Source organism: Ruegeria sp. YTSC192, assembly GCF_059609705.1.
In genome coordinates this window covers 1-178,444 of the sequence record NZ_JBXWMG010000008.1, presented here as the reverse complement: position 1 = coordinate 178,444, position 178,444 = coordinate 1, and the positions used below count along the sequence as shown (strand labels likewise).

197 protein-coding genes and 4 pseudogenes are annotated in these 178,444 nt (G+C 54.9%); 106 read left to right on the top strand and 95 right to left on the bottom strand.

The genetic code is table 11. From position 1 onward, the window contains the following. The first annotated feature begins 800 nt into the window (after positions 1 to 800). From AC2FD8_RS13420 to AC2FD8_RS13405, 4 genes are all read left to right on the top strand, one after another. Complete coding sequence (locus tag AC2FD8_RS13420; RefSeq protein ID WP_496856738.1) at positions 801 to 2,000, top strand: N-acetyltransferase DgcN family protein; 1,200 nt, start codon at positions 801 to 803, stop codon at positions 1,998 to 2,000. Next, complete coding sequence (locus tag AC2FD8_RS13415) at positions 1,997 to 3,115, top strand: alanine/ornithine racemase family PLP-dependent enzyme (protein ID WP_496856740.1); 1,119 nt, start codon at positions 1,997 to 1,999, stop codon at positions 3,113 to 3,115. Before AC2FD8_RS13420 ends, AC2FD8_RS13415 begins: the two co-directional genes overlap by 4 nt. A 165-nt stretch (positions 3,116 to 3,280) precedes the next feature. Further along, entirely contained in the window at positions 3,281 to 3,418 is a 138-nt protein-coding gene (locus AC2FD8_RS13410; protein WP_496856742.1) for a hypothetical protein, read from the top strand. A 338-nt stretch (positions 3,419 to 3,756) separates the two neighbouring features. After that, positions 3,757 to 3,945, top strand: a complete 189-nt coding sequence (locus tag AC2FD8_RS13405) for a hypothetical protein (RefSeq protein ID WP_496856744.1) — start codon at positions 3,757 to 3,759, stop codon at positions 3,943 to 3,945. 58 nt (positions 3,946 to 4,003) lie between these two features. Here the strand turns inward: AC2FD8_RS13405 and AC2FD8_RS13400 are convergent, their stop codons facing one another. Next, positions 4,004 to 4,738 (bottom strand): Crp/Fnr family transcriptional regulator, encoded by a 735-nt coding sequence (locus AC2FD8_RS13400; RefSeq protein WP_496856746.1) that lies wholly within the window; start codon positions 4,736 to 4,738, stop codon positions 4,004 to 4,006. A gap of 154 nt (positions 4,739 to 4,892) precedes the next feature. Here AC2FD8_RS13400 and AC2FD8_RS13395 point away from each other — a divergent pair, with 154 nt between their 5' ends. The 3 genes from AC2FD8_RS13395 (at position 4,893) to AC2FD8_RS13385 (ending at position 8,404) form a co-directional block, all read left to right on the top strand. Next, a complete protein-coding gene (locus AC2FD8_RS13395) occupies positions 4,893 to 5,135 on the top strand; it encodes a hypothetical protein (RefSeq protein WP_010442275.1) in 243 nt (80 codons plus the stop codon). A 282-nt stretch (positions 5,136 to 5,417) separates the two neighbouring features. Next, positions 5,418 to 6,383, top strand: coding sequence for a fatty acid desaturase (locus AC2FD8_RS13390; RefSeq protein ID WP_496856747.1), 966 nt, complete (start codon positions 5,418 to 5,420; stop codon positions 6,381 to 6,383). A 221-nt stretch (positions 6,384 to 6,604) separates the two neighbouring features. After that, positions 6,605 to 8,404, top strand: coding sequence for an SLC13 family permease (locus tag AC2FD8_RS13385; protein WP_496856749.1), 1,800 nt, complete (start codon positions 6,605 to 6,607; stop codon positions 8,402 to 8,404). Here AC2FD8_RS13385 and nhaA read toward each other — a convergent pair. The 4 genes and pseudogenes from nhaA to AC2FD8_RS13365 form a co-directional block, all read right to left on the bottom strand. Continuing rightward, a complete protein-coding gene (gene nhaA, locus AC2FD8_RS13380; RefSeq protein WP_496856751.1) occupies positions 8,401 to 9,756 on the bottom strand; it encodes a Na+/H+ antiporter NhaA in 1,356 nt (451 codons plus the stop codon). The two genes, AC2FD8_RS13385 and nhaA, sit on opposite strands and share 4 nt — an antisense overlap. 485 nt (positions 9,757 to 10,241) lie before the next feature. After that, entirely contained in the window at positions 10,242 to 10,463 is a 222-nt protein-coding gene (locus tag AC2FD8_RS13375) for a class I SAM-dependent methyltransferase (RefSeq protein WP_113788278.1), read from the bottom strand. Between the two features lie 60 nt (positions 10,464 to 10,523). After that, a complete protein-coding gene (locus tag AC2FD8_RS13370; protein WP_496856754.1) occupies positions 10,524 to 11,075 on the bottom strand; it encodes a recombinase family protein in 552 nt (183 codons plus the stop codon). 130 nt (positions 11,076 to 11,205) lie between these two features. Then, positions 11,206 to 11,649: pseudogene (locus tag AC2FD8_RS13365) on the bottom strand (Tn3 family transposase); the annotation flags it as partial. A gap of 470 nt (positions 11,650 to 12,119) precedes the next feature. Between AC2FD8_RS13365 and AC2FD8_RS13360 the strand changes: the two are divergent. Both AC2FD8_RS13360 and groL read left to right on the top strand, forming a co-directional pair. Then, a complete protein-coding gene (locus tag AC2FD8_RS13360) occupies positions 12,120 to 12,407 on the top strand; it encodes a co-chaperone GroES (RefSeq protein ID WP_416549353.1) in 288 nt (95 codons plus the stop codon). 44 nt (positions 12,408 to 12,451) lie between these two features. Next, positions 12,452 to 14,086: a chaperonin GroEL gene (gene groL, locus AC2FD8_RS13355; protein ID WP_496856756.1), complete on the top strand. Its 1,635-nt coding sequence runs from the start codon at positions 12,452 to 12,454 to the stop codon at positions 14,084 to 14,086. A 73-nt stretch (positions 14,087 to 14,159) separates the two neighbouring features. Here the strand turns inward: groL and AC2FD8_RS13350 are convergent, their stop codons facing one another. The 8 genes from AC2FD8_RS13350 to AC2FD8_RS13315 all read right to left on the bottom strand — a co-directional run bounded on the left by AC2FD8_RS13350 (position 14,160) and on the right by AC2FD8_RS13315 (position 20,393). After that, on the bottom strand, positions 14,160 to 14,435 hold the full coding sequence (locus tag AC2FD8_RS13350; RefSeq protein ID WP_496856758.1) for a hypothetical protein: 276 nt from the start codon (positions 14,433 to 14,435) through the stop codon (positions 14,160 to 14,162). A 119-nt stretch (positions 14,436 to 14,554) separates the two neighbouring features. Then, entirely contained in the window at positions 14,555 to 14,692 is a 138-nt protein-coding gene (locus AC2FD8_RS13345) for a hypothetical protein (protein WP_496856760.1), read from the bottom strand. Between the two features lie 100 nt (positions 14,693 to 14,792). Beyond that, positions 14,793 to 15,620: a phosphocholine cytidylyltransferase family protein gene (locus AC2FD8_RS13340; protein ID WP_496856762.1), complete on the bottom strand. Its 828-nt coding sequence runs from the start codon at positions 15,618 to 15,620 to the stop codon at positions 14,793 to 14,795. A gap of 36 nt (positions 15,621 to 15,656) precedes the next feature. Beyond that, positions 15,657 to 16,424 carry a CDP-alcohol phosphatidyltransferase family protein gene (locus AC2FD8_RS13335; protein WP_496856764.1) on the bottom strand — a complete coding sequence of 256 codons (768 nt, stop codon included), beginning with the start codon at positions 16,422 to 16,424 and terminating at the stop codon, positions 15,657 to 15,659. Further along, positions 16,421 to 17,602: a pyridoxal-phosphate-dependent aminotransferase family protein gene (locus tag AC2FD8_RS13330; RefSeq protein WP_496856766.1), complete on the bottom strand. Its 1,182-nt coding sequence runs from the start codon at positions 17,600 to 17,602 to the stop codon at positions 16,421 to 16,423. Before AC2FD8_RS13330 ends, AC2FD8_RS13335 begins: the two co-directional genes overlap by 4 nt. A gap of 563 nt (positions 17,603 to 18,165) precedes the next feature. After that, positions 18,166 to 19,083, bottom strand: coding sequence for a DMT family transporter (locus AC2FD8_RS13325; protein ID WP_496856815.1), 918 nt, complete (start codon positions 19,081 to 19,083; stop codon positions 18,166 to 18,168). A gap of 763 nt (positions 19,084 to 19,846) precedes the next feature. Next, positions 19,847 to 20,065 carry a GDCCVxC domain-containing (seleno)protein gene (locus tag AC2FD8_RS13320; RefSeq protein ID WP_496856768.1) on the bottom strand — a complete coding sequence of 73 codons (219 nt, stop codon included), beginning with the start codon at positions 20,063 to 20,065 and terminating at the stop codon, positions 19,847 to 19,849. A gap of 4 nt (positions 20,066 to 20,069) precedes the next feature. Next, entirely contained in the window at positions 20,070 to 20,393 is a 324-nt protein-coding gene (locus tag AC2FD8_RS13315) for a hypothetical protein (protein ID WP_496856770.1), read from the bottom strand. Between the two features lie 102 nt (positions 20,394 to 20,495). Between AC2FD8_RS13315 and AC2FD8_RS13310 the strand changes: the two genes are divergently transcribed. The 3 genes from AC2FD8_RS13310 to AC2FD8_RS13300 all read left to right on the top strand — a co-directional run bounded on the left by AC2FD8_RS13310 (position 20,496) and on the right by AC2FD8_RS13300 (position 23,045). Beyond that, positions 20,496 to 20,894 carry a MerR family transcriptional regulator gene (locus tag AC2FD8_RS13310; RefSeq protein ID WP_496856772.1) on the top strand — a complete coding sequence of 133 codons (399 nt, stop codon included), beginning with the start codon at positions 20,496 to 20,498 and terminating at the stop codon, positions 20,892 to 20,894. A 103-nt stretch (positions 20,895 to 20,997) separates the two neighbouring features. Beyond that, the gene (locus AC2FD8_RS13305) at positions 20,998 to 22,401 is read left to right on the top strand and encodes a sensor histidine kinase (protein ID WP_496856774.1); all 1,404 of its coding nucleotides are present in this window, start codon (positions 20,998 to 21,000) and stop codon (positions 22,399 to 22,401) included. Further along, positions 22,398 to 23,045: a response regulator gene (locus AC2FD8_RS13300; RefSeq protein ID WP_496856776.1), complete on the top strand. Its 648-nt coding sequence runs from the start codon at positions 22,398 to 22,400 to the stop codon at positions 23,043 to 23,045. The genes AC2FD8_RS13305 and AC2FD8_RS13300 overlap by 4 nt, the downstream gene beginning before the upstream one ends. Positions 23,046 to 23,120: 75 nt before the next feature. Here the strand turns inward: AC2FD8_RS13300 and AC2FD8_RS13295 are convergent, their stop codons facing one another. The 4 genes from AC2FD8_RS13295 to AC2FD8_RS13280 all read right to left on the bottom strand — a co-directional run bounded on the left by AC2FD8_RS13295 (position 23,121) and on the right by AC2FD8_RS13280 (position 26,567). Continuing rightward, positions 23,121 to 23,972: a hypothetical protein gene (locus tag AC2FD8_RS13295; RefSeq protein WP_496856778.1), complete on the bottom strand. Its 852-nt coding sequence runs from the start codon at positions 23,970 to 23,972 to the stop codon at positions 23,121 to 23,123. Between the two features lie 158 nt (positions 23,973 to 24,130). Continuing rightward, positions 24,131 to 25,012: a cation diffusion facilitator family transporter gene (locus AC2FD8_RS13290; protein ID WP_496856780.1), complete on the bottom strand. Its 882-nt coding sequence runs from the start codon at positions 25,010 to 25,012 to the stop codon at positions 24,131 to 24,133. Between the two features lie 165 nt (positions 25,013 to 25,177). After that, complete coding sequence (locus AC2FD8_RS13285; RefSeq protein WP_496856782.1) at positions 25,178 to 26,005, bottom strand: cytochrome c; 828 nt, start codon at positions 26,003 to 26,005, stop codon at positions 25,178 to 25,180. A gap of 94 nt (positions 26,006 to 26,099) precedes the next feature. Then, the gene (locus tag AC2FD8_RS13280; RefSeq protein WP_496856784.1) at positions 26,100 to 26,567 is read right to left on the bottom strand and encodes a c-type cytochrome; all 468 of its coding nucleotides are present in this window, start codon (positions 26,565 to 26,567) and stop codon (positions 26,100 to 26,102) included. A gap of 86 nt (positions 26,568 to 26,653) precedes the next feature. Between AC2FD8_RS13280 and AC2FD8_RS13275 the strand changes: the two genes are divergently transcribed. Then, complete coding sequence (locus AC2FD8_RS13275; RefSeq protein WP_496856786.1) at positions 26,654 to 27,499, top strand: LysR family transcriptional regulator; 846 nt, start codon at positions 26,654 to 26,656, stop codon at positions 27,497 to 27,499. A gap of 521 nt (positions 27,500 to 28,020) precedes the next feature. On the opposite strand, the gene AC2FD8_RS13270 is transcribed toward AC2FD8_RS13275, so the two are convergent. After that, positions 28,021 to 28,848, bottom strand: a complete 828-nt coding sequence (locus AC2FD8_RS13270) for a helix-turn-helix domain-containing protein (RefSeq protein WP_496856788.1) — start codon at positions 28,846 to 28,848, stop codon at positions 28,021 to 28,023. A gap of 705 nt (positions 28,849 to 29,553) precedes the next feature. Then, positions 29,554 to 29,904 (bottom strand): ArsR/SmtB family transcription factor, encoded by a 351-nt coding sequence (locus AC2FD8_RS13265; RefSeq protein ID WP_007803330.1) that lies wholly within the window; start codon positions 29,902 to 29,904, stop codon positions 29,554 to 29,556. Between the two features lie 63 nt (positions 29,905 to 29,967). Here AC2FD8_RS13265 and AC2FD8_RS13260 point away from each other — a divergent pair, with 63 nt between their 5' ends. Further along, positions 29,968 to 30,819, top strand: a complete 852-nt coding sequence (locus AC2FD8_RS13260; RefSeq protein ID WP_007803328.1) for a cation diffusion facilitator family transporter — start codon at positions 29,968 to 29,970, stop codon at positions 30,817 to 30,819. Between the two features lie 206 nt (positions 30,820 to 31,025). Then, positions 31,026 to 31,658 carry a tyrosine-type recombinase/integrase gene (locus AC2FD8_RS13255; RefSeq protein WP_496856817.1) on the top strand — a complete coding sequence of 211 codons (633 nt, stop codon included), beginning with the start codon at positions 31,026 to 31,028 and terminating at the stop codon, positions 31,656 to 31,658. Positions 31,659 to 31,829: 171 nt separating this feature from the next. On the opposite strand, the gene AC2FD8_RS13250 is transcribed toward AC2FD8_RS13255, so the two are convergent. The 4 genes from AC2FD8_RS13250 to AC2FD8_RS13235 are packed head-to-tail and all read right to left on the bottom strand — an operon-like array spanning position 31,830 to position 33,964. Further along, on the bottom strand, positions 31,830 to 32,534 hold the full coding sequence (locus AC2FD8_RS13250; protein ID WP_496856791.1) for a VIT1/CCC1 transporter family protein: 705 nt from the start codon (positions 32,532 to 32,534) through the stop codon (positions 31,830 to 31,832). After that, a complete protein-coding gene (locus AC2FD8_RS13245) occupies positions 32,531 to 33,133 on the bottom strand; it encodes a helix-turn-helix transcriptional regulator (RefSeq protein ID WP_496856792.1) in 603 nt (200 codons plus the stop codon). The genes AC2FD8_RS13250 and AC2FD8_RS13245 overlap by 4 nt, the downstream gene beginning before the upstream one ends. Next, positions 33,130 to 33,705, bottom strand: a complete 576-nt coding sequence (locus AC2FD8_RS13240; RefSeq protein ID WP_496856794.1) for a cytochrome b/b6 domain-containing protein — start codon at positions 33,703 to 33,705, stop codon at positions 33,130 to 33,132. Before AC2FD8_RS13240 ends, AC2FD8_RS13245 begins: the two co-directional genes overlap by 4 nt. 4 nt (positions 33,706 to 33,709) lie before the next feature. Continuing rightward, positions 33,710 to 33,964 carry a PepSY domain-containing protein gene (locus AC2FD8_RS13235; RefSeq protein WP_496856796.1) on the bottom strand — a complete coding sequence of 85 codons (255 nt, stop codon included), beginning with the start codon at positions 33,962 to 33,964 and terminating at the stop codon, positions 33,710 to 33,712. A 629-nt stretch (positions 33,965 to 34,593) separates the two neighbouring features. On the opposite strand from AC2FD8_RS13235, the gene AC2FD8_RS13230 reads away from it, so the two are divergent. Genes AC2FD8_RS13230 through AC2FD8_RS13220 form a run of 3 tightly spaced genes read left to right on the top strand, consistent with a single transcriptional unit; the run spans position 34,594 to position 35,265 of the window. Continuing rightward, positions 34,594 to 34,788, top strand: coding sequence for a YqaE/Pmp3 family membrane protein (locus tag AC2FD8_RS13230; RefSeq protein ID WP_209251525.1), 195 nt, complete (start codon positions 34,594 to 34,596; stop codon positions 34,786 to 34,788). Between the two features lie 2 nt (positions 34,789 to 34,790). Continuing rightward, positions 34,791 to 35,066, top strand: coding sequence for a hypothetical protein (locus AC2FD8_RS13225; protein WP_496856798.1), 276 nt, complete (start codon positions 34,791 to 34,793; stop codon positions 35,064 to 35,066). A 4-nt stretch (positions 35,067 to 35,070) separates the two neighbouring features. Continuing rightward, positions 35,071 to 35,265: a hypothetical protein gene (locus tag AC2FD8_RS13220; RefSeq protein ID WP_496856800.1), complete on the top strand. Its 195-nt coding sequence runs from the start codon at positions 35,071 to 35,073 to the stop codon at positions 35,263 to 35,265. A gap of 386 nt (positions 35,266 to 35,651) precedes the next feature. On the opposite strand, the gene AC2FD8_RS13215 is transcribed toward AC2FD8_RS13220, so the two are convergent. The 9 genes from AC2FD8_RS13215 to AC2FD8_RS13175 all read right to left on the bottom strand — a co-directional run bounded on the left by AC2FD8_RS13215 (position 35,652) and on the right by AC2FD8_RS13175 (position 44,188). Beyond that, on the bottom strand, positions 35,652 to 36,689 hold the full coding sequence (locus tag AC2FD8_RS13215; protein ID WP_496856802.1) for a hypothetical protein: 1,038 nt from the start codon (positions 36,687 to 36,689) through the stop codon (positions 35,652 to 35,654). An 88-nt stretch (positions 36,690 to 36,777) separates the two neighbouring features. Continuing rightward, entirely contained in the window at positions 36,778 to 38,592 is a 1,815-nt protein-coding gene (locus tag AC2FD8_RS13210) for a relaxase/mobilization nuclease domain-containing protein (protein ID WP_496856804.1), read from the bottom strand. 35 nt (positions 38,593 to 38,627) lie between these two features. Further along, a complete protein-coding gene (locus AC2FD8_RS13205; protein WP_496856806.1) occupies positions 38,628 to 39,047 on the bottom strand; it encodes a hypothetical protein in 420 nt (139 codons plus the stop codon). A 465-nt stretch (positions 39,048 to 39,512) separates the two neighbouring features. Beyond that, positions 39,513 to 39,713, bottom strand: a complete 201-nt coding sequence (locus tag AC2FD8_RS13200) for a hypothetical protein (protein ID WP_496856808.1) — start codon at positions 39,711 to 39,713, stop codon at positions 39,513 to 39,515. Between the two features lie 685 nt (positions 39,714 to 40,398). Further along, positions 40,399 to 40,941 carry a hypothetical protein gene (locus tag AC2FD8_RS13195; protein ID WP_496874309.1) on the bottom strand — a complete coding sequence of 181 codons (543 nt, stop codon included), beginning with the start codon at positions 40,939 to 40,941 and terminating at the stop codon, positions 40,399 to 40,401. A gap of 22 nt (positions 40,942 to 40,963) precedes the next feature. After that, positions 40,964 to 41,254 carry an addiction module antidote protein gene (locus tag AC2FD8_RS13190; protein ID WP_496856553.1) on the bottom strand — a complete coding sequence of 97 codons (291 nt, stop codon included), beginning with the start codon at positions 41,252 to 41,254 and terminating at the stop codon, positions 40,964 to 40,966. A gap of 4 nt (positions 41,255 to 41,258) precedes the next feature. Then, positions 41,259 to 41,552 (bottom strand): type II toxin-antitoxin system RelE/ParE family toxin, encoded by a 294-nt coding sequence (locus AC2FD8_RS13185; protein ID WP_496856554.1) that lies wholly within the window; start codon positions 41,550 to 41,552, stop codon positions 41,259 to 41,261. A 115-nt stretch (positions 41,553 to 41,667) separates the two neighbouring features. Further along, entirely contained in the window at positions 41,668 to 43,533 is a 1,866-nt protein-coding gene (locus tag AC2FD8_RS13180; RefSeq protein ID WP_496856555.1) for a ParB/RepB/Spo0J family partition protein, read from the bottom strand. 250 nt (positions 43,534 to 43,783) lie between these two features. Then, positions 43,784 to 44,188 carry a DUF3768 domain-containing protein gene (locus tag AC2FD8_RS13175; RefSeq protein ID WP_496856557.1) on the bottom strand — a complete coding sequence of 135 codons (405 nt, stop codon included), beginning with the start codon at positions 44,186 to 44,188 and terminating at the stop codon, positions 43,784 to 43,786. 325 nt (positions 44,189 to 44,513) lie between these two features. Here AC2FD8_RS13175 and AC2FD8_RS13170 point away from each other — a divergent pair, with 325 nt between their 5' ends. Further along, positions 44,514 to 44,654 carry a hypothetical protein gene (locus AC2FD8_RS13170; protein ID WP_496856559.1) on the top strand — a complete coding sequence of 47 codons (141 nt, stop codon included), beginning with the start codon at positions 44,514 to 44,516 and terminating at the stop codon, positions 44,652 to 44,654. Positions 44,655 to 44,713: 59 nt separating this feature from the next. On the opposite strand, the gene AC2FD8_RS13165 is transcribed toward AC2FD8_RS13170, so the two are convergent. Then, positions 44,714 to 44,965 carry a WGR domain-containing protein gene (locus AC2FD8_RS13165; RefSeq protein ID WP_496856561.1) on the bottom strand — a complete coding sequence of 84 codons (252 nt, stop codon included), beginning with the start codon at positions 44,963 to 44,965 and terminating at the stop codon, positions 44,714 to 44,716. Between the two features lie 86 nt (positions 44,966 to 45,051). On the opposite strand from AC2FD8_RS13165, the gene AC2FD8_RS13160 reads away from it, so the two are divergent. Beyond that, positions 45,052 to 45,378 carry a DUF6429 family protein gene (locus tag AC2FD8_RS13160; protein WP_496856563.1) on the top strand — a complete coding sequence of 109 codons (327 nt, stop codon included), beginning with the start codon at positions 45,052 to 45,054 and terminating at the stop codon, positions 45,376 to 45,378. 147 nt (positions 45,379 to 45,525) lie between these two features. Further along, on the top strand, positions 45,526 to 46,437 hold the full coding sequence (locus AC2FD8_RS13155) for a homocysteine S-methyltransferase family protein (protein ID WP_496856565.1): 912 nt from the start codon (positions 45,526 to 45,528) through the stop codon (positions 46,435 to 46,437). A 402-nt stretch (positions 46,438 to 46,839) separates the two neighbouring features. Here the strand turns inward: AC2FD8_RS13155 and AC2FD8_RS13150 are convergent, their stop codons facing one another. After that, a complete protein-coding gene (locus AC2FD8_RS13150) occupies positions 46,840 to 47,061 on the bottom strand; it encodes a tautomerase family protein (protein WP_496856567.1) in 222 nt (73 codons plus the stop codon). Between the two features lie 155 nt (positions 47,062 to 47,216). Between AC2FD8_RS13150 and AC2FD8_RS13145 the strand changes: the two genes are divergently transcribed. Further along, entirely contained in the window at positions 47,217 to 48,743 is a 1,527-nt protein-coding gene (locus AC2FD8_RS13145) for a winged helix-turn-helix domain-containing protein (RefSeq protein ID WP_496856568.1), read from the top strand. Positions 48,744 to 48,784: 41 nt separating this feature from the next. On the opposite strand, the gene AC2FD8_RS13140 is transcribed toward AC2FD8_RS13145, so the two are convergent. Continuing rightward, positions 48,785 to 49,174, bottom strand: coding sequence for a hypothetical protein (locus AC2FD8_RS13140; RefSeq protein WP_496856569.1), 390 nt, complete (start codon positions 49,172 to 49,174; stop codon positions 48,785 to 48,787). A gap of 254 nt (positions 49,175 to 49,428) precedes the next feature. On the opposite strand from AC2FD8_RS13140, the gene AC2FD8_RS13135 reads away from it, so the two are divergent. Then, positions 49,429 to 50,355, top strand: a complete 927-nt coding sequence (locus AC2FD8_RS13135) for a DMT family transporter (protein ID WP_496856571.1) — start codon at positions 49,429 to 49,431, stop codon at positions 50,353 to 50,355. Between the two features lie 221 nt (positions 50,356 to 50,576). On the opposite strand, the gene AC2FD8_RS13130 is transcribed toward AC2FD8_RS13135, so the two are convergent. From AC2FD8_RS13130 to nhaC, 3 genes are all read right to left on the bottom strand, one after another. Then, the gene (locus AC2FD8_RS13130) at positions 50,577 to 51,071 is read right to left on the bottom strand and encodes a GNAT family N-acetyltransferase (protein ID WP_496856573.1); all 495 of its coding nucleotides are present in this window, start codon (positions 51,069 to 51,071) and stop codon (positions 50,577 to 50,579) included. A gap of 294 nt (positions 51,072 to 51,365) precedes the next feature. Further along, positions 51,366 to 52,382 (bottom strand): GlxA family transcriptional regulator, encoded by a 1,017-nt coding sequence (locus AC2FD8_RS13125; protein ID WP_496856575.1) that lies wholly within the window; start codon positions 52,380 to 52,382, stop codon positions 51,366 to 51,368. Positions 52,383 to 52,453: 71 nt separating this feature from the next. After that, positions 52,454 to 53,926, bottom strand: a complete 1,473-nt coding sequence (gene nhaC / locus AC2FD8_RS13120) for a Na+/H+ antiporter NhaC (RefSeq protein ID WP_496856577.1) — start codon at positions 53,924 to 53,926, stop codon at positions 52,454 to 52,456. 496 nt (positions 53,927 to 54,422) lie between these two features. On the opposite strand from nhaC, the gene AC2FD8_RS13115 reads away from it, so the two are divergent. Further along, a complete protein-coding gene (locus tag AC2FD8_RS13115) occupies positions 54,423 to 55,214 on the top strand; it encodes an inositol monophosphatase family protein (protein WP_496856579.1) in 792 nt (263 codons plus the stop codon). A 6-nt stretch (positions 55,215 to 55,220) separates the two neighbouring features. Here AC2FD8_RS13115 and AC2FD8_RS13110 read toward each other — a convergent pair whose 3' ends face one another. The 4 genes from AC2FD8_RS13110 to AC2FD8_RS13095 form a co-directional block, all read right to left on the bottom strand. Continuing rightward, a complete protein-coding gene (locus tag AC2FD8_RS13110; RefSeq protein ID WP_496856581.1) occupies positions 55,221 to 55,787 on the bottom strand; it encodes a histidine phosphatase family protein in 567 nt (188 codons plus the stop codon). Position 55,788: 1 nt separating this feature from the next. Then, a complete protein-coding gene (locus AC2FD8_RS13105; protein WP_496856583.1) occupies positions 55,789 to 56,862 on the bottom strand; it encodes an ABC transporter ATP-binding protein in 1,074 nt (357 codons plus the stop codon). Beyond that, positions 56,859 to 58,712: an ABC transporter permease gene (locus tag AC2FD8_RS13100; RefSeq protein ID WP_496874308.1), complete on the bottom strand. Its 1,854-nt coding sequence runs from the start codon at positions 58,710 to 58,712 to the stop codon at positions 56,859 to 56,861. The genes AC2FD8_RS13105 and AC2FD8_RS13100 overlap by 4 nt, the downstream gene beginning before the upstream one ends. A gap of 363 nt (positions 58,713 to 59,075) precedes the next feature. Then, positions 59,076 to 60,101 carry an ABC transporter substrate-binding protein gene (locus tag AC2FD8_RS13095; RefSeq protein ID WP_282153252.1) on the bottom strand — a complete coding sequence of 342 codons (1,026 nt, stop codon included), beginning with the start codon at positions 60,099 to 60,101 and terminating at the stop codon, positions 59,076 to 59,078. 486 nt (positions 60,102 to 60,587) lie between these two features. Here AC2FD8_RS13095 and AC2FD8_RS13090 point away from each other — a divergent pair, with 486 nt between their 5' ends. Together AC2FD8_RS13090 and AC2FD8_RS13085 are read left to right on the top strand one after the other, a co-directional pair. Then, positions 60,588 to 61,184 (top strand): DUF6088 family protein, encoded by a 597-nt coding sequence (locus tag AC2FD8_RS13090; RefSeq protein ID WP_496856588.1) that lies wholly within the window; start codon positions 60,588 to 60,590, stop codon positions 61,182 to 61,184. Between the two features lie 2 nt (positions 61,185 to 61,186). Continuing rightward, positions 61,187 to 62,194 (top strand): nucleotidyl transferase AbiEii/AbiGii toxin family protein, encoded by a 1,008-nt coding sequence (locus tag AC2FD8_RS13085; protein ID WP_496856590.1) that lies wholly within the window; start codon positions 61,187 to 61,189, stop codon positions 62,192 to 62,194. A 49-nt stretch (positions 62,195 to 62,243) separates the two neighbouring features. On the opposite strand, the gene AC2FD8_RS13080 is transcribed toward AC2FD8_RS13085, so the two are convergent. Beyond that, on the bottom strand, positions 62,244 to 62,942 hold the full coding sequence (locus AC2FD8_RS13080; RefSeq protein WP_496856592.1) for a DnaA N-terminal domain-containing protein: 699 nt from the start codon (positions 62,940 to 62,942) through the stop codon (positions 62,244 to 62,246). Positions 62,943 to 63,315: 373 nt separating this feature from the next. On the opposite strand from AC2FD8_RS13080, the gene AC2FD8_RS13075 reads away from it, so the two are divergent. Next, a complete protein-coding gene (locus tag AC2FD8_RS13075) occupies positions 63,316 to 64,626 on the top strand; it encodes an AAA family ATPase (protein ID WP_170716564.1) in 1,311 nt (436 codons plus the stop codon). Beyond that, a complete protein-coding gene (locus tag AC2FD8_RS13070; RefSeq protein WP_496856595.1) occupies positions 64,623 to 65,675 on the top strand; it encodes a ParB/RepB/Spo0J family partition protein in 1,053 nt (350 codons plus the stop codon). Before AC2FD8_RS13075 ends, AC2FD8_RS13070 begins: the two co-directional genes overlap by 4 nt. An 83-nt stretch (positions 65,676 to 65,758) precedes the next feature. Here the strand turns inward: AC2FD8_RS13070 and AC2FD8_RS13065 are convergent, their stop codons facing one another. Beyond that, entirely contained in the window at positions 65,759 to 66,814 is a 1,056-nt protein-coding gene (locus AC2FD8_RS13065; protein ID WP_496856597.1) for a tyrosine-type recombinase/integrase, read from the bottom strand. A gap of 376 nt (positions 66,815 to 67,190) precedes the next feature. Between AC2FD8_RS13065 and AC2FD8_RS13060 the strand changes: the two genes are divergently transcribed. Continuing rightward, on the top strand, positions 67,191 to 67,805 hold the full coding sequence (locus AC2FD8_RS13060; protein ID WP_496856599.1) for a FecR domain-containing protein: 615 nt from the start codon (positions 67,191 to 67,193) through the stop codon (positions 67,803 to 67,805). Then, the gene (locus tag AC2FD8_RS13055; RefSeq protein WP_496856601.1) at positions 67,799 to 69,655 is read left to right on the top strand and encodes a CHASE2 domain-containing protein; all 1,857 of its coding nucleotides are present in this window, start codon (positions 67,799 to 67,801) and stop codon (positions 69,653 to 69,655) included. Before AC2FD8_RS13060 ends, AC2FD8_RS13055 begins: the two co-directional genes overlap by 7 nt. A gap of 308 nt (positions 69,656 to 69,963) precedes the next feature. Here the strand turns inward: AC2FD8_RS13055 and AC2FD8_RS13050 are convergent, their stop codons facing one another. The 3 genes from AC2FD8_RS13050 to AC2FD8_RS13040 are packed head-to-tail and all read right to left on the bottom strand — an operon-like array spanning position 69,964 to position 72,260. Next, positions 69,964 to 70,341 carry a nuclear transport factor 2 family protein gene (locus AC2FD8_RS13050; protein WP_152459964.1) on the bottom strand — a complete coding sequence of 126 codons (378 nt, stop codon included), beginning with the start codon at positions 70,339 to 70,341 and terminating at the stop codon, positions 69,964 to 69,966. A gap of 39 nt (positions 70,342 to 70,380) precedes the next feature. After that, complete coding sequence (locus tag AC2FD8_RS13045) at positions 70,381 to 71,268, bottom strand: DMT family transporter (RefSeq protein ID WP_496856603.1); 888 nt, start codon at positions 71,266 to 71,268, stop codon at positions 70,381 to 70,383. A gap of 41 nt (positions 71,269 to 71,309) precedes the next feature. Continuing rightward, positions 71,310 to 72,260, bottom strand: coding sequence for a glutathione S-transferase family protein (locus AC2FD8_RS13040; RefSeq protein WP_496856605.1), 951 nt, complete (start codon positions 72,258 to 72,260; stop codon positions 71,310 to 71,312). Positions 72,261 to 72,375: 115 nt separating this feature from the next. Here AC2FD8_RS13040 and AC2FD8_RS13035 point away from each other — a divergent pair, with 115 nt between their 5' ends. Continuing rightward, the gene (locus tag AC2FD8_RS13035) at positions 72,376 to 73,296 is read left to right on the top strand and encodes a LysR family transcriptional regulator (RefSeq protein WP_152459967.1); all 921 of its coding nucleotides are present in this window, start codon (positions 72,376 to 72,378) and stop codon (positions 73,294 to 73,296) included. On the opposite strand, the gene AC2FD8_RS13030 is transcribed toward AC2FD8_RS13035, so the two are convergent. Next, a complete protein-coding gene (locus tag AC2FD8_RS13030; protein ID WP_496856608.1) occupies positions 73,293 to 73,886 on the bottom strand; it encodes a TetR/AcrR family transcriptional regulator in 594 nt (197 codons plus the stop codon). The two genes, AC2FD8_RS13035 and AC2FD8_RS13030, sit on opposite strands and share 4 nt — an antisense overlap. Positions 73,887 to 74,053: 167 nt before the next feature. Here AC2FD8_RS13030 and AC2FD8_RS13025 point away from each other — a divergent pair, with 167 nt between their 5' ends. From AC2FD8_RS13025 to AC2FD8_RS13015, 3 genes and pseudogenes are all read left to right on the top strand, one after another. Then, the gene (locus AC2FD8_RS13025) at positions 74,054 to 74,716 is read left to right on the top strand and encodes a hypothetical protein (RefSeq protein WP_496856610.1); all 663 of its coding nucleotides are present in this window, start codon (positions 74,054 to 74,056) and stop codon (positions 74,714 to 74,716) included. Further along, a complete protein-coding gene (locus AC2FD8_RS13020) occupies positions 74,713 to 75,570 on the top strand; it encodes an SDR family oxidoreductase (protein ID WP_496856612.1) in 858 nt (285 codons plus the stop codon). Before AC2FD8_RS13025 ends, AC2FD8_RS13020 begins: the two co-directional genes overlap by 4 nt. 202 nt (positions 75,571 to 75,772) lie before the next feature. After that, positions 75,773 to 75,841: pseudogene (locus AC2FD8_RS13015) on the top strand (IS6 family transposase); the annotation flags it as partial. Here AC2FD8_RS13015 and AC2FD8_RS13010 read toward each other — a convergent pair. Next, on the bottom strand, positions 75,833 to 76,480 hold the full coding sequence (locus AC2FD8_RS13010; protein ID WP_152459971.1) for a class I SAM-dependent methyltransferase: 648 nt from the start codon (positions 76,478 to 76,480) through the stop codon (positions 75,833 to 75,835). The pseudogene AC2FD8_RS13015 and the gene AC2FD8_RS13010 overlap by 9 nt on opposite strands. Before the next feature lie 97 nt (positions 76,481 to 76,577). On the opposite strand from AC2FD8_RS13010, the gene AC2FD8_RS13005 reads away from it, so the two are divergent. Both AC2FD8_RS13005 and AC2FD8_RS13000 read left to right on the top strand, forming a co-directional pair. After that, positions 76,578 to 77,483 carry a LysR family transcriptional regulator gene (locus AC2FD8_RS13005; RefSeq protein WP_496856614.1) on the top strand — a complete coding sequence of 302 codons (906 nt, stop codon included), beginning with the start codon at positions 76,578 to 76,580 and terminating at the stop codon, positions 77,481 to 77,483. Positions 77,484 to 77,492: 9 nt separating this feature from the next. Beyond that, positions 77,493 to 77,999 carry a P-loop nucleotide/nucleoside kinase family protein gene (locus tag AC2FD8_RS13000; RefSeq protein WP_152459973.1) on the top strand — a complete coding sequence of 169 codons (507 nt, stop codon included), beginning with the start codon at positions 77,493 to 77,495 and terminating at the stop codon, positions 77,997 to 77,999. A gap of 90 nt (positions 78,000 to 78,089) precedes the next feature. On the opposite strand, the gene AC2FD8_RS12995 is transcribed toward AC2FD8_RS13000, so the two are convergent. Further along, positions 78,090 to 78,512, bottom strand: coding sequence for a DUF4345 domain-containing protein (locus tag AC2FD8_RS12995; RefSeq protein WP_496856617.1), 423 nt, complete (start codon positions 78,510 to 78,512; stop codon positions 78,090 to 78,092). 731 nt (positions 78,513 to 79,243) lie between these two features. Further along, positions 79,244 to 79,369, bottom strand: a complete 126-nt coding sequence (locus tag AC2FD8_RS12990; RefSeq protein WP_496856619.1) for an NAD-dependent epimerase/dehydratase family protein — start codon at positions 79,367 to 79,369, stop codon at positions 79,244 to 79,246. Between the two features lie 137 nt (positions 79,370 to 79,506). On the opposite strand from AC2FD8_RS12990, the gene AC2FD8_RS12985 reads away from it, so the two are divergent. Further along, a complete protein-coding gene (locus AC2FD8_RS12985; protein WP_496856621.1) occupies positions 79,507 to 80,502 on the top strand; it encodes an AraC family transcriptional regulator in 996 nt (331 codons plus the stop codon). A gap of 212 nt (positions 80,503 to 80,714) precedes the next feature. Here AC2FD8_RS12985 and AC2FD8_RS12980 read toward each other — a convergent pair whose 3' ends face one another. The 3 genes from AC2FD8_RS12980 to AC2FD8_RS12970 all read right to left on the bottom strand — a co-directional run bounded on the left by AC2FD8_RS12980 (position 80,715) and on the right by AC2FD8_RS12970 (position 82,252). Further along, the gene (locus tag AC2FD8_RS12980) at positions 80,715 to 81,191 is read right to left on the bottom strand and encodes a GNAT family N-acetyltransferase (protein ID WP_496856623.1); all 477 of its coding nucleotides are present in this window, start codon (positions 81,189 to 81,191) and stop codon (positions 80,715 to 80,717) included. A 228-nt stretch (positions 81,192 to 81,419) separates the two neighbouring features. Then, a complete protein-coding gene (locus AC2FD8_RS12975) occupies positions 81,420 to 81,776 on the bottom strand; it encodes a VOC family protein (protein ID WP_496856625.1) in 357 nt (118 codons plus the stop codon). A 38-nt stretch (positions 81,777 to 81,814) separates the two neighbouring features. Continuing rightward, positions 81,815 to 82,252 carry a VOC family protein gene (locus AC2FD8_RS12970; protein WP_496856626.1) on the bottom strand — a complete coding sequence of 146 codons (438 nt, stop codon included), beginning with the start codon at positions 82,250 to 82,252 and terminating at the stop codon, positions 81,815 to 81,817. Positions 82,253 to 82,359: 107 nt separating this feature from the next. On the opposite strand from AC2FD8_RS12970, the gene AC2FD8_RS12965 reads away from it, so the two are divergent. Continuing rightward, positions 82,360 to 83,064, top strand: coding sequence for a helix-turn-helix transcriptional regulator (locus tag AC2FD8_RS12965; protein ID WP_496856627.1), 705 nt, complete (start codon positions 82,360 to 82,362; stop codon positions 83,062 to 83,064). Positions 83,065 to 83,333: 269 nt separating this feature from the next. Here the strand turns inward: AC2FD8_RS12965 and AC2FD8_RS12960 are convergent, their stop codons facing one another. Continuing rightward, positions 83,334 to 83,990 carry a LysR substrate-binding domain-containing protein gene (locus AC2FD8_RS12960; protein ID WP_496874310.1) on the bottom strand — a complete coding sequence of 219 codons (657 nt, stop codon included), beginning with the start codon at positions 83,988 to 83,990 and terminating at the stop codon, positions 83,334 to 83,336. Between the two features lie 422 nt (positions 83,991 to 84,412). Here AC2FD8_RS12960 and AC2FD8_RS12955 point away from each other — a divergent pair, with 422 nt between their 5' ends. The 6 genes and pseudogenes from AC2FD8_RS12955 to AC2FD8_RS12930 all read left to right on the top strand — a co-directional run. Further along, positions 84,413 to 86,041: a TnsB C-terminal domain-containing protein gene (locus tag AC2FD8_RS12955; protein WP_480826095.1), complete on the top strand. Its 1,629-nt coding sequence runs from the start codon at positions 84,413 to 84,415 to the stop codon at positions 86,039 to 86,041. Beyond that, positions 86,019 to 86,876 carry a TniB family NTP-binding protein gene (locus tag AC2FD8_RS12950; RefSeq protein WP_480826094.1) on the top strand — a complete coding sequence of 286 codons (858 nt, stop codon included), beginning with the start codon at positions 86,019 to 86,021 and terminating at the stop codon, positions 86,874 to 86,876. The genes AC2FD8_RS12955 and AC2FD8_RS12950 overlap by 23 nt, the downstream gene beginning before the upstream one ends. Then, positions 86,873 to 87,808, top strand: a complete 936-nt coding sequence (locus AC2FD8_RS12945) for a TniQ family protein (RefSeq protein WP_480826096.1) — start codon at positions 86,873 to 86,875, stop codon at positions 87,806 to 87,808. The genes AC2FD8_RS12950 and AC2FD8_RS12945 overlap by 4 nt, the downstream gene beginning before the upstream one ends. A gap of 104 nt (positions 87,809 to 87,912) precedes the next feature. Continuing rightward, positions 87,913 to 88,767 (top strand): AEC family transporter, encoded by an 855-nt coding sequence (locus tag AC2FD8_RS12940; RefSeq protein ID WP_496856630.1) that lies wholly within the window; start codon positions 87,913 to 87,915, stop codon positions 88,765 to 88,767. Positions 88,768 to 88,782: 15 nt separating this feature from the next. Then, positions 88,783 to 89,163, top strand: coding sequence for an HAD family hydrolase (locus AC2FD8_RS12935; RefSeq protein ID WP_496856632.1), 381 nt, complete (start codon positions 88,783 to 88,785; stop codon positions 89,161 to 89,163). Between the two features lie 60 nt (positions 89,164 to 89,223). Then, positions 89,224 to 89,790 (top strand): annotated as a pseudogene (locus AC2FD8_RS12930) (IS6 family transposase); the annotation flags it as partial. Positions 89,791 to 89,828: 38 nt separating this feature from the next. Here AC2FD8_RS12930 and AC2FD8_RS12925 read toward each other — a convergent pair. After that, positions 89,829 to 90,512: an IS6 family transposase gene (locus AC2FD8_RS12925; protein WP_496856634.1), complete on the bottom strand. Its 684-nt coding sequence runs from the start codon at positions 90,510 to 90,512 to the stop codon at positions 89,829 to 89,831. A 164-nt stretch (positions 90,513 to 90,676) separates the two neighbouring features. Here AC2FD8_RS12925 and AC2FD8_RS12920 point away from each other — a divergent pair, with 164 nt between their 5' ends. Then, on the top strand, positions 90,677 to 91,342 hold the full coding sequence (locus AC2FD8_RS12920) for a hypothetical protein (RefSeq protein WP_050605729.1): 666 nt from the start codon (positions 90,677 to 90,679) through the stop codon (positions 91,340 to 91,342). Positions 91,343 to 91,346: 4 nt separating this feature from the next. Here AC2FD8_RS12920 and AC2FD8_RS12915 read toward each other — a convergent pair whose 3' ends face one another. Beyond that, on the bottom strand, positions 91,347 to 92,366 hold the full coding sequence (locus tag AC2FD8_RS12915; protein ID WP_170775027.1) for a transporter: 1,020 nt from the start codon (positions 92,364 to 92,366) through the stop codon (positions 91,347 to 91,349). A gap of 326 nt (positions 92,367 to 92,692) precedes the next feature. Between AC2FD8_RS12915 and AC2FD8_RS12910 the strand changes: the two genes are divergently transcribed. The 5 genes from AC2FD8_RS12910 to AC2FD8_RS12890 all read left to right on the top strand — a co-directional run bounded on the left by AC2FD8_RS12910 (position 92,693) and on the right by AC2FD8_RS12890 (position 97,464). Then, positions 92,693 to 94,687, top strand: coding sequence for a heme lyase CcmF/NrfE family subunit (locus tag AC2FD8_RS12910; protein ID WP_170417870.1), 1,995 nt, complete (start codon positions 92,693 to 92,695; stop codon positions 94,685 to 94,687). Between the two features lie 4 nt (positions 94,688 to 94,691). Further along, positions 94,692 to 95,261 carry a DsbE family thiol:disulfide interchange protein gene (locus tag AC2FD8_RS12905; RefSeq protein ID WP_170417873.1) on the top strand — a complete coding sequence of 190 codons (570 nt, stop codon included), beginning with the start codon at positions 94,692 to 94,694 and terminating at the stop codon, positions 95,259 to 95,261. After that, a complete protein-coding gene (locus AC2FD8_RS12900; RefSeq protein ID WP_170417876.1) occupies positions 95,258 to 95,746 on the top strand; it encodes a cytochrome c-type biogenesis protein in 489 nt (162 codons plus the stop codon). Before AC2FD8_RS12905 ends, AC2FD8_RS12900 begins: the two co-directional genes overlap by 4 nt. Further along, positions 95,743 to 96,891, top strand: a complete 1,149-nt coding sequence (gene ccmI / locus AC2FD8_RS12895) for a c-type cytochrome biogenesis protein CcmI (RefSeq protein ID WP_170417878.1) — start codon at positions 95,743 to 95,745, stop codon at positions 96,889 to 96,891. Before AC2FD8_RS12900 ends, ccmI begins: the two co-directional genes overlap by 4 nt. A 114-nt stretch (positions 96,892 to 97,005) precedes the next feature. Continuing rightward, a complete protein-coding gene (locus tag AC2FD8_RS12890) occupies positions 97,006 to 97,464 on the top strand; it encodes an ATPase (protein ID WP_170417881.1) in 459 nt (152 codons plus the stop codon). Positions 97,465 to 97,473: 9 nt separating this feature from the next. Here the strand turns inward: AC2FD8_RS12890 and AC2FD8_RS12885 are convergent, their stop codons facing one another. From AC2FD8_RS12885 to AC2FD8_RS12875, 3 genes are all read right to left on the bottom strand, one after another. Next, positions 97,474 to 99,570: a protein-disulfide reductase DsbD family protein gene (locus tag AC2FD8_RS12885; RefSeq protein WP_170418009.1), complete on the bottom strand. Its 2,097-nt coding sequence runs from the start codon at positions 99,568 to 99,570 to the stop codon at positions 97,474 to 97,476. Positions 99,571 to 99,687: 117 nt separating this feature from the next. Beyond that, positions 99,688 to 99,861 (bottom strand): hypothetical protein, encoded by a 174-nt coding sequence (locus tag AC2FD8_RS12880; RefSeq protein WP_170417885.1) that lies wholly within the window; start codon positions 99,859 to 99,861, stop codon positions 99,688 to 99,690. 39 nt (positions 99,862 to 99,900) lie between these two features. Next, a complete protein-coding gene (locus AC2FD8_RS12875) occupies positions 99,901 to 100,212 on the bottom strand; it encodes a DUF2933 domain-containing protein (RefSeq protein ID WP_255612174.1) in 312 nt (103 codons plus the stop codon). A 374-nt stretch (positions 100,213 to 100,586) separates the two neighbouring features. Here AC2FD8_RS12875 and AC2FD8_RS12870 point away from each other — a divergent pair, with 374 nt between their 5' ends. From AC2FD8_RS12870 to AC2FD8_RS12830, 9 genes are all read left to right on the top strand, one after another. After that, on the top strand, positions 100,587 to 101,240 hold the full coding sequence (locus AC2FD8_RS12870; protein ID WP_050605720.1) for a L,D-transpeptidase: 654 nt from the start codon (positions 100,587 to 100,589) through the stop codon (positions 101,238 to 101,240). A gap of 634 nt (positions 101,241 to 101,874) precedes the next feature. After that, positions 101,875 to 102,465 carry a L,D-transpeptidase gene (locus tag AC2FD8_RS12865; RefSeq protein ID WP_170417888.1) on the top strand — a complete coding sequence of 197 codons (591 nt, stop codon included), beginning with the start codon at positions 101,875 to 101,877 and terminating at the stop codon, positions 102,463 to 102,465. A 67-nt stretch (positions 102,466 to 102,532) separates the two neighbouring features. Further along, positions 102,533 to 102,982: a c-type cytochrome gene (locus tag AC2FD8_RS12860; protein ID WP_170417891.1), complete on the top strand. Its 450-nt coding sequence runs from the start codon at positions 102,533 to 102,535 to the stop codon at positions 102,980 to 102,982. Between the two features lie 183 nt (positions 102,983 to 103,165). Next, entirely contained in the window at positions 103,166 to 103,318 is a 153-nt protein-coding gene (locus AC2FD8_RS12855; protein ID WP_170746572.1) for a hypothetical protein, read from the top strand. A 60-nt stretch (positions 103,319 to 103,378) separates the two neighbouring features. Further along, on the top strand, positions 103,379 to 103,948 hold the full coding sequence (locus AC2FD8_RS12850; protein ID WP_170417895.1) for a c-type cytochrome: 570 nt from the start codon (positions 103,379 to 103,381) through the stop codon (positions 103,946 to 103,948). Positions 103,949 to 103,957: 9 nt separating this feature from the next. After that, positions 103,958 to 104,857 (top strand): c-type cytochrome, encoded by a 900-nt coding sequence (locus AC2FD8_RS12845; RefSeq protein WP_170417899.1) that lies wholly within the window; start codon positions 103,958 to 103,960, stop codon positions 104,855 to 104,857. 39 nt (positions 104,858 to 104,896) lie between these two features. Beyond that, positions 104,897 to 106,267: a multicopper oxidase family protein gene (locus AC2FD8_RS12840; RefSeq protein WP_170417903.1), complete on the top strand. Its 1,371-nt coding sequence runs from the start codon at positions 104,897 to 104,899 to the stop codon at positions 106,265 to 106,267. Continuing rightward, complete coding sequence (locus AC2FD8_RS12835; protein ID WP_171724989.1) at positions 106,267 to 106,740, top strand: c-type cytochrome; 474 nt, start codon at positions 106,267 to 106,269, stop codon at positions 106,738 to 106,740. Before AC2FD8_RS12840 ends, AC2FD8_RS12835 begins: the two co-directional genes overlap by 1 nt. A gap of 1 nt (position 106,741) precedes the next feature. Beyond that, the gene (locus AC2FD8_RS12830; protein WP_414478956.1) at positions 106,742 to 107,470 is read left to right on the top strand and encodes a DsbA family protein; all 729 of its coding nucleotides are present in this window, start codon (positions 106,742 to 106,744) and stop codon (positions 107,468 to 107,470) included. 37 nt (positions 107,471 to 107,507) lie between these two features. Here AC2FD8_RS12830 and AC2FD8_RS12825 read toward each other — a convergent pair whose 3' ends face one another. After that, positions 107,508 to 107,705, bottom strand: coding sequence for a heavy-metal-associated domain-containing protein (locus tag AC2FD8_RS12825; RefSeq protein ID WP_170417905.1), 198 nt, complete (start codon positions 107,703 to 107,705; stop codon positions 107,508 to 107,510). A 173-nt stretch (positions 107,706 to 107,878) separates the two neighbouring features. Between AC2FD8_RS12825 and AC2FD8_RS12820 the strand changes: the two genes are divergently transcribed. The 8 genes from AC2FD8_RS12820 (at position 107,879) to AC2FD8_RS12785 (ending at position 120,935) form a co-directional block, all read left to right on the top strand. Continuing rightward, positions 107,879 to 110,389: a heavy metal translocating P-type ATPase gene (locus AC2FD8_RS12820; protein WP_496856642.1), complete on the top strand. Its 2,511-nt coding sequence runs from the start codon at positions 107,879 to 107,881 to the stop codon at positions 110,387 to 110,389. Between the two features lie 15 nt (positions 110,390 to 110,404). Continuing rightward, positions 110,405 to 110,791 carry a Cu(I)-responsive transcriptional regulator gene (cueR, locus tag AC2FD8_RS12815; protein WP_170474413.1) on the top strand — a complete coding sequence of 129 codons (387 nt, stop codon included), beginning with the start codon at positions 110,405 to 110,407 and terminating at the stop codon, positions 110,789 to 110,791. Between the two features lie 9 nt (positions 110,792 to 110,800). Beyond that, complete coding sequence (locus tag AC2FD8_RS12810) at positions 110,801 to 111,334, top strand: hypothetical protein (protein ID WP_170474410.1); 534 nt, start codon at positions 110,801 to 110,803, stop codon at positions 111,332 to 111,334. A gap of 75 nt (positions 111,335 to 111,409) precedes the next feature. Further along, positions 111,410 to 113,605 carry an efflux RND transporter periplasmic adaptor subunit gene (locus tag AC2FD8_RS12805; protein ID WP_170474407.1) on the top strand — a complete coding sequence of 732 codons (2,196 nt, stop codon included), beginning with the start codon at positions 111,410 to 111,412 and terminating at the stop codon, positions 113,603 to 113,605. Beyond that, positions 113,602 to 116,781 carry an efflux RND transporter permease subunit gene (locus tag AC2FD8_RS12800; protein WP_170474405.1) on the top strand — a complete coding sequence of 1,060 codons (3,180 nt, stop codon included), beginning with the start codon at positions 113,602 to 113,604 and terminating at the stop codon, positions 116,779 to 116,781. Before AC2FD8_RS12805 ends, AC2FD8_RS12800 begins: the two co-directional genes overlap by 4 nt. Before the next feature lie 29 nt (positions 116,782 to 116,810). Continuing rightward, on the top strand, positions 116,811 to 117,152 hold the full coding sequence (locus tag AC2FD8_RS12795; RefSeq protein WP_170474402.1) for a copper-binding protein: 342 nt from the start codon (positions 116,811 to 116,813) through the stop codon (positions 117,150 to 117,152). 356 nt (positions 117,153 to 117,508) lie between these two features. Then, entirely contained in the window at positions 117,509 to 119,794 is a 2,286-nt protein-coding gene (locus tag AC2FD8_RS12790) for a copper-translocating P-type ATPase (RefSeq protein WP_170474453.1), read from the top strand. Positions 119,795 to 120,458: 664 nt separating this feature from the next. Then, positions 120,459 to 120,935 carry a DUF411 domain-containing protein gene (locus tag AC2FD8_RS12785; RefSeq protein ID WP_170474399.1) on the top strand — a complete coding sequence of 159 codons (477 nt, stop codon included), beginning with the start codon at positions 120,459 to 120,461 and terminating at the stop codon, positions 120,933 to 120,935. A gap of 211 nt (positions 120,936 to 121,146) precedes the next feature. Here AC2FD8_RS12785 and AC2FD8_RS12780 read toward each other — a convergent pair whose 3' ends face one another. Together AC2FD8_RS12780 and AC2FD8_RS12775 are read right to left on the bottom strand one after the other, a co-directional pair. Beyond that, positions 121,147 to 121,365, bottom strand: coding sequence for a GDCCVxC domain-containing (seleno)protein (locus AC2FD8_RS12780; RefSeq protein WP_247748072.1), 219 nt, complete (start codon positions 121,363 to 121,365; stop codon positions 121,147 to 121,149). Positions 121,366 to 121,369: 4 nt separating this feature from the next. Then, positions 121,370 to 121,693, bottom strand: a complete 324-nt coding sequence (locus AC2FD8_RS12775) for a hypothetical protein (RefSeq protein ID WP_170474397.1) — start codon at positions 121,691 to 121,693, stop codon at positions 121,370 to 121,372. 145 nt (positions 121,694 to 121,838) lie between these two features. Between AC2FD8_RS12775 and AC2FD8_RS12770 the strand changes: the two genes are divergently transcribed. Together AC2FD8_RS12770 and AC2FD8_RS12765 are read left to right on the top strand one after the other, a co-directional pair. Continuing rightward, the gene (locus AC2FD8_RS12770; protein ID WP_170474394.1) at positions 121,839 to 122,249 is read left to right on the top strand and encodes a MerR family transcriptional regulator; all 411 of its coding nucleotides are present in this window, start codon (positions 121,839 to 121,841) and stop codon (positions 122,247 to 122,249) included. Between the two features lie 357 nt (positions 122,250 to 122,606). Then, the gene (locus AC2FD8_RS12765; protein WP_480522662.1) at positions 122,607 to 123,230 is read left to right on the top strand and encodes a transglutaminase-like cysteine peptidase; all 624 of its coding nucleotides are present in this window, start codon (positions 122,607 to 122,609) and stop codon (positions 123,228 to 123,230) included. Positions 123,231 to 123,247: 17 nt separating this feature from the next. Here the strand turns inward: AC2FD8_RS12765 and AC2FD8_RS12760 are convergent. Next, positions 123,248 to 123,355 (bottom strand): annotated as a pseudogene (locus AC2FD8_RS12760) (helix-turn-helix domain-containing protein); the annotation flags it as partial. A 227-nt stretch (positions 123,356 to 123,582) separates the two neighbouring features. Between AC2FD8_RS12760 and AC2FD8_RS12755 the strand changes: the two are divergent. Further along, positions 123,583 to 123,933 (top strand): hypothetical protein, encoded by a 351-nt coding sequence (locus tag AC2FD8_RS12755; protein WP_170474391.1) that lies wholly within the window; start codon positions 123,583 to 123,585, stop codon positions 123,931 to 123,933. On the opposite strand, the gene AC2FD8_RS12750 is transcribed toward AC2FD8_RS12755, so the two are convergent. Further along, positions 123,871 to 124,287, bottom strand: a complete 417-nt coding sequence (locus AC2FD8_RS12750) for a MerR family transcriptional regulator (protein WP_170474389.1) — start codon at positions 124,285 to 124,287, stop codon at positions 123,871 to 123,873. The two genes, AC2FD8_RS12755 and AC2FD8_RS12750, sit on opposite strands and share 63 nt — an antisense overlap. A 73-nt stretch (positions 124,288 to 124,360) precedes the next feature. On the opposite strand from AC2FD8_RS12750, the gene AC2FD8_RS12745 reads away from it, so the two are divergent. Then, a complete protein-coding gene (locus AC2FD8_RS12745) occupies positions 124,361 to 124,996 on the top strand; it encodes a cation efflux transmembrane domain-containing protein (RefSeq protein ID WP_170474386.1) in 636 nt (211 codons plus the stop codon). 484 nt (positions 124,997 to 125,480) lie between these two features. Here the strand turns inward: AC2FD8_RS12745 and AC2FD8_RS12740 are convergent, their stop codons facing one another. From AC2FD8_RS12740 to AC2FD8_RS12730, 3 genes are all read right to left on the bottom strand, one after another. Next, positions 125,481 to 126,434 (bottom strand): helix-turn-helix transcriptional regulator, encoded by a 954-nt coding sequence (locus tag AC2FD8_RS12740; RefSeq protein WP_170474383.1) that lies wholly within the window; start codon positions 126,432 to 126,434, stop codon positions 125,481 to 125,483. Positions 126,435 to 126,642: 208 nt separating this feature from the next. Beyond that, positions 126,643 to 127,911 (bottom strand): helix-turn-helix domain-containing protein, encoded by a 1,269-nt coding sequence (locus AC2FD8_RS12735; protein ID WP_170474380.1) that lies wholly within the window; start codon positions 127,909 to 127,911, stop codon positions 126,643 to 126,645. Between the two features lie 366 nt (positions 127,912 to 128,277). Beyond that, positions 128,278 to 128,655: a hypothetical protein gene (locus AC2FD8_RS12730; protein WP_496856650.1), complete on the bottom strand. Its 378-nt coding sequence runs from the start codon at positions 128,653 to 128,655 to the stop codon at positions 128,278 to 128,280. 500 nt (positions 128,656 to 129,155) lie between these two features. On the opposite strand from AC2FD8_RS12730, the gene AC2FD8_RS12725 reads away from it, so the two are divergent. The 21 genes from AC2FD8_RS12725 (at position 129,156) to AC2FD8_RS12625 (ending at position 145,576) form a co-directional block, all read left to right on the top strand. Beyond that, positions 129,156 to 129,512: a hypothetical protein gene (locus AC2FD8_RS12725; protein ID WP_170474374.1), complete on the top strand. Its 357-nt coding sequence runs from the start codon at positions 129,156 to 129,158 to the stop codon at positions 129,510 to 129,512. A gap of 48 nt (positions 129,513 to 129,560) precedes the next feature. After that, entirely contained in the window at positions 129,561 to 129,974 is a 414-nt protein-coding gene (locus AC2FD8_RS12720; protein ID WP_170474371.1) for a thermonuclease family protein, read from the top strand. Positions 129,975 to 130,450: 476 nt separating this feature from the next. Continuing rightward, positions 130,451 to 131,074, top strand: a complete 624-nt coding sequence (locus AC2FD8_RS12715) for a hypothetical protein (RefSeq protein WP_480883948.1) — start codon at positions 130,451 to 130,453, stop codon at positions 131,072 to 131,074. Then, positions 131,071 to 131,496: a TSCPD domain-containing protein gene (locus tag AC2FD8_RS12710; protein ID WP_152460687.1), complete on the top strand. Its 426-nt coding sequence runs from the start codon at positions 131,071 to 131,073 to the stop codon at positions 131,494 to 131,496. The genes AC2FD8_RS12715 and AC2FD8_RS12710 overlap by 4 nt, the downstream gene beginning before the upstream one ends. Further along, positions 131,493 to 132,137 (top strand): lytic transglycosylase domain-containing protein, encoded by a 645-nt coding sequence (locus AC2FD8_RS12705; protein WP_480522656.1) that lies wholly within the window; start codon positions 131,493 to 131,495, stop codon positions 132,135 to 132,137. The genes AC2FD8_RS12710 and AC2FD8_RS12705 overlap by 4 nt, the downstream gene beginning before the upstream one ends. A gap of 23 nt (positions 132,138 to 132,160) precedes the next feature. Then, positions 132,161 to 132,415: a hypothetical protein gene (locus AC2FD8_RS12700; RefSeq protein ID WP_496856653.1), complete on the top strand. Its 255-nt coding sequence runs from the start codon at positions 132,161 to 132,163 to the stop codon at positions 132,413 to 132,415. A 3-nt stretch (positions 132,416 to 132,418) separates the two neighbouring features. Next, the gene (locus AC2FD8_RS12695) at positions 132,419 to 132,697 is read left to right on the top strand and encodes a VirB3 family type IV secretion system protein (RefSeq protein WP_152460684.1); all 279 of its coding nucleotides are present in this window, start codon (positions 132,419 to 132,421) and stop codon (positions 132,695 to 132,697) included. Further along, entirely contained in the window at positions 132,672 to 135,056 is a 2,385-nt protein-coding gene (locus AC2FD8_RS12690) for a VirB4 family type IV secretion/conjugal transfer ATPase (RefSeq protein WP_496874307.1), read from the top strand. Before AC2FD8_RS12695 ends, AC2FD8_RS12690 begins: the two co-directional genes overlap by 26 nt. Next, on the top strand, positions 135,053 to 135,190 hold the full coding sequence (locus tag AC2FD8_RS12685) for a hypothetical protein (protein WP_170417970.1): 138 nt from the start codon (positions 135,053 to 135,055) through the stop codon (positions 135,188 to 135,190). The genes AC2FD8_RS12690 and AC2FD8_RS12685 overlap by 4 nt, the downstream gene beginning before the upstream one ends. Continuing rightward, positions 135,190 to 135,936 carry a type IV secretion system protein gene (locus tag AC2FD8_RS12680; protein WP_170684059.1) on the top strand — a complete coding sequence of 249 codons (747 nt, stop codon included), beginning with the start codon at positions 135,190 to 135,192 and terminating at the stop codon, positions 135,934 to 135,936. The genes AC2FD8_RS12685 and AC2FD8_RS12680 overlap by 1 nt, the downstream gene beginning before the upstream one ends. Next, positions 135,933 to 136,433: a hypothetical protein gene (locus tag AC2FD8_RS12675; RefSeq protein WP_170684057.1), complete on the top strand. Its 501-nt coding sequence runs from the start codon at positions 135,933 to 135,935 to the stop codon at positions 136,431 to 136,433. Before AC2FD8_RS12680 ends, AC2FD8_RS12675 begins: the two co-directional genes overlap by 4 nt. Further along, positions 136,430 to 137,485: a TrbL/VirB6 family protein gene (locus tag AC2FD8_RS12670; protein WP_496874306.1), complete on the top strand. Its 1,056-nt coding sequence runs from the start codon at positions 136,430 to 136,432 to the stop codon at positions 137,483 to 137,485. Before AC2FD8_RS12675 ends, AC2FD8_RS12670 begins: the two co-directional genes overlap by 4 nt. A gap of 17 nt (positions 137,486 to 137,502) precedes the next feature. Next, complete coding sequence (locus AC2FD8_RS12665) at positions 137,503 to 138,147, top strand: VirB8 family type IV secretion system protein (protein WP_496815107.1); 645 nt, start codon at positions 137,503 to 137,505, stop codon at positions 138,145 to 138,147. Then, positions 138,147 to 138,962 (top strand): TrbG/VirB9 family P-type conjugative transfer protein, encoded by an 816-nt coding sequence (locus AC2FD8_RS12660; RefSeq protein WP_496856660.1) that lies wholly within the window; start codon positions 138,147 to 138,149, stop codon positions 138,960 to 138,962. Before AC2FD8_RS12665 ends, AC2FD8_RS12660 begins: the two co-directional genes overlap by 1 nt. Continuing rightward, on the top strand, positions 138,962 to 139,642 hold the full coding sequence (locus AC2FD8_RS12655; RefSeq protein ID WP_496856662.1) for a hypothetical protein: 681 nt from the start codon (positions 138,962 to 138,964) through the stop codon (positions 139,640 to 139,642). Before AC2FD8_RS12660 ends, AC2FD8_RS12655 begins: the two co-directional genes overlap by 1 nt. An 11-nt stretch (positions 139,643 to 139,653) precedes the next feature. After that, positions 139,654 to 140,478: a TraB/TrbI/VirB10 family type IV secretion system protein gene (locus AC2FD8_RS12650; RefSeq protein ID WP_496856664.1), complete on the top strand. Its 825-nt coding sequence runs from the start codon at positions 139,654 to 139,656 to the stop codon at positions 140,476 to 140,478. A gap of 205 nt (positions 140,479 to 140,683) precedes the next feature. Further along, the gene (locus AC2FD8_RS12645; RefSeq protein WP_496856666.1) at positions 140,684 to 141,697 is read left to right on the top strand and encodes an ATPase, T2SS/T4P/T4SS family; all 1,014 of its coding nucleotides are present in this window, start codon (positions 140,684 to 140,686) and stop codon (positions 141,695 to 141,697) included. A 12-nt stretch (positions 141,698 to 141,709) separates the two neighbouring features. Further along, the gene (locus AC2FD8_RS12640; RefSeq protein ID WP_496856668.1) at positions 141,710 to 141,868 is read left to right on the top strand and encodes a hypothetical protein; all 159 of its coding nucleotides are present in this window, start codon (positions 141,710 to 141,712) and stop codon (positions 141,866 to 141,868) included. A 46-nt stretch (positions 141,869 to 141,914) separates the two neighbouring features. After that, positions 141,915 to 143,759, top strand: a complete 1,845-nt coding sequence (locus AC2FD8_RS12635) for a type IV secretory system conjugative DNA transfer family protein (protein WP_496856670.1) — start codon at positions 141,915 to 141,917, stop codon at positions 143,757 to 143,759. Positions 143,760 to 144,000: 241 nt separating this feature from the next. Beyond that, a complete protein-coding gene (locus AC2FD8_RS12630) occupies positions 144,001 to 144,573 on the top strand; it encodes a carboxymuconolactone decarboxylase family protein (protein ID WP_496856672.1) in 573 nt (190 codons plus the stop codon). Positions 144,574 to 144,796: 223 nt separating this feature from the next. After that, positions 144,797 to 145,576: a methyltransferase domain-containing protein gene (locus tag AC2FD8_RS12625; protein WP_496856674.1), complete on the top strand. Its 780-nt coding sequence runs from the start codon at positions 144,797 to 144,799 to the stop codon at positions 145,574 to 145,576. A 108-nt stretch (positions 145,577 to 145,684) separates the two neighbouring features. Here AC2FD8_RS12625 and AC2FD8_RS12620 read toward each other — a convergent pair whose 3' ends face one another. Beyond that, positions 145,685 to 146,536 (bottom strand): methyltransferase domain-containing protein, encoded by an 852-nt coding sequence (locus AC2FD8_RS12620; protein ID WP_496856676.1) that lies wholly within the window; start codon positions 146,534 to 146,536, stop codon positions 145,685 to 145,687. Positions 146,537 to 146,645: 109 nt separating this feature from the next. Next, a complete protein-coding gene (locus tag AC2FD8_RS12615) occupies positions 146,646 to 147,572 on the bottom strand; it encodes a DMT family transporter (protein ID WP_496856678.1) in 927 nt (308 codons plus the stop codon). A 640-nt stretch (positions 147,573 to 148,212) separates the two neighbouring features. On the opposite strand from AC2FD8_RS12615, the gene AC2FD8_RS12610 reads away from it, so the two are divergent. The 3 genes from AC2FD8_RS12610 to AC2FD8_RS12600 all read left to right on the top strand — a co-directional run bounded on the left by AC2FD8_RS12610 (position 148,213) and on the right by AC2FD8_RS12600 (position 150,824). After that, positions 148,213 to 148,845 (top strand): tyrosine-type recombinase/integrase, encoded by a 633-nt coding sequence (locus AC2FD8_RS12610; protein ID WP_496856680.1) that lies wholly within the window; start codon positions 148,213 to 148,215, stop codon positions 148,843 to 148,845. A gap of 995 nt (positions 148,846 to 149,840) precedes the next feature. After that, entirely contained in the window at positions 149,841 to 150,506 is a 666-nt protein-coding gene (locus tag AC2FD8_RS12605; protein ID WP_496856682.1) for a hypothetical protein, read from the top strand. 69 nt (positions 150,507 to 150,575) lie between these two features. Then, positions 150,576 to 150,824, top strand: a complete 249-nt coding sequence (locus tag AC2FD8_RS12600) for a ParB N-terminal domain-containing protein (protein WP_496856683.1) — start codon at positions 150,576 to 150,578, stop codon at positions 150,822 to 150,824. Between the two features lie 3 nt (positions 150,825 to 150,827). Here the strand turns inward: AC2FD8_RS12600 and AC2FD8_RS12595 are convergent, their stop codons facing one another. The 11 genes from AC2FD8_RS12595 to AC2FD8_RS12545 form a co-directional block, all read right to left on the bottom strand. Beyond that, complete coding sequence (locus tag AC2FD8_RS12595; protein ID WP_496856685.1) at positions 150,828 to 151,829, bottom strand: fatty acid desaturase; 1,002 nt, start codon at positions 151,827 to 151,829, stop codon at positions 150,828 to 150,830. 72 nt (positions 151,830 to 151,901) lie between these two features. Beyond that, on the bottom strand, positions 151,902 to 152,108 hold the full coding sequence (locus tag AC2FD8_RS12590; protein ID WP_496856687.1) for a cold-shock protein: 207 nt from the start codon (positions 152,106 to 152,108) through the stop codon (positions 151,902 to 151,904). A gap of 604 nt (positions 152,109 to 152,712) precedes the next feature. After that, complete coding sequence (locus tag AC2FD8_RS12585; RefSeq protein WP_496856689.1) at positions 152,713 to 153,255, bottom strand: hypothetical protein; 543 nt, start codon at positions 153,253 to 153,255, stop codon at positions 152,713 to 152,715. Between the two features lie 76 nt (positions 153,256 to 153,331). Next, positions 153,332 to 153,469 (bottom strand): hypothetical protein, encoded by a 138-nt coding sequence (locus AC2FD8_RS12580; protein WP_496856692.1) that lies wholly within the window; start codon positions 153,467 to 153,469, stop codon positions 153,332 to 153,334. A gap of 171 nt (positions 153,470 to 153,640) precedes the next feature. Further along, positions 153,641 to 153,937, bottom strand: coding sequence for a hypothetical protein (locus AC2FD8_RS12575; RefSeq protein WP_496856694.1), 297 nt, complete (start codon positions 153,935 to 153,937; stop codon positions 153,641 to 153,643). 50 nt (positions 153,938 to 153,987) lie between these two features. Continuing rightward, positions 153,988 to 154,737, bottom strand: coding sequence for an alanine racemase (locus AC2FD8_RS12570; RefSeq protein WP_496856696.1), 750 nt, complete (start codon positions 154,735 to 154,737; stop codon positions 153,988 to 153,990). Continuing rightward, on the bottom strand, positions 154,734 to 155,933 hold the full coding sequence (locus AC2FD8_RS12565) for an N-acetyltransferase DgcN family protein (protein WP_496856698.1): 1,200 nt from the start codon (positions 155,931 to 155,933) through the stop codon (positions 154,734 to 154,736). The genes AC2FD8_RS12570 and AC2FD8_RS12565 overlap by 4 nt, the downstream gene beginning before the upstream one ends. Positions 155,934 to 156,025: 92 nt before the next feature. Further along, positions 156,026 to 156,790, bottom strand: coding sequence for a hypothetical protein (locus AC2FD8_RS12560; RefSeq protein WP_496856700.1), 765 nt, complete (start codon positions 156,788 to 156,790; stop codon positions 156,026 to 156,028). A gap of 79 nt (positions 156,791 to 156,869) precedes the next feature. Continuing rightward, positions 156,870 to 157,130: a hypothetical protein gene (locus tag AC2FD8_RS12555; protein WP_496856702.1), complete on the bottom strand. Its 261-nt coding sequence runs from the start codon at positions 157,128 to 157,130 to the stop codon at positions 156,870 to 156,872. An 89-nt stretch (positions 157,131 to 157,219) separates the two neighbouring features. Beyond that, the gene (locus tag AC2FD8_RS12550) at positions 157,220 to 157,552 is read right to left on the bottom strand and encodes a hypothetical protein (protein ID WP_496856704.1); all 333 of its coding nucleotides are present in this window, start codon (positions 157,550 to 157,552) and stop codon (positions 157,220 to 157,222) included. A 464-nt stretch (positions 157,553 to 158,016) separates the two neighbouring features. Continuing rightward, complete coding sequence (locus tag AC2FD8_RS12545) at positions 158,017 to 158,760, bottom strand: Crp/Fnr family transcriptional regulator (protein WP_496856706.1); 744 nt, start codon at positions 158,758 to 158,760, stop codon at positions 158,017 to 158,019. A 141-nt stretch (positions 158,761 to 158,901) separates the two neighbouring features. Between AC2FD8_RS12545 and AC2FD8_RS12540 the strand changes: the two genes are divergently transcribed. From AC2FD8_RS12540 to AC2FD8_RS12520, 5 genes are all read left to right on the top strand, one after another. Then, on the top strand, positions 158,902 to 159,135 hold the full coding sequence (locus AC2FD8_RS12540) for a hypothetical protein (protein ID WP_496856708.1): 234 nt from the start codon (positions 158,902 to 158,904) through the stop codon (positions 159,133 to 159,135). 171 nt (positions 159,136 to 159,306) lie between these two features. Then, the gene (tnpA, locus tag AC2FD8_RS12535) at positions 159,307 to 159,702 is read left to right on the top strand and encodes an IS66-like element accessory protein TnpA (protein WP_496856709.1); all 396 of its coding nucleotides are present in this window, start codon (positions 159,307 to 159,309) and stop codon (positions 159,700 to 159,702) included. Next, positions 159,699 to 160,052, top strand: a complete 354-nt coding sequence (gene tnpB, locus AC2FD8_RS12530) for an IS66 family insertion sequence element accessory protein TnpB (protein ID WP_037306766.1) — start codon at positions 159,699 to 159,701, stop codon at positions 160,050 to 160,052. Before tnpA ends, tnpB begins: the two co-directional genes overlap by 4 nt. Before the next feature lie 54 nt (positions 160,053 to 160,106). Next, a complete protein-coding gene (gene tnpC, locus AC2FD8_RS12525) occupies positions 160,107 to 161,675 on the top strand; it encodes an IS66 family transposase (protein ID WP_496856712.1) in 1,569 nt (522 codons plus the stop codon). Then, a complete protein-coding gene (locus AC2FD8_RS12520; protein WP_496874305.1) occupies positions 161,651 to 161,854 on the top strand; it encodes a GMC oxidoreductase in 204 nt (67 codons plus the stop codon). Before tnpC ends, AC2FD8_RS12520 begins: the two co-directional genes overlap by 25 nt. Here AC2FD8_RS12520 and AC2FD8_RS12515 read toward each other — a convergent pair. The 3 genes from AC2FD8_RS12515 to AC2FD8_RS12505 all read right to left on the bottom strand — a co-directional run bounded on the left by AC2FD8_RS12515 (position 161,846) and on the right by AC2FD8_RS12505 (position 166,265). After that, on the bottom strand, positions 161,846 to 162,559 hold the full coding sequence (locus tag AC2FD8_RS12515) for a glutathione S-transferase N-terminal domain-containing protein (protein ID WP_496856714.1): 714 nt from the start codon (positions 162,557 to 162,559) through the stop codon (positions 161,846 to 161,848). The genes AC2FD8_RS12520 and AC2FD8_RS12515 overlap by 9 nt on opposite strands. A gap of 398 nt (positions 162,560 to 162,957) precedes the next feature. Then, positions 162,958 to 164,469: a DUF1214 domain-containing protein gene (locus AC2FD8_RS12510; RefSeq protein WP_496856716.1), complete on the bottom strand. Its 1,512-nt coding sequence runs from the start codon at positions 164,467 to 164,469 to the stop codon at positions 162,958 to 162,960. An 86-nt stretch (positions 164,470 to 164,555) separates the two neighbouring features. Then, on the bottom strand, positions 164,556 to 166,265 hold the full coding sequence (locus AC2FD8_RS12505) for an alkaline phosphatase family protein (RefSeq protein ID WP_496856718.1): 1,710 nt from the start codon (positions 166,263 to 166,265) through the stop codon (positions 164,556 to 164,558). A gap of 138 nt (positions 166,266 to 166,403) precedes the next feature. Here AC2FD8_RS12505 and AC2FD8_RS12500 point away from each other — a divergent pair, with 138 nt between their 5' ends. Further along, positions 166,404 to 167,402 carry an AraC family transcriptional regulator ligand-binding domain-containing protein gene (locus tag AC2FD8_RS12500; RefSeq protein WP_496856720.1) on the top strand — a complete coding sequence of 333 codons (999 nt, stop codon included), beginning with the start codon at positions 166,404 to 166,406 and terminating at the stop codon, positions 167,400 to 167,402. Positions 167,403 to 167,536: 134 nt separating this feature from the next. On the opposite strand, the gene AC2FD8_RS12495 is transcribed toward AC2FD8_RS12500, so the two are convergent. Then, the gene (locus AC2FD8_RS12495) at positions 167,537 to 168,436 is read right to left on the bottom strand and encodes a TauD/TfdA dioxygenase family protein (protein ID WP_496856722.1); all 900 of its coding nucleotides are present in this window, start codon (positions 168,434 to 168,436) and stop codon (positions 167,537 to 167,539) included. Between the two features lie 96 nt (positions 168,437 to 168,532). Here AC2FD8_RS12495 and AC2FD8_RS12490 point away from each other — a divergent pair, with 96 nt between their 5' ends. Next, positions 168,533 to 169,453, top strand: a complete 921-nt coding sequence (locus tag AC2FD8_RS12490; RefSeq protein WP_496856724.1) for a LysR family transcriptional regulator — start codon at positions 168,533 to 168,535, stop codon at positions 169,451 to 169,453. Between the two features lie 355 nt (positions 169,454 to 169,808). Here AC2FD8_RS12490 and hflC read toward each other — a convergent pair whose 3' ends face one another. From hflC to AC2FD8_RS12460, 6 genes are all read right to left on the bottom strand, one after another. Next, complete coding sequence (gene hflC, locus AC2FD8_RS12485; protein ID WP_113789391.1) at positions 169,809 to 170,828, bottom strand: protease modulator HflC; 1,020 nt, start codon at positions 170,826 to 170,828, stop codon at positions 169,809 to 169,811. Then, positions 170,825 to 171,892 carry an FtsH protease activity modulator HflK gene (gene hflK, locus AC2FD8_RS12480; protein WP_496856726.1) on the bottom strand — a complete coding sequence of 356 codons (1,068 nt, stop codon included), beginning with the start codon at positions 171,890 to 171,892 and terminating at the stop codon, positions 170,825 to 170,827. Before hflK ends, hflC begins: the two co-directional genes overlap by 4 nt. Positions 171,893 to 171,967: 75 nt before the next feature. Then, positions 171,968 to 172,459, bottom strand: coding sequence for a hypothetical protein (locus AC2FD8_RS12475; protein ID WP_113789389.1), 492 nt, complete (start codon positions 172,457 to 172,459; stop codon positions 171,968 to 171,970). 16 nt (positions 172,460 to 172,475) lie between these two features. After that, the gene (locus AC2FD8_RS12470) at positions 172,476 to 172,934 is read right to left on the bottom strand and encodes a hypothetical protein (protein WP_496754522.1); all 459 of its coding nucleotides are present in this window, start codon (positions 172,932 to 172,934) and stop codon (positions 172,476 to 172,478) included. Positions 172,935 to 172,941: 7 nt separating this feature from the next. Beyond that, positions 172,942 to 173,328, bottom strand: coding sequence for a hypothetical protein (locus tag AC2FD8_RS12465; RefSeq protein WP_496856728.1), 387 nt, complete (start codon positions 173,326 to 173,328; stop codon positions 172,942 to 172,944). Positions 173,329 to 173,379: 51 nt separating this feature from the next. Continuing rightward, the gene (locus AC2FD8_RS12460; RefSeq protein ID WP_496856730.1) at positions 173,380 to 173,634 is read right to left on the bottom strand and encodes a hypothetical protein; all 255 of its coding nucleotides are present in this window, start codon (positions 173,632 to 173,634) and stop codon (positions 173,380 to 173,382) included. Positions 173,635 to 174,375: 741 nt separating this feature from the next. Here AC2FD8_RS12460 and AC2FD8_RS12455 point away from each other — a divergent pair. Next, a complete protein-coding gene (locus AC2FD8_RS12455) occupies positions 174,376 to 174,513 on the top strand; it encodes a hypothetical protein (protein WP_158541246.1) in 138 nt (45 codons plus the stop codon). A 74-nt stretch (positions 174,514 to 174,587) separates the two neighbouring features. Here the strand turns inward: AC2FD8_RS12455 and AC2FD8_RS12450 are convergent, their stop codons facing one another. The 4 genes from AC2FD8_RS12450 to AC2FD8_RS12435 all read right to left on the bottom strand — a co-directional run bounded on the left by AC2FD8_RS12450 (position 174,588) and on the right by AC2FD8_RS12435 (position 177,008). Continuing rightward, the gene (locus AC2FD8_RS12450) at positions 174,588 to 175,028 is read right to left on the bottom strand and encodes an SLC13 family permease (protein ID WP_496856732.1); all 441 of its coding nucleotides are present in this window, start codon (positions 175,026 to 175,028) and stop codon (positions 174,588 to 174,590) included. Beyond that, entirely contained in the window at positions 175,025 to 175,711 is a 687-nt protein-coding gene (locus AC2FD8_RS12445; RefSeq protein WP_233494629.1) for a hypothetical protein, read from the bottom strand. Before AC2FD8_RS12445 ends, AC2FD8_RS12450 begins: the two co-directional genes overlap by 4 nt. A gap of 428 nt (positions 175,712 to 176,139) precedes the next feature. Further along, the gene (locus AC2FD8_RS12440; protein ID WP_233494630.1) at positions 176,140 to 176,586 is read right to left on the bottom strand and encodes a hypothetical protein; all 447 of its coding nucleotides are present in this window, start codon (positions 176,584 to 176,586) and stop codon (positions 176,140 to 176,142) included. Then, entirely contained in the window at positions 176,583 to 177,008 is a 426-nt protein-coding gene (locus AC2FD8_RS12435; protein WP_113788265.1) for a hypothetical protein, read from the bottom strand. Before AC2FD8_RS12435 ends, AC2FD8_RS12440 begins: the two co-directional genes overlap by 4 nt. A gap of 326 nt (positions 177,009 to 177,334) precedes the next feature. On the opposite strand from AC2FD8_RS12435, the gene AC2FD8_RS12430 reads away from it, so the two are divergent. Genes AC2FD8_RS12430 through AC2FD8_RS12420 form a run of 3 tightly spaced genes read left to right on the top strand, consistent with a single transcriptional unit; the run spans position 177,335 to position 178,237 of the window. Then, complete coding sequence (locus AC2FD8_RS12430) at positions 177,335 to 177,604, top strand: hypothetical protein (RefSeq protein WP_282170945.1); 270 nt, start codon at positions 177,335 to 177,337, stop codon at positions 177,602 to 177,604. Positions 177,605 to 177,647: 43 nt separating this feature from the next. Then, positions 177,648 to 178,034: a hypothetical protein gene (locus AC2FD8_RS12425; RefSeq protein WP_496856735.1), complete on the top strand. Its 387-nt coding sequence runs from the start codon at positions 177,648 to 177,650 to the stop codon at positions 178,032 to 178,034. Beyond that, positions 178,031 to 178,237 (top strand): hypothetical protein, encoded by a 207-nt coding sequence (locus AC2FD8_RS12420; protein ID WP_113788268.1) that lies wholly within the window; start codon positions 178,031 to 178,033, stop codon positions 178,235 to 178,237. Before AC2FD8_RS12425 ends, AC2FD8_RS12420 begins: the two co-directional genes overlap by 4 nt. Positions 178,238 to 178,444 lie beyond the last annotated feature (207 nt).

The following is a 178,444-nucleotide window of genomic DNA, read 5'->3' as shown; positions in this document are numbered from 1 at the left end:
GTGTTCGCACAATCTGCAGACGCCCTCATGCCTGAGAATGCACACTCCAGGAGTTACGGGGACGGATGGGAATGCGACCGATCCTACCGGGTCGAAGACGACCTTTGCGTCGCCATTATAGTCCCTCAGAATGCTTACGCAACAAACAGGACCTATGGCAGGGGCTGGGATTGTTTGCATGGATTTCTAGAAGAAAATGGCCTGGCTTGTGTCGAAGTACCCGTACCCGAAGGCGGATATCTCGCCTCTTCAGGAAAAAGTTGGCGGTGCCTGCGCGGCTACGTGAAAATTGACGAGACTTGCCTGGAAGTTGCAGTACCTGACAACGGATACCTGTCGGGCGAGTCTTATGGTGATGTCTGGGTTTGCAATCGGGGCTATCGGGCTGAAGGTGAGATATGTGCCCCAATCATGGTACCTGCCGATGCCTTTCTGAATGGATCGTCTTATGGGCAACCCTGGACATGCGAGCGCGGGTACTTCCAGCGAGTTGGCGCTTGTGAACCGGTTATTGTTCCCGAGAACGCTTACTTTGACGATGCCTCCCATGGACAAGGTTGGAAATGTGACCGCGGGTATGCGGAAACTGCCAGTGGATGCGTTTTCATAGACTTACCGGCCAACGCCCACTTGGACAGGGCCGGAAACCGCTGGGAGTGCCACCGAAATTTCCAGCGATCAAAGGGCGTTTGCGTTCTGAACAACTAACGCGAAGCCTGCTGATCCCAAATCAGGCGTCACTTCGTTGACCCTGGTGGCTTCATTGTCCCGGGTTTGGCTCGACATAGAAAGGAACGGACATGAAAACGGAAGATCATTTAGCGCAAATGAAGAGACCGGTCGCAAGAGCAGCACAGGCGCCGCCGATGGAACTCTCAATTTGTCCAGACAACCCTCCTAAGATAATCTCTTATGACGCTCCAACCGCCACCGTCTATTGTGAAGGGAATTTCGGCAAGACTGACGGCAAGACTGCAAACGGTCTAGTCCGGTTTTCGCAGGTCTTTCGTGTTCTGTCAGTAATTGACAGCACTCTAGAAGGGCGTGACAGCGGCGAGGTTCTCGATGGTATCGACAACGGCATTCCAGTGCATGGCGATCTTAGCGCGGCCATCGCTCACGAAGCGGTAGCCCCAGACACTCTGATCTATGGAATGGCACCGTCCAGTGGTACATTGTCCACGGCAGACAGAGGCGTTGTTCTGGACGCGATTTCGTCAGGCATGAATATCGTCAGTGGGCTACACGAATATCTCGGCGACGATCTCGAAATTGGCTCAGCCGCCCAGTTTGGATGTGTTACCATTCGGGACATTCGGAAGCCGCAGCCTAGCAAGAACATGCGTCTGTTTGACGGCTGCGTTGCAGATGTTGAAGCGATCCGTATCGCTGTGTTGGGCACTGATTGCGCAATCGGAAAGCGGACCACGGCAACTTTGCTGGCGAATGCCCTGAATGAACGGGGGATCAAGACGGTTTTGGTCGGAACCGGTCAGACCGGCGTGATGCAGGGAGCCAAGTATGGTATTGCCTTGGATGCAGTGCCGCCTCAGTTCTGCTGTGGCGAGCTTGAGCGTGTCATTGTTGCGGCATCCGAAAAGGAACAACCAGATGTCATCCTAATTGAAGGCCAAGGCGCGCTCAGCCATCCGGCTTTCTGCACATCAGCATTCATTCTTCGCGGTAGCCAGCCACACGCCGTCATTCTGCAACACGCCCCCAAACGGACCCACCGTTGCGATTTTCCCAACATGCCGATGCCCGATCCGCGCCTCGAGATAAAACTTATCGAAGCTTTCGCCAAAACGAAAGTGATTGGTGTCACGCTCAATCATGAAGGAATGACGAACACCGAGGTGGAAACAGCCATCAGGGGCTTTTCACGCAACTTCTGTCTCCCAGTGACTGACGCTCTGCTCCGACCAGCGGCGCACTTGGCAGAGTTGGTTCTTTCTGCCTATCCCCAATTGCGGCCATTGCCGCGTGTGGTTGCCGAATGACGACGCCGCGGATCGAAATCGACTTGTGCAAGATCCGCCAGAATACGCGCTTTCTGGTGGACCATCTTGCTTCGCACGGGATCAGTGTGACAGGCGTGACAAAGGCTGTTTGCGGTGACCCAGCCGTCGCCCATGCCATGCTAGAAAGCGGCGTTTCCCAGTTGGCCGATGCCCGGGTCGCGAACATAAAGCGCATGCGTTGCGCCGGCATCATCTGCCCAATATCCATGATCCGCTCTCCTATGCTGAGCGAAATCGATCAAATCATCGAGACCTGTGAAACCAGTTACAATACAGAGATAGACGTTATCGCGGAACTTTCCGCAGCCGCGCTATTCAAAGGCGAGGTGCATGGCGTTATCTTGATGATTGAGATGGGAGATATGCGCGATGGGATAATGCCAGAAGATCTTGAGCGTATCGCGACAATGGTGATGAAGATGCCTGGCGTAGCTCTCAAAGGTATTGGTGCCAACTTCGCCTGCCTGGGCAACATTGCTCCGAACGCTGATGCAATGGAGGTCGTAACGACGCTCGCATACGAAATCGAGGGCGCTTGCGGCCCATTTCTTGAGACCGTATCAGGAGGCAGTTCCGCCAATTTACCTTGGGCTATGGATCTACCGACAAAGGGACGTATCAACGAACTGCGCCTGGGCGAGGCGATCCTGTTGGGCACCGATCCCGTTTCCGGCGAGCAGATAGATGGGCTTCATACAGATGCGTTCACTCTTGTGGTCGAGGTGATCGAAACAAAGTTCAAGACAAGGCCCTTTCCCTTGCGTCTGATTGATCCGGCTCTTTTGGCATTGCGTCTTGTGCAGGATAGTTCCAGCAAGTCCCGTTCGGTTCTTGCTGTCGGGCTGCAGGACACGAATGTTGGCGGGCTGAGCTTTCCTACGGACATCACATTTGTCGGCGCGACGAGTGATCACACTGTCACTGAAACCTCCAAATGCGCTTTGCAGGTTGGGGCCGAAATCAGGTGTCAGTTGAACTACGGTGCGCTCATGAGGGCGATGAACGCGACCGATGTCGAAAAGGTCTTTGTCAGTGAAACAACTTGGAACGGAGCTGTGATAGAACCGGATCGTGTGCATCCAACGGTGATATAGGCCGATGAGCTCAAATTGAGGCAGCATCAAATCACGATAGAGGAACCGATCTCTTGGTAGCCCATAGTAAATCGGGTCTCCAACACCTATATGTGCACTAGCCACAAGTGAATTTTATGTTCCATCGCGAGTTCGAAATACTTGTTGGCAATCAAAGGAAAAAGCATGTCTTTCAAGGATCTGACGATCAGAGCGGCAGCGTTGCTGAATTCGAAGGCTGCTGAAGACCCAGAAGTCGAACCCAAACTCAAACCTGCCTTCATCGGCCCGGAACAGGTCAAGTCTGACCCCAAGAAATCATGAAAATCCGGTGGGTCTGAACGGTGTCGTCACGTTAACCGTCGTTCGGTTGCCGATGATATGATTTGGACGTAGGTGACATCGATGAATTCAACATCCAGCAGCTACAAGCGTCACCGATTTCCCCCTCAGATCATTACCCACGCGGTGTGGCTTTATCCCAAGCTAACCTGCGTCAGTGCTGCGGAGCGGAGAACATGGGTATATGGCTTTGTGTCTGCCGAATCTCCGGCGGCACTCATTTCCGAGCAAAATAGAAGCGCGTGAAGCGTGCGGTTCTTGAAACGAGCCGCATTGCCCAGCGTTTCCTATTCTCGGAATGTCCAGGAAAGGACATTCTAATGACGCCTGAACAAACCAATACCACCGAGAAGATGACCTCGGTCAAAGCAGCTTGTGACAAAGCGCCTGCCGGTCCCAGAAAGGATCGGGCGCTGGAACACTACCAGGCTGCCGAGAAAGCGCACGAGGCGAATAACTACGGCGAGACGAACAGGGAACTCGACGCGGCTGCAAAAGCGATTAGCTGACTTATCTCGTCTTAGAAGAAAATCAGGCCGCCCCAAGTTTAGCGAAGGGCGGCCTCCTTCATTTCAAAAGTGGGCCGGTCTGATCCAGATACGCCGTATCGAAACCTGAAATGGCCACCAATCCGTCATAGTCGTCGAACGTCACGCAGCCGTCCCGAAAGGTCAGCAGCCGTTTTTCGCGAAGCTGCCTCAAAACACGGTTCACATGGATGGAGCTTAAGCCGAGTGCATCAGCAAGATGGTACTGCGTCAAAGGGCAAGCGAATCCTTTCTTGCTCCCCATTCCGACCAGCCTCAGCCGTTCCGCCAGTTCCAAGAAGAAATGCGCCATGCGCGCATCTGCGGCGCGTCGGCCAACCCCAACGAGGTGCTCGACGACCATGGCTTCGTCCCGTGATGCTGCCCAGAGAACGGCTGCCGCCAGGCGAGGCGTTTTCTCGAATGCTTCCAGAAGGTCGTCCTCCAGAACCTCCACCGCCTGAATGTCCGTGACCGGCTCGAAACTGTGGTCGGAGGTGCGCAGCAGGACGCTGCGCAATCCAAGAAAATCCCCTGGTATCTGGAAGTCTACGATCTGTCGGGTTCCGTCCGGCTGAAGCTTGTAGGAACACACCCAGCCGGCGGCCAGAATGTAAGCGGCCTGATCAGATTGCCCCTGATGTACAAGATCACGCCCCGCCGTAAAGGACCGGCGGCGCAGATGCAGACGCTTCAAAACATCCAATTCATCTTCAGACAAGGCGACGAAGACTTGCAGCTTCCGTGTCAGCGGGCTTTCAAAGATATCCGTCATCGGGGCCTCACAAGCCGGAAAAGCTCCAGGCGCAATCGTGCAGAGACTGCTTTCGGTTAGCCCAGCTTAGCCTTTTTTCTGCGAAGATGCTGGTGAAAAGCGAGGCCGCCCGGTCGCGCGTAACTCTAAGCGTTACCTGGAAGGAAACCACAAAATGCTTAGCGAGAAGGACTTCCCGGGAGTGGCCGCCCTCTCGATCTGCGAAGCACTGCTGCTGGCTATGAACGATAACAAAGTCCTGCCTGAACACGAGATCGTGGGTATCCTGCGCGATGCGGCAAAGACACATGAGAACGCGGCTGGCACAGACAACGAGATAGAGGCGCACCTGGCCGTGGCGGCTCTGATCAACCGGATCATTGCTGGCGGGAACTCCGTTCGGAGGCCGCCGGGATGACCTACTCAATTGCACCGGGTTGGACATTGCCTATGCCGTTTTCGTTCTACTCGTACAAGGCACGGGGCCAACAGCCCGGTCATCAGGACATGCCACCAAGACGGCAGCGTCCAAACTGACATGTTGAAAGCCGGATCTGCCTCGACCGCGCGGCAAGCGCGGGTCCAGCCAGGACCCTTGCCCGTCACGGGTGGGGCACCCGGCGCGGGATACCCCTCCGGTGTAACCGGTCCGAGACAGGAAGAGGCGCAGCTGACCGCATCAGACTGGACACGAACCCTGATGAAGTACCGGCAGCCAATCCCCTCCCGCAGCATTTTCGAACTGACGGTCACGCTTGTGCCTTTCGTGGCAATATGGGCGGTTGCCTGGTGGGTGCTCTCGATCAGCACCGCGTTGGCACTGGCGCTCGCGTTGGCGAATGCAGCCTTCCTGCTCCGGCTGTTCATAATCCAGCACGACTGCGGGCATGGTTCCCTGTTCCGCGACCGGCGTCTGTGCGATTGGATCGGTCGCGTGATCGGCGTTATCACGCTGACACCCTACGACGTCTGGCGCAAGACCCACGCGATCCACCACGCCACGAGCGGAAACCTGGACCGGCGGGGCATCGGAGACCTGCCGGTGCTGACAGTCAGAGAGTACCGCGGGAAGGGATGGCCCGGCCGTACGCTTTACCGCCTGTTACGCCATCCGGTTTTCCTGTTCGGGGTGGTGCCGTTTTACACGTTCTTTCTGCACAACCGGCTGCCCGTCCATCTGATGCGGTCCGGCTGGCGCTACTGGTTGAGTGCGATGGCGACAAACGCTGCCATAGGCCTCACTCTGACAGTGATTGTCTTGCTGGGCGGGTGGGAAGTACTGCTGTTCGTCTTCCTGCCGACGATGCTTCTGGCCGCAATAGCCGGCATGTGGTTTTTCTACATGCAGCATCAGTTTGAGAAAACCAGCTGGCGGCACGAGGAAGACTGGAACATCCGGGACGCGTCCCTTCACGGCAGTTCGCACTACGCTCTGCCCGGCATCCTGCGCTGGATCACCGGGAACATCGGAGTCCACCATGTGCATCATCTGGCCAGCCGCATCCCCTTTTACCGTTTGCACGACGTAGTCAAGGATCACGACGCCCTGGCGCAGACCAGACGCATTACGCTTTGGGAAAGCTTCCGCTGCGCGCGACTCCACCTTTGGGATGAGAAAAGCCGCAGATTGCTATCGTTTGCAGAGGCCCGGGCACTTCCCGCCTGAGCCTTGCGAAATATTGCCACTGGTCAGTGAATTGGCGCGTTGGATAGGAAACTGGGGGCACCCAAATAGGACATTTGTCGCTCCACGGACGGTCAAGTCTGTGCCAGTTGGGTTTCTTTCTGAACCAGTATTGTCGGGACAATTGGGCTGATTACTCAGTTGTCGCTCTAATCAGGAAGGTGGATGCTGTGACCGCCATATCGTCAGCGGCAAAGGTATGAATGAAGGAGGGCGGACTGATTGATCTCATCGCCGACTATGAACCCTATCTTGCGCTCGCAGTTGTCGTCCTTCTGTTCGCAGCATTTCTTTCCGAGCGCTTCGAACCGGACGTAACCGCTGCGGGGGCCGCCGCGCTGTTTGTCGTCTTGGGGTTTGTCCCCACGAATGAAGTTCTGGCAGCGTTTTCGAACCCTGCACCCATAACGATCGCCGCGATGTTCGTAATCAGCGGCGCGCTGGTCCGAACCGGGCTTCTCGACGCACTTGCGAACAAGGTTGTCGCCGCAGGGAGCAAGCGCCCGGTCGCCGGTATAGCGGCGTTTCTCATCGCGACGCTAGTCGCCTCGGGTCTGATTAACAACACGCCGGTCGTCATCGTCCTCATACCGGTGGCCATTCGTTTGGCGCAGAGCCTGGGCTTTGCTGCGACACGCCTGTTGATTCCGCTATCCTACATGTCCGTCCTGGGCGGGACGTGTACTCTGATCGGCACGTCGACCAACCTTCTGGTGGACGGCGTTTCCCAGGCGTCTGGCTTGGAACCGTTTTCAATTTTCGAGATCACACCGGTCGGTCTGGTGGCCGCGGCCACAGGCGGTGTGGCGCTCCTCCTGCTTGGACCTGTCCTACTGCCGGACCGAAAGGATATTGCGGAACAGGGCGGCGACGATAAAGCGACTTTTTTGACCGAGGTACGCCCGCAAGAGGACTACCCCAATATTGGTCGAACGATTCATGAAATCGCCGCCCTCAGCCGAAGAGGTGTTGAAATCGTCGGCATCCGTGCGCGGTCTGGAGTCAAGAGAGAGGGATTGAGTGAACACATACTCGAACCGGGCGACAGGATCATTGCCAAGGTTGCGACATCAGAACTGCTCACCCTCAGGAAACTTGAAGGGATCGAAGTCGGGTTGCGCCAGGGGCCATCGGCCGAAAACACCTCGGAGCTGATCGTCGCCGAAGCTATCGTGACGCTTTCACGCCGAAGCCGCGGAGTGCGCATTGCCCAGCTTGCCATGGGGCACCGATACGGCATGCGTGTTCTTGGCGCCCATCGACATGGGGAAGTGCTTGGACCCGACCTGTCGACGGCGCTTTTGCGCCCCGCCGATAAGCTGCTTTTGGAAGGAACACCTGAAGGCTTTGCCCGAATGACCGAGGCGGGCGATCTTGCCGCGATCACGGATGCCGGGGGCCGCGCCTTCCGCCGCGGGAAAGCGCCGCTAGCTCTGTTCGCGCTTTTCGCGGTTGTGGCGCTCGCCGCAGCCGGGTTCGCCGAGATCAGCGTGCTTGCCCTTGTCGCGGTCGCTGCCATCCTCGTGCTCCGGTGCATCGACAGCGGCGAAGCCTGGGCGTCCATCGACGCCAGCGTCCTTGTGCTGATCTTTTCCATGCTAATCGTCGGAAGCGGTATGCAGAATGCAGGAGCTGTCAACCTGATCGTGGAGACATTGGTGCCGACTCTCGTAGAGTTGCCCCTAATTGTTACGCTCGCTGCGATCTACATACTGTCTTCGGCGCTCACCGAGGCGGTTACCAACAACGCCGTTGCCGTCGTCGTTACACCTCTCGCGATCGGTGTTGCGGAACAACTCGGTGTCGACGCAAAGCCGTTCGTCGTCGCTGTGATGTTTGGCGCAAGTGCAAGTTTCGCCACTCCGGTCGGCTATCAGACCAACACATTGGTATATGGCGCAGGGAACTACAGGTTTTCCGACTTCCTCAGGATCGGCGTTCCGATGAATCTTATCGTCGGCGCAGCAGTGGTCGGGGTGATCCCGGTATTCTTCCCATTCTAGGGTATCCGGTCTTGTTCTGCGGTGCTTGTAGCGCATTTTGCGCGCGCTGCATGAATTGTCAGCAGGAGCAGCATGAGGATCCCGGCCGTTGCGGCAATAGCTGATCCTGAGAGAATTCCAAGCTTTGCGGCATTCAGCGTCGCCGGATCGAAGGCCAAGCCCGCTATGAACAGCGACATCGTGAAACCGATACCAGTTAGAAACGAGCCGGCCAGAATTAACGGCCCCGACAAGCCCGGCGCTAACACTGCCAGGCCTGATCGGACAGCTAGCCAGCTGAACCCGAAGACGCCGATCGGTTTTCCTAACACCAGGCCGACAATTATCGCCAAGGAGACCGGTTGTTCGAAATCGGCACCCTGAACCGTGATGCCGGCATTTGCCAGCGCGAAGATCGGCATGATTGCAAAGCCGACCCAAGGGTGCAGCATTGTCTCGAGCCGTTCGACTGGCGAGAGTGCCTCCGTGACCGCTCTGCTTGCTTGGCGCAGGTTATGGCGGGTTGCGGTATCTCCCTGCTGCCGATCGCCGGCCGGAACGGCGCGCAGGCGCCCAAGGATTGCATGCAGCCGGGCATCGCTTACCCATATGCGCGTCGGCGTCATAAGGCCCAGAATGACTCCTGCGCTGGTCGCGTGAACGCCGGAGGCGTCGATGCATAGCCAGACTGCCGCACCGAGAAGAAAATAAACCGGGACACTTCTGATCCCGACGCGCGAGGCGCCTGCGACGATACTAATTCCCAGCAGACCCAAACCGAGCGCCGACCAGTTCAACGCTTCCCCGTAACCGAAGGCGACTACGAGAATTGCGCCAATATCGTCAAAAATGGCCAGAGAAAGAAGGAACAGACGCAAGGTGGACGGGATCCGCCTTCCGAAAAGCGCCAGGCACCCAATCACGAACGCCGTATCGGTTGCCATCACGGTTCCCCAGCCGTGCGCCCCGGGCTGCCCGGACATCAACAAATGATAGAGCGCGACCGGCACCACCATGCCGCCCAAAGCGCCCGCGAATGGCAGGGCGGCCTGTCGCGGGTTTTGCAATTCGCCCAGTACGATCTCGCGCTTGAGCTCCAGAGAAAGCACGAAAAAGAAGAGGGTCATCAGCCCGTCGTTGATCCAGTGTCGCAGCGAGCGGGTGAAATCGAACGAACCGAATGTCAGGCCAATTGGGGTCTTCCAGAAGCCCAGGAAGCCTTCTTGCCAAGGCGAGTTTGCCAGCGCCAAAGCCAGCAGAACAGCCAGGAACAGGAGCCCACTCGCGGCCGCTTGGATCTCTAGGAAGCGAGCGAAGGGTTTTGTTATTCTATCGGCGGACTCTTGGGGCAGGCTTTGATGATTGTCTATCATGGGACAACTACGCCAATTCGGGTGAAAAGAGACTACGCCATTGAAGCGTGGACGCAATGACCACGTGGATCAATGTCTTGCTATGCAGGTGCCATCCACGCTGGATATTCACCAGCAGGTTTTTCAGTTTCTGAGAAACGGACAATGCGGAAACGGTTGATTAGGCTTCACAAATTAAGGAGCAGGTTAGCATCCGGCATTCATGAAGCCCCGGAGTTGGTTCTTTGTCATTTCCCCACGAACGGCTCCGAACAATAGCTGGATCGTCACCAGAAGTCGTTTGTCAGGCTTCGGTGCTTCGGCTCTTTCCTTGAGCCAGCTGTGACTTTCCAAAGTTGAGTCCGCTTCACTCAGAATTTTGAAACCAGCGGCCAATAGATGCGTGGACATTTCCTCGGATGTCGCGAGATGACTGATCGAAGGTTCTGAAGCCTAAGGTGCCGGATACAAAACTCACCGCCTTCTCCCTGCAAAATGTCATAAATTCAAAACCTTGCGCCGGGTTTGAGAAAACGTCGCGCCTCGGCATAGACCGTAGCCTTTTCCGGGACGTTCATAGCGACGTGAACTGGAACCGCACCATCGAAATGGTTGTCGGGAAAAGAAAGGTTTGTTGAATCACCCTGAAGGAACACGGTTTTGTCGCTCAAGTTGACCCCTTCCGAAATCTCGTTTGCCGCATCGTATAACTCTTGCGTCAAATCCATCTTCCTTGGCGGGTATCTTCGCTCCGAAGACTTCCGCCGCGCGAAACACGAAGGGCTGGTTCAGACGTCTGTATCAGCAAGCGCCCGGTATACGGTCATTCTTGAAATCCCTAGTTCACGCGCGATCTGGGCTTTTGCGGTGCCCTCGTTAGCCAATCGCCGGATTTCCTCATCATCAACCGATTTCCGCCGCCCCTTGTAGACACCCTTACCTTTGGCGGTGTCGATCCCAGCACGCTGACGGTCGCGGATAAACTTCAGCTCCATATCGGCGGCCATACCGAGAACGGTGATGACCATGCGACCCATATCTCCGGCGGTGGTTACGTCCGGTTCAAGAACACGAAGTGATGCGCCCTTGGCGTCCAGCTCGTATACCAAGTTCAGCACGTCACGCGTGGAACGACCGAGGCGATCTAGGCGATGCACAACCAGCTCATCCCCTTCGCGCAGAAATTCCATCACTGTAGCCAATTCAGAACGGTCATCACGGGAAGCACCAGAGACTGATTCGGATCGGACAATCTCACAGCCTGCTGCTCTCAGCGTGGCTTTCTGGATATCAAGATCCTGGCTTGATGAGCTGACGCGGGCATATCCAATCTTGGGCATAGCAAACTGTCACATTAGGGTGGTTCCCACTCTGATAATGTAACAATATGCTGTTGACTACTCATTTGTGACATCTTGGCGTGCCACATCACCCTGTCTCCTGCGGGTGCACCCTTTTGTGACGCACGGATCAGGCCACCATTGCTCCGAAGTCGATCCTCTTTTCCAAATCGACATCGAACCGGCCATACGGATTGATGTGGGAATAGATCAGTGGCGTCAGGCCGTGGTAATCCCGCTCGGACAAGCGGGTTGCCCATCCCGGTTCTGACAACACGGATTGCACCATACGCGTGTTTACATAGACAAGGGATGCTTGAAGCAGGTGTAACGCATGGGCGGAGATTTCCTGATCGGCAACCCGGTTGCTGGAAATCTCGCCGCCCTTTCCAAAAAACACGAACCCGTTCGCGCTGTTCCAGTTCTCAACCACATTCAGTCCTTCATGGATCTCGCGGCGGAAGTCCTCGGATCGGAGATAGCGGCATAAAAAGATCGTCTTGATCGCGCGGCCCAGTTCAGCGAGCGCTTTGTAAGTCGGGTGCATCACATCGGCGCGTGCAAAGCGGCGGATGTCTTTGACGACCTTCTCGCCGTGGCTCTTACGCGTTCCGGGTTTCTGTCTCATCTCCACTCCTTGGTGGTTACGATGTGCCAGAAACCCTCTCTTATCAAATCGACTTAAACTGTCCCATTGGTGCTGACATCAGACAACTCGACAATGCAGGTCATTTTTCACGCCATGCTTATCCATTTTCGACCAAAGCACGGGAATACGACCAAAATCCAAAGCAGTACCCTGCTCTTTGAGTGGGTAGAGATTGCTGGCGGCTGAAGAGGTGACGCCGGTCTGGAGCGGCTGCAGAGATCAATAATCAGGCGTACCCCAATCTGAGCCGGGCCCTAAAAAACATTTACCATTAGCCTATTGTAGCCAACCTCAACGATCGCCATCTCAGTTACATTGGCACTCTGGTGTGGCGAGTGCCAATGGGTTTTTAAGCACGCCATCCACCCCCGTAAATCTTGAAAGGCAGCATACCTATGTTGTTTACCCCGCTCCACGACCGCGTTCTGGTTCGTCGCATTGAAAGTGACGAAAAGACATCGGGCGGTCTGATTATCCCCGACACAGCCAAGGAAAAACCGCAAGAAGGTGAAGTGGTTTCCGTTGGTGCAGGCGCAAGAGACGAGTCCGGTGCGCGTATCGCAATGGACGTCAAAGCTGGCGACAAGATTCTGTTCGGCAAATGGGCCGGTACAGAAATCAAGATCGACGGTGAAGAACTGATGATCATGAAGGAGAGCGATATTCTTGGCATTTTGGCCTGAACGTCGCCGAACCTTTCCACTTAATCTCATCTAGGATTACAAACATGTCTGCAAAAGACGTAAAATTTGGCACGGACTCCCGTGACCGCATGCTCCGGGGCGTCAACACGCTCGCAAACGCTGTAAGAGTCACCCTTGGCCCCAAGGGCCGCAACGTGGTTCTCGACAAGTCCTATGGCGCGCCGCGCATTACCAAGGACGGTGTCACGGTCGCCAAGGAAATCGAACTCTCGGATGCGTTCGAGAACATGGGTGCACAGCTGGTCAAGGATGTTGCGTCCCGCACCAATGACGAGGCAGGCGACGGCACAACAACTGCGACCGTACTTGCGCAGGCTATTGTCAAAGAAGGTATGAAGTCAGTTGCTGCGGGTATGAACCCGATGGACCTGAAACGCGGCATCGACAAAGCGGTTACAGCCGTTGTTGTCGAAGTCAAAACCATGTCCCGCCCCGTAGGCGACACCGCTGAGATCGCCAAAGTCGGCACCATTTCCGCTAATGGAGAAGTCGCTATCGGTCAACAGATCGCGGACGCGATGGCAAAGGTCGGTAACGAAGGCGTCATTACCGTCGAAGAGAACAAAGGTCTCGACACTGAGACCGAAGTGGTCGAGGGCATGCAGTTTGATCGTGGCTACCTCAGCCCATACTTCGTTACGGACCCAACCAAGATGACCGCAAACCTGGAAGATTGCGTCATTCTGCTTCATGAGAAAAAGCTGACATCATTGGCTCCTATGGTGCCTTTGCTTGAGGCTGTTATGCAGGCAGATAAGCAACTCTTGGTTATCGCTGAAGACATCGATGGCGAAGCACTCGCGACGCTTGTGGTGAACAAGCTTCGGGGTGGCCTCAAAGTAGCTGGTGTCAAAGCGCCTGGGTTTGGGGATCGTCGCAAAGCAATGTTGGAAGATCTTGCAACCTTGACCGGCGGCCAAGTGATTTCTGAGGAATTGGGGATCAAGCTGGAGAGTGTCACGATGGACATGCTTGGCGACGCGAAGAAGATCACAATTACCAAAGACACAACAACTGTGATCGACGGGGCGGGTGACAAGGACGCAATTGCTGCGCGGGTTAATCAGATCCGTGCATTGATCGAAGATACGACCTCAGACTACGACAAAGAAAAACTGCAAGAACGGCTCGCAAAACTTGCAGGTGGCGTTGCTGTGATCAAGGTCGGTGGCGCAACTGAGATCGAAGTTAAGGAGCGTAAAGACCGTGTCGATGACGCGCTGAACGCAACACGAGCCGCTGTTGAAGAAGGTGTTGTACCGGGCGGCGGTGTCGCACTGGTGCATGCTGGTAAGGTTCTCGAAGGTCTTAAAGGAGACAACGCAGATCAGGCGGCTGGTATCGCGATCATTCGCAAGGCGCTCCAAGCGCCTCTACGCCAGATTGCCGAAAATGCTGGTGTCGATGGATCGGTCGTAGCTGGAAAAATTGTTGAGAATACCAGCAAGTCGTTTGGCTACGACGCACAGTCAGAGCAATACGGCGACATGTTAAAGGCCGGTGTAATCGATCCGACCAAAGTCGTTCGGATAGCACTTGAGTATGCTGCATCTGTGGCAGGCTTGCTGATCACGACCGAAGCGATGGTTGCGGATAAACCTACGGCAGCAAACAGCAGTGGCATGCCTGATATGGGTGGTATGGGCGGCATGATGTAAATCACGACCTACCGGCCCGCAGGTAAACGCTTGCGGGCCAACCTGTGTTTTCAAAGCACTGGCGATTTTGAAGTCAATCCTGCTCAGGGACAGACCCAAGTCTTACTAAAAATGTCGGGTCTCCGACTTCGCCGGAATCGCTATCTTCTATCACCATATAAGCGTCAGCACCGACGCAATTTTCCGCGCGAAATTCACGTTCTGCCCGCTCTTGAGCTTCATGGGGCGTAGAATATTGTAGTTGCTTGTCGATTTGAAGGTTGCCTTGCTGCCCGCGCGCAGCCGTCTTGGCAATGTATGTCTGGCAGACATAGTGAGCCTTTGTACCGGACTCTTCTACTTCACTCATAGGGTCTTCCAAATCTAAATCAAAGGCGTTTCGGGACATGTCTCGGACGTCGCCCGCGCGAGGGTGCTCAACTCAGCTAAGCTGAATACCTCGGGCGGACGAAATCCGATACGTTTTGGTTACTTCACTTTCTTGCCACCAATTTCCAGAGGAGGTTTTCCGGTCAGAGAATTGGATGTCGCAGACACTTTCGGCTTCTCTTGCTTGGGTTTTTTGGCTTCTTTGTTGCCACGCTTGCTGTTGTTGCCTTTGGCCATGAGAGGTCCTTTCAAATGCAGCGATCCTGAGCCGGGATGGCAAGGGCATCACTGCGCCGTACGCCTCGCGCCGGATCTCCGGCGCAGGGCGGTAGATGTATCAGACGTGCGTATGGATGGCGGCTTCTTCCGCAGCCTCGTCCAGCACCTTTTGCTGGCTACGTGATATGGTAGTAACAGGGCTGCTAAACATCGCATTTGCGGCGGCAAAATCTTTGGCTGTGTCGATCTCGGTCCAGTCCAGACCACTGATATCAAGAGCATGAAACTGCGTACCTTTGTCGACCAATTGCGCATATGCCGCCTCGTAATACGCCTGGAGGTTTCCACGGCTCTCCATCATTTCTGAAAGCTCTGCGAACAGCAGTGCACCCGTTCCGGCGCTGATCTTCTCAATGCCGATAGATTCACCCAACGCGCGCTTCGGATCGACGGACTTGCCAACTTCAAGGACCTGCATCTGTTCGTCTGCGATGACCTTAACTTCTTCGTCCTCAAGCGCGATGTTGCGGTCGATACACAAGACGTTTGCGTTGTCACTGTCCAAGAGCTGGCGCAGGATTTTGACATCAAACACGACGTCGGCATCGAATTTGACAAACTCAGCTGTACCAATCTCTTTGGCCGCCAGCATCAGGGAGTAGCCTGTGTTCGTCTCGCGGTATCGGTCGTTGATCACATAGGTGACACGGATGCCGCGAAATGCCTTTTCAACAAATTTCTTGATCTCATCAGCCCGGTGACCCAGAACCAGAACGAATTGCGACATTCCGCAGCTCAGGCAATTGCGGATCATGCGTTCAAGGATGACAGATCCGCCCACAGTCAGTAGGCTTTTCGGGCAATTGTCGGTCAGGGGGCTGAGGCGGGAGCCAATGCCAGCGGCCAGAATGACGGCAACCGGCGCACGGTGTTTTTCGTTTTTCATGATACTTGAATCCTAAATGAGCCGTATTGAATCAGGCTATTTTTGCGTTGGAACCTTCAGATTTTCGTTGATGTTTTTTCCGCGCAGCCACGATTTGTAGAGGCCCCAAAACACCTGGCTTGCCGCAAACACCCAAAGCATAGGTATGAGTTGATCAAAGATGAGTGCCGCAGAGAGCATGAAGATGAAGACGCCTTCATCAAAGGCGAGCATCTTGCTTTGTTCACGCCCGAACCAGGCTAGATTTGCCTTCAGACCAAATCCTAGCCCCGCAGTGGTCTGTACCTGTTTCATTTGCGCGATCTGAGCAGGATAATCAGGGTTGCGTCCCGTTTCGATCTCAAGAGCCACGTATTTCGCGTAGCCGCGCAATCCATAGAACGCGATACCAACCAGAGACAAAAAGACCGGCGTGACGCTGTTAGTTTGGGCAAATGCAGCGAAGCCTGCCGCCCCGAACCATAACGTGACCTGCACTTGATCCGTGATACGGTCGTAATAACTGCCGACGGGGGACGAAACCTTTCTGTAGCGCGCCAACTGACCGTCCATGCAATCCAGGACGTGGCTGATATGGATCAGGATGGCCGCCGCGATGAAACACGCAGTCCCTCCGATCAGAATTGCAAACGTTGCCGCGATAGCCACAAGGAACGAAGCCGCTGTGAGCCGGTTGGGTGTAATCGAGGGGATGTCGACAGCGCCATAGTTGGCAACGATAGCCAGCGGTGCAGTGACAAAGGACGACCACCATTCGTCATCGCGGGTCTTGGTCGCCCAGAGGCGTTTCAGCTTATCGTTCATGACACCACCCGCAGATCTGCGGGCACTGGCGACACGGCGCGAAGCTTTTGCTTTGGCCTGACCAGAGTTACAAGGTCTGCCGCATCTGCCTGAAGCGCCAGCAACACGTCCTTGAGGGTGGACAGGAAATACCGGATGTCGTCATCCGAGAGCTCCCCGATATTACCGACCTGAAAAACCTTGCCCGCAAAGCATCCCTTTCCTTCATAGATGATGATGGAATGATCACGTAGACGCGCGCGCAGATCATGCACGGATACTGATTCCGGAACCTGCACTGTCGTCAGAACAGAACACATGTCCGCCTCATCAACCAAAAAGTCGAGGTTGAGCCTGCGCATGCCGTTCCGCAGCAGATCAGCCCGTGCCTTGATGCGGGCATGTCGCTTAAGGACGCCCTCGCTCAGTATGTCCGTTAGCGCTTGGTCCAGCGCGAAAAATAACGGAACAGCAGGCGTGTTGGGTGTCTGGCTGTGGGCCTTGAGGAAAGCATAGAACGTTGCGAGGTTCAGATATGTGGTTTTCGCCGCGTGACGCTTGAGGCGCTTGAACTGTTTCTTGCGGCCCACGACAAACGACAGGCCCGGATAAGACCCCAGTGCTTTGGAGCTGGAACTGGACAGGAACGCGATATTGCACGCCTCCATGTCGATCAACTCCGCGCCAACCGAGCTGACCCCATCCACCACAAAGAGCGCGCCACTGGCTTTGACAAGGGCCCCAATCTGCGCCAGCGGGTTCAGCATACCGGAACAAGTCTCATGGTGTACCATGGCCACCACATCAATCTTGTGTGTCGCAAGGTAGGTTGCGATCTGCGGTATTTCGAACGCTATGCCCCAGGGCATTTCGATCAGATGGGTCCGCTTGTTGTGGATCACAGATGTTTTGTGCAACCGCCCGCCAAACTCGCCGTTCGACAGGATCAGCACGGCACCATCTCCGACAACTGAGGACAATATCGCCTCATTCGCTGCTGTCCCGGAGCCCGTGATCACCACCGCGCGGTAGCGTTCCCGTTTCCTTATCTGAAAAAGTGAGAGTATTTTGTGCTCGATACCTGCAAGAAGGGCATCAAAATCAGTTTCCCGATGGCAGATATCCTCTTTGCAAATCGCGGTACGCAGGGTCTCGGCCACATTCACAGGGCCGGGGGTGAAAAGCAGATGTTTGTCCAAATTCAGGCCATGCTCCAACGACGCTGCAACCTGTGGTCTCAACGCCGGTACGCCCATGGTGCGTCCCCGAGCGCGAACCGCGCAGAGACTTCGAGAGGGCACAAATCGAGTTCGAAAACACAGCCCTAATGGGGGCTGTTGTTGTGTCGTCCGAAAATTGGACGCGTATTGAAGAACTATGGGATACCTGATCCTGTCAATTTGAGCGGATCAGGAGCGCCACAGATGCAGCTTAGCAGCATCCTGGCAACGGTGTCGTAAGGTCGAACAGAAATGCTCATTAGCGATGCGGCCATTTGATAGCCATCAGACCTGCGTTGCCAGGCTGCGAAAACATCAGGCAACAGAGGAAGAAGAAGTGAGCGATCAAATTAGGCCGTAGAAATACTGATGCTCGCCATGATGGTGCGTCAGTCGATAAAGACGTAGCGCCAAAGTCATGCAATAGCAACACATATATCGACCCCCTAAGAGCGACAATCACCATGCGCAAGTGGATCGAATCGCACATGCAACGCGCCCACCCGAGGCAGCGCCATCAGGAACAGGTTGCCCCCAATCCCCTAAAGTGAGGTGATCAGAGGCGGCCTACGTCGCTTGCCTGACAGAGCGTTTCCGGCGATCGCCACAAGCAAAACTGCGCCGCCAGTCAATGTGTTGAGCGTTACGGTTTCACCGATGAACAACCAGACCCACAACGGGCCAAGCAGAACCTCAGCCAGTGACAACAGCGCAAGTTCCGCAGCAGGAAGGCTGCGAGACCCCAGCGTATACAGGATCAACCCGGCGCCGACCTGAAACACTCCCATGCCCATTGCAATGCCGCCATCCCGGACCGACAACACCAGAGACAATTCTAAAAACAGACAAATGCCGGACGTCACGATGATGCCGAACAATCCGGACAGAAACACCGACGGCAGCATTTCACCCGATTTGCCCCACCGCAGCGCCACAGTGAAGACCGCAAATCCAAAGGCGGACCCCAAAGCCGCCAGGCTGCCCTTCAGGGCGACGCCTCCGGATTTATCTGCGACCATGATCGCGATACCGGCAATGGCAACGGTGATCGCCACCCAGGTGGCAGGGCGTACAAGTTCGCGCAAGACGATCCACCCCAGAACTGCCGCCATAAAGGGTGCTGTTGCAAACAGAAGCATGGCGTTTGCCACAGATGTCGCCTGGATTGCATATATCCCTCCGGAATAAGCAGCCACCAGCGACAGCCCTGCGATCACTGCTGGGAACCCGGTGCGGCGGATCTGGGCAAAAGGGCTTTCACCAGAGCGCATGCGAATGAACACATAAAGCAGAAGTGACAGGCTGGCCGATCGGTAAAGTAATATCTGCCACACAACCGCGTCTTCGATCAGCCGTATTCCAAGCCCGACTGTCGACCAAAGCACACCAGCAGCAAAGACAAACAGGACACCAAAACGGTGCCCGTCCGTGCCTTGTGACGGTTGGCTCATGGCAGTCATTTGGTCTCCGTAGGACATTTCTTTCTCATTGCTAGCGATGCGGCTGTCGCTTTGGCCTTCCGTTTGCGACACCGAAACTGTTGCGTGGCAAATGGATGGCAAGAAATGGCCTCAGACCGGCATCTGCTGCTGACGTCATTATTGACCGGTTCAGACAATACTTCGGGTTTAGCGCTAGGCAACCGATGGAAGACCGGAAAAACTATGCGTTTGAATCTAAGTCGTCGCCTCTTTTGGTGTGCAACTTGTTTGCAATCCAGTGTGGAGGTCCGCAAAACGCATAAAGCAGTCTCCTGCGCAAACGCAGCGAATTCACACTCCGTCCGCAGTGCTCGTCTTCATCACTCTGAGGAACATGGTCTGCAATCGACCGAAAGCTGCCGAATGCATCCGCAGCACCTAAGCTGAACGGCAATGTCGGCTCGGGGCTCTTACCGCCAGTCCAAACGTACCGCAGAGAATGGCAGCGTCGAGCCCAATCTGTGAATTTGATTTTCTCGCTGCGCGCGCTCGCAGCACAGATTTTGCTGCGCGGGCATCATCTTGAACACGGCAGTGCGGCGTAAAGAGCGGCTATTGGTGCCGGGCGCAGCGATGTTTTGTCAGGCAATTCGCGAGACGCGGACTTTGCTACCGCTAGCCATGGCGCAGAGTTGTGCGAGTTTGATGGTCGCGATGCGCAGAAACCAGACTTTGCAAACTTTGGCGGACGAGCCAATGCGGACACTCAACATCTCTCTCGTATGCTGCGGTTGCGACCCGCTTATCCACAACAGCAGTCACCTAGCTGAATTGGCGGACACGGGACAGTTGCATAGGAACAAAACACACAGCAATCGCCTTCCAATGGCTTCAAAACGACATTGCATGATTTGCATTCATAAAACCACTGGCACGAGGCAGTTGGCATTCTTTCGATTTCAATGTGCCCACACTCGGGGCAGGTCAAAGTGCTATCAAGCACCGCAGTTTGTTTAGTCATTGTTTCACATCTGCATGATTAGATAGTTGTTGATTTGAAGCTCATTGAACACGATGGCCCATGCCAACACGGTGATCGCACTGTTTCCTACAAGCCACCATTTCAGATTTACCAATGTCCCGTTTCGATGCGATACGAACCACGAAACAGCGACCAGCGCTGTTGAGATGCCGAAAACATAATAGCTTGCCGCTGCTATTTTTCCGAATACCGCCAACCAACTGCCGCCCAAGCCTAACAACATCATGGCCATTGGAAGAACACAGCATGTTGCGACCCCCAGAGTGGAAACCGATCCCAAGTAGCTGAGGGTCACATAATTCTTCATCTTTCGCTCCCGAGGTACTCGATTTGATTGCGTTGAGGCACCGACATTTAAAACGTATAACTCCTGTAGTAACTACAGGATCAAAAGGGGGGGGCACTTCACATGATTGCGATAGGTGAGGCTTCCCGGCAAAGCGGGGTCGGCATAGAAACCATCCGCTACTACGAACGCGAAGGTATCGTACCAAGACCCGCACGAGCTCTGAATAATCGTCGCCTCTATTCAGCAAGCGATGTGGGAAGACTTCGATTTTTGAAGAAATGCCGCGACCTGGGATTTCCTCTATCTGATGCAAAGGCGCTTTTGGAGCTGTCAGAAGGAACTGCCGAAGACTGCCGGTCAGTGAAAGAATTGGCCGAGGCACACACTGCCAGCATTCGAAGCAAGATTGATGAGCTCAGACGCCTGCAGCACGCTTTGAATGAGCTTACAGCCAATTGTGATAGTGGTAACGTTCACTGCCCGTTGCTGCAAAGACTGAGAACGATGGATGGTATTTGACTCTGGCTACTGTGTGGAAGCTCAGGATCTGGGGTTTAGCCAGATCACGTCAGACCAAGGTCTGTGGTGCGATAACAGATTGTAGTTCATAGTCGATTTCACGATGAGAGAGAAAGTAACTGACCTGACGATTGGCAATTGGTCGTTGTCGCGAGTCTTTCTTGCGGCCAGTATCGTTGTGATGGGCACTGCTACCGCAATCGTCGGGGTCTGGGTGTCAAATCGAATTCAGAACGCAGTCGTGCAAAACTCCGCCAATTCCGCAGCGCTGTATATGGAAAGCGTAATATCCCCGCTCAGCCAGGAATTGGCACATGGCGACCGCCTTTCGGAGCAGGCGAGCCTGGCGCTGGACGAGATTTTCATGACCCAGCCAATGCGTGACCGCATTGTCTCTTACAAATTCTGGAAGCAAGGCGGAGTGATTGCGCATGCCTCGGATACAGATATCATTGGAAACCGTTTCAATCCAACGGATGATCTAAGGCGGGCGTGGAGCGGTGAAATCTCCGGCTCTTTCGAAGAGCTTGATCATGCCGAGAGCGCCGCCGAGGCGGCATTGGGGATACCACTACTTGAAGTTTACAGCCCCATCCGCGAACTCTGGTCCGGCGAAATCATCGCAGTTGCGGAGTTCTACGAAAGAGCTGATCAGCTGGAGTTAGACTTAGCCAAGGCCAGGCGAACAAGTTGGTTGGTCGTCGGTTCCGCATTTCTGGCAAGTACGATTGTTTTGTATTCCATCGTCGCAATTGGTGACGAAACAATTCGACGACAGGGGGCTCTTCTTAAACGGCGCCTGACAGAAAGTGAGAAGATGGCTGAGCAGAATGCCCTGCTGCGGTCGCGTGTGGTCGATGCGTCGGAAAGATACGCCACGCAAACGGATCGGTTCCTCAAGAATCTTGGAGCCGAGCTACATGATGGCCCTGCGCAATACCTGTCGCTCGCCGCCCTTAGACTGGAGGCGGCGTTTTCCAAAGGGTCCGAAAGGCCTAAAGAGGCAGAGGAAATTCAGCAGTCTTTGCAAAAATCTCTGGCTGAAATTCGTGCAATTTCGCGAGGGCTGTCCGCGCCGGATATCGACAGCCTGTCACTCGTCGATGTTGTGAAGAGAGCCGTAGAGGATCACGCTGAACACAGCCCGTTGCGACCGGATACTTCTTTCTTGGGTAGCCAGGCACCAGAGTTGTCATTGTCCGACAAGCTGTGCGTTTTTCGGTTCCTTCAGGAGACGCTTTCCAATGCCGCGAGATATGCTCCAGCTTCCAAGTGCACTGTTATCTCTGAGGCGCAGAGCGACTGCATAGTTGTGAAGGTCAAAGACGACGGACCTGGATTTGACAGGTCAGAAGAAACCGCGTTGCGAGACGATGGTGGCCAGGGGCTTATGGGCTTGCGAGATCGGGTCGAGAGTATTGGTGGCAGGTTCGAAGTCGCATCGAGACCGGGTGAAGGCACCACCATTGCTATGACACTCTTTCCCAGAAAGTTAGGCACATCATGACTACATCTGTCGTAATAGCTGATGATCACCCGATATTTAGGGATGGTTTGCAACGAACGTTGGATGAAGCTGATCGTTTTGAAGTTTTAGCTGCTGGGTCCAGCGCTGAAGAGGCAGTATCGCTGGTCGGCACGCATCAGCCCGACATAGCCATTCTTGACCTCTCGATGCCCGGTGGCGGGATAAGCGCGACACGTAAAATTGCGGCAATGGCAAATCCGCCCTTCATTGCAATCTTGACGGTCTCAGAGAACAGCAGCGACGTCGCGGACGCGTTGGAGGCGGGCGCGATTGGGTACATTGTCAAGGGAGTAACCGCGAGCGAATTGACTGCTTCCTTACACGGCATCGCCGCAGGTGAAGGGTTCGTTTCTCCGGGCTTGGCCTCGCGGGTATTGCTTCAAATCAACGCTGACACCGGCATGTCTATTAACAGCAGCATTCTCGATGACCTTACGCATCGTGAGGAAGAAATACTTAGACGTGTGGCCAAAGGACTTAGTAATCGTGAAATCGCTGACGAGTTAGACCTTCAGGAAAAGACCGTGAAGCACTACATGACGGCAATCCTGTCCAAGCTTCATGCGCGAAATCGGGTAGAGGCCGCGCTCATTGCGCACGATGTTTGGAACAAGGGAGATTAACTGCGGTCTCTTTGACGACGATGACGGCCCCTCACAAAGAGAAGCCGCCAACGGATCATCGCCTGGAGTTGCTGTTCAGTTAGCAACCGACTGTAACCTCCGGCGATCAGAGGCCGTCGCGTTTCTCTCAACAACAGTCCGGTTGTACGGGTCTTTCAACTCGTAGCGCCCAAACTCGATCTCCTCTTTCCAACCATTGGCATAGTTTACTTCGATATTGTTGCCCTGGCGTTCGATTTTCGTGGGTCGACTTCCAGCAGTGCCGCCTTGCCCAGAAGAACGCACATTGTCGATTGAGATACCATTTGCCAAAGACCGGAGCCTTGAGACGTCAGCACCAGTCGCGGGGCGCTCCTCAACAGTTCGGTTCTGAGCATTCTTTCTCTCGTACCGCCCGTTTTCGATCTCCTCCTTGGTTCCGTCCGAGTAACGCACCTCAATGCCGCTGGCGTTGGTCTCGACCTTTGTTATCCCAGCCGAACCCGACGGCTTGCCCCCTGCTTGAGACCGATCCTTCTTTCCGCTGCCTCTATTGGAGCGTTTCGAGTCATCATCGTCATCATCATCGTCATCGTCGTCGTCATCGTCGCGACCACTTTTTCCTGATCCCGAATTGTCGTCGCGGTCATCATCTCTGTCGTCGTCGCGATCATCGTCTCTGTCGTCATCACGATCATCATCCCGGTCATCGTCTCGGCCGCTGCTACCGGACCCTGAGTTGTCGTCGCGGTCATCATCTCTGTCGTCGTCACGATCATCGTCGCGACCATCCCCGTCTTTCCCCTTGCCGCTCTCGGCAAAGGCATATGAAGGTTCAAAATGTAGACGGCCATCGGCATCAAACGCTAGCACATACGGCGTCGCCGCAATCAACGAAGCCAACGCCGCAGTACTAAGAAGTTGACCCAGTTTTCTTTGAATTTTCATTTTCGCCTCCAATTCTGATCATCACGCTTAGTGACATTGAAGACAGGTTACTTCTGGTTCGGCTTTCCCACATCGGGCTTAGGTCTGACGAATTTCAAGCCGAACGTCTTAGTCAGATCAGTCATACTAATAGAGTTTTGCTGAGCCATGTGACCAGTTCAGTGGGAACTAACACCGTCACCCATCAACTCGTCATCTGGTTCGAGGTGAATGACAAAGACGGAACCCGGATAGAAACGATCCAATTCTTCCTCGATGTCATTGCATATATCGTGCGCCGCGCTGACTGGCATTGTGCCGTCCACAACAAGATGAAACTCCACGAAGATGACATTCGCGGATCTGCGCCCTTTGAGGTCGTGGTACTCTAAGGCTGCGCCGAGATTTGCTTCGATTGCGTTGGAAACAGTCTGCAAGTCATGGTCCGAAAGGCTCACATCCATCAGGCCATCGACGGATGCCCGAATAACTTTCCATCCTTCCCACAAGATGTTCAGTGCAACAAGAATTGCCAGAATTGGGTCGAGGATTAGCCAGCCGGTAACAAGCGCAAGTATAAGCCCCGCGATGACACCAACTGAAGTCATGACATCTGTAAAAATGTGTCGGGAGCTTGCCTCCAATGCAGGCGAACCCTCACGCCTGCCGATTTTGAGCAAAAGGTAAGCCCATGCGCCATTCACACCCGTTGCAATGACATTGACGACGATTCCAAGAAGCGGCGCATCCTCAAGATGCGGGTTTGGGAGTGCCAGTACAGCTTCTCTGATGATCAAGAACGCCGCCAGCACAATCAGTACGCCCTCGACGACAGCGGAAAGGTACTCGGCTTTTTTGTGACCAAAGGGGTGGTTTTCATCAGGGGGTTTATTGGCAACCCGAACTGCGAAATATGCCAGCAACGCCGCAACGACATTCACGGTAGATTCCATTGCGTCCGACAACAACGCCACCGAACCAGTTAGCCACCAGGCCAACAGTTTTAGGGCCAGTACGGCAATGGATATCGGAATGGACCAAAGTGCGATTTTTTGTGTCATTTGGCCGCGACCCTCAGTCAATCATGAACAGAAACTCAGGTGATTGGTGAGCTCCGATGTTCAAAACGTAAAACAGGTGTTTGGTGAAAAGGGAATAGGCCTTACGGCTTCCTACCGGCGACCAGCGACGGCATCAGATCCCCGCAGCATGGCGCCAAAGGATTGTTACTCGGATGGAGGCCCCGTCGACGAAACAGGAACAGCTTTGAGATAGGCGGCAATCGCCAAACGGTCCTCGTCCGTGAGGCGTGATGTGTTCTCGATGACGTCCGCCATCTCACCACCTGCGCTGTCATAATCCGGAGTGAAGCCGGATTTCAGGTATTCGGCAATGTCGGCCTCGGACCAATCAAGCTGGTCTGAGGTCAGGCCGGGGATACGCCCCTTTCCGCTGGGGTTTGGCGCTCCCGTCAACCAAAGATCGCGTTTCAGACCCCCTAACCCGTTGCGTGGCGTATGGCATTCGGCGCAGTGGCCAAGAGCCTCCACCAAGTACCGGCCATGTCGTTGTTGGTCGGTCAGATCTCCATCGAGCACCCAACCTGGCGGCATGAACAAATACTTCCATCCGCCCAGTCCGCGTCGAATGTTGAAGGGAAAGCCAACCTCATGCACCTCGCTTTCGGCTGCGGCCGCTGGCAGCGTGCCGAGAAATGCGTGAAGCGAAACGACGTCGTCCAATGACATGTTGGTGTAAGATGTATAAGGAAACGCTGGAAAATAGTGCTGCCCTTCGGGTCCGGTCCCATGGATCAAGGCATTGGCCAGATCCAGGGCAGACCAGGACCCAATACCAACTTGTTGGTCACTGGAAATGTTGGGGGCAATGAACGTGCCGAATTCCGTCTCAAACCGGCGACCACCGGAGAGCATGAGCTTGTCCTCACCAACCGCATCCGGCGCTGAATGACAGGATGCGCATCCCGCGGCGTGGAACACGATTTCACCTCTGGCGAGATCTGGGTTCAAACCATCGAGTTGAGACTGATCCATTCTTTGTGGTCGGGTCAGCACTAAACCGGCCAACCCAACCAAGATTGCAACGAAAGCGGTGAAAATGAAAAACCGCTTCACAGCTTTCTACCATCTAGTCTTTCGGTGCTCTGTACGCTTTGTGACATGCCGAACAGCTTCCACCCAGATCGCCCATAGCCGCTTTCAGGGCATCAACATCTTGGCCAGCCGCAGCCTGCATCGCAACGGCGGCGTCTGCCATGGCCTGCCCTTTGGCACCCACGTCGGGGAAGTTTTCCCAGATCGCAGGTAGCGCTCGGGAGGACGGATCGGATACATTGTCAGATCCCTGGGGCCACATCGCGGATTGGTCGATCTGCGTTAGTACAACAAGGTTGTTTGCAGCCCGTGTTGCGGCCTCGGCGTCATACTCCACCTCGCCTTTGGCCATGCCGCCAAGTGTACCAAGATTGAAGGCGTAGAGTTGCATGATTGAGGTTCGAGCCTTCACAGCCGGGTTTTCGCTTTCGTGGGCGATGGCAGTGCCAATTGCAGCCACTGATAAAATACCGGCCGCAATGATCGAAATTTTCTGCATCATGGTGTGTCTCCCTGTTCAATACTCCGGATGTTATCTTGAACGAATTTACTTGTAATTGTTTGTTATTGGTCGTCACTTGTTAATTTATGAACAATGAAAACTGGGATGATATTCGGTACGCGCTAGCCGTAAGCAAGTACGGTTCGTTGAACGCAGCGGCGGCGGCCCTGGGCGTTACTCATGCCACAGTACTGCGCAGAGTAGCCGCATTCGAAGAGCGCAATGGCTGCCGGATTTTTCAGAAAAGTCCGTCAGGATATTCAGTTCTGCCCGAAGCCAGTGCAATTCTCTCGGCCATGGAAAGCGTCGAAGACGCTGTGCTGTCGGTGGAGCGAGCGGTTGTCGGGGCAAACCGGTCTCCTATGGGTCACGTACGCATTACGTCTACCGATAGTCTTTGTCAGATCGTTCTACCTCGCATCCTGAACGAGATCTCACTACTTTACCCAGGCTTGAAATTGACTCTGCTGAGCCAAAATAGCCACCATGATCTTTCCAGACTGACAGCAGACATTGCTGTTCGCCCATCGATAAAGCTTGGGGACGGACTAGTCGGGCAGCGTGCAGGAACGCTGTCCTTCGGCGTCTTTGACGACGGTTTCCCAAATCGCAAATGGATGAGGCTCGACGGGGCGTTAAGCCGTTCACTTCCTGCCAAATGGCTGAAGGCGAATGTGAGCGCCGACGAAATGACCAACGGAGCAGACAGTTTTCTGGTACTACAGCAGATGGCTGCCTCGGGAGCTGGTAAAACCTTTCTGCCCTCATTTTTTGGCGACGTGGATACCCGCCTTAAAAGGTCGCAGGTCTTATGTCCTAAGATTGAGGTTCCCCTGTGGGTTGCGACGTTAGAGGAAATTGCGCAAACCCCAAGGTTTGCCGTTGTTCAGAAGGCGTTAGTTGAACGCATATCAGAAGCGCTAGCTAAGTGATTTGATGCAAAAGAGATTTTCGAGATCTTGCATTTTTGACTTTCAAAATTTGCAAAGACCAGTCGGAAATGCCCGCTTTTGGCTGCAAACAGTCCATTGGATTGGGCTTGGGAAAAGGTTTTGCGAACCAAATTAGGAACGCCCTAGTGAACTTTCGAGATTTCTGTTGTTTTCGTCATTCCTACGCAAAGAGAATTCAATGCCGACGGTTTGCCTAAACGGTGCACAGATCCACTACGATGATACGGGTGGCAAAGGAGAGACGGTCGTCTTTTCTCATGGCCTTTTGTTCAGTGGCGCGATGTTAGAAGCGCAGGTTTCTCAACTACGAGATCGCTATCGGTGCATTACTTTCGATCATCGAGGGCAAGGCAGGAGTGGCGTTGCCTTCGCAGCATATGCTTTTTTCGCCCAAGATGACGAAAGTGAGCTTCCTGGCCAAGTCGCTCGGACACTTCGCAATACCGCTAGTTCGTTTGGTTGAGCATCTCAGCCCGAAGCGGAACTGGGAACTTTCAGCGTCAACTTGGTGGGAGTGTGTTTAGGTAAGCATCTCGAAGTTTAGCACTTCGACGCCCAACAATTGAATTGGCTATATCCGAGCAATGCAAAGTCCAGACCCCGAAACCAGTGTATCTCTGGTGAGCTCCAAGAAACTTGAGGCCAAGATCCTCACACAATTGCCTGCCAAGACTGTTCACTGAGATTGCCCCAATCTCACGAATAAAGATCTCTCTTTCGAGAAGCTCTTCCAACTCTGAAACAAAACCTGAAAGGAGCAAGCGAGTTGCATTCTCATGACCACGCGCAACATAAATCGCTGGACAATATGCAAAGTAGTCCCCGGGTAGCAAAGGGCGTTTCAGAAGATCTGGCGTAAGCTCCGCTTCATCAAACAGAAGATCATAGAAATTCTTTTCGGGATCAGACTTTGGAAATATCAAGCCAACGTGTCCAACGATTTTCGACCCAAGCATTACATAGGGCCCTGACAAAAGGCCCGATTTTTGTATGTCACGCCACACCGTATCAGCGGCCGAAAAGCCACCGGGTAAGCCATCTCCATCGTCCATCTCCATGTATGCCACAGCTTGTGTTACCGCCGATGAGGAGCCACCGAATTCGTTGAGCACTTCCTGATTGTTTAACAAACGATAGGCAGACCCTGAATGTTGTGCTCGCCCGGCCTCCCAATCCTTTCGGCAAGCGACCATATCCGCCGAGCTCCAACCGAGCTTTTCTTGCAGCTGGTACTCAAGGTCACCACGGATATACGACAGCGAGCGCTCATATTTGCTAATGGCGTCAACACTTACGTTGAGCATTACCGCCAATTCTTCTTGGGTCATACGGCCATGGCGACCGCTGCCAATTCGATGGGAACGTAGTTTCTGAGCAAAAAGAGACGTCCAATTTTTCATTTTGGTCTTGGGAACTGCTGGGTTCAACGGAGCTAGCATGCCAAAAATCCACGCTTTGCCCAAGCTTCTTACGGGTTTCTTACAGGTCTTTACGATTGTGGTCCGTGGGTTTCAGCCACGGGCTCCGGCAGCGTGAGCATCGTCGACCTTTGTTATGGAGAAAGACTATGCCCTACTGGACGATACCCTTTGCGTCACTTTTTGAAATGCTATGCTTTGCGGGACCGCGTGGTCGAAAAGGTCATGGACGACGAGCAAAAGAGGCAAGAAAATAGAACTAATAGGCAGTCGATCATGATATCGGGGCTCAGCAAAAACGTTCAGCTTGCAATGCCCTTATGACCCGCATTGCTCGCAACACTTGAATTGCAAAGTTGGATATTAAAGGTCCGCTTTGGGCTGCCACCTGTCATTAATGTGAAAAGTAACGAAAGGCGACAACGAGCCCAGAGCCGCCGTCGACCGAGCTTTGGCCCTTTGCGCTTGCGGCGCGTCGAGATCCGTAGGAACCGGACATTCCCTCTGTGTCTCGCAGGTGGCGTTGATGCGGACAAAGGGTGCATTCGCTGCGGATGCGCAGATGGCTGCTTCAGGTTTGGCGCACCGATAGGACATTGCAGCAGGTCGCGCCGGTTAGTCCGTATAGCTTTGGCAGGCATCAACTCCGTTGGCTGTCGAGGCAAGTAGCTGATCTGCATCACGGATGAGATCGGCGACCCGCCTGTCCGCCAGACGATACCGAACGAAGCGGCCTTTGCTGCGGCGACTGACCAGCCCGCATTCCAGCAGACAGCGCAGATGGTTCGAGACGTTGGGCTGACCCAAACCCGTATGCCCGACGATTTCCTGCACGTTGCGTTCGTCCGACACCAGCGCATCGAGGATCGTCAGACGGCTGGGATCGCTTAGGCCCCGGAAGAGCTTTGCCCGCAGTTCCAGTGTATCGGGTGCCGAAAGATCGTCTTGAATGTTTTGCGCTGTCATATCATTATCCACTGATACGTTAGCAGCGTACCTTTTCGCCCGCCACCACAAAAAGGATCGCACATGAGCCAGCCCGATAACAGCAAGTTGGCGACAGCCTCCTCCCCGATCCGAATGCGGGTGCAAGGCATGGACTGCGCGAAAGATGCCGCCGAGATCGAGCGCGCGGCCCGGTCTGCGGGCGTGGCCGAAGGCGACGTGAAAGTGTCCGCCGCCACCCACATCATGACATTGCGGATCGCGGACGGCGATCTGCCGAAAGTGCGGCCCGCGCTCGACGCGACCGGCTACGGTTTCGAGAAGATCGAGGACGGCGATACATCGTCCGATCCGGCCTACAAGGACCCGAGCTATCGCCGCGCGCTCTGGATCGTGGTCGCGCTCAATCTCGGATACGGCGTGGTCGAAATGTTCGGCGGGTTCCTGTCCGGTTCGCAGGCGCTGAAGGCAGACGCGCTCGATTTTCTGGGCGATGGTGCGATCACGTTTCTGGGCCTGCTCGCCATCGGCTGGAGCCTGACATGGCGGGCGCGGTCGGCGATGATCCAAGGCGTGTTTCTGGGCCTTCTGGGCCTTGGCGTTGTCGGCAGCACGCTCTGGCGTGTCCTCAACCAGACCACGCCAGAAGCCGGGTTGATGGGAGCCTTCGCGGTAGGTGCGCTGATCGTAAACATCCTCGCGGTGCTGCCGCTGCTAAAGCACCGCAAGGGTGATGCCAATATGCGAGCCGTCTGGCTGTTCTCTCGCAACGACGCCATCGGCAACCTCGCCGTGGTCATCGCCGCCGGGCTGGTCGCGTGGCTTGGCAGTGCATGGCCCGACCTGATCGTCGCGTTCGCGATCGCGGGGCTTTTCCTGCATTCGTCGTGGATGATCATCCGCGATGCCCGGAGTGACTTGGTGGAAGCTGACTAACTCCATCATGGTGCGACGCGCCGGACGAAAGCCGACATTCGCGCGCCCCGCAGCATCGGTGAGTCTGGGCTCTGTGCGGACGAATGCACTGGCAGAGAAACAGGATTCCAACAACTTCGGATAAACGCCATTCAGCTGGATGCTATGCTCTCTTTGTCAGCGCGGTGCTGATGTCTGGGTTTGGAGGGAGGATTGGAGGGCATATTATGCCAAGAGTCCAACTTCCCGCAGTTACCCCAAAACACAAGGCCTGGAACAAGGGCCGGATCATCGGCCAAAAACGTCCCCTTCTGCCTAAACAAGTGTGGGCCATCCGGGCGCGGCTTGAACTTTCGGGCTATCTTCGTGACCTTGCGCTGTTTAACGTTGCGATTGATAGCAAACTGCGCGGCTGTGATCTGGTCAAACTCGCTGTGGCCGATTTGGTCAAAGATGACCGCGTTCGCGAACGCGTTTCAATAGTCCAGAGTAAAACCAAGAAACCCGTTCAGTTCGAACTCACTGAAAACACAAGAGATACCGTCATTGCGTGGGTGCGATCACCTGAGATGATCGGGTGCCGGTTCATGTTTCCGAGCCGTTTCCACGACCGCCCGCATATCTCAACACGTCAATATGGTCGACTTGTTCGTGACTGGGTTACAGCGCTTGGCCTGGAACCCAGCGGATACGGAACACACTCGATGCGCCGAACCAAAGCTGCGGAGATTTACCGCAAGACGGGGAACCTCCGCGCCGTGCAACTTTTGTTAGGCCATACGAAAGTCGATAGCACAGTGCGTTATCTGGGCGTTGAGCTGGAAGATGCGCTAAGCATTGCTGAACGGATCGACATCTGAACGAAGTTGGCGTGCGGCTATTGCCGTTCGCCAATCAAGACCAGGCCTTCATGGTTCCCGCAGCGGTCGGCAGGACGGAGCCCCGACTCACCGATGCTGCGGAGCGTATGAATGTCTGTCTTGAAAGCTCTGCGGCTAAAGAAGCGGATGAACAAGTATCCAAATTGATGCTTAGACGCTTACGCCAAAAAGCCAACCAACGCCTGCCGTGGCGGTCATCGCAAAGACACCCCACCCGACTACCCGTAGAATAGCGGGCAACAGAGGGGCGGCTCCTGCCTTGGCCCCTAGGGCTCCCAGTATGATCAGTGCTAGGACTGTAACTACCAAAACGGTTGGTATGATGGCGGAAGCCGGTGCAAGATAAGCGGCAAGCACGGGCACTGCCGCAGCGATGCTGAATGTGGAACCAGACGCGAGGGCGGCCTGAAGCGGGTTCGCGGCGTGCACCTCTGAAAGTCCAAGTTCGTCCCGGATATGGGCTTCAAGAGCGTTCTTCTCGGTCAGTTCACGGGCCACTGCCTCGGCCGTCAATGGGCTCAATCCCCGTCCTTCGTAGATGGCAATGAGTTCCCTGAATTCCTCGTCGGGCATCTCGGCAAGGGCGGTCTTTTCGCGTTCGATGTCGGCCCGCTCGGTATCTGACTGCGACGATACGGAAACGTACTCACCGGCAGCCATCGACATCGCCCCGGCCACCAACCCCGCAACACCGGCGATCAAAACAGCTCGTGGGTTCGGGTCGGCAGCTGCAACACCGACGACAAGCGAGGACACCGAAACGATGCCGTCGTTTGCACCCAGCACCGACGCTCGCAGCCAGCCGCTGCGGGTAATGTAATGTGGGTCATCAGGGTGCGCACTGGTGTTCGTCATGTTGTTTCTTTCTTGGGAGAACGGGTGTTATCAGTGGTCGATCTGTCATCATTTTGACCATTTGCATGAGCCATTGGGACGTCGTCGGGTCCAATTTCTCCTGCCATTAACTCCTCCATAAACAGGCTGATGAATTGTGCCCGTCCGTCGGTCGCTGACTTTGCATAGACGCTGGTTGCTTGTGCACGAACAGTGCCGGGTGCGGTTTTCCGCGTTTGGGCAATCGTATCATTGCCCAACCCCTTGAGGATCATGATCGCCACATCCCGTTCTGCAGCAGTCAGCTTCCATTCGTCAAAGAAGGTTTCGATCACCTCTGCCAAGTGTCCTCTGGCGATGTCGAGGCCGGTTTGCATTTCAGACATCCGCGACAGCAGTCCGCGAAGTTCCAACATCAGAAAGATGACACCGCCGACCAGAGCGACCGCAGCAACCAGTTCGAGGAGGAGATGCGGGTTGTCAAGATGGCCGTCTTCTCGAAAGTCTTCGATCACGTCGCCAATGAAGAACAGCGCGCACAGGGCCTGCAAAAGGATAAGGCCCGCAAGCATGGTTGCGCGCCTTTCGTTCGTTTTCGCGGCCCAAAATGTCAGCTTCATTCCACCTCTCGCCCTTCCGGGATGTTTTTGTGACCGTTTACCATGGCTCGGACCAGATTGACACCGGATCGCCAAGTGTCGAAGGCGACACCGGCGACGTGCAGCGCTACCGAGAACAGGAGCCACCCAAAGATGATTTCGTGGGCCTCCTCGACCCAATCGACCCCAAAAAAGGTGATTGTGGTCATCATGTAGCCGGTCACACCGATTGCAATGACGGTCAGCCATATGTTGTAAGCCATCAATGCGCCAAGCGGGTTGTGCGAAAGGTGAACGGTCTGGTCACCGTGCAGCATCGCCTTGAAGTGGCGGCTCACGCGGGCCGGGCTTGGGGGAAAGGCGGCAAAACGCGCATGTTTCGGTCCAATCAGACCCCAGACCAGACGCACACCAACGAGCGCGAGGGCGATATACCCGATCCATTCGTGTGTCTTACTTTCGTCTTCAATGAAGGCACCATTCAGGAGGATCGTCAGGGCAAGCGACCAGTGGATCAGTCGGACCAGTGGATCCCAGACCGCGATGTCGCGGGCGCTTGTGCGCCCGCTCGATTGTTTGGTTATGGTGACCATCAGCTCAGCTCTTGATTTCGAGTTTGGTCACAGCCCCGGTCTGGGGGCTCACATACACTTCACCCATTTTGCCGTCGCGGACGAAGTAGACCTCGATCTTGCCGTCTTCCATCTCGGCCTTGCGTACTTCATAGCCCATGGCGGTCAACGAGGCCTGGACCTCTTCCATCGTGGTGCCAAGAACGCTGTCCATCGTGACATCTTCGGCGAGCGCCGGTGTTCCAAAGGCCAACAGAGTGATCAGAGCGAGTTTACGCATTGGATTTTCCTCATTTGTTTGTGCCGGGTTTTCGGCATTGAAGGGCGGCAACTCGTGTTGTCGCTCTTGCTCATTTCGGTGAGTTTGCAGTACGGAAACAGTGGCAATGGGCTTATTGGCAGCTAAATAAGCGCGCGCTTATGGCGAGTTTTTGCCAAATCGACCCACAGGATCGTTGGGGAAACCTTTGCTTCCCTGATCTCAATTCCATAGGGGGGCAGCCAGATGAATTTGGGTGGAACAACGCAATGGTCAGCCACTAAATGGTTGGTTCTCAGAAATGTGCTGAACCACATAACCAGTCTTTGGGGCAGCCGCAGCGAAAACGAGCTTTGTCCGCGTCTTTTCGGTTCGATCATGGCGCAGCGAACGGCGGTTGCTGCGCTGCCTTCGCTTAGCCAAAGGATGCCATGCACTCTAACCGGCCCACCGTTCGCACGTAATCCGGGTTCGGCTCGATGATTGCAGGCTGGTCGCAAACAATGTGGGTTCATTCGCAAATAATCCGGGTTTGCCCCCTCAGATAGATGCAAATAATTTGGGCCGAAAATCGCGATGATTGCAGGTCGAGCCGATTATGATTGCAGGTCACAACACATAACGGTCTAACTATCAGAAGGTCATTTAAGATGAGATTGATACTCGCGATTTTGCTTCCGTTTGTGGTGTTCTTTACGATCAGACGCCCTTTTCAGGGCTTTTTCTGCCTACTCCTGCAACTGACGCTGATTGGCTGGATACCAGCGGCAATTTGGGCCGTGTATTCGCTCAGCCAGTACAATACAGACAAGAAGATCAAAGCCGCGACTAAGGATAGGGCATAGAAATGGATGAAATCGAGCTGAAACGGCTAAAGGCAGAAATCACACCGCTTGTCGCAGAAATCAACCGGGGCGCTCAGATTATGGACGCCGAAACGGATGAAAAAAAGAAGCTAGTAGGTTCGTCTATTGTGAACAATGCTGTGACGAAAATCATTGAGAAGGGCGGTATGCCCCTGCTCAGAGCGGCCTTTTATGATGTGGACCCTGAACGACAGAGAACAGTAGAGCTGCAGTTATTCGCCGTTGCTGACAAAACCGGTGCAACCTGGCTCCCCTGATGTGTTGACCACCCCAAACAAAGAAAAGCCGCCCTGGGGCGGCTTTTTCATTGGCGATGCGTGGCACTCAGTTCTTGCCAGAGGCCCGGCGCATTCGACGGATACACCTGCTCATGATCTTGGTGCGCTCGGCTCGCAGATCCTTCAGAGCTTGCTCTTTCCGCTCGATCCGAACGTGCAGCTTAGCAAGACGGACTAACTCCCTCTTTTCCGCGAACCGAAGCCATGCAGCCCGAAGCCCGAAAACACTGTCGGGCGACGGCTTGATGACCTTCTCAGGGGGCGGGTTGTTATGCCCCATCATCGACGCAATCTGTGCAGTTGAAGGCACTGCACAATGGTTTTGATTTGTTGCCAACATCATTCGCCTCCTGCAACAGAAGCACCAGACGATGGACGGACGGCCTGAACGACACATTGTTCCAATCCAGCAATCTCAGCATTCCCGGCAACGCATTTCACAACCGCCAACCGCCACTGAGTAGTGAGGCGCTTTTCTGTATGTGCTTTCGTCGCGTACCAAGTCCCTGCGACTGCGGCGAACAAGATCAGAGTGCGAACGATCATCTATCATGTCCTCCGTGGTTAAAGGCTGTGACCATCATCTTCATGGACGTGGGCGGCCTGTTCGCGGGTATGGGCAATCTCATGCACCACGGCGGCAATCTTGCTGGATGAAACTTGGTGCAGCTCACCGACAACGGCCTCGGCGCGCTCGTAGCTGTCCGGAACGCCTTGGCTGTTAAAATGGGCGGCGGCGGTGGAAATGTCCGCGTCTTTCCAAGTCGCCGTTGTGCCGACTGAAACGCTGTCATGATCGTTGTAGCGGGCCAGGAACTTGTTTCCGTCGAGACCGAAGCTGTTGGCGGTCGCCACAATGTCATCGCGCACAGCCAGCCATTTTTCGGCTTCTGTCGGGTCCAGGTTATCCAGCTCGGCTGCATTCATGGATGTGGTGTAACTGTCGTCAGCAACAGAGTACGCCTGCAGGTCGGTGTCGTATGGGCGCAGTTCAGCAACATCACCCTTCAACTCGCCGATCTGGACATCCATTTTGGCGCGCAAATGCGGATCTTCGACCTCTCGGGCAAGAGCCTCCATGTTTTCGATGGATTTCACGATGTCTTTGGTTTGTTCTTCGTAGTTCTCAAAACCGGCGTGCCCCAAAGCTGACTGCATATACTGCACATAGCGATCACCGGGCGACTGGTAGTCGTCGGAATCTTGAAAACCTTTGTCGCCGGACAGATCCGCAAGGGACGAATAATATGGATGGTATAGATCGTATTCCTGCGCGTCGGTCATGTGTTGAGAAACCAATGCCCGCATATCGTCCAGATCTACCGGCTCCCCTGACCTCTCGGCTGCTTCCAATTCGATTTTCAGTTCTTCGACCAGATCTTGTTGCGCCGAATGTTCGTCTACACGGCGGTTAGCCTGATCCTCGGTGTCAGCCAGTCGCCCACCAATGGCGGCATTGTCATACCCCAGACTTCGTTGCTCTTTCGTGATGATGTCAATCTGCTCAGAAACACGATCTTCACGCGGGGCGGATTGATCAAATTTGGAATAGGGTGCGAAGTGTTCGACTTCGTTCAAAAGATAGTCTGTACGCGAAACCATAGTTTTGTCCTTTGTGAGTTGATGGATAACTCTGTGATGGGTCAACCTGCGGCGTTGGCGCGCTCATCAGGCAGACCGGGTGTAGTCCTTATAAGCTGTGTCCGTCATCGTCCTCCAAGCTATGACCGGTATCGTCGCCGCGCCCTTGCAAGAGCGGGTGCGTTGCATGGGCGTGAACGTCCGAAAGTTCCTCAGAAATTGCGATGATCTTGGTAGAGGCTATTTGGTGCAGCTCATCAACAACGGCCTCGGCGCGGTCCTGGCTGTCCGGCAATCCCTGAGCCTGGAAGTGGGCCGCTGCGGTCGAAATATCGTCGCTACGCCATTCCATAGTGGTTCCCAATGTGACGTTGTGATGGTTGCCAAAACGAGCAACAAACGCCTCGCCATCCAGGCCGTAACTGCAGGCCGTGTCAGTGACTTCCTTGCGGATCTCGACCCATTGCTCGGCTTGCGGATAATCCAAGGTATCCATTTCGGCAGTATCCATCAGCGTTGAATAACGCCTGTCCTCCATGATGAAGGCTTGCAGGTCAGGATCGTTGGGCCGCATATTCGCAACGTCGCCTTTCAGCTCACCTATCTGAATATCCATTGAGACGCGCAGGTGTGGATCTTCAACCTCGCGCGCCAGTCCTTCCATTTTTTCGATGGACTGCAGAATATCGGCGGACTTCTTCGACCAATTGTCACTGGCATCCTCGCCCAGCGTATCGCGCATATAGGCGTCATAGCGAACTGCTGGCGGCGAGTAGTCTTCGGAGGATTGATAGACTTTATGATCGACAATATCAGCCATCGCCGAGAGGGTTCCACCGCTCTCCGCGATATGCTGGTGATCGTCAATATGCTGGATTACACGGGCCTTCAGATCGGGGCTGATTGTTTCCTCATCGCCGCCTAATGCGATGTGCTGACACAGCTCGTGCATCAGCTCAGGCGACTTGTATTCGGGGCCTCCCGGCTCACCGTAATCATCAAAATGATGGGCCTGATCCAGTAGATGTTCCATTCTCGATACCATAGGTTCTTCTCCTTCAATGAGCTTGATGGCAAACTCTTCGATCTTTTCGCTGATGGCGTTGGCGCGCTCATCAAACAGATCGGACATTCTTGCGATGGATAAAGTCATCACATCCGCAGCCCGGTCACGGGCCGTAACTTCGACTTCCGGGGTGCTTTCAACAACCGACATACCGGCCTGAACTTTCCACGTGTCTGTCTCGACTTCCTGCCGCAAACCGCGCTCAAGGCGCGTGGTAGCAGTCAGCTCGATTCCGTATTCCTCGGCAACCTCGGCCTGGATAGACCGCTGCACGTCGATATTCATTTCGCTACTCATTCCCATAGCGAGCCACTGCCCATGCTCGACGCCACGGTTGTTCACAACGATGTGGACATGGGGGTTATCTGTGTCGTTGTGGAACACCGTCAGATAGTCCCACTTGTCGCCAAAATCGCCACTTCCAAACAGGCGGTCAGCGAACTCTAATCCGGCCTGATGTGCGGCGTCTGGATAGGTGCCTTCAGGAAAGGATACGATCATATGACGGGTGTAACCAAAGTTCGTTTTTCCTGTGAAACCCGTGTCCCATTCTTCGATCAAATCCGAGATTTCCTCGGCGTTCATCGGGGTCACGCCGTTCTCTCGAATGTCCAAAATCCCCTCTGCCCTGACGGTCAGATATTTGATCTGGCGGCGAAGTTCCTGAGCGTTTTTCACCCCACCCTTACGGACGTGTTTCACAACAGCCTCGGGCTTTCCAACTACTGCGCCAAGTCGTGCCTTGATAGTTGAAGCCCGCGAAACCATGAACTTCATACGCTTGGCGGTTTGCAACTGATGATTGATCCTTTTAGACCGATCAGCACCTTTTTGAGCGTCGCGGAATGCAAGTTCCATCAGCTCCCCGGCAGTCAAATTTCTCGCTGCTAAGGTCACTGCTCAGCCTCCCAGGTGTCATCTTTTAGCAGACGCCGAATAGCCGAGTCAGGCTGACGGTTCGCACGAGCCGCAACGATCAGTGCTTTCAGATCGCGCCGGTGCTCGATGATTGCACGGTGCAGGTTTTCGACATCTCGACGGTCATCGTCGGTCCAGATCACGGTGCCGCGTTTCGCGGACTTAGCGAGCTGGTTGAGGTTCGTGTATCCGCCTTGGATCTGGCGCAGATGCTTCTGCCACAGATCCACTAATGCAGGGTCCGGATCGAGGTAGCCGATCAGTCGATAGATGAGACGATGGACGACCTGGTTACGACTTCGCAATCCCAGAGACCTCCAAGCAACGTCGAGTTTCGCCAAGGCATCAGACCTTAGCCGAACGGAAAAGACGGTGGTGTCGCTGGTCTTGCTCATGTCTCGGAAAATAGCAAAGGGCAATTTGTATTACAACCACCTTATCCTGTCATACTCACCAAGAGGAAACCGGGGGTGATTTTAGAAATCCGTATTTTCTCAAATTGCCCCCGGTTTCCTCTTGGTGGCAATCTCCACGCCGGGAAAAGGATTCCGCCCCTTTTCCAGCCAGCAGGCGTGGGTGCCGGTGGGCTGGCGCAGGGCAATCATGTTTCGCATGGGCTGCCCGAACAGCGCCCGTCACATTCCGGCACGTTCAAGGTCAGTATGGCATTTTCCGCGCGCCTCAGCGCGCTCTGTTTCCCGCCGCTTGCGCGGCGGGTGTGGCAGGGTTGTCTGCTGCCGCGTCGCGGTGGGACAGTGCCCCTGCCCGGCCGTTGGACGGCGCGCCACCCGAGGCGCATATGTGGTCCGGCCTGCGGCCGGAGCAGAAGAAAGGGCGGCTTGCGCCGCCCTGCCCTCTGGTCATTCGGTGACGGGATCGTCATCGGTGCGCTTCGGGAAGGCCACCATCTCGACGCCGGGGAACATGCTGTGCTTGACCTGGATCGAGGTGATGGTGCCGGTCTCATCGGTGTTGACGAAGAGAACCCCGCATCGATCCCAGAATGTCTTACCTTCTTTTTCAACGGTCTTGACGTTCAGTTTCAGAGTTTGAGTTGCCATTGTTTGATCCTCGCTATGACGTGTTTCGATGAACATGGGAAAAGCGGGCATCAAGGGGATGTCAGCAGGGAATTTGCTCCGCGCGGAATGCGCCGCAGGCGCAGGGGACATTACCTGTTGAAGCGCGGTGCCCGGCACGGGCACGGCGCGTCTTCGCCGACTGCCCGCTTATGTTCATCACCTCAGAAACACGAATTGGCCGAGGATCTTCTGCGGCAACGAGGTTGAAACTGTCAGACCAAGTTAAGGGCAAGACGTTCTGGGGCCGCTGCGCGCGGGACACTTGGACAAAGAGACATGTTTGAGGGTGGCAACATCACCTCGGTCCGACACAGGCGCGGTGTTCAGATCCGGGATCGGGCGGCCTTTCTGAGACAGCATGACACGCGCAACAACGTTGAGGATGTCTGGCGGTGAATGTGGCATTTTTCAACTGGCGGAGGCCAAAGGCCGGAGGGTCCGGCCCTGGTCCGCGCTTGTGCGGGTCAGGAAATCAGCCGGACACAATTTGGCGGGTTGGGGTTCGCCGCGATATCACGACAACCCGCCTGACTTATCTCACGGGCGTTCCTGACGGCAAGACCAGCGCATAGGCACAGGCCGCGAGATGCCGCTCCAAGAAAAAGGCCCACCGAAGCGGGCCACAAGTTTAACCGAAGGAAAGTCTCGAGGTATTGATCTCAGGCTAACGCTTGCGCGCGCGATCGACAACACCGTCGGCCGTGATCGTAGCAATGCGGTCCTCTGTGCGCCGGGTCATTTCCACCCCGTCACCCGTCATATGCGCCTCGGCAAACTCGGTGAACTTGAAGATGCTGCCATCGGCTTCGACATGGGTTTCATCTTCCGCCGAGCGGCGTTTCACTGACCCGTCATGGCGGATTTCGATGATCGTATTGTCGGCCATTCGAACCGTAACGGAATGCTCATCCACAGCCACGCCCTGCCACCACATATCCGCATCGCGGCGCACAACAATACGGTTTGGATGTAGCTTGATCTGCACATCCTGTGCGGCATCTGCATCAGCAGCTTTGACAACAACGATGGCCTCTTGCGCACTGGGGTCACCATGGATCGACGCGCTTCCGTTTTTTGGCGGCCAGAGCTTCGGCTGCGTGCGCGCCTTGCCCTTCTGATCCGTGTGAAACCCGACAAACATCTGCGCGGATTTCCAAACGCGGCGGGCGGCTTTTTCAACCGTAGAAGGGGCTGCATCGGTAGACATGATGGATGGCCTTTAAGGTGGGTTAATTCACGTGCATTTTCGGGGTGAGCGTCACACCCACGGCACTCAGCACCTTCAGCACCGTGCCAAATTCGGGATTGCCGTTTTCGCTAAGTGCGCGGTAGAGGCTTTCCCGAGACAGGCCGGACTTGTCGGCTACGCTCGACATACCTTTGGCCTTGGCAACATCGCCAAGGGCTGAGGCGATCAGCGCCGTGTCGCTGGTTTCAAAAGCCGCTTCCAGATAGGCTTGAATGGCTTCGGGGCTGTCCAGATAGTCAGCCGCTTCAAACTTCGTTGTTTTGACACTCATGTTTTTACTCCAACTCTCTTGCCATCGCTTTGGCTGTTTTGATGTCTGCCTGCTGGGATGACTTGTCTCCCCCACAAAGCAATATGATCAAAACATCACCGCGCGACACATAGTAAACGCGATATCCCTTACCCTCAGAAATACGCAGTTCACTCACACCTTCACCAACCGGTTTCACATCACCGGGATTGCCCAGGCTCAACCGCGTGATGCGAACCAAGATCCTGGCTCTTGCCCTTTGGTCCTTCAAGCCCTTGAGCCACTTGTCGAACAGGTCCGTCTTACGAATTTCTATCATACTTACATGTAGCCTGCAAGCTACAGTCCTTCAAGTCAAAACAACCTATACCATTGAACTAAAATCAAAAATCATTGCTGAAAAGCAGGGCGCGTTGCGCCCTGCCCTTTTGGGTTCAGAAGCACTCAGGCACCCACGTATCGATCCGGGTTTTCTGTGCCTCGGTCACGCCCAGTGCCGCCTGATGCTCTTTATCGTTGAACAACTTGTGCATCGCCTCGTTCTTTGCGCCTTTCTTGGATTTTGCGAAGGTTTTGAACATGTCGGTGTCACCATGCAGGTCCAGCAGGTCCTTGTAGAGATCATCCAGCTGCCAGCCCTTCAGGCGTTTGAAGCAATTCTCAGCCGAAGGCGTCCAGATCGCACGGATGTCCGAACCAATCTCGGCCTCGATCTCCGCCATGAACTCCGGGCGTTGGGTCAGGAACTGACGCGCCAGAAAGGCTGTGATTTCACCGTTGCGAGTCTTCTTGCCCATTTCGCGAAACGCTTTGAACGCCGCGACGCTGCCCTGCGCGGCCATCTCGTGGAACTGGTCATAAGCAGCCTCTGCCGCCGCACCCCGCTCCCCGCCAAGGCGCGGGTCGAGAGTGAATTGGTCGTCAATCTCGGGCGTGTTCCGTTCAGCGCCGCCATAGCCGAACCCAAACAGGTTGCTGGTCAGACCAGATGCCGGAGTGGCAGAGAAGGCAAACAGGCTCAACAGATAGTCAGGCTTGTCCAGCAGGGCCGTCTGCACTGCTGCCAGCCGGATCGCTACCATGTCGTCGATGAACTTCTGCGAATAGGCCGGTTTCGGTGTTTCTTTGACCTCTGTCTCTTTGACTGGTTCCAGAACACCAGCCTCAATGGCGGCCTGCTCATGTTCAGACGCGACATAGGCCGATGATGTTTTGATCTCGCCATTGTTGCCGACATAGACAAACACGCCGGACAGATTTCGCTGCGCGTCAGAATAGAATGGCGCGGCATAGCCTTCGAGCGCGGCTAGCTCGTTTTCACCCTCCGCGTCCAGAGCCTCAGCCTCAGAGAGTTCGGCCAGTTCGTCATGCCGTTCGGCCTGTTCTTCGGTGAAGTCCCGGCTGATCATTTCCAGACGGTGCATGTCTTTCGTGCCCGAGAACCCATAGGGAATGTAGCTGTCTTCATGGGTGTCCACCCAGTCCCAGCCTTCCGCGTCGCGCAGTTTTTCCGCTTCTGCTGCCAGTTTCTCGGCAAACAGGCGGTCCAGTATCTCGCCCTCATTGAACAGGGTTTCATCGGCAAAGAGATCAGCAGTAACGGTGCCGCCCGCGTCAACATATGCCTCCTGCCCGACAAAAACGGCCTTGCGATTGGTGCTGCTGACGGCCTGCAATGTGAGCGCCTGTTTGACATCATGCTCACTGAACCAACGGCAGTCTTTGGCGTGTTCCAGAACCTCCAGAATTTTCTCTTCCTCGGTGCTGACGGTCATGGCTTTGGCCAGCCCCATGCTGATCTCACCGGCTTTGAGCGCATCCAGAACGGCAGCGGGCAGACCGGCCAGTGCGAGGCGACGGCGCACATGGGCTTCGGTCACGCCAAACGCATTGCTGATCTTCGCTACAGACAGGGATTTCTCAGCCATCTTGCCATAGGCGCGGACCTCGTCCACCGGGTCCAGTTCTTCACGGGCGGTGTTCTCTGCATTGGCCCATTGCTCAGCCACAAACGGGTTATCGGTGACCTTCACGGGAACTTGTGCCAGCTCGGCGCGCTCGTTTACGGCGATGTTCAAAGCCCGCAACCGGCGACCACCGGCAACAATAGCAACCTTTCCGTCCGCATCACGCAACCCGCTGAGGTTCTGGATCAGGCCACACATGACCAGACTGTTGGCCAGCAGGGCAATACCTTCCTCACCAACGTCCTGACGCGGGTTGATGTCAGACAGGTACAGATCGGACAGGGCAACGGTTTCGATGGTTTCCGGTGCGGTGAATGTTTCAAGTTTGCTCATGGGGCAAATCCTTGTTTCAGAGTTTGAGATCGTGGTAAGGGTGCCCTACCCCTGACGGGGTAGAGCGGAGCCGTTTAGATGGCTGCGTGTTGGATCAGGAAGCGGCGCGCGATGTGGAAATTGTCGCCCTTCCTGATTAGCGCCCACGCTTCTGCGATACGCTGCTGCAAGATTTCATTGCTCATGTTCTCACCTCCTTTCCTGCGCGGGTTGCGCATGCAGACCCTGCCTATTCTGGACAGGGTTGGTCTCAGTATTCGCTGGGGCACATGATGGTCAGAACGCGGCGCGTGACTGCGGGATCAAAAGGGCGGTCAGACCCGTATGTGTAATCCGTGTCGTAAAGATCGATCTTCCAGAACAGCTTCTGGTCGCTGATTGTCACAGTCCCGAATGTGTGATCCCCATAAGGGTCATTACCCTCGTCAAACTGGTCATCTGACGCCACTGCAGCCAAAGCCGCTGTCTGAAACTCTACCCCTTCGCCAGACACGCCGGGCGTGACGAAAACCTGGCCCTGAATGCCTTTGGAGTGCATCTCGATCGCCGCAGTCGGATCAATCAGAGCTTTTCGAAACAGGTCATTCTGGGCCGCAATCTCTGCCGCCTGCAGGCTGGTGTCAGTCTCGATGTCTTTTGTCGTCTCAAGGTTCAAAACCGTCTCTCCTTTTTTGGTGCGACCTCCGGGGCTGATCCCCTTTGGTGCTGGTTTTGAGCCGAGCCCTGAAAGGGCGTCGTCTCTAAAACCTGCCACGTGGCGAACGCGGAGAGGGGCGAGACAGGACAAATCGACAAGAGTGGTGCGGCCCGCAGGCGCAGCCGAGGACACGGTCTGGTCTATTTGTCTTGTCCGAGGGGGGAGGCCGCGCCTTCCCCCTGACGTCGGGTGGCGTTTGGCTTGTCCAAATCCCGCCTGACATGGGCAAAGAAAGCCAAAGGATCTTCGATCCTGCGGGAGCGCAAAAGGGATTGTCACCCGCATGGGCAGATCACCACGGCATGAACCGACCATGACCCAAAGCCCCTGCCCCGGCTCGCGAGAGACGATTCAGGGGCTATTGCGTCAGGGAGATCATGCTGGGGTGTTCTGGGTGGAAGCCGACACGCCGGCTGAAACCTAGAGCCCGGTCACGAGCCGACAGGCTCGGGATTTCCAACAGAAACAGACTGCAACCCGAAGTCACTCACCGACCGGAACATACCCTCGACGAAGCTTTTGTTTTTCGAGTTTTTGGAGCGCTTCACTAGCCTGGGCTTCGTCATCATACGTCACTATCTTGGCTTGCCCGTTTGTGCCAATACGTCCCCAGGTGCGAAACACGGACATCTCCCCAAACAGCGTCGGCTGCAATTCTATTCCATAGAACCGCGCCATGTTAACGCCCGGGTCAACATGGATCAGGTGGACAGGTGTGGTGTCTGTCAGTGGCATGACAGGAGTATCGCTCGGCTTCGCCCATCTGTCCAACGACATTGCCCAATCCATTCACCGGCAAAGATTCAGATCCTTGATGAAACGTGGAACCGACACGACCTACCCCGCACAACGATCTGTTTTTGCCTGGACCGGGGTTGACGGGCGCGGCCTCGATGTCGTCCGCTGTTGTCATGGAGATAAATGAAAACAAGGTTGATGACGCAGTCCTGGCGTTGCTTTGGCTGACGCTGCATGACGAACGACGTGCCTGGAAAGGCTTTGACTGGGGCACGCTTGACCGTCTGCATCAGAAAGGACTGATCCTGGACCCTAAAGGTAAGGCAAAGTCAGTGGTGTTGACCGAGGACGGGTTGCGCCGATCAGAAGCGCTCTTCACAGAACTCTTTGTTCAGGAGCCCAGGCAATAGCGTTTCCGCTGCATGACCGCCGAGGCAATTTACACCAGCGCACGCCTGATATCTGGCTGACGGCCGCAAACTGCGCTAAGGTTCACAGGAGATCCGAGACAATGTAGGTTTCTTGTGAAAACGTAACGGCAATAGGTGTGGATCAGAATGGCGCAACGGCTCCCACTCGAAGGTGACAAGACCTTTCTGGTTTACGCCGGCACTGGCACCGACCTGATATTCAATCATGGAGTCGAGCTACCCGGTTTCGCTTCGTTTCCATTGCTGGAAGAACCTGGCACCAGGACAATACTGGCCGGTCAAATGCAGGCTCTTGTCGATCTCGCCCGTGAAATGAATGTCGGATGCATCCTTGATGCGCCCACATGGATGGCGAACGCCGACCGGGCAGCGCCTTTGGGGTACGATGCAGAACGGCTCGTTGAGGTGAACAAAGATGCGGTTAGTCTAATGGAAGACGTGCGCCAGGCTGCCGCTCGCGATGATGTACTGGTTTCGGCCTGCATCGGCCCGCGCCATGATCCTTACGCCGACATCCCGCCGGTACCCGTCGAAGATGCACGTCAATACCACGCCGCTCAAATGCAAAGCCTGAAAGACACAAGCCTCGATCTGGTCACTGCTTATACATTCAACCGCCCAAGCGAGGCAGCGGGATGCATCCTCGCCGCCCGAGACGCTGATCTGCCGATCATCATGTCTCTGGTTGTTGAGACAGACGGGTGCCTGGCAGACGGGACCAAACTTGCGGATGGAATTGACCAAATCGACGCGGCAACCGACTCGGCGGCGCTGTTTTTTATGGTCAACTGCGCTCATCCGACCCATTTCGCCGGAGCGCTTGGCAACCACCCCCGGCTGAGAGGCATGGTGGCGAACGCTTCGAGTTGCTCGCATGCGGAACTTGACGAAGCAGATGAGCTGGACGAAGGCGATCCAAGTGAGCTTGGCAAACAGATTGCCACGATTGCGCAGCAGAATCCGTCGATTCAAGTATTTGGAGGATGCTGCGGTACCGACATGCGCCATTTGAAATCGATGGTCAGCGAATTGGTGTAGCCAACTTGGTTCAATCTGAGCGATAGCGCTGAAATCTAAGGTGATACCGTGATTTCTTTCTACAACTTGTTAGGAGCGGCCCCGACCGGACATTGGTCACACAATCTGGATGCTGCAGCCGCGGCCCGCTTTGCTGCCATTCGCTGCACCTGCTCGATTTTGGTGGTGGCTAAGATTTCAAGAGCGGACATTGCGTCCGTCGGGTCAAATCTTGCCCGTGTCCGAATTCGATGATTAGCAGTAGGAACAAAGCAGCTAGGGCAATCTGAAACTCTCTGTACGATTGTCACCTGAAATCGGTATATATGGGGAGTAGCCACGCGCGCCGTCAGTTAGTTTATGAAAAAGTTAAGGCCCGGAGCGGGTCGAAAATTACCCCGCTCCGAAATGAACGAATATGTCCTAAGCTGCGTTTTGTTGCAGCGCCTTGACATCAGCGGCACCGAGCGCTTGACCGCCGATGCCCCACTGTCCACCGGGAACGTCAATGACGCGAACCCAAGTGACACCGCGCAGCGATTCACCTTCGATCTCGACCATTGTGTCGGTCACCTTTTGGATCATTTCTTTCTTTTCATCGTCGCTGAAGACACCGTCGATGACATGAATATCTACGAGAGGCATTTTGGAATTCCTTACATGTGTTGACCGAAACATCGTGTCTCGGCTGATGAATAAGGCTTACCGTCGCCATACTTTGGATGCTTGAAGATTACTTGGGGAAATCATGAGGATTGTGTGAGACTTGCCATTCGGCCATCTTGGGGTTGGAGGTCGCAATGTCTGAACTATTCAAGTTCGCAGAATTCGAACTCGACACGAGCGCCTACAAGCTTCGGCATAACGGTGCGTCGGTGGCGATCGAACCGCTTGTATTTGATCTGCTGGTTTTGCTTGTGCGCAAGGTGGGCTCGGTTGTAACGCGCGATGAGTTGATCGAGCTTATTTGGGACGGACGGTTTGTCTCGGAAAGTACTTTGTCAACGGCAATTAAGTCTGCAAGGAAAGCTCTTGGCGATACCGGAAACGCGCAGCGGTTCATTCGGACGGCTCGAGGGCGTGGTTTCGAATTTGTCGGGGAGCTCGAGGAAATAAATACACCACCCGAAACAGATCATCACCTTGCTCCTAGCTTGCATTCGGCGCTCTATATCCGGTCCGTCTTAGTCGGAGCAAACGGAGAGGCCGATCCAATTGCCCATTCACTAGAGGCGCGTTTGCGCACGGTCCTGGGCCGAGTTCCTCTACTGCACATCATTACACCCTTCCGGGAAGCGAATGAGATAGATAACCCATGCGATTTTCGAAATCGTCTCGGGTGCACCCTCATCCTCGACATTCAGTTGGTCCGTATTGGATCCACACTGCAAGCTGATGCGAAGCTGACTGAAACACTAGGCGGCGTCCAGCAATGGGCCCGGAGTTTTGACGTCTCTGACACCCACGCAGCCCAGCAAGTCTTGGTACACCAGATCGTGGCACGTGCGGAACCGGCGATTATTGCCGCAATGATGGCCGAGATGAGTTTGACCGGGACTGAAAGTCCTGAGCCACTGCTGCTAAAGGCAATAGGGTCTCTTTCCCAAATGGGTTGGAACCAACAAACATTCGAAGACGCGCAAAAAATGATCACTCGAGTTATAGAAATCAAACCGTGCCTACCCCTGGCACATGCTTATCTTGCGATCGTAACAGCGTTAGGACATCGCGTTGGAATTCTGCGAGCGGACAGTAGCGTTGTGCCCAAGGCAATTTCTGCTGCAGAACGGGCTCTTGAATTGGATAGTCAGAATTCATTGACATTGGGGCTATCTGGTTGCGCTTTGGCCGATGTTGGGCAAATCGATCGTGCAATTCCGATTCTTCGAAAAGCGATTGATACCGACCCCAATAACGGACACGCAAAAACCGCCCTCGGAGCGACCTTCATGCTCACGCGCGATTTCGATTCCGCGATCCATTTATTGGAACAGGGCATTGATATCAGCCCAGCCGATAGCCGGTTGCCAGTATGGAGATCTGTCCTGTCGATGGCCTATTTGGCGTCTGGCGATTTAGACCGTGCACGAGATATGGCCATGCGAGCTTGCCAAGACGATGACCGTCTTTACATGTCACGGCTCGCGCTGACGGGTATTTCCGTAGCGCGAGAAGATGCCGACGCGGCAATCGCCGCTATACGCCAATGTTTGAGGATCAAGCCGGATCTGCACAAAGAGGAGGTGCGTCGGTTCCTCGGGGAACAACTCTCTACCGCAGTATGGCCATTGGTCACAGCAGAACGGAAATCAACGCGTGATGAATAAACCGGCAGTATTGACTAACAACAATCGGCATAACTTACCTGTCACGCTAACCAATGATCATTGGGTAAGATGCTTGGAAAATTCAACCAATTGGCAGCGGCTTGTCGCCAATTGCAGGTGAGCGGCGCCTCTGCTCGAAAGCCAGGTTGAACAAGAAGAAGTTTATTCTTGTGGTTATTTGCGTTTGTGCGGATAGAATGGCTGGTTGCCAGAAAAGTATCGGTTGTCATTTGAAAAGCCTCCAGATTGATGTTCCACAGCGAGGGCGTGGCAGGTGGTGCATCAATCGATAATCTGATTATTAAAACCGTTCTTGAGGATATGTTGAGTTTTTCAGGAGGATTGGCGCTGGACAAAAGTTCATTCAAGTTTGGATCGAAACCCGGTTTTTTTGAGGTAGCGTCTTTGCTACTTGCAGCGTCGGCACTCAATTACGCTGCCCTAGCATGCCGAGTGGCTAAACGAGCGCTCTTAACTGCCGAAGAGTTTGACAGAAGGGCCCATAAGCTTCGGGCCCAGAGCCGACGTCCAGCGGCGGTTCACGATGCTGCAGACGCAGCCCGCATTGCCGGCTTTCGCCGCGCGCGCAAAATTCGGATCAGGACTAACTCATACATCGCGGACAAAGTGGCTGTGCATTTGGCTTGATAATGTCATCCGCTATGTGGCGTGTTAGTTGTCAGCAATGAACCAACTAACTTCAGCCAAGCGGAACGCCACATCCTATGCCCTTGCGGTCCTTGGAGTGCTTTTTGCATCCATCTGTTTTGGCCTTGTACCCTACTTTAGCCGTGGGCTCACCGATCAGGGTCTCGCTCCCTATGCGGTTGCTTTTTATCGGTACATCTTGGCTGCGGTTGTCCTTTTGCCTGCACTTTTAACGCATCGCTCAAAGTGGCGGGAAATCGTCTGGGGCATGGTTGCAGGCGCAGTGATGGGTCTTGGATGGGTCGGCTATGTCACTGCTCTTGAGACAGTTCCCGCATCGACGGTTGGCGTTCTCTACATGACGTATCCAGTGTTTACGATTGCCATCGCGTGGGTGCTTTTTGGTGATCAACCAACGCAACGCAGCCTTGTTGCGGCTGGATTGATCGTTATCGCTGCGATAATCGCAGGGTCTCCGGCATCTGTGCCTCCGGACCAAATTCCAATCCTTCTCGTCTCATTAGCGGCGCCTTTCGGTTTTGGCTTCGGCATATGTGTTCTCGTTCACCGCCTGTCACGTATTGCGCCTTTAGCAAGAATGGCGTCAGTTTCGCTTGGGTCGGTCATTGGCCTCACCCCTCTCATTCTCTCATCCGAGGTCGGCGAAATCCTACCAAAAGGTGGGGACGACTGGTTTCTAGTTGTCGGGCTCGGCCTTGTGACCGCGCTTGTTCCACAACTGATTTACACGATCTGTTCACCTATCATTGGGGCAGCGCGCACTGCTGTTGTCGGAAGTATTGAACTACCTACGATGTTTGCTGTTGGTGTTCTTGCATTCGGTGAAGTAATCACAGGTGCACAGGCGCTTGCCTGCGCACTGGTTTTGGGTGCGATAGCTCTCACGCAAAGTCGTTCGACTCGAACAGTGACGACCGTGATCAGCAAGGAGCCAGAGAGGTAGCTCTGGGTTCAATCCTGTCATCAGATGCGCCTCAACACCAGCCGACTTTCCGGCCCGGCGGGTTGCTGAGGACGGCCCAAAGCCGACATCCAACCCATTGTCTCGATGCTGCGTCCGCAGCCCGCATTGCCGCCATTCGTGCACCGCGCAGCATTTTAGGCGAGTTAGATGACGGCAAGGCGGACTAAGAGCCCACGTTTTCGGAACATCAAAACGGACAACTAGCCTCCGAAAGCGGAAGCGTATTTGATTTCGCCCTTAGCTTGTTCGGGACCAAAAGCGAGTGCCTGAACGTACTCCACGGGAACTTCGCCAAATGTTAGATCGCCCGAAGACGAAAAGCCAAATCGTCCGTAGTAGGCTGGATCACCCAGAAGGACGCAACCTGCCGCATCAAGTGAACGCAAACGCTGCAAACCAGTTTCGATCAGTTGCCGCCCAACACCCGCCCGTTGTTGTTCTGGGTGTACCGAGACGGGCCCAAGACCGAACCATACACCACTCGATTTCGATACAGTTACGGGAGAAAAGGCGATGTGGCCAACAATCTGGTCATCATCCAAAACAACCAGAGAGACCGCAAGGTCGCCATTCTTGCGGAGCTGATCAATAATCAGCGGCTCGCTGCCATCACTCAACTCAATAGGTGCGAAGGCGATTTTCGTCAGTTCATGTATCGCTGTCCCATCGCCGGGAATTTCATCACGTAGTTTCATAGCGGTTCCAATAGCATTGTGCCGCTTCCTTTTAAAACCATTTTTCAACTACGACGCCAGCGGTGGCAAAGCAGCTGTTCGATTATCCTGCAGCATCCGGTAAATTGGGCTCGGAGCCGACTTTAGCCGCGTTTTCAATCTGCTAGGAACAGTTCTCCACCCACGGCCCTTAGCTGACTTTCACCAAACCAAAGATACCGCATTGCAGCGTTGCCAAAGCGGACTTTGGTTAACTGCACCGAACTTTAATCAGCTGTTCTGAAGTTTCGAATTCTGACACTGGTCAGGCGCAAGTCATTCGCGTCTTTCAGACCATCCCCTCCTGAATGAAGTTGGCGCTTCGCCGTAGCGTTTCTTGAATCGTACTGTAAGTTGGGTAGCGCTGCTGAAGCCTGTAGCTGCCGCAATTTCTGCAACCGCCATCTCGGTCTCGCTGAGCAATGCGTAAGCCCTCGCGACGCGCAGTTCGATGTAAAATTGCACAGGTGAAATTTCGACATACTTTTGGAAGAGACGCTCCAACTGACGACGCGATATCTGTACGGCTTCTGCTATTTCAGAGATATCCAAAGGCTCTTCCAGGTTTTCGTGCATGATCTGCATGGCATTGATCAGGTATTGGTTGCGGCTGCCCAGGGCCACCGAGAAGGCTGATTTCTGAAGCGTTTTGCTGTTGTTGGATCGGAAGTGGATGCACATGTCCGATACGATGACCGCCAGATCGTTTCCGAAGTCGGATTCGATCATGTCCAACATCATGTCAGTTGCGGCACTTCCACCGCCACATGTCATGAGTTCGTTGTCGATTTCATACAGGTTTGCCGATGGCTCCAGATCGACAAAATTTTCGACGAAAGCCGGGTGGTTTTCCCAGTGCAATGTGAACCTTTTCCCTGACAGTACCCCGGCCTTCGCAAGGGCAAAAGCGCCCGTGCAAATACCACCCAGATTACAGCCAAAGGTTCTCTGTCGACTGATCCACGACAGGACTTTGGGGTTTGTACTCTCCGCCGGTTCAATGCCTGAGCAAACAAATAGCCGCGAGGATCGCGGAAGATTGCGCAATGCAAAATCCGGCGTTATTTCAATCCCGTTCGAACAAGAAACCGGAGTTCCGTCTTCGGTGATCAGAAACCACTTGTACAGTTCTTTGTTTGTGACCTGATTGGCAATCCTCAGTGGTTCCACTGCGGCGCTAAAGGCCAGCATGGTCACCTTTGGCAACAGCAGGAAGTAGATTTCCCTGGCTGATCCATCATAGTCTATTCGATAGCTGGCCGCGCCTTTAGGGACAAAGTTTCTCGGGTCCATATCTCTCCTCCCAGTATCGACCAAGACGGATGAAGGGCACCAACACCTGTTGCGGTGTTGGTGCAGAACGGTCAGGTGGTCATCTGCGCAACAGGCTCACCGCTTTCTTCCCACGAACGGATCTCATCTTCACTCGCTTTCGGTGAGAAGAGCCCTGTCATGGCATAGATGATACCGATGACCGGCGACAGCCAGCAAGCAAATGCGAGGGGGATATACAGCAGGTTTTCGAAGTTCCCGTCCGCGATCCCCAAGCCAAGTGCCGTGATGACAAAGGCGCCACCCGCATTCCACGGGATCAGAGGGGACACCAGCGTTCCGCCCTCTTCGACGGCCCGGGACAGGTTCAACGGGGAATAGCCCATCGCGCGATAGACCGGCGCATACATTCGGCCTGGCAGTGCAATCGACAAGTATGGGTCGCCCGCAACGGTATTGGTGGCGACAGATGTCATGATAGCCGAGATCTGTATTCCACCGAACGTCTTCACTTTCGAGATGACAACTTTGATGATGGCCTGAAGACAGCCCACGCGCTCAAGCGCTCCGCCAAAACCCAGGGCCAGCAGCACCAGTGAAATCGTCCACATCATCGACTGTATACCTCCGCGGTTCAGCAGGGGATCGATCTCCGGAACACCAGTATCAATCGAGTATCCGCTGTTGGCGAAGGTGAACGTCTCATGTAGCCCGGCCCCCTGACAGAAGATAGCCATGATGCCGCCCGCAACGGCCCCTGCAAACAACGATGGGATCGGAGGTTGTTTCATGACGGCTAATACGATGACCAGGACAGCCGGCAACAGCATGATTGGCGAAATCCAGAACGCATCATCCAATGCAGTCGTAATTGCGTGAATGCGGTCAAACGAAACCTGAGACGTGTCAATCAGAGTGAACCCGACGACAAAGTAGATCACCAGCGCGATCAGCATCGAAGGAACTGTCGTTGGGAGCATATTGCGAATGTGGTCGAACAGATTGGTCCCTGTCACTGCTGGGGCCAGGTTTGTCGTGTCCGACAAAGGCGAGATTTTGTCTCCGAAAAATGCGCCAGAGACCACCGCCCCCGCAGTCCAATACATTGGGATACCAAACCCGGCACCGATCCCCATCAGCGCCAGGCCGACCGTGCCAGTTGTTCCCCACGAGGTGCCCAATGAAACAGAGACTATGGAGCAAAGGATCATTCCTGCGGCAAGGAAAAGCTCGGGCGACAAGATCTTGAGACCGTAATAGATCAGCGTCGGGACGGTGCCGCTTGCGATCCATACACCGATGATCATACCAACTGTGATCAGTATCGAGACCGAAGGCAGAGAGATATTGATGACGTGGAACACGCCTTCTTCAATGCTGGGCCATTTGTGACCCAACATGAGGCCAACGATACCAGTAATAGCGATCCCGAATGCGAGAGGGATGTGCGGCGTAAAGTCACCGAAATAGAATAGCTGCAGCCCAAGTACACACAGGGTGAGCACTATTGGCACAAGCGCCAGCACCAAGCCGGGTTGCCGTATATTATCTTCAATCGCAGACATATTGGTCTCCTCCATTGGAATGATCCAAAACCGTTATGATCTGCGAAAGAAACCAAATATGCCGGTATAGGACCGTCGGCCTGTGCGCACATCCTGTTAGAATTTGCGACATAGGTGCATCGGGTTTCGGCTTCTTCGAATGAATTGAATACCGACCAATGCGATAGAACCCGGCAAATTGCCCCGTGTACTGCGCCCGCCTAAACTGCGCAAACCAACGGACTATGCGACGAAAATTGGAAATCGGCCCAAAGCGGACCGTCGCTACAACTACAATCGCTGCGATGCAGCGTTCTCTAAAGAAAGCCGACGTTGGTCACGAGCAATGTGCGGCTCCACTGTGTGGAAGTGAATGAGTGCTTAAATTAGGATATTCTTTCGACAGAAACACATTTGACGCGAAGAAGGTGGATTTTGACCTGACAAACACTGTTTTGTTTTCCGACACCCCTTCCCGTAGATGTGGTGATGCATTCAGCAGGAAGTGAGCCGAACAATGCATAACATCATTGTAAGAAGAAACTTCGCCGTCGCGGTAGCCGAAGAGGCGGGTGCGCTTGCGCTAGAGTATTTTGCTGCCAGAGACACCTTGGTCATTGATCAAAAGGGCGCGCAGGACTGGGTCAGCGAAGCGGATCGCAACGTCGAAACCTTCATTCGTCAAAAGATCATGAACTCTTTTCCCGATGATGGGATTTATGGCGAAGAACACGCCGAAAAAGCTGGCTCCAGCGGTTTTGACTGGGTGATTGATCCGATTGATGGGACAACGAACTTCGTCAATGGCATTCCTGCCTGGACGATTGTCTTAGCGGGCGTTTCGGAAAGTCAGACGCAGGTCGGTGTGATTTTCGAGCCAAACGTTGGTGAAACTTACGTGGCGGTCCGAGGCGAAGGTGCCACTTTGAATGGACACGCCATGCAGGTTGCCTCAAGCGTGGAACTTGCAAGTGGAACCGTTTCAATTGGCTATTCGAACCGGGTCGAAGCATCAAACGTCGTTCCGGTGATTGCGGCCCTTATCGAACGTGGCGCTCTCTATCATCGCAATGCAAGCGGTGCGCTTTCGCTGGCCTATGTCGGGGCGGGACGTCTATTGGGGTACATTGAAGAGCACATGAACGCCTGGGATTGCCTAGCCGGTCAGTTGATGATTGCCGAAGCAGGTGGCGAGATCGAGGATCAAGACGCCGACGGGATGATCCGGGACGGTGGTCGCGTGATCGCAGGTACACCGGCCGTGTTTGAGATCTTGAAAATGATCTGCGACGACGCTTGGAACGACTAACGTCTTTCAGGCAATCGGGCGCCACCCGAATTCGGGTTGAAGAGTTTTAATATCCGCGCGCCAGAAGTGGCCCTGCCCAGGTTGATCAAACCGCCGGTCGATTTCTTTCGCTGCCAGATGGCACCAAAGCAGTGTTCCGACCGCGCCGTGGGTTACAATGGCCAGGTCTCTTCCGTTGTGGTTTTTGACGATTGACAGGACTGTTTGAACGATGCGCAATTGCGCAGCATGGGCTGTTTCCCAGCCACGAAAGCTGGAATTGGGTGCCCCGAAAAAGGTGTCAGCGGCGGACTCGAATATCGAGGGAGGAAGGAACCCGGTAGCGCTTCGGTCGTTTTCTCCCAGTCCAGGTTCGGATTTCGCGACCAGCCCCAAAGGTTTTGCAAGGATAGCCGCTGTCTCGAACGCTTTTCGCTCGGTGCTGGACCATATGTCTGTCACGCACGACATAGTCTTACTTTGTGCAAATGTGTCAGCTCGGGTGCGGCCAATTTCACTCAAACCCCATTCGGTGACCGGTGTCTCCGGTTCGACGACGACCTCCGGGTGAGAGACGACTAAAAGCTTACCCACATCACCCTTCCGGCAACAGAACGGGGCCGCGTCCGGCAAAAGACATTTTGACATCCGAACCGATTTCCAGCGGTTCGTCCACGTCGTCCTGCACAGCAAATACCTGCCCGAAGGCACCGGCCAGAGTGTACTCCATCCTCACACCAACATAGGTCGCCTTGGCAACTTTGGCCGGGATGCCGGTATCAGATCCAATCAAAATCCGTGACGGGCGCACGGCCAGCGTTGCTGGTCCAGGCGTTAGACCACGAGACGGGAGCGTGTGTTGATACCTCTCGATCTCGATCGTGGCTAAACCGCCTTCTACGGATAGGATAGTGCAATTGATCAGGTTAGCCTCACCAATGAAATCGGCCACGAACCGGTCAACCGGCGCATCATAGAGTTTACGCGGTGTTCCGATCTGAGCGATAGCAGCGTTGCGCATGACGACAATCTCGTCTGAAACGGCAAGGGCTTCTTCCTGATCGTGTGTCACATAGACGACGGTCAAACCGAGATCTTGCTGAATGGCACGGATATCTTCGCGCACTTGGCGACGCAGTTTCGCATCGAGGTTTGAGAGAGGTTCGTCAAAGAGCAAAACCTGTGGCTCCAAAACCAATGCACGAGCGACGGCAACGCGCTGTTGCTGCCCACCGGAAAGTTCGCTTGGCAAACGATTATCGAAGCCCTTCAGGCCAACCAAGTCTAACCCATGCAGCGCGCGCGATCGGGACTCGCGCTTGTCGAAGCCGGAAAAGGTCAACCCATACATGACGTTTTCTAGCACGCTCATATGAGGAAAAAGCGCGTAGGATTGGAATACCATCGACACGTCACGGTCGGTAGCGGGTAATTTGGTCACGTCTCGGTCGCCGATCAGAATTCGGCCCGAGGTTGCCATTTCCAGACCTGCGATCATGCGCAACGTCGTCGTTTTGCCGCAGCCTGAGGGGCCTAACAGAGTCACCAGTTTGCCCGCTTGGACGTGCAGATCGATGCTGTCGACGGCCACCACATCCTTGCCGAACACTTTCGAGACACCGTCGAAACGAACAGGCGCGGCCTTACTTGCTATAGTCGTTTCGGTCATGTCGTTTTCTCTGCTCCGAGTTGTGTACGTCGCCCAATCTGAACACGGCCTACGAGGATTTGTAACATCCCGACTGCCGCCAACATCACGAAGATCAGCGTTGTGGAGTATGCGATTGCAAGACCGTAATCGTTGTTCTCGACCCGACCGATAATATAGCTGGTGGCCATGTCATACTCGGCGGAAACAAGGAATATCACCGCCGAAATCGCCGTCATTGCCCGGACAAAGCTGTAGACCAGCGCAGCCAGGATTGCCGGCCGCAAAAGCGGGAGGATCACTCGCCTGAATGTCTGCCACGAGTTCGCACCAAGCGTTAGCGAGGACTCGTCGAGGGATTTGTCCAACTGCGACATCGACGCGATACCCGCGCGAACCCCAACCGGCATATTGCGGAAGATAAAGCTGACGACCAAGATAACGCCTGTGCCGGTGATCTCGATTGGGGGCACATTGAATGCCAGAATATAGCTGACGCCAATAACGGTGCCGGGAATAGCGAAAGAGAGCATCGTGCCAAACTCAAACGCATTCTTTCCCGCAAAACTTTGCCGCGTTAGCAGATAGGCGGTGACCAACCCCACGGCGGCCGTCAGAGGCGCGGCAATGCCGGCGATGGTGATTGTGGTCCAGAAACTGTCCCAGGCGGCTCCGGTCCAGCGAATACCCTCTTCCTCGAAGCGGACCGAAAAGGCAGTGACGTAGTGCTTGAACGTCAGCGAGTTATCGACGCCCCACAGTTCGACAATACTTCCGTAGATGATCATCCCGTAAACCACAGCAGTGAAAACCGCCCAGGCAACTGCAATGCCCAGAACCGGTATGGCAAGGCCCCTTGGCATCAAGGGATGTACACCCGCGTCGCCTTTGCCGGAAACGGTGGTATAGCTCTTTTTCCCCAACCACGCGCGCTGCGCATAGAAGGCAGAAAGTGTGAAGAACAAGAGCACCATGGCTAAAACAGCTGCCCGGCCCTGATCGTACTGCGCACCAACGATGGCAAAAAATATCTCAGTCGAAAGCACATCGAAGTTTCCGCCTAAGACAAGTGGGTTGCCAAAATCGGCCATGGATTCGATGAACCCCAGCAGAAAGGCATTAGCCAGGCCCGGGCGCATCAGAGGCAGGGACACGGTTTTGAAGGTTTGCCAACGATTGGCTCGAAGGGTTTGGGCGGCCTCCTCCATCGATGGTGACACCCCTTCTACCACCCCGATCAAAACCAGAAAGGCGATTGGCGTAAATGCCAGCGTCTGAGCGATCAGCACCCCGGGCATGCCATATAACCAGCGCGTCGGCTGCACGCCAAAGATCTCGGCAACAAATCTGGTGACCGACCCGGAAAGCCCAAACAACAGGATCAGTGCCAGACCAATCACGAAAGGCGGCGTGATAATCGGCAAGACCGTCAACGCGCGCATCCCGCGTTTAAAGCGGAATCCCGACCGTGTGACGACAAGCGCAAAACAAAGGCCAAGCACGGTCGTGATGAAACCCACAAGAATTGCAAGAAACAGAGAGTTCCACGCGGCACCGCATTTGGCACCGGCAAAACAACCCAAGCCCCAAAGTCGGTCATCAAAGAACTTCGAGGCAAAAACCGAAACTGAATAGGCACCATCTTCAGTAACGAAGGCGGCAAACAACATCTTCGCAATTGGAAAGAAGACGAAAACTGTAACAATGGTGATTACGCCACCAATAGCGCTGACGACGAAAACGTCGCCATTGATGGCGCCGCGCGCCGCAATACCCTGAGTTAAAAGGAACATGAACGCTGTGGCACAGATCATCGCGCCGTATCCCATGCCGAACTGGCGGATCTTCGGTTCTCCGAACAGCGCCTTCATCCAGTCGAAATTGAACCCGCGAATGCCAATTGAGAACCCTTGCGCAATCAGCCAGCCAAAACCCAAGGCACCAGCCAAAATCAGGATGCGCGCGTATTGCGGATCGGACTTCGGTTTGCCGAGTACCAACAAAGGCAACGCAAGCGGGACCAAAAGCGGCGTAAGCCAAAGCTTTTCGCCTTGTCCGATCAGAAAAGCGGCGGGCGCATAATCTTCATCGAACGGATATCCATCGACCAGCCATAGGAATGACCAAATGCCATCCTCTACCATGAACCATGGCAGCAGGCAGAAACCGATCCACCCGGCAACAATCCAGAAGATCAGAACCGGGTGGTTCGTTTTTGACGTGATTTCAGCCACTTACTGAGGCAGCACAGAGACCTCTTCGTCCCATTTCTGCAAAAGACGCTTGCGTTCATCTGACGAGCCATACTTTTTGAAGTCATAGTCGATCAGCTTGATCTGGCTCATGTCAGGTGCGCTTTCAGAGGTTTCCGCATTTTTGTTGGACGGAACCTGGAAGGCGTTAACCTCAAGCGCAAGGTTCTGGGCCTCGGGGCTGAGCGCCCAGTCATAGAACTTTTTAGCTTCTTCTTCATTTCGAGCGCCATCAATGATCGACATCGAGCCGATCTCGTAGCCTGTGCCTTCGCATGGGGCCACGACCTTGACCGGAAAACCTGATACGGCCTGCTTGACCGCATCATGCATGAAGACGATACCGATGGTGTTCTCACCCCGACCGGCGGCCTTGATTGGGGCTGAACCCGACTTGGTGTACTGGTTGATGTTCGAATGTAGGCCCTTCATGAACTCAAAGCCGTCGTCTTCGCCAAATATCTGAACCATCGAGGCAAGCGTCGTATAAGCGGTGCCCGAGGAATTCGGGTTCGCCATTTGCACGTGCCCTTTATATTCGGGCTTCAGCAAGTCTTTCCAACATGCGGGCTCAGGCAAGCTGTTCGCGGCCAAGAGGTCGGAGTTGTAGCCGTAGCCGAGTGCGCCTGAATAAATTCCGATGGTTTTGTTACCTGCACTTTCAGCCTGCGAGATCGCCCAGTCGTGAAGTTGGTCACGCATCGGCGACACGTATTCCATCGTCAGGCCTTCTTCGGCAGCTTGCAAATGGGGATCACCGGTACCGCCCCACCATACATCGCCTTTAGGGTTAGAACTTTCCGCACGAATTTGTGCAAACGTCTCGCCCGACGACTTGCGCGTCATATTGACGTCTATGCCGGTGGCATCTTCGAAACTGCGCGCCATGAGTTGACACCAATCTTCCTGTGCCGAGCAATAAAATGTCAACTTCTCAGCTTGGGCCGCACTAAGCGAAGCCGCAAATGCTATCAGCGATCCCGCCAGCGTTGTCGTCAGATTTTTCAATTTCTTTCCTCCCCTATGTGTCGTGCCGAAATTCCCAGCGCGATACTCGTCAATTCGTCGTTAGAGGCGGTCGCTCAAAGTCGCTAGTGGAGCTAATTGCGTTGGCCAAATCAATATCCGACCAGCCTCCCAATGACAGAAACAATCTCAACATCGTACTGTTAGTTCTGCAAGGAAATTCCACGAGTACCATTTTTCTTGCACCGCCAGCTTTTTAATCACCAAGCCAGTTTACAGCACCAAGTAAGAAGATCGGGAGTGTATTTTGATGCCGCATTGTTTAGATGGCCCTTTGCCGAAGCGACCTTTCTCTCATGTAAAGCAATCATCGTATTGCGATATTAAGGTATAGTTTTGGCCTGCAATCTGAGTCTCCATGCGGCTGCAGCGAACTTCCGCTTTCCGCCCGACTTACAAAATCACCTCGGTTTTCGCATGACTTGACTGTCAGAAAAAAGTACTATATTTTCTGACAAGGAGAAAGCTATGATTACTTCATCGATTAGACAACGCATCATCGGTAAAGGCCGGGGGGCAATCTTTGCGCCACTGGACTTTCTGGATATCGGCTCCCGCGCAAGCGTCGATCAGGCGTTGTCGCGTTTGGCGGATCAAGGGGTGATCCGGAGGTTGACGCGTGGGCTTTACGACTATCCAAGAAAGAGCGCCCGCTTAGGGCTGCTGTCTCCGTCCGCCGATGACATTGCCAAAGCGATTGCACGTAAGGATAATCAGGTTCTACAGCCCTCCCCTGCCATGGCTGCCAACCAGTTGGGGCTGTCGACCCAAGTGCCGTCCAAGCCGATTTATATGACCGACGGCCCGACCCGCACCAAGACAGTTGGTCGACAAGTCATCCAGTTCCGGAATGCATCATCCAAAACACTAGTTGGTGCGGGCCAGAAAACCGGCACCGTATTTCAAGCGTTGCGCTATGTCGGCAAAAACCGGGTGGATAGCCGGGTTGTCAACACACTGGCCCGCAATTTGGATAGCAAGGACCGGGCATTGCTCGCAAAACAAAGCAGGTATGTGCCGGCCTGGATGCATCCTGTAGTGCAGCAAATTGTGGCGCGGAACTGATCGTGGACCAATTTGCCAACGATACTCCAAAGAACCGAGAAGAAGCGTTTCAGGAAACGGCCGCCCAGCTTGGCCTGTCCAAAGCAATCGTCGAGAAGGATTTCTGGGTCTGCTGGTCACTGAAACATCTATTCGCCCTGCCCTCTTTTGGCGCTCACTTGATCTTCAAAGGCGGGACATCGTTATCCAAGGCCTACGACATCATCCATCGGTTCTCGGAAGACGTGGATCTGTCCCTCGACCGGGCGCAACTTGGGTTCGAGGGCGAACGTGACCCCGAGCACCCTGCCCTTTCCGGCAAAAAACAAAAGCAACTGTTGCAGGAACTTCAGGATACGGCCACCAAAGTAGTCGCTGGACCGCTTCTGAAAGAAACCAAGATCAAGTTTGGTACCGCGTTGGACCAGGGCTTTTCCCTGTCGGTCGATCCTGGTGATCAACAAACTCTGCTCTTCGCCTACCCGTCCAAGACAAATGCGACCAGCGGTTACATCCAACCGGTGGTGCGGTTCGAATTTGGCGCCCGTGGAGTTCACCTTCCAGCAGAGTCTCGCAGGATTTCGCCTTATGTGCATCAGGTCTTTCCAAACCTGCTGAGCTCCAGCGACGTTGATGTGAAGGTCTTGGGCGTTGAGCGCACATTTTGGGAAAAAGCAACGATCCTGCACATGCTCTATCATAAGGACGTCACCAAACCTCTGGCTGACCGCATGTCGCGCCATTATTACGATATGGCCCAACTGATCACACACGTGACCCATTCTCGCGCTATTGAACAGATCGACTTGCTGGATCAGGTCGCACACCATAAATCCGTCTTCTTTAAAGCGGCCTGGGCCAACTACGAGCATGCCAAGCCCGGATCTTTAAGATTGCTACCAAATCCTGAACTGGAAGCTGCGTTGCGCCGGGACTATGCCGGGATGCAGGAGATGATAATCGGGGACCCCCCCTTGTTCGATGACATTTTGAATACCATTGGGGTGTTCGAGACGGACCTCAACGGCTAAAATCAGTTTGTTCTTAAGGCGCAGAGTTCGAACTTTAGAATCCAGATGGCTAGTCAAGTAAGCAAACCTTTTGAATTCGCCCAAACTCAAGCTGGATCGCTCCGAGCAACGGTTTCAAATGGTGTGACTGAATGTACTGCGCAATGAACTTGCTAGGCGCACGCAATGTGATCGTCTGATCATGTGTTTCAACAAGTTGGAGATCGCGATACCAGCTTTTGAACAACAACGTTTCAGACTCTGATAAGCGTTGGAGCGCCCTGCCCCACGGATCCTGGTGGTCATGCTCCTCATGTTCAACCGCTACGGGTTTATCTTGACCAAACTGAACATGTACGATCTTTTCGGTTGGTTTTGGCGCTTGCGTTTCCATACGAGATGAAAAATCAGAACCTACATTTTTCCAAACCGGTTCGCTTAGACGGTAAATTTCCGTGTAGTTAAGTCGGTACGCTGCTACGCGCCCTCTAACCCCAGGCCTAAGCTGGAGAAGTATTTTGTAGTCCGTCAACCGCTTGATTTCTCGCTTGACGGTTCGTCCATCTACGGACCAGAGACGGGCCATTTCCTTTTGCCCGACCGTCAGCTCATCAGTACGCCAGTTATATCGGGCGGTTATCAACGCAATGAGCCGCATCATCGAACATTGAAATCCCGTCGTTCCGCTCAACCCGGCAACAGAGATTGCGGTTAACAGATCGTACTTCTGAGATCCGGCTTGAGTTCCTGTAAATCGTTTTATTTCCATTTTGATACTGCCACTGTGCCTCGAGTGGATCGGCTTCGCTGACCGATTCCATCAATTGGGTCTAGTGTGATGAAATCCCGTAGTTTGTCAACGGACTTCGAAAAGCAGGATGACCAATCCCTTAATCAAAATCAAAAGAAAATTTGGTTAATAGGTTATAGGTGACATCTTAGTGTCACCATAATGGGGGTCAAGTGTCACCCTATATCTGGTAAACCTACTCAATCTGTCACCAAAACATAGCACAACTCCAGGGCGGCCTCCCGTTTTTAGTCGAATCAGCGGCAAAAAGCGGAAATTCTATTCTTTACGTTTTGTAGTTTTATAAAATCGCGTTATTAAGAGACATCCATAGTATAACAAGAGCAGCACAATGCGAGACCACACCGACCTTCAAACGATGAACGAACGAAGCCTGGCCCAACAGGCTGCCGTCCGCCGCGCTACTTTCTCACCCGCGGACGAGAAAGTGCTTCGACCATTTTCGATCTGGGAAATTAGCCAGTTCATGTTTGATGTCCCGGCGGACACTTTGAGAAAAAAGTTGGCTGACGATCCGTCCCTTCCGCAAGGCGCGACAGAGGATGATGGGCGGCAAAGATGGTTTTCTCTGGCTGAGATAAACGAGTTGAGGCGCCGCCTGAGATTTAGAGGTAAAAGCCTTCTGCCCCAAAGGCCAGTGGGTCGGGCAATGAGAGTTGCGGTTTCGAACTTTAAGGGTGGTGTCGGTAAAACTGTGGTCGCTCAGCACTTGGCGAATGCGGCCGCGCTTGATGGTTACCGTGTACTGGTGGTGGACTTCGACCCCCAAGCGACACTCACGCATTCAATGGGTCTGTCTGAAGTTAGAGAGTGGAATACTGTCTGGGGCATTATGTGCCGCGATCTTTGCCGTGAGGCAAACCGGATCGCCGACGAATATGATGATCCGGCGGACTGCCCCTACCCCACCGCTGACGAGTTGCCAGAAGACGTCCAGTCGATTGCCGCACAACGTGTGCAAGATTTCATTCAAAGGACGTCATGGTCGACAATCGATATCATACCGAGTTGTGCAAACGCAGCCTTCGTTGAGTTTGCTTCGGCTCAGTACAGATCCATCCATAAGGCATGGAGCTTTTTTGGGTGCGTCGCCAGATACCTCGATGAGTTACCAGACGACCAGTACGATTTGATTATTTTCGATTGCCCGCCGGCAATTGGATACCAGTCTTTGAATGCGGCCTTTGCCGCTGACATTCTCTATATTCCCTCTGGCCCGGGATACTGGGAGTATGACAGCACCACGAGTTATCTCGGTCAGCTGGGTGATGCCTTGGAAGATATAACCAATGGGTTCGATCGTATTGCCCAGGACGCCGGCATCACACTTCCAAAGAGGTTCGATGACATAAGAGTTCTCATGACCCGCTTTGAGGCCAGCAATTCACTGCATGTCGCGATGATGGATGCCTTCAAAAACGTTTTCGGAGCAGACGTCTGTCAGAACCCGATCGAGATGACGCGTGCGGTCGAGCAGTCAGGTAGGTTCCAAATGTCTGTCTACGAGCAGGACTACAGGCAGATGACTCGGGATACTTGGAAACGGGCGCGTCAGTCTTTTGATAACGCGTATGGCGAGTTTAAGGATGTCGTCCTACGGGCCTGGGAAGCGCGTACTAAAGTTGAGGAGCGTGTAGAATGAGTGGTAATAAATTCGGCTTCACTCCGATTGATGACAAAGACCTCAAGAAAACCCGCCGCCGCGAAGTAGGCCCGATGGGAGCCGCGGTACGCGAGACAGCAAACAGTTTGAATGAAAGTACTGAAAATCGCGTGGAGCAGCGACGGCAAAATGCTTCGGATGCCAAGGAATATCGTAAAGCTCGTGATGAAGGGCGAGTGCTGGTTGCCGTTGGAATAGATGAAATTCACACTACTGATCTGCCACGAGATCGTTTGGAATTATCAGCCGTTGCGAGTTCTGACGAGATGGATGAACTCAAAGCTTCAATTCAGGAACGAGGTCAGAAGGAGCCCATAGAGATCTATAAGGATTCAGATGGTCGCTTCCAACTCAAGAAGGGTTGGAGACGATTAACTGCTCTCAAGCAACTTTTTGAAGAGACTGGTGATGAGCGCTTCTCCAGCGTTACGGCCCGAGTTGCCGAGTCCCAGAGTGACCGAATTGATCTCTATATCGACATGGTTGAAGAGAACGTTGTTCGGGAGGATCTGACTTTCGCTGAGATGGCACAAGTGGCGATCCTTGCTTCCAAAGACGCAGATTTGGGGGCAGGGGATGCAGAAGCTTTGGTCGGTAGACTTTATTCGGCACTACATAAGATGAAGCGCTCTTATATTCGAAGTTTTGTCTATCTGCTCAATGAGCTTGAAGGCGCATTACCGTTTCCAAAGGCCGTGTCCAGAAATCTTGGCGTTGAAGTGGCGCGGAAACTACGTGCGTCTTCAGGTTCTGCTGCTGGATTAAGAGAGATATTGGCGCGCGCTTCGACAGCCAGTCAGCAAAACGAGATGCTTGACGCTTTCTTGGCGGGTCCTGAGGCTGAGACAACTAGGGGCATGCCTCGTGAAAAACGCGAGAGCGTAAAATACGAGTTCCACGTAGGGGCTTCAAAAATCACTGCTCGAAAAGGAGAGTGTAGGATTTTGTCTGGCCAAGACTTTACTTCGATTGATCGGTCCAAACTTCAGAGAGCGATTGAAGCATTCGAAGCTGTTTTGAACGAGTAGTAACCCGCGGGTTACTCTTGCTCAGGTTTGATAATTTGAAGGCGGTAACCCACGGGTTACCGCCTTCTTCATTTGGGAACTGTCTACCCCAACAAGTCTGTCGCCGGGTTATCGGCAATATCGACGTCGTCGTAATATTTCTGCGCCTGGGCCATGGAACGGTGCAAAGACAGCCGCATGGCGGCCTGGATTGGGGCACCGTCCAATGCGGCCTGCGTCAAAAACCCGGACCGCAGCCCGTGGGGTGAGGCAAAACCCTCTGGCAACCCCGCCAGTGTCAATCGGTGCCGGACAATCTGATAGATCGCATCCGGGCTGAGGCGGCGCTTCAGCACCCGGTCGGCCTTGGAGACGGGCCGGAACAAGGACCCATCTTCAATTTCTCCAACCTCGATCCAATGTATCAGCGCCTGCGCCGCGCGGGTTTTGAGCACCAGGCGAGGGGTCTCGCCCTTATGGGTGGTCTTGGTTTCCAGCAGTGAGATCCAGACCAGGCCTTTCTCATCGAACTCCTTCAGGCTGACGTCCTCGCGCCTCAGCCCGGTGATCTCGGACCGGCGGCGGCCACCTGAGGCCCAGCCCAGCATCAGCAAAGCGCGGTCGCGGCAATCCCGGCGCGACCCGCGGCAGGTGGCCAGCAGCAGTTCGAGAATGTCCCGGGTGATCGGGTGCTGTGATTTCGGGGCCGGGGGGCGGGCCGCCGCCCGGCGGGCCTTGGACCGGGCTTGTTTCACCTGCGGGGCGCCAAACGGGCTGGTGAGGTTCTTCATCCGATGAAAGGCCAGCCAGGAGGCAATGCGCCGGTCCAGCGTTGACGGGGCAGGGCAGGCGAGGGACTTACGCAGCCCCTGAGCAATCAGCGCTTCGGCGGCTTCGCGCGCCACATCCGTTTCTGGTGCGTCATTCAGATCACGAGCGTGATCAAGAATGAAGGCCAGCGCCGTGGCCTCTGTTTCTGGCCAGTCCAGCGTCGCTGTGAACCGCGCGGATTTCCAGGCGGTGACATAAAGCAGGTCGCGCTCATAGGCGCGCAGTGTGTTGGCGGGGGTGCCGCGCACATAAAGATCAGTGAGCGCTTCCTGATCTGTGTCCGAGAGCGCAGGGGCGGCGGCGGGGAGGTATGGGGCAGGGGCCTTCATGTACCCATTCTGCGTCAATTTGGGTAAGATTTCAATTAAAGATGATAAGCGATACTTATCGTATTTAATTGTGATTTGACAATGCAACGAATGTAACGATCATTACTGCCAGATTATGAGCACAAAGTGGGTGGGGTGGTTTCTATTACAGCCGAAATCAAATAGTCTGCTGTAAACTCTTTCATCAATTCCGATGCGAACGCAGACATTCCCCAGTTCGTGAGTTTTGCGTGTCCAATCTGAATCGGGGACGAGGGCGGGCGTTGATTGAAACCAGCAGTTTCCCACCCATACGACAGAAACGTAAGGCCGCCTTTGGTTGACCTCTCGTGTCATACTCTTCACTCTTGTGAGTATCTTCAGCCGCGAGGCCGCAATGAATCAAAAAAGCTTGCTTGTTATCCTTCTTATTTATTCCTGGATCGGGTTGGCCGGTTCGGGCGGCGCTCAAACACAAGGAACCTGTGTCATAACGCAAACGGAAGGGCAGGCGGTCGTTTCTGCCCGAGGAGCAGGTGCCCAACCTGCAGTCATTGGTTTGGGTTTGGGGTTGAATGCCAAGCTGCGCACGGAAGCCGATGCAAGGGTTACCATGGCCTGCTCTGGTGGGCTTGAAGTTGTTATAGGCCCGGAAAGCGAGATCGACGTGCTTGGTCTATTGGATCATGAAACGCGCCCCTTTGGACTGCGATTGATCGATGGCATCGCCGGGTTTCTTTTTTCCTCGGAAGACGGAAACGGCGTCCAGGTCAGAACCCCTTCTGCTGTTGCCGCGGTCCGTTCCACCGAGTGGGCGATGCGAGTTGAAAACAGTGCAAGCGCTATCTTCACACGTGAAGGCACGGTGTTTGTTTCCGCAGGTGATACCCTTGCACAACTTGGCCCGAGCAAAGGCATTGACGTATCCTCCTCTGGCGAAATTGGGCCGGTCAACGATTGGGGACGGGCGCGCATTGAGGAATTCGACATACTTCTTGGGGCGGAATGGTAGCACGCAACGGGTTTCGACGCGCACGACGCATCACTGGGGTGATCGTGCTGCTGTTGAGCCTGTTAATCGCGATCTGGCACCCCGGGGACCGAAGTACGTTTTGGCAGGGTGTTGAAGGCAGACTGCTCGACGCCAGGTTCTTTTGGCGCGGCCCTGTGGCACCTCCGGACGGTGTCGCAGTCATTGCATTTGACGATGCAGCGATGGCACAGCTCGAAACATTTCCGCCGTCTCGATCAGCCCTGGCGGAGGCGGTGAAGATTGCCTCAGAGGCGGGTGCCGCAGCAATTGCTTTGGATTTTCTGTTGATTGATCCTCGTGGGGGTGACGAAGGTCTTGCTGAGGCATTGGCAGGTGCCGACGCAGTTCTTGGGGTAGCCGAGGCGCCCGCTGATGCGTCTCTGCAAGATCTCCAGAACGGCGATTTTTCTGTTGTGATTGCCCCTGAGTTGGACAACCCGCTGCCCGCGTTGGGACCGGCTGAAACCCTGCGCGGTGTGGCATCGATCGGACATGTGAACCTGCGCCATGATCCCGATGGAGCAGCACGTCGGCTTTTTGCTGCGCAGTATCTGGCAATTAAGGACCGCAACGCATGGTATCCGCCGCTCGCCCTTGCGGTTCTCAAGGCGGCGGATAATGAGCTGGACCTGCAGTTGCGATCATCCCGAACAGGCGGGCACCTGACAGTTGGGGACACCTTGGTCACGCTGGACATGCAGGGTGCCATCCCCCTGAACTTTTACGGGCAAGAAGGGACGATCCCGACCTATTCTTTCGCAGAGCTTGGGGAGGCAAACCTGCGGGACAAGATCTTGTTTGTCGGGGCCACCGCAACCGGGTTCGGGGACCGGCACGCTACGTCCTACGATGCCACCTTTCCTGGCGTTGAGCTGCATGCAACTTTGGCTGCAAACGTGATCGAGCAGCGTTTTCTGCGTCGTGACGCGCTGACATGGTCATTGGACATCGCAGTGGCGCTGATCGCAGCCACGCTCGGATTCTTCGCCGCAAGGTTGGACCGGCCCTGGCTAGGGGTTTTGGCGACCGCTACAGTGTTCAGCGTGCTGGCCCTCATGCTGCAGGCTGCATTCGTCGTTGGTTGGTGGCTGGACGGGGTCACAGCAGTCTTCTCGCTGCTGCTCGGAGCTGGTGCCGGCGCCGGGCTGCGGCTCATGGAACATCGTCGGCGTGCTGCGAACCTATCGCTTTATCAATCGCCTCTGCTTGTTGAGCGGCTGGCAGATGCGGCCGACCCCCGGTTCGAAGCCACGGCAAGGCCTGCCGTTGTTTTGTTTGTTGATGTCGCTAGCTTCACGACGCATTCCGAGAGCCTCGGCCCCGAGGGCACCGCCCATTTTTTACGGCTGTTCCACGGGCTTGTCGAACAATCCGTGGAGCCACAGCACGGGATCATCGCACATTTTGCAGGAGATGGCGCAATGGTCGTCTTTGGGCTGCCAGAACCCGGTCCGGACGACGCTATGCGCGCGCTGTGCTTCATCGAGGCGCTGTATGCGGCGGTTGGCACAAGTCCGGACTGGCCCGGTCTCGGGATACGGGTCGGTGGTCATAAGGGCCCGGTCCAGACCAGTGTAATCGGCGGCAAGCGCCACAAACAACTCGCCGTGAGCGGTGACGTGGTGAACACGGCCAGTCGCCTGCAGGAATTCGCTAAATCTCAAAACGCGGCTATCGCCCTGTCCAGCGCACTATTGGAACCAGATCCGCAAACGCGCGACCGAGCAGCGAAAATGGGATTACACCCAGCCGGCCAACATACGCTTCGTGGTCGGGTAGAACCCATTGACATCTGGACAGGCCCGCTTCCGGGCACAGTCGAGTCCTAGGTGTCCGTCGTCAGAGTTTTCCGGACAGCGCAAGCAGTTTCGTAACGGAGGCTCTGGTTCGGTTTCTGTCTGAGTTTAGGCGGCAGCGGCTTGATGCTGCAACCGACGTTTTCGGATTGTCTTTTTCTTGTTCTCCTCTCTCATCTTCAGGATCTTTGCCCCGCGACCGTGGTAGACATCGTCATGAGCTGTTCCAGAATGCTGCGATCGGTCATCGAACCCTCTTCCGAAGCTACATCGCAATTATGGCTGTTTCTGCCCGTGTCGGCCAGAGCGGCAGGCAAAGCGCACCGCCCTGATCACAGGCATCAAAGACCCGAGATATCCACATACACCCGGTAATCCGCGATCCTGTCCTCGCGAAAGTTGAAACGTGCAGCAAAGCGCACGTCGTGCGTGCTTTGATCCTTGCGCGTATAGTGGACCGTGCCGTCGCAGAACGCGGTATCGCCGCTAGACCAGATGCCGGTGATGGTGTGTTGCATACCCTGGATCGTGGCAAAGAAATCCGCGTTCGCAGCTTGCACGGCTATGCGCCCGTCAATCTGTTCGAAATTGCCAAGCTGGAATTGCACGTCTTCGGTCACATGTTCAACAACACCGGCTTCGTCGAGCGCGTCAACCGCGGTATAAAGGGACGCGATCCGGGGCGCGTGGGCTGCGGTGGTGGGGGCCGTGATTTGCATCTTCTGGTTTCCTTTTGTGTTTGAACGTTATCGGTGGGTCTAAGTCTGTTTAGCCTGTGACCGTCGGTGCAGGACCGGCGGGAGTTTCAGGTAGCCGTTGGTGACGGCTAGCCCAAGGAACAAGATTGCGAGGGACCCCAGCAGCCCAAGGCCAAGAGGTTCGCGAAAGACAATTGCCCCGATTGCGATGCCGGAAAGCGTGGCAAAATAGCCGACCTGCGCGAACCCAACGCCATCCGTGCGCCGCTGTACTTCGAAGGTCAGCGCATAGCTGAGCGCGGTGATGAATCCGATGCCGAGGATTGCGCCAAGCAGGGCAGGGGGCACCGAGACGTCGCTGATTGTGCTGCCGCGTCCCAGTAACAGGGCGGAAATCAACAACAGCTGTGACAGAAGCGTTCCGGTCGCCAGCCCCAACGGATCGCCGCCGGGCGGGTAGGCATAGCTGCGAAAGACGTTGCCGCAGGCCAGAAACAAGGGCCCCAAAAGCGACAGGGCAATCCACGCCGGCTCGACACCCATCAGGTCAAACCCACCCATGGTAGCAAGGCTGACCCCAGTAAGGCCGATCAGAATACCAACCAGGCGGTGCAACGGCAGCATCCTGCGCGCGATCAGTGCCGTTATCGCGAAGGTAAACAGCGGTGACAGCGTGACGAGGGCGGAATAGAACCCAAGGCTCACGTGCTCCAGCACCAGAAACCCGATCACAGCGGGGCCGCTGACACCGAAAACTCCGGCACCGACATAATAGGGGATGTGCCGCGTGTTGAGCACCACGCGCTTCTTCGACAGCAAGCACAACGCCAACAGCGCGATGCTGGCCAGCAAAACCTGCCAGAACAAAGCGGTCAGAGCTGATATTCCCGCCATCGAGACGAATTTGGACAAAGTGAAACTGACCCCCACCAGGACACCGATGGCCATGATCAGCGCTGATACAGGGGATCTTCTGACAATATCAGGCATCACGCAGCCCCCATTTCCGGCACATCGGCTGAGGGCATGGAAGCCGGGCCGATCGGGACAATTCCGCTGGGGTTGATGTGACGATGGCTGAGGAAATAATGCTGACGGATATGGGCCATGTCCACAGTGTCGGCCACGCCCGGCAACCCCATGATGTCGGCCAGATAGCGGGGCAGGGCGACATAGTCGCTGATGCGTTTGTAGTCGGTCTTGAAGTGGGTCACATAGACCGGGTCAAACCGCAGAAGTGTCGGAAACAGTTTCAGGTCAACCTCTGTCAGCACGTCTCCGGCCAGGAACCGGCGTTGGCCAAGCGTTTCCTCAATCGCGTCGAGACAGGCAAAGAGCGCTGTTACGGCCTCGCCATACGCGATCTGGTTGGTTGCAAACCCGGCGCGATAGACGCCTTCGCGGATCGGTGACTGAATTTGTTCGGCGATCCGGTCGATTTCGTCGCAAAGATGGGACGGGCGAAGATCGGGTTCCGTAGCATTGGGAAACGCCGTCTGAAGCATGCGCACGATCTCGGCCGATTCGGTGCTGACGATCCGGCCCGTCACCTTGTCCAGCAGCACTGGCACGCTGATCGGACCCGTGTAATCCGGTTTGGCGCGCTGATAGGCTTCGTAAAGGAAGCGGGTGCGTTCTACGCCGCTTTGGTCGTTGAACAGGGTCTGGTCGATGACCCATCCGTTTTCCGACATGATCGGGTCCATCCAGGTGATGCTGAACGCATCGCGCAATCCCTTCAAAGTCAGAACCAGATCGACGCTATGACACCAGGGGCAGGCTTTGGACAAGTACAGGTGATACCGGCCCGCCGTGTTCGGGAAAGGGGCGCCCGGCTGCGCGCTGATGTGGCTCCTGAATGGGCTTTGCAGGCGGTGAAAACGGCCGTCCGAGGCCGGCGGTTTATCACGCAGTATTCCGTTGATGAGCATCTTGGGCATGTCAGCCTCCGGCGTTAGCAGGACTTGCCCACAACCTATTTACCTTCCATTACGGTGATAATCGTGTGAATTTGAAACTTATAGGTGAGAATAATTCGCCCAAAGGAAGCGAAACATGACTGAAATTGGCGCAATCCCCGTTTTTGTTGCTGTGGCGGACCATGGCGGGTTCGCAGCCGCCGCCCGGCATCTGGGTCTGACGAAATCAGCCATCAGCAAGCGGATCGGTGTACTAGAGGCACATCTGGGAACGCAGCTCTTTCATCGGTCGACGCGGTCCATCTCACTTACCGAGGCGGGTGAGATCTATCTGGCCCATGCGGCGCAGGCGCTTACCGCAGCGCAGGACGCCGAAGACGCGATTGCGGCGTTGCAGGGGCAACCGGTTGGATTACTCCGGCTCAGCACACCCATGTCTTTCGGGCAATTGCACGTTGCTCCGCTGATCGCCGCATTTCTCAGGCAATATCCAGGGATCAGACTAGATCTCACGATGGACGACAAATTTGTCGACCTTGTTGAAGGAGGCATCGACGTCGCCTTACGTGCCGGAACCTTGCCGGACTCGGCCCTGATCGCACGCAAACTTGCTCCGATCCACAGCGTGATCGTCGCTGCGCCGGACTATCTTGCGCAGTCCGGAACGCCAGAAACACCTGAGGATCTTCTGACACACACCTGCCTTCACTACGCCTATTCGCGCGACTCTTCGGAATGGCGCTTGGCCGGTCCCGAGGGCGACGTGCGGGTTCAGACGTCCGGCGTTCTGCGCGTGAACAACAGTGAGGCCCTGTGCACCGCGCTGCTTGACGGGCTTGGCATCGGTCGCCTGCCGACCTTTATTGCCGGGGCCCACCTGACCAATGGCCGTCTGGTCAGGGTGCTGTCCAACTATCGCCTGCCCGAGCAGGCGCTGTACGCCGTCTTCCCCGAACGAAAACACATGCCTGCGAAAGTTCGGGCGTTTCTGGATTTCGTTGTGGAGCGCGTCGGGCAAGACGTGCCCTATTGGGATATGGATGCAGGCCCGCTTTAGGGGCGCAGGCCGCGAATGAATATCTCGATTGTCTGTTTCTGCAATCTTGAGTGGCGCGCATCAGACATGCTGAACAGCCCCTTGTGCAGGATCATGCCGTCCACGATGCTGGCAAACGCGCGTCCCAGGTCGTCTGCATCCGCCTCGGCACGTATCTCGCCTGCTACCTGAAGCTGCCGGATCTGATTTGCGTAGAATGCGCCGAGGCTGTCAAAAAACGCGGCGACCTTGGCGCTGAAGACATCGGAGGCAAAGCTTGGTCCAAAGATTTCAAAAAACACGCGGATAAACCGGGCCTGTTCGGTTTGCACATTCATTGCGTTTGAGAGTGTGTCTGCAAAGTCCGCAAGGGTCGTTGGGGCTTCAGCTTCGGTCAACCGCGTCTCGATGGATTTGAAATAGCGATCTACCATTGCCCCTGCGATGGCGTCCTTGTTCCTGAAATACAGATAAAGCGTGCCCTTTCCGAGCCCTGCGGCCTCGGCAATATCGGCAATGGTTGCGGCGTGGTAGCCTTTTTGCGCATAGACCTGCATTGCGGCATCCAGAATACCGTTTTGCATCTCTTCACGGTCGACAATCTTTGGCATGGATCTGCTTTCAATAACCTTCGGGGTGTAGTTTCGCTGATTTATGACTGGACGTCCAGTCATAACAAGATGTATATGACTGACCGTCCGGTCATAAACGATTCGGTCTACGAAAGAGACAAGCCACCAATGATCAGGGCAGGTCTGTTCCGTATGGCCAGAGATAGATGGAGAGAACGATGCGGGTCGAACCGATGAACGACGCAGGTGCGGAAGTCTGCTGGAGCTATGACGGGCCAACCGATCCGCTTGTCGGCAGTAGCGCGACCCGCGCGGAACGCTGGTTGGGATATGGTGGCGCAGGCCTGATCACGGCTTTGCTCGTGATCAGCACGTACATGGGCAGCCCACCGTTTGACAAACTCTGGCAATGGGCCGTTTTCGTGTTCTTTGCATATGACATCGGCGGCGGCGCGGTCGCGAACATGCTCAATTCCTGCAAACGGTTTTATCACAGCAGGGCCGTCCCCGGCGAAGGTGCCTTTGTTCGGGCGGCAAAGAACGTGCATTTGTTCACCGCGATCCACATTCACCCCATTGTAGCCGCGGCTCTATTGGGCGGATCCGTACCCAACGCGGTCATCTGGTATCTGGCGCTGCAGGGTTCCGTCTGGCTTGTGCTGGCCGTGCCGCTTTACCTGCGCCGGCCGCTTGCAACGCTGTTCACCGTCGTCGCGGTGATCGCCGAATACAATTTTCTGTCACTGGGCGATGGACTGGAATGGTTCATTCCCTGCCTTTTCATCAAGATGGTCATGGGTCACGCGGTTCAGGAAGAGCCCTATGCACCCCGCGCGCCTTCAGACCCAAGAGAAAGAGCGCGCAAATGAAAACCGTGTTCATTGCCGGGGCGACCGGATATCTCGGTCGACATATTGCGAAACTGTACCTGTCCAGCGGCTGGCATGTCCGTGCCCTGGTCCGAAACAGTGAACAGGCGCGTGTCTCCGGACTGGACGCCAGCGAGTATTTCGTAGGCGAGGCCACCCGGCCCGAGTCGCTGCGCGGCGCCATGGATGGCGTCGATCTGGTGATTTCTTCGCTGGGCATTACACGACAGCGCGACGGTCTGACGTATGAAGAGGTCGACTATCAGGCCAACGTAAATCTGCTTGAAGAAGCCCTTGCAGCCAAGGTCGGTCATTTCGCCTATATTCACGTGCTGAACGCCGACAAGATGCCGGACGTTCCGCTTGTGGCCGCAAAGCAGGCATTTGCGGATCGTCTGGACGCCGCGCCCATCACATCCACTATTGTCGCACCGTCAGGATTCTTTTCCGACATGGCGGATTTTCTGAATATGGCTAAGTCCGGCCGTGTCTGGCTGTTCGGAACCGGGCACTTAAGGCTCAACCCGATTGACGGTTCCGATCTGGCCAGGGTCGTCATGTCGGCCATTGAGGAGGGGCGCACATTTGTCCCGGTCGGAGGCCCGGACATCTTTACCCAGACAGAACTGGCCGAGGCCGCGTTTGCAGCGCTGGGGCAACCTGCGAAAATCACCTACCTGCCGGATTTGACCCGCAGACTGGCCCTGAAGATTCTGCCATGGGTGACGCCCGCTCACGTACACGGGCCAGCTCTGTTTTTCCTGTCGGCGATGGGGCACGAAATGGTTGGCGAGCCGACCGGAATCGAACACATTGCGGACCATTTCAATGCACTTGTCGCGGAAGAACAATGACGGCATGTGCCCGATTTTTTTGTGGGGTCGTATATTCTGCCTGACTGGTTCGCCCAATACACTTTCGGAGAGTTCGCCATGCTCGTAGACCCGCATCTGCCAGACTATTAATTCGCCGAGGGTTCTGTCGCGAACTCCGTCCCCACCTGTCAGATCGAACGCAGTTCTGTTAACGCGGGCTGGAATATGACAGGAGCAGGCCGTGACGATCTCGTTTAAGGGTGCGCATTTTCCGAAAGACGTGATTTTGCACGCGGTTTTCTCAGTGCTTTTTCGCGACGACATATCGACTAGGCAGCATTCCGGCCTGATCCGAGGTCTCTATTACCTCGAAGCCGGTGTTGACAATTTTCCGTTCGAGTTGTTGCGCGGAGATAAAGTTGACAAAGGGCGCTTTCCCAAGAGCTTGCATGATCGGGATCGCGATCCGACGGATCATCGCGTATTTGAAGCCGCCGTTCTTCGGAGCGCATACAGTTTTCGAAATGAAAACCCCACCGGGCTTCGTCAATGAAAATATATGCGCGAGCGCATCTTCGAGGTCAGGCACGAGATGAAGCAGGTTGTGTGCCAGGATCGCATCATACGATCCCTCATCAATTTGATGCTCCAGAACTTCAGCCACTTTGAATGTTACGTTTTCCAGGCCTTCTTCCGCGCGCTTTTCATTGGCAATCTCGATCATACCTAACGCAAGATCCGTCGCGGTAACATGGGCAACGTGCGGCGCAAGTAGAAGCGCCGTTGAACCCGTCCCACAGCCAATTTCCAACACGTTGTCTTCCGCTTTAAGATAAGACTTCGTGCGCTCGAGCGTGTTCAGGTATCCTTCCATGTTCCGGATAGGATCAGCAGCGTACTTGCGCGATATCTTGCTCCAGAATGCGGCGTCCTTGGACAAAGTAGCCATTGTATTTCTCGCTTTAATAGGTGGTTGATGCACCCGATACTTTCAAACGCGGCCTTATGGAATTGCCAAAGTACGCAGAATTGTTATGCATAAATGCATGAATTGGAAGGCCATCAACTTCGACTGGAACCAGGTGCGGTCTTTTCTCGCGACCGCGGAAGAAGGCTCGTTTTCCGCGGCGGCACGTGTGCTTGAGCAAACTCAGCCTACAGTAGGTCGCCAGGTTGCCAACCTGGAGCAGTCACTCGGCATCACCTTGTTTGAACGGGTTGGTAAATCGCTGAAACTGACAGCTGCCGGCACCGAGCTTTTGTTGCACGTCCGGGAAATGGCAGATGTTGCGAGCAGGATCTCACTGACCGCGACAAGCCAGTCACAAGCTATCGAAGGGCAAGTCAGGATAACCGCGTCCGACGTGATATCAGCGTTTCAGTTACCGCCGATCCTGAAGCAGATCAGGCTTGCGGCGCCACGTCTTGAGATCGATGTTGTCGCTGCAAATGATATACGTGATATTCAGCGGCGTGAAGCCGATATTGCCATCAGACATGTACGCCCGACGCAACCAGATTTGATTGCAAGACTTGTGGCAGAGGCGACAGCAAACTTTTATGCGGCACCTTCGTATCTTGACCAGGTTGGGCGTCCCAAAAACGCAGACGACCTCGCCAAACTGGACTTCGTGGGGTTTGGAGATGTGGACACAATGATCGGCTTTCTAAATCCAGCTGGCATTGACGTCACAAGGCAGAACTTCCGGATCGGTTCGCAAAGCGGGATCGTTTCGTGGGAGATGGTGCGTCACGGATTTGGTGTCAGTGTGATGTCGGATGATATAGCCGCATTAACACCCGGTATTGAGAGAGTCTTGCCAGACCGCGAGCCCTTCAAGTATCCGATTTGGCTAGCCACGCACTCGGAATTGCACACCGCAAAGCGGATCCGACTGGTGTTCGACCAGCTTGCGGAGCGGCTAGGCGATCAGACAAGTAGAAACACATAGGAAGGCTCAATGTCACACGCGGTCCCAACACTCCACTTGCTGTGCGGTAAAGTCGCTTCCGGTAAATCCACTCTGGCGGCGGAACTGTCGCGCCACAATTTAGCAGTTCTCATATCCGAAGATCAATGGCTGAGCGCCCTGTTTGGTGACGAGATGTCTTCACTACAGGACTATGTGAGATGCGCATCAAAACTTGGTCAGATCATGGGCCCACATGTAACATCAATGCTTGTCGCCGGGGTTTCGGTCGTCCTCGATTTCCCGGCAAATACTCTCGAAAACCGAAGGTGGGCGCGTGGGCTGATCAAAGGTACAGGGGCGGCGCAGATACTCCATTTTCTGGATGTGCCGGACGAGGTCTGTCTGGACAGGCTGCACGGGCGCAACAAAGAAGGCGCCCATGCCTTTGCCACAACCGATGATCAGTTTCGGCGTATCGCGCGGCATTTTGTTCCTCCGTCACCTGACGAAGGGTTTCAAATCATAACTCACCCCCCGAAATCCGGGCTCAAGTAAATTCACCCCGCCGCACAGAGAATGATGCGGCCACCCGGTCGCCAGTAGCGGATGGCCGTATACCCAAGATCAGTGGTGTAGTTCGTCAGGCTATGCCGTAACTTGAGGTATGTTCCCTGCTTTCTTTCGCCTCTCTTGGACCACGACCCACGCACACAACAGCGCAAGAACAACCTCTATCCCGAGCGCAGCCAGAACGCCGGCAGATGGCCGACCATCAAGGACCAGACTGATTATGCGCCCCACGGCAAAAGCCGAGAAAACGGTTGTTCCAAGCAAAGCAGCTGAGCGCGCCAAACTCTTGTTAAGAGCACCCGCCAGTATGATCAGGCCAAGTGCTGCGAGATTGGCTGCAGGTGCGCGCAATTCGCTCATGAGGTTTGGCTGCGGCGTCAATGCTATGCCGTAGCCGGTGTAGAAGGCCTGCGGATCAAGTGTGATCGCCAGACCAATGCTGGCTGCCACTAAACCGGAAAAGCCAAGGACAAGTCTGTATTTGAAGTCAATTGTCATGATCGTCTCCATCATTTGCTGGCTTGCCTCAAGCGGCTTTGGTCCATGCCCCTGACATCGCGGCTTTTTCTGCAAATTCAGCAAAGTCGCGAGGCGTGCGGCCGAGCGCGCGCTGGACACCGTCTGCGAGGTTCGCATTGCGTCCATCAAGCGTTTCCCGTGCAATGTCCGTGATGACATCCGCGATCATCTCACCATTCGCGGTTTTGACTTCCGCATGGAAGGCTTCAAAGGAAATCGGCACGTACTGCACCGTCCTGCTCATGGCGCGCGAAAGTTCCACCGCCATTTCGGCAAATGTCATGAGACGCGGTCCTGTAACTTCGTAAAGCTCGCCGTCGTGTCCCTCTTCTGTCAGCGCCGCGACTGCAACGTCAGCAATGTCGTCGACGTCGACAATGGGTTCGCGTACATCGCCCGCGGGCATGGGCAAGGTGCCCGCCATCACCGGATCAAGCAGGGCACCCTCCGAGAAGTTCTGGGCAAACCATGCAGCACGTACGATCGTGAACGGTACGCCGGAGTTTCGAACTACTTCTTCTGCACGCTGGGCGTGAAACTCTCCGCGCCCAGTCAGCAGGACAACACGCTGCAGTCCTTTTTTTCGCGCCAGAGACGTGAAAGCTTCAACTTGCTCGACCGCGCCTGGGAAGGCGATGTCCGGAAAGTACGAAATGTAGGCGGCCGAAACGCCGTCTAAATTGGCGTCCCAAGTGTCCGGTTTTTCCCAGTCAAAGGGGGGTCTCGCTACGGCGCGACCCGCGCCGAACCGTGTGACCTTTTTCTTCCAGACGCTTTGCAATGCGAGATCCGGTTTTGCCTGTAGCGCCAAGTACGAGAATGGATTGGGTTGTCATTGATCATCTCCATGAATTCAGTTGATGACCCGAACATAAGGAACAAAATGAGACGAACTATTCTAGAAAATCCTCAATAATTGTCCAATCGTCCAGATGCTATAGACGAACACCCTAATTCCCATCAAGATTGGGACATGGACCAGATTGATCCTCACGTCCCCGACCCTGATGCGCTCGCGCAGCCGATTGGCGATCCGCTCGGGGAGATCCTCCATCTTTTGAAACTAACCGGCACCTTCTACTGCCAGTCTCGCATGTCCGCGCCTTGGGGTGTTTCCATACCGGGCTTTCCCGACATATTGAGCTTTGCGGTCATCACGCATGGGCGTTGCTTCATGCAGGTTGGTGACGGTGATCCGTTTGAAGTTGAGAAGGGCGATTTGGTACTGATGACCGATGGCGCGCCGATCGGTTTCTTCAGCTCGGAAGACACGCCTCTTTTGACACTGGAAGAGCTGCCCATACAAAAAGTAACCGAGCTTTATGAAACGCTGGAGTACGGTGGCGGTGGCGCCGAGACTGGCATCATGTACGGCTTGGTCAGAATAGATCACGCGGCAAGTGGGATGTTGATGAGCTTGCTTCCCGATGTTTTCAAGATCGATCCTTGGGAACAGGACGCAGGAAGCTGGTTGCAGGCGACACTGCAGTTCATCGCGAAAGAGGCACGTGAACTTCGGCCGGGTGGCGAGACGGTTATCACCCGCCTGGCCGACGTGGTCGTCATTGAGGCCATTCGTCGGTGGCTCAACAATGCACCTGATGCGAACCGCGGGTGGCTGAAGGCAGCCAGAGACGCCCAAATTGGTCGCACGATTGTCGCTATCCATCGCGCTCCTGCTGCAGACTGGACGGTCGAGTCGCTTGCAAAGGTCGCAGGAATGTCGCGATCCGCTTTCTCAGCACGGTTTACTGAACTGGTCGGCGTTCCGGCAATCCAGTATTTGGCGACCTGGCGCATGTATCTGGCGCGAGAACGGTTAACTGAAACAGATCAGCCTATCTCGCAAATCGCTGCTGACATAGGATATCTTTCTGAACCTGCATTCAACAAAGCGTTCAAACGCGTGTTCCAGATGCCACCGGGTCAGATGCGAAAGATAGGTATCGAAAGAAGGCAGGTTGCTTGAAGCAACCGCGAAGTCCGAGAACTCAGTTGAATTCTAAAAAGCTTCCGTAAGTAGTACTTGCATCGCGCGCAGAGTTCGCTCCATTTTTTTGCGAGTTCTACATCGGGATTGGTCTTTCAGCTGAGTTTGAACCAAGCTCCATTTGCGCTTTTTTGTTTGAGTAGGCCGCGCACCTGCGCGACCTGTGATGTCTCACCACCTTCGGACCGGTCTCAAGGCGCACTTGTTGCAAGGCGGTATTTTCGGAATTGTGCTCCATCGTATGTCATCTCGCCCTCAAACTCTGCGCCCATGCGCTTTAGAGCTCCCAGTTTTGTGCGGGTGGGCGGAAGCAGGAGTGTTACGGATGGGATTCTCGAGTCGCCGTGCGCGAATTCTAGTGCCTGCGCGGTGATCCTCATCCCCAAACCGAAGGCCGAGGTTTTTAGCACGAGACCGTAGTCCCAGTCAGGACCCTCGCGCTGAAAGCCGCCCCATCCCACATAGGCGCCGTCCGCCAGAATTGCCCAATGGCCCAACCCGTCTTGCGCCCACTTAGCTTCCTTCATTGCTACGAAGTTAGCTGAGCGCCGCTCGTCCCAATTGCCTTGGAGCAAAGGCATGTGCAGAGCCAGAACTGGATCGGACATATGTTCCGCAATATTCTCGACCGCAATCTCGGATAGGCGCGTGAAGGTGATTTTTGTCATGTGCTCGTTTGCGCCACGCTGTATGCCACGCCTTTGGTTTCGGGGCCTTCAATGGCATCAACCAGAAATTATTGCTAGGCATATCCTAGAAATCGCTTTTGCGTGTTCAGGTGGCGCATCATTTTGAGCACGATCCAGAGCCACGCGAACTTCATTGAGATACCCAACGCAGGCCAAGATCCAATCGAGGTAGGTCCTATTAAGGCAAGAGGGCTGCTCCGACCTGCCTCAGGCGGAGAGGCAAATCTTGTTGCCGTTCAGATCCCTTACATAGGCCGAGAAACGCGGCCCACGTTGCTTCGGTTCGCCTTCGCTTGTGCCGCCAAGCTCGATAGTCAATGCGTACAGCCTTTCGACCTCTTCAGCCGATCCGACGCTGAAGCCGACCATGGTTCCGTTTCCATTGGTGGCTGGTTTTTCGTCGAACGGAATTGCGGCTGCAAAAGCAAAGCCAGGTCCGAGCCAGTATGTCATTCTGTCGGTGGGCGAGACGCGTTCCACGCCGGACTTTTCGAAAAGCCGGTCATAGAAGTGCGTCGTAGCGGCCATATCGTTGGTTCCAAAGACAAAATAGTTCATCTGCATGGTGCGATGTCCTTTGAGCGTGCGTCGAGTATTTCGCTTCACTGACCAGTCAGCTTGAAGAACTCGATCAACTGACCATTGGGGTCGATTATCTTGAGCAGCTGGATACCCGGTTCTTTGATGATCTTGGGCGTAGCTACACCGGCGACTGTGGCGCGGGCTTGCATGGCTTCCAGATCGGCCGATTGCAGGTAAGGGACTGCGCCCGATCCCGCTTCAGACCCAGGTGCGTATTTGTCCCGGGACACGATTGCGAACCATCCGCCCGCCACCTCAAAGGCCACAAAATCCGGTAGCCCGATTGCAGGTTCGCTGTCGAATAGGGCGCGATAGAAAGCTTCCGAGCGCTCCATGTCGTCGGTCGGCACATAGGCGCCCATGGCCATGATCGGCGCAGTCCCCCGCTGCTCCGCCGACTCCGCAAAAAGTGCTGTGGGCAGGGCTGCGGCGAGGGCGATGGCAATGAAACGTCTCATGTTCTGATCTCCTTTTTTTGATGTCTTTCCTGCTTCTACCGCGCCTATGCTGACAGCGTGTTGTCAGCATAGTGTCAGTATGGTCTGTTCCATCGAAAGGAGATCACATGCGGCGTGGAGACAGGCTTTTTGAAGTCATCGAGATTCTGAGACGTGCCAAAGGCCCGATCTCGGCCCAGTCCATTGGAGAAGAGTTGGGCGTGACCAAGCGCACAGTGTATCGCGACGTCGCTGCGCTGATCGGTCAAGGCGTGCCTATCAATGGCGAGGCCGGGGTGGGCTATGTGTTGGAGCCCGGCTTTCACATGCCACCGCTGATGCTGACCCCGGACGAAATCGAGGCCGTGACACTTGGCGTTCTTTGGGTTCAAACCCGAGGTGAGCCCGAGCTTGCGCTGGCGGCCGAAAAGCTGATCACCAAGCTGGAAGCTGTTGCACCCGACAAGTACCGGACATCGTTTCTTCAGCCGGCCGTCAGCGTAGCGCCCGTCGCTCAGCCGGACGAGGTTCTTGGCGCCGCCGCCGTTCGTCTGGCCATTCGGCGCCGCAAGAAGATTGGCCTGAAATACTCTGACAACTCAGGCCAAAAGACCCGTCGTGTGATCTGGCCCATACTCCTGGGCTATCGGGACACCAGCCGCATCATCGCCGCATGGTGCGAGATGCGAGAAGGCTTTCGTTACTTTCGGACAGAACGGATCATTGAGGCGGAAGTCCTTGAAGACAGTATTCCTCGCCGAATGGACCTCCTTCGCGCGGAGTGGCGCAGTGCGACCGATGCGGAACGGAAGCGCTATGAAGAGGGGGCATAAGACGGAATTTTGGAAAGTTGTGCAGGATTGCTTTGGGGAAGCTGCAGAACAGCGATCGAAGGATGGCCAATGCCGGAATGGGCCGGTTGTCATGCAGGCGAACGCAGCGACTTAGGGTGATACAGAAGCCGCAATTATGGGAGAATGTGAGGTGAAATGGAAACAGCCTTGGGAGGAATAGTCCATATACTCTGACTGTCGATGAACTGATTTGCACCGTATTAGTGCACGGGTGCAATTCGAGTGCACTGCGACCGATTGATAATTTGTTATGCCGCTGCAGGTAGATCGCTAGACAGAACGGTCGGCAATTCCTGTTTCAAGAAACTTAGGAGCGCTTCGAATGCCGGCAGCATGCCTTTACGTGATGGCATCAAGAGGCTGATTTGGGGATGGCCCGCTGTCCACTCCGGCAAGACCCGCACAAGCGAACCGGCTTCCACTTCGGATCGGCAAACATAGGCTGGAAGGGCAACAAGCCCCAAGGATGAAGCCGCCGCGTTCTTGAGCGTCGACATGTCATCACTCGCGAACCGCACGCGGCACGGAACCGATGCAGTTTGCCCATCATCGCCTGTCAGTAACCATTGGTGCGTTTTTCCAGGCCGACCAAGGACCAAGGACGGGTGATCTGCCAGCGCAGTCGGATCGTCACCATGATCCAAAGTGTCACGGATCTCGGGTGAACAGAACAGGTGCCATTCCACTTGCGCCAATCGCATCTGGATCAGGCTCGAGTCTGGTAGCGTGTCCATATGGCCCCTTATGGCCACATCGACCCCGCCCTTGATCAAATCCTCCATTTGATTTGACGCTCGCTGCACGACCGTCACGCCGGGGTTGTCCTGCAAGAAACGAGGCAAGATCTGATCGAGGCCGAATTGCGCCATGCCCACAGAACAAGACACGGTGACGGTTCCTTCTATGGTGTTGGTTTGAGGCCAAATTCCACCACCAGATCTTCGACCTGATTCGATTGGAAGCTATCGAGACTTCGTACAAGCCTCCCTTCTTCGAATGCGATCAATTCGTGAGATCTGCCGGACCAACGGACGATCCCGCCGCAGAGCGTCCGGTGTTCCATATCGACAAGTTCTGCGACAGGGTCTGCAAAGAAATCGCTCCATTTGAGAAATCCGGTACTGACAGCTCGCGCAACCGCTTGTTCGATCGTCCGGTGTCACTGTACCCTAATTAATCAGAATCTTGCTTGAAATTGTCCTGCAAAATCAATTGTGGTTTGTGCTCTCAATTTTCATATTGTACCGCTAATTACCATACTGTACCCTTAATTGCCGTACTGCCGATACTGTGGATAAGTTTCGGCCTATTGGGGCGGGGGATTTGCGTGGTAGATGAGCGTCTTGCGAAACACCGTGCAGCGGTTCTTCGGCCGATCCTGGAGCTTGAGAAGAGAGGTGAGCCGATCAGCGCGGCGATCGGAGATGCCGCTTGGGAACTGGGCTTGGCGAAAAGCCACACTTGGTCGCTTTACCGGCGTCTGAGAGAGAACGATGCACGTGCCACGGCGTTGGAGTTGGACCGTCGCGGGCCGAAACCAGGGTCGAAACGGATTGCCGAAGGCGTCGAAATCATCATCTATGAGAGCCTGCGAAAATACTATCTGAACCGCGAGCGCTCGAGCTTTCTTCGCATCTGGCGCGAGATTCGTGCCGAGTGCGTGGCGAAGGGGTTTCAGCCCCCGACCCGTAGAACGGTCAAAGCCCGTCTAGATGCTATGGATCAGCGAGAGGTCTTCCGGAAACGGCGCGGGGCAGAGGAGGCTGACAAGGTCTTTGCTGCGCGTCCGGGCCGCCTTGAAGTTTCAGCCCCGCTAGAAGTCGTTCAGATTGATCATACAACTTCAGACATCACGTTGGTCGATCACGTCAATCGACGGCCACTTGCGCGCCCCTATCTGACGGTTGCGATTGATGTCGCGACCCGGATCGTTCTCGGGGTCTATGTCACTTTCGACGAGCCATCTATCTTGTCGATCGCCCTATGTCTCGATCACTGCGTGCGCCGGAAATCGGTGCACGTCCCTGGAACAAAGGAAGAGCTGGTTTGGCCGACGGCCGGCATTCCGAAGGCGATCTACGTCGACAATGCGCGGGAGTTCCACAGCGACGCCTTCAGAATGGCCTGCGAAGATTGGGGCATCGCTGTCGAGTATCGTCCGCTTGGCGGCAAACACTACGGCGGCCATGTCGAACGGCTGATCGGAACAACTATGGGGGCCGTTCATGTGCTGCCCGGGACGACGCAATCCTCAATCGTTGAGAAGGGCGACTATGACAGCGAGAAGCATGCGGCCCTGACACTAACCGAGTTCGAGGATTGGCTTCATCTGGAAATCTGCCGATACCACAATACGGTTCACGAAGCTCTCGGACGAACCCCGCTCGCGGCATGGGCGGACATGGGCGGGGATACTGCGGGACGGCAGGTTGTCGATGTCGATGCCTTTAGGACAAGCTTCTTGCCTTTCGAATGTCGCCAGCTTGGGCGCACCGGGATCACGCTCTTTGGGGTCCATTACTGGAGTGATGTCTTTGCCTCGTTGGTCGGACGAGGGCAGGGCAAGGTACAGGTGAAATACGATCCGCGAGACTTATCGCAGGTGTGGGTCATCACCGGTGATGGCCGCGTGATCCCGGCGCGCTACCGGGATCTCAGCCACCCGCGGATATCGCTTTGGGAAAGTCGGCGAGCCCGGAAAGATTGGCAGGAAAAGCATGGTGGCCGGATCAACGAGCGGGTCCTATTCCAATTGATTGACGCGCAACGGCAGCTGGCTGAGGCGGCGCGCCAAAAAACGCGGATTGCCCGGCTAGAGAACGAAAGAGATGCGCGGCTACCCCGGCACCAACCGCGCCGTGATCCGTCGCGCGAAATGTTCGCGATTGATACAGGCAACCCTGATCTGCCTACCTATGAGATTGATGAGTTTAATGACCCCAGAAGAAAGAATTGACCGTATCCGCGGCGACCATTGGGTCGCGTTTGACCGTGCCACCATCGTTCTCAACCGATTGACATCCCTGATGGAAATGCCACAGCAAAGCCGGATGCCAGGGCTGATGGTTTATGGAAGTTCCGGCATAGGAAAGACGATGATCGCCAAGCGGATGGCGAGCAAATATCCAACGCAGTACAACGCTGAACTGGGCATCACGAAAACACCCATCCTGCTGGTTCAGGCCCCGCCGGCCCCGGACGAACGGCGGTTCTATCAGCACATCCTGGCGACGATCGGGGCGCCTATGTGGGGTCGGCATACCGTGTCCGAGCTTGAGGTGCGCGCGCTCAGTCATCTTCGGGACATGGACCTTAGGATGCTGATGATCGACGAAGTGCATAACCTGCTTGCTGGCAGCTACCGTGAGCAACGCCGTTTCCTGAACATGCTCCGGTTCCTCGCCAACGATCTCTGCGCCTCGCTCGTCGTCTTCGGTGTGAACGAAGCTCTGGAAGCGGTTCGAGGAGACGATCAATTGGCCCGACGTTTGGACGAACACTACCTGCCGCTCTGGGAAGACGATGTGGAGTTCTCTCGCCTGATCCAGACGTTGATCGCGGCGATGGCGCTTGAGCAACGCTCAGGCCTTACGGTGGCGTCGCTTCGGACGATCCTGAAAGTGACCGGTGGCGTCACCTCGCGCGTGTTCATCATGATCAAATCCCTGGCTATCGATGCAATCGAGACCGGAGAAGAGCGGATCACGGACGAAGCGGTCCATGCCTGGCAACCGGTTTGGACGAAGCATGCCTGGAACATCCCTCGACAGCCCGCCGCTACATTCGGGTGACCCTCAGACCGCTACCGTTTCGACCGCCACCTATGCTTGATGAGCTTCTGTCGAGCTGGATGGGCCGCGTGGCGAAGGCCAATCATTGTTCGGTTGAAGAGCTTTGTGGCTATCTGGGTTTGGGGCAGGGCAGGGTGCCGGAATGTGCAAGCGACCTGCGAACGGCGAACTGGGCCATGCTATGCAGGGCGGTTCAGCGGTCCCGGGATGAAATCGTCAGCATGGCTCTTCCGGATTCAATGCATCATGACGTGCAATACGTGTCCCGGCATGACTTCCAATATTGCCCGGGGTGTGTTGCGAAATCACCCGATCTGGTGCTTCGCCATTGGCGCTTGGCATGGTCGATGACCTGCGAAATCTGCGGCCTGGCCCTGGCAGCCAAGTATCCAGCCAATGATGTATCAGGCAGACTTCATGCCCGAGCTTTGCGCGGCGCGGAAGTTCTGAAGACGGCTGCCGCCGCGACCGATCTTGCGCGGTTGAACCGGATCAGTCTGACCCTGCAAGTCATATCGGTGCTGAAGATCGGGCGTCTTTGGTCGCTCACCTCCGGGAACAAGCGCGAAAGGCTAATGGCGCTTGCGGCGGTCGGTATCGGCACGACCCGTCCCTTGTTGGGTGCCGCCATCATACTGCGAGGAAACGACCGGGCGGCCCGGGAGTTGAGCCGCGTATTTCCTGAACATCGTGAGATGATCGAGCGGATCCGTGGATTGTCGCAGGACCTCGGTCGACCGCTTCCTAGATTGGTTGAAACAGTGCATCCAATCGGGCATGAAGCACATGGATTGTGCCGCCCAAGAGTGTCGGAGAGCGCTTTGCAGGCCGCTCGTCAGGCCATCTCAGAGCTCGGGGCAGACGCAAATCGTCAAGCGCTTCTGATGCGCGCCGATGCAATCTGGAAGCGCTCAAGTGGGGTCAAGTCATAAGCCACGGAACCTGTGGATATATTGCAATTAAGGGTACAAAAACGCCCCGGAACGCCGTGAATCCGCAAATTCTGATTAATTAGGGTACAGTGACATCAGGTGAGATGCAGATATTGGGAAGGTTTGTCGTCAACTTCGCGTTGCCCGCGCTCATATTGCGGGCCGTGTCGACGCAACAGATTACTGAATTCGCCAATGCCGGATACCTGGGCGCAGTCTTGATAGGGTCCCTGGTGGTCTTTTGGTCTGGGTACTTTTGGTCACGTCGCGTAGCCGGTGAGCGCGCGTCAGCAAGCACCTTCAACGCTATGGGCATGTCCTGCGCAAACAGCGGATTTGTGGGTTTCCCGGTTCTGCTCATCAGCCTGCCGGATGTCGCGTCGACAGCACTTGCGTTGAATATGATCATCGAAAACCTCGTGATGATCCCCCTTGTTCTGATCATGGCCGAGTATTCTCGCAAAGGAGATATGGTGGGAAATCAGATGACCCGGCAGATTGCTTGGCGGCTGGCACGCAACCCGATCGTAATTGCGTTGGTTCTGGGGCTCACAATATCCGCATCCGGGCTCACGATGCCCGCGGTCATCGAACGACCGATCGACATGTTCGCATCCGCGAGCGCCGCCGTATCTTTGGCGGTTATCGGCGGCACTCTTGCAAGTCTTCCGCTCCGTGAAATTAAAGCCCCTGTGTTCAGGATCACCGCAGGCAAGCTGCTCATACATCCGGCTGCAACCGCACTGAGCTTTTTCGCTGTATCTTTGATAGGGGTTGGGGTGCAGAACGAGCAACTGATTGCAGCAGCAGTCATCCTGGCTTCGACACCGGTCATGGGGATCTACCCGATCTTGGCACAAAGCTACGGCGAGGAGCGGACCGCGTCTCTGGCCATGCTCGTAATGACCGCCGCATCGTTTTTTACAATGAGTTTGGTATTGGCAATTGTTCTCGTGTAGCAGACCAACCAGCGCATGCAGTATGTTCTGCGGCAGGGCAAAACAGCAGGATCCAACATGAACCGTTTTGGCCTCACCTCCATTCGACGACCCCACGCAGTCCTGTTTGACTGCGACGGGGTCGTGGTGGATTCCGAACCGCGGATGAACGCCTTACTGAAAGCGGATTTTGCTCGGTTCGGACTCGCGGTCGATGAAGCGGGGCTGGATGAGTTGCTGGGCGGTGTTCTAAGCGATGTCGCTGCACGTGCGCGCGTCATGGGTGCGCGGCTGCCGCGCGACTGGGTCGACGATTTCTATCAACGGCTCTACGTCGATCTTGCACGAGGAGTTCCTCCGATCCCCGACATCGAAGGAGTTTTGGAGGATGTGTCGCAAACTCTGGGGTCAATTTGACGAGCATGCGTGATCTGAGGTTTGTACTCGCAAAGTAGTTTTCGAACAGGTTAATTGAGCATGATCTCATTGAAGGGCTGTCATTTCCCCAAGGATGCGGTTTTGTACGCTGTGTACTTCTACTTGCGGTACACGGTGTCCTATCGTGACCTTGAAGAGATCATGGCCGAACGCGGCGTGCAGGTGGACCACGCTACACTTAACAGGTGGGTTGTTAAGTATTCACCGATGATCGCAGCAAGAGCGCAATCGAAGAAACGCCCAACGCTGGGTTCATGGCGCATGGACGAGGCCTATATTCGTGTTCGCGGCAAATGGATGTACCTCTATCGGGCCGTCGACAAGGCAGGAAATACCCTTGATTTCATGCTGTCTGAGCGCAGGAACCGTCCAGCGGCAGCCAGGTTCTTTGCCAAAGCTCTGTCGTCAAATGGAATCCCGAGCAAGATCGTCATCGACAAAAGTGGAGCCAACGCGGCGGGCATTCGAGAGGTGAACAAAATCCTTAATCGGTTTGGTTGCCCAACCAAAATCGAAACCGTCAGGTCCAAGTATTTGAATAACCTGATCGAGCAGGATCATCGGTTTATCAAGCGTCGTGTTCGGCACATGGGTAGTGTCGCAAACTTTTTGAACGACCAAAGCCAGCGATATGCTAGACGCAGTTATCCTGCGATCTCAGCAAACATCCGAAAGCCGGAAGTCGTATCACTAGAGAATTGCCGCTTCCGGATCATGTTGGCGACCTCGATGCCGTCCAAAGTGGCGGAAGCGGATTCGAACGACTTAAACCCACACATGTGCCGAACACGCCGCTTTATGAACCGATGATCCTGTTCGATCATGTTGTTCAAAAATTTGGACCTAATCGTCTGTACTTTGGCTGGGCAGCCGAACCGCTTCAGGATCCTGTTCACTTCTCGAATGCCAGCTGCATTTGCGCCACTTCTGTCGATGACGATTTTGTTTGGGATCCCGTTTGACGACATTGCTTTGGCAAAGAACCTGGTGGCTGCTGGACGATTTCGTCGCTCAGACAACATGAAATCAAGGGTGTTTCCCGCTTTGTCGACTGCTCGATAAAGATACATCCACTTGCCGCGCACACGGAGATAGGTTTCGTCCATGCGCCAGGAACTCAGCGTTGGTCGCTTCTTCGATTGCGCGCTCGCGGCGATCATCGACGAATACTTAACGACCCACCTGTTGAGAGTGGCGTGGTCCACCTGCACGCCGCGTTCGGCCATGATCTCTTCCAAATCACGATACGACACTGTGTACCGCAAATAGAAATACACAGCGTAAAGAACTGCATCCTTGGGAAAGTGGCAGCCTTTCAGAGAAATCATACTTAAAACCTGTTCGAAAACTATTCGACGGGAAGAGACTGCGAAACCTGAGTGCTCGTCAATCTCCGTTCAAAATTTGCGACACAACCATCGGAGGTTCTGTCGCAGGTCTGTAAACCAATTGGCATCGACATTGCGCTGGAACCGTTGGCAAACTAAATGAAATGAACAGATATTTTGCCACTGAATTGCCTTTCTGGAAGTTTGCCAGAAACACGCTGATCGTCAGTTGCCTTGCGTTGTTTCCGCTGTTGGCCATCTTCGTTTTGCGCACGCCGGGCTTTGCGACGCACCTCCTGAACAGTGGTCCCGCGTTTGTTCGGTTTTTGCGTCAGGTGGTGACGAATGGGTTGCCGGTCGTTTTCCTTTTAAATTATCTCAGCTTTTTTCTTTTCGCCGTTGGGGTAAGGGCGCGGGGCAGGGGGGCCATCCCGGCCCGGTATCTGCTAATTGACCTGCTGCTACGGGCCGTCCTGTTCATCGCGCTGCACGCGCTGATCTACGCGCTTTCGGCAGACTGGTTCGGGTCTTTCGGCGGTGATCCCGTAGTGGCGTTGCGGGTAGTCGGTCCGACGCTGGTACGCTCCGCCTACTTCGAGAACATCTCAGGCGTTTACCTGTACGCCACGCTGGTCGGAGCGCTGCCGCTATACCTATCCGTCGTTCAGAGCCAGATCGCCCACGGTACTGGATTTGCAGCCCAACTGGCACGTCGCGTACCTGGGCGCGGCGGACCTGTGACATTGGCCCTGCTACTGATGGCGGTGTCAGTGGTCGTTCTGACCACCGCGGCGGCGCTGATTGTCCGTTTACAGTCGGTTTGGGGCTGAAGGGTCAGAACGCCCTGCGTATCGCGAAGGAGACTGCGTAATCGCGTTCAAGCTGGGGCCCATCCAGATCTTGATACACAGGGATCACGCCCTCGATACCCAGGCGCGTGCCCGCCAAAACGCCCGACCCCGGCACAAGGTAATTCACTCCGATTCCGATACTCAGAAACTGGCCGCCGCGCAGGGTCGGATCAGCGGTGGGCACCATGCCTGGGTTCAGGCGCGCATCCGACCCGTCAATGTTTTCCACGATGTCGCCGACCACCCGCAACGAGGAGCTGAACTGGTCATTCCAGCGCCGTGCACCCCAAACTGTTGCTGAATAGACGTCACCCAAGGTGTAACCGGCATCATTCTCACCCATCCGGATCACGGCGGCCAGCTGGGCGCCCCAAGACCAATCCGCGTTCTGGCCCGTATAGGTGACGCCCGGCAGCAGGTCGTAGGTGCCTGAACCCAGTTGCATGGGGTAGGGCAGCAGCTGGTCCGGCCCAGCTGGCGTGGTGTCGGTCTCGTCTATCGAGCCAGTCGGCAGACTGAGGCCAAGAGATAGTTCCAGCACCTGCCCGTCGGATTTGTAGATATCATATCCGCCGATGATCTTCAGATCGCCAAACCCCTGTGCCCTGGTCTTAAAGGTCTGGCCCATGCGGGTCTGGTGCTTCATCGTCTTGCGGGTATAGGGCAGCATCGCCATCACCGAGATCTCGTCGGTCACACCGTACATCAGGCCGACCATCGCCATGTTCATGCTCATGCTGAGCGGCGCGATCGGATACTGCGACAGAACGTTCGAGGTAGACAGCGACTGCGTTCCGGTACGATTTCCGTCCATCTCCATGTTCATGTAAGAGAACACAGGCATCAAAACACCCTCGGGTGGATGCATACCGCCAACGACACCCGTTGGCGGCACCGCGTCGGGGCGCATCATCCTGGACATGCTTCCCATACCTGACATGTTGCTGGAGGCTTGCGGGTTCATCGCCACGTTGTCAGCCGGACGGGTTTCCGGTTGGGCCATGGCAGTTGACCCAAGGCTCAGCCCCCCAGCCAGTATTACAGCCTGGAGGCGTTGCCAGACGCACGTAATCTTGCTGTTGCTCCGTGTCATGATGCCCTCGTGTTCGTTTGTTTCCTGAGTCCCTGCCCTGAAAACAAAGTGTTCGGTACGTCCATCGGTGAAGTCGAAATGGTGGGGGTCTCCAGCGCTGGAAGGTCAAGGCCGCCGGCCAGATTTGCGCTCGTCAAGCATGCATCAGCCGAAGGGGGTGCGGCAATAATGCGCTTGACCCTCCAGCGCTGGATTGTCGGACAAGGCCGCAAAACCGGAAATCCGGAGGGATTGGAATGATACCGGAAATCGGGCAGTTCGCCCTGGCGCTTGCCCTGGCCGTGTCCTTGGTGCAAAGCGTATTTCCCTTGATTGGAGCAGCACGGAACAATGTCATGTGGATGCGATCGGCATCTGCGACCTCGGTCCTACTGACAGCGCTGGTTGCTATCGCCTTCGCCGCTCTGATGTGGTCCTTCGTGGTCAGCGATTTCACTGTGCTAAATGTGGCCAGCAATTCTCATTCGCTGAAACCGATGCTTTTCAAGGTGGCTGCGACCTGGGGTAGCCACGAAGGGTCGCTGCTGTTGTGGATTCTGATATTGGTGATTTTCGGGCTGGGTGTGTCTCTGTTGGCTCGGAACATCCCACTGAAACTCAAGGCGCGCACTCTGGCAGTGCAGGCCTGGATCAGCGCGGGGTTCCTGTCATTCATGCTGTTCACCTCGAACCCGTTTGACCGGGTGTTTCCGGCACCGCTGGATGGTCAGGATTTAAATCCGCTGTTGCAGGATGTCGGCCTGGCTATGCACCCGCCGTTCCTATACCTGGGTTACGTCGGCTTCTCTATCGTATTTTCTTTCGCCGTGGCTGCCCTGATTGAGGGGCGGGTCGATCCGGCATGGGCGCGGTGGGTCCGACCCTGGACATTGGCGGCCTGGGTGTTTCTGACACTTGGTATCGTTCTGGGCAGCTGGTGGGCCTATTACGAACTGGGTTGGGGCGGCTGGTGGTTCTGGGATCCGGTCGAGAATGTCTCGTTTATGCCCTGGCTTGCTGGCACAGCGCTGTTCCATTCGGCCATTGTGACCGAAAAGCGCGGCAGCTTCAAAAGTTGGACGATCCTACTGGCCGTTTTGACCTTCTCGTTGTCCTTGTTGGGGACATTCATTGTCCGCTCAGGCTTGCTTACATCGGTCCATGCGTTTTCGGTCGATCCCGAACGCGGCATTTACATCTTGGCGCTGTTGGCTGTCGCGATCGGTGGTTCATTGACGCTGTTTGCCATACGCGCACCGGAGATGGAGGGCGGCGGTCTTTTTGCCCCGATCAGCCGCGAGGCCGGTTTGCTTATTAACAACCTGCTGCTGGCCACCGCAACGGCGACGGTTCTATTCGGTACGCTTTATCCGCTTTTGCTTGAGGCTGTGACAGGTGAAAAGATTTCGGTTGGACCACCTTATTACAACGCCAGTTTCGTGCCGATCATGCTGGTTCTAGTCGTTGTAATGGGGATTGGGCCGCTGTTGTCATGGAAGCGGGCGGATTTGCGCGGTGTTCTGTCCCGGCTCAAATGGGTGGCCGGGGTTAGCCTGCTCGTAGCGTTGCTTGTGTGGTATCTGGATACCGGCGGCCCAGCCTTGGCGGTAGTGTCGATCGGCCTTGCGGTTTGGTTGCTGGGCGCTGTGCTGACAGAGTGGGCCAGCCGAATTAAGCTGGGTGAGGCACCGTTGGCCGAGTCCCTGCGTCGGGCCCGCAGCCTACCGCGTTCTCATTACGGCATGGTCGTGGCCCATGCGGGGTTGGCTGTCTGTATGATCGGCTTTATCGGGTCCAGCGCTTGGAAATCCGAGGTCGTGACTTTTGCCGAGCCCGGAACACAGATTGAGATAGCAGGGTTCGACGTGCGTTTTGACGGTGTGGAACAGCTTCGCGGTCCGAACTATCTGTCTCGCGCGGCCACACTGACGGTATTTCGCGATGGCGCTTATGTCACCACGCTTCAACCCGAGCGCAGGGCCTATCTCGTGGCGGGTACCAGTACGACCGAGTCAGCAATTCGAACGACGTTGGCAGGGGACCTTTACGCCTCAATATCGGAACCGGCGGCGGAATCAGAACAGAGCAAATGGACCCTGCGTATCTTGTATGAGCCATTGGTGGTCTGGATCTGGATAGGTTCAGGATTGTTAGCATTTGGTGGTGTCTTGTCACTCTCCGATCGGCGTCTACGCGTCGGTGCACCACGAAAACGGACTGGGCAGAGCTCCGTTGCGGTGGCGGCGGAGTAGGGCAATGAAACGTCTATTTGCACTGTTCCCAATTACGATTGCCGGCATCCTGGGTGCCTTCCTGCTATGGGGACTGAATCCCGATCGCGATCCAAACGAAATCCCGTCTGTTTTGATCTCGCAGCCGGTGCCTGAGTTCGACTTGCCGCCGGTCGAAGGGCTGGATACCCACGGGCTGTCCAGTACCGATCTGGTGGAAAATGACGGGTCAGCTCCGATCGTGGTCAACGTGTTTGCGTCCTGGTGCGTGCCCTGCCGGGCCGAACATGCGGTGCTGACGCGTATGGTACGCGATGAGGGCATTCGCCTGATGGGCATTAACTACAAAGACAAGCCGCAGGACGCGCGGAAATGGCTCGACGATCTGGGCAACCCTTATGAGCGCATCGGTTCCGACCTGGACGGCCGAGCCGGGATCGAATGGGGGATTTCCGGCGTGCCGGAGACCTTTGTGATTGATGGCGCGGGCAAGGTCGTATTCCGTTTTGTCGGCCCGGTGCTGGGCGACGAGGCAATTTCAAAGATGCGCACCGCGCTGGATCAGGCGCGGGCGGCCGGAGGAGAGGCGTCATGATACGTCGCATTGTAATTACCGCGGTCACTCTGGCGATGCTGGTGTCGCAGCCGGCATTCGCGGTTGAGCCCGACGAGATACTTGCAGATCCGGTATTGGAAGAGCGGGCCCGGGCGATTTCGAAACAGGTGCGATGCGTGGTGTGCCAGAACCAAGACATCGACAGTTCTAACGCTGGCGTGGCGCGCGACCTTCGTCTGCTTGTGCGCGAACGGCTGGTGGCAGGCGACACGGACCAGCAGGTTATGGACTTTCTGGTTGCGCGTTATGGCGACTATGTTCTGTTCAACCCGCCATGGAAGCCATCAACTTACATTCTGTGGGTTGCGCCTATCGTCATCCTGGGGCTGGGTGGTATCGCGACTGCAGCGGTATTGACCCAAAATGCGCGCCGATATCGGAAGTCGCGAAAACAAGAGACGGAACGCGGCGCGAGCGAAGAACGGAATCCCGAAAACCATTCACTCACGGAGCCGCACGCATGATCTGGATTATCTTTTCATTCATGGCCGTGGCGGTGTTTCTGACGCTCGCCCTCTCCGGCCTGGGGCGCAAGACCTCGGACTTGTCGAGACGCGAAAGCGCCTCTGCCATCTTTTCCGACCAGATCGGCGAAGTGGAGAAGGACCTGGAACGAGGAATTATCTCAGCCGAAGAGGCCAAGGCCGCCAGAGCCGAGATAGAACGTCGCCTGAAGGCGATTGACCGGCAATCGGACGACAAAGCGATAATGGGCCATTCCGGGCGTGCGCTGATTTTACTTGCCGCGCTGGTAGTTCCAGCGCTCGGAGCCGGTCTTTATTGGCAACTGGGTAGTCCCTACATCCCCAGCCAGCCATTTGCCCAACGCGAGGGGGAGCAGGCCGAAGCCCGTGAAATCGCCGACCTTGCCGTGCGCCTGAAGTCGCGGCTTGAGGCGGATGAAACCGGCGGGCCAACCGAGGGATGGGTGTTGTTGGCTCAGACCTATATGCGTATGGGACGCTTTGGAGATGCCGCAGACGCGTTCGAGGGGTTGCTGGACCGACCCAATGCGAATTCAGCGCTGGTGTCGCAATATGGCGAGGCGTTGGTCTATGCCGATGACGGTGTCGTTACGCCCAAGGCCGATCGGGCGTTTGAACGAGCCTTGGAACTGGACCCATCGAACCCAGCAGCGACATTCTACAAAGCCATTGGTCTGGAGCAGGCTGGATCGCCTGATAAGGCCTATGACCTACTGAAGACGCGGATGGACGCCGAAGAGGAGTTCCGGCCATGGATGGAGAGTTTTGTGGCCCAGCTTAACCGCATCGCCCCGTCGATCGGACGGGCTCCGGTGAATCTGGCGGCTTTTGCCCCTTCCATGCCCGGCCCAACTGCCGATCAGGTGGCGGCGGCCGAGGAGATGTCAGACGAAGACCGGCAGGCCTTCATCCGCTCGATGGTCGAACGGCTTGCGAGCCGGATGCAGGAAAACCCAGGCGATCTGGACGGCTGGATGCGGCTGGGCAACGCCTATTCGGTGCTGGGCGAGACCGACGGCGCCCGGAACGCCTATGGCAGGGCAAGGGATCTGGCGGATGACCTGCCGCAGGGGGATCCGCGCAAGGTGGCAATCGACCGGGCATTGCTGGAACTGGGGGGTTGATTCCCGCAGCCCGGCGTGGATCGGGCCGGCGCCGACTTCGCGCTGATGCCCAGTGAGCCATCTGGAAAATTCCGGTTTAGGCTATCGCATGCCGATCTTTAGGAGGTTGAGACCATGAAAGTTGAAACGTTTTCTGATCTAATTGTCTGGACGCGGGAAATGCATCATTGGCTCGCCGAATGTTTGGCCCACTGTTCGACACAGTCAGAGCAGGAGCTGGCCAGGATGTTGCTTACCTACCTCGCCGATCATGAGGCTGCTCTGGAGAAAATCGTCGATGGTTTCGTGAAACGAGCCGATCCCAAAGCGCTCAACACCTGGGTATATGACTATTTGGGCAATGAGCCGATCGACCCACATCGCGCCTGCGACAGGCCGTTCGCACAGATGAGCGTCGATGAGATCTGCGAAGCGGTCTTCGATCTTCACAATCAGGTGATCGACTTATATCGGTATTTGCACGGGCGTGCCGAGATACCCGAGGCACGCGAACTCTTTCAGGCGATACTGGATATGGAAGAGCACGAGACCATGCGTTTAGCGCAGCAGAGCAACCGCGTCCGGGATATGTGAACTCCGGGGTCAGGATCCGCTTTCCACGGCTCCGCCCGCAATCGGCGCGGCCTGTTCCATCGCGTCGAGAATGGCGTTCGTGGTCAAGATCTCTGGCAGGGCGATGCCTTCGGGGGCCGACGGGCCGTAGACGATGTTGAAGGGGATCCCGAACCGTCCATTGTCCTCAAGGAAACGGGCGATCACATCGTCGGGGCGGGTCCAGTCGGCCTGCATCGGAATTGCTTTGTCCGATTGCAGTGTTGCCAGAACCTCGCCGCGTTCCAGCACCAGCGCTTTGTTGGCCTTGCAGGTCAGACACCAGTCGGCTGTGACATCGACGAAAACCACCTCGCCGCGCGACACAAGGCGGGCGATTTCGGGGCGGCTGAAGGTAATCCAAGGGATCTCTCCGGCTGGTTCAAGCAGCCTGGACCGGTCTTTGCCGGCAATCGCAACCGGTGCGGCAAACGCTGCGGTCAGCGTCAGCAACAGGGCTGTCCAGCGCAAAACGGGTGGCATCATCGTACTTTTCCAGATCAACAGGACCAGAACAGTTGCAGCCAGCACGGTAGCAGTTGCAGCAGTGTCTCCGGCCACCCCGACCATCACCCAGACCAACCAGCCGATCGTGGTCAGCAGTGCCGCCGACAGGGCCCATTTTAATCCCACCATCCAACGCCCCGGTTTAGGCAGAGCGGCGGTAAGTTTCGGGTGCACTGCAACCAGCAGGTAAGGAATGGCCAGCCCGACCCCCATTGCGGTGAAGATCGCCACGATATCCACCGGTCGGCCGGTCAGGGCAAAGGCCACCGCCGTGCCGAGGAAGGGGGCCGAGCAGGGCGTCGCCAGAACTGCTGAGAAGGCTCCGGTCAGGAAATCCCCGACCAGCGACACGCGGCCCTTTTCGACATGGGCAAGCCGGGTGTTCAGCGACTGCGGCAGCGTGATCTCGAACAAGCCCGCGAGGCTGGTTGCAAAAACCGCCAGCACCACGATCATCACCGCAAGGAAAAGCGGATTCTGGAACTGGATGCCCCAGCCGACGGAATAGCCCAGCGACCGCGCCGCAATGGTGATAGCCGCCAACAGCCACATGAATGTCAGGATTCCGGCTGCCGAAGCCAGGAACCCGGCGCGAATCTGAGCCGCAGAGCGGTCGCGAGCCTTTACCGCCGAGGAAAGCTTGATCGAAAGCACTGGCAGTACGCAGGGCATGACATTCAGAATCAACCCGCCGCCCACCGCCAGCAAAATGATCCAGACCAGCGCGCTGGCTGAAGTTTCGGCGGCCGCGATCTCATATGGTGGCGGGGTAGGGGGAGCGTCGGTACGGGGCGAAAACTCGGCCACGCGGTTGGTGTCGGTAACCGTGACGGACAAGGCGGGGGGGTCCTGTGCCAGAGCGAGGACCGGGAACTGCACCCATAGCTGACGCCTGTCGCCAGCGAGCCGGATGTCGGGTGCACCAAACGCGGTGTCACGTCCCATGTCGGGAAAGACATCAGGCGCATCAAAGGGCAGGTCGCTGGTGAAATTCAGCGTCAGCATCTCGGACTCGGTATCCAGGGTCGCGGCGTCGGACTTCATTCCGCTTGTGTTTCCCGTGGTTGGCACCCGCGACAGAAAGGCATTTATAAGCCGGGCCGAGTCCTGATCCCGACCCGTTCCCTGAGTCAGCGACAAGTCCAGCGAAAACTCGACCGGCACACAGATATCGGAACAGATCAGCGTTGTCACAGCGGCCTTCAAGTCAACTGGCGCTCCGGGGTTCTCGAGTGTGACGGTCAGCGGAAAGACCACTTCGTCCTTGTACCCGAAATTCTCGATCCCGAAGGCGCGAAAACGGATCGGCGCGGGCCAGTGAAACTGTACGTCGCTGACGTTTTGCGAGCCGTTCCAAGTGATCTTGGGCGGAATTCCCACCTCACCAGGCGACTTCCAGTAGGTTTTCCAATCTTCGCCCAGTTTCAGATGCAGTCCTGCAGTGATCGTCTTGACGTCAGGCGCGATCCCGTCCTGCGCGGTAATTATGTGTGCGACCAGGGGCTCTGATTCATACGCTTGGGATGTAGCTGCAAGGCTTGTCCCGGCGGAAGTCTGGCCAAAGATTAACCCCAAGATCATAATACATAAATTTAGGAGTGTTCTTGCCATTGCGCGTTGCCATCGGTTGTTTTGCACCCGTCTCTGCCAGATTCCAGCGCTGGAGGGTCAACGAGCCGGAATGTCACATCCCCACGATCAGCTCACGAAACCTTCGCGCCCGTCTTCGCAGATGAAATAGGCCCCGCCATCCGCGCCCTCCCATTGAACCCGGCAACCTTGGGGCAGGGCGTATTCAGGCTGCGGCGGTTGCAGCGGGCATAGTTTAGGGCGTGGTGCGCAAGCCGCCAGCGAAAGAGCGGCCAGCGACATGGCGGCCAACCTTGAGCACCAAAGCTTCATGATTGAAGATTATTGCCGGTGTACTGGGTTCGGTCCGACCGCGGCGTCTGTTGCCTTTGGTCTTTCCGATTCAGATTTGTTCGAATGACAGGATTTTTCCATCGCCTTGTGCATAAAGAAATGGGCTCCGAGGCACAGGATCAACGGTGCGAAAAGACCCAAGGAGTCAGAAAGCCCACCAACCGTCCCGCCGGCGATCAAGTAGAGAGCGATCGGCGTTATCATGGCAATGCAACATACCATCATGCCCCATTTCATTATCTTGCCGCCGCTAACCGGTACTGACGCCTGCGGCGCGTTTGCAGTCTGTTTTTCTTTCACATTCAACTCCAAAATTTGGATTGGAGACCTCTGCTAACGCCTTCCCACGATGGAAGGTCAAGCTGTTTTGGCGCGAAGCGAATTTGACGCTGTCAAACCAGTCCAGCATTTGCTTGGGCCTTACTTGGTGCATAGACACGGCCGGAACAGGGAAGTTTTTAGGGGTATGAACAGCAGGCATTGTCGTCCCGACGCCTGGTGAAGTTTCAGGTTAAACACGAAGCTGCCTAGGTCACTTTAAGCCTTGAAAACTCGCGGGTGGGTCGAAGCGATATCGAACGAATAATTGAATGGACAAATCTTCCCCCGTCGCGGATTGTCTAATCCCCTGGGTACTAACTCCAGACACCAACCAGCCAATAGGAGCGCTATCAATGCTGACCAGACGACATTTTGTTGCAGCCTCGCTCGCCATTTTCTCTCAGCCGGTTTTTGGAGTGACGTCGGCGGCGGCCTCGCAATGGTCGGAGTGGGATGCGCAAGTAACTCCAGCCAATTTTGATCCCGCAACATCCAATCCCTGGGGTTTACACCCACGTTTCCTGCCTCAGCGTGTGCAAACCAATCGACCACTTACTCCGGGTGACATTCATGTCGACGCGGTGGCACGATATCTGTATTTCATCGAAGACGGTGGCACAGCAATGCGTTACGGCGTAGCCATTGCCCGAGGCAATCTTTACGAGCCCGGAGTCTACACGATCAAGCGAAAGGCCAAATGGCCGCGTTGGACTCCTACAGCCGAAATGATTGAGCGCGACCCTGATGAATATGCGCAATTCGCAGATGGTGTGCCCGGTGGGCCGACAAACCCATTGGGATCAAGGGCGTTTTATCTGTTCGAAGGTGGTCGCGACACATACCTGCGAATTCACGGAACGCCTTATCCAAGATCTATCGGAGGTCGCGCAAGTTCTGGCTGCGTAAGGATGGCGATGCCACATATCATCGGGCTTTATGATCGTGTCAGGCCAGGGTCCACGGCTCATCTCTACCCTCCCGAGCGGCTTCTGACCGCGACCAGCTGACAGGCGCTTGTCAGGCGCGCGTACAGATTGGGCGCCCTTCAATAGTCCTAAGTGGTAGGTAGGTTGTTTCAACTGGCCCAACATAGCGATACCAATAGCAACCGTCCTCAGGCATGATTTTCACTGCGTTCAGGTCCTGGCCCGGAGCAGCAATCTGGGCTACGGCGTCAGGAACTTGGGAAAGCGTTCCGGGCTCGCTATCTGCAGATATTGACGTTGTTTCGGTACAAGCGCCGATGAACAAAAGTGCGGCCAGTGCTTGGAAAGCTTTCCTGAAGGACATGGTGTTTAGTCCACTGTGATTGTCATTTGTAGTGCCTGCTACCCTCGCATCGACGGGTGATCACATCAATTCACCAAGAACTAAGCAATTGTTAGCGTTGCTTTTTTGTGTTCGGTTGATTCAAGAAAGTCAGGTTTTGCTTAAAGCAGCCTGGAGTTACGTCCAAGAAAAATTGCTTTTCCACAATGACTTGATGATTTGGGTCCGCCTTCTAAGGAAATATCCCTGCGCCAACGGCAACGACAATTCAGACGAGACATCCCATATGAAATGTCATTTGCGTGTTGACCTTCCAGCGCAGGAACCGGGCATACGAGTTATTTGAGTCGGAAAAAAAGAATAAACTTTGGGATGGCAGGCATGAAACGGAGCAAAGAAGGAAAGGTTGTTACGCGACGTGGAGTGATTGCCGCGTTTGCTGCGACGACGCTTTTTCCAGCACCGGCCGTTTGGGCCCAATCAACGGCAACTGAGGGGACGCGCCGCAATGTTTCCTCATTCCGCGTTGCTAAATGGCAGGACCACTTTGATACGCTTAAGAATGGTGTGATCCTGTCCGATACACAGTCCAAGGTCCTGCAATATTGGTCGGAAGACGAAAGCGTCTACCGAATGTATCCAACCAGCGTACCGCTGACGGAAGACCTTACAAGGCTGGGCTACACCACAGTTACTCGCAAGGTCGAAGGGCCGTCTTGGCGACCGACACCAGCAATGAAAAAGCGCAACCCCGCTTGGCCCGATTATGTGGGCCCGGGTCCGGAGAATCCTCTGGGGACACATGCACTTTATTTGAGCTGGCAATACTACCGGATCCACGGCACCAACGACACGCGCAAGATCGGGAGAAGATCCTCCAACGGCTGCATTGGCTTGTACAACGAGCAGATTGCGGAATTGTTCGAACTGGCCACTGTGGGCACTCAGGTAAAACTGATCTGACCTTGGTCAGGCCGATTTTTTTTGCGCGCGTTGAACCTAAGAACTGACAATCATGTGAAGAACAGAGATGGATAAACTTACACTCTTGATCGGCGGAGTAGTGATCGCAGGCGCCGCCGCGTTCGTCTACAACTTAAATCAGCAACCAACAGGTCACTCGATGACGCCGCCCGATACGTCAGCACTGGAGCAAGGAGACCCAATCGAAAACGTCACTCTGCCGGACCAGCTAAGCGAATTTGCGGCCGTCGGCAAAGTGGCATTCGACGCCAAATGCTCGGCGTGCCATGGCGCGAATGCAACAGGTCTGGAAGGCCTTGCACCACCTTTGGTGCATAAAATCTATGAACCAAGCCACCATTCGGACGAGTCATTTTATGTGGCAGTCCAGAATGGAGTTCGGGCACACCATTGGAAGTTCGGCAATATGCCGCCGGTCGATGGCTTGACCCGTGCGGATGTGAAGGGCATCGTGGCGTATATCAGAGAGCTGCAGCAGGAAAACGGGATTTTCTGAAGGTGACGAGCCGAATGGGCAGTGCAATTCGTTACATCATACTGTCAATGGTGCTGACCATTGGCGGGCTGCTTGTGACGGCCGATTCTGCTCATGCACATGGCAGTGGTTCTCAGCACGTGATTGACCAAACGGACTCCGCGGACGTTGAGCATGTCAAGCAGGGTCATCCCGGACATTGTCATGGCGGAACGATTTGCAACGCTGTTGGTCTATTTTCGATGGGTCCACCACCGCCTGGCCCCCAAGATACTGAACAAAGATACTCGATCCCTCGAGCCCAATACCGGGTTCTCGGTATCGCGGCGTTTGACCCACCACCGCCGCGTGTCCTGATCTGACCAGTCGAATTGCGCTCAACCTGGGCGCGTCGAAGCAGACGACAAGGACAAAACAATGAACATTCTGAAAATGACCACAGGCGTTGCCCTGGTTTCTCTGTTTGCAGCCGCCGCCCTGGCGCATGGTGGCGCAACCGGCATCGTCAAAGAACGCATGGATGGTATGTCCGCGATGAAGGACAGCATGAAGATCCTTACGCCGATGATGCAGGGGAAAACGCCCTACAATGCGCAAACGGTACGAAGCGAGGCCAAGAAAATCGGGCGTCACGCTGGCGAGAGCATGACAAAGCTGTTTCCAGAGGGATCTGATGGCAAACCCTCGGAGGCCAAATCGGAGATCTGGCAGGATTGGGGTTCATTTGCAGAGTTAGCCAGGCAGTTGGAATCCTACTCTGAAGGCCTTGTGCTTGCGGCGGACAACGGGTTGATGATGTCCGGGTCGGGCCATGGTTCGGGCATGATGGGCGGCGCATCCATGATGGGTGGCGGTTCTATGATGGGTGCCGGAATGATGGGCGGCAGTCCAAACCAGGCACAACTTTCTGAAATGCCGGCAGATGGTGTGTTCATGATGCTGAGCCAGACATGCTCGGCGTGTCACACGCAATTTCGGTCGGAATAGGAATGCGTCATGAGACCGATATTCCGATTGGGCCTTGCTGCCGCCGTAGCGGCGTCAGCGGGACTTGTTGCTGTGATGGCTTGGCCGATTGGCCAGCCCTTACAAGCTCTCGACATTCAGGGTGACGTTAACCGCGGGGCGTATCTGGCAAGGGCAAGTGGTTGTATCGCTTGCCACACAGATTTTGCCAAAGGGGGCGCGGCCTTGGCCGGTGGGGTGGAGTTGGATACCCCGTTCGGCACGCTCTTTTCGCCGAACCTGACCACAGATCCCGATCACGGGATCGGTGATTGGACAATCGAGGAGTTCGCCCGCGCGGTGCGTCAAGGCGTATCACCCGGCGGACAACCCTATTACCCGGCCTTTCCTTATCCATTCTATGCCAATTTCACGGATCAGGACATCGCCGATCTCTGGGCCGCATGGCAAACAGTTCCACCGGTAGCGGAACCGTCAAAAGAACAGGAAATGGCGTTCCCCTTCAATCAGAGATGGGGCCTGAAGCTGTGGCGCGCGGCTTTTCTGGAACCACCCCGCACTGATCCCGTGCCGGGCAATGACGAAGTGTGGAACCGGGGCCGGCTACTGGTCGAAGGTGCCACACATTGTGCGGCCTGCCACACCGGGAGGAACCTGGCTGGCGCAAGAAATTCGGACACGGAACACTTCAAGGGAAGTGACTCTCTGCCGGGCGGTGACAAGGCACCGGCCATCGACTTTGAGACCCTGCAAAAGCGTGGTTGGACGGTAGATGATTTGGCCTACGCGTTGCGCACCGGCGTCATGCCTGATGGCGATGTCTTCGGCGGCGCCATGGGAGAGGTCGTAAACTATGGCACCAGCTTTCTGACAGACGAAGACCGGAAGGCAATGGCGACCTATCTGCTGGATGTGCACGACGGGGGGTAATCGAGTGAGAGATCAAATTTTCTTTGGAGGGAAGTCCTCATGAAGCTCAATCGCAGGCAATTCGTTGCAGGCACGTCGGCACTAATCGCAGTGCCGACTATCGGGAGGGCGGCTACCGCCCCCCGAATAATCGAGGCGCGTTCAGGATTGGCACGTGTTGCCCCCGACAGCTATCCTGAAACCGAGATATGGGGATATGATGGCGGTGTTCCGGGCCCCGAAATTCGTGCCCGGCAGGGCGAAACGGTTCGCCGGACACTCCTGAACTCACTGCCTCAGCCTACGGCAATCCATTGGCATGGACTGCGGGTTCCAAACAACATGGATGGGGTGCCGGGTCTTACACAGGAGGCTGTACCAACAAGCGGCGAGTTTCAGTATGACTTGCCTCTGAAGGATGCAGGAACCTTCTGGTACCACTCTCATAACCAGTCAACGGAACAAGTGGCCAGGGGCCTTTACGGCGCGTTCATCGTCGACGAAATGGACCCGCCGGACACGGATCATGACATTACGATCCTGCTGGATGACTGGAGGTTGGGTCAGGACGCCCAAATCGTCGATGATTTCGGCGCGATGCATGACTGGACGCATGCAGGCCGAATGGGAAACTACGTTCACGCACACATATCGCCCATGACAGAAGTTCTGACAAACCAGCGTTTGCGACTTCGAATGGTCAACGTGGCAACTGATCGGATCATGTATGTCTCAGTAGGTGGCGCAAACGGGAAACTGGTCGCTTATGATGGCATGCCTGTAAGGCAGCCAGAGGATTTTGAAACCCTTGTTTTTGGGCCTGCACAGCGAGCAGACTTAATTGTTGATGTCACAGCGGAATCGAACGAAGCCGTTCAAATAACTCTTCACGAACGCGATGAATCGTTTGTCATTGCTGAAATCCCGGTTTCGGGAAGCGGTGCATCCGCAAACCGCGGTGCAATAGAAGCCCTGCCACCCAACCCTGTTTCCTTTCTCGAAGATGTTTCTGACGCTTTGACAATCCCATTAGTGATGGAAGGCGGGGCGATGGGCGGACTGCGTCAAGGCACTTTTAACGGCCAGGTCATGAGCACCAATGAATTGGTTCAGGAAGGGCAGATCTGGACATTCAACGGTGTCGCCGGGTTACCTGAAAACCCCCTTGCTGCCGTTTCGCGTGGCGACATAGTCCGGATTCAGATGCAGAACGACACCGTCTTTCCGCACGCTATGCACTTGCACGGGACGCACTTTCAGGAAGTTCTGCCAAACGGCAACCTAGGGCCGCTGCGGGACACAATCCTGGTTGACCGGATAGAAAAGCGGGAGATTGCGTTCGTTGCGGATAACCCGGGGGATTGGCTGTTTCATTGCCATATGCTGTCGCATCAGGCCGCTGGTATGAAGACCTGGCTGAGCGTGGCATGATGAACAAGAGTTCGGCGAAATGGGTGTCACTGGCTGCTGTAGTGATCATTGTCGCGGTCGCTGGCTGGGGCCTGAGTGGGCGTGCGCAGAACAGTGCATCAGCGGATTCGGCACGTGGTGCAGTTTTGTACGCCGAAAACTGCGCGTCATGCCACGGGGCAAATTTGGAGGGTCAGCAGGATTGGCAAACACCTGATCCGGATGGCGTCTTGCGGGCGCCCCCGCATGACCGAACCGGGCATACCTGGCATCACGGCGACAAGCTGTTGTTCGACTATACAAAGTTTGGCGGGGACCAAACTTTGAAACAGATGGGTGTCGCTGACGTCAAAAGCGGCATGCCAGGCTTCGGGGACACTCTGTCGGATCAGGATATCTGGGACATCCTCGCCTTCATCCAGGAGAGTTGGCCGGATCGGGAACGCAAGCTGCAAGAGCAACGCACCGAAGCAGAACAAACGGAAGGAAACTGATGTGAAACGAATACTTGCAGGCTTAGTCGCTATCGCCATGTCGATTGGCATTCCTATGGCACGCGCCGACGAGCTGTCTGACTCCGATGTAAAACGGCTGGCTCTCGAAGCCATTTTGGAAAACCCTGAGATCATCATGCAGGCGATTCAATTGCTTCAACAGCGCGAGGATCAGGCAAAAGCCGAAGCAATTGGAAGCGTCTTGGAAAATCAGCGTGAATTGCTGGAACAGGATCCGAATGCGCCTGTAATCGGAAACCCGGAAGGCGATGTAACCGTGGTCGAGTTTTTCGACTATAACTGCCCATATTGCAAACGCGCTGCCCCGGTCGTGAAGAACGTAATCGCGGGCGATTCCGATGTGCGAATTGTTTATCGAGAATGGCCCATACTTGGAGAAGGTTCCGACTTCGCGGCACGCGCTGCGCTGGCCTCACGAAACCAGGGAAAATACGAAGAATTTCATTGGGCGCTTATGGCTCTGAACGGTCGTGCCACTGAGGCCAGTGTACTGAAAGTTGTTCGGGAACTTGGCCTGGACGAGGATCAATTGCGCGCAGATATGGAAGCGCCGGAAGTCGACGCGCATATTCAGATTTCCATGGAATTGGCCCGACAGCTTGGCTTCAGTGGCACTCCTTCGTTTGTGATTGGAGATGCGCTTGCCCCGGGTCTGATCACCGAAGATGAAATGACCCGGTTAATCGTGGCAGTCAGAGACGCAAGATAGAACCAAGGGGGCGACAGCATGTGCGCTCCTAAGTTTATCATGCGATCGTGGCTTCGTATCCCTCGGACTTCAGCGCTGCAAGGATATGATCAAGTGAATTGGTGCTTAAGACACGTACCCTGCGGTTTTCCATGTCAAAGTCCAACTGTGCGGAGGAATCCACCGTGGCAACGGCTTTTTCGATAGCTGACTTGCAGTGCCCGCAGCTCATATCCGGGATATTTAGGGTCGTCATGGATGTTTGCTCCTGTGTTCCGTCGTCCCGGCTAAAGTATTCCAGCACAGGAAGGTCAAGTCGTGATTATTGGATCGTCAAAATTAGTGGCAAAGAAAGTCAGCCCCATCCCTTGACCTTCCACTTGCTGGAACCCTTATGTTTCCCGTCAGCAGAACATTGGTGGTGACAATATGACTGAAATTTCACATGCAAGGTTTCAAGTTCAGGGTATGAGCTGTGCGTCCTGCGTAGGGCGGGTTGAGCGCGCGTTGAAAGATGTGCCAGGGGTAGATGCCGCTTCGGTTAATCTCGCCAGCGAAAGCGTTCAGGTCGATTTCCGCGATCCAGCCGATAAAGCGGCCATTGCTGATGCGTTAAACAGCGCCGGATATCTGGCACGGACGGAAGAGGTAACGCTGGATATTCAGAACATGTCCTGCGCATCGTGCGTGGGGCGCGTTGAACGGGCATTGCAAGCAGATGATGGCGTCTTGTCCGCGTCGGTCAATCTGGCCACCGAAAGTGCAACTGTACGTTATGCTGAGGGAGTCACAACACCCGAAGCCATCGCGGCGCTTGCGGCATCTGCTGGCTATCCGGCGAGCCTGCGATCCGCGACGCAGACCGAACCACAAGACCGCAAAGCCAAAGAGATTCGCCAATTGGCCCGGCGAACAAGCTTTGCCGCCTTGCTCGCTTTGCCGGTCTTTATCCTTGAAATGGGCTCGCATGTTATTCCGGGCATGCACCACCTGATAGCGAGCACGATCGGCATCCAGAACAGCTATTACCTGCAATTCCTTCTGACCACGATCGTTCTTTTTGGGCCAGGTTTGCAGTTCTACACCAAGGGATTCCCTTCCTTGTTCAAAGGCGCGCCGGACATGAACTCTCTGGTGGCCCTGGGCACTTCGGCGGCTTATGGGTTCTCGCTTGTTTCCACCTTTGCGCCGGGTGTTCTTCCCGCCGGAACCGCAAACGTCTACTACGAGGCCGCAGCGGTGATCGTGGTTCTCATATTGCTGGGGCGGTTCCTCGAGGCGCGCGCCAAGGGGCGAACTGGTGAAGCGATCCGAAAACTGGTCGGTCTGCAGGCAAAAACAGCGCGAGTTGAGCGCGACGGATCGGTTGTTGAGCTACCGATCGAGCAGATCGTTGTAGGGGATATTGTGCACGTTCGACCGGGCGAAAAAATCGCGGTGGACGGTGCCGTAGTGACCGGCGCGTCATATGTCGATGAAAGCATGATCACCGGCGAGCCGGTTCCTGCCGAAAAGACCGAGGGCGCAACTGTGGTCGGCGGAACAGTCAATGGCACGGGCGCATTGACTTACCGGGCTGAAAAGATCGGCGCAGACACTATGTTGGCCCAGATCATTCAAATGGTCGAACAAGCACAGGGTGCCAAGCTTCCGATTCAAGGCTTGGTCGACCGCATCACGCTGTGGTTCGTGCCGGTAGTGATCGCTGTGGCCGTAATGACTGTGCTGGTTTGGATGTTGTTCGGACCCGATCCTGCGCTCAGCTTGGCGTTGGTAGCCGGGGTTGCGGTCCTGATCATTGCTTGCCCCTGCGCCATGGGGTTGGCCACACCCACCTCAATCATGGTCGGCACCGGCCGCGCGGCCGAAATGGGTGTCCTTTTCCGAAAGGGCGACGCCTTGCAAATGCTGCAGGAAACCACCGTTGTTGCAGTGGACAAGACGGGGACCTTGACCGAAGGGCGTCCGGAGCTGACCGACCTTATTGTGGCCGAAGGATTGGTCGAGGATGAGGTTCTGCGCCTTGTGGCTGCCGTTGAGGTCACATCCGAACATCCGATCGCCACGGCCATCGTGCGCGCGGCTGAAACCCGTGGTCTGGAGCTTCCCAAGCCAGAAGACTTCACGTCGATCACAGGCTATGGGGTAAGCGCCTCAGTCGAAGGCCATCCAATCCTGATCGGGGCCGACCGCCTGATGAGTCGCGAAGGGGTTGAAGTGGGCGCGCTGTCTGATCGGGGCGCTGAACTGGCAATCAACGGAAAGACTCCACTTTATGCTGCCGTAGACGGGGTTATCGCTGCCGTAATCGCTGTGGCGGACCCAATCAAAACCACTACGCCAGACGCAATTGAAGCATTGCACGGACTGGGGCTGAAAGTAGCGATGATTACCGGCGACAATGCCGCTGCTGCCAAATCCATTGCGGCTCAGCTTGGCATCGATCACATCGTGGCTGAAGTTTTGCCCGAGGGTAAAGTATCCGCGTTGCAAGATCTGCGCTCAAATGGCGGAAAACTGGCCTTTGTGGGTGATGGCATCAATGATGCGCCTGCTTTGGCGGCGGCTGACGTAGGAATTGCGATCGGGACAGGTACTGACATCGCCATCGAGGCGGCTGATGTCGTTCTGATGTCAGGCGACCTGACCGGCGTGGTCAACGCCTTCGACATCAGTCAGCGCACCATGCGTAACATCCGCCAAAACCTGTTCTGGGCGTTCAGCTACAACACGCTGCTCATACCGGTTGCGGCAGGGGTGCTTTATCCGTTTGGCGGCCCGCTGCTGTCACCGGTTTTGGCCGCAGGTGCCATGGCTCTCTCCAGTGTATTTGTCCTGACCAATGCGCTGCGGTTGCGCTGGGTAAAGCCGATCAAAGTTGGGCGAGAACAAATCTCACAGAACACCGGTCAAGTGCTGCGTTCAGCGCCTGCTCAATAGAATAGGAGAACCGCTGTGAATATCGGAGATGTAGCAGAACGTTCGGGTCTGCCTGCCAAAACCATCCGCTATTACGAAGATATCGGATTCATCAAACCCAGGCGCGGCCTAAATGGGTATCGCCATTTCGACGAAAAAGAACTGCATAAACTAGCCTTCATCGGGCGGGCCCGTTCCTTGGGCTTCACTATCGAGGATTGCCGTTCACTACTGGCGTTATACGAGGACAAAGAACGCGCAAGCGCAGACGTTAAAGAAATAGCCAAACAGAACTTAAAAGAGATCGACGATAAGATTGCCGATCTGAAAGCCATGCATGAAACGTTGTCTCATTTGATCGATGAATGTGCCGGAGACCACCGTCCCGACTGTCCAATTCTAAAAAACCTGGGCCAAGCATAGTTGCCCTCGTTGTTTGATCTGCCTCCAAGTTGGGCAATCATTTTCTTCAGCCGCGGCAATCCGCCGTTTTCGAATGATTGCGGAATTAACAAATGTAGTTTTGTTGGCTTCGGGCTTGTACGTTTGCCACGATCGCACTACGTCCAAGGCATGGTGAGTGAGTTGATCACTGTTTTGAGGAAAACGCTTTTGATGTGCGTCTGCCTGGCGATGACAATCGTCGGCACGGTTGCCTATGCAAACAATAATTTCAAGACTTCAGACACACACAACCAATACGACGTTTCGATCGCATCAAAAGCATCAGAACTCAAACACGACCATAGCCGTTTACATTCTACAACTGATCAATATCACGCGGATGACCACGTGAACCACGGCGGGGAATGCCATTCCGGTATCTGTTGTGTTGGTGAATATCCGACTCGCTTAGGACTTGCGGTTTTGGCTGAAGCCTTTAGCCAGAAAAACCGTAACATGGATACTGACATCCATAACTCTCAAGCGCCTCTGACGCCCGACCGACCTCCACAAATCTCCTAACATCCACAGGCCCGTCAGCGCGGGTCTTCATGTTGTTTCGGTTCGAGCATGCACTGCGACCGTCGGGAGATTATTATGCGTGGAAGATATGCGGCACTATCAGTTCTTGCCTTGGCGTTTGGCCTGGGTGGAGGTGTCACTCTTGAAAGACTGTACCTGAATCCAATTGATCAAGGCCAGTCGAACGAACCAGAGGTCCTCTATTGGGTAGCACCGATGGATCCGAATTTTCGGCAGCCTGGACCTGGAAAATCGCCGATGGGTATGGACTTGATCCCTGTTTATTCTGGGCAGGAACCTACCGGCGACCCTGAAGAAGTCACCCTGAGCGCTGCCGAAATCAACGCAATTGGTGTGCGAACTGCGGTTGCACGCATGACGGATATCGAGCCTCGTATCGAGACAGTAGGTTTCGTCGGCTTTGACGAACACCTGACCAATCACGTTCATACACGCGTTGAAGGTTGGATTGAGCAACTGAAAGTTCGCGCGGTCGGTGATCGCGTTGAGAAGGGGCAAGTTCTATTCGAACTCTTTTCACCGCTGATCGCCGCTGCAACCGGCGATCTTGTACGCGCAGTCGAAGCTGGTGACCCGCGTATTTTGGACGCGGCGCGCAACAAGTTGATCAGCCACGGTATGTCCGCACGTCAGGTCGCAGAGATCGAGGCGGGCGGTGAGTTGGTTCGAAATGTGGAAATCGAGGCGCCTCAAAACGGTGTTGTCATAGCGCTGAACGCCGCTGATGGAATGTACCTGCAGCCAGGCACGCTTGCGTTTTCGGTCACCGATCTTTCCGAAGTATGGCTGATCGTCGATGTTTTCGAACGAGATATTGCACGTTTGTCGGAAGACATGCGCGCAATAGCAAGGTTCGAGCACCTACCCGGTCGCACCTTCGAAGGCGAAATCGACTATGTTTACCCTGAGCTTGATCCGCAAACCCGAACTCTTCCCGTCAGACTGAGTTTCGATAACACCGACGGCGTGCTGCGGCCGGGCATGTTTGGCAGTGTTAGCCTTATACCGGATGAAAGCCGGAATGTTCTCACTGTTCCATCAGAGGCGCTAATTCGTACTGGTTCGGCGGAACGCGTCATCTTGAAAACAGGCGATGGTACCTTTCGCCCGAGACTGGTGACTACAGGTCTTCGAGACAGTTTCGGCGAGGGGGGACGAACAGAAGTTCTACAAGGGCTTGAACCCGGCGAGGAAGTTGTCGCATCCGCACAGTTTCTAATCGACAGTGAAAGTGCTTTGAGCGCCGGCTTCACGCGTATGGCACCAACGGACACCGAACCAGCACGCGGGGCAGGTACCCTGGTTTCACTCGATGCCCAAAATCGTATGGCAACTGTTCGTCACGACGTTCTCGAAAGCCTTGATTGGCCCGCAATGACTTCGGAGTTTCCGGTGAGGTCTGGTGTTTCGCTCGACCGTTTGAATGCTGGCGACGCGGTTGCTTTCGTGATCGCGCGTGGTGCGGATGGGCTTCTGAGCCTGATGGAGCTTGCACCAGACGATGGTATTGCCGGCACTGGTGCCGGAATTGCGCGCGCCGTCACTTCAGACGGCAAGTTGACGCTTGAGCACGGACCGATCCCCGAGCTCGGTTGGCCGGCCATGACAATGGATTTGCCTGTTGTGGGAGTAGATCTCACTACCGTGCCAATCGACATGCCAATTGAGTTTGATCTGGCTGAGGGAGAAGGGGGGATGTTCTCGATTGTGGCAGTTCGCGAAGAGGGCTCGCCGCCGACGGATTCAGTTGAACCCGAAGAAACCATCACGCCTTCTGCTCCACCGATTGTAGTCACCGGCACGATCAACCTCGTTAATGCTGAGGCAGGAACTGCAACCATCACTCACGGGCCGATGACTGAGATTGGGATGCCGGGCATGACCATGGATTTCCCAATAGAGCCAACATTGGACCCAAACATGCTCGAAGTCGGTTCTGAAATGACTCTGACTTTCGCGCGTGCAGATGGCATGACAATGGTGTTGGCTGCGGCAACGCCTATTGCACCGCCGCTTCAGGTTTCTGGCCGGATTAACAGTATCGACCCGAACGCGCGTACCGCGAACGTAACACACGGTCCAATGGTCGAGATCGGCATGCCGGGCATGACCATGGACTTCCCAGTTGCGGAGGGGATTGAGGTTTCTAACTTGCCTGTCGGGATTGATGTTTCTTTGATCCTTCGCCGCAATCCCGACTTTTCGATGACGCTGTTAGAGGTCGCGCTTGATGGGAGTGTTACGCAGTGATCACGGCCATCATTCGTTCTTCTCTCGCCAACAGGTTCGTTATCTTGGCCCTCGCATTCATGATAGGAGTTGCGGGTATTTGGGCCATTCGTGAGACGCCGGTTGATGCAATCCCGGATCTGTCGGATGTCCAGGTAATTGTTCGCACGCCATATCCCGGGCAAGCGCCTCAAGTTGTCGAAAACCAAATCACATATCCACTTGCGACAGCCCTATTGGCCGTACCCGGTGCAAAAGACGTTCGCGGGTTCTCGTTCTTTGGAGACAGCTTTGTATATGTCGTCTTTGAGGACGGGACGGACCTCTACTGGGCTCGGTCGCGTGTGCTCGAATATTTGGGCCAGATTACCGGCAGCTTGCCTGAAGGCGTGTCACCACAACTTGGCCCAGATGCGACTGGGGTCGGGTGGATTTATCAGTATGCGCTGGTTGACAGAACCGGAAATCATGATCTGGCTCAGCTCAGGACTCTGCAGGATTGGTTTCTGAAATACGAATTACAAGCCGTGGAAGGCGTCTCAGAAGTCGCCACCATCGGCGGAATGGTCAAACAGTACCAGGTCGTCGTCGACCCAAACAAACTACGTGCCTATGACATAACACTTGCGCAACTGAGGACGGCTATTCAGGCGGCCAACCGCGAGACGGGCGGCAGCGTCATTGAGATGGGTGAAGCCGAATTCATGGTCAGGTCATCGGGCTACATCGATGAATTGTCAGACCTTGCAAGCGCGCCATTGATGGTCAACGAGCGCGGCGCCGCTCTGACGCTTGGAGACGTCGCTGAAATCCGCCTGGGGCCTGAAATGCGCCGTGGTGTCGGAGAGCTCGACGGGCAAGGAGACGCGGTTGGCGGAGTGGTCATCCTGCGATGGGGTGGGAACGCGTTGGCGACGATCAAAGCGGTGGAAGCGCGCATAGAAGAGTTGCGCTCAAACCTGCCGGAAGGGGTCGAAATCATAACGACCTACGACCGATCTGGTGTGATCGAGCGCGCTATCGATAACCTCCAGAAGAAACTGACGCAGGAATTCATCGTCGTTGTTCTTGTGTGCGCGGCTTTTCTACTTCATCTGCGGTCATCCCTCGTGATTCTTCTGTCGCTCCCGCTGGGCATCTTTGCCGCATTTATTCTGATGAAGGCGCAAGGAGTAAACGCAAACATCATGTCGCTCGGCGGCATAGCCATCGCTATTGGTGCGATGGTCGACGCATCGATTGTGATGATCGAGGCGATGCACAGGCGGTTGGAAAAGGAAAAGCTCACAGCAGAGAACAGATGGCGGATTGTGCAAGAGTGCGCTTCTGAGGTGGGACCAGCCCTGTTTTATTCTCTGGCGATCATCACGGTTAGTTTTCTGCCTGTCTTCGTTTTGGAAAATCAGGAAGGTAGGCTCTTCTCGCCACTCGCTTATACCAAGACCTACGCCATGGCTGCAGCCGCCATCCTTTCGATAACGCTGGTCCCGGTTTTAATGGGTTACTTTGTAAGGGGGCGTATTCTACCTGAGCGAAAAAATCCGCTAAATCGTTTGGTCGTGTTCGTGTACCGCCCATTTCTGGACGCGGCAATTGCCTGGCCATGGGCAACAACACTTTTGGCTGGCGTTTTGGTGACGTCCATGTGGTACCCGTACCAGAGAATTGGCTCTGAATTCATGCCCGAGTTAAACGAAGGCGATTTTCTCTACATGCCGAGCTTCTACCCCGGGATCTCGACGGGAAAAGCCCGTGAGGTGCTGCAGCAGACCAACCGCCTGATCGCGACCGTGCCTGAAGTCGAAACTGTTCACGGTAAAGTTGGGCGTGCGGAGACTGCAACCGATCCGGCACCACTGACAATGGTGGAGACAACTATCCAACTCAAGCCGGAAAAAGAATGGCGACCGGGCATGACAATGGAGAAAATCCGAAATGAGCTTGATCGTATCGTTCAGGTTCCGGGCGTCACAAATGTTTGGATCCAACCTATTAAGAACCGCATCGACATGCTTGCAACGGGTATCCGTACACCTGTCGGTGTCAAAATATCCGGCACCGACTTGGAGGTCATTACAGATATCGGGATCGAAGTAGAACGTGCGGTCGCTGATATTGATGGAACGGCTTCCGCCTACGCAGAGCGACCTGTTGGCGGGCGTTTCATCGAAATCGACGTCAAGCGAGATGCCGCCTCCCGATACATGATGAGTGTTCGAGAAGTTCAGGACGTAGTTCAGACCGCAATTGGCGGTATGCAAGTGTCGGAATCTGTGGAGGGGCTGGAGAGGTTTCCGATAAACCTACGGTATCCTCAAGCATGGCGAGACAGCCCGGAACGGCTCGAAAATCTTCCTGTCGTCACACCGTCGGGTGCTCATGTGCCACTGTCCGCTCTCGCCGATATTCGAATAGTTGACGGGCCGGGAATGATACGATCGGAGAACGCTCGACGAACCGGGTTCGTGTTCATCGACATCGCGGGGCGCGACCTGGGCGGCTATGTGGCCGAAGCACAAGAGGTGGTTGCAGAAAAGGTCGACCTGCCTCCAGGTTATTCGCTAACTTGGTCGGGGCAGTATGAGTACATAGAGAGAATGCAGGACAGGCTGACGATCGTTGCCCCTGCAACCCTGTTAATTATCACGCTCATGCTTTTCCTGGCGTTCAATCGGGTGATTGAGGTCGGGATAATTCTTGCGGCGCTCCCGGTCGCATTGGCCGGTGGGGTTTGGTTCCTTTGGTATCTAAACTTCGATATCTCAATTGCTGTGCTCGTAGGCTTCATCGCGCTGGCGGGAGTTGCCGTGGAAACAGCGATTGTCATGTTGTTGTACCTCAATCTTGCTTGGGAGAAACGTCGAGGGCTGGCGCAATCGGAACAGCGAAAGCTGACACGTGACGATATCGAAGACGCGGTGTTCGAAGGAGCCGTTCTTCGGGTTCGGCCAAAGGTAATGACCGTAGCCACGATCTTTGCAGCACTGATACCCATCATGTACGGCACCGGTACAGGCTCTGAAATCATGCAGCGGATCGCTGCGCCGATGATTGGGGGCATGGTGACAGCGACCCTTCTTACGCTTTTTGTCATTCCCGCAATATTCGTGATTTGGAAACGGCTCGCGCTCAGTCGCGTGAACCGAGAGATCTCCCACACGATTCAGGAAGTGCCCCCTGCGCTTCCGGCAGAATAATACCCACAACCTTGAAACAGGAGCATCTGATGAGAACTTTGACTGCTATTGTGGCCTTATTGGCCGTGTCTACGACAACCAGCATCGCGCAAACGAACCAGGGCATGGACCATTCCAACATGCCCATGTCTTCCGAACAGATGGAAGGGGCGGTTCACGCAAAAGCTTTGGTGAACTCAATTGGCGACGAAACCGCTAACGTCAGCCATGATCCGATCCCCGAGATCGGGTGGCCGGCGATGACGATGGATTTGCAGCTTCTTGAGAATGCCCAGATGATGGGTGAGATTAGCGCCGGTGACGAAGTCACACTGATGTTGGTCAAAAGTGATAATGGTATGTATGCGATCGGCGCGATTATGAAGAATTAAGACAACTTCTACGGCAGCAAACTCCGGGAAAATTGAGTGCACGGACGGTGCACTCATACACCCATGACGCTTCGAACTAAGAACAAGTATAGTGGGAGCCTGCCAAAAATAGGATCGTTTTCCTACGATCTGTAGGTCCGCTCAAATGAGTCGGTGCATAGTTTGATTAACATGTTTTTTGCTTCCTGATGGGTGATTGAAAACTCCTTGGATTCAGCGCTTTCCGACCGTTCTAAGAGGATGATTTAGACCATCAGTTCGGCATTTAGGCTCAAATGAGGGATCAAGACATGACAAAAGACCATGAGATCGGAATCCACGCGAACGGCCCGACCGAGGTCGCTTACGTCTGCCCCATGCATTCTGAGGTGCGTCAATCTGGGCCCGGCGACTGTCCCAAATGCGGGATGCACCTTGTGCCCGAAGGCGAGGTGGATGCGCATGCGCATCACCACCATTCCGCGCATCATGGCGCGACGGACGACAACGGTGAATATGACATCGTTCCGACAGGCTATGACGGACCCGTATATACCTGCCCGATGCATCCGCAGGTGCGGCAAACCCATCCCGGGTCCTGCCCACTCTGCGGCATGGGGTTGGAGCTGGAAAGCGCGGCGATGGTGGACGAGGGGCCGAACCCGGAACTGGTGGATTTCACCCGGCGCCTATGGGTAGGTGCGGTTCTGACGCTGCCGCTTTTGGTTTTCACGATGGGCCCCTACGTTGGGCTGTCTGGCGTGCGAGCGGTTTTTGGTGAGCGTACAACGCTATGGATTGAACTTATACTTGGCACTCCGGTCGTTCTTTGGTGCGGTTGGCCATTTCTGGAACGGGGTTGGAATTCGTTTCGCACCATGCATCTGAACATGTTCTCGTTGATTGCCATGGGGGTTTCGGCCGCGTGGCTTTTCAGCGTTGTCGCCGTATTGATGCCCCACATATTCCCGGACGGTTTTCGAGATTCACAAGGCCATGTTGGGGTCTATTTCGAAGCGGCCGCAGTCATAATTACACTTGTTCTTCTCGGTCAGGTGATGGAGTTGCGGGCCCGCGAAGGCACCGGGAAGGCGATCCGCGCTTTGCTGGACATGGCCGCAAAGACCGCCCGTATTATCCGCCCTGACAGTAGTGAGGAGGAAATCCCGCTTGAAGAAGTACAGGTAGGCGACCGCCTTCGTGTACGCCCCGGCGACAAGGTGCCAGTAGACGGAGTAGTGCTCGAAGGACGCTCATCTGTTGATGAAAGCATGATCTCTGGCGAGCCGGTTCCGGTTGAGAAGGTACAGGGAGAGCCGGTCACAGGGGCGACAATCAACGGCACCGGTAGCCTTGTGATCGAAGCAACCCGAGTGGGCTCTGACACAATGCTGTCCCAGATTGTCGAAATGGTGGCCAACGCGCAACGCTCGCGCGCACCAATTCAGAAATACGCTGACAAAGTGGCGGGCTGGTTTGTACCGGCGGTCATAGGTATGGCTGCGTTGGCCTTTATTGCATGGGCAATTTGGGGACCGGCTCCGGCGCTCTCCTACGCCTTGATCGCAGCGGTGTCGGTACTGATCATAGCTTGCCCGTGCGCGCTTGGCCTGGCCACTCCGATGTCGATCATGACGGCCACGGGGCGCGGGGCGCAGGCCGGAGTGTTGATCAAAAATGCCGAAGCGCTGGAGCGGTTCGAGAAGATCGATACTTTGATCGTCGACAAAACCGGCACCCTGACCATGGGCAAGCCGAAGCTTGTGGCTGTATTACCCGAACCTGGCCATGACGAAGTCGAGGTGCTGCGGCTGGCCGCAACGCTGGAGAAGGGCTCGGAGCACCCGTTAGCTGAGGCAATTGTCACAGGAGCCGAGGAACGTGGCGTGGCCCTGTCCGACGCCAGTGACTTCGAGGCGGTGACTGGTAAAGGCGTGAAAGGCACGGTGGATGGCCGCCCCGTCGCGCTCGGCAACCTGAAACTGGTCACCGATCTCGGACTCGAGGCGGCCGAACTGACGGCCAAGGCCAATGCGCGTCGGGATGACGGCGCAACGGTAATGTTCGTGATGCTTGATGGCTCAGTGGCGGGGTTGGTCAGCGTCGCCGACCCGGTCAAAGAAACCACACCATCCGCACTCAAGGCGCTGCACGAGCTCGGCTTCAGGATCATCATGGCGACCGGCGACAACGAACGTACGGCAAAGGCGGTGGCCGAACGTCTGGGTATCGACGAGATCCGTGCCGACGTTCTACCAGAGGACAAGGCCCGCATAATTCGCGAACTGCAGGAGAAAGGCGCAAAGGTCGCCATGGCCGGTGACGGGGTGAACGACGCACCCGCATTAGCGCAGGCCGATGTAGGCATCGCAATGGGGACCGGCGCCGATGTGGCAATCGAAAGTGCAGGCTTCACGCTGGTCAACGGTAGCCTCGATGGCATCGTGCGCGCCCGAAGGCTGGCTCGCGCGACCATGCGCAATATCCGGCAGAATCTATTCTTTGCCCTGATCTACAACGCCTTAGGCGTTCCAGTGGCGGCAGGCCTTCTGTTCCCGCTTTTCGGCATCCTGATCAGCCCAATGTTCGCGGCCTTCGCTATGAGTGCTTCTTCGATTTCAGTGGTGTTGAATGCGCTGCGCCTGAGGGGGGCGAAGATTTGAGCGCGCACAAGCATATGACACACGAGGGCGTAGGCAACTAGAAATCAGGTTCGATATCGCTGATCGGTTTTACCTATGCGGTCAATCGGTCGGGAACCGTTCGGTGGGTTTGTGGTCCATCATCATGTCGGCACTCAAGATCGGCTGGATCGCTTTCTTTGGCTTTGCGCGGTGAAGTTGGGCACTTGCAGGGGATAGATCCGTTCGGACGCACAGGAGGAACAATGTGTCTGATTTTCTAAAAAAAGCCGCACGCCTAGCAACCTCGATCTGCCCCAACACGAATTTGTCACCGACACGCGGGTCAAAATTGGATGATGGTGTGCTGAAATTCAAAACTGTTCGACCACAGGCGCCATCGAACGCAGCTGTGGGAAATAGGCGCAATTCGGGCCTTGAACGGAGTGTGGTGGTGTTGCTCGCGAGTCTGGCTATCGCAAGGCCGGACCCAGAGTGGCAGGTGATGAAAAGGATGAGATCAAGGATTCCGTTTCCGAGCTGAGTTTGAGCTAGATCATTGTGAAAAATCCCTGTGCAGCCCAAAAAGCCATATCTGATGAGTATCGAAGGGTGGCGGACACGGTGGCCCTATTATTGCGGTCCACTATTAATCATACCAGTGCGATTATATATCGGTTTAAGACAAGCTTACCCAAGAGGGAACATGACAATGAATAACCTGAGCCGCCGCCGCTTGATGCAAGGAGCCGCGGCCCTTGCGAGCAGCGCGGCGCTTCCCGCGTTCGCCAAAACAAGCCCCTCAATCCATGTCCTGAAGGATCCGAATTGTGGGTGCTGCGGATCGTGGATCAAAATCATGCAGGCGGAAGGCTTTGAAGTAGGCGTGGAAAACAGTGCTTGGGAGGCCTTGAACGCTTACAAAACCGCCAATGGGATTCCGGAGGGCATGATGTCATGCCACACGGGCCGCGTGGAAGGCTACATGATCGAAGGACACGTCCCACCCGCTGACATTCGGCGCCTGCTGGGCGAACGCCCGGATGCTGTCGGACTGTCGGTTCCGGGAATGCCTTTCGGCTCACCTGGCATGGGACCGGAAAGCGAACGCGAAGCTTTTGACGTCTTCCTGATCCGCAAGGATGGAACCACAGAGGTGTTCGCCAGCTACCCGGCGGCATGAAGCACCGGTAGCGCTGGCGAGATCCTGAAAAACACGGCGCACGCTTCTTCTGCCCGGTTTACGTGACATTCTTCACGGCAAACCAATTGATCCGTGACTTTACGCCCGCCTTGTCCTATCGGGCAAGTTCCAGCCTACGGTGAAAAAATACCAGCGTCCGCAAAGCCTGATGACCGGCTTTGCGGACAAAACCGACATCACGGTCGCCGTATCAACCGCAGCATTTGTCGCCCGCCTGAATTGGCGGGCATGGGGCCGATCCGTAGGAACAGTAGACGCAGCAATCGCCGGGAAGTGGCTTCAGGACTTTTCCGCAAGATGTGCATTCGTAGAACCACTGGCACGCATCTGTTGGCATCGTTTCAGGTCTTGAATGTCCACATTCCGGGCAGATGATCGTGCTGACAAGGTTCGGGCGTTCTTCACTCATGGCGTCACATTAAGGTTATCAGGAAATCATTTATTCGGGTTTCGTGGAGTACGATAACCCAAGCGATAGTCGTCAACGCAAAACTGCCTGTCAGCCACCATTTGAGGCGGTCGAGTGAACCATGGCGGTACGCGACGATGCCAGAGAGAAACAGCAGGGCCGTCGAACCGCCGAGCACGTAATAACTCGCGGCGGCGATCTTGCCAAATACGGCCAGCCAGCTCCCTCCCAAGCCAAGTAAAATCAAGGCCATCGGCAAGATGCAGCAGGTCGCAACGCCAAATGCGGTAAACGATCCAAGAAAACTCGCCCCTACAAACTTGCTCATACTCAGCTTTCTCCGACTTTGACGATCTTGAGCGGAAGCCGGTTCGGCTTCCTCGATTTTTGCTTCATGCGATTTGTGAAACTCGACATCACGACCGACAACATGCAACCTGTAGTGGCTACAGGTTCAAGGGAATGGTCATCACATGATTGCGATTGGCGAAGCGGCGAGATTGTCCGGCCTGTCGGTCGAGACGATCCGCTACTACGAAAGGGAAGGCATAGTCGAGAAGGCCGGTCGAACCGCCTCGGGGCGACGTGCTTACACGGAACGGGAAATATCCGAGCTCAGATTCATCAAACGCTGCCGCGATCTTGGCTTTGCCATTCAGGATGCATGCGCACTTCGCGATTTGTCCAAAGCGCCTGAGCAAGCTTGTCGCAACGTCGAAGGCGTCGCAACAAGACACCTCGACAACGTTAGGTCAAAAATCGCAGCTCTCCAACGGATGGAGCAAGCATTGGTAGAACTTGTGCAAACCTGTACTGAAGGAGCAGTTGCATGCCCCCTGCTAACGGCGTTGCTCAACGAGCCTGTCGTCAAAACATGTCATTAGCCGCCATTAATTGCAGCGCCCGGAAAAACCGAAACTGCCTATCTCAGTTTGTGGAGGAGCGGCTTCATTGTCCCAGTATTTCGTAACCTTAAGCGATGATGGCCGATCTCTGTTGTATTTTGTTGTTTCAGAGAATTGCGATCAGCTTTCCCTCTAATTCGCTCTGTTAGCTATGCCGGACTGGTGATGGCGCGGATGCTCTAATGCTGTCAACTAAGGAAGAAATACCAAATAATCTGCAAATTTTTGCCGCTTTACCCCTAGAGGCTAAGAAGCTGTTGCAATGCAACAAAGCACATGAAGGCTTGGAATAAAGTACATTGGTCCGGAAAGTTTGGATACCTTAGAGGAACGAGCATGGAGAAGGCAGATATGACAAATCCCACTTTATTTCTGGGAGTGTTATCGAAAAACCTGCTGGGTTATCTTCCAATGGTCTGTTTTACATGCAGCTTTTTTGTGTCTGCCGCTACGTCGCAAGCCTCTGAGCTTCCCTCGATCGGTCTTGATAGAAAGATTGAAGCGCCATCGGGTGCCAAAACACTATGCAAAGATTATACGTGGGCGTGCGCGAGCGCTCGTAGTTCTGGTCTGTCCGTGGCACAAGAAAATCAGATCGTTAAAACGATCAACACGCGCGTCAATCGAAGGATTCGTGCCGTTTCGGATCAAAGCCAATATGGGACAAAAGAGTACTGGACACTGCCGACACAAGGGTCAGGAGATTGCGAAGACTTCGCTTTGCAAAAGAAGTTTGAACTTGTGCAGAATGGTTTGGATCCTACGAAGCTACTAATTGCGACTGTCTTGGACACCAATCGCAATGGCCATGCTGTTCTTGTCTATCGCTCGAGTGAAGGCGACTTGGTTCTGGACAATGTTACCAACAGGATCAAAACGTGGAAGGAAACCAGGTATCTATTCCTAAGAATACAGGACCCACTACACCCTGACCGTTGGGTTCAGGTTTTTAGCGGCTAAACCGTTGGGTAGACATTAGTTGCTTTCGAGCATTTCAACACACGTGCTATCTTTCGAACAGGGATTTTCGCGTGCCTCCAGCGCTCAATCCTACGCCGTTACTCAATGCCGAGTCGCGAATACACTGCGCCCGTGCTATGATCTACTCATTAGTTAACTCATTATTTTATGTAATTTTTGCTATTGGAAATAGCGCACTCCAGCTACGATTTATGACCCTCATAGGAATTTGTGGTAAATTCCACGATCTCTTAGCTCTCTATCTAAATACGGGATCAATTTCTCAAAGACGAAGGCGCGCAGTGGGAGAAAGCTCGACTACCTTCAACCTTCTGTTAGAAGCGACACTTGCTTGCCCATTGTTCCACGCATAACGCAAGCAATCGAAACGGTGAAAGCGCCAAGCTTTGCAGACAACCTCGGCAACCTCTTGATCCTGGTACTGATCAGCTCGGAAAGTGAGACCGAACTCGCCAACCTGGCGCGTCGCCTCTCACTTGACGAACTGGTCAACAGATTGATGCCGCTGTTCAGCGGCGAAAACGTAAAGATCAGTGTCCATTCGTTACTTGGGTCATTAACTGGCAAGAAGCGGACACAGCACCAATTCGCCATGTCTGTGCCAAATGCTGCTCTCGCGTTAGTGTTCGTGATTGCAAAGCTGGTGATCAGCCAAGGAAGCCAGTACGTAGCAGTCTTCTGACACTCCGTCACCGTCACAGCCTTTGGAAATCCGACCCAGCTCTTTTTCAAGTGCCCTAAGCCGTTTGATCTTGGCCCGGACATTGGCAAGCTGAGAAACTGCTATTTTTGTTGCGGCTCGGCACGAGCGATCTGGGTGGTCTTGCAATTCGATAAGTTCAGATATCGCCTCCAGCGAGAAGCCAAGATCACGCGCGTGCTTAATGAAACTAAGGCGTTCCATTCCCGCCGCATCATACCGTCGCTGATTGCCTTCGGTACGTTCTGGCGCACTGAGTAACCCCATTTCCTCATAGTAACGAATAGTTGGAATCTTGACCTTTGTGCGCTTGGACAGGTCGCCAATCGAAAACATCAAATTACCCCTTGAACCTCTAGTCACTAGAGACACTACACTATGCTAAAGACAGATTCAAAGAGGCCTCCCTATGTCAGGATGTTGCGGACACGACGCCAAGTTTGACGGTGTTTCAGATGATTACAAAAGGCGATTGTGGATCGTTATTGCCCTTAATGCTACGATGTTCGTGGTCGAGATGACCGCAGGGCACTATGCGAAATCTCAGGCACTACAGGCCGACGCACTCGACTTTTTGGGAGATGCCCTGACCTACGGTATCTCTCTGGCTGTCATTGGCGCCTCAATTCGCGCGCGCACCAATGCTGCCCTAGCCAAAGGCCTCAGTCTTTTTCTGATGGGTTCATGGGTGTTCGGGTCGACCGTATATCGGGTGTTCTACGTCGGAGTTCCGGAGGCTGAAATCATGGGGGTGGTGGGGTTCCTTGCACTGCTTACAAACCTTGCCAGTGTTCTTCTGCTCGTCAGGTACAAAGATGGAGACGCGAATGTCCGCTCCGTCTGGCTTTGTTCTCGCAATGACGCCATCGGGAACGTAGCAGTGATGTTCGCCGCTCTCGGCGTATGGGGCACAGCCACAGGATGGCCTGACCTCATCGTTGCGACGATTATGGCAGGATTGTTTTTGTCGTCATCTGTACAAATCGTGCGTCAAGCTCTGGCGGAGCGGCGTGATAACAAGCTCCATCAACAGATTAGCGCCTAGCGGAATGAAACTACTGACGCCAAATTGAGCCAGAGCAAGGATATTGTTTTGTCAGGCGTTAGCGTTTTGATTGACTCGTTCACCTTTCATTCAATTAGCCAGCCCCGGCAAAAGATGATCGCACAATTTAGAAGACCGTGTTGCCAGCACGAAAATCCGACAACACAACGAAACCCGATTTTCTGGCGGCGGCGAAAATAGCAAACGAACAACTCGGTGTGAATGCGGGCCGTGCGAAGTTGCTCCGATGTGCGGATCGCACCCTCGAGATAAGCCGCGGCTAGCCAGTAGATATCCGAAATTTAAGGATACAATATCGGGCCAAGTGTCTGCGTCCAGAAATTAACGGCACAATGACATGAGCCAAGTCAAATGCATGAATAACATGAAATAGATTAGGATCAGAATATGATCTGTAAGTGAAATTATTTGAAACTTGCGCCTGCGGTCTTTTCAAAGACAAAGCAGTGCGTTTTTGCCGAATTCAGAGATACCTAATCCGCAATCTTTGATCACGGTTACACGCAAGTTCCTCGACCACCTCGTTTGCACTCAAGTTAAACTCTCTCACGAGATCCGTGATCTGGACCGGCTGAAAGCTATCAGCGTTCCGAACCAGTCTGCCGTCTTCAAAAGCGATAAACTCGTGAGACCTGCCACCCCAACGGACGATCCCACCGCATAGTCGCTGACTTTCCATATTGACCAGTTCGGCCACAGGGTCGGCAAAGAAATCGCTCCACTTAAGAAATCCAGTACTGACTGCCCGCGCCACTGCCTGTTCAATCGTCCGGCTTTTAAGCTTGGTGGTGATCGAAGCAGTCAGTGCCTCTACCATTCGCGAAGAATGCCCTGTCTGCCTGGCAATGGCAGACGGAATCAAACCCGACGCAAGCATCTTCAACACATCCAGCTCATCGCCGGACAGGGAATCCGAGGGAAAGTTGAAAACGGTTTCAATGACATCTAGGGCAAGCAGGTGCAGAACCTGTGCTTCATGGCGCAGGGCAGGGAGCATGCTCCCGACCAAGGCGTCCCAGTCGGAACGGGGCAGGTTGGAGGTAACCGTAAAGACGCCACGCTCCCCAAACGGATTGATAACCGGAATGGATAGTCCGTGCTGACCCACACCAAACTTTCTGGCGGCGTCAAACAGCGGTGCGTGTTCACGCTGGTCGTCAAATACAGCCCAGTCAATTGGAGCAATCATTGCGGCGCCAAACCGAATGAGGGGATCGACCAAAACTAGGTCGTTTTCGACGTAGTGCCGGACCCATTCGGCTGAGAACGTGGTGCAGCCGTGGACAACATTATGATGTTTGTCGATATGGGCGTAGGAGGCGTTTTCAAACCCAAACCTTTGGCAAATCTCCTGAAGGCGCGCCTCCCCAGTTTGCCTGAAGTCCAGTTCAGAATTGCCAATATCCGCGATTTTCATTGATAATCTTCCTGTTCCGCGTCGCCTTCGCGACCAAGTAGCAACCTAAAGCTGAACAAACCACTCGGGAATTCCCGTAGCCAATCATAGATTTGTATACAGTTCTGTTCTGGAGGCGGAAACAGAGCAAAATCTTGCCGATGAGGCGCATGAATTTGCGAAGCTGGCAACATACCAACGGGCAGGGTTTGAACAACGATCTCGTGTCCTAGTGAAGTCCATCCTCATCCTCCCGCGCCCTTCGGGCCAACAAACCCATGAAACTGGAAATCAGGTTCAACTCCCCGCGCTCATCTGCGTGCACCATACCGCGCAGGTATGCGCCCGGATTAACCACTGGCGGCAACCGTGGATCGTTCAGCCTCGCGTCTGTGATCAACCCGGCAAGGATTGCACCCATCACGGTCAATCGGTCAATCGCAGTATGCCAAGCCGAGGCATTGGCGCCTATCTCCGACAATCGCGACCAAACGCCGGTCTCAATGGCGTAGAGCGACGGGCTGGAATTTTGATCTCCGCCACTGGCGATATCGATATGCATGCGCAGCTCGGGTGAGGCCAGTTCATACAGGATGCGATTGTTCACCCGAGGCAGATTTTGGGGCTTGTGTGATATCGGATCCGTCGGATGATTGCTTTCTAAGCAATGCACAGGGCCATCAGGCCCGGAGCCAAAACAATTTGGTTCCGAGGCTTCAGCCGAGGACATTGTCATTTCGCCATCGGCGTTACAGGACAGAATCTTATCTTCAATTTGGTCTTGTATATGGCACCCGAAACAGGCTTCGGGTTCACCCGAAATTCCAGCGTGTTTTGCGACATGATCTTCGATCCGTTTCCAAAGGTCATGAGCCGCCTGAACATGTGATCTGAGGGCATCCAATGACAGGTATTTTAGCTTGTCAGCGCGCGGCCAGGATTGAAGCTCCTCCATCATGTCTTCCAGGCTTTCAGGAGGGCAGGGGAGTAAGAGAAGCACAGCCAGACTATGTTTCACATATCGGTAAAGCCGTGATCGATCCCCGCGCAGCTCGTCATGCTCTTTCTTCTCAGACTTGCTTTGCACGTCCGCTTCGAGCATCTCTGGAATGAGGTTCAGGGCAGGGGTCAGGAAGAGGCCAAGCCCTTTGCGCTTACAGCGCCCCCCATTTGCCCCCAGCCTGCGGTCAATCAATCCAATGGCTTCTAGCTCACGTTCGTGATTATGGATTGTTCGATCTGTCACGCCACGTCCGGCAATCAGTGTTTCCTGGCGCGCGTAGCAAAAGGGTTCCTGGGACGGGTCTCGAAACGCGCAGGGCGAGATCATGTCGATGATGATCTCCAATGTGCGAATACACTGGGCCGATGCGCCCCTGATTTGCGCATAGCTCACACAGAGTTGCCGAAACCTGTCACGGTTCCAGCCCTCGGGAAGACCGTTGTGGAAGCGTATGTTTTCGTGGTGGCGGGTAGATGCGATCTGCCGCAAGCTCATTGTTTTGGCTTCCTTTGGCAATGGTCAGTGTCGATATCGCGGCTTCGCGGGGCAGGGTGTTCGGAATGGTTCAACGGTCTCATGGTCTGCTTCTCATTGGGGAAGCAAGGCAGGTTGAACCTCAGCGAATAAACACAGAAAAACCGTTCGCACAGATGCGTCTATCCTTGTCAGTAGTTTTGGATTTTCCTATAAATCAGGTGATCAAAAGTGACTTAGGAAGATCCCCGCTGAGGCCCCGCCTTGCGGGGGTTTTTTGTTTTGGGATAAGGATGTTCCTCTGGCCAAGAAGGCCTGGTTGCCAATGTGGCTGGCGCGTTCACTGGCTTCTGAGGGGCAACGCATTCATCCACTGTGAAAACAACGTCAGTATCGGATGAGCTCGTATTCGCTGAACCCGAATATGTCGTTCCACTCGACACCAACGCCACGGAAATAGCTGGGAGGTTCACAGCGATTGCCCAGTGGCAGCCAAGGAGGGATTGGGGCAGGAGCGCGCTCGGACCATTGAAAGCTTACGTTGTCGTCATAGCTGCCAACGACCAGATCAAGCGAACGCTCGCAGTCGCCCTCTCGCGAACGACGGCGATAGCTGTAGTGGCGCACATCCCAAACCCTGATGGACCTCACAACGTCGAAATCGGAAGAGGAAAGATCGACGCTGATTGGCGTGGCTTGAAGACCGTCACCGTATTGGTTGTGAAGTGACGGGATCGCTTCCATCGAGATCGCTGCATCTACCACTAAGGTCTCAGCGGTTTCGTCAGATGGAAGCTCTGGAATAGGACTGGCACTGTTGCGTTTGATGGCGCCCAACCTTTCCATAGGACTCACGCCTGAGGAGCTTTCTGACGCGTTCATCGGACAGCGCCAGAGTTGGAGCGGAGGTTCGACCGGATAGGGTGTGACGCGCCGAATGAACTCCGCCTTGGCAGCGACGCAATCAGGCGAATTTGGCCAACCTCCGGCGAGGCAAAGGAATATGGCGCAGTCAATTGGATAGGCACGAGCCTGCGTGGCTGGCAGTGCAGCGAGTGCAACTGCAAGGGCCTTCGCGCGAGTTCGATTTCCGGATTTTGAGTGTTTCAAGATGGTCTCTCCTGCATGTGAATCGCCTAAGCAATACTCGGCCAATATGCCCCTGACAATCTAATATAGTATATTGGCGTGTTTTCTTATATTGACGTAGATTGTGTTTTAGTCCACAACTTTTGGATGTAGAAGACGGCCCATAGGGGGTCGTCATGGCGGACAACAAGAGACAATACACTGTGGTAACCATCGAGATGGTCCGGGGCCTGAAAGAAGATCAGGTTCCATTTACATGCCGCTACGAATTTATCGGACTCGCTTCCCTTGGACGACCTAAGTACCACTGCATTTATAGCTCTCCGAACTATGTCGGAGCCTTGTGCAAGTCGAAGATCTCTCGAGCGGGTGCTGAGCCCAGGGAGTTCGATCTTTGGCCGGGCCTTTTTAAGCATCACCAGGAATTTGGCGACGGGCGCATTCTCTGCGTCAAATCTGACTACACGATCGAGTCAATCACGCCGGCGGGTCTTGAAGCGGCGCAAGCTCTGGACGCGAAATCTAAAACCTGATCGGTCACGTTCGAGAACCCGGCTTCTCAAAATACTGGGACAGGGCGCATGAAACGGCTCTTGTTTCTCAGCACTGCGCTCGCGCCTTTGTTCATTGCTGCAGTTTGGATTGAACCAACCAAGCGAACAGAGACACTGAGCGCATCTGAGGTGATCGCCGTTGACGGTGACACAATCGACCATGGTGACGACCGGTATCGGCTTGTTGGGTTTGATGCGCCTGAGACCTACCGGCCGCAGTGCCTTGCGGAAAAGACTCTGGGATTAGAAGCGAAAGCAAGGCTGACAGAGCTCATCCAGTCGGCGGACCAGATAGAGCTGGTCATCCAACCAGATCTGGACGCCCATGACCGCTTCCTAGCGGTTGGGCGTGTCGCTGGGCAGGAGGTCGGGTCCATCCTGATTTCCGAGGGTCTCGCGCGCCCATACTCCGGCGGCAAACGCCGGTCCTGGTGCGGCTGAAGGAAAGGATCAAACAACGATTTAATGACAACAGAACAAAACCACTGAGAAATAAGCAGTCCTGTCGATTGCGCCAACAATCGACAGGACAAGAAACGCCCCAAATCCATCCGGGCATTCCTCCAACATCAAGAGAGAACTGTACTATGGTAAAAACAGTAGTCCTAGATGCCGATCCTAGATCGGACAGCACCGCGCCAGAGTCAATGGGTGCGGACCCTGGACAACATATCTGCGCCTCCGACCGCTTAGCGCTGTCTGGCGATTGAGGCGAGCGGGACATCCCGACATTTCAGTCAGACCTTCCGGCTGATTGATCCGAGCTGAACGCTGGCTTTCTACGAAGCTAGCGAAGGGCTCAGTGCTGTGTTCCGGCATCCAATTTCCTGCTGCTCAGATGATCCGAAACCGAACCCCATAATAGTAATTATGTAAAAACTACTGACCTATTTTTGAAAGGCGGAAAGGTGATCACAGTGGCCTTCGACACTATCGAAAGCAAGATTGATCGGCGCTGGGTGCCTGCCGCCCAGAGCTTCGAGCAAGCCCGTAAGGACATTCTCACCGTAATCCGCCACCTTGCCGGAGAACGGCCAACCATCAAGCGCGCAATGCGCGAATACTGGCTGGAAAGCGATGCCCGCGCCACGGCTTTCGGGATCGCGCTCGAAATGTTCCATGTCCTCAATGATCTTGGGTATGTCCGTGCAAATCGGCTCTACAAAGCCTTGAAGCTGCACGCGGACGTTAACAAGGCGTTGGGTCCGAAAGAGCTGTTCCGCTTCGCTTCACCGGAAAAGGCCGCTGCGCTCATCCAAAGCAGCAGCCGAGCGGACTATGCCAGCTCATACGCAACCCTGAAATTCGGTTGCGACCTGTCAGGCACAATCGACGCCGACACAGCGCGCGACGTTCTGAACCGGCATGAAGCCCTTTGGTTCGTTTACCCAAACGCCACCTATCACGTTCACCTGATCCGCGAAGGTGTCTGGCTGGACATCGTTATGCCGCTTGAAGTGGTCGATGAGCTGCGCCTTGACGTGGATTTCGCAATGCAAATCCGACAAGCGGAACTTGATGCGCAGGGAGCTTTGTCATGAACAAGCCTGCGCGCAAAGTTCTTCCTGATCGTCGGCTGGCTGAAACACGCCGCGTTGAAACTCCGCAAGGGCACACTGCCTTTGTCACCATCGGGTATGATCCGGCGTCGCCAATCAAACCCCGTGAAGTGTTCTATAGCGGTGGTTTTCGCTCTGGCAGCGACCTCGAATACCATCTGCATGATCTGTGCGTTCTGATTTCGCTGTTGCTGCAGCACGGCGTAGCAGCTTCGTTTCTGTCGCGCTCTATCGCTCGCAAGACTTCGGCCCTTGGTGGCGAAGAATACGCAAGTCTCGCAGGCTGGTTGGTGGATGCTGTCAGCATTCCGCCGTCCTGGACTGATGAGTACGTGGCCGCGACCGGCGACGAACAGAACCCCTCCAATTCCTCGCCAACTCAAGCAAAGGAGAAATCCGAATGATCGCAGCAATGCGGCCCCTTCTGCTCGTCTCCACGGCATTTGTGGCGACCGGCGCAAGCGCCCAGGTCATCGAGTATGAACCGGATGGCAGCGTGTTTCTCAACGGTGCGCGGGCAGAAATCGTCAACGGCGTCGTTCGCCCAATCAAGATGCGTGAGTACACGCTTGACGAAAAACCGGAAGCGCCGAAGGCCAAGCCACAGGAAAAGATCGAGATTGCGGGCAAGGCACCGCGGCCTCGCAAATCCTCGGGCGGCTGGTCACAGGAGCGCATCGTCAAAGAAATCCACGCAGCGGCGGAACGGCATGACATTCCGGCCGAGTTGTTCATGGCACTGGTCTGGCAGGAAAGCCGGTATCGCGCTGATGCTCTGTCGCCCAAGGGTGCCTATGGCTTCGCACAGCTCATGCCCGGAACGGCAAAAGACCTGGGCGTGAATCCAAAGAACCCTGCAGAAAATCTCGACGGTGGTGCCCGCTATTTGGCGGCGCAGTACCGCGAGTTCGGAACCTGGAAGCTGGCGCTTGCCGCCTACAACGCCGGGCCTCACCGCGTCGTCGAATATGGCGGCGTCCCCCCCTTCACCGAAACCCGCAACTACGTGCGGATCATCCTAAGCAAAGTGAGTAAAGACCTATGAAAAGAACCCACTTCTACCAGCAGATGGCGTTTTTCGCGATCACTGCGTTCATCATCACAGCAGCGCCCGCCTCCGCTGGCTGGCTGCAAGATGCCATTGGCGATTTCATCAACGAAACGCTGGCCGACTCGAAGGTCGTTGGCGTCAGCCTTGCCGCTGTCGGCTTCATCTGGGGCTGTCTCGCCTACGTGTTCGGCTGGGGTTCGCTGAAAGGCCCGGTAATCGCTATCGTCGTCGGCGCTGTTATCGGCCTCGCTGATACATTCATCGGAGGCTGATTGATGCCGCGCCGCAATACGGTCTTTCGCGGCCTGAGCCGCCCCGCAGAATGGGGCGGCTTACCCGTGATCTATCTGCTGGTGATCCTCGGGATGACCATGCTTTCGTTCTTCATGTTCGGGATAGCACCAGCAATCATTGCGGGTTTTGTTTTCTATACCGGGCTTCGCCTCTTTTACGAATGGGAACCGGCTTTCTTCCGCGTCCTTTCCGTAACCCTTTCCAAAACTCCGCGCACCAAAAACCGCCAGCATCATGGGGGAGATTACTATAGTGCCTAAGCCTGCTGCACAGGATTTGTGGACCCTTGCCCGCTCGTTGATCGAGCCGAGCTGGCGCAAGGATGAAATGAGCCTCTTTCAGATGTTGCCGTATGGCTATGTCGTGGACGATGAGGTCATTTCCACACGCAACGGTGGCCTTATCGCCGCTGCAGAAATCACCGGAATCAACGCAAACACGCTGGACGAAAACGAGTTCGAGTTCCTGGCCGAACGGTTTGAGCGTGTGTTGCGCACAACACCTAATGAGGTGGCTTTTTATGTTCATCGACTGACCGTCCCGGCTGAGACGGGTCATGTCATCACAGATCCAACCGGCTTTGCCGGTGCAGTGGCGCAGGCCATGCGCTCAGCGTCCGTCGATGCAGAGTTGAAAGAACGCAAGATCATCATCAGCGCCATTCTGCAAAAGCGGCAGGATGAGCGGGCAAAACAGATGTTCGGCATGTCGTCTGGAACGATAGACGAGGAGCGCCGCGAAATGATCGAACAGCTCGACGGTGTTTTCACAACACTGGCGGGCACGCTGGGCGAAAGCCGGGTGCGCCGGCTGAAGCTCAGCGAGGGGCGTTGGCTCGGCTATTATGGAATGCTGTTGAACGGTCGGTATCAGCCGATCATTCACACGAACATTGCAGAACCCATCGCCTTCAACATGCCGCAAGAGGATGTGCTGTTTCAGGGCAAGACCGGCAAACTGGTCACGGGCGACGATCAGGAACGCTCCATTCGTGTCTATTCCCTGAAGAATTACCCGATGGCTTCGTTCCCCGGCATCTTCGACGGGCTGGACCTGCCGGTTGACGTTGTGATTTCGCAATCCTTCCTGCCGATCAGCCGCGCCCAGGCGCAGGAAATGGAACGCCGCAAGTCGGGACAAATGCGCTCGGCAGGCGACAAGGCAAAGTCTCTCGAAGAGGATTTGTCCATTCTGGCGGACGGCATTGCCTCCGGCACCATGTCACTCGGCAAGCACCACCTGTCGATCTGCGTGTTCGGGAATGAGGAAGATCTGAAAACCGCCGAAAAGCACATCGTCGGTGAAATTCAGATTACGGGTGGCACAGTGAAGCGCGAAGCGATGTCGGCCCGTGCGGTGTATTTCGCGCAGCACCCCGGCAATTTCGCATTCCGCCCCCGTGAAGAACTGATCACGGACCAAAACTTTGCGGACATGGTTGCGTTCCACATGCGGCCCAAAGGGCTGGAAGCTGAAAAGCTTCCTTGGCCGGGGCCGATGGCGACGTTCCCGACTACGCACGGGGACAGATACGATGTTTCGCTGCACCTTCCCAAGACGAGCAACGACCCCGAGAATCTGCCCTCCGGCCACACAATCGTTCTGGGACCAAACGGTTCGGGTAAAACCGTGATTGCGATGCTTTTGGCGACCACAGCCGTTGCTCAGGGCGCACGGATCATCGCATTTGATAAAGATCGGGCGATGGAAGCCCCGATGCGGGCGCTCGGCGCACAGTACACCCGCGTGCGGGTGGGCGAACCCACTGGCATGAACCCGTTCCAAACGGAAACGGATGAGGCCGGTCAAAGCTGGCTGGCAAATTGGGTTACAGCTCTGATGAGCTACGACGAAAAACTGACAGCCGAACAGAAAGACGAGATTACCCAGGCGTGTCAGGCAAACGCGACGTTGCCGCCGCAACTGCAGAACTTCGATTCACTGGTGGAGCGGTTCAGAGCCTTTGATGATGGTAAGAACCTCTTCAAGCGCGCGAGTGAATGGGCGGGCGACGGTCGGTTGTCCTGGATGTTTGGCGAGGGTGGCACAGATCCTTTTGCCTCTGACGATCGGCATCTTGTGTTCGATATTTCCGAGGTTCTGGATGACGAGTTGGTCCGGTTGGCGTGGATCAGCTACGTCATGCGCCAGATCGAACGCCGTTGTGCCGCGAGAGTGCCCACTGTCTTTGTGATTGATGAAGCCTGGGTGATTGCTGGCAATCCCTACGGCGCGAAAATCCTCAAAAACGCTTACACCACTTATCGGAAGCTGAACGTCATGATGATGATGATGACGCAGATCCCCGATCACATCCTGTCGTCAGCGGCAAGTAAGTCGATCCTGGAAAACACCAGCACGCAGCTCTTGTTCCCCTCTCGATCCGGCAATGAAGCGGATTACCGGGCAATCGGCTTGAACGATTCAGAGCTTGGTGCGCTGAGGGCGCACTTTGGCGACCGCGTAATGCTCATGAAGAAAGGTGATGAGAGTGTTTGGCTCGATGTCGATGTCGGCGCTCTCGGCCCGCTTCTTCGTGTTCTGAGTGGATCAGACGGGAAATCGTTCCCTGATCCTGACTGGCGACAAAACCCCAACTTCTGGAAGGAAATCACATGAAAACCCGCCTTGTAATCGCCCTTGTTGTTCTGGCCGCCGTCTCGGCCTGCACCAGCACCTATTCGGGCTATCGCAGCAAATGCGCCTGCGACTTTGAGCGCATGACCCCCCCTGAAAACTTGGAGCTTGTCTGATGAATATTTCAAAGAAATTCCGCACAACCATTGCTGTTTCAGTTCTGGCCGCCCTGCCCGTCATGGCATCGGCCCAGGGTGTTCCGGTGGTGGACTCTGCATCCATCACGCAGGACGCCGCCAATTCGGCCAAAGAAATCGCTGAAATGGTCCGCCAGTACGAGCAATTGCTGGAACAGTACGAGAAACTGGAACAACAGCGGGCATTGCTCGAAAACTCCTTCAAAACCATCAGCGGTTTGACGGATCTGGATGAGTTCAACAGCCGCAGCTTTTTGAAACTGGCGACTGCTGCTGACACGCTCGGCTACGCGCTGGATGCAGCGGAGGGCGGTATCTCCGGCCTGCCCGATGTCGCGGCTCAGGCAATGGAACGTCGGTCAATCAACCTCGGCCTAAACGATGGCATCTTGTCCGAGTTCAGCGGATCGGATGTGCAAGCTCGCCGCATCCTGTCTGAGCGTGGTGGTGCGGGCCTGATGGCATCGGCGTTGGGTGAGAATGGCTATGACATGGCCGGTCAGCTCTCCGAAGATGCTGAAAAACTGCGCGGTGAAATCGGTCAGCAAGAAGATCTGAAGGATGCAATCGACTATAATACGGCGGTTCTCCTGAAACTCCTGCAAGTTGAAATTGAAATCTTGCGCGCAACCTCGGCTAATGCTCTGGCGTCGGGCACGGATCTGGCTGCAACCGCTGCCGATCTTTCGACACTCAGCAACTATGTACGAGGAACCTCACAATGAAACTCCGCTCAACTCTCATCCTGACCATTGCAGCCGCCGCCGTTTTCGCGGGGGCTGCATCAGCCCAGGTGAAGCTGCGACCCACACCAAACGTCGATTGGCCTTTTGGCGAGTACCGAGTGTGCTTTGGAAATACGGGTGTCAACAACGTCGCTAAACAGTTTGTTGAAGAAGATCAGGCGCGTATGGCCGATGCTGGTCAGCCAGCGGACAAGCAATATCTTGTAAACAACTGGTCAGTCGTAATCCTCAATGAACAGATCATTGCTGCTCACGAGTATACAGCAAAACAGTGCGAATTGCGAAAGGCCGGTGAAGGGTTCGATACGGATTGTCCACTCGGAAACATGAGCCGTAGTGCTGCGGTGAAAGCTGTTGGTGCGGATAAGCCTGAATTTTGGAACCAACCTTCATCGCAACATGCTGAACTCAAGAAAGAGCAAAAAGCTCGGCTGAATAATCTCGGCCCAGTGTTAGCGGAGGCATGTGGGCCGTGATTCAAGATTTCGTCAGCTCGATTGAAACAGCAATCAACAACTTCTCACAGAACGCCTTCAATAGCCTGGCTGCGGATCTCGCAGCCGGTCTATGGGCCATCGCCGCTCTAATCTTCGTGGCAATGTTGATCAACGGTGTTTTGCAGATCAGAGAGATTGGGTTCGGTGGTTATGTCGGCTGGATCATTCGGGCGACGATCATCATCGGCATGGCCTCAAGCTGGAGTTTCTTTCAGCCGATCTATCAAGGCATCCAAACACTGCCTGATAGCATTACCGGGGCTCTTACCGGCACAACGAATGTCTGGCAGGCGCTCGATGATATTGCGGACCAGTGCTTTACCATGGGGCAAACCGCCATTGAAAATGCCACATGGGGCCTAAGCATCACCGGCGCTGTTCTCTGGGTGGTCGGAGCAATTATTGTCGCATTCGGGACAGGGATTGCGCTGATCGCCAAAGGCGGAATGGCGGTGCTGCTCGGCTTAGCGCCGGTATTCATTGCAACACTGCTTAGCTCAGCAACGGCCAATATCTTCGCGGCATGGGCAAAAACGACTGTGGGCCTCGTAATGGTCATAGTCGTGCTGACAGGCATCGTTTCGCTCATTCAAACACTGTTTGCCGCTGAGCTGAACACCGTTGAAGATGTGAACAACATGACGGCGAGTGGCCGTTTTCTAGCTGTGTGCATTATCTCAATTGTGATGCTTACGCAGATCCCGTCGCTCGCTGGGGGAATGTCAGGTGCAATCGTGTCGGCGTCCTCGGGTCTTGCCGTGGCAACTGGTGCTGTCGCTGCCGCAAGAAGTGCATTGGGCACTGCAAGCGATAGTGCAAGGGGTGCAGTAGCCGGTGGCAAAACCGCCGCCGCGATGGCTTCCGCAGCCCGCGACGGGACAGGGGTTCGTGATAGCGCCTCGCGCGCGATGCAGGCGCGTCGGGATATTGCACACAGAGCCCGCAATCAGGATGGGGCGGCTCGACAGAGTTACGCCGCTGACCGTTACCGGCAGAGCATTCGACAAGCTCGCGCCAATAAATCTTCATAAATCGAGGTACAGAGCAAATGTCACACGTGACAGATCACGAAAAAGAACTCTTTCTGGGCGCACGCCGCGATGCCTTCAAATGGCAGGTATTCGGCATGGTCGGTATGGCAATGGGCGTGGCCTCTATTATTGGCTGGGCGATGCTCCTTCCCTTGAAGGAAATCCGCGCAGTGCCATTTTCCATTGATCCGGACACAAAGCTCCCGGTGCTGCTGACTGAAAAAGTCGAAGAACTGGAACCATCCGAGGCGATGGCGTTCCGTGAAGTCGCAAATTATGTGCGCGACCGGGAAACCTATGATGTCCAGGACAACAACGAGCGCCTGAAATCGGTGCTGCGTCGTTCTGATGAGCTGGCCGAAACGTCTTACCGCGAACTGTGGGATGGGTCGAACGACAACCATCCTGACGAAATCTATACGCCCAAGACAAAGGTGCAGACCGAAATTCTGGGCGTCTCGCCGGTCAACGATGAGACGGTGCAGGTCGAGATCCGCAAGTCCCTGATCGTGCCAAACCAAGCAACGGCCTCAGCCCGCTACGTGGTCACAGTGACTTACGGGTTTGAGGAAAAAATCGTGACGTCGATGGATGAACTTCTCGAAAATCCATTCGGCTTCGTCGTCACCAACTACCGCGTAGACGCAATGGGAGACATCTGATGCAGCGTTCTTTCAAAACACTCACCGCCACCGCCGCAGCAGTTTTGGCATTCTCTACGCCTCTGCTCGCTGAAATCACACCGACGCCAGACGGAAAGAACGCAGATCATCGCATCACGCATTTCCATTACGTTGAGAACCAAGTGTACCGCATCCCTGTGGGTGAACGCCTGATTACCTATGTTCACTTCCCGCAGGGTGAAACCGTTCGCAGCATTGGTGCCGGCGACACCGAAAGTTTTCAGATCACCCGCCTGCAGGAAGGTCGCGTTATTGCGTTCAAGCCGGAAATCCTGAACTCGGATTCAAACCTGACCGTCCTGACCAATCGCGGGACATACAACTTCTATCTGGTTCCAGCCGAGAGCGCCGCCGAACGCAAGCGAGTACCGTTCCGGGTCACGTTCTACAACAAGAACAACAGTGACGGGACCACAACGCGCCGTGGCACAGTCGCTGGGAGCGAGCCGAAACCAACTGGCCGGTTTGTGAACCAAAACTACTCGCGCTCGGGCAAAGCAGACTTTGCGCCTACCGCCGTTTGGGACGATGGCGTTCACACCTATATGCAGATCCCACAAGATGCGGAGCTGCCGGGTATCTTCCGTGTCCTGCCTGATGGACGTGAGCTGATGGTGAACACCACAGTCAAAGAGCGCGGGATTATCCAGGTGCAGGGCCTTTCCGATCTTTGGACTCTCCGCATCGAGGACACTTCGATCTGTGTTCGAAACGATGGCGACGAGTTTCAGCAGGCAAGTGTGAGCGGTAGGCCCGTCACTTCACAGACAGTTAAACCGGGGGGCAGTAAGTAATGAACCGCGATCAGACAATTGCGGCACGGGCGGCGGCTGAACAGCCGTCGCAACGTGTCCGGAAGAAGTTCGACCCAAAGAAGCTGATGACCGTTGCAATAGCAGGAGCGGTGTTCCTGGGCTTTGTATGGTTTGTCATGGGCGACGAAGGCAAAGGCACGAACACGGGTGTCCGCGTTGACGCTTTGCAACAAGGTGGTGGCGAGCGATACGAGCTTTTGACCGCACGGGGGCCAGAGGTCGATGAGCCAGAACCAGAGGCTTTGCCCGAGGAAATAGCGGTGGCAACACCGGCATCAGTGCCGCAGGTCGATTCCGAAGGGCTGAAACAAGCCCTGAAAACAATCGAGCAACAGAATGGTCGGATTTCCGATCTGCAAGACGAGCTGACGGATGCCAAGGTTTCGCTTTCTGAAAAGGACAGTGAAATCGCGTCCCTCAATCTGACCAATGAACGCCTGCAGGTCAGGTACGACGAGCGCGAGAAAAAGTTTCAGACTGAGCTTGCCCAGGCGGTTGCGGATGCAGAGGCCCGGGTGCTCGCCAGTATGAGCCATCTGCAAACCCAAGGTCTGACCGAGGACGAACGGCGCAGGCTCGAAGAACTCAAGCGGATGCGCGAGCGCCAGAACCAGTCAGACGGCATCGTGTTCGATGAAAACCCATACGGCAGAAACTAATGGAGCTGACGATGAACAGAACAGCACTCACCCTCGCCCTGGTCACGTTGGCGTCAAGCGCGATGGCACAGGAACAGAATTATCAGCCCATTAACAGTGGGTCGCAGCCGATCATTTTCCAGCCCGTGCAACCGGCACAGCAGCCCGTGCAGGTTCAGCCGGAAAGCACTCGCCTGCCTGAAGAACAGCGCGGCTATCAGGAAAACCCGAACACGACATGGCAGAACAATTTGGTCGAAGAATATCCGCCCATCGTGGGGGCCTCGATCATTGACGATCCGTCGCGCACGCTGACTCAGGGCACGGTTTTGACTGCCGTGTTTGGCGGGGCCGTAAGCTCGGAACTTCCGGGCAGTGTGGTGGCGACAATCACGCGCGGCGTCTATTCGATGGACGGAACAAGACTCCTGTTGCCACGCGGATCTAAGCTCTATGGCGAATACCGCGCTGATACAAAACTGGCGCAAACGAGGATCGCTGTCGTTTGGAGCCGTGTCATCACGCCTGATGGTCTGTCGGCTCAGATCGGTTCGGCTGGCACGGACGGTCAGGGTCGAACAGGTGCAACCGGCAAGGTCAAAACACACTTTGGGAAGCGGTTCGGCACTGCTGCGTTGTTGTCTATCATCGGCATTGCGCCTGTGGCGCTGGTGTCTGACAGCGATAGCAACAACTCGGTCCGGACGGATCTGGCAACGCAAGTGGGGTCTAACCTGCAGAACGCCACGGCGGCGGCGCTTGATGAGTATCTGCGCATTACTCCGACAATCTTTGTCGATCAGGGCAGTCGTATCAACGCGATCCTGCAGCGCGACGTTGTGTTCGATAGCTTCTGAGCGCGAGACAATGAGCTGACCGCCTCAGCGGTCTTTCCGGCCGCTGCCAGCATGATCGAGTGCGGTAGCGGCCTTTTTTGAAGCAAATTCAGCACTTTTTGGAATCAATAAATCATATGTGGGTGCGTTCGCGTTCGAGGCAAAGCCGAGAGGCAGCGAAGGCAACCTCCACACTTCCAAAAAATGCTCTGCCAAGGACAAGAACATGAGCGGGCGGAACGGTAATAGCCTTCTGGAATACTATACGGGCAAGATCGCGCATCTGTTGCACGATGAAAGCCTGAGCGAAATTTCTGTGAATCCTGACGGATCGGTCTGGGTCGAGGAAATGGGCACAACGCACATGACCAGGACTGACATCACTCTGAACAGAGACGATGTAGAAAACATCGGGCGCTGCGTGGCCGGTTTCAGCGATGTGACATTCGGAGAAAAGAAGCCGATTGCGACGGCCAACGTGCCGACACAGCGGGGTAAAGCGCGGGTGCAGGTCGTGATTCCGCCAGCAACAACCGGCGTGGGGTCCGTGGCGATCCGCCTGCTCCGCGTGAAAACCGTCGATCTTGGGGCGTTCAGCTTTGCCAGCAAGGAGGCCGCATTGGCAGAAAACAACGATCATAGTGCGCTCGAAAACGCCCGTGCTGCCCTCGCAGCGGGCACAATGAGCTTTGGCGAGCTGGCGGACCTTTCGATGCAGAGCAAGTGGAACGTGATTATTGCCGGGGGCACCTCGTCTGGCAAAACCACTGTTCTCAATGCCATGCTGAAGCGCGTCGATCCGGGCGAACGGATCGTGACGATTGAAGAAGTGGCAGAGCTGAACATCGAGCAACCCAATTCTGTCGATCTGCTTGCTGACCGTTCCGAAGAAGATGGCCCTCGATCACCAACAAAGCTGCTGGAATCGGCGCTGCGGCTACGGCCTGACCGCCTCGTCTGCGGTGAAATCCGAGGCGACGACGCGAATATGTTCCTGGAACTGGTGAACACCGGCCACGATGGATCTGTCTGCACCATGCACGCCAACTCGCCCGTAGATGCCATTGGACGTATGAGCAAGATGGTCCGGCGCGGATCTCCGACTGTCCAAAAGTCAGAGGTGGTCGATGATATCCGAGCCACCATCCACATGATCGTTCACATGAAGAAAATCGGTGACGAACGGAAGGTCAACGGCGTGATTTTTCCGCCCCTGATGACTGCTGATCAACTTATCTGAAGGAGAAATAGAATGAAAAAATTTGAGTATCGTAATGTCTTGATGCGGGTAGAGGAAAGTGCAGGCGAGAAGTTTGCGAAGCTCGGGCAAGACGGTTGGGAAATGGTCGGCGTCGTACCTGCCGAGTTTGGCATCGTGTGCTTCTTCAAACGTGAGCTGACCGATGGCTGAATTTCAGGATCTACCAAAAAGCAAGAAGGTAGCGATAGCCGGTACAATGGGCTTTATCGCTACTTCGGCTTGCGCGGTGTTGGTGGTCGGTCTGGCTCTCGAATACATCAACACTAGGGGCTTTCGCGGGCTGGACATCTGGACGATCCCAGAGAAGTTCATGGCGCAGCCCGCAGAAACGCAGCAGATCATGGGTCTGGTGGCGGTGGTCGCGGTGGGGGTTTTGACCTTTGCATTTGTGGCCGCTGCGCTGCGTGGTCCCTCAACGAAATACGGTGATGCGACCTTTGCAAAGGCCCCTCAGCTCGTCCGGGAAGGCTATGCTTCGGTGCTGAAGCTCAAAGACAAACTGGATAGTGAAATCGTGTTTGCCAAATTTGGTGAACCAAAGGACAAAAACGCAATCTACTATAAGCCCGGCCCCGGTGTCCAAAAGCCGCACGCGATGTTCATTGCCCCGTCTGGTTCGGGCAAAACCAGCGGCTTTGTGATCCCGAATGTCCTGTGTTTCAATGGATCTTGCGTCGTCCTGGACATCAAGGGTGAGATTTTCCAGACAACCGGCGCGCGTCGGGCAGCAATGGGCGACGAGGTTTTCGTGTTCGATCCCGAGAACCCCGACAAAAGCCACAGCTACAACCCTCTGCGCCGCGCAGCACGTGCCGACAATCTGGACCGGCGATGGGAAGAAGTGATTCAGGTTGCAACCCAGATGTTCGACACGCCCAGCTCGTCCGCACAGGGTTTTATGGGGGGCGTCGAAGGCATGTTTTGCGCCATTGCGATGTTGGCGATCAAAAGAAAGCGGCCATACATTTCCGAGATCCTGCGCCTGGTCAAAACGACCAAGCAAAAAGATTATGAAAAGATGGCCGAAGAAGTTGGTTATGCCCGGGCAGCAGATGAGTTCCTGAATCTTGCAGCCGAAGAATCCAAAATCCTGCGGTCAACGATTTCGGTTATGAACAACTCCGGCCTTCAGCTCTGGCGCAACCCGTCGGTGGCAAGAGCGACGCAGGGCAATGACATCAACTTTGAAGATCTGCGTCGGCGCCCCACCTCGATCTACTTTTCAGTGCCGGGGAAAAAGGTCAAAGAGTTCCGGACACTCATTCGCTTGTTCTTCCTCGATCTGGTGAACACAATCGAAACCGTTGAGCCGGGCCCAGATGAGCCGTTCAAGGTTTTGATGCTGCTCGATGAGTTTCAGCGGCTCGGCCACCTTGAGCGCGTTGTGGAAGCCTATGACACCATGCGATCGTTCGGCGGTCGGATCATCGTGATTTCGCAAACGCTGTCGCGTCTGCAGGACATCTACGGGCATGAAGGTGTACGGGCGATGCTGGCAAATGCCGGGACGCAGATGTTTGCGGCGTCCGAAGATTCAGAGGTGCGCGAACACGTGTCCAGGTCCATCGGTGACAAAACTGTCATGAGCAAGTCGAAGTCTCGGGCGCTTGGTAAAATGGAAATGGGCAGCATATCGGAACGCGAGGAAGGCATTCGCCTGCTCCGGCCCGAACACGTTGGCAGACTGCCTGAAAATGAGGTTGTTCTGATCCGCGAGGGCAAGATGCCGGTGATTGCAAACAAGATCCGATACTTCGAAGATCCGTATTTCATGCAGTTTTTGGGCGGCGATAGTCCGAAGATCAAAGGCACACACCTCGATCTTGCTGCAGATCAAGCCAGGGACACAGCAAAGGCGTTGGCTGAAGCGAAACCGGCCCCTGCCCCGGTAAAAGAGGTTTCGGAAAAAGATCAGGAACTTCAGGCGGCATTTGATGCGCAGCGCACAGTCGCAAAGCGGAAAAGCCGGTCAGCGAAGGATATGGCGATGGAGAAAATGAGAGCCAAACGGCCACCAAGCAGACCTCCGCTGCTTTTGTAGCACTGGGCCTCAGAGACGGCAGTAGCGCGTCGAAACCAGACCTTGCATAGTCGAGCGGATGGCCCAAAAGTTGCTCTCAACCAAGTGACGAACATGGTGCGGTGCGGTCAAGCAAACCTGCCGTTCGCAGTTTCCTACAGAGTCTTTTTTCGGAACCAAGAATTGCTTTAGGATTGCGTAAACTACGTTGGTTCATCACTTTGAGACAAAGTTATCCAAAGCAAGATTGAAAGAGAAATGAATGAAACGCCTGTTTCCATCTCTGCCGGAGAACGCGACACTCGGAAGTGTTTATCAAGCCTTTCCGGACAAACTTTCTCCGCTTTGTGCGTACGAAAGCTTGGTGATGAGGGGAGAGAGCGAACTATCGGTTGCCCAACGTGAATTGATTGCAGCCTATGTCTCGGGCTTGAATGCTTGTGCGTATTGCCATGGCGCACACATCGTTTTCGCCAAAGCCTACGGCATTGAGGTCGAGACAATCGAGGCACTGATGGAAGACCGTGATACGGCACCGGTCGAGGATCATCTCAAACCGTTACTGGCATACATTGAAAAGCTCACCGTCTCGCCATCACGAATGACGGAAGCCGACGCAAAAGCGGTCTACGCCGCAGGCTGGTCAGAGCGCGCGCTGTTCGATGCTATCCAGGTCTGTGGTGTCTTTAATCTCGTGAATCGCTTCATAGAAGGAACAGGTGTCCAAAGCCCTGGCACCGACCCAAGAGAAGCGGACGAAGCCACTTTAAACCGATGCCGCAGTGACAGCTTCTATACCGATTTCGGAAGAGAGAACGGTCTCGACATCCCTTGAATTGATGTTGTTCTTACGTTCGAACGACGACAAAAAGCTGGTCCGACAAAACGGCAGATGCGTCCTTCGCTCTCGAGGTCAAATCATTCGTCGGATCAAGTCGGCGCATTCAGTTATTTTGGTAGATCCATGTTCAAGCCTCGATGATCCCTCCGGCTTTTCGTAGATAACCCAATTTCTGATAAGGTTTTGGGGACATGTGGTCTTTGTAAGGGGGAGTGAGTTGCTTAAATTTGACGCTGAAACAACGAAGTTACTTGAAATCGCCTATCAGGGAGCAGAATTGACGCGGCGAAGACAGGCTTCATTTGATGCGCTGTGCCCTGCTCCCGGTGAAACCATTTTGGACATCGGATGTGGCAACGGGATGTTAACAGCAGAGTTGGCTCGCGCAGTTGGCTCGGATGGTCATGTCATCGGGATCGACCCAAGCGCTGACATGACAGCAGCCGCAAGAGAACGATGCAGCGACTACGCAAACGTGGAGTTTCGTGCTGGGGCGGCAAATAGCTTGCCCGTTGAGGATGAGAGAGCTGACAAGGCCGTCTCGGTACAGGTCTTTGAGTACATCGAAGACGTAGACGGTGCATTGGCTGACACGCTGCGGTGCGTTAAACCCGGCGGGCGCCTCGTCATCAGCGATTTACACTTTGGCAGCTTGATTTGGTTCAGCGACGAGCCCGACAGAATGCAAAAGATGCTGACATCCTGGAACCAGCACTTTGTGAGTGGTTCCCTCCCGGAAAGACTGCCCGCACTGATAAAGGCTCGCGGCGACAATGTGGAAGATGTCTTGTCGTTCACAATGACAGATCACCGGCTAAAGCCCGATGGTCTCGCAATCATGATGATGCACCTTATCAAGCAATACGCTGTTGCAAACGACCAGTTTGATCCCGTTGTTGCGCAATCGTGGTTTGACGAGCAGCTCAACCTTGCAAAAGTTGGGCGCTTCTTTTTCTCCATGACCCAATTTATCGTCGTGGTGCGTAAAAAGGGTTGATCGTTCTACAATGCGCCACTTGACCTCGGCCGTGCGCGCTAAACCATCGTTATCGAGCAAAGTTTGTGGCTGGCAACTGTTTACTGTCGCGACTCGAATGCCAAGAGTTTATGGCCGCCTCGCAATCAGTGTTGCAAAGACCTGATAGCCAAAAAGTATCCCCTCTCTTGCTCGACGGCGATACTCGGCGATTAATCCATTGTGCAGATCCTCCCCAATTTCACCGCTTTTCATCAGCACTTTTCCAGCCTCTTCGACCCAGGGGAGCATTTGGTCATTGTCCAGAACACTTCTACTTTGAAGGCTGAAGTCTTCGACTGTGAATCCCGCATTTGAGGCCAGGCCGCGCAACTTGGCGACAACAAATGGGTCGGTGACAAACTCGTTCACAAATATCTTGGCGCAGGCGTCCAGAGGATCGTTTGACAAGTTTCCCAGGGACGCTTTCGAAAAGTCAGCGTCACACACCACGAGACACCCTCCCGACCTTAGAACACGCCTCGCCTCGGTCAAAAGCGGCGCCGGGTCTGCCACATGGGTAAGCACCGTGTGCATTATCACGTTATCAACTGAGCCATCATCCAGGGGCAGCGACGCTCCTCCTGCGACCTCAAACTCCACATTGTCGTAGCCCCCGACCCGCGCTCTTGCTTCGGTCACAAAGCCGACAGACGGCTCGAAACCAATGACACGCGCGGGGTTGACCTTCTCCGCAATGCGGCGCGTGACGGCTCCTGCACCGCATCCGACTTCAATGGTTAGACTACCTTCGGCAAACTCAAGTTTGGCCAGATACTTTGAAACGATCTTTTCCATTGTGGGATCGGACTGACGCGCGTCCATCGAGTCGGCAAACGCGGAAATGAACTCCGCACCCGCAGCATCTACATCTTGAAACGGATCAGCCATCCCAACCACCCTCGAATAGCGCTCAGTATTTTCTACCGAAAACCCTAGCATTACCTGAACCAAGAACAAGACGTGCCGAAATGGGTGCGCACCACCTCATCGCCCACATTATGTCGGGGCCTGATCGGCGCCGCAAAGTAGGACTATTGCGAGTGCAACACTACCGCTTCGGTGATCTTGTGAGCACGGTAGATACGGTGCGCGTTCTTCGGCTTCTTGTGATCGCAATTGCACTCAGAATTAGCGCACAAGCCCAGGCCTGAGGTAATGAGATGGCCTCGTCAAAGGCCAGAAATCCCACGGCAAACATTGTGGGTAATTCGATGCTTCCGACGACCGCAGTTTGGGAAGTCCCAATGACCGGCGAGCAGATTGTGTAGATAAGCTGGGGCACCAGAGCGGTTACAAGTCCGATACCCACAATGAGAAGCCAATCGGATTGATCCCTTGGGAGAAGCTCTCCAACCTCTGCACCGAGAATGAGCGGCGCGAGGCCCAATACAGACCCCAGAGAAACTGATGCGATGCGGGCCAAGGGCGCAATCCGGGATAACCTGTGCACCAGGACGCAAATTCCGAAACCAAACCCGAAAGGAGCGGCAAGTGATATCAGCAGCGTTGGTAGATGCGCCACAGGAACTGACGCGGGCGAGCCAGCAATGACAGCGGCGACCACAATCAGACCAGCAGCTGACAAGGCGCGCCGCGTCGGTGCATCGGCAAACACAGCCCAGGCAATGACCAGTGTGAACACCGGATAGGTCATGTAAAGCACGCCGACTGTCGACGCAGGCAACTTCTCCAGCGCCGTTACATATCCGATCCAACCAAGTCCCATCACCGCTCCGGCTGACAGGCCCCAAGTGATCTCTCGCCATTCATGTCGGTGCCGGATGAGGACGGGAAGCAGAAGAAGCGCTGCAACAATGTAGCGATAGAATGCCACAGCATAGGGTGCTACACCCTGCTCGGTTAGACTGCGGCTGAAGTAGGGAACCAATCCGAAACAGATCGAAGCAATAAGAACGCCTATTACCGCAACTGCGTGGGGGATGGACGGTCGATCTTTAGCAGATGTATTTGCCATAGTCTGGAGCTAACACGCATTTGCGATTTCGTCTCAAGAGATTCGACAAACGACGGATTTGTTGCGCTCTACGAAACAGCAAAGTCTCCTTGTAAACGTCCGCTGCGGGCTGCGACCAGCCAATTATGCAAACAGCAGAGAACGACTGCATCGAGCCCATCCCGTGAATTTGATTTTCATGCTGTGTGCGGTCGCAGCGCTAATTTTGCTGCAATGGCGTAGAAATCCGTGATGCAGTGCGGCGTCACTTTCGACCATTCGTACATAACGCAGCAATCTTGAAGCCAAGAAAGCCGTACAATCCACCCATCGCTGACAGACCATAATCCCGATAAAAGCCAGGCCTGGTCTTGGCCCCGTTTTTTGGTCCGGGTGTCATGCGACCTTTCGGGTTTCTTTCAGTTGGGCTGCAAATTCGGTCGGCGTCAAGTTTCCGAGCGATGAATGCGGTATCTATCGTTCTGCGAGCACGCGCAGCTATTAAAGCCCGAGTACAGCTCGGACTCAGGTCGACTCAGTGCATTCGCGGCGTTTTCCATTTAAAATACAACGGGACAACAGCCGTTCAAACCAACAGTAAAATCCAAGTGTCAGTACGGTGCTGATGTCTGGGTTTGGCGGGGGGATTGGAGGAAAAACTATGCCAAGAGTCCAACTTCCCGCTGTCACCCCGAAACGAAGAACCTGGAACAAGGGTCGGATCATTGGCCAGAAACGTCCGCTCATGCCAAAACAGGTCTGGGCGATCCGCGCGCGGCTCGAACTGGCCCGGAACCTGCGCGATCTTGCGCTGTTCAACGTGGCGATCGATAGCAAGCTTCGTGGATGTGATTTGGTGAAACTGGCCGTCACCGACCTGGTCAGGGATGATCGCGTTCGCGAAAGGGTATCCGTGATCCAAAGCAAAACCAAACGACCCGTTCAGTTCGAACTCTCTGAAAACACACGGGATACGATTACCGCGTGGATCAAGTCGCCGGAAATGATTGGGTGCCGGTTCATGTTTCCCAGTCGGTTTCACGACCGCCCTCATATCTCAACGCGCCAATACGGCCGGCTTCTGCGGGATTGGGTAGCCGCGATTGGACTGGATCCCAGCGGATACGGCACCCACTCCCTGCGCCGGACCAAAGTGGCGGAGATTTACCGGAAAACCGGAAACCTACGTGCGGTTCAGCTCTTGCTCGGTCACACGAAGGTCGACAGTACAGTACGGTATTTGGGCGTCGAACTTGAAGATGCGCTGAGCATCGCAGAGCAAATCGACATCTGAACCACGTTGGCGGGCGGTACGTGCCGTTCGTCAATCCGGGCCGGACCCACATTCGCGCCGCAGCAGCGGTTCGGATTGAGCCCAGAATAACGAATGCTGCGAGAGGTACGAACGGGTGCGATGTGGTGTACAGAGCTGACATTGCCACTCCGACGCCAACCTATACCCATCTGCTAGGGCATGCAAAGTACGGGAACCTTTGAGAAAAAATACAACATCCTTTTCCCAATAGATTTCGTTCAATTATGCACGGCCTACAGCCTTGGAACCGCTGGTAATGGTGCATTGGCGTCTTCTCGGTCTCAATGTGCTGACACTTTGAGCAAGTCAAATATCACTCAAACGCTACGGGTTGGCCTGTCTTGATCTCGCTTCTGCCGCGTTGGGTATTCGGTGATCCGAGCCTTGCGGTTTCACGGTAACAGATGAGATGAAGGGACAGTAAAGTGTGCTGAAAGAGATACGGTCAAGATCCGCATCAGACGACAAAGCGAACATTGCGCCAATCGGACAATTCGATTGACTTTGGGCAGGCTAGGAACCATAAAAGCGCATTGGCGAAATCAAATCGTCGTCGCAGTGCTGCCGACTTCGATTCAGCTAATGGCCTTCAGTAGAATCGTAGCATGTAACCCCCGCCAACTGGGTGACGAGGGTGCACGAAGTTCAGTAGCCGTGGGTATCGACCACGGTATGAAGGACTCTCCCTGCGCACAGAGACGGGTGGGAATGCAACCGGCCATTCAATTGTCAATTGGACACGTGCGTCGAAATCACCCCGGGTAAGTAGAATCCAGGATATCGACCACCCTCCCAATGCAGGAAGGACATTCTGTGAACCATAAGTCTCTTGACGAAAATCTGGGAAAATTGCTCAAAGCTGAGCGCGCCCATCGAATATCTACAGTAATAAAACGGATTGTCGTGGCCAGCGTTGTCGTTGCGGCAATCGCTATTATCGTTTTTCGATAATGCGTAAGAAGGGTTCTAGAAAAATGCGTCAAAAATCACAGGCAGCGGTCCCTGCTCTTGAACAGCGGGTCTTCCAGGATCGCAGCGTTCGCGAAACGCGAGGTGCAGACGTTTCTGAGATTACTGAAGAAGAATTCGGAAAGTACTGGATAAAAGCTGGCGTATTGAGCGGCACTTGCGTCGCCCGTGCGTTCCCCAAGCCACCTGCCAAAACGCAGGCAATGATTGCCAACGCTTCCGGAGACACTCCGGCACAGGCAATTGAAGCATTAAAAGTATTGCTCAAAGGCAGAGATAGACGGCGCAGCACCGAGCGCCGGATAGAAAAAAATTCAGGAACGTTTGTACCGAGTGAAAGTGAATACATCGAAGCTCTACGTCAAATCAGGTTATCGACTGCTCAGATCACGATGCTGAAATCGATCTCAATCGCAGGCAAGGAAGGAATTACAGTCGGACAACTGGCGAGTGTTGGCGGCTACAGATCCCGCGAAGCAGCCATAAAGGTCTTTAAGAAAGCGGGGTTTCTGATCGCGGAATACCTAGAATTGGATGTTTCCGAAGCTAAGGAAGGCTACAACGATGGTGAAGCACAGGTGCTTGCCTTCTCTCACATCGGAAGCGAAGACGAGCCAGCGAAGTGGATCATGCATAGAGAACTAAGCAACGCAGTTCGCGCGGTTTTGTGATCCCGAATTTTACTTGCCCTGCACCGTGAGAGCAAACCCGGAACAACGCTCAAAAGGTACCTAAGATTTATGCTTGAGAAGAAAAGTTATCCACTCTCCTTGATCTACGTCCCGATAAAACGAACAAAAACCCTTAATCAAGCCAAGGTTCTGGCATTGGCAGAAGACATCTTGATAAACGGGCAGAAGACACCGATCCAGTTGCGGATTGATAACAAGCGATTTGTCTTGATCCAGGGCCTCCACCGTCTGGAAGCCGTTCGAGCCCTTGGTGAGGATACAATCGAAGCATACCTCGTGCGCGCCAGACTACATTGAAAGCTATGCAGGCTTTGCGTGCGATAACGCCTCAGTAAATGTCAGCAGGCGTTGTCGGCTTTCGTCCCAAAGGTGCAGCCGCGCGCAATGCAGGCTTTCATAGAGTGTAATGCGCTGACATTCGGCGAGTTCACCGTGATCGCACAGCACTTCGTCAAGCCGGTAAAATGGTATCCGGCTGGCCATGTGGTGAACATGGTGCACACCTACATTCGCAGTGAACCAGCGCAGAGGACCAGGTAGGGCATAATGAGAGCTGCCATAGAATGCTGCATGCTGTAGTTTCCACTGCTCTTCGTGTTCCCAGGTTGTGTGCTCGAATTGATGCTGGATGTAGAAAAGCCAGACACCGATTGAAGCAGCTAAAAACATAGTGGGGAGAAACACAAACAACAGTGCATCCACACCTCCGACCCAATAGACCCCACCCAAAACAGTAGCTATCACAACGTTTGTCGCCATTGCGCTTAGCCAATATCGCCAACCAGCATGCATTAATCCGACGGGCAGACGGTATAGGATAAAAAACGTATAGATTGGGACGACGCCAAACATGAACAATGGGTGTCGAACCAGGCGATACAAGGCACGTCCGATCCACTTGCGGTTCACATATTCGTCGACAGTCAAAGTCGGTAGGTCTCCGATGCCGCGCCGATCCAGATTACCGGTTGAAGAATGGTGAATTGCATGGGTTTGGCGCCAGACATCATATGGTGTGAGCGCCAGAACACCCAGAAACCGGCCAGTCCAATTACAAAGTACACGGCTTTTGAAAAACGCCCCATGACCACAATCGTGCATGATTATGAACAGGCGGACCAGGAAGGCGGCATTCAATATTGCCAGCGAAGCGGAGATCCAGACACTAATGGACAATGCATGCCACGCAGCGCCCCATAGCGCGACAAAAGGTACGACAGTGATTGTCAGTTCGAAAACACTGCGTCCAGTGTTCGGTGAGCGGTATTGTGCGAGAACTCTGGTCCAATCCTGAGGTTGCAACCTGTTGGCCCTCCGATCTCTCATCGGACCCAAACGACCGAACGGGCACCCACCAGGGTGCCCGTAAGACGTTCAGGCCAGCGCCAGGTTAGCGGCGTTATCGCGCCCGTCACGACCAGTTTCCAAATCAAACGTGACCTTCTGGCCATCTTTCAATTCACTGATGCCGGACCGTTCAAGCGCCGAAATATGTACGAATATGTCGTTCTTGCCATTTTCAGGTTCTATAAAGCCGAAGCCTTTGGTTGAATTGAACCATTTCACGGTGCCATTTGCCATGGTGTAAGTCTCCTAATATCAGCCGCCCGCACTATTGCGACGGCTCGGCGCGGTCGGTCTGAATCGAAAGACTGAACGCCGATTTTGGGAGACAGCAGGTCGAAAAAGAAAAACGTTAGCCCAGTATAGATGGGCTGCTGAGGAGCATCAAACAAGCCTTGATCCCCCGAAGAGTTGCACGATCTTGAAAAGATTATGCTAACCGATGGGCTGGTAAGGAAAATCAGGGTGAAGAGGTCTTATACACCAATAACATCGCCTGAAACATGCTCAAACTTGGGCGGCTGCACTGTTGTCAGAAATTAACGACGCCGAGCTAACCCAGGACTAACCGACACACCATTTCGCCACGCGCTCAGTCCTTTGCAGCGCCGACAAATCCGCTCCCCAAACCCTTCGCTCCAGAATGGAGTTCTGCAACGTAGGCATGCGCGTTCTTGCGGCACGTCATTTAGGGCGCGTTCCAAGATCGCTTCTGTATCGATGTCGGGTTCTTTCATCAGTTTATAACCTTGGTTTCCGATTGGGTTATTCAGTTGCTCTATAAGAAAGAGCTGAGAAAAAGGTCTCCCATTGCTTGGAGGTTGTACAGGAAATGCCAGGTTCAAACGAACACGAGGGGTCGCCTGCAATCCGAAGAATGATTAAAGGCACGGATGGGCATACCTTCATTCTCAGCTATTTGGATTGTGAGGGTGTCCAGGAAGTCGCCTCCGCATGTTGGGCGTTTGAATCCTTGATCCGACAATCCGCCGGGCGACTCTGAAATATCCGATCTCGAGTAAAGGTGTCGAAGTCGAGTCTCGGACACACCATCAGCTTCCATGATCAATTGCACCATCGGATCGGCCAGAAGTTGATCCAGTAAAAACTTCGAAAACTCTTTCTTGGTCAATTTGTCCTGTGCACGTGCACTGTCGAGATCAGCCAGAGAAACGGTCAAGGTTCGCGCCAACCCGGGATGGGTATCACGGGGGTGCAGGTAAACCAATACCGAGGCTTTCCAGGCTTCTGGGTCAAAATAGTCAGGCGGTGCGGAAAGCTCGGTTTCTATTTCGTATTCACCAGCCGGAAGCATTTCGTCAAAGCCTGGGAATGTGAACGGTCGGGAGAAGACTGCGGTGGTCTTACTGGTTATCTGGTCCATTTGCGTAGGTCTCCTTGGCTGATACTGCTCGTTCGGAGACGTATACAAGGACAAGTCACCCACTCCCGGCAGGGTCTTATGAACTTTGAGGCTTGGGCTTTGGTTTTTCGGGGCCGACGTCAGGTTCCTCGGGAGCCAGTTCTTTTTTTGGCTTGTCCGCATGATTGGCCTTCAGCGCGGCATCCGCTCTGGTCGTCAGGTCTTTGAAAGACATGCTTTCGATCCTTTGATTGTCCGCAATACTTTCATGCCCAGGATGAGCATGAAAACCAAATGCGGCTACTTCCAATATAGTGATTGAGGTCTCAAATTACTACGTTATGCCGCAGAATAAGACCTTTGCTGAGGCCCGGATCAATTACGTTGCGGCCCGACTGTGGTACCTTCAATTCGGGGATGGACGAGCAGTGTTTGCAGCGATGCATTCCGTCAGAATTTTCTCCCTACGGACTATCTTTGCAACATCGGGCGCAGCCATACTGCGCGTGAGTGCGCTGTACTTCATATGCAATGTCATCTCGTCACCAGCGCGAAGCGGGGAATTGGTGGTTTCAATGACGATATGATCGCTGGTGGCTCCAAAGAAGGTGACGCCAGCGGGAAAGGTAAGACCGGCCGCATCGGTGTCCTGGAGTCCAATGGCAAGGATCGACCGAGTATTCGAGGGTATGTCTGTGGCCATGCACACCATAGAAAGCACTGGATTTTGTTTTGTTATGACCTTGGTTTCGATTACTTCCACCAAAAGCTTGAAAGCATCTGTATAAAGACCGTCGATCGGGTGCCCTGATATGGGATCGGTACCCAGCAGGATGGCCTCACCCAGACGCAGGTTGTTGATTTGACCGGTCGTCTCTTTGCCAAGTGCCCAAGGTAAGTTGGCAGAGCCACCGCCTGATACAGTTCAAGAATGGATCCACCTGTGCGCTCAGTGTCGACGGCAAGCGAAGAAAGCCTGGTCATTGCTTCCGGAGTGGGTGCCACACAACTCAGACAGGCGAAATTTGTAGCAATCCCCTTCAGAGAGACACCTTCCGTTTTAAGGATTTGAGACACAGTATCTTCAAGGTGTTCAGGCAGGATTCCTTCCCGCATATCACCCATTTCCACCACCACAATTATATTGTGAATAGCGTTCTTTCGCCGCGCCTCTGTGGCTAGGCCTGCGATGATATCCATCTCTGTGTTGAAGCTGTCATCGCAATTATCAACAACTTGTTCGACCTGGCTCAACATGGGGGTTCGGATCAACGATATGGGGCATAAGATCCCAGAATTGCGCAACCGCACGACATTGCTGATCCGCGCGTCCGCCAGTCCAGTCACGCCACCTTCAAGCATGGCATTCGCAATCTCAGGATGACCGCATACGGCTTTTGTCACACCTGTGACGGTGATCCCGTGCGGCTTAAGGCGATTAACAAGGCATCGGGTATTGTGACGAATTTTGCTCAGATCAACAGTGATGCGCGGCGCGGTCATTCCCTCGGCGCTACAGGTATAGGCTGCAAGCGGGGAAATGCAGAAAGAACCATGTTCACCAGGTTCGATGAAGGCCGATTCAATGCGTCAGTGATTGGAAGATACAATCTGCAATTATAGTCTGTGATGGCCTTTGTAATTTCAGTCTCGTTCATTCCCTCGTGGTTGATCGTCATGCCAATCACCTCTGTGTCCGCAAAAGCCTCGATCAGGGTTATCTCGTCGCAGGGATCGGGCATGGCCATGTTTGGGAAGTCGCATCGACGTTCTCGGTTGGGCGCGTGTTGAAGAATTACCGCGTGTGGTTGACTGCCTCGCAGAATGAATGCGGATGTACAAAAGGCCGGATGGCTGAGGGCGCCCTGTCCTTCGATCACTATGACATCCGGGCGCTCACCTTTGGATGCAGCAACAACAGCGCGTTCAAGCTCTCCACAGCAAAATTGCGGCGGTACCGAGTCCATCGCGACACCATATTTGGCACCCTGCATCAACCCTGTCTGGCCGGTTCCAACCAAAACTGTTTTGATTCCATGTGCATTAAGTGCGCTTGTCAGAATAGTCGCGGTTGTACGCTTTCCAATTGCACAGTCGGTGCCGAACACCGCGATGCGGATCGATTTGACGTCGCTGACACTTCCATCAAAAAGGCGCAGGTCGCTATTGGGTCGCGGCTTGCGAATGTCACGTATGGTCACGCCCTGAATTTTGGCAAATTCTGCGAGTTCCTGATCATCACTAAGAAACTCATGAAGCCCACTGACAACATTCATGCCGAACGCCATCGCTTCCACTACGACTTCGCGATCCTTCAGTGACATCCTTCCGCTTGCTGGTGCCATGCCATAGATAAAGGTATCAGGGATCGTAGATTCATGAGCAACGGCAGCTTCGAGATCATTGCAGATAGGAATATTATTGGCGACGTCGTCGAGGACGTGGCCACTGTCACATCCAGCATGCTTACTGTCGATCACCGAAAGAACACGATAAGCTTGTGAATGCCGGACGAGACCGTTTGCAGTTTTGCCATCTATCTTCGCGAAATTCCCTTCGCAATACACGATTGCCGTCGGTGTTTTTGTCACTAATGTCTTGCGGTTAAGCTCCGGAAAAACAGCGTGTTCAGGGGGTTGCGTTTGCGCATCGCTGGCAATGAACTTTTTAGCCGCTGGCACAATGGGTGCGGGTTTCATATCAATTCCTTTTGGACTGTGAAACGCGCCGTTCATGCTAAGAACTGACGCAAGTAGTGAAGTTTCGAAGAGAGTGCTCTCCGCTGGAAACCTCAGTCGTTCAGAACGCACAGCCCTTCCGACCGGTGATAATTACTGTGGCATGCCCATTTGTTGCCCGACCGGTCTAGGTGGGCATTTGCAGGCAGCTCGATTGCACTGCAGCGATCACCTAAGGCTTCGTAACCACGTTCGCATTTCCAGCCAACTCCGTGGGCGGCGTCATCGAAGAAAGCATTTTCGGGTACGATTACGGCATCACACCGTCCGTCTTGCTCAAAAAACCCACGCTCGCACGTCCACGGACGTCCGCGGGTTGATGCGTTCAGGAAGGCATTTTCTGGCACCGCGACTTCCGCGCATGCATCTCCGTTGATCTCATAGCCGCGGTTACAAAGCCATACAGATCCATAGGTGCTGTACGTCAAGTAGGCGTTATCCGGCACCAAAATTTCCTGGCAGCTATCGTCAATTCTTGTGTATCCACGCAGACACCGCCATCTTTCACCTGACGGATCGAGATATCCGCCCTCAGGCACAATGACTTCAGTGCATGAGGTGCCGCCAACTTCAACAAAGCCATGCAAACATGCCCACCCTGAGCCATAGGTTCTGTTTGTGGGATAGGCATTTTCAGGGACAGTAATGGCAATGCATCCGTCACCATCCAACCGGTAGGACAAATCGCATTCCCAGCCCACGCCATACTTTTTGGCATGCGCGTTTTCTGGGATGGAAACAGTTTCGGCCATCACAAAATTTGACGGGGTGGGAGAAGCCAACAAAACGCTGAAAACAACAGCAAACAGCGAAGTCATGAAGCAAGTGCGAGACCGGAGGTGTTTTTTCTGGATGGCCGTGGCGCCGATAGGGTTGCGCGAAAGTTGAGTGGCTAGGTTACGATCCATCCACATTCAGCCCCTCGATGCAGGCCTGCGCCAGTTCCTTGTTTGGGGATTGAGAGCCGGGTACCGTTGCCCAGCCAGCCTCCATTACAGCGTCCTTCCGTTTGAAAGTAGCCGCCTCTTTGATTGTTGCGATTTTTACAGCGCGTTGGGTGTCGGTTCGTGCCATGTCGACGCAGACCGGAACCAACGCTGCGATAACGCTGTCACGGGACATGGCGTTGGCCATCTTGTCCGCGCTACTGCCGGTCATCCATCCACCCCAAGAAAATCCTACTATGCCTACGAAAATCCCTCCGATCAGGGCGCCGTAGATTCCGGGTTTAAGCCATTTGGGCGTGTTCAAATTTTTTCCTCCTGCGGGGAAAGCGCCGCCTCGCTGTCAATATTTGGTGTGACCAAAGTTTGGTCGTGCTTGAGCGTTTGGTCGTGCTTGAGCGCCAGTTCGAAATCTTTTGGGTCGATGGGACGCATTTCAGTGCAGCCTGGCTTGCCGCCTTTGTTCTGGACTGTCAGGTAGGTTCCGGTTCGTCGATATGCCTCGAAGCTCAGGCCTTGTAGAAGTTCTTCTTCAACAACAACTTCGTATTCGCCTGCAGGGAGTTCATCCGGGTAGCCGGACAAAGAAAACGGATTTGAAAACGTCACCAAAGAACTAGACGATCTTGTGCTCACCTTATCCCTCCATGAAATTTTGTGGATCTTCCCGGCGCAGTCTGCCGCAAAACACCGTAGGGCGGCGTGACTGTGGGACTGGTGCTGAGATTTAAGATAATGTGGAAACGGCAGACATGCGCTGATCGATGTTAGCCTTTGGCCAATTGCCTGGAATTTTGTTGGAATTTCCTGTGCGACACGCGCAGAACGGACAAGTATCACCGGTTCTTTACTAACCTGCGTCAGTGCTAAGGTGCCCGAATTCCGACAAGGTGGTGTGTGTTGGCGGGATGTTTGCTGGCGTGTATTTAACTAGTATTTGAGAAGCGCGGGAAATACAGCACCGCAATTGGACTGTATTTATCTTGCGCTTCTTTTTTAGTGAATGCGGTGCCGGGCAATTCCCGATCTGTCATAGCAAATGGATTTCCTGACCAGATAATCTCTGTCGACAGCTCGCTACCGCAAAAGGGGCGTCTCTTTTACTTCATAAATGGCCCGGCCTGATCCAGGTAAGTTGGGTCAAAACCGGCCAACGTCACCAATCCGTCATAGTCATCAAATGTGACCTGCCCGGATTGAAAAGTAACCAACCCCTCCTCCCGCAGTTGCCGCAGAACACGATTTACATGCACAGCACTCAATCCAAGCGCATCGGCAAGGTGGTATTGTGTCAGTGGGCATAGGTATCCCGCCTTGCTTGCTATCCCGACCTGGGTCAGCCTTACCCCAAGTTCCAACAGAAAATGCGCCATGCGCTCGCCCGCATCCCGGCGCCCGATGTTGACCAGATGTTCAACCACCATCGCCTCATCTCGGGATACAGCCCAAAGAATTGCCGTCGCGAGGCGAGGTGTTTGCGCAAATGCTTCCAGAAGATCTCCCACTCCAACTTCTATGGCCTGAATTTCCATCAACGGTTCAATGCTGTGGTCAGACGTGTGCAGCAAAACGCTACGCAACCCGAGAAAGTCACCTGGAATTTGGAAGTCGACTATCTGACGCGTCCCATCAGTCTGGGTTTTGTACGAACAAACCCAGCCCGATGCCAGAATGTAGGCGGCCTGCTCAGATTGTCCCTGATGTACGAGATCACGTCCCGCTACAAAGGTTCTGCGACGCTTGTGCAGACGCTCTAAGACCGCAAGTTCAACTTCAGAAAGGGCGACGAAGTTCGAGAGCTTTCGGGTGAGCGGACTGTTCTCAATGTTGACCAAAATTTTCATCCTTCATCGAAAAGCCGTCCGCGAAGCAATTCGACGCGAGAACTGCTTTCGATCAGTTAAGTATACAGCACTCTATGCCAGAATGGCGCAATTCCCCGTAACGCTTCCGCGCCCGGACGCCTGTTAAAAAGGACCTCTACCATGGCCGACCAGGAAGACTACTCAGGAATGGCCGCTCTCTCAATTTGTGAAGCGCTTTTGCTTGCAATGAATGATCGTGATCTCCTCCCTGAACATGAGATCGTGGGGCTTCTTCGTGACGCCGCCGCCGCCCACGAGTCGGCGACCGGCAATAACGATGAAATGGAAATGCACCGGGCCGCCGCTGCTTTGATAAACCAGGTTATTGCCTCGGGTTACCGGGTTCGGAAATAGAGTAATTCCCTGTTGGAAAGGCGAGATTCCCCTCATCTAGTAGCAAAACAATGAACAGAAGAACTGTTGCTGCCTTGTTCCTGATCGTAAGCGGTGCGTGACGGTCACCTTCCAGCCCTGCGGCTGATCTGAGATTCCGCCTTGTAGTGATTTTGCGAGGTGAGTTTCTCCATGGAGAGTACAAGAGAGTATCTCATTGGGCTTGGCGTTATCTTCTCAGCTGATGGGAGGCGGCGTTGGCCGGATGCTTTGAAGGCGCGGATTGTGGCGGAGACGCTGCTGCCGGGTGCGACAGTGAATGATGTTGCTGCCAAGTATGGCCTGAAGGCGAACCATGTCTCGTCGTGGCGGCGGATGGCCAAAGACGGTGATCTTGTTCTTCCGGTTTTGGAGGAGGAAGCTGCGTTTGCGCCGCTGGTGGTTTTTGAAGATCCGCCTTCGCCACCGGCCCCGGATGTCGCGCAGCCCATCGAGATCGCGGCTGGAGACATCCTGATCAAGCTGGATGGGGCGACACCGGCGGCGCGGGTTGCTGAGATTGTCCGGGCGCTTGGGGTTGGGTCATGATCTTCCCTTCGAACCGGGTGCGGATCCTGGTGGCGACCAATCCGGTGGACTTTCGTAAAGGCCACGACGGGCTTTCAGCATTGGTGCAATCGGTTCTGCGTAAGGATCCCTTCACAGGAACTGTCTTTGTGTTCCGCTCCAAACGCGCTGACAGGCTCAAGCTGTTGTACTGGGATGGGACGGGTCTCGTAATGGCGTACAAACGGCTGGAAGACACGAGCTTCACCTGGCCCGCCATTCGGGACGGTGCGATGGCGCTGAACCATGCCCAGTTCGAGGCGCTTTTTGCGGGATTGGACTGGCGCAAGGTGAAGGCTTTGGAAAGCCGCCCTCCAGCTGCGGCTGAATGAATCAGAAGGTCGATTGGGCTCTATAAAATTAGGCTTTCGTGCTATGCGATGGCCATGTCTGACGCCGCCGACGACCTTGATTTGAGCCTGCTGCCGCCCGTCTATCGTGCGGCTTTTGAAGCGTTGCAGGTTCAGGCCGCACGAGCAACTGAGCTTGAAGAGATCAACAAACGGCTTGAGCATCTGGTGGCGGAACTGAACCATGCGGTGCATGGCAAGAAGTCCGAGAAGCTGGATGAGGATGAGCGGCAGCTCTTGTTTGAAGAACTCGAAGCTGCTGTCGCCGAGGTACAGGAGCGCAAAGACACCCAGGCTCCCGGCGAAGATGCTCCAAAACGTAAACCGGTGGCGCGGCGGAATCTGGGCCATCTGCCAGAGCATCTGGAGCGCATCGAACAAGTCGTCGAACCCGACAACCTGACTTGCCCCTGCGGATGCGGACAAATGCACAAGATCGGCGAGGACCGATCCGAACGGCTGGATATCGTGCCCGCGCGCTTGCGTGTGATCGTAACGGTACGCCCCAAATACGCCTGCCGCCATTGCACTGACGGCGTGGCCCAGGCTCCGGTGCCAGCGCGCCTGATCGAAAGGGCGCTGCCAACAGAAGGCACCATCGCGCATGTGCTGGTGTCAAAATATGCGGATCACTGTCCGCTTTACAGGCAATCCCAAATCCTGGGCCGTGCTGGTATCGACATTCACCGCTCAACGCTGGCCGATTGGGTCGGCAAAGCGGCCTTCCATCTGGGCCCGGTCGTGGACCGGCTGGCCGAGCATCTCAGGGCCTCCACGAAGCTCTTCATGGACGAAACGACAGCCCCGATCCTCGACCCCGGTCGCAAGAAGACCAAAACCGGATACCTTTGGGCACTGGCGCGTGATGATCGGAATTGGGGTGGTGACGATCCGCCCGGCGTCGTGTTCTTCTATGCCCCCGACCGACGAGGCGAGAACGCGGAAAAGTTCCTCACAGGCTTCGACGGCATCCTGCAACTGGACGGCTACCCCGGATACAATCGCCTGACCCGCACCACGCGCAAGGGCGGCGAGCCCATCGTCGTGGCCCATTGCTGGGCGCACGCCCGCCGCAAGCTCAAGGAAATCCACGACCGCGACAAGTCCGAGATCGCCGCCGAAGGCCTGCGCCAGATCGCCGAAATCTATGCTATCGAAAAAGACATCCGAGGCACATCCCCCGGCCAGCGTCTCTCGGCACGCAAGACCCGATCTGCGCCCCTGGTCGCTGCCTTCGGCGACTGGCTGCAAACTCAGCGCATCCGCGTCTCGGCCAAGTCTCGCCTCGGGGAAAAACTGGCATATATCCACCGTCACTGGGATGGCCTGCAAACCTTCCTCACCGATGGGCGCGTCGAGATCGACAGCAACAATGTCGAGAATCTGATCCGCCCGATTGCCCTAAATCGCAAAAATGCACTATTTGCAGGCCATGACGAAGGTGGCAAAGCCTGGGGTCGCATAGCCTCCCTGATCGAAACCGCCAAAATCAACGGTGTCGAACCCTTCGCATATCTCAAGGCCACGCTCGAAGCCATCGCAACTGGCCACCCCAAAAATAAGATCGACAACCTGCTGCCGTGGAACTTCAAGCCGTCAAGCTGAATAGCAGACGGTCTTCAGCCGCCGCTTACGACCAAGTGCATGAGATCGACAATCTGTTTGTTGCGGGGGCAAGCCTGTTTCCCACGCCCGGCGCGATAAACCCGACCGCTACTCTGGCTGCGTTGGTATTTCGCACGGCAGATTACATTCGCACACACCGATCCGCTTTGTTACCCTAAAGCGCTGCGTGGCGGTTGTGCCCGCCCCATTCCATCGAATGCGTTCAGCAGGTCTTCGAACCAGCGGTGCAGAGCGCTCTCTGGCGGCCAGAAAGCGGTCAGGCTGACAACTCGGGCCCACTGGAATGTTCCGAACAGGATGTAGTCCGAATAATCCGGCGATGCGCCGCCCAGGAATCGGGTTTCGGCGAGAGTTGCCTCTAGCGGGCTCAGCGCTTGCATGGTCGTGTGTCGTGCGGATTCCGGGTCGGCTCCGATCTCTTCGACGCTTTGACCGAATTTGCGCAGGGTTCTTCCCTGATAATAGTCTTTGTCGCAATCCGCCGTCAGGGGAAACTGCTCCGCTATTACGGCGCGAAAGATCAGTGGATGAAGCGTGGTGTCCGCCCAGTGATTTATGAACAGAGAACTGGGCTTGCCTGCTAGGCCACCAAATAGCGGATTGGAGGGATAGGTGTCATCCAGATAGGTTGCGATATCCCAACTGTCTCTAACCCACTGCTCTCCATCGACCAGAACCGGGGCAGTTACACCTCCGGATCGTGCGATCCGTTGCTTTTCGGTTATGTGCCATGGCTCTGAGTCAAAGCTGAGTTGTTTATGTGCCAGTGCCATTCGGCTGCGCCAGCAATACGGACTCAGATGAGCTTTTGGGTTTTCACCGACAACTTCAAATAGCTTTCGTTTGTTTTTGTGCCAGGCCATCTAAAACCGCTGTCTCGTTCTACGGCATTCTAGCACATTGTCAGGAGCGCGAAGATTCAGCCTTAATGTCACTGTACCCTAATTAATCAGATTCTCGTCTGAAATTTTCTAGCGATTTCAATGGTGTTTTGTACCTTTAATTTTCATACTGTACCGTTAATTCCAATACTGTACCCTTAATTGCCAGACTGTCGGATCTGTGGAGAACCTTTCCCGCTTCGACTGCTCGCTTGCAGATATCGCCCCCTACAAAGCAGAGAGCGTCGACTTCTCACCGCAGTACAGCCTGTGAATATGTTGTAATTAAGGGTACAGAAAACGCCGAGAATGCGCCCAATCCGCAGAATCTTGCTAATTAGGGTACAGTGACACTGGTTTTCCGGATCTGTTGTCACTGCCTAGTTATTAGAGACTTTTTCCAAGTCTCCGAGTATCCAACCACTTTCGAGCCAGCCATCGCTTGGTCCATAGAGGCGAAATAGCAGGAAATAGGGTTCAGTTGTTGGAATCCAGTTGCTCTCCATCCCTTCCGGCGCTTCAGGGCCGAAATAGATGTCATAGGACCCGTCTTCGTTGACCTTCATGGATTCGCCTTTACGCGACTCGAGGCCGACACGATCCACATTCCGAATGAAGCTTTTGGTTTCCATTGAATAGACAATGACGGACCAGAACTCATCCGCTGGTGTGTCCGCCGGTACATTCAGCTTGTAGGTCGCATTGTGGTCATACATCTCGCCCTCGCTGTCGCGCAGGCCCGTCAGGTAGAACGTGCCGCCGCCGAGGTTCTTGGGAAGATAGGTAATCCAGAAATAGGTGCCACCTGCCCGGTCATCGACAAGGACCTCGGTGTCTGTCTCATATGGGAAACCGGCCTGAGGCTGACCCTCCGCAAAATCCCAAACCAGCCACTGGTTCTTGAGGTCTCCGTTCTTATCAACCCAAAGCGGCACCGTTGCCAGACCTGGCTCCACGAAATACCGTTGCATGGCGGCATAGGCCAGAACCAAACCCTCATTCATGGCTTTGATCTGACGCTCTGTCGGCTCAAAGGGTTTCCCTTTTTCGATCCCGAGATCTTTGAGGAAATTCACCATGACTTTGTCCTGCGGACGGATCGGGTTGTTCTGAACGTAGTCGTTCAGGTCTTGAAAATAGGTGTGGTTATAGTACGGCAGCGAGTCGTATGGGATCTCCGACGTCTCATGATAGATGGTCGGTGGCGGGTTGTCGGCCTCGGAAAGATAGTAGATCTCAATAGTCTGGGCATACTCTGCCGCATCTGCGTGGGTCGCTCCATTGAAGAGGCGTGGGCGGAACGAGAACCCATATTCGTATGTATCCGTTTCGAACGGCAAATAACCTGCCTCACGCAGTTCATCCAACGACTTTGAACCGTCGTAGTTCGGGGGAAGCAAAAGGTACTTTCCGCCTTTGCCTTCATCGAAACCATCTGGACCAACGTCAGCAATCGGCTGATCCCAGGCATTCACGATGGAGCCAAAATAAAACACGTCATCGGTAGCCGCCGGAACCTCGATCACCAACGGCCCCGGTGCCGAGGTCATGGATGCCCAGGAATAGGCAGTTGTGTCATTTGCGGTCAGAAACCCGTGTTTGGAATCAAACGGTTTGTTGAGGTAAATCACATCATTGTAATCCCCGCCAAGATCCCGCCGGATGCCTTTCAGGAAGTCGATCATCCCTGCGGCGGGCATGCCCCAAATGGCTGTCTGCGTCGCACGTTGCACCATGATTTGGTACTCGATGTCCTCGACCTGTGCAGAACGCGCGAGAATATCACCCGTGTCGTTGAATGTCTGGGCGCTGCCCTGCGTCGCGATTGCCGCGGGGCCCACAAAAGCTGCAAGCGCGAGAGATCGTGCGGTGGATTTCACTGGTTCGAACATCTTGGTTTCTCCCTTATTCCGTGAGCTTCGGAAACGGTCTTGGTTGATTTGAATTTGCACACTGATGATTTTTCAGCTTGTCGCAGTCAGTCCTCAAAGACTTCATGCAAAATGACCCCCGACGCCCCGGTTGGGGCCTTGATCCCAAGATAGGCGGCGATCGTGGGCGCAAGATCAATCGTTTCGACTCGGCGCACTACACGTCTCGGAGTGATACCGGGCTGTGAGACAATGATCGGCACATAGGTGTCGTATGGCCACGGAGCACCATGTGATGATGCAACGTGCAACCCATCAAAGTTGGCAACGAACCAGTGCGGTTCGAAGACAATGAAGATATCCCCCGAACGATCCGGGTGGAAGTTCGCGGCGACAGCCCGGTTGACCAGCGTATCGCCAACCAATCCGTTGCGCAGTTCAGTTGCCCCGACCGCAAACGCGATACCGGGCAGTTTGACGAGTTCTTCCGCGATTGTCCGCTCAACCTCCAGCGGGTCAAGGTCACGCTCTTCGACCAACTTCTTGTTCAGGTACAGATAGGGTTGCGAAAAATTCCGAATGAGATCTTTCGAGGTTCCGAAATCCGCCTTCAGCCGCACGAAACCGGGCTCGGTGTCGACACGGTCAAAATCGAAATACTGTGCTTCAATGCCGATTTCGGCAAGCGAACCCGGTGTTTCGGCCCCGCCATGGTCCGCAGACAAGACGATAAGAACGTCTTCCAGCCCCACCTTTTCATCCAGGAAATTCAGAAACTCACCCAGCCTTTTGTCGAGTTGTTTGAGGTTGTCCTCGGATTCCAGACTGGAGGGGCCGAACATATGGCCAACATAGTCCGTCGATGACAGGCTGATCGCCAGATAGTCCGGGATATCGTCCTGACCGATCTCCTCTGCCTCGACCAGCGATTTGGCGAAATCCAGTGTCAGCGCGTCACCTGCCGGGCTGATGGTCAGAAAGGTCGCGAAATAGGGGTCTTCTTCCGGTCCGCCGAGCGGATCGTCCCCGGCGCCCGGGGTGCCAAATCTATGGGGAAAGGTGATACCGAAACCGCCCAAATCGGTTTCCCATGGCTGATCATCTCGATCCGCAAAGCGGTAGTTTTCTTCCGGCAGCAGCAAGGACCAATACTTGCCCGCATAGGCCTGTACTTTCCCCGACGCATTCCATTCGTCAACCCAGTCCGGGTAATCCTCGCGGTAGTATGTCGATGTGACGAATGCCTTGTCTGACTTTGAGAACCAATAGGCCTGACCAGCATGGCCAGCCATGGAAATCGCGCCACGATCCTTTACGGATACACCAAAGATCTTCGCCTCGGGGCCAAAGTGGAGCGCAATTTCGTCACTGATCGTCGAGGTGATGATCGACCGCGGCGACCGTCCGTCCGTGGTCGCGGCCTTCTGCGTCGGGTCAATCTCGGTTCCTGCGTCTACGCCCGAAGCCCCGATCAGCGGATAGTCTGCATCCTGTACGTTGTAGAATTGATGACCGGTGACGCGATCATACCAAAGGTTTGCGACCATGCCGTGCACGGCGGGATCCGCGCCAGTTGCCAGCGTCGTGTGGCCAACGATTGTTTCGGTATTGGCATGGCGGTGATGCGCGTCCGCATAGTGAACACCGTTCGAGATCAGCCGGAAAAACCCTTCTTCCCCCATGCCCTTGCTGTAGCGTTGGATCATATCACCGCGGAGTTGATCGACGGTCAGTTGCAACACAAGTTTAGGAGCATTTTCGGCCACCAACGGGGTGGCAAACAACCCAAGTGCGACCGGCAGAAACAAACGCGGCATCAGGCACCCTCCATGCAAGTCTTTGCTCAATGTATTACGCAAGTCATTGATTCAATTTATTGCACGTGTAAGCCTTGGGGACGTGTCATTTCACGACAGACCGCTTGTAGAAAGCCCGATTTAATGAACCTTCCGCCAATGATCTCGACCAAATCACTGGGACCGATGCCTCAGATCGTGCGCGAGCACCTCGGCGAGCGCGCGCTGGACAAGGCCTTGTCAGAGTCTGCTCTTTCTTTTGAACAGGTTAACCGGCAGGTCGGTTACATCTCCGAAGCATCGCTTGCGAAGTTCATATCCAATATCGGGCGAGAGGCTGGCACACGGAACATCGGACTTTTGTGGGCACCGAACCTGACTGTTCTCGACTATGGCAGCTGGGGGTTGTTTGTCCTTTCGGGCGCAACTTTGGGAGACGCCCTGAAGCGCGCACGAAGAGTCATGCCCTTACATTCCACTGCAGACCGAACCGCGATCCGGTATGAAAAGGATTTGGCGTTTTACGAATACCGTTTCAGTCTCAAGGGGCATCAAAATTACCCGGACATCGCTTTTTCCGCCCTTGGCTCGATGCTCAGCATCTTTCGCCACTATCTGGGAAGCAACTGGCGTCCGGAGCGTGTTCATTGCGACTTTCCTAAAATCGCGGTTCCCGACGATGCTGAAATCACTTTTGAGTGCCCGGTCCGGTGGAATGCAAAAAGGCTGGAAATCTGTTTACAAAAAAAGCATCTGCAGGTACGGCAGACAGGGAGTACAGGACGACCGACTACACTTGATGCGCTTTTGCGTGAAAGAAAAAGTCAGATTCCCAAAAGCTATCGAGAGATCGTGACGGGTGTCCTGCAGCATCAGATTGACTGCCAGTCCCTTTCCCTCGATCAGGTCGCAAAGGCGCTTGACCTTGGCCCCCGCTCGCTTCAGCGGCGTCTTTTGGCAGAAGGCGAGTCCTTTCGCTCTTTGTCAAACCGGGTCATCATGGGGCGCGCCAAAGAGATGCTGCGAGATGGTAATTTCGCAGTTCAAGACATTGCCGTCGAACTTGGCTATGACAACGCTCAGAATTTTGCGCGTGCTTTCAGAAAATCGATTGGATGTACACCTAGCCACTATGCGGACCTAAAAAGTTGTCGATAGGCTGGAGGTGTTTGTCGATCAATTGCCTCATGTCGTGCTCACCATCATCCCAGACTGATGCAATCGGTGGCGGGGTTATGCGATGACAAGTTCGGACAAATTTGCTTTGTTACAGCCACTATGGAAAACGACAGTTACTGTTTCGCATTTCTCACTATTTCGCGCGCTTGTCCCAATCCATCGGAATCCGTCATCGAACAGCAAACGCTGGCCAGGGTACGAGGTTGTTCATAGGGCCAAGGCATACCGCGATGGAGAATTGCCCTTTGGTCCCAAATAAGCACATCTCCGACACGCCATTTATGGGAATACACGAATTTGGGCTGCGTGCAAAAGTCGATCAGTTCATCAATCAATGCTTGTCCATCGTGTTGATTCATTCCCTCCACTTCAAATACGTGCGAAGCGATGTAGAGCGCCTCGCGCCTATTGACAGGATTTGTCCAGATGGCCGGCCACCTCTGTGCGGGCCACTTGTTAAACATGGGGAGGTTGGCCAATTCCATAGAAACCTTTTCGCGAGAACGGCGATAGTTGTGACGAAGAATGCGCCCGCCAATACGCCGTTTCAGCGGTTCGGGAACTTCTGCCCAAGCCGCGCGGGTCGACGCCAACTCGGTCTGCCCTCCTTCGGTGGTCACTACTTTTGCGGCCAGAATATTGCAGAGCGACGGGACAGGTAGGAATGTTGAATCAATATGCCATTGCTGGTTCGCCTTAAGGTGCAGAGTGTGTAAATCCATTTCACCCGTCACACCCGAATTGGTCTGATTTGAGACAAGCGACACTTCCGGTGGTTCACCGTGTTGTCGTTCGCTACTATTTCGATCCTCTATGGGGCCGAATAGCTGTGCCAGGCGCAAATGTACGTCGGGCGACATGTCCTGATTTCTAATCAATAGAGCGGAGTGCTCTTCAAACAGCGCCCGCAAGGTCGAAAAATTCTCTCTTTGCATGACTGTCGACAAGTCTAGGTTGTGAATTTCAACGCCGAAGTTGTTGGTCAGCGGGCTGGTTTCTAGGATATGCGGCACAACATACTCCTGCTTTTACATTTCAATTCTGTAGTCTAGTGAAAGCGAAGCCCAATTAAAGTTGCCAATTCATCATGCACTTCATAGCTTTTATCTATGAGAGGTCGATTCAGCCAAATCCAGCATTTGCTCAACGCTCTTCCTGTACTGGAAGCATCGGTGAGGTTAGGAAGCTTCACCAGGGCCGGGGAACACCTGGGCCTTAGCCAACCTACTGTCAGTCGCCACATTTCCAATCTGGAGGATCAGTTGGGAGTGCAGTTGTTTAGTAGAGAGCACAACAAGCTAACCGTTACCCGGCAAGGCCAGGAGCTGGCGAGAGCGGTTGATCTTGGTCTTTCGCATATTGATACAGCGGTGAGAAAGTCAGAGTTAGCGGCGTCAACAAGTGGTTTGCGTCTTGCCTGCACCCAGAGTTTCGCCAATTGCTGGCTGTTGCCTAGGTTTTCACGACTGCGTCGAGCAATGGATGATTGTGCGGTCGAACTGATCACATCTTACTGGCTTGACGATATTGATCCCGAAAGCGTCGATATGATCGTGCATTGGCGGCCACAGGGCTGGGCGGGCTGGCCTCGATTGCAGCTTTTTCAGGAAAAGACATTTCCCGTTTGTTCACCAGATTACTTTTCTAGCTTCCCAAAGCTTCAACACTGTATGGAAAATCCTTCTGCGCTGGAGGAATGCAACCTGCTTCACTACGAAGAACGGGCTATGGAATTTGTTGGGTGGTCAGATTGGTTTGACAGTTTTGGTGTCGACTACACGACCTCTGACAGGGACTATCGATATTCCAGCTATCAGTTCATGTTGCAGGCGGCTTCGGATGGGGAAGGCGTAGCACTCGCCTGGCAGCATCTGGCAGCTGACAGGATTTCCTCCGGTGAATTGGTACAAGTCGGCCCCGTCTTTGGCCGCCAAGATGCAGGCTATTTTCTAGAATACCGTGTTTGTGGGAGCGCCACGAAGAACCAAAACCGGTTGCTGGAGTGGTTCTCCGAAGAAGCGAAAACATAGGTCACGTTTCGTGCCGTTCTGGCGCTGGTGTAGGCCCAACTGACCCGAGCGTGCATATTTGGGCGTCATGAAAAACAAATAGTGAACATGTAAACTAGTTGCCATTCGTTGTGCCCTATGCGAACCGATAAGACGCGGGGTGATTTCAACGGACAAACTGGACTTTTGCGTTTGCGGCGGATGCACGTGCCGAAAACCCAAAACTTTGAGCCTATTAAACGCGAATGGGGTCGGTGGCGTCTGGTCCCAAACATCGCGTTGGCAGCAACGGGTGTCGGTCGCAATTTGGCTTTCGGCGCTTCGCCTTTCGTCCAAATCCACCGGTTCTTCCGTCATCTCTTTGTCCTCCGATTCATTAGCGTTCGGCCGCAGCCGTCAGGCCGGGAGAGGGAGGAGACGTACTCCCAGACGGCTCTCCGGCCTCCATTCCTCTCAGAAACCTGAAAAGTTCGCTATCGGTTGTCAGGACCAGCGTCGTTCCGCCTGAAATCATGTCCTTGTAGGCCTGCATTGTCCGGGTAAACGCATAGAATTCGGCTGCTTGGGCGTCGATGTTGTAGGCTTTTGCGTAGATCGCAGCCGCCGAGGCGTCAGCCACGCCGCGGATTTCCTCGACGGCGCGATACGCTTCGGATTGTATCTTGTTCAGATCGCGAACCCGGTTGCCGCGAATTCGCGCGGCTTCGCCATTGCCTTCGGAAAGAAAACGTTCAGCGATCTGGCGACGCTCAGAGATCATGCGGTCATAGATCTTCGGACGCACACTCTCATTGTAATTGATCCGCTTGAAACGGATATCGAGAAGCTCGATCCCAAATACACGAACCTTCTCTGAGGCGGCTGCGAAAATCTCTTGTTCCACAAGTGCGCGGCCTTTCTGGATAGGAACCAGAGAACCTATGTCCTGCGCGCGCTCCTCATCAGTCAGAAGCGTGTCCCGCAGCGGGATCCGGCCTTTCGTAGTCCGGATAATCTCTATCAACTCGTGTTTTGCGACGGCATTGCGGGTTTCGCTGCCGAGAATATCGTCCAGACGGGATTGCGCGCTGCGCTCATCGCGCAGCCGCAGGAAATATTGCAACGGGTCGGTGATTTTCCAGCGGGCGAACAGATCGACGGAAATGTAGAGCTTGTCCTTGGTGGGCATGTCGGACGGATTGCCATCCCACTCAAGAACCCGGCGGTCGATCCGGTTGACTTCCTGAACGATGGGCAGCTTCAGCTTTAAACCGGCCGTTATAACTGGTTCTCCCACGGGTTTGCCGAATTGGGTGATAATGGCCTGTTCGACTTCGCCAACTGTGTAGAGGGAACCGGAGGCAATCACGCCAACTGCAGCCGCAATCCCTGCAATGAGACCCAGTCTGATGCTCATGACGGATCCTCCTGAAGCCTGTTGAGGTTCAAAAGCGGCAGGATGCTCGCAGTCGATCCTTCGACAATGATTTTTGACAGGATTGTGGGCAGAACATCCTGGAGGGTTTCTATGTATATCCGCCGCCTCGTGACCTCTGGTGCCTTGACGTATTCGGCCAAAAGCGCGGTGAACCGCGCAGCGTCGCCTTCCGCCTCGTTGATGCGTTTCAGGCGATAACCGTCAGCCTCTCGAATCCGCTGATCTTTCTCGCCCTCGGCCAGCGGAATGACTTTGTTGTACTCGCGGCGCGCCTCGTTGATCAGGCGTTCCTTTTCCTGCTGTGCCTGGTTGACCTCATTGAATGACGCCTGAACAGGCCCCGGCGGGTTGATGTTCTTCAGCTGCACCTGGTCGATACTGATGCCCATGGCGTATTTCGTGGACAGAGCCTGCATCTTAAAAAGTGCCTCGCTCTCAATCTCTTGCCGGCCGATGGTAATGACCTCGTCAACCGTGCGGTCTCCAACGACCTCGCGCATCACCGACTCAGAGACGTAGCGTAAAGTCGCGCTTGGCTCGCGTACCTCGAACAGGAACTTCAGGGGGTCCGAGATCCGGTACTGCACCACCCATTCCACAAGCGCGGCGTTCAGATCTCCCGTGACCATTTCGGTTTCGCGTCGGCCGTCTGACGGGCTTTGGAAGGGATCACTCCTGCCCGGCGTGGTGAATCCGAATTCCTGCTTCAGCTGCCGTTTCACGGGCACCAGTGTGGCAACGTCGATGCCAAACGGGAATTTGAAATGCAGGCCAGGCGGAACCTCAGCAGTGTATTTGCCGAAACGCTGGACAACGGCGACCGAGTCGCTCGGGACTGTGTAATAAGAAGACCAGGCTGCAACCGCCGCCAAGACTATCGCTCCTGCAACCAGTACCCCTCTCAGAGGCGGCCGCCCTTCAGGAAGTAATCCGCTCAGGCGGTCGCGGCCTTGACGAAGAATATCGTCAATCTCGGGAGGATTGCTCTTCTGTTTGCTTTGCCATGGCCCACGGTCTTCCGGGCCGCCGTTCTGGTCGGGCATATCGTTTTCTCCCTTGCTCGTGCGAACCGGCACTCGGCGCAGACCCTAGCGGTCGGCGGGGTGGATCCACGTGTCTTATTCCCTCTGTGTCGGCATTCCTTCGTTCTCCGCAGCCTGTATTTGTGAGTTTTCTTGTGGCGAAGTACCTGTTGTATCCGCATCCCGTGCCTCTTTGTCCGCCTGAGATGCGCGCCCGCCCGCGTAGAGATGCCGAAGCTGCATCTCGGAAACACCGTCGGCCTCCATCACCAGCCGAACCATCGGGTCTGCCAGCATTTCTTCGAGGAAAATTTCGGCCAGATCTTTTCCGGTCAGCTTGTCCTTTGCCAGGGCGTCATCGAGGTCGGCCAGTGAAACGGTCAAGGTTCTCGCCAGGCCGGGGTGGGATGCCGGAGAATGCAGCCTCACCGCTACAGATGCTTTCCAGACTTCCGGGTGCAGCTGGTCGGGCGGGGAACACAGTTCCGTTTCAATGTCATACTCTCCTGCCGGAAGCCTCTCGTCGAAGTCAGGCACACTGAAAGGCCGGGCGAAAACCGCAATGGACTTTCTGACTAGCTCGTTCACAGGAGAAGTCCTTTCATCAAAGCGACAAGCGCGCCAAAGCTGCGGCTGCCAGAGCATTGCCCTTGTCGTGGTAGTCCCCGTGGAATACGCCATCCACCTTGACCTCCCAGATCCCATTCCTCTCTCTGACACGGACACGATCAGCTTGCGCAGTGGGATAATAGGGGTGTGCCGAAGTTTGTCTCTTTTCCGGTTGGTGCAATGGCTTAACGAGTACGCTGGAGCTCACCGCCTTTGGCAATTGCGTTTCTCCAAGGGCCATCACGGCGCGAATAAACTCCTCCGCGTAGTCATCCGCGTTCCGGTGGTCATGCTCGTGCCGCACCATGGCCATCGGCTCAACAAAACGCTTCTTCAGGTGCTCAACAAAACGCGGTTCAGTGTGGGACATGTACGCAATGAGCGCCTGGAGAACTCGCTCATGGGCCAGAACCCGCCGTTCAAGATCTGTGGTTTCAGGTAATAACGATGTCATATCAAATTCATCCTTCGCCGCTTGTGTTGTCCGGACGCTCAGGCGTCTTACCAATGTTAAGAGAGGCAAGGCAGGCCTGCGCGATGTCCAGGTCGGGCTTCGTTGATCCCGGTACGGTTGCCCAGCCAGCCGAAATCAGGGCGTCTCTCTGTTGGTAGGTCGGAGCATCCTCGATTGCCTTTAGTTTAGCTGCCCGTTCCGGATCGGTTTGGGCCATATCCAGGCAGACAGGTACCAAGGCCGTGACAACATCGCCGCGGGACATGGCCATAGCCATGCCATACGACGTTCCGCTGGTCACCCAGCCGCCCAAGGTAAATCCGCCGAGGCCCAGTAATGCCCCACCAATCACGGCGCCGCTGATGCCGGGTTTAAGCCATTCGGGAGTGTTCATCGTCGTTCCTCCAGCGGGGAAAGCGCCGCCTCGCTATCTTCAAGTGTCGCGTTACTGGTCTTGGCCAAGCGCTGCTTCCAGGTCGGCCCAGGTAATTGGCCGCAACTCTGTCCGGCCCGGCAAACGCCCCTTGCCGTGTATGGTCAGGTAAATCGCTGTTCTGCGGTATTCCGTGAAACTCAGCGTCTCGATAAGTTCTTCCTCAACCAATACTTCGTATTCACCGGCAGGCAGCTCGTCCGAATATCCGGATAGGGTAAACGGTCGCGGGAAGGTCACGGTGGATCTGATTGAACGCAGCGCCATCCCCGGTCTCCGCGATGTATACGTGCCTTCCGCGCTGCAAGGGCTGCCGTATCCTGATTGCAGAGTGGTAGCCTGCATTTGCGGTCATCATACATTATCCCAGAACCGGGCGATGCGCGCTGACCCATGTTAGCGCCGCCGGGACCTGGGCCGTGCCGGCGAACCTTGGAGCTGCCCTGATGCTTGACTTCAGAAGTTTGGACACCGGCTGATCTGCGTCAGCGCGTGCTCCAGGCGATGCGGGTATGATCGAAACAATACGAAACATTTTGATCTTGCCAGAGGAGACCCCGGTCAGTCGGCACGTTCGCTCCCAAGATCCGAAAACATTAAAAAGGAGGAAATGGTGATGCCCGCAGGTGGCATTCTTTACCCGCATAGCCCTGAGTTCGATCGGTTTTTGCAAGCCTTCGTTGGTGAGGATCGGAAGGGCAATGCTGTTACGGTACTTTCGGCCCTTGCAAGGCTAGAACCTTGGGAAGAGGCAGATCCCGATTTATTGGATGCTGATTGCACTCATGGGCGCTCTGATACTTGCGCGGATCTTTCATCTGGCTAAAGCGGGCTAACCTGCGTCAGTACGAAGGTGCTCTGAAACCCGTTAGGTAACATGTGTCCGCTGTGTATTTGGTTGGCATTTTTTTTGAGTATCAGAGGGGCGCGGGGAACATGGAGCTCCCCAAAAGAGCTGTATGAGTCTCGTGCTTCTTATTCTCGGACCGTCCAGGAAAGGACATTCCAATGAATGATGAAGACCAGAGTCAGGAAAACCACACCGTCAAGCACATGGCCTCCGTCAAGGCCGCCTGGGACAAAGCGCCTGAAGGCCCCAAAAAGGCGACGGCATTGAAACACTATACCAAGTTATTAGTCTGGTAGCCAACAGGCGTAGCAAAGTTTGTACTCGCCCCAAGTATCACCGCAACAACAAAGGGCCGCAGGTCAATGCCGTGCTATTCGGCAAGGCCGATTGCGAACAGGGTCACCACGACGGCCACTGCGTTATTGGTGACTGCTTCGGTCAGCACCGAGGACAATAGGTCGACAGCAGCAAGCGTTACAATTGGAGGCATTCCGTCTAGTGTCGGGGTTACGCTTTTGACGATCAGGCCAACGGTCCCAGAGTTTTGAAGACCTATCCCCACAATCAACATTGAGAAGATCAGGACAGGAACACCTGCGTCGATGGAACTCCAGGCCTCGTTGCTGTCGATGCACCGCAATACGAGGATGGTCGCAACGGCGATGAGAGCAAGCACACTGACCTCGGCTATCCTAGCGGCTGCAAGGACCACGACCACACACCGCGCCAGGAGAGCGAGCGGCGCTTTCTCGCGGCGGAAAGCGCGGCCTCCGGCCTCCGTGATCGCTGCGAGATCGCCCGCCTCGGTCATCTGCGCAAAGCCTTCAAGTGTTCCCTCCAAAAGCAGCGTATCAGCCGGACGCAGGAGTGCCGTTGACAAGTCAGGTCCAATTGTTTCCCCGTGCCGGTGGGCGCCAATGACGCGCATGCCATAGCGAGCTGGGCAATTCGCACACCACGACTTCGACGGGAAAGGGTAACGATAGCCTCAGCGACTATCACGTCGGTGACGGTCTCGGGGACTGGTCCTTGACGCAAACTAACTTCGCTACTTTCGATCCTACGGAGGGTGAGGAGTTCCGATGTCGTCACCTTGGCAATGATCTTGTCACTTGGCTCGAGAACGTGCTCATTCAGGCGATCGCGCTTTACCTCGGATCGCGACCGGACACCAATGATCTCCATGCCTCGCCGGTTCAGGTCAAAAATTCCGCCCATGCGCTGACCCACGCCCAGATAATCCTCCCACGGACGAAGCTCTGTGAAGAAGGCTGTTTCATTGTCTGCGCCCAGTCGTGCAATATCCCCGCGATCGGGCAAAAGAAAAGGCCCGAGCATGAGCAATGCCAAACCGCCCGTGGCTGCCGCAACCAAACCGACCGGAATAATTTCGAAAATTGAAAGGGGCTCGATTCCCGATGCCTGCGGCACACCATCAACCAGCAAATTGGTTGTAGTCCCGATAAGTGTGCAAGTTCCTCCAAGAACCGCCATGTATGATAGCGGGATCAGCAGGCGTGTTGCGGCAAAAAATGAGGCTTCGCGCCAATCGAATGTCCACCGGGATTAAGACAATGACGACCGGCGTGTTGTTCATCATCAAATCTGAGGCGATTAGGTACAAAGCCAATATTTGGGCAGCTATCAGAAAGACCGAAAGGAAATCGAGTATCAACATAGTGGTTTTTCCTTTCACAATGCGCAGTAGCTGGTGCTTTGGACCCGATGCAAACACACTCCTTCAGGAAAGGAGGAGGACATGCCCGAAACCTGCGAGATCGACGCCACAGATTGCACTGCGCCGGTGCTCGAACATGACAAGGCATTTAAAACCTGCACAGGTCATACCAGCAGTTATTTTCTTCATCTCTATCAACTGCCGCCGATCTGCAAACCTTGTTTCAGCCCGCGGATTGGACGGATCAGGACCAAACGAATTTGGTGAGCAACTCAGTCGGGATCACGGGTGTTTGCTGGTGCGAAATCCGAAGCCAATTGTCCTCATCTTGCAAATATGTGGACGCGCAGAGTGCCTCATAGATCGGCACGCCGGCCTTCTCGGCCGAAGCGCGATACGCGAGCATTGCAATGCTGCCGCGAAGCGTCGTATTGCGGTCGGTCATCACAACAGATCGCCAGCCTGTATTCCGTTGCAAGTGGTCCCAGACCTGTTCGCCTTGAAGGATGCCGGGCGGAAAGGGAAAGATCATGACGGCGTTCTGTGCAGTCGTCGCGCGCGCGCTATCTAGACCACTAGTCCAGAACCTCTCCTCAAGGCTCCAAAGGAACGCGTCTTCGATCGCCGACGTGACTTCAGGTTTCACAATCGATCGCCGGTGGTCCACGGGCGCTTGATGGGCAGAGGTCATTCGTCTGATCCTGGCGAATTGATGAACAGCATTTGTATCAGGACGAAGACGATCGCGAGTATCGTCCAGATTGCACCGCTGGACACCAAGCGACCATTGGCAACTGTCGAGCTCACCCGCGTCAGAGGAGTTACTCGTGGGCTTTCCGGAAGCAACAGGCTCAATTCCTGCGCGACGGCATTGTGGTCCTCCTTTAGCTCGGGAACGTCCCTGAATTTCGAAAGGAGGATCTCAAGCCGCGCGCAGGCTTCTTCCCGCCGCAACTTCACGAGTTCGGCGGTTTCGTTCCAGGGATCGAGGCCAAGACGTGCAAGCGCCGAGAGAACCGTCACGACATATCCGTTCCGGTCTTCGCCGACAGGGGCATAGAGAAAGCGTTCGAATTCAGGTGGGCGAGTACCCAGTGCTTTGTTTTCAGACATCTTTATTCTCCTCTTTTATTGACGGTCAGCTCTTGACCAGTACGCACCGGGCAAAACGAAGTTCTGGACGCACACAGGTGGAGCATTTTCAGATTTAACCAATTTTACGCGATCGCTCGTCGCGGTGCCCTTACACAGGTCAGTCCAGTTGGCGGTCCAGGGACCTTCGGTAGATTGCATTCCGGTAGCCGAGACTAACATGCGTCAGCGCCCGTCGAATGATCATGAGATACAAGGAGGGAGTTCGTTCGACCATGTAGCCCCTGGAATCTGGTGGTGAGTGACAATGGCGCGGGAAAGACCCGCAGACAGTCTGGAGGTCAGGGATGAGCACGCGATCGTCGAGATCGATGGTGACTTTTGCCAATGCGTTTGTATTGCCGGGCTACTCGGACGAGCTGGCCGCAGGAGAATATGAAATCGTCGTCGAAGAAGAGCTTTTGCAAAGCCTCAGCTTTGAGGCCTTTCGCCGGACTGCGACCTACTTGGTCGTCCATGGGAAAGGGAGCCAGATTGGTCGCACCGAACAGCGTCCAATCACCGAGAAAGACCTAGAAACGGCGCTGCGCAGGGACCGGCGCATTGACCCAGACTGAAAAATGATAGCGAGGCGGCGCTTTCTCCGCTGGAGGATTCGAAATGAACACTCCTGAATGGCTGAAACCTGGCATCTATGGGGCCGTGATCGGTGCGGTCTTTGTCAGTGTGGTTGGATTTTCATGGGGCGGTTGGGTGACTGGCAGAACCGCAGATACCAGAGCGACGGCGATGGCTCGAAACCAAGTCATAGCGGCGATGGTGCCGGTCTGCCTCGATATGGCACGCGTGGATCCGGATCGGGTTGCACATATTGACACTATTCGAAAAGCCACAACCTACAAACGCCACGATGCCGTCATGGAGACAGGCTGGGCAACCATTCCGGGCACGGGTGTTCCGGACCGTGACATCGCTCAAGCTTGTCTTGCCGGCCTTGACGTCGACAAGCCGCCGGAACGCGCGGAAAACACGGTGGAAAAGGGATGAAACATGCCACACCAAAACCGTTGGCTGAAATGGCGCTGCAGAAGCTGTCTTTTGTGATGACGATGGCCGTTCAATCAGCGGAACTGACGGGACACCCTATCCAAACTATCGAGAACGAAGACGTGCCACCACTACGAGACGAACGGCCTGAGTCGTGGCGCACCCAACACGACCTTAACAGGGCAACTGAAACCCAAGAATAAAAGCCGATGCCATTAGGTCAGAAGGGAGCCAGTTATGACACCTAGAAAATTGCCCAAAAAGAAACCGTCAGAACGGCTTTCGGTAAGAATGTACATTCTGGCTGGTATCTTCGCGTCATTCGCATTCCCTGTGTTCGCACAATCTGCAGACGCCCTCATGCCTGAGAATGCACACTCCAGGAGTTACGGGGACGGATGGGAATGCGA

Excerpts from the sequence above, each read along its gene's own strand:
- AC2FD8_RS13420 (WP_496856738.1), top strand. The coding sequence starts at position 801 with ATGAAAACGGAAGATCATTTAGCGCAAATGAAGAGACCGGTCGCAAGA.
- AC2FD8_RS13415 (WP_496856740.1), top strand. The coding sequence starts at position 1,997 with ATGACGACGCCGCGGATCGAAATCGACTTGTGCAAGATCCGCCAGAAT.
- AC2FD8_RS13410 (WP_496856742.1), top strand. The coding sequence starts at position 3,281 with ATGTCTTTCAAGGATCTGACGATCAGAGCGGCAGCGTTGCTGAATTCG.
- AC2FD8_RS13405 (WP_496856744.1), top strand. The coding sequence starts at position 3,757 with ATGACGCCTGAACAAACCAATACCACCGAGAAGATGACCTCGGTCAAA.
- AC2FD8_RS13400 (WP_496856746.1), bottom strand. The coding sequence starts at position 4,738 with ATGACGGATATCTTTGAAAGCCCGCTGACACGGAAGCTGCAAGTCTTC.
- AC2FD8_RS13395 (WP_010442275.1), top strand. The coding sequence starts at position 4,893 with ATGCTTAGCGAGAAGGACTTCCCGGGAGTGGCCGCCCTCTCGATCTGC.
- AC2FD8_RS13390 (WP_496856747.1), top strand. The coding sequence starts at position 5,418 with ATGAAGTACCGGCAGCCAATCCCCTCCCGCAGCATTTTCGAACTGACG.
- AC2FD8_RS13385 (WP_496856749.1), top strand. The coding sequence starts at position 6,605 with ATGAAGGAGGGCGGACTGATTGATCTCATCGCCGACTATGAACCCTAT.
- nhaA (WP_496856751.1), bottom strand. The coding sequence starts at position 9,756 with ATGATAGACAATCATCAAAGCCTGCCCCAAGAGTCCGCCGATAGAATA.
- AC2FD8_RS13375 (WP_113788278.1), bottom strand. The coding sequence starts at position 10,463 with ATGGATTTGACGCAAGAGTTATACGATGCGGCAAACGAGATTTCGGAA.
- AC2FD8_RS13370 (WP_496856754.1), bottom strand. The coding sequence starts at position 11,075 with ATGCCCAAGATTGGATATGCCCGCGTCAGCTCATCAAGCCAGGATCTT.
- AC2FD8_RS13360 (WP_416549353.1), top strand. The coding sequence starts at position 12,120 with ATGTTGTTTACCCCGCTCCACGACCGCGTTCTGGTTCGTCGCATTGAA.
- groL (WP_496856756.1), top strand. The coding sequence starts at position 12,452 with ATGTCTGCAAAAGACGTAAAATTTGGCACGGACTCCCGTGACCGCATG.
- AC2FD8_RS13350 (WP_496856758.1), bottom strand. The coding sequence starts at position 14,435 with ATGAGTGAAGTAGAAGAGTCCGGTACAAAGGCTCACTATGTCTGCCAG.
- AC2FD8_RS13345 (WP_496856760.1), bottom strand. The coding sequence starts at position 14,692 with ATGGCCAAAGGCAACAACAGCAAGCGTGGCAACAAAGAAGCCAAAAAA.
- AC2FD8_RS13340 (WP_496856762.1), bottom strand. The coding sequence starts at position 15,620 with ATGAAAAACGAAAAACACCGTGCGCCGGTTGCCGTCATTCTGGCCGCT.
- AC2FD8_RS13335 (WP_496856764.1), bottom strand. The coding sequence starts at position 16,424 with ATGAACGATAAGCTGAAACGCCTCTGGGCGACCAAGACCCGCGATGAC.
- AC2FD8_RS13325 (WP_496856815.1), bottom strand. The coding sequence starts at position 19,083 with ATGACTGCCATGAGCCAACCGTCACAAGGCACGGACGGGCACCGTTTT.
- AC2FD8_RS13320 (WP_496856768.1), bottom strand. The coding sequence starts at position 20,065 with ATGACTAAACAAACTGCGGTGCTTGATAGCACTTTGACCTGCCCCGAG.
- AC2FD8_RS13315 (WP_496856770.1), bottom strand. The coding sequence starts at position 20,393 with ATGAAGAATTATGTGACCCTCAGCTACTTGGGATCGGTTTCCACTCTG.
- AC2FD8_RS13310 (WP_496856772.1), top strand. The coding sequence starts at position 20,496 with ATGATTGCGATAGGTGAGGCTTCCCGGCAAAGCGGGGTCGGCATAGAA.
- AC2FD8_RS13305 (WP_496856774.1), top strand. The coding sequence starts at position 20,998 with ATGAGAGAGAAAGTAACTGACCTGACGATTGGCAATTGGTCGTTGTCG.
- AC2FD8_RS13300 (WP_496856776.1), top strand. The coding sequence starts at position 22,398 with ATGACTACATCTGTCGTAATAGCTGATGATCACCCGATATTTAGGGAT.
- AC2FD8_RS13295 (WP_496856778.1), bottom strand. The coding sequence starts at position 23,972 with ATGAAAATTCAAAGAAAACTGGGTCAACTTCTTAGTACTGCGGCGTTG.
- AC2FD8_RS13290 (WP_496856780.1), bottom strand. The coding sequence starts at position 25,012 with ATGACACAAAAAATCGCACTTTGGTCCATTCCGATATCCATTGCCGTA.
- AC2FD8_RS13285 (WP_496856782.1), bottom strand. The coding sequence starts at position 26,005 with ATGGATCAGTCTCAACTCGATGGTTTGAACCCAGATCTCGCCAGAGGT.
- AC2FD8_RS13280 (WP_496856784.1), bottom strand. The coding sequence starts at position 26,567 with ATGATGCAGAAAATTTCGATCATTGCGGCCGGTATTTTATCAGTGGCT.
- AC2FD8_RS13275 (WP_496856786.1), top strand. The coding sequence starts at position 26,654 with ATGAACAATGAAAACTGGGATGATATTCGGTACGCGCTAGCCGTAAGC.
- AC2FD8_RS13270 (WP_496856788.1), bottom strand. The coding sequence starts at position 28,848 with ATGACCCAAGAAGAATTGGCGGTAATGCTCAACGTAAGTGTTGACGCC.
- AC2FD8_RS13265 (WP_007803330.1), bottom strand. The coding sequence starts at position 29,904 with ATGACAGCGCAAAACATTCAAGACGATCTTTCGGCACCCGATACACTG.
- AC2FD8_RS13260 (WP_007803328.1), top strand. The coding sequence starts at position 29,968 with ATGAGCCAGCCCGATAACAGCAAGTTGGCGACAGCCTCCTCCCCGATC.
- AC2FD8_RS13255 (WP_496856817.1), top strand. The coding sequence starts at position 31,026 with ATGCCAAGAGTCCAACTTCCCGCAGTTACCCCAAAACACAAGGCCTGG.
- AC2FD8_RS13250 (WP_496856791.1), bottom strand. The coding sequence starts at position 32,534 with ATGACGAACACCAGTGCGCACCCTGATGACCCACATTACATTACCCGC.
- AC2FD8_RS13245 (WP_496856792.1), bottom strand. The coding sequence starts at position 33,133 with ATGAAGCTGACATTTTGGGCCGCGAAAACGAACGAAAGGCGCGCAACC.
- AC2FD8_RS13240 (WP_496856794.1), bottom strand. The coding sequence starts at position 33,705 with ATGGTCACCATAACCAAACAATCGAGCGGGCGCACAAGCGCCCGCGAC.
- AC2FD8_RS13235 (WP_496856796.1), bottom strand. The coding sequence starts at position 33,964 with ATGCGTAAACTCGCTCTGATCACTCTGTTGGCCTTTGGAACACCGGCG.
- AC2FD8_RS13230 (WP_209251525.1), top strand. The coding sequence starts at position 34,594 with ATGAGATTGATACTCGCGATTTTGCTTCCGTTTGTGGTGTTCTTTACG.
- AC2FD8_RS13225 (WP_496856798.1), top strand. The coding sequence starts at position 34,791 with ATGGATGAAATCGAGCTGAAACGGCTAAAGGCAGAAATCACACCGCTT.
- AC2FD8_RS13215 (WP_496856802.1), bottom strand. The coding sequence starts at position 36,689 with ATGGTTTCGCGTACAGACTATCTTTTGAACGAAGTCGAACACTTCGCA.
- AC2FD8_RS13210 (WP_496856804.1), bottom strand. The coding sequence starts at position 38,592 with ATGGAACTTGCATTCCGCGACGCTCAAAAAGGTGCTGATCGGTCTAAA.
- AC2FD8_RS13205 (WP_496856806.1), bottom strand. The coding sequence starts at position 39,047 with ATGAGCAAGACCAGCGACACCACCGTCTTTTCCGTTCGGCTAAGGTCT.
- AC2FD8_RS13200 (WP_496856808.1), bottom strand. The coding sequence starts at position 39,713 with ATGGCAACTCAAACTCTGAAACTGAACGTCAAGACCGTTGAAAAAGAA.
- AC2FD8_RS13195 (WP_496874309.1), bottom strand. The coding sequence starts at position 40,941 with ATGTCTACCGATGCAGCCCCTTCTACGGTTGAAAAAGCCGCCCGCCGC.
- AC2FD8_RS13190 (WP_496856553.1), bottom strand. The coding sequence starts at position 41,254 with ATGAGTGTCAAAACAACGAAGTTTGAAGCGGCTGACTATCTGGACAGC.
- AC2FD8_RS13185 (WP_496856554.1), bottom strand. The coding sequence starts at position 41,552 with ATGATAGAAATTCGTAAGACGGACCTGTTCGACAAGTGGCTCAAGGGC.
- AC2FD8_RS13180 (WP_496856555.1), bottom strand. The coding sequence starts at position 43,533 with ATGAGCAAACTTGAAACATTCACCGCACCGGAAACCATCGAAACCGTT.
- AC2FD8_RS13170 (WP_496856559.1), top strand. The coding sequence starts at position 44,514 with ATGGGCAGATCACCACGGCATGAACCGACCATGACCCAAAGCCCCTGC.
- AC2FD8_RS13165 (WP_496856561.1), bottom strand. The coding sequence starts at position 44,965 with ATGCCACTGACAGACACCACACCTGTCCACCTGATCCATGTTGACCCG.
- AC2FD8_RS13155 (WP_496856565.1), top strand. The coding sequence starts at position 45,526 with ATGGCGCAACGGCTCCCACTCGAAGGTGACAAGACCTTTCTGGTTTAC.
- AC2FD8_RS13150 (WP_496856567.1), bottom strand. The coding sequence starts at position 47,061 with ATGCCTCTCGTAGATATTCATGTCATCGACGGTGTCTTCAGCGACGAT.
- AC2FD8_RS13145 (WP_496856568.1), top strand. The coding sequence starts at position 47,217 with ATGTCTGAACTATTCAAGTTCGCAGAATTCGAACTCGACACGAGCGCC.
- AC2FD8_RS13135 (WP_496856571.1), top strand. The coding sequence starts at position 49,429 with ATGAACCAACTAACTTCAGCCAAGCGGAACGCCACATCCTATGCCCTT.
- AC2FD8_RS13130 (WP_496856573.1), bottom strand. The coding sequence starts at position 51,071 with ATGAAACTACGTGATGAAATTCCCGGCGATGGGACAGCGATACATGAA.
- AC2FD8_RS13125 (WP_496856575.1), bottom strand. The coding sequence starts at position 52,382 with ATGGACCCGAGAAACTTTGTCCCTAAAGGCGCGGCCAGCTATCGAATA.
- nhaC (WP_496856577.1), bottom strand. The coding sequence starts at position 53,926 with ATGTCTGCGATTGAAGATAATATACGGCAACCCGGCTTGGTGCTGGCG.
- AC2FD8_RS13115 (WP_496856579.1), top strand. The coding sequence starts at position 54,423 with ATGCATAACATCATTGTAAGAAGAAACTTCGCCGTCGCGGTAGCCGAA.
- AC2FD8_RS13105 (WP_496856583.1), bottom strand. The coding sequence starts at position 56,862 with ATGACCGAAACGACTATAGCAAGTAAGGCCGCGCCTGTTCGTTTCGAC.
- AC2FD8_RS13100 (WP_496874308.1), bottom strand. The coding sequence starts at position 58,712 with ATGAAGGCGCTGTTCGGAGAACCGAAGATCCGCCAGTTCGGCATGGGA.
- AC2FD8_RS13090 (WP_496856588.1), top strand. The coding sequence starts at position 60,588 with ATGATTACTTCATCGATTAGACAACGCATCATCGGTAAAGGCCGGGGG.
- AC2FD8_RS13080 (WP_496856592.1), bottom strand. The coding sequence starts at position 62,942 with ATGGAAATAAAACGATTTACAGGAACTCAAGCCGGATCTCAGAAGTAC.
- AC2FD8_RS13075 (WP_170716564.1), top strand. The coding sequence starts at position 63,316 with ATGCGAGACCACACCGACCTTCAAACGATGAACGAACGAAGCCTGGCC.
- AC2FD8_RS13070 (WP_496856595.1), top strand. The coding sequence starts at position 64,623 with ATGAGTGGTAATAAATTCGGCTTCACTCCGATTGATGACAAAGACCTC.
- AC2FD8_RS13065 (WP_496856597.1), bottom strand. The coding sequence starts at position 66,814 with ATGAAGGCCCCTGCCCCATACCTCCCCGCCGCCGCCCCTGCGCTCTCG.
- AC2FD8_RS13060 (WP_496856599.1), top strand. The coding sequence starts at position 67,191 with ATGAATCAAAAAAGCTTGCTTGTTATCCTTCTTATTTATTCCTGGATC.
- AC2FD8_RS13055 (WP_496856601.1), top strand. The coding sequence starts at position 67,799 with ATGGTAGCACGCAACGGGTTTCGACGCGCACGACGCATCACTGGGGTG.
- AC2FD8_RS13050 (WP_152459964.1), bottom strand. The coding sequence starts at position 70,341 with ATGCAAATCACGGCCCCCACCACCGCAGCCCACGCGCCCCGGATCGCG.
- AC2FD8_RS13045 (WP_496856603.1), bottom strand. The coding sequence starts at position 71,268 with ATGGCCATCGGTGTCCTGGTGGGGGTCAGTTTCACTTTGTCCAAATTC.
- AC2FD8_RS13040 (WP_496856605.1), bottom strand. The coding sequence starts at position 72,260 with ATGCCCAAGATGCTCATCAACGGAATACTGCGTGATAAACCGCCGGCC.
- AC2FD8_RS13035 (WP_152459967.1), top strand. The coding sequence starts at position 72,376 with ATGACTGAAATTGGCGCAATCCCCGTTTTTGTTGCTGTGGCGGACCAT.
- AC2FD8_RS13030 (WP_496856608.1), bottom strand. The coding sequence starts at position 73,886 with ATGCCAAAGATTGTCGACCGTGAAGAGATGCAAAACGGTATTCTGGAT.
- AC2FD8_RS13025 (WP_496856610.1), top strand. The coding sequence starts at position 74,054 with ATGGAGAGAACGATGCGGGTCGAACCGATGAACGACGCAGGTGCGGAA.
- AC2FD8_RS13020 (WP_496856612.1), top strand. The coding sequence starts at position 74,713 with ATGAAAACCGTGTTCATTGCCGGGGCGACCGGATATCTCGGTCGACAT.
- AC2FD8_RS13010 (WP_152459971.1), bottom strand. The coding sequence starts at position 76,480 with ATGGCTACTTTGTCCAAGGACGCCGCATTCTGGAGCAAGATATCGCGC.
- AC2FD8_RS13005 (WP_496856614.1), top strand. The coding sequence starts at position 76,578 with ATGAATTGGAAGGCCATCAACTTCGACTGGAACCAGGTGCGGTCTTTT.
- AC2FD8_RS13000 (WP_152459973.1), top strand. The coding sequence starts at position 77,493 with ATGTCACACGCGGTCCCAACACTCCACTTGCTGTGCGGTAAAGTCGCT.
- AC2FD8_RS12995 (WP_496856617.1), bottom strand. The coding sequence starts at position 78,512 with ATGACAATTGACTTCAAATACAGACTTGTCCTTGGCTTTTCCGGTTTA.
- AC2FD8_RS12990 (WP_496856619.1), bottom strand. The coding sequence starts at position 79,369 with ATGACAACCCAATCCATTCTCGTACTTGGCGCTACAGGCAAAACCGGA.
- AC2FD8_RS12985 (WP_496856621.1), top strand. The coding sequence starts at position 79,507 with ATGGACCAGATTGATCCTCACGTCCCCGACCCTGATGCGCTCGCGCAG.
- AC2FD8_RS12980 (WP_496856623.1), bottom strand. The coding sequence starts at position 81,191 with ATGACAAAAATCACCTTCACGCGCCTATCCGAGATTGCGGTCGAGAAT.
- AC2FD8_RS12975 (WP_496856625.1), bottom strand. The coding sequence starts at position 81,776 with ATGCAGATGAACTATTTTGTCTTTGGAACCAACGATATGGCCGCTACG.
- AC2FD8_RS12970 (WP_496856626.1), bottom strand. The coding sequence starts at position 82,252 with ATGAGACGTTTCATTGCCATCGCCCTCGCCGCAGCCCTGCCCACAGCA.
- AC2FD8_RS12965 (WP_496856627.1), top strand. The coding sequence starts at position 82,360 with ATGCGGCGTGGAGACAGGCTTTTTGAAGTCATCGAGATTCTGAGACGT.
- AC2FD8_RS12950 (WP_480826094.1), top strand. The coding sequence starts at position 86,019 with ATGACCCCAGAAGAAAGAATTGACCGTATCCGCGGCGACCATTGGGTC.
- AC2FD8_RS12940 (WP_496856630.1), top strand. The coding sequence starts at position 87,913 with ATGCAGATATTGGGAAGGTTTGTCGTCAACTTCGCGTTGCCCGCGCTC.
- AC2FD8_RS12935 (WP_496856632.1), top strand. The coding sequence starts at position 88,783 with ATGCAGTATGTTCTGCGGCAGGGCAAAACAGCAGGATCCAACATGAAC.
- AC2FD8_RS12925 (WP_496856634.1), bottom strand. The coding sequence starts at position 90,512 with ATGATTTCTCTGAAAGGCTGCCACTTTCCCAAGGATGCAGTTCTTTAC.
- AC2FD8_RS12920 (WP_050605729.1), top strand. The coding sequence starts at position 90,677 with ATGAACAGATATTTTGCCACTGAATTGCCTTTCTGGAAGTTTGCCAGA.
- AC2FD8_RS12915 (WP_170775027.1), bottom strand. The coding sequence starts at position 92,366 with ATGGCCCAACCGGAAACCCGTCCGGCTGACAACGTGGCGATGAACCCG.
- AC2FD8_RS12910 (WP_170417870.1), top strand. The coding sequence starts at position 92,693 with ATGATACCGGAAATCGGGCAGTTCGCCCTGGCGCTTGCCCTGGCCGTG.
- AC2FD8_RS12905 (WP_170417873.1), top strand. The coding sequence starts at position 94,692 with ATGAAACGTCTATTTGCACTGTTCCCAATTACGATTGCCGGCATCCTG.
- AC2FD8_RS12900 (WP_170417876.1), top strand. The coding sequence starts at position 95,258 with ATGATACGTCGCATTGTAATTACCGCGGTCACTCTGGCGATGCTGGTG.
- ccmI (WP_170417878.1), top strand. The coding sequence starts at position 95,743 with ATGATCTGGATTATCTTTTCATTCATGGCCGTGGCGGTGTTTCTGACG.
- AC2FD8_RS12890 (WP_170417881.1), top strand. The coding sequence starts at position 97,006 with ATGAAAGTTGAAACGTTTTCTGATCTAATTGTCTGGACGCGGGAAATG.
- AC2FD8_RS12885 (WP_170418009.1), bottom strand. The coding sequence starts at position 99,570 with ATGATCTTGGGGTTAATCTTTGGCCAGACTTCCGCCGGGACAAGCCTT.
- AC2FD8_RS12880 (WP_170417885.1), bottom strand. The coding sequence starts at position 99,861 with ATGTCGCTGGCCGCTCTTTCGCTGGCGGCTTGCGCACCACGCCCTAAA.
- AC2FD8_RS12870 (WP_050605720.1), top strand. The coding sequence starts at position 100,587 with ATGCTGACCAGACGACATTTTGTTGCAGCCTCGCTCGCCATTTTCTCT.
- AC2FD8_RS12865 (WP_170417888.1), top strand. The coding sequence starts at position 101,875 with ATGGCAGGCATGAAACGGAGCAAAGAAGGAAAGGTTGTTACGCGACGT.
- AC2FD8_RS12860 (WP_170417891.1), top strand. The coding sequence starts at position 102,533 with ATGGATAAACTTACACTCTTGATCGGCGGAGTAGTGATCGCAGGCGCC.
- AC2FD8_RS12855 (WP_170746572.1), top strand. The coding sequence starts at position 103,166 with ATGGCGGAACGATTTGCAACGCTGTTGGTCTATTTTCGATGGGTCCAC.
- AC2FD8_RS12850 (WP_170417895.1), top strand. The coding sequence starts at position 103,379 with ATGAACATTCTGAAAATGACCACAGGCGTTGCCCTGGTTTCTCTGTTT.
- AC2FD8_RS12845 (WP_170417899.1), top strand. The coding sequence starts at position 103,958 with ATGAGACCGATATTCCGATTGGGCCTTGCTGCCGCCGTAGCGGCGTCA.
- AC2FD8_RS12840 (WP_170417903.1), top strand. The coding sequence starts at position 104,897 with ATGAAGCTCAATCGCAGGCAATTCGTTGCAGGCACGTCGGCACTAATC.
- AC2FD8_RS12835 (WP_171724989.1), top strand. The coding sequence starts at position 106,267 with ATGAACAAGAGTTCGGCGAAATGGGTGTCACTGGCTGCTGTAGTGATC.
- AC2FD8_RS12825 (WP_170417905.1), bottom strand. The coding sequence starts at position 107,705 with ATGACGACCCTAAATATCCCGGATATGAGCTGCGGGCACTGCAAGTCA.
- AC2FD8_RS12820 (WP_496856642.1), top strand. The coding sequence starts at position 107,879 with ATGACTGAAATTTCACATGCAAGGTTTCAAGTTCAGGGTATGAGCTGT.
- AC2FD8_RS12805 (WP_170474407.1), top strand. The coding sequence starts at position 111,410 with ATGCGTGGAAGATATGCGGCACTATCAGTTCTTGCCTTGGCGTTTGGC.
- AC2FD8_RS12795 (WP_170474402.1), top strand. The coding sequence starts at position 116,811 with ATGAGAACTTTGACTGCTATTGTGGCCTTATTGGCCGTGTCTACGACA.
- AC2FD8_RS12790 (WP_170474453.1), top strand. The coding sequence starts at position 117,509 with ATGCATTCTGAGGTGCGTCAATCTGGGCCCGGCGACTGTCCCAAATGC.
- AC2FD8_RS12785 (WP_170474399.1), top strand. The coding sequence starts at position 120,459 with ATGACAATGAATAACCTGAGCCGCCGCCGCTTGATGCAAGGAGCCGCG.
- AC2FD8_RS12780 (WP_247748072.1), bottom strand. The coding sequence starts at position 121,365 with ATGAGTGAAGAACGCCCGAACCTTGTCAGCACGATCATCTGCCCGGAA.
- AC2FD8_RS12775 (WP_170474397.1), bottom strand. The coding sequence starts at position 121,693 with ATGAGCAAGTTTGTAGGGGCGAGTTTTCTTGGATCGTTTACCGCATTT.
- AC2FD8_RS12770 (WP_170474394.1), top strand. The coding sequence starts at position 121,839 with ATGATTGCGATTGGCGAAGCGGCGAGATTGTCCGGCCTGTCGGTCGAG.
- AC2FD8_RS12765 (WP_480522662.1), top strand. The coding sequence starts at position 122,607 with ATGGAGAAGGCAGATATGACAAATCCCACTTTATTTCTGGGAGTGTTA.
- AC2FD8_RS12750 (WP_170474389.1), bottom strand. The coding sequence starts at position 124,287 with ATGTTTTCGATTGGCGACCTGTCCAAGCGCACAAAGGTCAAGATTCCA.
- AC2FD8_RS12745 (WP_170474386.1), top strand. The coding sequence starts at position 124,361 with ATGTCAGGATGTTGCGGACACGACGCCAAGTTTGACGGTGTTTCAGAT.
- AC2FD8_RS12740 (WP_170474383.1), bottom strand. The coding sequence starts at position 126,434 with ATGAAAATCGCGGATATTGGCAATTCTGAACTGGACTTCAGGCAAACT.
- AC2FD8_RS12735 (WP_170474380.1), bottom strand. The coding sequence starts at position 127,911 with ATGAGCTTGCGGCAGATCGCATCTACCCGCCACCACGAAAACATACGC.
- AC2FD8_RS12725 (WP_170474374.1), top strand. The coding sequence starts at position 129,156 with ATGGCGGACAACAAGAGACAATACACTGTGGTAACCATCGAGATGGTC.
- AC2FD8_RS12720 (WP_170474371.1), top strand. The coding sequence starts at position 129,561 with ATGAAACGGCTCTTGTTTCTCAGCACTGCGCTCGCGCCTTTGTTCATT.
- AC2FD8_RS12710 (WP_152460687.1), top strand. The coding sequence starts at position 131,071 with ATGAACAAGCCTGCGCGCAAAGTTCTTCCTGATCGTCGGCTGGCTGAA.
- AC2FD8_RS12705 (WP_480522656.1), top strand. The coding sequence starts at position 131,493 with ATGATCGCAGCAATGCGGCCCCTTCTGCTCGTCTCCACGGCATTTGTG.
- AC2FD8_RS12700 (WP_496856653.1), top strand. The coding sequence starts at position 132,161 with ATGGCGTTTTTCGCGATCACTGCGTTCATCATCACAGCAGCGCCCGCC.
- AC2FD8_RS12695 (WP_152460684.1), top strand. The coding sequence starts at position 132,419 with ATGCCGCGCCGCAATACGGTCTTTCGCGGCCTGAGCCGCCCCGCAGAA.
- AC2FD8_RS12690 (WP_496874307.1), top strand. The coding sequence starts at position 132,672 with ATGGGGGAGATTACTATAGTGCCTAAGCCTGCTGCACAGGATTTGTGG.
- AC2FD8_RS12685 (WP_170417970.1), top strand. The coding sequence starts at position 135,053 with ATGAAAACCCGCCTTGTAATCGCCCTTGTTGTTCTGGCCGCCGTCTCG.
- AC2FD8_RS12680 (WP_170684059.1), top strand. The coding sequence starts at position 135,190 with ATGAATATTTCAAAGAAATTCCGCACAACCATTGCTGTTTCAGTTCTG.
- AC2FD8_RS12675 (WP_170684057.1), top strand. The coding sequence starts at position 135,933 with ATGAAACTCCGCTCAACTCTCATCCTGACCATTGCAGCCGCCGCCGTT.
- AC2FD8_RS12665 (WP_496815107.1), top strand. The coding sequence starts at position 137,503 with ATGTCACACGTGACAGATCACGAAAAAGAACTCTTTCTGGGCGCACGC.
- AC2FD8_RS12660 (WP_496856660.1), top strand. The coding sequence starts at position 138,147 with ATGCAGCGTTCTTTCAAAACACTCACCGCCACCGCCGCAGCAGTTTTG.
- AC2FD8_RS12655 (WP_496856662.1), top strand. The coding sequence starts at position 138,962 with ATGAACCGCGATCAGACAATTGCGGCACGGGCGGCGGCTGAACAGCCG.
- AC2FD8_RS12650 (WP_496856664.1), top strand. The coding sequence starts at position 139,654 with ATGAACAGAACAGCACTCACCCTCGCCCTGGTCACGTTGGCGTCAAGC.
- AC2FD8_RS12645 (WP_496856666.1), top strand. The coding sequence starts at position 140,684 with ATGAGCGGGCGGAACGGTAATAGCCTTCTGGAATACTATACGGGCAAG.
- AC2FD8_RS12640 (WP_496856668.1), top strand. The coding sequence starts at position 141,710 with ATGAAAAAATTTGAGTATCGTAATGTCTTGATGCGGGTAGAGGAAAGT.
- AC2FD8_RS12635 (WP_496856670.1), top strand. The coding sequence starts at position 141,915 with ATGGGCTTTATCGCTACTTCGGCTTGCGCGGTGTTGGTGGTCGGTCTG.
- AC2FD8_RS12630 (WP_496856672.1), top strand. The coding sequence starts at position 144,001 with ATGAAACGCCTGTTTCCATCTCTGCCGGAGAACGCGACACTCGGAAGT.
- AC2FD8_RS12620 (WP_496856676.1), bottom strand. The coding sequence starts at position 146,536 with ATGCTAGGGTTTTCGGTAGAAAATACTGAGCGCTATTCGAGGGTGGTT.
- AC2FD8_RS12615 (WP_496856678.1), bottom strand. The coding sequence starts at position 147,572 with ATGGCAAATACATCTGCTAAAGATCGACCGTCCATCCCCCACGCAGTT.
- AC2FD8_RS12610 (WP_496856680.1), top strand. The coding sequence starts at position 148,213 with ATGCCAAGAGTCCAACTTCCCGCTGTCACCCCGAAACGAAGAACCTGG.
- AC2FD8_RS12605 (WP_496856682.1), top strand. The coding sequence starts at position 149,841 with ATGCGTCAAAAATCACAGGCAGCGGTCCCTGCTCTTGAACAGCGGGTC.
- AC2FD8_RS12600 (WP_496856683.1), top strand. The coding sequence starts at position 150,576 with ATGCTTGAGAAGAAAAGTTATCCACTCTCCTTGATCTACGTCCCGATA.
- AC2FD8_RS12590 (WP_496856687.1), bottom strand. The coding sequence starts at position 152,108 with ATGGCAAATGGCACCGTGAAATGGTTCAATTCAACCAAAGGCTTCGGC.
- AC2FD8_RS12585 (WP_496856689.1), bottom strand. The coding sequence starts at position 153,255 with ATGGACCAGATAACCAGTAAGACCACCGCAGTCTTCTCCCGACCGTTC.
- AC2FD8_RS12580 (WP_496856692.1), bottom strand. The coding sequence starts at position 153,469 with ATGTCTTTCAAAGACCTGACGACCAGAGCGGATGCCGCGCTGAAGGCC.
- AC2FD8_RS12575 (WP_496856694.1), bottom strand. The coding sequence starts at position 153,937 with ATGGCCACAGACATACCCTCGAATACTCGGTCGATCCTTGCCATTGGA.
- AC2FD8_RS12570 (WP_496856696.1), bottom strand. The coding sequence starts at position 154,737 with ATGACCGCGCCGCGCATCACTGTTGATCTGAGCAAAATTCGTCACAAT.
- AC2FD8_RS12565 (WP_496856698.1), bottom strand. The coding sequence starts at position 155,933 with ATGAAACCCGCACCCATTGTGCCAGCGGCTAAAAAGTTCATTGCCAGC.
- AC2FD8_RS12560 (WP_496856700.1), bottom strand. The coding sequence starts at position 156,790 with ATGACTTCGCTGTTTGCTGTTGTTTTCAGCGTTTTGTTGGCTTCTCCC.
- AC2FD8_RS12555 (WP_496856702.1), bottom strand. The coding sequence starts at position 157,130 with ATGACCGGCAGTAGCGCGGACAAGATGGCCAACGCCATGTCCCGTGAC.
- AC2FD8_RS12545 (WP_496856706.1), bottom strand. The coding sequence starts at position 158,760 with ATGAAAATTTTGGTCAACATTGAGAACAGTCCGCTCACCCGAAAGCTC.
- AC2FD8_RS12540 (WP_496856708.1), top strand. The coding sequence starts at position 158,902 with ATGGCCGACCAGGAAGACTACTCAGGAATGGCCGCTCTCTCAATTTGT.
- tnpA (WP_496856709.1), top strand. The coding sequence starts at position 159,307 with ATGGAGAGTACAAGAGAGTATCTCATTGGGCTTGGCGTTATCTTCTCA.
- tnpB (WP_037306766.1), top strand. The coding sequence starts at position 159,699 with ATGATCTTCCCTTCGAACCGGGTGCGGATCCTGGTGGCGACCAATCCG.
- tnpC (WP_496856712.1), top strand. The coding sequence starts at position 160,107 with ATGTCTGACGCCGCCGACGACCTTGATTTGAGCCTGCTGCCGCCCGTC.
- AC2FD8_RS12515 (WP_496856714.1), bottom strand. The coding sequence starts at position 162,559 with ATGGCCTGGCACAAAAACAAACGAAAGCTATTTGAAGTTGTCGGTGAA.
- AC2FD8_RS12510 (WP_496856716.1), bottom strand. The coding sequence starts at position 164,469 with ATGTTCGAACCAGTGAAATCCACCGCACGATCTCTCGCGCTTGCAGCT.
- AC2FD8_RS12505 (WP_496856718.1), bottom strand. The coding sequence starts at position 166,265 with ATGCCGCGTTTGTTTCTGCCGGTCGCACTTGGGTTGTTTGCCACCCCG.
- AC2FD8_RS12500 (WP_496856720.1), top strand. The coding sequence starts at position 166,404 with ATGATCTCGACCAAATCACTGGGACCGATGCCTCAGATCGTGCGCGAG.
- AC2FD8_RS12490 (WP_496856724.1), top strand. The coding sequence starts at position 168,533 with ATGAGAGGTCGATTCAGCCAAATCCAGCATTTGCTCAACGCTCTTCCT.
- hflC (WP_113789391.1), bottom strand. The coding sequence starts at position 170,828 with ATGAGCATCAGACTGGGTCTCATTGCAGGGATTGCGGCTGCAGTTGGC.
- hflK (WP_496856726.1), bottom strand. The coding sequence starts at position 171,892 with ATGCCCGACCAGAACGGCGGCCCGGAAGACCGTGGGCCATGGCAAAGC.
- AC2FD8_RS12470 (WP_496754522.1), bottom strand. The coding sequence starts at position 172,934 with ATGACATCGTTATTACCTGAAACCACAGATCTTGAACGGCGGGTTCTG.
- AC2FD8_RS12465 (WP_496856728.1), bottom strand. The coding sequence starts at position 173,328 with ATGAACACTCCCGAATGGCTTAAACCCGGCATCAGCGGCGCCGTGATT.
- AC2FD8_RS12460 (WP_496856730.1), bottom strand. The coding sequence starts at position 173,634 with ATGGCGCTGCGTTCAATCAGATCCACCGTGACCTTCCCGCGACCGTTT.
- AC2FD8_RS12455 (WP_158541246.1), top strand. The coding sequence starts at position 174,376 with ATGAATGATGAAGACCAGAGTCAGGAAAACCACACCGTCAAGCACATG.
- AC2FD8_RS12450 (WP_496856732.1), bottom strand. The coding sequence starts at position 175,028 with ATGACCGAGGCGGGCGATCTCGCAGCGATCACGGAGGCCGGAGGCCGC.
- AC2FD8_RS12445 (WP_233494629.1), bottom strand. The coding sequence starts at position 175,711 with ATGGCGGTTCTTGGAGGAACTTGCACACTTATCGGGACTACAACCAAT.
- AC2FD8_RS12440 (WP_233494630.1), bottom strand. The coding sequence starts at position 176,586 with ATGACCTCTGCCCATCAAGCGCCCGTGGACCACCGGCGATCGATTGTG.
- AC2FD8_RS12435 (WP_113788265.1), bottom strand. The coding sequence starts at position 177,008 with ATGTCTGAAAACAAAGCACTGGGTACTCGCCCACCTGAATTCGAACGC.
- AC2FD8_RS12430 (WP_282170945.1), top strand. The coding sequence starts at position 177,335 with ATGAGCACGCGATCGTCGAGATCGATGGTGACTTTTGCCAATGCGTTT.
- AC2FD8_RS12425 (WP_496856735.1), top strand. The coding sequence starts at position 177,648 with ATGAACACTCCTGAATGGCTGAAACCTGGCATCTATGGGGCCGTGATC.
- AC2FD8_RS12420 (WP_113788268.1), top strand. The coding sequence starts at position 178,031 with ATGAAACATGCCACACCAAAACCGTTGGCTGAAATGGCGCTGCAGAAG.